The following is a 223,850-nucleotide window of genomic DNA, read 5'->3' on the forward strand; positions in this document are numbered from 1 at the left end:
AACACCCTGCTGGCCGCGGCGAACTGCGGCATGCGCGTGTCGGTGCTCTGGTCCGCCTCGGTGAACGACGGCGTGGTCCAGTTCCAGTCCGGCGACAAGCTCCGCCCCGGCGACATCGTGCTGATGCACTTCCGCAAGACCTTCAAGGAAGACTACGAAGCGTTCCTGGCCCAGGCCAAAAAGGACGGTCTGACCCCGGTGCCGCTGGCCGACTTCCTCGGCTGAGCCACGGCCCGCCGGCTTCGATCGGGATGTGACCCTCCTCGGCCGAATCATCGAGAGGCGGCGGTTCGGCCACAGCGTCGAACCCCTTCAGCCGACCCCGGAGGCTCAGCCCGCGCCGAGGCAGACGAACGGCCGGCGCAGCGGGTCGATGGCGATGGCTTCGGCCAGGGCGAGGGCCGGGGGTGTGCCGGTGGCGAGGCGGCGGTGCAGATCGGCCATGGTGTCGGCGGCGGCGCGATCGCCGACCCGGGCGACGGCGCCGATCACCGTGCGCGAGCCGCGGGCCAGCAGTGTCCCGGCGAAGCCGAGGGCCTCTTCACCAGGGCGGATGTGGCTCATCGCGAGTTCGCAAGCGGCCAGCACCACGCTTTCCGGCGGCCGTTCCAGCCGGGACGTCTCGTGCGCGAACAGCGGGCCGTCCACGAGCTCCAGCCGGGAGAACAGGGCGTTCGCGGGCTCGTGCGCGCCGTGCGCGACCAGGTGGGCCAGGCGGGTTCCGTCGAGGGCGGCGAGCACGGCGTGGCTGGTGGCGCCGGGGCCGTCGACCAGGCGCGCGTCCGGGTAGACCGAGCGCAGTTTGCTCACCTCACCGACCGAACCCGGCACGCCCGGCCCACCGGCCAGCAGCACCGGGCCCTCGGCGGTCCGACGTTTGGCCGCGATCCACGCCGTCGCCGAAGGCGCGATCGACACCGCGCGTCCGCGCAACGAGGGCAGCGCCCCCCACGGCATGGCGTACAACTGTCCGATGGGGACGATCACCAGCTCACGGTCGTCCAGGGTCTTCACCAGTGACGCCGAAATCAGCCGGTCCAGTTTGTCCGCGCGGACGTGGGCGGACGCGCCGACCGCCTCGGCCAGCGGAGGCGGCAGCAGGTCGGGGGCGAGGGCGTCGAGGTCCGCGTGCAGCTGGGTCGCGGTCTCGACGATGTCGGCGAGCGGGCCGAGCTTGAGCAGCCGGAAGGTGCCGCGGTCGACCACCACGGAGTACAACTGGCCGTTGTGGGGCACGAGGCTGACCAGCACGCGTTCGCCGAGGTGCCGCACGACCTCGTCCGGCGTCGCCACCGGGCGCGGGCGGCCCCACTTGCTCGTGTGCCAGCCGAGCCGGCTCGCCTCCTGCTGGAGGTGGGCGTAGCTCTGCTCCAGCGCCTTCACCGGCTCGCCTTCGAGCCGGGCGCGCTGGATCCGGCGCTGGAGGTGGCGCATCTCGGTGATGTTCCGGGCCAGCGCCGGGTCTTCGATCACCGGTAAAGGCTCGTAGCGGTACACCTGCGCGCGGGTTCGCTCCAGCCAGGCGAACATCCGGCGCGCACCCGCCGCGTTGCGCCGCGCGCGCCGCAGCACCAGGCGCATCGCGAGCCGGCCGAGTTCCGCGCCGTGCACGGCGGTGCCGCAGACCAGGTCGAGCCCGCCCATCCGGTCGCGGATCATGCCCAGCTCACGCAGGCCCGCGCGCGCCTGCGCCAGGGCCGAACGCGGCCGGTCCGTGGCCACGGCCAGTTCGGCGCGGCACAGCCGGTGCAGCATCCGGTGGTCGACCGGAGTGGTCGCGCGCGGCTTCGGCACGCGGGCCAGTACGGCCGCCGCCTCGGTGATCTCTTTGCGCCGCAACAACAATCGGACCGCCAGCAGCCGGGCCACGGCGGTCTCGTCCCGCAGGCCGAGGGCGGCCAGCCGCTCGGCCAGCGCCACCAGCTCGCGGGGCAGCCGCGGCGTCGACTTCGCGCCGTCACCGGCGAGGATCTTGTGCACGTCGGCGCGCAGCCGGGCCAGGCCCGCGATCTCGGCCCAGGTCCGGTTGCCCCGGCGCAGGAAGCGGCGACGGGCGGCGGAGGCGAACTGGCGGGCCAGCGCGAAATCGCCTTCGAGCAGCGCGGCGGCCGCTCGGGCGACCTCGGCCTCGGCGATGTACTGGCCGGAACCGTTGTCCCGCAACGCGGGCAGCGCCTCGTCGAGGTGGCGTGCGGCCTCTTCGCCGAGTCCTGCGGTGAGCAGCGCGCGAGCCTGGTCGAGTCGGATCAGCGGCAGCGAGCCGGGTGATTCCGTGGTGAGGATGCGAGCGGCTTCTTCGTAACTGGACAACGCCTGGGGAACGTCGCCGACGAGCTGCGCGTGATCACCCAGGTTCTGCCGGAGCTTGCCTTCGAGCAGGGTGTGCCCGTATTCGACGGCCAGCGCGAGCGCGTGCTCCAGGTCGGTCTGGGCGGCGTCCGGGTTGTTCATCGCCATGTGCACCAGCGCCCGGTTGTTGAGCCCGCGCACCAGGGTGAACCCCTTGTCGTCGAATTCGGCCTCGATGGCCGGCAGCACGGCGTCGTAGACCGCGAGCGATTCCCGGAACCGCCCGGCGCGCATGAGGACGACGCCGCGCTGGATGATGACGATCAGCCGCAGCTCGGCCCGGGTACTGCACTCGGGCAGCCGGAGCCGGGCTGTCTCGGCCGTCTGCAGGTGGGCCAGCCCGGCCTCGGTGGAGGTCACCTCCGCCTCGGCCGCGGCCAGGCTGATGAGCACCCTGGTGTGCAGCTCCAGCAGTTCGGGTTCCGGCTCCGCCACGCGCACGATCGACGACAGGGCCTGCCGGAACAGCCGCACCGCGGCCGTCGGGCGCTGATCGGAAGCGGCCGCGCGCCCGCGCTTGAACAGATCGCTCACCGCGGCGGTCACGCGGTCGAGAACGGGCACTGGCGCGGGCACGCGCTCTATAGGAGCACACCTCCGCCACCCGCGGTTACACCCGTCCGGGTTCCCCGGTTCCTAGAGCACAACGGTCGGGGTCACCACCGTCCGCCGGTGCGGCCCGGTGCCGAGGTGGACCAGGATCTGCGTCGTGCCCTGTGGAACGCCCTCCAGCACGAACCGGCCGCCCGCGTCGGAGGTGGTGGCGAACGTGCCCTGCTCGGCCACGCGTACCTCCACCTCGTACTCGCCGGCGGGCACCAGCCAGCCGTCGATCCGGTGGGCCCGGCCGATCCTGGTCAGGTTGATCATCACCGTCAGATCGCTGACGGTGAAAGTGATCGTGCCCGTGGTCGTGCTGCGGACCCCGGCCAGTTCGTCGAGCCGCTCCCAGCGCGCGACCTCGACGTCGAGGTTCTCCAGTTCCAGCGCGAACTGGACCCGCTGCACCAGCTCGTCCGGTGGCGGGTCCAGCTCATCGAGGAAGCGGCCGAGGTCCGCGAGCAGAGTTTCGTCGTCCGGCATCGCTCTGCCGCCTCCCGGCGTGCCGATGTCGCTCATCGGCCACCCCCTTCTCCTGCGAGGAGGTCGCGCATCGAGTCGAGGCAACGACCCCTGGTGGGTCCGACGCTGCCACGTGGCATGCGCATGGCTTCGGCGACCGCGCGGTACTCGGCGCGCCCGGACAGCACAGTCAGCCGGAGCAACTCCTGGCAGCGGGTCGGCAGCCGCAGGAAGGCGCGCCAGACCCGGCGATCCCGGTCGGCGCGAACCGCTTCGTCCTCGGGCGCGGGCTGGGTGCTGGGCAGGTTCTCGGCCACCTCGTCGCTCAGCGGCACCGGCTGGATCCGGCGGCCGAACGGATGGGTCGCCTCGCGCCGGGTGGTGGTGATCAGCCACGCGGCCAGCGCGCGCGGGTCCCGCAGCTTGTCCAGCTGGCTGAACAGCGCGAGCCACACGGTCTGCACGACGTCTTCGGCGACCTGGCGATCGAGCCCGTTCGCGCGCGCGACGTGCCAGACGAGCGGCGTCAGCTCGTCAACGAGTTTCGCCATGGCCTGCCGGTCACCGGCCCGCGCTGCCTGCATGCAGGCAGCGTGCAGCTCAGCGCCGGTCAGTCCTTCCCATGGCGGGTCTACCTCGGTGGTTTGCACGTCGGTCACCGTATCTGTCTGGCGGCGGAAGTCTCTTGACGTCATCGTCGGTGTTGCCGGTCCTTCGGGGGGAAGGAGCGGGCAGATCGCGCTGGGATACATCTGATCGCTAACTCGTGAGGGTCGATCCCCGGTCGTCGGCCCGGGCTGGTGGTTGCTGGTCACTCACTGGTGCCGATCGGTTCCTGGTCACCGGCTTCGTTCTCGGACGGTTCGCGGCTGCTCACCCGGAGTGCGCGGCTGCTCGCCCAGGGTTCGCGGTGGGGTACTTGGGGCTCGGGGCCGCTTACCGGGCTCACAGCTCGTTACCCGGCTGCTCTACCGGCCTCACAGTCAGTTACCAGGCTGCTTTCCGGGTTCACAGCCCATCATCCGACCGCTTTCCGGGTTCACAACCCATCATCCTGCTGTTTTCCGGGTACACAGCCCGTCGTCCGGCTGTTTCACCGGGTCGTCGGCTGGTCGCCCGGGCCGTCCGCCCGGACTCGCAACCACCTTCGCGGTGTCACCGCCGCTTTCCAGGTTCGCACCGGCTGTCCGAATCGGCGGAGGATCCCTGTCTGGTAGTCCCTGCTCGGTAGTCCCTGCTCGGTAGTCCCTGCCTAGCAGTCACGGCCTGGTAGTCCCCCCTGCTAGTCACTGCCTGGCCACGTCCGGTTCCTGACCTCCCGCTGTGCCGTCCGGCTCGCGGCCGCTGCCTCGTGCCGGATGGTCCGGGGTGCCTTACCCGGTTCGGATGGTTCCTCGTCCCCGGCCCCGCACCGGCCGATGCGCGATCGTCGCCCCGGCCGATCGGATCGGCGCGTTTTCACCGGCCGGCGCGTTTTCACCGGCCGGCGCGGGCGAGCCCGCGCCGGCCGATTTCCCCTCCCACTACTCGGAGCCCGCCCCCGCAGGCCCCGCCGGATGGGCTCCTCCCCGAGTCCCATCCGGCCGACGGCGTCCGGCAGCCCCCTCGGCTCCCGGTCACCGCCCGTCTCCACCCCTAGCCGACCTTGACCGGCTCGTCGAACGGCTCGTGGTTGCCGTCCGGACTGGTGCCCGTCCCCTCAGGCTGGTGCGGTGCCGTGCCCGTGCTCACCGGCGGAACCGTGGTGATCGGCTTGATTTCCTCGTTCGACTCCTTAGGCATCGTGCCCTCCCCTTTTTCTCGACTACTCCATAAGACGCATTGGGAGTGCGCTCGGATACACGGAGAGGAGTTTTTTCTCTGAGATTTTCGAAATCGCTGGTCAGATGGGTGGCGCCGTCCTACGGATGCCGACGATCTGTGACGGAAAGTAAACGCTCCGCAACCTCGGCCAGCGCTCCGGCCCAGCTCCGGTAACCCGCCGGCCCGGGGTGGAACCGGTCAACGGCGAAGGTCCCCTCGTCCAGCAGCGCCGGGTCCATGCGAGCGTGGTCGACCGCGGGCAGCCCGATCAGCTCGGCCGCCGCGCGATCCAGGGCGCCCGATCGAGCAGCGAGCAGGTCTCGCAGCGGCCGAGGCAAGGCGGGGAATCGGGCCATCGGCGGAACCCCGGCCACGAGCACGGGCACAGCCGGCCCGACCCGCCGCCGCGCCGCGACGACGACACCCAGCAGATCCCGCCGGAACCGGGCGGCGGAGTGCAGCTCGAGGGTGTCGTTGACGCCGAGGACGATCACGAGCAGGTCGGCGGGTTTCAGCTTCGGGACGAGGTCGCGCCGGACCACTCGTGCGTTCGCGCCCGTGCGCCCGACTGCCTGCCACTGGACTCGGCGACCGAGCCGCTCGGCCAGCTGCCGGGCGAGCTGACCGGTGAGGGCCTCTTCGTGGGTTGCCGCTCCGACTCCGTCCACGGTGGACTCGCCCAGCACGGCCAGCCGAAGAACGGCGCCATGACCGACGACACCCTCGACGGGACCGGCGGCTGCGGGCAGCTGAGGTGTGCTGCGCCGGACCCGCACTGCTTGCACCACCAGCAGCGGCGCGACCAGGAGAAACGGAAGGAGAGCCATGTCTTCGACCCTAGCCGCGGACGGGTCGGGCCCCGGCCGCTCAGCCGGGGTTGTCCACAGGAAGGGTCAGATGTGGACAACTACCTCGGATGCGGTCCTTTTCGAGCCGGTGGCGGGGGCAGACGAGGAAGAATTCTCGGTGTACGACGGGGAAGGTTGGCAGGCGGGGGCGGGGCGGGCCCGAAGGGGACGGAAGGCAACTCGGGGCCGGCGCCGGGTGAGCTGAGGTGACGCCAGGAGAAGACGGGGCGTGGCCGGAGGCGGCGGGCTGACACTGGTGGGGCGAGCCGAGTCCAAGGGGCAGCGCGAAGGTCGTACAGCAAGCTCGGGTGCCAAAAGTGGGCGAAAGCGCGAAGAGCGAGTGCGAGCGATTGAAGCGAGAGCGAGTGCGAGCAATCGGAGCGAGCACAGAGCCCGGGCACCAGGATCGGGCGGCGAGAGCGGGCACCCGGCCCGGAAACCAGGCTCAGGCGCAAAGCTCAACCCCTACTTAGCCTTCTGGCGTTCCGCGTGCCAGCGGTCGTAAAGGCTGGTGATTTCCTTCAGGGCGAACGAAAGGAAGTCCTGCATCTCCGTCAGCCGCTGTCCCGCCGGGGTGTCTGCGCCGAGGGCGTCGATGCCCTCCTCCGCGGCGTCGCGCCACATCAGGAGGAAGCGGTCTCGCTTCAGGAAAGTCGCGTACCAGAGGTCGTCGTAGAGGCGGTAGTGGTCGCGGCGTTCGCCGGGTTCGCGGACCTTCGTGACCAGGCCGACCTGCTCCAGGTAGCGGACCGCGCCGGAGACGGCGGCCGGGCTCACCGATAGCCGGGCGGCCAGTTCCGCAGCGGTCAGCTGGCCCTCGTCGGTGGTCATCAGGGCCGCGAAGACGCGGGCGGCCATGCGTTGCATGCCGATCTGGGACAGGACCAGGCCCAGGCTCTCGACGTACCGACGGACGGCGTCCTCGTCCCGCTTCGGCTCAGGCGTTGGCATCAGGCCATCCTCTCGCATCACCCCCAGCCAGATCAGTGTATCCACACATTTTCTTATCTTCACAACTTCGTGAAACCAGCGTAGCTTCCGACGCATGGGAAACGCCATCTCCATCACCGGCCTGCGCAAGGCGTTCGGCCGGACGCAGGCCCTCGACGGCCTCGATCTCCAGGTTCGGGTGGGGGAAGTACACGGTTTCCTCGGCCCGAACGGCGCCGGGAAGTCCACCACCGTCCGCGTCCTGCTCGGGCTGCTGCGCGCCGACGCCGGCGAGGTCGAACTGCTCGACGGCGACCCGTGGCGGGACGCCGCGAGCCTGCACCGGCGGCTGGCCTACGTGCCCGGCGACGTCAGCCTCTGGCCCAACCTCTCCGGTGGTGAGGTGATCGACCTGCTCGGCCGGCTGCGCGGCGGGCTCGACCGGCGCCGCCGCACCGAACTCGTCGAACGGTTCGACCTCGACCCGCGCAAGAAGGGCCGCACCTACTCGAAGGGCAACCGGCAGAAGGTCGCCATCGTCGCCGCGCTGGCGTCCCGTGTGGACCTGCTGCTGCTCGACGAGCCGACCTCGGGCCTCGACCCGCTGATGGAGACCACCTTCCAGGAGGCCATCCAGGAGGAGCGCGCGCAGGGCCGCACCGTGCTGCTCTCCAGCCACATCCTCGCCGAGGTCGAAGCCCTGTGCGACCAGGTGAGCATCATTCGCAACGGCCGCACGGTCGAGTCCGGCACGCTCGCCGAACTGCGCCACCTCACCCGCACGTCCATCACCGCCGAACTGGCCGGCCCGCCGAACGGGCTGGCCGGGCTGCCCGACGTGCACGACCTCGTGGTGGAGGGCCACCGCGTCCACTTCGGCGTCGAAACCCGCTCGCTGGACGACGCGCTGCGCCGGCTCACGCTGGTCGGCGTGCGCAGCCTGGTGAGTCAGCCGCCGACGCTCGAAGAGCTCTTCCTCCGCCACTACACCGAAAAGGCCGGGAAGTGACCGCCACGCTCAGCCGCCCGGCGCCAGCCGGAGCGCGCGTCCATTCGCTGGTGGGCACCCGGTCCCTCATCCGCCTGGCGCTGCGGCGTGACCGCGTGATCCTGCCGATCTGGATCGTCCTGCTCAGCATCGTGCCCGCGAGCACCGTCAGCACGTACGCGCAGTTCTACCCGAGCGCCGCGAGCCGGGCCGCGCTCGCCGCCGGCGCCATCGCGAACCCGTCGTTCTCACTGCTCTACGGCCCGGCGTTCGACCTCGGCACGGCGGGCGGGTTCATCGCCTGGCGGATGGGCGGGTTCCTCGCGCTGGCCATCGGCCTGATGGCCGTGTTCACGGTCACCCGGCACACCCGGGCGGAGGAGGACTCCGGCCGCGCCGAACTACTGGCGTCCACTGTGGTCGGTCGCTACGCGGCGCTGACCTCGGCGGTCACCGTCTCGGCCGGGGCGAGCCTGCTGATCGGGGTGATCCAGGTGGTCACGCTGATCGGCGCGAAACAGCCAGCCTCGGGCGCGCTGGCCTTCGGCGTCGGCACTGCCTCGGCGGGTCTGGTCTTCACGGCCGTCGCCGCCGTCGCCGTACAGCTGGCCGCCTACTCGCGCACCGCCAACGGCATCGGAACCGCCGTGGTCGGCGTCGCCTTCCTGCTGCGCGGGGCGGGCGACTCTTCCTCCGGCGCGCACTGGCTCTCCTGGCTGTCGCCGCTCGGCTGGGCGCAGCAGCTACGTCCGTTCGCGGGAGAGCGCTGGTGGGTGCTCGTGCTGCCCGTCGTGGCGACGCTCCTGGTCGGCGCCGTGGGGTACGCCCTGCTGCCACGCCGGGACTTCGGCATCGGCTTGATCCCCCCGCGCCCCGGACCGGCCGAAGCCGCGCCGTCTCTGCGCTCACCCTTCGCGCTGGCCTGGCGACTTCAGCGTGGTCCGCTGCTGGGCTGGGTGATCGGGCTCGCCGTCGGCGGCGCTGTGTTCGGTTCGATCGCCAGCGGCATCGGCGGGCTGGTCGGAAAAACCGAGCAGACCCAGCAGATCTTCGAACGCCTCGGCGGCACCAACGCGATCGTCGATGCCTTCCTCAGCACCATGGTCGGGCTGTTCGCGATGCTGACTTCGCTCTACGGCGTCCAGGCGACGCTGCGGATGCGCACCGAGGAGACGGCGCTCCGGCTGGACCCGCTGCTCGCGACGCGGGTCGGCCGGCTGCGCTGGGCCGCCGGCCACCTGGTCTTCGCCTACCTCGGCACCGCGCTGCTGGTCCTGGTCGGCGGCGTGCTGCTCGGCCTGACGAACGGTCTGCGCTCCGGTGACGTCGGCGGCTCGGTCGGTCGCCTGCTGGAGTCCGTGCTGGTCCAGGTGCCGGCCGCGTGGGTGGTGATCGGGGTGTCGACGCTGATGTTCGGCCTGCTCCCGAAGTTCAGCGGGGCGGCCTGGGCCGTGGGCGGCCTGGCGCTGGTGATCAGCCTGTTCGGGCCGGTGGTGAACGCGCCGCAGGCGGTACTGGACGTCTCGCCGTTCCAGCACCCGCCGAAGCTGCCGGGTCAGGAGTTCACGGCGACGCCGCTGGTGTGGCTGCTCGTCGTCGTCGCCGCCACGTTGGCCGCGGGACTGATCGGCTGGCGGCGCCGCGACGTCGGTTGAACCGTCACCACCGCACGGACACGGCACCGGGCGGGAAGGCCGAGGACGGGCCGGACGAGGTGGGCGGGCCGGAGACCGGGGCGGGCGGCGGGGTGACCAGGACCGTCGCCGTGGTGGTGCTCGGCGGGTCCGGCGGTAGTTGCGTGGTGACCGTGACCGGTGGCGGCGGGGAGCCGGTCACGGTCATCGTCACGGGTTGAGCGGGTGGCGAAGTGAACGTCGCCGGGTTCGAAGACCCGGACGAATGCGGAGTGTTACCCGCGACGAGCAGCGCAGCGACCAGCAGACCCAAAGCGAACCCGCCCAGGCCGGTCACGACCACCGAGGCCCAGGTCGGAACCGTCTTGGACACGGGACACCTCCCTCGCCAAGCCGAAGCTCAGGTACGAGGACTAGTCGCGTTGATCTTATGCTCCGTTACCGACAGTGCAAGTTGCGTTTAGTGTACGCAAGTTTGTTTCCCAAGCAATGTCAGCTCTGTCAGAGTGCCGGGGTGGCTGAACCGGGGGTGGCCGCCAACGGCGGTGTGTTGCGGGTTTCCGACTTCCGGCGGCTCTGGCTAGCCGACGGGCTGAGCCAGGTCGGCAGCCGGATCGACTTCCTCGCGATCCCGCTGCTCGCAGCGACGACGCTGTCCGCGTCGGTGCTGGAGGTATCGCTGCTGCGCACGTTCTCGACGCTGCCGTACCTGGTGCTGGGCCTGCAGATCGGCGCCTGGTGCGACCGGATGCGCCACCGGCCGGTGCTCATCGCCGCCGACCTCGGCCGCGCCGCGCTGTTCGGCTCGATCCCGGTCGCCGCGGTGTGCGGGGTGCTGACGCTCGGGCAGGTGTACGCCGTGGTCCTGCTGGCCGGCGTCCTGACGGTGTTCTTCAGCGTGGCCCACCAGACCTACGGGCCCCACCTGGTCGAACCCGGCCGGCTCCCGGAGGCGAACGGGCTCCTGCAGACGAACACCTCCGTTGCCGCCGTGGCCGGGCCCGGCATCGGCGGCGCGGTGGTGCAGTTCGCCGGCAGCGCGGGCGCGATGGCCGTCGATGCCCTGTCCTACCTGTGGTCCGCGCTGTGGCTGAGCCGGGTCCGGACGCCCGACGCCCGCCCGGAGCCGGCTGAACGCCACCTGCTCCGCGAGATCGCCGAAGACCTGAAAGCCGTCGCGGGCAACCGGATCCTGCTCGCGATCACCGTGCACGGCGCCGTCACCAGCCTGTTCCAGTCCATGCAGATGGCGATCAGCGTGGTGTTCCTCAACCGCGAGATCGGTCTCTCTCCCGGGGTGATCGGCCTGCTCAGCAGCGCCATGCTGACCGGCGCGATCCTGGCCGGCTTCACCGCGCGCCGGTTCGGCGACCGGTTCGGCAGCGCCCGGGTGCTGTGCGCGTCCGCGCTGCTCTACGGCGGTTCGCTCCCGCTCTCCGGGCTGACCAGCCCGGGCTGGGGACTGCTCTGGTACTTCGCCGGCGGATTCGGAGCCGGATTCGGGATCACCATGAACGTGTTCTGCGTGAGCTTCCAGCAGGCCGTCATCCCGCGACGGCTGCTCGGCCGGGTCGGCGCGGTCTCGCAGACGGTGCTCTTCGGTGCCGCGCCGCTCGGCAGCCTGCTCGGTGGGCTGGTCGCCGAAGTCGCGGGCATGCGCGCCACGCTGCTGGCGGCCGGGGCCGGCGCGCTGGCGGCGTCGGCGATCCTGCTGGCGTCACCGCTGCGCAAGCACCGCGGCCTGCCGGTTCAGCCGTAGCGCAGCCCGTCCACCAGCACTCCGATCAGGTGCCCGCGGCCCGGTGAGCACCGCTCGACCGCCAGCGCGCCGACGATCAGCGCCCGCAGGTCCTCGCCGTCGATGTCCTGGCGGACGGCGCCGACGGCCTGGGCCCGCTCCAGCAGCGCGGCCAGGTTCATGCGGAACTCGGAGCCCGCCTCGGCCTTGTACGCCGAGCCGCTGGTCTCGCCGAGCGCTTCGCAGATCGCGCGGTTGAGCGAGGCCTGCTCGATCACTCGGGTGAAGTAGTCGAAGAACACCTCGCCCGGGTTCTCGGCGTCGACGAGTTCACGCGCCTCGACCGCGAACTGTTCCAGCCGCTCCACCACCACGGCCTGGAACAGCGCCTCCTTGCTGGGGAAGTGCCGGTAGACGGTGCCCGCGCCAACCCCCGCGAGACGGGCGATGTCGTCGAGCGGGACGGACAGCCCGTCGGCCGCGAAGGCCTTCTCGGCGGCGGCCAGCACCCGGGCCCGGTTCCGGCGCGCGTCGGCGCGCAGCACTGGCTTGGTCACGGGTTTTCTCCTCGATCGGCCGGACGAGCGAAACGCGCACTCCGCACTCACGGAAGCGGGTGCACCGTTCCGACTCAACTTCATTCTCGCCCGGAGAAGTCCTGACGCCGCCGACCGTGTCCGAAATCTCGCCGCCCGTCGGCCGAGGCCCGGCTCACACCGATGGTGCCGACGGTCCGGGTGAAGCCCCTCACCGGGTAGCGGACTGCGAAGCCGGTGGCGTGAACAACCGCTGCGCGGTGGAAGTGGCCCAAGGCCAAACCCCCGGGATCAGCAACACCCCCACCACCACGAACACCGGGAACACCAGACGCCTCTCGACCTTCTTGCCGGTGCGGATGCGCAGGGGTTTCGGGGGGCCGATTTCGTACCAGGTTTCTCCCGCGATCGGCAGGGGGAACAGGAACGGGCAGCCCGATTCGGTGAGCGAGTCACCCAGGCAGTGGACGAAACAGCCGACAGCGACGGCGAAACCCAGCCAGCCGGAGATCTGGTCCAGTTGAGCGGCGTGGTCCGGGGGCGCGGTGAAGTACCACCAGGCCACGGCCGCGCCGCTCAGCGGGAACAGCCAGTCGCCCAGTGCGCCCTCGGCCAGCAGGAGCCCGAAGACCACCACACCGAACACCGCCCAGGGGCCGCCGGCCGCGGTGCCCACCGCCGTCGCGGCACCGAGGGCCGCGGCGAACAGCACGGTGTGGGAGAGATGGCGGTGCCGGCCCGTCACCTTTTCGTCGCGGGGGCCCTTGGTCAGCGCGTACACCACCGAAGAGACGTGACGCAGGAGCCAGGACAGCGCGCCGGTCAGCCAGCCGAAGATGCGTGACGCGCTGGCGCCGGGATGGTCGAGGTCCGGCAGCAGGGCGAAGCCGGCCGTGGTGGCCCCGAAGACCACCGCTTGGTGCAGCGAAGCCGCTCCGACGGCGGGCGCGAGCGCCAGGCCCGCGCACCAGCCGGTCAGGGCGTGCGTGCGCCCCATCATCTTGCGTGTCCCCCCGGTCGGCAGCGGAATTCAGGTCCGCGCAAGGTGTACCGGGGATCAGGCGGGAGGCTCTTGCGACACGCTCAGGTGCTCGGCCACTCCGGTGAGCTCGATGACCCGGCTCACCGCGGAGCTGGGCACCAGCGCCAGTTCGACTTCCTGCTCGCGCGCCTGCCGCTGAGCGTGCAGGACCACGTTCAGTGCTGAAGAATCGAAGAACGTGACCCCGGTCAGATCGGCCACCACGCGCGGCGAGACCTTCTCCGAGATCAACCCGGTCAGTGCTTCCTGCAGCTGAGGGCTGGTGAGCAGGTCGAGCTCACCGGTGACCACCACCCTGGGTTCGGCGGCCCTGGTGTCCAGCTCGATGCCGAACCCGGGCGGGGTGGCGTTCTGGTCGGCTGCGGGCATGCAGTTTCTCCTCGTCAGGCGCTGCTGCTGCGCCGGTACGCGCCTGTGGTCTCAAGCGGCAACCGTGTCACGGTTCCAGGCATCTGGAACCACAACCCTAACCCAGGGGGGAGCAGTACCCGCGACGGCCGTCTGGACTCCCGGGAACCGTCACGCGCAGACCCGGCACCCAGCCTCGAGGGTGGTGACGCACGTTCGCCCGCGTGCCGACCTCGACACGCGGGACACCAGCATTAAGGGCACTAGAGCGCGGGGACGATCTTGCGCTTCGCGCGGCGTTCCCGCAGGAACAGCTCACGACGCTCGATCTCGCCCAGCCCGCCCCAAATGCCGTAGGGCTCCTGGACGGTCATCGCGTGCCGCCGACACTGGGCCAGCACCGGGCACGTCTGACAGATCGCCTTCGCGCGCGCTTCACGACGCTCGCGTGCGGATCCGCGCTCGTTGTCGGTGTGGAAGAAGAGACTGCTGTCCGCGCCGCGGCAGGAGCCCTGCAGCTGCCACTCCCACTCCTCGGACACCACATTCGGCAGCCGGCTCACGTCAGCCATCTCGTCCCCACCTTCCCCGGGATCTGCTTCTCCGCTCGGTACATGCCCGCCGGTTGCACGAACCAAACCCGGGTTTGGTTTGCTCACCCCCCGGGCACCTCGTGGACCGGGCAAGCGCAGGACACGGCCGTGAGCCGGAGAGAGGACAGCACGTGGAGGACAACGCCCCGCTCGATCGGGAAGACGCCCAGCTCATCGAGGTCCGGACGGCGGCGATTCCGCACGTGGTGCCCACTCTGCGCACCATCGTGGCCGACATCGCGATGCGTCAGGACTTCGACCTGGACGCGGTCGAGGACCTGCGGATGGCGGTGGACGAGGCGTGTTCGATGCTGCTCCCCTCAGCCGCTGACGGCAAGCTGACCTGCGTGTTCTCCTGGATCGAGGGCCGGATCGAAGTCACCGTCTCGGTGCTGTCCGACGCCCGGGAGCACGCGGACGAGACCGGTCTGTCCTGGCAGCTGCTCACCGCCCTGGCCACCTCCGCCCGTCGCACCGTGACCCCGGTCGACGGGGGGTACCTCTCCCGAGTGCAGCTCGTGCGGGAGAGCGAGGCGGCCCGCTCGTGAAGAACCCCGCCGAAGGCGACGGGTCCACCGACGTGGCGTCGCTGTTCGACGAGCTGGCCGGATTGCCGGCCGGCTCGCCGCGCCGTGAGGCGATCCGGGACCGGCTCGTGCGCGAGCACCTGGAGCTGGCGCGCAACCTGGCCCGGAAGTTCCGCAACCGCGACGAGGCGATGGACGACCTCGTGCAGATCGCGACGGTCGGGCTGATCCACGCCGTCGACCGGTACGACCCCTCGCAGGGGACCGACTTCCTGGCTTTCGCCGTGCCGACCATCTCCGGCGAGCTGCGCCACCACTTCCGCGACAACAGCTGGTCGGTGCGGGTGCCGCGGCGGCTCAAGGAGCTGAACGCGAACATCTCCGCCGCTCGCGAGGAGCTGACCGTGCGGCTCTCGCGCGCGCCGCGCCCGAGTGAGATCGCGCACCACCTGGGCGTGCCGATGGAGGACGTCTACGAAGGTCTGCGCGCCGGGCAAGGCCGCTACGGCGCGTCGCTGGACAACCTGCTGGAGAACTCGGCCCACACCCGCTTCGGCGCGCCGGATTCGAACCTGGGGCAGGCGGAGCTGCGGGAGGCCCTACGGCCCATGCTGGACAGCCTGCCGGAGCGGGAGCGCAAGATCGTCGCGCTGCGCTTCGGCTCGGGGATGAGCCAGTCGGACATCGCCCGCCGCGTCGGGGTTTCGCAGATGCAGGTCTCCCGTCTGCTGGCGTCGACCCTGAAGAAGCTGCGTACCGGGCTGGTGGAAACCGACCTCAACGAGGGGATCTGATTCGCTGACCACCCAGTGGGGTAGTTAGCCCGGTGCGAGAAGCTGACGAACTCGCTCAGGAGGTGCGGACGCCATGACAACGTCGAAGGTGCGGGCCACGGTGGCACCGATCACGGTGCGCCTGACGCTGCCGGACGACGTCACCGCGCCCGCCGTCGCCCGCAGCATGGTGCGTGAGACCCTCACCGACCTCGGTGTGAGCGGGGTCTTTCGGGACGACGTGCTGCTGGCGACCTCCGAGCTGGTGACCAACGCGTTCGAGCACGGCGAACCGCCGAAGCTGATGAAGCTGCGCTTCAGCGAGAACCAGCTCGAGGTGTCCGTGTTCGATTCCGGCACCGAGTTGCCGCAGCTCAAGGAGCCGTCGCCGACGGAGGCGCGCAGCCGCGGTTTGCAACTGGTGCGCGCGTTGTCCCAGGAATGGGGCTACGAGTGCTGCGACGGGGGCAAGCACGTGTGGGCGACGTTCGCCCTTTCGAACTCGTGAGTGGCCGAAGGGAACCGACTTCGGCGACCGCGACCGACCGGATGGGCAGGGCCTAGGATCGCCGCCATGGAGACGCGCAGGATCACCCGGCTCGGGCGTGAGGTGTCCGCCGTGGGACTGGGTTGCTGGCAGCTCGGCGCCGACTGGGGTGCCGTGGACGAGTCCGACGCGCTGGCCGTGCTGCACGCGGCCGCGGACGAGGGCGTGACTTTCTTCGACACCGCCGACGTCTACGGCGACGGCCGCAGCGAAACGCTGGTCGGCCGGTTCCGGGCCGAACGTGGTGACGGCGTCTTCGTCGCCACCAAGATGGGTCGCCGGCTCGACCAGGTTCCGGAGAACTACGTCGAGAAGAACTTCCGGGAATGGAACGACCGGTCCCGCCGCAACCTCGGCATGGACACCCTCGACCTGGTTCAGCTGCACTGCCCGCCGACCCCGGTGTACTCCTCGGACGCGGTCTACGACGCGTTGGACCGGATGGTCGACGAAGGCCGGATCAAGGCTTACGGCGTCAGCGTCGAGACCTGCGACGAGGCGCTGACCGCGCTCGCCCGGCCGAACGTGGCGTCCGTCCAGATCATCCTGAACTGCCTGCGGCTCAAGCCGTTGGAGCGCGTGCTGCCCACCGCCGTGGAGACCGGCGCCGGGATCATCGCCCGCGTGCCGCTCGCTTCGGGCCTGCTGACCGGCCGCTACACCGCGAACACCACGTTCGGCCGTGACGACCACCGCAACTTCAACCGCCACGGCGAAGCGTTCGACGTCGGCGAGACGTTCTCCGGGGTCCCGTACGAGGTCGGTCTGGAGGCCGTCGAACGGCTGCGCGGGCTGGTGCCCGAGGGACAGACGTTCGCGCAGTTCGCCCTGCGCTGGATCCTCGACCAGCTCGGCGTCAGCGTGGTCATCCCGGGTGCGCGCAGTGCGGAGCAGGCCCGGGGCAACACCGTCGCCGCCGGGCTGCCGCCGCTGCCGGAGGAGGCCGCGGCCGGCGTCCGCGCGACGTACGAAGAGCTCATCCGCCCCCTCGTGCACGACAAGTGGTGAGCCGGTGAACCCCGAAGAGCTGCTGACCACCACCCGCACCGTCCGCAAGCGGCTCGACCTCGACCGGCCGGTGCCGATGGAGTTGATCGAGCGGGCGCTGACCATCGCGCTGCAGGCCCCCAGTGGTTCGAACCGCCAGGACTGGCAGTGGATCGTCGTCACCGATCCCGAACAGCGGGCGGCCATCGGCGACCTCTACCGCCGCGCGGCGCAGGCGTACAAGGCGTCCTCGGGTTTCGCGGGCAAGCTGTTCGCCGACGACCCGCAGCGCGCCTCCGTGCAGCAGCGCGTCGGCGGCAGCGTCGAGTACCTCGCCGAGCGGATGGGCGATGTACCGGTGCTGCTGATCCCGTGCCTGAAGACGGGGTCCGCCACGCTGCCGTCCGGCAACCAGGCCGGGCTGTGGGCTTCGCTGCTGCCCGCGGTGTGGAGCTACATGCTGGCCGCGCGCTCGCTGGGGCTCGGCACGGCATGGACCACGCTGCACCTGAGCTACGAGAAGGAAGCCGCGGAAATCCTCGGTCTGCCGGACGACGTCCACCAGGCGGCGCTGATCCCCACGGCCTACTACACCGGCGACACCTTCAAACCAGCCGCACGCAGTCCCCTCTCGGAAGTCCTGCACGTCGACCGGTGGTGATCGGTCCGGACCACCCGGCGGCTCGAGGTCATGGCAGGGCGGCGACGTACGCCTCGAGCCGGTCGGCCAGCTCCACCGGACGGCTCAGCAGCACCATGTGCGAGCCGCCCATCTCGTCGGCCGTGATCCCCAGGCGTTCCCGGGCCACGCGCCGTTGCAGCTCGGGGGGTGAAAAGCCGGTCTTCGCGGCAGAGCAGCACACGCGTGGGGATTTCGGGGTACGCGGCGGGCGGCCACGGCTCGTTCCACTCGGCGCTCACCTGGTCCCGGCCGCGCGCCAGGTTCTCCGCCGCCAGCTCGGCCGGCACGTCGGCGAGGAACTGCTCGATGACGCTCAGCCCTTCCACCGGGGTGTAGCCGGAGTTCTCCCACCACCGGCTCGGCGCCTCTCCCGGCACGGGCACCATGCCGGCGACGAAGACGAGCAGCCGCGCGTTCAGCCGCTCGGCCACCAGCGGGGCGGTGAAGCCACCGTAGGAGTGCGCGGCCACGACGAGGTCGTCATCGCCGGAGCGCTCGCCGACCGCCGCGACGACGGCGTCCGCGAAATCGCCCAGTCTCGCCGTGGGCTCGCCGATCGGCAGATCGGGCGCGACGACCTGGTGCCCCCGCCTTCGCAGCTCGGCTTCGACCAGGTGCCAGTCCCAGCCACTGCCGCGTCCTCCGTGCACCAGCACGAATGTCGTCATCGGCCCAGCCTAGGCCGGGCAGCGGCCGAGCATGTCGGTCAGCGCGGTCTTCTCCCCCGTGGTCACGGTGAGGCCGTAGTAGTGCTTGACCGTGATCCAGTCCGTCGCGTAGGTGCACCAGAACGAGACCAGCGGCGGCTTCCACTGGTCCGGCGCCTTGTCGCTCTTCTGCTGGTTCAGGTTGTCGGTGACGGCGAACAACTGCGGGCGGGTCAGGTCGTTCGCGAACTGCTCGCGCTTGTCCTGCGGCCAGTCGCGCGCGCCGCTGACCCAGGCCTGGCCGAGTGGCACCATGTGGTCGATGTCGACGTCGTCGGGCTTGGTCCAGGTCTCCCCGTCGTAGACGCTGAACCAACGGCCGGCGGTCGGGTTGCAGTCGGTGCCGGCCTTGACGTCCTTGCCGTCGCGCTTGAGGACCAGCTCGCGGGTGTTGCAGTTGTGCCCCTGGTTGTCCCAGTGGGGGAATTTCTCCCGGGAGTAGCCGGTCATCGACCCGCGCTCGCCGATCTTCAGCTCCGACAACTGCTTCGTCGCGTCGCCGGCGCTGGCGGGAGGCGGCGAGGAGGACTGTGCGTCCACGCGCCTTCCGGCGTACCAGAAGGCGGCGATCGCAACGGCAAAAATGACGACGAGCAAAAGGATCCGCTGGGTGGGGAGCTTCCGGGCCATGGCGCGCGGGGTCCTCTCGATGGGGGCGGGAGCGGCAGTATGCCCGGCCCCACGGCGCTTTCCGCGCAGAAACTCTCGGCCGCCGCCGAACGTGTCCGGGGCCACTTGTCACACCGGGCGCCCGGCGAGCGACTACGAGGTGGGGGACCAGCTCGAAGGGAGCGTCGCCGATGTCCGGGCGGCTACGGAAGTGGAACACGCGGGTCGATGACTACCTGCAGTTGAAGGCGGCCGAGGGCGGGAACCTCGTGGCCATGACCCGGGTCGGCGCCGCCCTGCGCGAACGCGGTGAGCTGAGCGAAGCCGAGTCCTGGTACCGCCGCGCGGCCCTCGGCGGCGATCGCGTCGCGATGACCGTGCTGGCCCGCCTGCTCACCGGCCGTGACGCCCACGACGAGGCCGAGCGCTGGTACCACGAGTCCGCCCTGGCCGGCGACCCGCGCGGAATGGTCGGGCTCGGCCGTTGCTTCGAACGCCGCGGCCGGCTCGAAGACGCGGAGCACTGGCTGCGCGCGGCCGCCGAAACCGGTGAAGCCGAGGCGATGGGCGCACTCGGCCACCTGCTCGCGTCGGGCGACCGAGCCGACGAAGCCGAGGACTGGTGCCGTCGCGCCGCGAGCACGGGCGACACCACGGCGATGCTCGACGTCGGCATCCTGCTGCGCGCACAGGGCCGAACGGCCGAAGCGTCGCGCTGGTGGCGCGAAGCGGTCGAGGCGGGTGACCTCGCGGGCACTTACCTGCTCGGGCGTGACGCGGAACGCTCCGGGCGCGCCAAAGACGCGGAAGCGTGGTACCGCCAGGGCGCCACGGGCGGAAACGCCGAGGCGGCGGTACGGCTGGGGTTGCTGCTGCACCGCCGCGGCGACTTCGCGGAGGCCGAGACCTGGTACCTCAAGGCGGCGGAAGCGGGCAACACCGCGGCCATGACGAACCTCGGACACCTCGCTTCGGGACGCGGAGACCTCACACGAGCGGAGCGTTTCTTCCGTGCCGCTGCGGAAACTGGAGATGTGAAGGGGATGCGCGGGTTGGCCCGGGTGCTGCACGAGCGCGGCTTTCCCGATGAGGCCGGTGTTTGGCTGGCCCGCGCTTCGACGGCTCGGTCTTGAGTCCTTTGTAGACTTCTAGGGGGTGGCGGCAATGGTCTTGCGAGCAGTTCGGATCTTGTGTTATTTTTTGCGCGCGCCCCCTATGGGCCTATTCACGGAGGTATTGGCTACTCAGCCACCACGGGTTCCCCGGAACTCCCGTAATCGTCGACACTCCTTTTTCGGCGAACCGTCCTTCGTTCAGGCCGTTTGCGGGATTTTGCGCTTCTCCGTGGTTTCGTTTTCTTCCGCCTTGGGGAAAGGACCGCATGTGAATTCCATCACCGCCTTCCGAGAGCAGCCGTCGCGAAGGCCCGGGCTGGCCGTGCTCACCACCAGTGGCGCGAAAACGGGGCTTCCACGGGAAAGCCTGCTTGGCTACGTCGAGTTGGACGGCACCGGCGTGGTCGTCGCGTCGGCCGGCGGGGCGGCGCGCAACCCGGACTGGTTCCACAACGTCCGGGCCGACCCGCGCGTCACCGTCGAGACGGGCGACAGGACGTACGACGCGTACGCGGGCATCTCGCCCCCTGAGGAGCGCGACAGGCTCTTCTCACGTGTCGTGGAGGTCGCACCCGGCTACGCGTCGTATCAGGAAATGACCACACGGGTGATCCCGGTGGTGGTCCTGCACCGGCTCGATCGAGTGAAGGGAATGGGTGATTGGCTCGTCGAAGTCCACCGATGGCTGCGGGCCGAGTTGGTGTCGCTGCGCGAGTCCGGCGGTGGTGCGCCGCCTTCGCCGCCGGACCTGCGGGCACACTGTGCCGGTTTCTGCACCGCGCTGACGCGTCATCACCAGGGTGAGGACACCGTCGCTTTTCCGATGCTCGCCGACCGTTTTCCCTCCCTGGCCGACGACCTGGCGAAGCTCACCGAACAGCACGCCACCGTGGCCCGCATCCAGCGCGAGCTGGCGACCATCGTGGACGTGACCGAACTGGACCGCCTGATCACCGAGCTCGACGCCCACTTCGCCGAGGAGGAGCGAGCCGTGAAGACGGCCCTCAACGCGATCGCGGACGCCCCACCAAGCTGACCCAACCGGCGAACCGAGGCCAGCCATTTCGTCACCGGGGCGGGTACCGGTTCGCGGCCCCGGCGCGAATCCTTGACGCAAACCCCTGGACGCAAAACAGGTCCGGCACCATCACGGTGCCGGACCTGTTGTCTTGCTGTCTCAACCAGACGTGCGCCCGAAGGGATTCGAACCCCTGACCTTCTGATCCGTAGTCAGATGCTCTATCCAGCTGAGCTACGGGCGCGTGTTCAGTTGTCAACCTAGCACCTGCCGGAACAGGTACTAGATGAGTGTTCACCTAACTATCTAGCTAGCTAGTAGACATCGTGCGAACAGACACATCGCCTCTAAGATCATGTCCAGACTCATCTACGACAACCTGCCGGGTCCATCTGTCGTGTTCTGCCGGTTTTGTCTAATCAGCTGATAGACTCCAGCTTCAACACGGTCTTCCGCCCCCACCAGCTGGCCAGAGTCGATAGCCGACCAGCCGGAGTGCTGGCCAGAGAGGTTTCCATGTTCGAAGCACCGAAACCTGAGCACCACCTCGGCAACAGCAGCCCTCTTCGCCTCCATTGGCCGGACGTTGTCGTGGTCGTCGTGGGAACCTCCTTCACCATGTTTCTGATAGCTCGCGGCATCACCCCCCTCACCGCGATCGGGCAGGCGACCTTGTCGTTGACGTCCTTCGTCGCCGTGGTGTTCGTCGGCCGCGGTCTCCGGAACATCGCCCAGGGCCGCAGGTTCATCAAGAACCTCTCCGGCGTCAGTGCACTCGAACCGCAGATCGCGACGCTGGCCGGAGTCGTCGAGCACAACTCCCAGGCGATACGCCGGCTGTCGGACAGCCTCGGCAGCAGGTGGCCGGACTATCCTCCTGGGGATACGACTCGAAGCGAGTAGGGACGACAGGACGGAGCGCCGATGAGCTCGCCGAAGCCCGTTGTTTCGTCATCGAAACTTGCTGTTGTCAACACCGCTCCAGCCTTCAAGGGCCTGCTGCGGACACTCATCCATCAATCCGGTCTGACAGCGGGGAAGATAGCAGTCGCGAGCGGTATGCCACGCAGCACCGCGTACAGCCTCACTGACGTCAATCGCGACCATCTGCCGAGTTTGAGCTCGCTGGAAAAGATTCTCGACGCCTGCGCCGTGGACCAGGAACGGGTGGTGGAATGGCAGGACGCTCTCGCCCGGGTCCGTGCGCTGGCAGACCGGACGGAACTGAAGGTCGACGCGCTCGCAGCGGAGCTGAAGGTGCTCCGCAAGGGGCTGGGCATCCAGGCGAAGACGCTGCCCGACCACGTCGGCGCGCGGCTCCGCCAGGTCTGCGAGGTCGAGGACCGAGACAGCCCCGGCACGGTCCGCGACAAGGTCGCGGAGACGGTGCGGGGCCTGATCACCCGGCTACCGGATTCCCAGCAGGAAGTCGCCTGGTTGGTCTTTGGCTTCGGCACTCCGGCCGGCTGGCACTACACCGAGCGGCTGGCCAAGCTGGCCGCAGACGCGCAACGGGACCTCCGCACCATGCAACGGCGCGCCGACGACGTGGTTTACCTCCTCGCCGAAACCGCGTATGCGGCCCCCTCGCGGCTACCCCAGGTGAGCCGCGAGGACCCGTGGCACACCTCAGCACTGGCCGTGCGCCTGACCTTCGCCGAGACCGGCGCGGAGGTGTTCGAAACCCGGCGGATCATCAGCCACGTCGACGGGCTGGAGGAGATCGAGCACTCGATCTCGCTGGCCCGCCCGCTGCAACCGGGCCAGCCGCAGCCCACCTTCGAAGGTCTCGGCATCGACATCGTTGCCGGTGGCGAGGTGCACTCCACGCGCATGCTCTCCTCCACCCGCGCCGCATTCCGGCTGCGGCCCCCGCGCCCCCTCGACGCGGAGGAACAGCACGAATTCTTCTTCCGGATCCGCGTCGACGAATTCCCCTCGCCGTTCTACTGCTGCACGCCCGAATACGCGTGCGAAAGTTTCGATCTCAACATGCGCTTTCACCGCGGCCATTTGCCGATCCGAGCCTGGCGCATCGACGGCGAATTTTCCAAGGACGTGGAGGACCCGATAGCCCCGCGCAAACCCTTGTGGCCGGACAATACCGGCGAGATACACACGATCTTCCACGACCTGGAGCCAGCCAGGTCTTACGGCATCGGCTGGGAGCCAACGGACGGAGCCGCTGGAGGACTACACACGCACTGACTTGCGCCCCGGCGCGAATCCTTGACGCAAACCCCTGGACGCAAAACAGGTCCGGCACCATCACGGTGCCGGACCTGTTGTCTTGCTGTCTCAACCAGACGTGCGCCCGAAGGGATTCGAACCCCTGACCTTCTGATCCGTAGTCAGATGCTCTATCCAGCTGAGCTACGGGCGCGTGTTCAGTTGTCAACCTAGCACCTGCCGGAACAGGTACCAGCGGAGGCTCCGGGATTTGAACCCGGGAGGGGGGGTTACCCCCAACCGCATTAGCAGTGCGGCGCCATAGACCAGACTAGGCGAAGCCTCCTGGGCCGAAACGACCACTGCCCAGATAGGTTACACACCCCCGGCGACCCTCTCGTAGGCACCCCCCGCAACGGGCGATCATCGTCGTAGAAGCCGCCGCAGCCAGGGGGAACGGCCGCCGAGGCCCTCGGCTTCGAAGGTGGCGATGCCGACGCGCGGGAGCTCCCTGACGCCCGGGTAGACGAGGTAGCGCGGGACCCAGCGCGGCTGGAACTTGGCATTGAACCGGTACAGGCTCTCGATCTGGATCCAGCGCGAGAAGAAGTGCAGGACCTTCGCCGAGATGCGCGCGACCGGGCCCGCGCCGATGCGCTGTCCCTGCTCCATCAAGGCGCGGAACGCGGCGAAGTTCAACGACACCTGCGTGATGCCGTGCTCCCGCGAATACAGCAGCAGCTCGGAGATCATCAGCTCGTTGACACCGTTGTCGGCGGTCCGGTCTCGGCGCATGACGTCCAGGGACAGTCCGTGGGCACCCCAGGGCACGAACTGCAGCACCCCGCGGACGCGCCCGCCCTGCTCGGCCGTGACGATCACCGAGCCGGGGTCGCCCATGCGGCCCAGCGCCATCGAGAACCCGCGCTCGGTCTCCGTGCCGCGCCAGTTCGCGGCCAGGACCACCAGCTCGTCCAGCTCGCCCGGGCGCAGGTTCTCGCTGCGGCGCACCAGCACCTTGTACCCGGCGCGCTTGGTCCGCGACGCCGCCTGCCGGACGCCGCGCATGATCCGGCCGTCCAGGGTGAAGTCCGCGGCGTCGACCACGGCCTCGTCGCCGATTTCCAGCACCTCCAGGCCGAAGCGCGACCACACCGTCGCGCCCAGCTCCGACGCGCCCATCGCGGCCGGGACCCAGGCGTTGCGCCTGCAGACCTCCAGGTACTCCTCGATCGCGCCCGGCCAGGCCTCGTGGTCCCCCAGCGGATCGGCCGAGGTCAGCGCCACGCCCGCGATCACGCGGTAGGTCACGGCGGCCTTGCCCGACTTCGAGAACACCGCGAACTTGTCCCGCCGCAACGCGAAGTAGCCCAGCGAGTCACGCTCGCCGTGCTCCCGGAGCAACGCCTGCAGCCGCGCCAGCTCACCGTCCGAGAGGCGGGGAGCCGGCTCCGCGGAGCGAAGCAGGAAGTACGCCGAGACCAGCACCGCGGCGATGCTGAACAGCAGCCCGACCGCCGCCGAGAGGTCTTCCAGCCACCACCCGTGGAACACCGCGGGCCCGCTCACGCCGACCAGCGCCAGCCCGGACTGCGCGAGCCGGTCCGGGAAGTCCAGCGGATCGAGCACCTTCCCCGACGCCACCGAAAGCAGCAGGACGTTGATCACGAACCCGGCCACCAGAAGCTGCGCGAAGACCCGCGCGGCGCGCCAGCGGCCCGTGGCCGGGTCCGGCTCCGCGACGAAGTAGCGACGCGTGGCGATCAGCCCGGCCAGCAGGACCACCGAGACCACACCCGCGCCGAGCGCGTGCTTGAGCCCCAGGTGCGAAAGGGTCAGCAGCACCGCGAAGCCCACGGCCAGCTGCCACGCCCGGCGCTTGCGCCGGCGCAGCCCGGTGGCGAGCAGGATCAGCAGCACCCCGGTGACGATCGCGACGGTCGCCGCCGCCACCGTCGCCTCCTGCGGCAGCTCCAGCCACTCGGACAGGCGCCCGCGCAGGCCACGGCCGGCGGGCACCACCACCGAGAGGATGGTCAGCAGGCCGGTCAGCCTGCTCACCCAGGTGATCGCCGCAACGGACGTGACCCCCGCCACCCGCCAGGTGTGCTGCGCGCGCGTCCCGGTCACCACGCGTGCAACACGTACGGCCGCGCCATGCTTCCCCCGCCTTCGTCCCTACCAGGAGAATAACTTCTTCACCGGTACCTCACACATTTTTATCGCTCGACGCAGGGGTAGGCGGACCGCCGCGGCGGTTCGATCAGGTGCAGGTCGCACGGATGCGCCCGCGCGGGGAGTCAGCGCAGGTGGGCGTCGAACCAGTCGAGGGTGCGCTGCCAGGCTTCCACCGCCGCGCCGGGGTCGGCGTCGAAGCGGTGGTTGGCGCCCGGGTAGCGCACGACGTTGGTGGCCACCTTCGCCGAGGCCGCGGCGTCGCGCAGCTGCTCGACCTCGGCACCGCCCGCCTCGTCGCCGGCGTCGCCGAACATGCCGAGCCACGGGCTGGTGACGTGGCCGGCGATCTCCAGCAGCCGCGGCAGTTCCGTGACGCGCTGGCCGCCGACGCTCACCGCGGCTCCCAGTCGCCGATGCGAGGCGACGAGCAGCGCCGCCGTGCCTCCGAGGTCGAACCCGACGACACCGCGAAGGTCGGCCTCGACGCCGCGTTCGAGCAGCCATTCGAGTGTGATGTCCGTCGCGTCGAGGAGATCCTGCTGCGTCAGTGCTTCGCCGCCTTCGAGGTGCGGCGTGACGGTGAGCCAGCCTTCGCCCGCGAGACTCGCGACGAGCAACACCACACCATCGGTGACTCCGTCGCCTTCGTGCAGGACAACCAGGCCTCCCCGCAGGGCACCCTGGGGCTCCGCGAAAGTCAAGCGCAGCGTGCGGCCGTCGGTACGCTGGTAATCCACGGTGCTCGTCGATGTCATCACCGCACTCAATCACCTCCGGGTGAACATTGGGAACCTTTCTGGATCGGCCGCGGCGGGATACGGTGGCGAGGTTGTCCGCCAGAACCGAGGAGAACCGACGATGCCGTCCCTCGCCCCCCGCCCTGATCTCGAATCGTTGCCGAAGTACGTCCCCGGCCGGACGATCCACGGCGCGATCAAGCTGGCGAGCAACGAGGTCCCCGGCGGCCCCCTGCCCAGTGTGCGGGCCGCGATCACCGAAGCGGCGGCCGACGTCAACCGTTACCCGGACAGCGGTTCCCAGGCTCTGCGCGAGCGGCTCGCGACGGAGCTGGGGGTGCCGATCGAGCAGCTCGCCATCGGCTGCGGCTCGGTTTCCCTGTGCCAGCAGCTGATCCAGGCCGTGTGCGGTCCCGGCGACGAGGCGATGTTCGCGTGGCGCTCCTTCGAGGCGTACCCGATCGTCACGCAGGTGGCGCACGCGATCGGGGTCAAGATCCCGCTGACCGAGGGCCACGGCCTCGACCTCGACGCCATGCTCGCCGCCGTCACGGACCGGACGAAGCTGATCTTCGTCTGCAACCCCAACAACCCCACCGGCACCGTGCTGCACCGCGACGAGATCGAGCGCTTCCTCGACGCCGTCCCGGCCCACGTGCTGGTGGTGCTGGACGAGGCGTACAAGGAGTTCGTGACCGACCCCGAGGTGCCGGACGGTGTCGACTTCGCGCGCACGCGAAGCAATGTCGCCGTGCTGCGCACCTTCTCCAAGGCGTACGGCCTGGCTGGGCTGCGCGTCGGTTACGCCGTGGCGCCGACCCCGATCGCCGACGCTCTGCGACAGGTCTACGTGGCCTTCTCGGTGAACGCCCTCGCGCAGGTGGCGGCCATCGCGTCCCTCGACGCCGCCGACGAGTTGCTCGAGCGCTGCCAGGAGATCATCACCGAGCGCGAACGCGTGCGGAACTCGTTGCTGGACATGGGTTACGACATCCCGCCCACGCAGGCCAACTTCGTCTGGCTCCCGCTGGGCGAGCGCACGGTCGCCTTTTCGGAGCACATGCTCGACCGCAAACTGATCGTCCGCCCGTTCCCGGGCGACGGCGCCCGCGTCACGATCGGCACTCCGGAGGAGAACGACCTGTTCCTGGCCGCGGCTCGGGAATTCCTTTCCTGACCGGGGTTTCCTCCGACGGGTTGGGCCGGGCCGGCTGCTGACGCGGTGGGCCCGCCCTTCGGTGGCACCGCCGCGGCGGCCCGGTCGCCTGAGTGCCCCGCCGCAGTGCGCTCACGCGGGGCGCCTGACCTTCACCGCTGCGGTGGCTGGCTCGGGGTCGGCGCTACTTCAGCAGGAGCTGCACCACCGCGGCGATCCCGATCACCACGATCACACCGCGCAGCACAGTGGGCGAGAGCCTGCGGCCGATCTTCGCGCCCAACTGGCCGCCGATGGTCGAGCCGACGGCCAGCAGGCCGATCACCGGCCAGCTGACCGGGGCGACGATCGCGTAGATCAGGCCCGCCACCACGTTGACCACGGCCGAGAGCGAATTCTTGACCCCGTTCAGGCGCTGCATCGGCTCGGCCAGCAGCATGCCCATCACGGCCATCATCATCACGCCCTGCGCCGCGGTGAAGTAACCGCCGTAGATGCCGATCAGGAACAGCAGCCCCATCAGCAACGGCCCGGCCGGACGCCCGGCGCCGCTCGTCCCGGATGGGGCCGACGCGTTCACGGCGCCGGCGGCAACTGTGGCTGCGGAACTGGCCGCAGCCGGCGTGGGACCGGCCTCATCAGCAGGCGCAACGCTGGTCTCAGCAGCAGCAGCCGCGGCCGTCCGGCGTTTCTGGACCCACTTCGAGATCCGGGGCTGGACGATGACCAGCACCACGGCCAGCCCGACCAGTACCGGCACGACCGTCTCGAACGCGTCTTTCGGCAGGGTCAGCAGCAGCGCCGTGCCGCAGATGGCGCCGAAGAACGACGCCACGGCGAAGCGCATCACCTGGGGCCAGTAGCCCTCGAGCTCACGGCGGTAGCCGTACGCCCCGCTGATCGAGCCCGGCGCCATCCCGACGGCGTTCGACGTGGTCGCCACCACCGGCGGGTACCCGAGCGCCACCAGCACCGGGAACGTCACCAGCGTGCCGGAGCCCACCACCGCGTTGATCCCGCCGGCCCAGATCCCCGCGACGAAAATGATCACCGCGTGCCACCACGTCATAAAGCGCTCACCCCGGGACGATAGGCATTCCCGGCCGCCACCGCGACGCAGATGTGTCCGGGCGAACACGGACAGCTCCGTCCGGCACCACGACACAGGCACCACCACACCCGCTCACCGGGCCTCCCCGATCCGCGCCACCTCGATCCCGGTCCCTCCACACTCCGAGCAGCCACCCGGCCCCGGCTCGAACACCCCAGTCGCGGGCCCCGCCCATCACCTCATTCCGACGGCTCGAACACGCAGAACTCGTTCCCTTCCGGGTCCGCGAGCACGTGCCACTCGATGTCACCGCCCTTCGCGCGGATCAGGGTGGCGCCGGCCGCCACCAGTTCGCCCGGGTCGCCCCAGACGTCCAGGTGCATGCGGTTCTTGACCGTCTTCGCCTCCGGCACCGGGCAGACCCAGAACCGCGGGCCCACCCCCTCCGGGTCGACGATCGGCACCGGCCAGTCGGGCGCGCGCTCGTCGCCGGTGAGTGAGTCGCGGCGGACGTAGCCGAGCGCCGAGCACCACCAGTCCGCCAGTGCGTGGTGGTCGATCGCGTCGATCGCCAGGTCCTTGAACTTCGCGGCCATCCCGCTCCTCCCCCGGCCCGACGGCCCGGCCAGCCCGGTGATCGTGACACGGGCCACCGACGATTTCCGGCGCACGCGGACCGCGCGGGCCTGAGAGGATGGGCGCGTGGCCCACGAATCCGAACAGGTCTGGAGCGCCACCGTCGACCACCTGCGCAGGATGATCGACACCGGCGAGCTCGCGCCCGGCTCGCGCCTGCCCGCCGAACGCGCCCTGGGCGAGCAGCTCGGCATCAGCCGCGGTTCGCTGCGGCAGGCGTTGCGGGTGCTGGATTCGATCGGTTACGTCCAGATCCGCGCGGGCTCGGGCACCTACGTCCGCGAGCAGGAGAGCGCCGACAGCCCGCTGAGCAGCTGGTTCTCCGAGCACGAGCAACTGGTCGAGAAGCTGTTCGACCTGCGCGCGACGGTCGAGCCGACGCTGGCCGAGCGGCTGGCGCTGCACCACTCACCCCGGATCGTGCAGCGACTGGCCGACAACGTGGCCGAGATGGAGGCCGCCGCCGCGGCCGGTGACATGCTCCGGGTGATCGCTACCGACGCCGAGTTCCACCGGGTGATCGCCGGCAACGCGGGCAACGACGACGTCGCCGACCTGCTGCGTTCCGTGCTCGCCCTGGTCGGCGAGGAGCGGCGGGCGGCGCTGCGGCTGCCGGGCCAAATCCGCAAGGCCGTCGACGAGCACCGCGCGATCCTGGAGGCCGTGCGCCGCAACGACGCCGTCGCGGCGCGTGAGATCACGCTGAAGCACCTGCTGGACGCGAAAACCTACGCGCACGACTACGCGTCCAACCCCTGACCCGAGCGCGGGGCTCAGCCCGGTTCGCTCCGAGGTGGTCGAACCACGCCGCGGGTGCTCTACCGAGACTCCAGCACCCGCGCGACGAACCGGTGCACCTTGTCCTCCAGCCGCTCGATCCGCTCCTCCAGGGTGAGCCACTCGTTCGGTTGCGGGATCTCGGGCTGGATCTCCCGTCGCACGTAACGGCTGCAGGCCAGGTTCGCGCAGATGTACGTGCCGAGCGTGTTGCCCTCGCGGCCGAGCTTGCCCGCGCGGCGGCCGGAGAAGAGCGAGATGTCGGAGACGCGGTGCGTGGTGGAGCAGAAGGCGCACATGTTGCTGCTCACCCGTGACCGCGCGGGGGGTGCGGCGCGCAGGGCCAGGCCAATGACCTCCCCCTCGTACGGCAGCACCAGGTAGGCGCGCGCCGGCGCCTTCGGGTCGCGCCAGCCCAGGAAGTCGCGATCGGCCCAGGGGACCTCGCCGGGGACCGTCACGGTCTTCGCTTCGCCACGCGAGCAGTTGACGAAGGAGGCGCGGATCTGGTCCACCTCGAGCGGTTGCATATCGTCACCGTAACCAGTGGTGACGACGCGGGCGACGCCTTTTCTCGCCGCTGAGCCGCCCAACCCATACGATCGGCGGCGTGCGGAGGAAGACGGCGGGCCGGTTCCGGCTGGTTCTGCGCACCAGTCTGGGCTTCGCCGCGCTCGGCCTCGGTTCCAGTGTCGCCGGTTCCGCCGTGGTGGCGTTGCTGCTGGTCCTGCAGGGCCTGCCGGGGGACGCCGGCGACCGCGGCTGGATCTTCGGGCTGACTGCGGCCGGGATCGTGGCCGCGAGCCTGGTCGCCGGCACCCTCTGGACCGCCTACCTGCAGCGTCGCACGGTGGTCTGGTTCACCCGCGGCCGCCCGCCGACCCGGGCCGAGGCGCAGCGGGCGCTGCGGCTCCCCGTGGACATGGCCGTGGTCAGCGGCACGCTGTGGCTGATCGGCACGATCGGGCTCGGTGCGCTGGCGGGCTGGATCGGCTCGTTCACCGACGCGGCCGGCATGGCGCTGACCATCGGGCTCGGCGGGCTCACCACCGTCGGGCTGACCTACCTGGCCGCGGAGTGGGTGGCGCGGCCGGTGATGACGATGGCGCTGGACGTCGCGCCGCCCCAGGGGTCACTCCCGGTGACCGTGCTGACCCGGCTGATCGTCACCTGGGCGCTGGCCAGCGGCGTGCCGCTGGTGGGCGTGCTGCTGGTCGCGACGCCGCCCGACCTCGGCCACGCGAACCCGACCGAAAGCCTGATCACGCTGTCGGTGATCGGCCTGACCACCGGCGCGATCGGCACGGCGCTGCTGGCCCGCGCCGTCGCCGCTCCCCTGCACCGGCTGCGCATCGCGCTGGACCGGATCGCCCGCGGCTCGGTCGAGGTGACGGTGGACGTGGACGATTCCAGCGAGATCGGCCTGCTGCAGACCTCGGTGAACGACCTGGCTTTCGGGCTGCGCGAGCAGGAGCGGATGCGGGACCTGTTCGGCCGGCACGTGGGCACGGACGTGGCGCGGCACGCGCTGGAGTACGGCGCCTCGCTGTCCGGCGACGTGCGCGAGGTGGCGGCGCTGTTCGTCGACGTCGTCGACTCCACCGTGCTGGCCCAGCGCACGCCGCCGCAGGAGCTGGTGGCGAAGCTGAACCGGTTCTTCGCCAGTGTGGTGTCCGCTGTGGACGCTCGCGGCGGGCTGGTCAACAAGTTCCAGGGCGACGCCGCGCTGTGCGTCTTCGGGGCGCCGACGCGGCTTTCCGACGCGCCCACCATGGCGCTCGCGGCCGCGCGCGCGATCCGCGACGCCGTGCTTTCCGACGGTGAGCTGGACCTGGGCATCGGGGTGGCCTACGGGCCGGTCTTCGCGGGGCAGCTGGGCGCTTCGAGCCGGTTGGAGTACACGGTGATCGGCGACGCGGTGAACGAGGCCGCGCGGCTGACCGAGCACGCGAAGTCCGTGCCGTCCCGGATCCTGGCCAGCGAGGCGACGGTCAGGGCGGCGCTGGGTGGGGAGCGGGCGCAGTGGTCCGTTCACCGCGAGCTGCTGCTGCGCGGCCGTGAACAGGCCACCGTCACCTGGGCGGACCGGGCAGCGACAGGAGCCGGATGAGCTGGGTGACCAGGCGGTCGAGGTAGTCGTCGGACACCGGTAGGTCGGTCACGGCCAGCCGCCAGTAGAGCGGTCCGGCGAGGAAGTCGAGGCCCAGTTCGACGTCCACCTCGGCGGGCACCTCACCGCGATCGATCGCGGCGCGCAGGATCTGCACGGCGTTGTCCCGCCGGGGCGCGCCGACACCGGCCACCAGCGCTCGTCCGAGCTCCGGGTCGCGGTGGGCCTCGGCCAGCAGGTCGGGCACGATCCGCGAGACCAGCGGGTGGGTCAGCGCGCGGACGGCGTCGCGGAGGTAGTGCTCCAGGTCCCCGCGCAGCGTCCCGGTGTCCGCGGGAGCGATCGCCGTGATCGCGACGCCGGACAGCAGCGCCACCGTCATGTCGCGTTTGGACGGCCAGCGCCGGTAGATGGCCGCCTTGCCGGCGCCGGCCCGCTTGGCCACCGCCTCCAGCGAGAGCCGCCCGTAGCCGACGGTGGCGAGCTCTTCGTAGAAAGCGGCGGCGAGCGACTCGGTCACGTCGTCGCGCAACTCCGAACCACCGCGGGTCTCAGCAGCCATACCGGCACTCTAACACTCGAACGGAACGCTTGCGTCTCGGTCGAACCTGTGCTCTTATCGAGCGAGACGGAACGTATCCGTCTCGTTCAATCGGAGGTCATCGTGAAGTTCCTGTTCGACGACGAATCGTTCTCGTTCGAAGCGCTGCGCGCCGCCGGTTTCGCCGCTTACGGCGGCGCCGACCTGGGCGAAGTGCTGGCCACCGGCGCCAAGATCGACGACGGCGACGAGGCCGCCTGGCACGCCTCCTGGAAGGCGACGGCCGAGCGCGTGGAGGACATCGGCCGCAAGGCGCTGGCCGCCGGGCACGAGGTGAGCGCCCGCGAGGCGCTGCTGCGCGCGTCGAACTACTACCGGACGGCCGAGTTCTACCTCCGTGAGCACCCGGCCACGGACCCGGAGGTCACCGAGCTCTCCCGCCGCTCCCACGACACCTTCGCGGAAGCGGCGGCGCTGCTCGACACCCCGGTCGAAGCGGTGGAGATCCCGTACGAGGGCACGACGTTGCCCGGCTACCTCTTCCTGGTCGACGGTTCCGGCACGCCGCGGCCCACCGTGGTCTACAACAGCGGCTACGACTCCACGCTGGAAGAGGCCTACTTCGCGCTGGCCGCGGCGGCGCTGCGTCGCGGCTACAACGTGCTGGCCTTCGACGGGCCCGGCCAGGGCGCGACGCTGCGGCGCCGGCAGCTCGTCTTCCGGCCGGACTGGGAGGCCGTGATCACGCCGGTGATCGACTACGCGGTGCGCCGCCCGGAGGTCGACGACCAGCGGATCTCCGTGTTCGGCTACAGCCTCGGCGGTTACCTGGTGGCCCGCGCGGCGGCGTTCGAACCCCGGATCGCGGCGCTGATCCTCGACGACGGCGTGCACGACTTCCACGCGGCCTTCGACCGCAGCCTGCCGCCGATGCTGACCGAGTGGATCAACGACGAGCGCGACGACGTGGCCGACGCGGTGATGGGCCTGATCGCGAGCCAGGTCACGCAGGTTCGCTGGGCGCTGAACAACGGCAAGTGGACCCTCGGCGTCGGCTCGGCCGCCGCACTGGTCCGCCGCAGCCGCGACTACACCCTCACCGGGATCGCCGACCGCATCACCGCGCCGACGCTGATCATGGACGCGGAGAACGACCAGTTCTTCCGGGGTCAGCCGCAGGAGGTCCAGGCCGCGCTGGTCAACGCGGACACCACGCTGGTCACCCTGACCGAGGCCGAGGGCGCCGGCGAGCACTGCCACATGGGGGCCATGGGCCGCTCGCACCAGGTGATGTTCGACTGGCTGGACGAGACCCTGGCTACCGCCTGAGCGCGAGTCACCGGGCCGGGCTAGAGGACGTCCGGCCAGGTCAGCAGGGTCGAACCCCAGGTCAGACCGGCCCCGAAGGCGGTCAGGACCACCCGGTGGCCCGGCCCCAGGGTGCCGTCGGCGGCGGCGTCCGCGAGGGCCAGCGGGATCGAGGCGGCGCTGGTGTTGCCGACCCGGTCGATGTTGGCCACGACCGCGTCGGCGGGCAGGCCGAGGTGCTTGGCGGTGGCCTGGAGGATGCGGATGTTGGCCTGGTGGCCGACGAACCGGTCGACGTCGCCGACCATCCAGCCGGCCTGTTCCAGCACCGCGCGGGAGGACTCGGCCATGCGGGCGCAGGCGTGCCGGAACACGGCCGTGCCCTGCATCCGGAGGTAGTGCTCACGCGGGTCTTCGGAGTGGCGGCGGCGCGCGCCGCCGGCCTCGACCCACAGCAGGTCGGCCAGCTCACCCTCGCTGTGCAGGTCGAACGGGCCGAGCGCACCGGGCTCGGCCGAGTCGCCGCCGCGCAGCACCACCGCTCCCGCCCCGTCGCCGAAGATCGGCACGGTGGTGCGGTCGTCCGGGTCGAGCAGGGAGGTGAAGACGTCGGCGCCGATCACCAGCACCCGCTTCGCGATGCCCCCGGCGATCAGCCCCTGGGCGGTGGCGAGGGCGTAGATGAAGCCGCTGCACACGGCGTTCACGTCGAACGCGGCGGCGGTGCCGAGGCCGAGCCGGGCGGCGACCTGGGGCGCGCTGGCCGGGCAGAGCTGGTCGGCGGTGGAGGTCGCGAGCACCACGGCGTCGGCCCCGCCCTCGGTACCGGCCAGCGCCCGGCGGCCCGCGGCCACGGCGAGATCCACTGTGGACTCACCCGGCGCGGCGATCCGGCGCTCCCGGATGCCGGTGCGGGTGCGGATCCACTCGTCGGAGGTGTCCAGCCGCTCGGCCAGCTCGTGGTTGTCCACCACCCGTTCGGGCAAGGCCGCACCCAGTCCCGTCAGCACGGCGGCGCGACCGGGCGGAAACCCTTGCAGACTCACGACGGAACCCTCCCAGCCGACGGTGGGGCGACGGCTGAGTCCACTTGTATGGGCTACCCCTGGGTAGACCGGTCAGTTGTGTTCCAGGTCACTGGAAAACCCCTTCCAGGTTCGCTCATTAGGAGGTATTGGCCACAGTCCGCACTGGTCCGCAGGCGGGCGCCGGTAAAGGCGAGGCGTTCGGTCGGTGTCCCCGGTTAGCCTGAGGCGTGCTCACTCCCGACCTGGACCGGCTGGACCTGGCCATCCTCGCCTGCCTGCAGGCCGACGCGCGCACGATCGCCGAGGTCATCGGCGCGAAGGTCGGCCTCTCCGCCGCCGCCGTCCAGCGCCGGATTAAGCGGCTGCGCGAGACCGGGGTGATCGAGAAGGAGGTCGCCGTGCTGTCGCCGCGGGCCCTCATGACGTTCCTGGTGATGGTCGAGATGGAGCGCGAGCACCTGACCGTGCTGGACGGCTTCCGCCGCCAGGTCCTGGGCGACGACCACGTCCAGCAGTGCTACTACGTGACCGGCCAGGCCGATTTCGCCCTGGTCGTGACCTGCTCCGACATGGGCGCGTTCGAGGCGTTCACCCGGCGGACGTTCTTCGACAACCCGAACGTCCGGCACTTCACCACGAGCGTGGTCATGGACCGGGTGAAGGTCGGGCTGACCCTGCCGCTGGGCTGAGCCCGTCTACTTCGGACGGTCTCCCGGTTGCGCGCGAGTCCCCCGCGGCTGCCCTGGCGGGGCAGACAATGTGACCCGAGGTCGTGAACCGGGTGCAAGGGGTGAGTGTCGCGTGTTACGCCTGACGGGGCGGATGCAACCGATCGCGTGAACGTCGGGGTTCTGGCGTCACGAGGGGATCGGCCGATCATCTCCCTGCCGACAGTTCGCCAGGCGCGAACCACCGGAGGAACACACCAGGAGCAGCCGTGCACACCGACGCCGTACACCAGACCCAGTTCGTGTTGCTGAACGAGAGCACCACGCCGGTGCTGTCCCGTCTGTCCTACCACGCCGACGAGCCCTTCGCGGTCACCGTGGCCTTCCGGACCGAGCGCGGCCGGTGGATCGAGTGGACGTTCGCACGTGACCTTCTCGTGACCGGGCTCGATGAGCCGTCCGGCCTCGGCGACGTGCGGGTCCGCCCGGACCTGTCCGAGGACGAGGCGATGCTGACCCTCGAGATCGAGTCGCCGGACGGGTACGCGTCGTTCGAGCTCGAGCGCGAGGACGTCCGGAACTTCCTCGACTCCTCCTACGAACTCGTCCCCCTCGGCGGCGAGAGCGAAAGCTTCGACGTCGACGCGCTGATCGAAGAGATCAGCAACGTGTGAGACCTGCCGATCCCGCGGCACTGGGGGTAGGGCGGGTCGAGTGCGCCGGAAGGCACTCGACCCGCCCTCCTCCGTTTCCCCGGCCACGGTCCACTTCGGAGGAGTACACAGTGGACGTCATCGCGGCCGGAGCACCCGGCGCCTGGCGGAGAAGGGCCACCGGCCGGCCGCGTCTGGCCCGCTTTGTCCTCTTCGACCGGGCCCTCCACGACGTTTTTCGCGGCCGTCCGCCGACCGCTGGCGCGGCGCCGGGCACCGGCGCCGCCCGCGCCCTACCTTGATCGGGTGACTTCAGCGAATCCGCGGGACGACCGGCCGGCCTGGCGCCGGACCACCGACGGCGAGACCCGGTGGCCGGCGGCCGCGGTGGTGGTGGCGACGCTCGCGTTGCAGCTCGCGTTGCCGCACGAGGTGGAGCTGTCGCCGTGGTGGCTGCTGCCTTCGCTGTCGCTGCTGCTGATCGTGGCGTTGCTGCTGATCAACCCCGGGCGGATGAGCCGGTTCAGCCACGTCGAACGGGTCGTCTCGCTCGCCGTCGTGGCGGTGGTGAGCTTCGCGAACGGCGGCTCGGCCGTGCGGCTGGTGCTGGGCATCGCGCACGGCTCGTTCGGCGGGCACGCGGTGCAGGTGCTGGTCAGCGGCGGCATCGTGTACTGGACGAACATCGTGGTGTTCTCCCTGTGGTACTGGGAGTTCGACCGCGGCGGCCCGGCCCGGCGCGCCGACGGCCAGGCCCAGTACGCCGATCTGCAGTTCCCTCAGATGGACAGCCCCGAGCTGACCCACGACGACTGGGAGCCGCGTTACCTGGACTACCTCTACCTGGCCTTCACCAACGCCACCGCGTTCAGCCCGACCGACGTGATGCCGCTCAGGATCTGGGCGAAGATGACCATGATGCTGCAGGCGGCGATCTCCCTGCTGGTCGCGGTGATGGTGGTGGCCTGGGCGGTCGGGGCGCTGCAGCACTGAACCCTCCCACCGAAAGAACCGGGGGCGCCCCCGCCGGGAAGGCGCCCCCGCCGGTGAACCGGTGGTCAGTGCTCGGTCATGGTGAAGCTCTGGCCGTCCGAGCCGATCCGGCTCGGGCTGTAGGTGCCGCTGCCGTTGTCGTCCGCGTCGATGCCCTGCGGGTTGGTCGAGGCGAGGCTCTTGCCGTCGAACTTCACGCCGCTGAACGAGATGCCGCCGTTGATCGAGGGGTAGGAGTCAGTGGGCGACTCGATGATGGCCTCGGCCGAGGCGTGCTTGGCGTTCAACGACTTGGTGGTCGTCTTCGACCAGCCCTTGGTGGTGTCGCTGATGTCCAGCTTGTAGGAGTTGCCCGAGCGCGTCACGGTCGCGGTGAAGTTGTCACCCGCGCTGACCGGCGCCGCCGAGGTCGAGTAGTACACCGGGGCGGCCGGGTACATCTCGTACCAGGCCTGGTAGACCGCGCGGCCGCTGGAGCAGTCGGTGGCGACCCCGGTCTGCTCCACAGTGGACGAACCGTCGCCGTCGATGCCCACCCACGGGGCGAACAGGTCGTTGCTCGAATTGCAGGTGACCGACGGCTCCTTCCAGCTGGCCGTGGCCGTGGTGAAGCTGCCGAAGCTGACGTAACCGCCCCAGTTGCCACCCGAATAGGCCTGTCCGTGGAAGTGCGCGCCGAACGTCGGCGCCGCGCTCGCCGGGCCGGCCGCGGCCGTGAGACCCGCCGCGGCGACGGCGGCCAGGGCCAGTGCCCGGACGGTCCGAGAGGAGAGGGAGTTCATGCGGGGTCCAATCTGATCACCGATGGGGACTCGGGGAGTTACCAGGTGGTGCGCACCGGTAACAGTGTTGGATTCGCCCGCGCCGAGAGGTAGCTACTTTCGAAGGGTCTTCACATTCCGGGAATCGGGCACCGGAATGTCCTGATTTTTCCCTTGTACACGCGGAAGTCCGCGGTGCCCGCCCCCATCCGGACGGCGGGCACCGCGAGCTCAGCGCGCCGGGCGGGCCAGCGCCGCTTCCACGAACTGCGTGGTGTAGGTCCGGGAAAGATCGATCCGGTCCTTCTTCGGCTTGACGTTGCTCGAAGACGAGCCCAGCACGTTCAGCACGTTGCGCGCGCCCGCCGGGTCCATCCGGCCGTCCTGGGTGAACATCGGCAGGCTGTCGTGGAGCGATTTGACGTACAGCGCCTTGTCCCCGCCCGCGAACGACTGCGGCATGACGTCCGCGACCTGCTCCGGCGTGTGCTCGGCCAGCCACCGCAGCGAATCCACGTACGCGTTGGCCAGCTTCTGCACGATGTCCGGGTACCGGTGCACGATCTCGCAGCTCATGTACAACGAGCTGGCCGGGTACAGCCCACCGAGCGCGGCCCGGGTGCCCGCCACCGTGCGCAGGTCGTAGAGGATCTTCGCCTGGCCGGTGTTGGTCAGCTGCGCGATGGTCGGGTCGGTGGTCATGCCGGCGTCGATCGAGCCCTGCTGCAACGCCGAGATGAACGTCTGCCCGGCCCCGACCTTGACCGGGGTGTAGTCCTTGCCGCTGAGCCCGCCGCGGGCGGCCAGCGCCTTGGTCAGGAAGTCCGTGGACGAGCCCAGCGAGGTCACGCCGAGGTTCTTGCCGCGGAAGTCCCGGCCCGAACGGATCTCCCCCGCCTTCGCGGTACCCACCATCTCGGCCTCGCCCGGCACGTTCGAGAACTGCACGACGCTGGTGATGCACTGCTCCTTGGCCTGCAGGTCGATGGTGTGGTCGTAGAAGCCGACCACCCCCTGCACCTCGCCGGCCAGCAGCGAGGTCTCGGCGTTGGCCCCCGAGGGCTGGTCGAACAGCTCGACGTCGAGCCCCTGCCGCTCGTACGCGCCGATCTGCTGGGCGAGCTGCCCGGGCAGGTAGATGACCTTCGACAGGCCGCCGACCATGATCTTGATGTGCGGTTTTCCGCCGCTGCCGAGGTCGATCTGGCGCGAGTCGCGGCAGGCCGCGACCCCGGCCAGCGTGACCACCAGCGCGGCGGCCAGCGTGATTGTCCTTTTGAGACGCATCTCAGATCCCCTGGCCGGACTGGGAGTTCATCTGCGGACGCCAGCGCAGCAGCCGCGACTCCGCGGTGCCGATGCCCCATTCGGCCGCGAGCGCGACCACGGTGATGATCAGCATCCCGGCGTACACCCCCGCGGTGTCGAAGGTGCCCTGGGCGTTGGAGATGAGGAAGCCCATGCCCGCCTTGGCCCCGGTGTACTCGCCGACCACCGCCCCGATCAGCGCGAAGCCGAACGCCACGTGCAGTGAGGACAGGATCCACGAGGTCGCGCTCGGCAGCACGATCGAGCGCAGCACGGCCCACCTCGACGCGCCGAGGATGCGCGCGTTGTCGATCAGGTTGCGGTCCACTTCGCGGGCGCCGGTGAAGGCGTTGAAGAACACCGCGAAGAACACCAGCACCACCACCGTCGCGACCTTCGACGACATGCCGAGGCCGAACCAGATCACGAACAGCGCGGCCAGCACGATGCGCGGGAGGGCGTTGGCCGCCTTGATGAACGGGGCCAGCACGTCGGCCAGGTACTGGCTGCGGCCGAGCACCACGCCCAGCACCACGCCCAGGATCGCGCCGAGCACGAACCCGATCACCGCCTCCTCGACGGTGACCAGGATCTGGTACCAGATGGAGCCGAAGTCGGTGCCCGTGCTGAACCACTCGACCAGCCGCTCCCAGATCTTGGAGGGCATCGAGTAGAAGAACGGGTCGATCCAGTACCGGCCGGCCAGCTCCCAGCTACCCAGCCAGACCACCACGATGGCCAGCCGCAGCAGCCAGATGTTGCGGCGGCGGGCGCGGGACTTGAGCTTCTGGCGGGCGATGATGCTCGCTTCGTCTTCGATCCGCGGGTTGGGGTTCGAGGGCGGGACGATCAGATCAAGCGACACCGGTCGCTCCCTTCCGGCGGGCCTTGTCGACCTCGCCGCGCAGCGATTCCCAGATGTCGGAGTAGATCTTGCGGAACTGCTCGGTCAGCCGCAGGTCCTCGACCTGGCGCGGGCGCTCCAGCGGGACCTCGAAGACGTCCTTGACCGTGGCCGGGCCGGTGGTCAGCACCACCACCTTGTCGGCCAGCGCGATGGCCTCGTCGAGGTCGTGGGTCACGAAGATGACGGCCGCGCCGGAACCGGACCACAGGCGCAGCAGCTCGTCCTGCATCAGCGCGCGGGTCTGCACGTCGAGCGCGGAGAACGGCTCGTCCATCAGCAGGATCTTCGGATCGGTGACCAGCGTCTGGGCCAGCGCGACGCGTTTGCGCATCCCGCCGGAGAGCTGGTGCGGGTAGTACTTCTCGAACCCGGCCAGCCCGACCCGGGCGATCCAGTCGGTGGCCTTGGCCCGGGCGTCCGCTTTGGACGCACCGCGGAAGCGCGGGCCGGAGGCGACGTTGTCGAGCACCGAGCGCCACGGCATCACGGCGTCGGTCTGGAACATGTAGCCGACGCCGTCCGGGATCGAGGTGACGTCCTCGCCGTTCACCCGGACCCGGCCCGCGGACGCCGGCTGCAGTCCGGAGACCAGCGACAACGTGGTCGACTTGCCGCAGCCGGTCGGTCCCACGACGGCGACGAACTCCCCCGGGTCCACCGTCATGGACAGCTCGCGGACCGCGGTGTGCACGGAGCCGGAACCGCTGGGGAACCTCTTGGTGGCTTCGATGAGTTCGATGAGGGGTGGGGCCATCGAGGTGACTCCTTCGTCACGGCGGGGAGGTGGGGCGCGTCACAGCTGTCTGGCAGGTTAAGAGCGGGTTCCACGCCCGGGAAGCTTGTCGACGTTCTGCGTGCGCTCTGCGCGTTCTCCACGTTTTGCTCGTTTAGCGCACGCCTCTGAGCTGGGGGTATGTTGCCTGGCATGCCAAAGTGGGCGCTCTTCCCGCGGATGCGGTTCACCCGCCAGGTCCTGCTGCTGCAGATCGGCGTGGTGGCGCTGGTGGTGGCGCTGGGCGTCCTGTTGTTCAGCTGGTTGCTGCGGGACACGCTGACCGAGCAGTACGGCGAACGGGCGCTGGCGATCGCGCGGTCGGTGGCGTCGGACCCGGTGGTGATCACCGGAGCCGCCGCCCGGCAGCAAGGCGGGGCGCTGGAAGCGCGCGTGCAGGCGGTGACCAGGACGAACGAAGCACTGTTCGTGGTGATCACCGACGACAACAGCATCCGGCTCGCGCATCCGACCCCGAGCGAGGTCGGCCGACGGGTCAGCACCCCCGCCGACGAGGCGCTCGCGGGCAATGACGTCATCAGCGCGGTGCAGAGGGGCACGCTGGGGCTTTCCGTGCGCAGCAAGACACCGATCCGCCAAGGCCCACGAGTCGTCGGCGAAGTCAGTGTCGGCTTCGAGATCAACGAGCTGACCGGGGACTTCTACCACCTCCTCGTGATCACCCTGGCCTTCGCGGGTGGCGCGCTGGTCCTGGGGGTCGGCGCGTCCGCCCTGCTCAACCGCCGGCTCCGGCGGGTCACGCACGGGCTCGAACCGCATGAGCTGACCGAACTGCTCTACGAGCGCGAGGCCGTGCTGCACGGCATCGGCGAGGGGGTGCTGGCGCTGGACGGGCAGCAGCGCGTGTCCGTGCGCAACGACGAGGCCGAGCGGCTGCTGGGCACCGAGCTGCCGGTCGGCGCCCCGATGGCCGGACTGGAGCTGTCGCCGCGGGTGCACAAGGCCGTGGCGGAGGGGGTGCCGGTGGACAACCTGCTGGCCGTGGCCGGAAACCGGGTGCTGGTGGTCAACTCGCGCGCCGTCGGCCGGGACGACCGGCCGCTCGGCACCGTGCTGACCTTCCGCGACCGCACCGACCTCGACACGCTCACCCGCGAGCTGGACGGCATCCGCTCCCTTTCGGACGGTCTTCGGGCGCAGCGGCACGAGTTCGCGAACCGGCTGCACACGCTGTCCGGGCTGTTGCAGCTCGGCCACCACGCCGAGGCCGAGGAGTACCTGCAGACCCTGACCGAGACCGGCTCGGCCCGGCCGCACCCGCTCGGCGACAGCGTCGCGGACCCGTACCTGCAGGCCCTGCTCGTGGCGAAGACCGAGCAGGCACAGGAAAAAGGGATGGAGCTGAAGCTGGCCGACGACTCCTGGGTGCCCACCGCGGTGACCGACCCGATCGCGGCGGGCACCGTGATCGGCAACCTGGTGGACAACGCCCTGCACGCGGCGCGGATGAGCCCGCGACGGCCGGCCTCGGTGGAGGTCGCGCTGCTGGCCGACGGCACGACCCTGCACGTGTCCGTTGTGGACAGTGGCTCCGGGGTGGCCGGACCGCTGCGGGACACGCTGTTCGACGAGGGGGTGTCGTCCAAGCTCGCACCCGGCCACGGGCTCGGGCTCGCCTTGGCGCGCCAGGCCGCCCGGGCCCGCGGTGGCGACGTGTGGCTGGCCGACCCCGGCGGCCCGTCGTCCGGGGCCCTGTTCGTCGCGAAACTGCCGGAGCTGCTCGTGGAGGCCGCCGAATGATCCGCACCCTCATCGTGGACGACGACTTCCGGGTGGCCGGCGTGCACGCGGCCTTCGTCGCGGAGGTGCCGGGCTTCGCGGTCGCGGGCACCGCCCACACCGCCGCCGAGGCCCGCGCCCGCGTCCGCGAGCTGGCCCCGGACCTGGTGCTGCTGGACGTCTACCTGCCGGACGAGCCCGGGCTGTCCGTGCTGCCGGAGCTGCAGACCGACACCATCGTCCTGTCCGCGGCCACCGACACCCGCTCGATCGGCGCCGCCATCCGCGCGGGTGCGCTGAACTACCTGATCAAGCCCTTCACCACCCGTCAGCTCTCCGAGCGGCTCACCTCGTACGCGCGGTACCGGGGTCTGCTGGACCACGACCGCCCGATGACGCAGGACGACGTCGACCGCGCGTACCGGGCGTTGCACGAGCAGGACCGGGCCGCCGCGCCGAAGGGCCAGTCCAGTGCCACTTCGCGGCTGGTGTCCGAGCAGCTGCGCGGCTCCCCGGTGCCGCTCTCGGCGGCCGAGATCGCCGGTGAGCTGGGCATGGCCCGGGCCACGGCGCAGCGTTACCTCACCGCCCTGGCCGAATCGGGCGCGGTCGAGATGCGGCTGCGCTACGGCGCCACCGGGCGCCCGGAGCACGAGTACCGCTGGGCCGGTTGAGCCGGCCCGGGACCGCGGCGGCGGCTCAGCGACCGCCGGCCACCCGGCTGACCAAGCCGGTCCACCGGTCCAGGTACCGCTGGACCACGTTCGGCGAGCTGGAGGGCGGAGCGGGCTTGGTGTCGGCGCGCCCGGTGTCGGCGCGCTCGGTGGCCGCGTCGTCCGAAGTGGACCGGTGGGTCGGCGGCGGCTTGACCGGGTTGTGCTTGACCGGCTTCGACGAGGTCGGGGCCGGGACGTAGACGGTCACCGGCGCGGCGGCCGGGTCCGCCTCCGGGGTGGTGACCGGAGCCGAGGGCGCGGGCTGGGGCGCCACCTGCGGGGCCACCACGGGGCGCTGGTCGGTCTGCGCCACGGCGTCGTCGGAGGAGCCGGCCACCAGGCTGCCGCCGAAGAGGCCCCCGGCCAGCCAGCCGAGGGCGACCAGGGCCAGCGCCGCACTGCCGCCGGCCCACGCGCGCCTGCGGCGGCGGATCACCACGGCTCGGGGCCGGGAATCGATCAGCGCTTCGCCGGCCAGCGCCGCGCCGGCCGCCCCGGCCGCGGCCCCGCCTGGTCCGGGCCGCAGCGCCACCCCGCCCGGCACCACCGGGATCGGCTGGGTGTCTTCGAGGTCGGGGTCCTCCGGACCGCGCCGCCCGCGAGGCAGGCTCGCCGCGATGATGCCGGTCCGGTCCAGCAGGTCCGTGGCGGCGGGGTCGGCGGGCGGAGTCGCACGGCGGTCAGCGGTGCGCAGCATCGGGGAACCTCCGGAGGGGACGGGCACGCGAATCGACGTCAGCATTGTGGGGCATTTCCGCGGCGGTTGTCAGAAACTCAACTCCATTGGGTGAGCCGTTGATTTCGTTGTGCAGCCGGTTCGCTGCTCCCGCCCGGCGAAACGGGGAGACCGCCGGTTCACTCCAGGCCGGCCCGCTTGCGGCCGAACCGGGCCAGGGTCGCGACGGGGCGCTGGTAGGCCGAGCCGAGCACCCGCGGCATCGCGTCGAACAGGTACGCGTCCGGTCCGATGAGGATCCGGGCCGAGCGCCGCTGCACCCCGCGCAGGATCGTCCGCGCGGCCCGCTCCGGCGTGGTCATGGCGATCTTGTCGAAGCCCGCCGCCGCGGACTCGCGGTCGCCGCCGGCCCCGCCGCGCGCGTTCCGCACGATGTCGGTCTTGATCCCGCCGGGGTGCACGCAGCTGACGCCCACCGGGTGCCGGGCCGCCAGCATCTCTTCACGCAACGCCTCGGTGAATCCGCGAACGGCGAACTTCGCCGCGTTGTACGCGCTCTGCGACGGCACGCCGATGAATCCGAACACGCTGGAGACGTTCACCAGGTGCCCGTCGCCGGAGGCGATCAGGTGCGGCAGGAACGCCTTCGTGCCGTTCACCACACCGCCGAGGTTGATGCCCATCAGCCAGTCGAAGTCCTCGAAGCTCATCTCTTCCACGGTGGCGCCGAGCGCGACCCCGGCGTTGTTGACCACCAGGTTCACCCGGCCGAACTCGGCGGCGACCTCCTCGGCGTGCGCGAGCACGGCCGCGCGGTCGGCGACGTCCAGTTCGTAGCCGCGGACCTCGGCGCCCAGCCCGTCGGCCGAGGCCACGGTCCCGGCCAGCCCATCGGTGTCCACATCGGACAGTGCCAGCCGGGCGCCGCGGCCGGCCAGGGCCAGCGCCAGCGCGCGGCCGAGGCCCGAGCCCGCCCCGGTGACCACCGCGACCCGGTGCGCGAAGTTCTTCATCGCCGCTCCCCCTCGGGTCCAGGAATTTGGATACTAGTGGGGTAACGATCGACTGGGAGGCCGGTAATGCGACGCGCGCGTGTGGTGGTCACGATCGGCACCGTGGTGGTGCTGAGCACGACCGGGACCGTCGTGGCCGGAGCCGGTCACCGACTCTCACCTGCGGATTCGACGCCGCGGCTGCGCTCGTCCGAGGCCGTCGGCGCGCTGTTCCTGGACGGCACGCACTACTGCACCGCCAGCGTGGTGCACAGCGGCCGGGGTGACGAGCTGCTCACCGCCGCGCACTGCCTGCACGACGGCGAGGGCGGGGACTACATCGCCGGTGTCACGTTCGCGCCGGGCTACCACGACGGCGTCGCGCCGCTCGGCTTCTGGGACGTCGCCGACGAGCTGGTGGCACCGGGCTGGTCCAGCGGGTCCGACCCGAACCTCGACGTCGGCTTCGCCACCGCCCACCAGGCCGGCTCGAAGCAGCCGATCGAGGCCGTCACCGGCGCGAACCGGCTCGGCACGGGCCGGCCGTTCGCCCAGCCCGTGCGCGTGACCGGCTACCCGGAGTCCGAGGAGGTCCCCGCGGTCTGCGCCACCGACTCGACCCGGCAGGACGAGCACCAGCTGCGCGTGGACTGCCCCGGCTTCGCCACCGGGACCAGCGGCGGGCCCTGGGTCGTGGACCGCGATCCGGCCACGAACCTGGGCACGGTGATCGGCGTGGTCGGCGGCTACGAGTACGGCGGCGACACCGACGACGTGTCCTACTCCAGCTACTTCGGGGACGACGTCGCCGAGCTCTACCGGCAAGCCACCTCACGGCCGTGAGCGCCGATGGCGGATGATCGGGGGATGAGCGAGCCCGTGCGCGACGTGCCCATCACCGGTGAGCCGATCCGGCTCGGCCAGTTCCTGAAGCTGGCCGGTCTCGCCGAGGACGGCTCCCACGCCAAGGACCTGCTCGACGCCGAGGAGGTCACGGTCAACGGCGAGCTGGAGACCCGCCGTGGCCGCCAGCTCTCCGACGGCGACGTGGTGGCGGTCGGCCCGGAACGGGGCCGGGTCACGCTGGTGGGTTGAGCCACCCGGTGCCGGCCGGGCGTCACTCGACGCTGGTCAGCGGGGGCAGTCCGAGCCGGGCCGCCAGCGAGTCCAGTTCACGGCGGACCGGGGCGCTGAGCGGGACGCCGAGCGCGCGGCACTGTTCGAGGTACTGGGCCTCGCGCCAGCCCGGGTAGCGGATGGGCGCGCCGCCCTCCCAGCCGAGCATGCTGCCGAACAGCGCGCTGGCCGTCCGGTAGAACCCGTCGGCGCTGCGCAGGGTGGTCGGGGCGATCGCCATGACCAGCAGTCCGGTGTCGTGGTCGTGGTCGGCGACCCCGGACAGCACGCCGGCCAGCACGTCCACGAGCAGGGCGAAGCCGGCGAACGCGGGGTTGCGGGCGGCGTCGGCGATGTCCACGTCGAGCACGAACTCCGGGTACGCGCCGGCGGGGGCGGCCATGCCGAGCGGGTGCGCGGGGTGCTCCTCCGCCCCGCCCGCGGCCATCACCAGCCCGATCATCCCGTGCGGCAGCGCCCGGGCGGCGTGGTGCCCGACCCGGCCGAACGGCCCGACCCCGCGCAGCGAAACCAGTCCGACGCCGAACCGCCCGGCCCGCCCGATCGCGCGGTCCATCGCGTCGCCCACCGCCCAGAGCCCCGGCGCGCGCCGGTAGTCGAGCAGTGCGGCGGCCCCCCGGTCGGCGATCATCAACGGCTCGGCGCGCGGGCGCACGTGGCCGCTTTCCACCGCCGGCAGGTGGACGCCGGTGAGCTCGCGGACGCCGGAATCGGAGGAGCCGGTGAGGTCGCCGTGGCACAGCGCCTCGGCGGCCATGCGGGCGCGGGGCTCGGGAAATTCGTGTGCCACCAGGACGAGCGCGACGAACTCGACCAGTTCGTCGGCCGGAACGCGCTGCCAGACCTGCTCGGGAATCGGGGTGTCGACGGGGACTTCGGCGGCGGCGGGCCGGGCTTGGCGCAACGATCGTGGTCGGAGGGGCACTTCAACGAGACTGCCCAAGCCGCCGCGGCGCCGTCAACGAGGTTGGCCCGACTGTGTGATGAGGCCTGAAGCGCTCCGCCGCGACGTACTCTGGGCCTCATGTGCCGAAACATCACCACGTTGCGCGGACTCGATCCCGCTGCGACCACGGAGGAGATCGAAGCGGCGGCGCGCCAGTACGTCCGCAAGGTGACCGGCGTGCAGTCCCTTTCGGACGCCACCCGCGCCCCGTTCGAGTCGGCGGTCGCCGAGATCGCCGAGATCACCACCCGGTTGCTGGCCGAACTCCCCGAGCGCCGCCAGCCCCCACCGACCGTCCCGCCCCTGCGCCGCCCCGAGGTCCGGGCCCGCATCGCCGAGAAGGCCCTCAAGACCCCCTGAGAACGAAACCACCGGACCGAGACGACCACCGCGGGGGTCCGGGGGCGGGCCTGGGGTTGCACCCCAGAACGGCGGCGAGCCGACGTGGTCCGCGCCCTTCGCGGACACACGTCGCCTTCGGCGAGCGGAAGCGGAGGGATTTGAACCCCCGGTAGGTTTCCCTACGGACGCTTTCAAGGCGTCTGCATTCGGCCGCTCTGCCACGCTTCCCTGTCGCTCAGCGTATCGCGCCCGGGGTCCGGGTCGTGCAGGTGTTCGAGGACGCGGGTGAAGACCTCGCCGACCACGGACTGCTCCTCGGGGGTCAGCAGGTCGATGAGGTGTTCACGGGCGCCGCGGACGTGGGTGGGGGCGGCCGCGGCCAGCAGGGCGTGACCGGCGTCGGTCAGCTGGGTCAGCACGCCGCGCTTGTCGTCCGGGTCCGGGGCGCGGCGGACCAGTCCGGCCGCTTCCAGTTTGCTGATCTGGTGGGAGAGGCGGCTCTTGGTGGAGCCGAGCTGGTCGGCCAGGTCCGACATCCGGGCCTGCCCGTCGGGCCGGATGCTGAGGCAGACGAACACCTCGTAGTCCGCGAGCGACACGGCGTGGCCCTCGGTCAGCTCGCGGTGCAGGCGCTGGCGCAACCGGAGCGTGGCGACGATGTAGGCCTGCCAAGCCTGCTGCTCGACGCCGTTCAGCCAGCGCACGCCCTGGTCGTCGGTCATGCACGAAGGGTAGAAGGCCGCGAAAAGGCCCGCTCGGCGCGGAGCCGGTGAAGGCGTTCGGCGGAAGAATCGCCCGAAGGGGGATCACGAAACGGTTGAGCCTGGGGCCGGCGAAGCGCATTCTGCTGGTAGCGGATGGGTAGATCGGGTGGCACGGCGAGCCGCCGGTGGTGCGCCGGACCCGGATCCCACCCGGGAGAGGCCAGGTGGTCGCGTGATCGGTGATTTCCGCGGTTGACCGCCCGCTGCGTCCCGCGCCCGGCTCGGCCTCGTTCCGGTCCGGTCGCGATGGTGAACAGCAGGCACGAGCCTCACCCGGTGCGCCCGGTTCTTCCCCGCGCACCCGACGTCGCCGGTGGCGTTGTCTCTCCTCGCGGCCTCGGTACCGCGAGGCAGCGCCCGACGCCCGGCCCGGCCGGTGGCCAACCGCCTGGTAGACGAACATTCTCGTGAGCACCCCGGGTGCGGCCCGCAGCGCCAAGGGCCGCACCCGGGCTTGTGCCGGGCTTTCCCGTTACGCTCCCCTGGTGCGATTCGACGACAACGCCGGGCTGGACACCTCCGAGGTCCAGGACATGCGGGGCAGTGGTGGTGGCGGCGGCGGGATCGGCGGCCGGGTGGCGGTCGGCGGTGGCGGGACCGGCCTGGTCGGCCTCGTCATCTACTTCCTGATGTCGCAGTTCGGCGGGGCGAGCCTCGGCCCGTCCGCCTCGAGCGGCCTGAGCCTGGGCGATCTCGGCTCCGGGCAGCAGGTGGACAGCACCACGCTGGCGCAGAAGTGCCACACCGGGGCCGACGCCAACCGGGACCACGACTGCGCGATCGTCGCCGTGGTCAACTCGGTCCAGGACTACTGGACGCAGGAGTTCGCCCGCTCGGGCCGGACCTACAAGAAGGCGCCCACCCGCTTCTTCAGCGGCGGCGTGCGCACCGGCTGCGGCAGCGCGACCTCGGACACCGGGCCGTTCTACTGCCCGGCCGATTCGGACGTCTACATCGACCTGTCCTTCTTCGACGAGCTGAAGTCCCGATTCGGCGCCCAGGGCGGCCTGTTCACCGAGTCCTACGTGCTCGCGCACGAATACGGCCACCACGTGCAGAACCTGAACGGCACTTCCCGGCAGGGCACGGGCACCGGCCCGAAGTCCGGCTCCGTGCGGCTGGAGCTGCAGGCCGACTGCTACGCCGGGGTCTGGGCCAACCACGCCTCGACCACCCCGACCGACAGCGGGAAACCGCTGGTCCAGGACATCACCAAGGACGACATCGCCCGGGCCCTGGACACCGCCTCGCGGATCGGCGACGACTACATCCAGACCAGGCTCGGCAGCGGGCAGGCCGATCCGTCCAGCTTCACCCACGGCACCTCGGCCCAGCGCGAGAAGTGGTTCACCACGGGGTTCCAGACCGGTCAGCCCGCCCGCTGCGACACCTTCGGCACCGACAACCTGGGCTGAAGCACGAAGGCCCGCCTCACGCCGGTGACAGCCGGCTTCCGGTGCGGCCCGTGGTTCGGGGGATACAGTCGGCCCCATGTACGCGATCACGATCCGTGAGCCCGGCGCACCCGACGTACTCGAGTGGACCGAGGTGCCCGACCCCCAGGCCGGACCCGGGGAAGTCCTCATCGACGTCGCCGCGAGCGCGGTCAACCGCGCCGACCAGCTCCAGCGGCAGGGCAACTACCCGCCGCCGCCCGGGGCGAGCGAGATCCTCGGCCTCGAGTGCTCCGGCGTGATCGCCGGGCTGGGCGAGGGCGTCGAAGGCTGGAACGTCGGCGACGAGGTCTGCGCGCTGCTCGCGGGCGGCGGTTACGGCGAGAGGGTCGCCGTCCCGGCCGGCCAGGTCCTCCCGGTCCCGGCCGAGGTCGAAACCCTCGCCGCCGCCGCGCTGCCCGAGGTCGCCTGCACCGTGTGGGCGAACGTGGTGATGCACGGCGGCCTGCGCGAGGGCCAGGTGCTGCTGGTGCACGGCGGGGCGGGCGGTATCGGCACGCACGCGATCCAGGTCGGCAAGGCGCTGGGCGCCACCGTCGCGGTCACCGCGGGCTCGGCCGAGCGGCTGGAGAGCTGCCGCCAGCTCGGCGCCGACATCACCGTCAACTACAAGGAGCAGGACTTCGCCGAGGTGCTGGCGAAGGAGACCGGCGGCGCCGACGTCATCCTGGACAACATGGGCGCCAAGTACCTCGGGCGCAACGTCGACACCCTGACCGCGGACGGCCGGCTGATCGTGATCGGCCTGCAGGGCGGGGTCAAGGGCGAGCTGGACCTCGGCCGGCTGATGGGCAAGCGCGCCAGCGTGTTCGGCGCCGGCCTGCGGGCGCGGCCGCTGGACCAGAAGGCCGCGATCGTCGCCGACGTGCGCGAGCGGCTGTGGCCGCTGGTGGAACAGGGCTCGGTGAAGCCGATCGTCGGCCAGGTCGTGCCGATGGCCGAGGCCGCGTCCGCGCACCGGATGCTCGAAGAGGGCACCGTGTTCGGGAAAGTGCTGCTGACGGCCAAGTCCTGAACCACTCGGGGGGTTCGGGACGAGTGGAGCCCGTCCCGATCCCCGTGAGTCAGCGGAGCTCTTCGAGCACCCGCACCAGCTGGTTGACCTCGAAGACGTTCGAGTAGTGCGCCAGCCCGATGCGCACGGCCCCGCCCACCTCGCCGACCCCCAGTGACGCGAAGACTCCGCTGGACCCGTCGTCGGCGAAGGCGCACAGGCCCTGCGAAGCGAGGTACTCCGCGACCTCCGGCGACTTCTTGCCGGCGACGGCGAAGGCGAGCGCGGGGATGCGGCGCATGGCGTCGCCGATCACCATGATGTGGCGCAGCGAACGCAGTTCCGTGGACAGCTGGGCCAGCAGCCCGGCGTGGTAGGACTTGGCCGAGCCCAGCGAGGTGACCAGCCGCTCGCGGCGGGAGCCGGCGGCCGCGTCGTCCAGGCCGGCCAGGTAGTCGATCGACGCGACCAGGCCCGCGAGCAACGGGTGCGCGTGCGGCCCCAGCTCCAGCCGGGCCGGTCCGCGCGCGCCCGGGTCGAGCGAGACCGAGGCGATCCGTTCGAGCAGCTCCGGATCGCGGAACACCAGCGCGCCCACCGAAGGCCCGCCCCAGGACTGCGCGGAGACGACCATCACGTCCGCGCCCAGCTCGGCCAGGTCCAGCGGCACGAACGGCGCCGCGTAGGTCGCGTCCACCACCACGAGCGCGCCGACCCGCTTGGCGAACTCGATCACCGTCGGCACGTCCGGCCGGGTCCCGACCGACCCCGACGCCAGCGTCACGGCGACGGCCTTGGTCCGCGCGGACACCAGGTTCTCGTACTGCCAGGCGGGCAGCTCGCAGGTCTCGATGTCGATTTCGCCCCAGCGCACCACGGCGCCCACGCGCTTCGCGGCGCGCTGCCACGGCGCCAGGTTCGCCTGCTCGTCGAGACGGGACACGACCACCTCGTCGCCGATGGTCCAGCGCTCGGCCAGCGCGTCGACGAGCCGGCGCAGCATGACCGGCGCGCTCGGCCCGAGCACGACGGCGGCCGGGTCCGCCCCGACCAGATCGGCCACGGCCCGCCGGGCCGCGGTGACGATGCTCTCCGCGCGCTGTGAGGCCGGAAACGCTCCGCCCGGCCCGGACACCGGGGCCCGCATCGCCGTGGACACGGCCGAGGCGACCTGCTCCGGGACCAGCATTCCGGCGGCGCCGTCGAAGTGAATCCAGCCGTCACCCAGCGCGGGGAACAATCCACGGATGCGAGCGACGTCAAACGCCATGTGGACACCGTACGGACGTGCGGTTTCGCGGTTCGCTCGGGGTTGGGTGGGAACCGGCCGCCGAGCCCGGCAACCGCTACGCTCGGTCGTGCACCACGAGCCAGCTATCGGGGATGGAACACATGAGCGAGCCGAACCACCGGGAATCGGGCCCAGCCGGTCACGCGGGAGCCGAGCCTTCACCCCAGGTGATGGTCGTCGGACCGGACGGTGTCCCGGTCGGGGGCGCCTCGCTGCCGATCGAGGGCGAAGAGGTCGAGGGCATGGGTGAGCTGGTCGAAGAGCCGGCCAAGGTGATGCGCATCGGCACCATGATCAAGCAGCTGCTGGAAGAGGTCCGCGCCGCGCCGCTGGACGACGCGAGCCGCAACCGCGTGCGCGAGATCCACCAGACCTCCGTGCGCGAGCTGCAGCAAGCGCTGGCCCCGGAGCTGAAGGACGAGCTGGAACGCCTGGTCCACCCGTTCAACGAGGAGTCGACCCCGTCGGACGCCGAGCTGCGCATCGCGCAGGCCCAGCTGGTCGGCTGGCTGGAGGGACTGTTCCACGGCATCCAGACCGCGTTGTTCGCCCAGCAGATGGCCGCGCGGGTCCAGCTGGAGCAGATGCGCCGCGGACTGCCCGCCGGTTCCTCGCCGGCCGGGCCGGGGCGGCCGGGCGAAGGCCACGCGCCGGGGATCACCGGGACCGGCCAGTACCTCTGAGGTTCAGCGGGCGGCTCGCCGGGCGCCGAAGAACGCCCGCAGGTCACCGATCAGCAGGTCGGGTTGTTCCAGCGCCGGGAAGTGGCCGCCGCGGTCGAACTCGGACCAGTGCACGACGTTGTCCGCCCGCTCGGCGAGGTGGCGCAGCGGCAGCCCGATGTCGTCGGGGAACACGGCGACGCCGGTGGGCACCGGGTTGGGCGGCACCGGTGCGCCCCAGGCCCCTTCGAGGTCGGCGTAGATCCGGGCGGAGGAGCCGGCCGTGCCGGTGAACCAGTAGATCGAAACGTCGGCCAGCAGGTCGTCCCGGTCGATCACGTCGTGGTCGGTGTTCGAGAACGAGCGGAACTTCTCCGCGATCCAGGCCAGCTGGCCCGCGGGTGAGTCGGTCAGTCCGTAGGCGAGCGTCTGCGGCTTGGTGGACTGGATCATCGCGTACCCGGTGCCGGTGCGCTGGAACGCGCGCGACTTGCTCAGCGAACGCTCCGCCCGGGCCAGCTCGCCGCCGGTGAGACCGGCCAAGTCGGCTTCACCGCGCGCGACGGCGGTGGGCAGCATCGTCACGTGCGCGCCGATCACCCGCTCCGGGAACTGGACGGCGAGCTCCCGGGAGATCAGAGCGCCCCAGTCGCCGCCGTGGGTGCCGAAGCGGTGGTAGCCCAGGCGGGTCATCAGCTCCGCCCAGGCCCGCGCGCCGCGCGACGGTCCCCTGCCCCGATCCCGGGTCGGCCCCGAGAACGCGAACCCGGGAATCGACGGCGCCACGACGTGGAACGCGTCCGCGGGCTCGCCGCCGTACGCGCGGGGATCCGTGAGCGGCCCGATCACGTCCAGGAATTCGACGATCGACCCCGGCCACCCGTGGGTCAGCAGCAGCGGCGTGGCCCCGGGTTCGGGCGAGCGGACGTGCAGGAAGTGGACGTTCGCCCCGTCGATGGTGGTGGTGGACTGCGGGAAGGCGTTGATCCGCTCCTCCTGCGCGCGCCAGTCGAAGCCCAGCCGCCAGTACTCGGCCAGCTCCCGCACCGCGTCGACGGGGATGCCCAGCTCCCAGCCCGGATCGTCGAGCTGGTCGGGCCAGCGCGTGTCCGCCAGCCGCCGCCAGAGGTCTTCGAGATCGGACTGCGGAACGGCCACGCGGAACGGGTCGAGGTGGTGATTCATGACCCCGACGTTAGGGCGGATGGAGGACAGCTCCGGTCCTCCATCGGACGTTCACCCGCGCCACTTCGACCGTCGCCGCCGCTCCTAGGACTGGGCGGCCGGGGGCAGTGGCTGGGGTGGCTCCGGCGGCTTGCGGACCACCGGTGCGTACACCTGGTCCGCCACTTCCCGCTTCGCGTGCTTGAACCGGGCGAGCTGGTCCGGGTGGTAGCCACCGGCGGTGGGGCGTTCCGGCACCTCCGACAGGTTCTCCAGCAGGGTCCAGTTCGAGCCCAGTGCGGCCAGGGACCGGTGCTTCGTCGCGTAGTAGTCCGGGTGGATCGAGATCGCGACGCCGGACGCGCCCGCCGCCGCGGCCAGCAGGTGCGGGTGGAAGCGGGTGGAGATCCAGGTCTGGTGCGCGGCCGCGGGCAGACCGTGGGTCCAAAGGTGCGAGAACGGGTAGAAGCGCGCGCCCGGCAGCTCCCGCTCGAAGAGGGCGAAGACCTCCCGGTCGACCCCGGGAATGCCCTCGATGATGCCGATGTCCCGTGGCGGCACCTTCCAGGCCCGCAGCATCGAAAGGACCGCACCGGCCAGCTTCCCGATCCCGACTTCGACCAGGTCCGACTGGAGGCACAGCATGACCTCGGGCAGCTCGTCGGCGGACTCGTAACGCTCCGGGCCGATGTCCAGGAAGGCGTCGTCCACACCGGTCCGCACGCCCAGCAGTTCGGCCGACGCGTCGTCGCGGACGTCGACCACCTCGAAGTGGTCGGCCAGGGCCCGCACCAGCGGGGCGACGTCTTCGCCGGACGGGCTCAGGCCCTGCCCGGTCATCGCGGCCCGTCCGCCCGACCGTTCGACGGCGGCGGCAACGCCCGCGAGCAGACCGACCTGCTTGGGCCACAGCTCGTTGATGTAGCCCCCGCCGACCACGTGGATCACGTCGGCCCGGGACAGCAGCTCGACGCCGCAGTGCAGCCTCGGCACCAGGCCCGGGTGGTGCGCGGCCTCGCGCACCCACGCGGCGGCCGGCCAAGCGCCTTCCCCGGGTGCCTCCTCGCACAGCCGCCACAAGGTGTCGGTGAACTTCGCCCGCGGATGGATCCCGTCGAGCAGGACGGCCGCCGGGCCGGGCGAAGGGGTGTCCACCCAGACCTCGGCCTCCGGCGCCGTTTCGGCGAGGTACCGCAGCCATCCCGCCGCGATGAGCTCATCGCCGTAGTTCGGGTAACCGGCGAGGGCGACCAGGTAGTAGCACGGGCGCGGACCGGCCGAGACGGGTGCGTTCCCGGTCTCGTCCTCCATGGCCGACATCACTTCATCGTAACGGCGGGTCCGGCGGCCGGACTTCCGGGGCGCGGCCGAACGGTCCGTCCTCAGTGGACGCCGATGGCCCGGGGACCGCTCAGTTCTCGATCTCGGCGCGCCGGTGGACTTCCTCCTCCAGCCGGCCGAGCCGCTCCTCGTACTTCGAGATGACCGACAGCCGGGCGCGGATACGCGCGTGTTCCGCACGCACCTCGTCGGCTTCCTCCGCCGAGTACTCCAGACGTTCGGCGTAACGCTCGACGTGGCCCGGGCGCTCGACCGCGGCCACCCGGGTTTCCAAGGCGGACAGGTGCGGGGCGAGCCGGCGCTGCTCGTCGTAGAGCCACTTGACGTGACCGTCCAGATCGTCGCACCGGGCGTCGACGCGCTCGAGTTCCTCGCGCAACTCACCGATCGTCGCGCGGAGGGCGTCGACCTCCGGGCGGATCCGCTCATCCGCGATGTGTTCGATGCGCGGGCGAATCCGGGCCGCCACGGGCTGGCCCGCTTCACGTACCAGCCGCTTCACCCGGGAAGCGGCACGTCGCAGCTCGCTCACTGCACAATCTCGATTCTTCCGGTTTCGCGCCAGAGGTTGAGGAGACTCGATTCGGCGTGCAGCCGGTGCTCCGCGGTGACCCCGACCTTGTCCCCCCACGCGTGCTCGAAGTCCGTCTGGTCCGGGCGGTCGAGGATCGACACCCCGGTCAGCCGGAGCACCGCGTCGGGGAACAGGCGGCGGCAGAGGTAGGCCACGAGCGTGCCCGTGGTCGCCCACTGCGGCTGCGCCGGGTCGAGACCGAGCAGCCGCACCAGCGGCACCACGAACCGGCGGTTCGAGATCGGCACGAACCCGAGGTCCGCCGGCCACCAGTCCGGCAGGGTTTCCGGCTCCCAGAACAACCGGCCCGGTTCGGCCAGCAGGTAGAGCCGCGAGGTGTAGTCCGCGAAGGTGTGGGGGGAGGCGATCAGCCCGCGGTGCACCACGACCACGTCGGTGCGGGTCCCGTAGACCGGCGGGGCTTCGGGCTCGTCGACCGCGAACGTGGTCATCCGGATCACCAGGTCACTGCCGTCGACCAGCTCGGCCCGGCGGGCGTCCGGCGGCATCGGGGCGTTGCCGACCACGGTGATCTCGCGGGGCCGGCCACCGCGGGCGTAGGCGGCCAGCAGTTCCCGGAGCGGGCCGTCGAGGTCGTCGTCGGCGTCGAGCCGGCCGGACACCTCGTCGGCGAGCTGAGTCCGATTCATCGTCTCCCTACCGCATCGTCGGGGAACTGGGCTCCCAAGCCCGGGTCGCATCCCCCCGACCGCCGTACATCGAGCAGACGGACAATAGCCGACGAGCAGGATTCCACGTCCTCACAGGGCGGCAAACGTAACTTGATGGAGGCACACGCGGTGGACCGCACGGTGGCGATCGTCCCGGCCCGGGGTGGTTCAGTCGGACTGCCGGGCAAGAACCTCGCCCTCTTCCGAGGCCGGCCGCTGGTGGCCCACGCCGTCGACACCGCGGTGGCCGCCGGTGTGCCGGAAGTGCTGGTCACCACGGACGACGCCGCGATAGCCGCGGCCGCGGCGGAGGCGGGCGCGAAGATCGTCGACCGGCCTGCCGAGCTGGCGCGCGCCGACAGCCGCACCCTGCCCGCCGTCCTGCACGCCCTGGACGAGCTGTCGGTGCCCGACCGGACCCTGGTGTTCCTGCTCCAGCCGACCTCGCCCCTGTGCACTCCCGGCGACGTCACCGAATGCCTGGAGATCCACGCCGGACGGCCGAGCGGCTCGGTCGTGCAGATGTGCCGCTCGACCGACCACCACCCGCTGAAGGTGTGCCTGGAGGGCCCGGATGGCGGAGTGGTCCCGGTCCGGGACTGGACGGACCTCGAGGCCCCACGGCAGTCCTTGCCCGCCGTCCTGCGCCCCACCGGGGGCATCTACCTGGTCCGCGCCGGTGACCTGCGCCGGCACGAGCGGTTCTTCGTCCCCGAAGTCCGGTGCCAGCTGATACCGGCCGAGCGCGCCGTCGACATCGACACCGCGCAGGACCTGCGGCTCGCCGAAATCCGCGCGGCCGAGCTTCAGCGGTCGACGAACGTCTTGTAGAGCGAGGGGCGCCAGATCTCCTCGCCCTCCAGCAGCTCGACGATGCGATCGTGCGCCCCCGGCCCGCCGAACACGGGGTGCGGTTCGCACCGGCCCATGGCCCGCGCCTGGCGCACCGCCTCGGCGATCCTGCCCGCGTCCGGTTCGACCGGCAGCACGCTCGGCACCGCCACCCGGTTGCGCTGCCGCGTGCCCACCGTCACCGACGGCGTGCCCAGCACCGGCGCCTCCCGCACCCCGGCGCTCGAATTGCCGAGCACGACGGCGGCGCCCTTCATCAGCGTGACGAAGTACTCGAACCGCATCGACGGGAGCCGGACGAAGTTCGGCCCGCTCAGCCGGTCGAGCTCCAGGCGGATCTCCCGGCAGCCCTCGTCGTTGTTGGGGTCGATGACCACCCAGTTGCCGCCGGCCAGCACCGCGTCCACGACCGCGGCGGCGTTGCGCCGGTTGAGCTCCAGCTCCGTGGTGACCGGGTGCAGCGCCAGGATCCCGTAGTCGGCGAACCCGATGCCGTACCGGGCGCGCACCTCGTCGAGGTCCGGGAGCTGGGTCGAGGTCAGCACGTCGACCTCGGGACTGCCCACGACGAAGATCCGCTCCTCCTCTTCCCCCAGTTGCAGCAGCCGCCGGTGCGCCTCCTCGTTGGCCACCAGGTGGATGTGGGCGTGCTTGGACAGCGAGTGGCGGATGACGTCGTCGATGGTCCCGCTGACCTCGCCCCCCTCGATGTGCACCACGCGCACGTTGGCCAGCGAGCCCACGAGCGCGCCCGCGAGGGCCTCGACCCGGTCGCCGTGGACGACGATCGCGGCCGGCCGCTCCTCGTGGACCAGCCGCGCCAGCGCCTGGACGGTGTTGGCGAGCACGAGCGCCATCGGCTCGTCCTCGATCTGGTTCGGGATCAGGTGCAGCCGCTCCAGGCCGGCCCGCTCGATCTCGCGGACGGTGTACCCGTAGCTGCGCAGCATGTGCATACCGGTCACGACGATGCGCGCCGAAAGCTTCGAGCTCTCCTGGACGGCCAGCATCACATCGCGCAGCTTCCCGAAGTCAGCCCGGGTCCCGGTGAGGAACAGGACCTCGCGCCGGGCTGACTCAGCCAAGGTCCGCCCAGCTGACCTGGGTGTCGACGGCGATGGCCCGCTTGGCCGGGCGGCCCAGCAGCGCCTCGTAGTCCTTGGCCTTGATCTCACCCGTGCCCGGTCGCTTGACCCAGATGTTGTCCGCGCTCAGCCGCTCGCCCGCGGCGATCTCCCGGGTGGTGACCACGCAGGCGTAGGCGAAGTCGATCGTCGGCTGCTCCTCGGCGAGGATCTGCTTGCTGCCACCCCGGGCCGCGTGGATCAGCCGCGAGCCCTCGACCAGCCGGGAGAACTCCTCCGGGGTCGACGAGACGGCGATGTCCGGGCCCGGCCAGCTCATGTCCGAGGTGAAGTGCCGCTCCAGCACCGACGCGCCGAGCGCGACCGCGCCCAGGCACGGGTAGATCGTGAGGGTGTGGTCCGACAGGCCCAGCTCGGCGTCGGGGAAGGCCCGGCCCAGCTCGGTCATCGCGCCGAGCCGTACCTGCTCCGGCGGCGTCGGGTAGAGCGAGGTGCAGTGCAGCAGGGCGAAGCCGACCCCCGCCTCCCGCAGGATTTCCACCGCGGGCGTGATCGACGCGATGTCGTTCATCCCGGTGGACAGGATCACCGGCTTGCCGAACGAGGCGACGTGCCGGATCAGCGGGTAGTTGTTGCACTCCCCCGAGCCGATCTTGAACCCGGCGACGTCGAGCTCCGCGAGCCGGTCGGCCGCCGCGCGCGAGAACGGCGTCGACAGGAAGACCATGCCACGCTCCTCGGCGTGCGCCTTGATCTCGCGCTCGTCCTGGGCCGTCAGCGCGACCCGGTTCATCATGTCCCAGATCGGTTCGTCCGCATTGCCCGGAACGACGTCGTTGGGGATCATCTCGTCGTCGACCACGTGGGTCTGGATCTTGACCACCTGCACCCCGGCGTCGGCCGCGTCGTCGACCATCCGGTGCGCCTTCTTCGGGTCGCCCTCGTGGTTGATCCCGATCTCCGCCACGACCAGAGGCGCGTGGTCGGCACCGACGGGGTGGTCGCCGAGCATGAACATGAAAGACCTCCGGGTCACCGCGGGTTCGGGGCTGCGCTCGCGACCTTAACCGGTTCCCGGGCCCCGCCGGTGCCACCCGAGCGATGCGCCCTGCCACGGGGCCGCCACCTTCCATCGGTACCCTCGTCCTCGTGCATGCGACCAGCACGGTTCACGTAGCCGAAGCCGGGGTTCCGACGCCGGTACCGCCTGCGTCGGACCGTAAAACGTTCTCCAAGGCGATCGCCGACCTCAGGGAGGGTCTCGCCGCCCGCGAGCTCTGGACCCACCTGGGCTGGCAGGACATCAAGCAGCGTTACCGCCGGTCGGTGATCGGGCCGTTCTGGATCACCATCAGCCAGGGCGTCATCGCGCTGGGCCTGGGCCTGCTGTACTCCCAGCTGTTCAACACGCCCGTCCAGGTGTTCCTGCCCTACCTCTCCACCGGGTTCATCATCTGGGGCTTCATCCAGGGCTGCCTGAGCGAGGGCATGGAGACGTTCATCGCGAACGAGGGGATGATCAAGCAGCTCCCCGCCCCGCTGAGTGTGTACGTGCTGCGCACGGTGTGGCGCCAGATCCTGCTGCTGGCGCACAACCTGATCGTCTACGTGGTGCTGCTGGTCATCTTCTTCACCGCGCTCGACAAGCCGTACTCGCTGGGCTCGAAGCCCGATGTCCCGTCCGGTGACTGCGGCGCGGGACTGGTCTGCCACCCGGGCCTGAGCTGGAACATCCTGCTCGCCATCCCGGGCTTCCTCCTGCTGGCGCTGACCGCGGGCTGGGCCGCGCTGCTGCTGGGCATCATCTCGACCCGGTTCCGCGACATCCCGCAGGTGATCAACGCGCTGATCCAGCTGATGTTCTACGGCACCCCGATCGTCTGGCCGGTCGACCAGCTGATGACCGGCGGCTCGCGCCAGAAGCTGGAATGGATCCTGCCGGTCATCAAGGCCAATCCGCTCTACCACTACATGCAGGTGACCCGGGCGCCGCTGATCGGCCAGTCCGTCGCCTGGACCAGCTGGGTCATCGTCGGTGGACTCACGATCGTCGGCTGGGGCCTGGCGCTCGTCGCCATGCGCAACTACCGCTCCCGCGTCTCGTATTGGGTGTGACAAATGGTCAGCATTGACGTCTACAACGCGTACGTCGACTTCCCGATCTTCGACGCCAAGACGCGGTCCATGAAGAAGCGGGTGCTCGGCAAGGTCGGCGGCAAGATCGGCACCGACCAGAAGGTGCCGATCATCGAGGCGCTGCACGACGTGTCGATCTCGCTCAAGGACGGCGACCGGGTCGGCCTGGTCGGCCACAACGGCGCGGGCAAGTCCACGCTGCTGCGGCTGCTGGCCGGCATCTACGAGCCCACCCGCGGCTCGGCCCGGATCACCGGCCGCATCGCGCCCGTGTTCGACCTGGGCATCGGCATGGACCCGGAGATCTCGGGGATCGAGAACATCCTGATCCGCGGCCTGTTCCTCGGCATGAGCGCCAAGGAGATGGAGAAGCGGGTCGACGACATCGCGGAGTTCACCGAGCTCGGCGACTACCTGCAGATGCCGCTGCGCACGTACTCCACCGGCATGCGCGTGCGGCTGGCACTGGGGGTGGTCACCTCGATCGACCCGGAGATCCTGATCCTCGACGAGGGCATCGGCGCGGTCGACGCGGCGTTCCTGAACAAGGCCCGCGACCGGCTCAAGGACCTGGTCAAGCGCTCCGGCATCCTGGTCTTCGCCAACCACTCGGACGAGTTCCTGATGGAGCTGTGCGACACGGCCATCTGGATGGACGAGGGCCACGTGAAGCAGCACGGCTCGCTGCGCGAGGTGCTGACCTCGTACAAGGGCCGGGACCCGTTCGAGAACATGAGCCAGGAGGGCCTGGAGCGGCTCGGCATCGAGCCCGCGGTCGCCAAGAACGGCAGCGCGGGATGACCGGCAGCACGCAGGAGCTGCCCGAGGGCGCCGTCGTCGGGGTCGTGGTCACCCGTCACCGGCGGGAGCTGCTCGCGGACTCGCTGAAGGTCATCGCGGCCCAGACCCGCCCGGTCGACCACCTCTTGGTGGTCGACAACGGGCCGGACCAGTCGGCCCGCGACGTCGTCGAAACCTATCCCCTGCCCTGCACGTACCTGCCCTCGCACCGGAACCTCGGCGGCGCCGGCGGTTTCGCCCTGGGCATGCTCCACGCGCTTTCGCTGGGGGCGGAGTGGGTGTGGCTGGCCGACGACGACGGCCGCCCGGCCGACGAGCACGTGCTCGCGATCCTGCTGGAGGAAGCGGAGGCGCGCGGGCTGGCGGAGATCTCGCCGGTGGTGGCGAACATCGACGCCCCGGCCCAGCTGGCCTTCCCGCTGCGCCGCGGCCTGACCTGGAAGCGCTCCTCGGCCGAGCTCGGCACGGACTTCCTGCCCGGCATCGCCTCGCTGATGAACGGCGCGCTGTTCCGTGCGTCCACTTTGGACGTCACCGGCGTGCCCGACCTGCGCCTGTTCTTCCGCGGCGACGAGGTGGAGCTGCACCGGCGGCTGGTCCGCTCGGGCCTGCCGTTCGGCACCTCGCTGCGCACCACTTACCTGCACCCGGACGGTTCGGACGAGTTCAAGCCGATGCTGGGCGGCAAGTTCCACGCGCAGGACCCGGAGAACGAGGTCAAGCGCTACTACACCTACCGCAACCGCGGCTATCTGCTGTCCCAGCCGGGGATGCGCAAGATCGGCGCGCTCGAAGTGCTGCGGTTCGGCCTGTACTTCATCGGTGTGAAGAGGGACCCGAAGGCGTTCCGGCAGTGGCTGAAGCTGGTGCGCCAGGGCCGCGCGGAGAAGTTCTACCGCTACTGACGCGGTCTCAGTACGGCCGAACGCCCCGCCGTTCCGGATTCCGGAGCGGCGGGGCGTTTCGCTATTCGCCGATGACCGGCGGCGCCGAACGGAGGCCGGAGCCGAACACGTCGTCCGGGTCGACCTCTTCGAGGAAGGCCGGTCCGTCACGATCGGTGCCCTCGTCCGGCTCGCTGCGCCAGGAGCCCATGCCGCGGTGGGGCGGGCCGCCCACGGCCGCCGCGTCGGCGGCACCCAGGCCGCCGGGACGGGCCGTGCCGCCCGCGCCGCCGGTGGCCGGATTGGGCTCCGCGACACCCTGCCCGGGGCCGAAGGAGCCGCTGCCGCCGCGGCCGATCTTGCTCTCGTACTCGGTGTCGCCGCCGAAACCGCCGCCCATGCCACCACCCATCGGCATCGGGCTCATGCCCAGGCCGGCGCCCGCCCCACCCTGGGTGCCGCCCGGCTGCTGGGCGGCCGCGGGGGCGGCGCTGGCCGTGGTGGTGCCGTCGCCGACGGGCAGGTGACCCGAGCCGGTGACCTGCCCTCCGCTCATCGAGCTGACGTCCTGGTGGGTCACCGCGCCGCTCGCGGCCGCGCCCCCGCCACCCGGGACGCTCACGGCCGAGCCGGAACCGTGGTGCTGGTCGACCGAGACTTCGCTCGAGGGCAGGGCCACTTCGGCCTTCGCCGGTCCGCTGACGCCGAACTTCGGCGGGTCCGCGAACACCGGCTGCTGGGCCGCCGCCGAGTAGAGCGACCGGTCGTAACCGGACATCGTCTCGGCCGCCTGCTCGTGCGCGGTCCGGCTGTCCTGCTGCTTGCGCAGCGACTGGTCGATCCGGTCGCCCATGGTGAGCGGGTTCGCCGTGGCCCAGGCGTTGAACTCCTCGTCCCAGTCGAACGGGACCGGCTCGGTCATCGCGTTCTTGGCGTTCTGCGCCGCCGTGCCCTGCTCGTCGATGGTCCGCGACGCCAGCTTGGCGTTCTCCGAGTTGGCCTCGGCCCACTTGCCCAGGCTGGTGAAGTAGGCCTGCGCGTTGGTGGCGGCCTGGCCCTCCCAGGTGCCCTTGGACTTGGCCACGGCCTCGTTCAGCTGCGCGGCGAAGTCCTCGAAGGCCCGGTGCAGGTCGAGGTAGGCGGTGGCGACGGCGGAGACCTGGCCGACGTCGAGGTTCGTCTCGACGAAGTCCTTGAGCTCCCGGTGGTCGTGGCCGAGGTAATCGGCGTCGGAGGGGTTCAGTCCCCGCACGGGCTCGACGTCGCCGGTCTGCGGCTGGACCCGGCCCGGGGTGTTCGTGGTCATGCGGATTACCTCATCCCTCGTGCAGCACGGACGGCGCGGACGACACAGACGGCGCGCTCAGGACTTGGCCTTCGAAGCGTCGAAGGCCTGGCCCTCGTTGTCGGTGTAGACCCCGCCGGCGCGGGCCAGCGCCTCGTCGGCGTCCTTGAGCACCTGGGCGAACTGCTCCAGCACCACGGTGGCCGAACCGGTGTCACCGGTGCCGCCCTTCCGGTCGTGCGCCGCCACGGTGTGGCCGTACGGGTGACTGCCCAGTTGCGGGGCCGAGGCGAGGACCCGGGTCTCGCCCTTCAGCCCGTCCAGCCGCGTCGCCATGTCCGTGAGCGCTTTGCGCAGGTCGCCCAGCGCCTCGCCGGAGATGGTGAAGCCACCGGACTTGGCGGCGTCCACCAGCTTTCCGGTCTCGGCCGTCACCGCGCTGATGGCCCGCGGGTTCAGCCCGCCGGCCGTGAGCGGGTTGGTCGCCGGTCCGGAATCCGCCACAGAGCTCATGGCCGGCATTCTACCGACCCGGCCCGCCGCGGTCAGTCGTTTCAGGAATAGGCCTCGAGCAGGGTGTACAGCTGCTGGGCGAGACGCGCGTTGTCGGCGGGGGCGTAAGTGAACCAGCGCTGTCCGTCGTGGGCGTCGCGGGTGCTGAGCAGGTAGCGGCCGGCTTCGGTGTCGAACCAGGCGAGCGGAGGGAGGGCCGTTTCCCGGCCGTTGCCGTTCCGGACGTGCACGCTGAACTCGCCCACCCGCGTGCGCGGCTTCTCGAAGATCCGCTCGACCGCCCGCAGTTGCGGATTGTGCGTGCGAGGCCCTTCGACCCCGGCGAACGGGTTGTACTCGCCGCTGCGACGAGGCTGCTTCACCGGGCGCGCGACGGTCACGGACTGACCGGGCGCGGCGGGCGTCAGCGGGAGCAGGTCGACGATCGCCGGGACGATGGCGGTCGGCCGGGTCTCTTCGAAGACGAGCAGGTTGCCATCCTGCTTGACGAGCACCGCGTACGCGCCGTTCGACGCCACCCGCGCGAAGAGCTTCTCTCCGTCCAGCCGGGCCGCGGCGGACACCGCGAGGTCGGAGCGGGCGAAGGTGGCCAGCGCCAGCTCCACGTCGTCGTCGATGCGCCCGCGGCGAAGCAGGCCACGGCCGTCGAGGTCGCGAAGCACGGCCGCGTGGACCTGCCGCCGCTGCTCGGTGCTGGTGCCCACGTGCGGCACCACGAACGGCACCGGCGCCCGGCCGAGCGAAAGCTGCTCGAGCAGGAGGTCCACCGCCGCCAGCGACAGCGAGAACGAATACGGCATGGCCCATCCCTAGGTCCGGCGACGCTGGGAACGGTAGCCGACGCCCACGCCCCCGCGCACGCGGACGGGGCCTTCCCCTCCGCCCTCAGCGAACCCGCTTGCCGCGCCGTCCGCCCGCTGGTGCCATGGGGGAATGGCAGATCCGAAGTCCGCGCTCGTGCTCCACCTCGCCGCCGGCGGCGAGCCACTGCTGTTCCCCCTGACGGCCGAGGAATCCGTTGCTGTACAAGAGAAAATCCCCGACCTGCTGAAACACGGCGGCGTCCACTCGGTACTGACCAAGGACGGCAACACGGTGTCGGTGAACTTCGCCCACGTGGCCGCGGCCTACATCGACGACCTCAGCCGCAAGAGCCGGTTCGGGCTGACCGGCTAGCGCGACGCCAGCCCCAGCAGCCCGGCCCGGATCTCCGGGCGGCTGCCGGCCACGAGCAGGAAAGCCGCCTCGCGCACGAGGCGGGCGGCGGCCGAGCCGGTGAGCACGGCCCGGCTGCCGGTGGCCGCGGTGAGCGCACCGGCGCTGCGGTAGGCCAGATCGCCCGCCGCGGCGCGGGCCGGGGGGAGCGAGGGCGGGTCGGTCAGCGCCGCGTCCAGACGGGTGCGGATCAGGTCCTGCTCGACGCGCAGCGCGCCGGCCGTCTCCGGCTCGCCCGCCTCCTCGATCAGGCGCGCACAGCGCTCGGCCAGGCCCAGCGGCGCGCAGCCGTTCAGACGGGAGGCGAAGGTGTTGGCCCTCACGAAGTCGGCGTGCGGCACCTCCGCGAGCACCTGCTCGGCCGGGACGAAGTAGCCGTCGAGCCCGAGCCGGACGGTCGAGGTGCCCTGGGCGGCGATCAGGGCCAGCGGATGGGCCGTGAGCCCGGCTCCCTCGACCGGATCGACCACGGTGTGCACCACCGTCTCACCGGCGCGGCCGGAGAGCTGCAACAGGTCGATACCGCCCCAGCCGCTGACGAAGGGCGCATCGCCGTAGAACCGGTACCCGCCCTCGACCGCTTCGGCCCGCACGCGCGGCGGCGTCGGGATCACCCCGGCGTACGCGACGCCTGCGCGCAGATCCCCCGCGACCAGCGCGGACAGGTACTTCGAGCGCAGTCCGGCGTTCGCCGTCCCGGCCAGGCCGACCACCAGTCCGTGGTGCTGGATCCAGGTGAACGTCGTGCTCAGGCAGCCGCCCGCGAGCGTTTCGATCACCCCGACCAGTTCGGGCAGCGCCGCCCCGGCTCCGCCGGCTTCGGCCGGGGCGGCCAGTCCGTAGAAGCCCGCCGCGGCGAGCGCGTCGAAGTGCGAGCGCGGCACGACACCCGTCCGGTCCACCTCGGCCGCCGCCGGGAACAGCACCTCGTCGGCCAGGGAACGGGCTCGCGCCACCAGATCCGTCACAGTAATTAGGCTACCCTAAGTTCGACGGATCGGGCCGGAACGCACCGAGGGCCACCCACGAGACGCGGGTGGCCCTCGGCGCCGGGCGCTACCGGCAGGTGGTCACAGCTCGTAGAGCCGCTTCCAGTTCTCGCGCGAGGTCAGCTCCGGCATGGCGCGCTTGTACTGCTCCTGCACCGCCGCGCCTTCCTTGCGCAGCCGGTTGATGGTCTTCGCGCCGCGCTTGGCCAGCTCGAACATCTTCACCTTGTCGTACGTGCGCACGCGCACGCCTTCCTGGGAGGCGTCGGTGACCACGGCCGTGTCGAACAGCGCGATGTGCCACCAGTGCGCTTCGTCGATCGGCACCGCGCCGAGGCCGAAGCGGCTGCGGCCCAGCACCCGGTCGAGCACGCGCTTGATCAGCACCAGCCGCTGCATGCTCGGCCGCGGCGCGCTGTTGATGATGCCGATGTCGTTGGACGCGATGCCCGGCACGTCGGTGGCCTTGTGGCGCTTGGTCTCCGGGTACTGGTCCCGGATCCGGCGGATCTCCTTCATCGCCGCGACGCCGCCGTCACGCAGGACCTGGGGCCCTTCGAGGAAGTCGTCGACGGCCTTGATCAGCGTGGCCGACAGGCCGTACTGCATGCCCAGCAGGTAGCGCACCAGCTGCGCCAGCAGCACCCGCGAGAGCAGGTTCAGGTTGAACGGCGAGTGCAGCGCGGCGGTGATGATCGAGTTGCGCAGGTTGAAGTACCGGTGCCACTCGTCCCAGTCCTTCCAGTGGAAGTCCGCGTGCCACACGCCGGCGCCCGGCAGGGTGACGGTAGGGAAGCCGTACTCGCGGGCCCGGTAGGAGTACTCGGCGTCGTCCCACTGGAAGAAGAACGGCAGCGGGTAGCCGATGGCCTTGACCACCTCGTACGGGATCAGGCAGGACCACCAGCCGTTGTACCCGGCGTCGAGGCGGCGCTCCTGGCGGTTGGGCTTGAGGGTCTCCTCGTCCACGCCCAGCAGGTCGGCCGTGGACAGCGAGTGCTGCACCGGCTGGCCCGGCTCCAGCGTGTTCAGCCGGGCGTACTCGGCGCCGACGTGCAACTGGTTCGGGTGCAGCAGGTTCAGCATCTGGCCGCCGACGATGACCGGGTTGGCCGTGCGGTTCGAGAACGCCGTCATCCGGACCACCAGGTCCGGCTCCAGCAGCACGTCGTCGTCCATGAACAGCACGTTCGCGTGTTCGGTGGCGGTGGGCCCGGCCACCTCGAACAGGCCGCGGGTGAACCCGCCGGCGCCGCCGAGGTTCGGCTGCTTGATGTAGTGCAGCTTGTCGCCGAGGTCCTTCACGACCTGCGCGAAGCCGTCACGCGACTCGACCAGGTCGGTGCCCTGGTCGGCGACGTAGATGGCGTCGAGCGTGTCCAGCGAGGACACGTCCGCGGCGAGCGCCTGGAGGTTCTTCAGGCAGTCGTCGGCGCGGTTCATGGTGCAGATGGTGACGGCGGTCGGGCGGATCTTCGCCGGGGCGTCGACGGTCCAGCGGACCTGCTCGACGCGCAGCGACTGGCCACCCTCGGTCTCCAGGTCGAGCCACAGCGCGCCGCCGTCGTGGAACTTGTCCAGCTTCGCGCTCAGCGTCACCTTCTCGGCCTTCGCGCCGGACACCTCTTCGGCGGCCACCACGCGGGGGTCGCCCTCGAGGTCGGACGCGCCGACGCTCACCATGCCGTCGCCGGTCACCACGGCCTCGACCTGCACCTCGGTCACCGAGGTCCAGCGCTGCCAGTAGCTGGCCGGGAAGCGGCCGAAGTAGGTGTTGCCGGACACCTTGGACGACGGCTCGACGCTGATCCCCGCGCGATCGCGCACCGCGGAGCCCCACTCGAGCTCGGCGTAGAGGTCCTTGCTGACGATCGGCGCCGGGCCGGCGTACAGACCGCGCTGGGCCGTCAGCCGGCCTTCGGGTGCGTGCTCCGCGAACCGGGTCTCGCCTGCGGGGGCCGCCTCGGCGACCGGGGCTGCTTTACCGGGCATAGAACTCAGTTCTCCTTTACCGGCCGCTCACGAAACACGACCCACTTGAGCATGACGAAATTGATCACGGTCGCCGTCGCCTGTGACACGACCCAGCCGAGCGTGGCCTTCCACGCCGACTCCGGGAGCAGGTGCAGCATCCACTGGTTCACCCCGACCGCGACGAAGAAGGTCACCGCGTACAGCAGCACGAAGCCGCCGACCTGCGTGCCGCCCTCGCGGGGGCCGCCGGAGAAGGTGAACCGGCGGTTGAGGAAGAACGCCGTGGTCGTGCCCACGATGAAGCTGATCGCGCGCGCGAGGGTGACCCATCCGGCGGCGTCCATCCCGACGGCCCTGAGCAGCGAGTACGTGCCCAGGTCGAGCAGGGCGCAGAAACCGCCGATCAGGGCGAAGCGGATGAGCTGACCGAGCAGGCCGGGACCCGAAGATGCGGGCACCGTCGTCTCGCTCTGCGGTTCCGTAGCCACCACTGGAATACCTCGCCGGCTTCGTGCGTCGTCCGTCTCAGGCTGCCTCGGTCCGGGTCGGCCTGACGCGCGGACGCTTGTGCCTTGATTCGCAAAGTGTAGAAGCGACCGGTTCGAGGCGGCGTTCCGGGCGTCGTTCGGCGTGGCTACCCTGGGGCCCGTGACCCAAGCACCCGAGACCCAGCGACGCACGCTCACCGGTTGGGGCCGCACCGCCGGGACCGTCGCCGACGTCCTGACCACGAGCGACGTCGGCGCCATCGCCGACGCGGTGGTCTCGGCCGGTCCCCGCGGGGTCATCGCACGCGGCCTCGGCCGCTCCTACGGCGACCCCGCGCAGAACGCCGGCGGGCTGGTCGTCGACCTGACCGCGCTGGACCGCATCCACTCGATCGACCCCGACTCGGGCCTGGTCGAGGCCGACGCCGGCGTCAGCCTCGACCAGCTCATGCGCGAGACCCTGCCGCACGGGCTGTGGGTCCCGGTCCTGCCGGGCACCCGCCAGGTGACCATCGGCGGCGCGATCGCCAACGACATCCACGGCAAGAACCACCACTCCGCGGGCAGCTTCGGCAACCACGTGGTGTCGATGGACCTGCTGACCGCCGACGGCACGGTGCGCACGCTGACCCCCGAGGGCCCCGAGTCCGAGCTGTTCTGGGCGACGGTGGCGGGCATCGGGCTGACCGGCATCATCACCCGCGCCACGGTGCGGATGAAGCGCACCGAGACCGCGTACTTCCTGGTGGACGCCGACCGCACGGCGAACCTGGACGAGACGCTCGCGCTGTTCACCGACGGCTCGGACCTGACCTACGACTACTCGATGTCGGTACCGGACCTGATCTCCTCGGACGGCCGCCTGGGCCGGGCCACGTTCTCCCGCGGCTCGCTGGCCAAGCTGGACGAGCTGCCGCCGAAGCTGCGCGGCAACCCCTTGAAGTTCGACGCGCCGAAGCTGGCGACCCTGCCCGACGTGTTCCCGAACGGCCTGGGCAACAAGGTCACCTTCGGCCTGATCAACGAGCTGTGGCAGAAGACCGTGCCGCAGAAGGGCGCGCGCGGCAAGGTCCAGAACCTGACCCAGTTCTACCACCCGCTGGACCTGCTCGGTGAGTGGAACCGCGCGTACGGCTCGAAGGGCTTCCTGCAGTACCAGTTCTCGGTGCCGTTCGGCGCGGAGGACCAGCTCAAGGCCATCTGCCGGAAGATCTCGAAGTCCGGGCACTACTCGTTCCTCAACGTGTTCAAGCGCATGGGCGAGGCCAACCCGGCCCCCCTGTCGTGGCCCTCGCCGGGCTGGATGCTCAGCGTGGACTTCCCGATCAAGGGCGACCTGAGCCGGTTCTGCCTGGAGCTGGACGAGGACGTGCTCGCGGCGAAGGGGCGGCTCTACACCGCGAAGGACTCCCGGACCTCGGCCGAGACGTTCGCGAAGATGTACCCGCGGCTCGAAGAGTGGCGCAAGGTCCGCGCCGCCGTTGACCCCGAAGGCGTTTTCGCCTCTGACATGAGCCGGAGGCTCGCACTGTGATCGACGCCGTTGGCAACCCCCAGTCCCTGCTGCTGCTCGGCGGCACCTCCGACATCGCGCTGGCGATCGCGGAGAAGTACCTCGCGGAGAAGCCGCTTCGGGTCGTGCTGGCCGCGCGGCCCTCATCGCGGCTCGACGCGGCCGTGCAGCGGCTGAAGGACCGCGGCGCCGAGGTGACCACCGTCGAGTTCGACGCCAAGGACACCGCTTCGCACCCCGCCGTGCTGGAGCGGGCCTTCGCCGGTGGCGACATCGACGTGGCCGTGGTCGCGTTCGGCCTGCTCGGCGACGCCGAGGAGCTCTGGCAGGACCACGCCAAGGCGGTCGAGGCGGCCACGGTGAACTACGCCTCCGCCGTGTCGGTGGGTGTGGCGCTGGCCGCGAAGCTCAAGGCGCAGGGCCACGGCACGATCGTGGCCCTGTCCTCGGTGGCCGGCGAGCGCGTCCGCCGCTCGAACTTCGTCTACGGCTCGACCAAGGCCGGTTTCGACGGGTTCTACCTGGGCCTCGGCGAGGCCCTGGCGCCGCACGGCGTGCAGGTCACCGTGGTCCGCCCGGGCCACGTGAAGACCAAGATGACCGCCGGGCTCAAGGACGCCCCGCTGGCGCAGACCGCCGAGCAGGTCGCGGACATCGCCGTGGACGCCGCCCGTCGCGGCAAGGACCTGGTCTGGGCCCCGGCCCAGTTCCGGCTGGTGATGTCGGCGCTGCGGCACGTGCCGCGCCCGATCTTCCGGAAGCTGCCGATCTAGGCGCAGAAGACCGCGAAGGGGACTTTCGCCACCGCGAGGTGTGCGCGAAAGTCCCCTTCGCCGTCTCGGCGGTCAGCCCGCCTGTGACGCGGGGATCAGGTAGAGCCGCTGGGTGCCCGCCCACGGCGAGTCGATGGTCCAGCTGGCCAGCGCGGACGGCGGCGGGGCCTGGCGGGTGGCGACCAGCACGAGGTCGGGGCGGGTCGGCGCGACACCGTGGTCGAAGTTGTGGAAGTTGGCCTCGAGCAGGGCGCGGCCCAGCTCGCCGGTGCGGCGCTTGGTCTCGGTGATCGCCGGGTCGACGGCGCCGCGGTCGGAGAACTGGTCGACCAGCCGGCAGCCGCACGCGTAGGCGAGCGCGCCGGCCTCCCCCGGGCTCTCCACGGTGCGCCCCTCGACCAGGCCCGCGAGCTGGCTGCCGATCCGGCGGTACTCGTCCGAAGCCGCGTGGTTGCTGGTGATCGGGGCGAATCGGCGCGGCAGCCCGGGCTGCGCGTACACCGTGACGGCGGCGAGCAGGACCAGCCCCGCGGCGACCCCGGCACCGGTGCGCAGCCGCGGCGGGAGCACCCCGGCGCAGGCCGTGAGGAAGATCGTCGCGCTGATGATGCTCGGCGCGTAGTACCAGTGGTACGGCGGGACGCCGAGCCAGGAGTACAGCGCGTAGTGCAGCGCGCCCGCCACGGCCAGCGCGGCGAACGGCGTGAGCCGGCGGGCCGCCGCGGAACCCCGGCCGAGCTGAACTGTCCACAGGAGACCCGCCGGGACGGCGAGCAGCACCGGCAGGAAGGAAAGCGTGGTGGCAGCCGGAAAGTTGCGCCAGTAGAGCAGCGGGCCGGTACCGAAGCCGAACGTCCCCCACGGCTGCTGGGCCATCTTGATGACCACGGTGTCCGGCAGCGCCGAGCCCAACGCGTACCAGCTGAACGCGAACCACGGCAGCGTCACGGAGAGCGCGGCGAAGGCGGTGCGCCAGATACCGGCCCAGAACGCCCGGCGTGCGGCGAACACCACCAGCGCGACCAGCACCAGGTCGATCCGCACGAGCGTGAGCAACCCGGCGGCGAAGCCGAACGCGGCCGGACGGCGCTCGCCCGCGTAGACCAGCACCCAGACCGAGCCGGCCGCGCCCAGCGCCGCCTCGAGCCCGATCGAGGAGATCAGCAGCGGGTTCACCAGCAGCAGCGCGAACGTGACCGGCGCGAACGCGGCGGGCAGCCCGGCGCGCGCGGCCAGCCGCCGCAGCCCGAGCACCAGCACCACCTGCGAGATCACGAAGACCACACCGGCGGCCGTGACGGGGTCCCGCACCAGCACCGTGACGGCCGCGAGGGCGAGCACGTCGAGCGGCGAGGTCGCGGTGTTGGCGGTGCCCGGCTCGATCAGGCCCCAGTGCCCGTGGAAGGCGAGGTTCCCGGCGTAGGAGAGGGTGATGAACGCGTCGTCGATCAGATGGCCGCTGACCAGCGAGAATACCAGCGTGGAGAGGACCGCGGCCGCCGCCGGGAGCAGCCACGGCCGTACGCGTTCCAGCCCCACCGGCAGCGCGGCGGCGGGCAGCGGAAGTACTGCGGAGGCTCCTCGCATCACGAACACCGTACACACCGTTCGTGATCTTCCTGTGACCTAACCCTCCGCTTCGACCACCGGCGCCTTCAACCCGGCGACCAGCTCCCCGGCGTCGACCTCGAGCCCGTCGGCGAACTTGAGCAGGTTGTGGAGGTTCACGTTGCGCAGCCCGCGCTCGACCTGACTGACGAACGTCCAGTGCACCCCGGCCGCGTCGGCGAGCTTCTCCTGGCTGACCCCCAGCTCCTGCCGCCGAGACCGCACGCGCACGCCGAGCAGCCGCGTGGCTTCGGAAAGGGGGTGCTTCGGCATGGTGGGGTTAATTAAAGGTGTCCAGGTCATTCAGTGCCAGAGCATGAATAATTAGGTTATTCGTGTCTATAGATCTTGTGTCTAGTTTTGGACGGTTTTCGAGAATGGCCGCGCGGACGGTAACCGATCAGCTACCGTGCTAACTGTCGGCCGTTGTTGACACCACGGGGAGAACGGGTTGCATGGGCCTCTGGGACACCATTTCGTTCACGGTCATGGACTCGGGCCCACCCCCTTCCGGCGGCTTCGCCCTCCAGCGCGATGAGGCCACGCAACTGGTGGAGCGATTGCAGGACGTGCGTAAGCAGTTGACAGCCATGCATTACGAGGCCGTGACTCTCTGCAAGATCACGCCCCCGTCGCGGGATCCCGGAACAATGGCCTACCACCAAGCGCTGACCGTCAATGCCGCCGGACAACCCGCCGCCCTCTCCTACGGCGGCGGTCACATCGATCTCCAACTGGGCTATGTGACAGAATTGATCAACCGGCTGAGAACAGCCCTGGGCATGACCGAAGCCAGCGATGAAACGCAAGCCGGCACAGTGAACGAAGTCGGCCAGAAAGCCGAAGGACGAATTTGATGGCCCCCAGAACGGTCACCATGGCGATCCTCGCCTCGGCGGCTTTTTTGACCGCGGCCTGCTCGGGCTCGAACACGCCGGGAAGTCCTTCTCCGGCATCACAGCCGCCGTCGAGTTCCGCGCCGCCAGTGAGCCGAACACCTCCGTATGCAGGGGCGCCGAAGGTCGCCTCACCACTGCCCAGCATGGTCCTCTCCGGCAGCGCGTGCGACGCACTCACCCCGGACCAGGTCAAGATCAACCTCGGCAAGACAGTGGCGGGCAAACCCGATCACCTGCCGGGTATCGGCGCCGAGTGCAACTGGACGAATTCGCAGACCGGTGGCCAGATGGCGGTGTTCTACGTGACCGAACCCAAGACCGGGCTCAGTGGGGACTACGCCAACACCCGGCCACAGATGGCGGTCTGGAAGGAACTTCCTCCCATTCAGGGCTTCCCGGCCGTGGCCTACTCCGACAACGGGAAGCCCAACCCCGGCTACTGCGCAGTGAGCGTTGGCATCACCGACACCCTGTCGGTAGACGTACATGTCAACCTCAGCGACGACAAGGCGGGCAAGGTCGACGCCTGCACCGTCGTGCCGTTGACCGCTGACGACGTGGTCACCACGTTGAAGCAGAAGGCCGGCTCGTGAGCTTCGGCCAGGTGGACCTCGTGCTCCAGCCGGGACAGCAACTCGTGCCCGTGCCGGACGTGGTCAGTGCCGTGCTCGCGGGGAACGCCGGGAGCTGGCACGAGGGCATCGGGGTGGCGAACCGGATCGCCGCGGACCAGGATGCCGTCGGGCGGGACCTCACGCAGGTGCTGGCGCGGCTCGAATCGGCCTGGAGCGGAGCGGGGGCGGACGGGGCGGCGGCGCGGATTCAGCGGATCCGGTCGTCCGCGATCGCGGCGAACCGGACGTTCGTGCACAACGGCAACGAACTCGGTGACGCCGCCTCCCTGTACGAGGGTATGAAGAACCAGCTCACGCCCATGCCGGCCCGGCCGAACCTCGCGCCCGGACAGGGCGCGGCCTGGTGGGACCAGGACATGGAGTTCTCGGTCACGGCGTACAACGACACCGCGAAGCGCAACCTCGACCTCTACAACGGCTACGTCGGCCAGACCCAGGCCGGCACCGGCCGTCTCCAGTACGACTACGGCCAGATCGGCACCTACGACGGCGGCGACGTGAGCCTGGTGCCCGCCTCGGACCCCGGATCACCTGCGGGGCCGCCGTCGGGGAATCCGCACGATCCGGCGGACGGGAAGGCCGGGGCTCGGGCGCACTACGGTCCGGCGGACGGTCCCATCGCGCCGGGGCCCCTCGCGTCCGGTGCCGGTGAGGACAGGACCACCACGGCGGGCTCGGCTCCGTCGCTGGCGGGGGCGCTGCCGCCGTCCGAGGTGGGTGGGGCCGGGCGGGTCGGCTCCAGCACCGGCGGCAGTACCGGAGCGGGCGGCTTCGGCGGGCCCGAGACGCTGGGCGGCATCGGGCTAGGAGGCATCGGCAACGGCGGCGTCGGTCCGCACGGCGGTGGCTCGATCGGCAGTGGCTCGAACGGTGGTGGCTCGAACGGCAGCAGCCCCGACAGCGGTGGCTCGAACGGCAACGGTTCGTACCGCAGCCGGTTCGGCGGCGGTGCGGGGCGGCTGGGCAGCGGTGCGGGAGCCGGCGGTGAAGCGGAAGGCCGTGGGACCGGTCAAGCGCCGGGGAAGCAGACCGGCGGGGGGCTCGGCTCCGGACGCTCCGCAGCCGCGCTCACCGAAGCGGAGCGGGCCGCCGCAGCGCGTGGCGCCGGTGGGCCCGGCGGGATGGCGCCGGGCGGGCGCGGCGGTAAGAAAGAGCCGGACGAGGAGCACCAGCGCAAGTTCGTGCTCGACACCGACGCCCTCTTCGACCAGGAGGGCCGCACCATCGATCCCGTGACGGGACTGCCGGTCGTGCCGCCGACCATCGGCGGGTGAGCGTGCTCGAACGGGCGGTCGTGCTGCCGAAGCTGGCGTTCACCACGGCGTGGGCCATGCTCGACCTGGGTGATCCGCCGCCCGTCCTCGGCCCGGACATCCACTACTGGATGAGCGATGGGGTCCGCCGCGAACTGCACGAGCAGACGATCGCGTTGCTCGCCGAGCACGGGCTGGCCCGCCACGACCGGCTCAACCCGCTGTGGCGCGCCACGCTCCGGGTGATCAGCACCCCGGACCGCGAGTTCTACGCCTGGTCCGGCCTGCGCGACGGGACCCAAAGCGCGTCCCTGATCGCCCTCCGTGACGAACAGGGGGTGTGCCTGCGGTCGAGCGAAACGACCGTCGAAGTCCGCCCGGTGCGGGTGAAGTGGCCGGCGACCAGCCTGTTCGACACGCTGCCGGACGTCCCGGGCGCCTCGATCCGCACGGTCACCCTCCCCCGCGACCCCGGCGACAACCTGCCGGACCCGCTGGCCGAACCCGCGGACAGCCGCGACCGCGACCACCTGGCCGAAGTCCTGTCCCGCCCCCAGGACGCGGTGCACCAGCTCTACACCGCCCGCCGCGACGAGTCGGGCCGGCGCACGCGCAGCCTCCCCATCACCGCGCTGGACTTGACGGACCAGGGCCGCGTCCTGACCTACCTGACCGAGGACGACCGCGTCACCCTGGTCTCCGGCACGCCGCGCACCGTGGTCAAAACCCTCAACGACACCCACGACGGGCTGCTCTGACCGACGCGGCGACCCCGGGGCCGCGGACGGAGCCGGTCAGATGCCGTCGCCGGTGCCCGAGGAGTCGCCGGTGCCGGAGGTGCCGTTCTGGCCGCTGGAGCCCTGACCGTTCGGGCCCTGACCATTCGGGCCCTGACCATTCGGGCCCTGACCATTCGGGCCCTGACCGCCGAAGCCCTGGCCGTTCGGCGACTGGCCGCCGAAGCCCTGGCCGCCGCGGAACTGGTGGTGGCCGCCGCCGTCCCGGAGGCGGGACACGCCGGGCCTGGTGTCGTGGTCGGTGGCGGCCATCACGCCGCCGACGACACCGCCGCCGATCAGCAGGCCGAGGACTCCCACGGCGACGAGCTGGGTCGCGCGGTGGCCGACGAATCTGCGGAAACCACCCGGCGGCCGCGACCCCATTGGCGACGGCGCCCCCCAGGGCCCGGCTCCCGGTGGCGGCCCGCCGTACGGGGGAACTGCACCCGGACCAGACTGTCCTGGGGGCGGCACCGCGCCCTGGGCCCCCGACGGAGGTACTGCTCCCGGCCCGGCTGGGCCCGATCCGGGCGCCGCACCTGCTTGGCCCGGCCCTCCACCGGCACCGGCCTCGCCCGGCCCGGGCGCTGCACCGGAACCAGCCGAACCACCGGCGGGAGCAGCACCCGTCCCCTCCGCGCCGAGCGGAGGTACCGACCCCTGCTGCTGGTGATAGGCCGTGGCCTGCTCCCCCGCTCCGCCGTCCCCGGTCGGGCTCGGCGTGGTCGGCTGGTCGCCGGGCTTCGGGCTGGGGTGGGGGTCGTGGTCGGTCATCTGCTCCTCCGGAAGGACGGGTGGGGAAGGGCGTGCTGCCCGCCCCCGCCTCCGAGGATGACCGCCGATGCTGTGCTGAGCCTGAAGGTCAGCTGTTTGAATCCGCGCGCTTTTCACAGGTAGAACGACAGGAACAGCGTCACGACCCAGCTCGCGCCGAGGACCTGCAGGACCCGGTCGTTCAGCGCGATCTCCTCCGGCTCGCCCGCCTTGCCGCCGTCGACGTCCACGGCGTAGCGCAGCACGGCGACCACGAACGGGACCATCGAGATGACCGCCCACACCGAGTCGTGCTCGGTCTGGCGGATCTCGAACGCCCACAGGCAGTACGACATGATCAGGATCGCCGCCGAGGTGGCCCAGACGAAGCGCAGGTAGCTCGCCGAGTACTTCTTCAGCGAGGAGCGGATCTTCGCGCCCGTCCGCTCGAACAGCATGATCTCCGCGTACCGCTTGCCCGCCACCATGAACAGCGAGCCGAACGCCGTGACCAGCAGGAACCACTGCGACAGGGCGATACCGCCCGCGACGCCACCGGCGATCGAACGCATCAGGAAGCCCGAGCCGACGATCGCCAGGTCCACCACCGGCTGGTGCTTGAGGCCGAAGCAGTAGGCGATCTGCACGGCCTCGTACACCGCCAGCACCACGGCGAGCTGCCAGCTCGCCAGGAACGACACGGCCAGCCCGGCCGCCAGGAACACCACCGCCGCGCCGTAGGCCACCGGCACCGGCACGATCCCGGCCGCGATGGGGCGGTTGCGCTTGGTCGGGTGGGCGCGGTCGGCCTCCACGTCGATCGCGTCGTTGATGAGGTAGACCGACGAGGCCGTGAGCGAGAAGGCCACGAACGCGACGATCGCGGCGAGGGCCAGCTCGGTGCGGTTGGTCGCCTTGGAGAAGGCGAAGAACGGGGCCGCGAAGACCAGGACGTTCTTCACCCACTGCCGCGGCCGGGCCGTCTTGATGATGCCACCGGCCAGCCCCAGCGAGCTCTTCTTGGCCGCGACGGGCACCGAGGCGGCCGTGGCCCCGGTCTCCGAGGTGACCCGGGCCTCCTCGGCGGCCACGGGCTCACCGGAGTCCGGGGTCCGCTCGTCGGTCGTTTCGCTCATCGTCTTTTCAGCTTCCGTCGGATCAGACCACCGACGAGGCCTCCCAGGGCCGCACCGGCCAGTACGTCGGTCGGATAGTGGACGCCCAGGACCAGCCGCGAGGCCAGCATCGGCGGTACGAGGGCGGGCACCAGGTTACGCCCGGTCAATCCGGAGTAGAGCACCGCAGCCGCCGTCGTGGACGTCGCGTGCGACGAAGGGAAGCTCAGCTTGCTCGGCGTGCCCACCAGCACCTCGACGCTCGGGTGGTCCGGGCGCGGCCGGCGGACCACTCGTTTCACCGCGATGGACACCGCGTGCGCGCCCACCACCCCGGCCGACGCGACCAGCCAGTCCTTGCGCCGGTCCTGGTCGACCGCCGCGCCGACGAGGCCGATCGCGAACCAGCCGATCGCGTGCTCGCCGAAGTGCGACAGGCCGCGCGCGGCCTTCACCGCGCCCGGCTTCTTCAGGAAGGCCTGGGCCTTCGACAGGACCGCGACCTCACCGCCCGCCGGCGTTGCGGGGTCCGGTGGGGCCTGCCGCTCGGACCGGGGCTCGGTCCCGGTCGTCACCGGGACCTGCTCAAGCATCAATGGACCCGTCGAGCGGTGCGCCGTCGGTCAGGTGCGGGGCGATCTTGTTGTCGAACGCCGACAGCGCCGAGCCGATCGCCATGTGCATGTCGAGGTACTTGTAGGTGCCCAGCCGGCCGCCGAAGAGCACGTTGTTGTCGCGCGCCTCGGCCTTGGCCAGCTCGCGGTAGGCCTCGAGCTTCTCGCGGTTCTCCGCCGTGTTGATCGGGTAGTACGGCTCGTCGTTCTCGTCGGCGAAGCGCGAGTACTCGCGGAAGATGACCGTCTTGTCCTTGGGGTAGTCCCGCTCCGGGTGGAAGTGGCGGAACTCGATGATGCGGGTGTACGGGACTTCCTGGTCGTTGTAGTTGACGACCGAGGTGCCCTGGTAGTCGCCGGTCGGCGCGACCTCGGACTCGAAGTCCACCGTGCGCCAGGTGAACCGGCCCGCGGAGTAGCCGAAGTAGCGGTCCAGCGGACCGGTGTAGACCGTCGGCGTGCCCGCCGGGATGTGCTCGCGCACGTCGAAGTAGTCGACGTTCAGCCGGATGTCGATGTTCTCGTGCTCGGCCATCTTCTCCAGCCACGCGGTGTACCCGTTGACGGGCAGTCCCTCGTAGGTGTCGTTGAAGTACCGGTTGTCGAAGGTGTAGCGGACCGGCAGGCGGGTGATGATGTTCTCGCCCAGGTTCTTGGGGTCGTTCTCCCACTGCTTCGCCGTGTAGCCGCGGATGAACGCCTCGTACAGCGGGCGGCCGATCAGCGAGATCGCCTTCTCTTCGAGGTTCTGCGCGTTGGCGGTCTCGAACTCCGAAGACTGCTTGGCGATCAGCTCGCGCGCCTCGTCCGGCGTGTGCGACTTGCCGAAGAACTGGTTGATCAGGCCCAGGTTCATCGGGAACGAGTAGACCTGGTCCTTGACCCGGGCGAACACCCGGTGCTGGTAGCCGGTGAACTCGGTGAAGCGGTTGACGTACTCCCACACGCGCTTGTTCGAGGTGTGGAACAGGTGCGCTCCGTAGCGGTGCACCTCGATCCCGGTCTCGGGCTCCGGCTCCGAGTAGGCGTTTCCGCCGAGGTGGCTGCGCCGCTCGAGCACGAGTACCTTCTTGCCGAGCTCGGCAGCGGCCCTTTCGGCGACGGTCAGCCCGAAGAAACCGGACCCGACTACGACGAGGTCGTACCGGGCGAAGTCGTCTTCAGTAATCTTGGCGGGGTTCGTGTGCTCGCTCACGGGCGCCCAGGGTACGCAGCCCCCGAGCCGCGGCCCGCACCGACCTCAGCCTTCACCGGCAGTTCACCTCCGACAGACCTGGGACGCATGCCTGCACCGGACACCTTCTGGAGCTGCTTCAGCGCGGCGCTGACCTACCTGGCCGTGCTGGCGGTGCCCGGCGGCCTGATCGGCCGGGCGGCCGGGGTCCGCGGCTGGGCGCTGGCCGGGCTGGCCCCGCTGCTCAGCTACGCCGTGACCGGGCTGGCCGGCCCGTGGCTGGGCATCGCCGGACTGCCGTACAACGCGGCAACGGCGGCCGCCTGCACGGTGCTGCTGGCCGGCTTCGCGTACGGCACGCGGCGGCTGTGCGTCGCCCGGGGCTGGCTGAAGGCCGGTGCGGAGGAGCCGCCGGTGCCGTGGTCGGCGCGGGAGCACTGGGCGGTGGCGGCCTGCGTGGTCGTCGCGGTCGGGCTCTCCACCGCCGTGGTGCTTTCCGCGCGCGGCGGGACGACGGCGGTGTTCCAGCGCTGGGACACCGTGTTCCACGCCAACGGCATCCGCTACATCGCCGACACCGGCGACGGTTCGCTCACCGGCATGAGCAAGATCAACTGGTACCCGGACGGCTCGTTCTACCCCAACGGCTACCACCTGGTCGGCGCGCTGGTCCACCAGATCTCGGGCGCCAGCGTCCCGGTCACGCTCAACGCCATCACGATGCCGGTCGCGGGCCTGTTCGCGCTGTCGATGGTCGCGCTGATCCGCCAGCTGGGCGGGCGCGCGGTGTACGCGGGCTGCACGGCGCTGGTCGCGGCGGGTGCCACCACCGGCGCGTACGAATCGGTGTCGAGCGGGCTGCTGCCGTACGCGCTGGGCATCGTGCTGACGCCACTGGCGGTGGTCGCGCTGCAACGGTTCCTGGTGCGGCCGGGCGTCGACACCGGGCTGGTCATGGCCCTGTCCGCGACGGGGCTGCTGGTGGCCCATTCGAGCGCGCTGTTCGGCGCCGTGCTGTTCGCGCTGCCGGTGGTCCTCCAGCGCTGGTACCGGTCGCTGCGGCGCCGGCCGGTCGACGGCGTCCCGGACGAGCGGCCCGCGTGGCGGGTGATCGGCGGCGACGTGCTGCGGATCCTGCCGGTGATGCTGCTCAGCGGCCTGCTGGCGGCCCCGCAGATCCTCGGTGCGATCGGCTTCACCGCGGGCTCGTACCCGTACCACGCGTGGAACTCGGACCTGTCCGTCCCGCTCGCGCTGAGGCTGCTCGTGACCTTCCAGCAGGTGCTCAGCCGGCCGCAGATCTGGCTGACCGTGCTGCTCGCGGTGGGCGTGCTGGGCTTCCGCACCCTCGGCCGGATGCGCTGGGTGCCGCTCTCGGCCCTGGGTCTCTCGGCGTTCTTCGTGCTCGTGACCTGCTACGGCTACCTGCCGTGGGTGATCTCGCTGTCGCGGCCGTGGTGGAACGACCGCTACCGGCTGATGGCGCTGGCCGCGATCCCGCTGTGCCTGCTCGCCGGGCACGGCATGGCGGAACTGCAACGCTGGTTCGCGCGGCTGGCCCGGCGCGGCTCGTGGGCGCGTTCGCGGCCGCGGGTGCTGGCGCGCGCCGGGGTCGGCACGGCCGTGCTGGTGGTGGCCGTGATGGCGGTGCTGACCGGCGGTTTCTACCGCACGGCGAACGCGACGGCCGTCTCGTACCTGTACTACAACGGCCCCGAGGGCGAGGTCACCCCGCCGGTGAGCGCGGACGAGATCGCAGCCATGGAGCACCTCGGCGCCATGGGCATCCCGGCCCGGCAGAAGGTGCTGAACGACCGGATGGACGGCACCGCCTGGATGTACGCGATCGCCGGAGTGCACCCCGTGGCCGGCCACTACGACGGCGGCGGCCCCGTCGACCCCGACGCCGTCTACCTGGCGATGCACTTCCGCGACTACGACACCGACCCGCGCGTGCGCGACGCCGTCCGGCGGCTCGACGTGCACCACGTGCTGATCGGCAGCGGCACGATCCGCAAGGACACCCCGATCGCCCCCGGCCTGCGCGGGCTCGACGGACGGGACTTCCTGAAGCTCGACTACCGCAACCCCGGCGCCGCGATCTACACGATCACCAGGTGACCCCGGATCCTCGTGGCCGCAGCTCCCCGAACTGCGACCACGAGGATCCCCCGTCCCCCCGGGGCCATCCGGGTGAGGAGATCCGGCCCCCGGCCGGCTCCCCCTCAACTCCTCGAAACAGCAGACGCCCGCGGTCGTGACCCGGTTTCCCGACCGGGTCGATGTCACCCGATCGGCCCAATCCGGTCGCGGCTCAGGCCTCGTGCAGCGTGGGCAGCACCTCGTCGACCACCGCTTCCAGCACGGACTCCCGGCCCTCGTACGGGCCGCCGGAGCGCGGCCAGTGCGTGATGACGTCGGTGAAGCCCAGCGCGGCGGCGCGGTCCACGGCGGCGCGGAACGCGTCCAGGCTGCTCAGGGAGTACACCGGGGCGGAATCGAGGCTCAGGTACCGCTGGATGCTCGCGCGCTCGCGGCCGGCCGCGTCGAGGCGTTCGTCGAAGACGCGGCCCAGCTCGGCGATGCCCTGCCACCACTCGTCCAGCGTGGTGCCGCCGCGGCCGGTGGTGACCCAGCCGGCGCCGAAGCGGGCGGCCAGCGTCATGGTGCGCGGGGCGTTCGCCGCGACCACGAACGGCAGCCGCGGCCGCTGCACGGTGCCGGGCAGGTTCCGCGCGGCCTTCGCGGTGTAGTACTCGCCCTCGAAGTCGAACCGGTCGGTCATCAGCAGCCCGTCGAGCGATTCGACGAACTCGGTGAACCGGTCGGTGCGCCGGCGCGGGTCCAGCTCGGGGGCGTCGAGGACCTGGGCGTCGTAGTTGGAGCTGTCGACGCCCGCGCCGAGGCCGAGCACGAACCGCCCGTCGGACACGTCGTCGAGGGTGATCAGCTCCCGCGCGAACGGCACCGGGTGCCGCGCGATCGGGGACGCCACCAGGGTGCCCAGGCGGATGCGCGACGTGACCAGCGCCGCCGCGGTCAACGTCGGCACGGCGGAGAACCACGGCCCATCGACCAGCGAACGCCAGCCCAGGTGGTCGTAGGTCCACGCGTGGTCGAAGCCGTACTCCTCGGCGGCCCGCCACTTCGGCTCGGCCGCCCACCAACGATCTTCCGGAAGGATCACAATGCCTGCTCGCACGAGGGTGGACCGTATCGCCCGGCACCGACATTCCGCCGGACGGGCGGGCTCCGGCCCCCGTTCGGGGACAATGGCCGAGTGGACAAACCCCGCCTGATCGCTTCCGACGTCGACGGCACCCTGCTCGGACCCGCCGAGGTCGTCACCGACCGCACCGTCTCGGCGGTGGGGCGGGTGCAGGGGGACGGCGTGCCGTTCGTCCTGTGCACCGGCCGCCCGCCGCGCTGGATCGCGCCGATCGCCCAACCACTGGGGCTGACCGGCTACGCGGTGTGCGCGAACGGCGCCGTGCTGCTCGACATCGGCGCCGACCGCGTCACCGCCGTGCACGGGGAGCTGGCGCCGGAGCTGCTGCACGACCTCGCGAGTGCCATGGACAAGGCGCTGCCCGGCTGCCGGCTGGCGGCCGAGCGCATCGGCACCGGCGAGGTCGACCACGACATGCGCAACTTCGTGATCGAACCCGACTACCACAACCCGTGGGGCAACCACGAGGGCCGCACCACGATGCGCGCCGAGGTGCTCGGCCACCCGGCGATCAAGCTCCTGATCAGCCACCGCGAACTGCGCTCGGCGGAGATGGCCGAGGCGGCGCGCGCCGTCTTCGGCACCGCGGTGGACGTGACGTACTCCTCCTCCGGCGGCCTGATCGAGGTGTCCGCCCACGGCATCACGAAGGCCACCGGCCTCGCGGATCTGGCCGAGCGCTTCTCGGTGCCCGCCGAGGACGTGATCGCCTTCGGTGACATGCCGAACGACGTCGAGATGCTCACCTGGGCCGGGCACGGCGTGGCCATGGCCGACGGGCACCCGGCCGTGCTGGAAGCGGCGGACGAGGTGACCGGGCCCGCCGGTGAGGACGGGGTGGCCGCGGTGCTGGAACGCTGGTTCTGAGCCGGCGGGCGAGGGCGGCCGGGGCGGGCCCGCCGCGGGTGGTGCGCCGGGTCAGTCGCGCGGGGCCGGTCGGCTGTCCAGGGCCGCGGCGGCCTCCGGGGTGGGGGCGGTGCCGCCGAGGTGGGCGGGCAGCCACCAGCGGTCGTCCGCACCGGCCGGGCGGTCCGGGTAGGCCGCTTGGGCCCGCTCCAGCAGTTCGGACATCCGGGCGCGCAGGTCCTTGGTCAGCACCTCACAGTCGTCTTCGGGCGCCGGGTGCATCGGGGCGCCCAGCACGATCGAGATCGGCACGTGGCGGTGGGTCAGGTCCTTCGGGTGGCCCTTGGTCCACAGCCGCTGCGTGCCCCACAGCGCCATCGGGATCACCGGCACCCCGGCTTCGGCGGCCATGCGCGCCGCGCCGGTCTTGATGCCCTTCACGGTGAACGAGCGGCTGATCGTCGCCTCGGGGAAGACGCCGACCACCTCGCCCGCGCGCAGCCGCTTGACCGCTTCGTCGTAGGAGGCCTGGCCGGCGGCGCGGTCGACCGGGATGTGGTGCATCCCGCGCATCAGCGGACCGCCGACGCCGTGGGCGAAGATCTCCTTCTTCGCCATGAACCGCACCAGCCGCTTCGACGGGCGCGCGCCCAGTCCGCAGTAGATGAAGTCGAGGTAGCTGACGTGGGTGCACGCGAGCACCGCACCGCCGGTCGCCGGCACGTGTTCGGCGCCCTCGATCCGGATCCGGTTGTCCAGGAGCCGGAACATCAACCGGGCCGCGACGAGGACGGGCGGGTACACGAAGTCAGCCATGAAACCCAGGCTACGGGAGCCGCCGCGGCGGAACCTACGCTCCCGTAGGTTTTGGGTGCCACACCACTGCGGCCGGCACCAGCGCGACGAGCGTGCAGAACAGGGTGATCGCCTGGTGCTTGGTGTTTTCGATGCCGTCGCCGAGGGCGGCCAGCACGAACTGGCCGAGCGCGACCGTCAGCAGCAGTCCCAGCACCACGCCCAGCGCGCTCCGGCGGTGACGCCACCCGCGCCAGGCCACGAACAGCCACAGCGGGACCAGCACGAACAGCCCGAGCGGCGCGATCGACCCGGTCAAGCCCGAGACGATCGGCACGCGGTGCTCCTGCGCCTGCGGCGCGAAGCCCGCCGACCGCGTGAAGCTGCCCAGGTAGTCCGGCCGCGCGACCAGCGCGGCCTCCGCCGCACGGTTGAGCACACCCAGCGTGCGCAGCGGGTGGGTGGCGAAGAAGGCGACCGCGTTGCGGCGGCTCATCCGGCTCCGGTAACGCGGGTACAGCGGGTCGGAGACGACCGGGTGCGCGCCCCACCAGCCGTTGCCCGCGTACTGCGCGAACGACGCCGGCAGGCCCAGCTCCGCCAGGTCCGCGACCGTGTCGTGCCGTCCGTCCACGATGTTCACGAAGATGGTGTTCACCATGTTGATCTCCCGGGAGTCCCCGCCCGGGACCGACGAGAAGGTGCCGTCCGGCGCGGGGGCCGGGCTGACGCCGGTCTGCGCCCACCAGGTCCCGCCCGCCAGCACGACGGCGACCAGCAGTCCGGGCCGCCACCGCGACCGGGTACCGGGCCGCACCAGCAGCACGGCGAGGATCAGCACCGGCAGGATCATCAGCGTCTGCACCTTGGCGTTCACCGCGATCAGCCCGCCGGCCGCCGTCGCGGCCAGCCCCGCGTACCCCCACCCGCCGGAGCGCGGGACGAGCAGCAGCCCGCCGGTGGCCAGCAGCAGTCCGAGGAACGCGGTGCCCTCGCCGAGGATCGAGCCGTAGTAGCCGAAGAACGCCGAGTCGGCCACCACCAGCAGCAGCCCGAGGGCCACGAGCAGCCGCACCCGCGGGCGGTCCGGCAGCCCGGCCACGACCAGCGTCACCGCCGCCGCCGCGATCGCCGAGCCCAGCACCCCCATGATCACCAGGTTCAGCATCGAAGGCGGCCCGGACAGGTCACCGACCCGGACGGCCAGGCGCGCGAGCCAGCTCTGGCTCAGCTGGTACGTCGGTTCGCAGCCGCCGGGCGAGACGGGGTAGTCGAGCCGGACGTAGGGCTGGGGCGAGCCCGGCCAGGTGATCCCGGCGCCGCACAGCACCCGGAAACCGTCCCCGTTGTCGGACACCGACACCGGGCGCGGCACCAGGAACCGGACCAGCAGCACCACCAGGACCAGTCCGAACACCCCGGGCACGGCCGGCGGGATCCTCGGCTCGGCTCGGGCGGCCACGGTCATGACGGGCAGGATACGTAGTGGAACGCCGGAGCCCGGTCGAGGTCGTCGATCAGCCGGCTCGCCTCGTCGGCTCGGGGGAACACGGAGATCCAGAACGGTGTCCCGGTCCGGCGGAAGGTGGCGGCCGGCGCAGAGTCCGGACCGGACGCGCAGTCCTGCTGTTCGGCGTAACCGTTTTCGTCCGGCACGGCCACGGTCGCGCGCCGCGGGCCGACGTCGCTGCCGACCACCAGCAGCTGCGAGCCCGCGCGGCTCGCGATCGCCCCGGGCTCGGCCGCGCTCACCACGGAGCCCGGCGGCAGGTAGCCGCCCAGCCACTCGCCGACCTCGGCGAGCTGGGTGCTGTGCGTGCGCCCGGCCCGCACCTCGGCCAGCAGACCCGGGTCGAACAACGAGGCCAGCACGGCGAATCCGGTCAGTCCGGCCGCCGCCACCGGCACCAGCCGGGAAACCGTCCGCGGCCGCGGTGACGGGTTCGCGGCCTTGAGCACGCCGTACGCGCCGGCCGCCGCGGCGGCGAGCAGCGGCGGCACCGGCGCGAGCAGCCGCCACGACGGCCCCGGGTCCCGGTCGAGCCCGGCCACGAACACCGTCAGCCCGGCCGCCAGCGCGAGCAGCAGCCACACCGCCGAGCGGGCCGCCGCCGCGCGCCCGGGGGTGCGGCGGACCGCCAGCGCCCCGGCCGCGATCAGTCCGGCGGCCAGGAAACCCAGGTGCGCCAAGGAGAATCCGGCCAGGTAAGACCAGTCCGGGCCCGGCGGGCGCAGGGCCCGGCCGGGCAGGAGGTGGTGGTAGAAGGTGACGCGCCACGCCGTCCACGGCACCAGGAACACCAGCGCGCCCAGCCCGTACCCGACCGGCGCCCACCAGGTGTGCCGGCCGCGGGCGGCGGCCACCACGAGCCCGATCCCGGCCACCACGGCCGGCACCACCCCTTCGGGCCGGGTCATCACCGCGCCCGCCACGAGCACGCCCGCGACCACCGGCCGGGACGCGGCCATCGCGTACGCGATGGCGAGGAGCAGCAGCGCGAACAACGGCGTCTCGGTGCCGGAGGGCCCGTACACCGCCAGACCGCTCGCGCCCGCCGTCAGCACCGCAGCGGCGACGCCGATCGCTGGCCGCGGCTCCCCGCCTTCGGGCAGTGCGAGCCGGACGACGCGATTCACCAGGAAGTACGCGAGGAGAACGCACCCGAACGTCGAACCGACCCCGAGCACGATCGCGGACGTCCGGATGTCCGCGCCGAACGCGGCTTTCGGCAGCGACACGGCCACGAGCCAGAGGAAGTTCGCGTAGCCCTCGGCCCGGTCACCGGGGTTGAACACCGGCCCGTTGCCGTCGGCGATGTTCTGCGCGTACCGGAAGGTGACCAGCGCGGCCTCCGTCACCGTGGCGAACACCAGCTGGTGCACCAGGGAGAAGACCAGGGTGAGCAGCAGCACGAACCCGCGCCAGCGGCGGTCGGCGGCGATCCGGTCCCAGGTGGCGACCACCAGGGCGGCCAGCAGCAGCCAGCAGCCCAAGACCGCGTAACCCACCCGAGCCCCCTCGCTCCGCCCCGCCGCGGCCGTCCCCGTCGCACCGCCGCCCGCCACCCGTCGAAAAAGGCGGCCACCCGGGGGCGATCCGCCGGAGCCCGCCCCTCGAAGACCACCTCGCCCAGACCAGTCAATCGCGGGATCACCCTCGGCGGCATAAGCCGTTCGGGTGCATGTGGGGGCCGCTGATCGTCGCTCGCCCAGGCTGCGCGGCTGGACCCTGGCCGGGTTGAGCCCGATGTCGATCCCGCTCACCCGGCCCTCCCTGCGGGCGCACCTTGCCCGAAAGACCCGTTGACACCGCTGTGAGTGTGTAGTTACATACTTAGTGACTGGTCAATCACAACAGCCAAGACCAGCCCACACTCCGGCCGCCACCGGCGCCGTTGTCCTTCGAGGAGAAGCCATGATCGACGTTCGCACCGCCGCCACCGGACTGCTCGCCGCCGCCGCGGTCACCCTGGCCGGGACTTCGGCGGCCACCGCGGCCACCCCGCCGGCCGCCGGGCACCACGCGCCGAAGCCGGCGCTGACCCCGCTGGCCGTCAAGTGGGCCGCCGCCTGGAACGGCAGTGACCCGCAGGAGCTGGCCGGGCTGTTCGTCAAGGACGGTTCGCGCTACACCGACCACGCCTTCGACCGGACCTACACCGGCAGGGCCGGGGTCGCGCAGTGGGTCACCGACACCAAGCAGGCCATCCCGAACGCCGAGATCACGCTGACCGCCTCGGTCCACCTCGCCGACCGCGAAATCCTCTTCTGGAACTTCAGCGGCCAGGCCACCGGCGCGCCCCACTCGTTCTCGGTCCCCGCGGTCACCGTGCTCGGGCTGCACGGCGGCAAGATCCTGACCGACGACGACTACTACAGCAAGGCCGAGGTCAACCGGCAGTCCGGCCTGCCGGAGTCCGGTCTGCCGAAGGGCTCCTGAACGCACGGACCCCCGTCGTCCACAGTGACGACGGGGGTCCGTGCGTTCAGGCCGAAGCGGATTTACGGTTCGCGAACCGGGCCGCGCCGGCCGCGAAGCCCGCCGTCAGCAGGTCCGCCACCGTGAACATCACGCGGGAGGCCACCGCGAACGCCGTCGCCTGGCCCACGGTCAGTCCGCTGGCCGTCAGCACCGCGACCTGGGCCACCTCACGCACCCCCACACCGCTGGGCAGGATGAACGCGAAGGTCCCCACCGTCATCGCCACCGCCATGGCGCCGACGCACTGGATGAAGCCGCCGAAGCCCGGGGCGCCGACGGAGTTCGCCAGCAGCCACAGGTGCGCGCCCTGCAGGGTCCAGGCCAGGGTCGAGGCGCCGAACACCTGGCCCACCACGGCCCAGCCCAGCGGGTGGGCCAGCGGCGGGCGGCGCAGGATCCGCAGCACCAGCGAGGTGCCCCAGGTCAGGATCCGCGGGTGCAGCAGCGCCAAGCCGACCGGGATGAGCACGAACAGCCACTTCGCGCGCGGGCTGTGGCTGAACACGGCCGGGGCGGCGAGCAGCGAGACCACCAGCGCCGAGACCACGCCGACGCCCAGCTGGATCAGCGAACCGGTGAAGATGCGGGCGCGGGCCAGCCCGGCCTTGCGGCCCAGCTCCATCTGGAGCAGGTAGGCCCACACCGAGCCGGGCACGTACTTGCCGAGCGAGCCGACGAGGCAGATCTGCGCGCCGCGGGCGTACCCGATGGGCTCGCCGAGGTCGTCGACCATCTTCTGCCAGCCCCAGGTGGAAACCAGGATCGCCGCGAGCAACGCGGCCAGGCTGAGCACCGAGGACTGCCAAGCCACCTCGGACAGCGTGCGCCAGAACTCGTTCCAGTTGGACGCGAGCGACTTCGCGGCCAGCCCGATGACCAGCAGGATCGCGAACCAGCGCACGACGTCGAGGAGCTTCGCCCTGGTGGACTTCGCCGGCTCCGGTTTCGGGTCCGGGGCGTCCTCGGACGTCCGCACGGTCGTCATCGACCATTCTCCTCACGACGACCGCCGGTCAAGACCGCACCGTGACCAAGCGGCTGAACTCGGCCAGCAGATCGTAGCCGTCCCAGACCCCGGAGAAGGTCAGAGCCGAGCCGAACGGCACGATGCGGTCGACCCCGCGGCCCGCGAGCGCGGTGGCGAACTCCACCAGCGCCTCGTGGGTGAACCCGAACTGGGTGACGGTCTGGTCCTGGCGCAGCACGGCCGGCACCAGCTCCGCGAGCGAGTCCACCCGCGCGGTCGCGAAGGTGCCCGCACCGAGCCACTCGCGCGGCATCACGGTCGCGTCGGTCAGCTCCAAAGTGGCCAGTCCGTTGCCGTCGAACGCGATCGAGGACACCAGCCCGTCGGCCGCCGCGCCGTAGGCCGAGACCCGCTTCTGCACCGCCATCGCCGGCTCCGTGACGTGCTGTTTCGCCTCGATCACGGCGGCCAGCCGCTCGCGCAGCTCGCGCCCGGAAGTCTCGGCGCCCGCCGCGTCGCCCACCCAGAACACCGTGCGCGGTGACGAGCAGGCGGCCTGGTCGAACCAGTACGAGTCGTTGTAGAAGCCCTCGGCCGCGGCCTTCCGCCCGGCCGGCGAGGCGGACTGCCAGCCGCGCACCGAGGCGATGGCGAACGAGGAGCGGTCCGGGAAGGTCAGGTCCCGCGCGTGCGGGGCCAGGGGGTACTTCCGCAGCGCGGCCACGGAGCGGTCGCCGCCCCAGATCACGCGCAGGTCGGCGGCCAGCGACAGGGCTCCGCTGATCTCGTCGCTGCGGTCGTAGGTGACCATGCACTGGGTCGCGGAGATCGCGGCCGCCGTGGCCGGGTCCACCTCGGACAACGCCGCGTTCAGCGCCTCCAGCACCGCCTCGGCGGCCCCGGCCGAGCGCGAGGACACCCGCACCACGTTGTGGTTGCCCGCCAACGCGGACAGCGCCCACGAGTAGACGAAGATCGTGTCCACATTGGCCGGTGGCACGTGGAACACCAGCCCGCGCGGGAACCGCAGCGCGGGGCCGGCGGTCTCCAAAGTGGACAATGCCTGGGCCAGCTCGCCCTTGCGCAGGAAGAAGCCCAGCGAGGCCAGCTCGGGGAACCGGCGGGCCGACGCGGGCGCGAGCAGCTTGCGCGCGAACTTCGTGACGAACTCGACCACCCGCGGGTCGCCCACCGTCAGGCGCCCGCCCGGCGGCTCGGCGCGCAGCCGGTCCACCAGCTCGCCGACGGCCGGCGCCGGGCCGAGCGGGAAGCGCTGGGTCAGCGCGCTCACGCCGCCGCCCCCCGCCCGGGTGCGGTTGTCCCGCTGAGATCAGCGGTGTCGGAGCAGCCGCGGGCCTCGGCCTTCGGCAGCCGGCCCAGCACGGAGAAGTGCTTGCCGGGCCAGTCGCCGTCGTCGATGCCGTGGCACACGCCGAGGTCCTCGGTCAGCAGGACGTGCCCGGGGTAGGAGCGCGGCAGCGTGCTGACCACCTCGATCAGCCCCGGCTGCCCGACCGGCTGCTCGGCCCAGGTCTGCGGGTCCCGGATCACCACGTCGGCGAAGTCGGGGCAGTAGAGCGAGTTCCCGGACGGCCCCTCGAGGAACACCGTGCCGATCTGCTCGATCATCCCGTAGTAGTTGTGGATCCGGGTGAGCCCGGTGTCGTCGGCGAACCGGCGGCGGAACTCGGTGTTGTCCACCGCGCGGTCGATCAGCTTCTTCCAGCCGCCGGAGTGGATCAGGATGCCGTTGGACAGGTCGAGCCCGTGGTCGCGGGCCACCTCGTAGAGGTAGAGCCAGACCATGAAGGTGAAGCCGAAGATCAGGAACGGCCCGTCCCCGTACTCGGCCAGGAACTGCTTCACCGCCTCGACGTCCGGCTGGTCGTTCTCGTCGAGCACGTAGGTGTGCTTGCGGCCGAAGTTGGCCATGCCCAGCACCCCCGCGCCGCGCGCGGAGAACGAGCGGCGGTTCTTGACGATGCCGATGGTGTCGACCATCAGCATCGGCAGCCGCTCGCGGCCCAGCACCTCCTGCAGCGTGGCGCCGAGCCGGCGGGTCTGCGCCGCCGCCGCGTCCTTGTCCAGGTGGATGCGCGAGGCGCCGGCGCCGGTGGTGCCCGAGGAGGTCAGCGTCCGGAACACCTGCTCGTCCGGCACGGACTTGAGGTCGTGGGTCTTGAACATCCGCACGGGCAGCCACGGCAGGTCGGCGATGGTGTCGTACTGCCGGTCCGGCGCGAGGCCGAGCGACGAGAGGATCCGGTCGTACCCGGCGCTGCCGGCCCGGTGGTGGGCGGTCAGCTCGGCCAGTTCGGGCAGCAGCAGCGCCTCCCGCTCCGCCTGCGAGCGGGTGAACACGCTCATATCCGTCCCTCCAGCGACCGGTAGTCGATCTTGCCGCTGGCCAGCAGCGGCACGGTCTCGACCGGTCGCACGTCGAACCCGCTCGGGTGCAGGTGCAGCCGCTCGGACAGGGCCCGCGAGGCGTCCTTGCAGATCGCCTTCGCGCCCTCGCCCTCGGGCAGTTCCGCGAACAGCACGACCTTGTCGCCCCCGGGCACGGCGGCGACCACGTCGATGCCCACCGCGGCCGAGCGCACGGCCTGCTCCAGGTCGTCCAGGCTGACCCGGTTGCCGAACACCTTGCCGATGCGCTTGAGCCGCCCGGTGATGAACAGGTAACCGTCTTCGTCGAGGTAACCGAGGTCACCGGTGGCCAGCACGCCTTCGCACTCATCGCCCGTGGCCAGCCCGGACTCGTCTTCGGCGTAGCCCATCATCACGTTGGGCCCGCGGTAGACCACCTCGCCCACGATCTTCGGGTGCCGGGTCTCGACGCCGTCGTCGCGGCGCACGGAGAACGCGCCGCCGGGCAGGGCCGGGCCGGCGGAGCCGAGCTTTTCGGCCAGCCGCTCGGCGGGCACCGTGGTCATCCGCGGCGCGGCCTCGGTCTGGCCGTACATCACGTACATCCGGCCGCCGACCGCGCGCATCTTGTCGTTGAACTCGGTCACGAGCTCGTCGCGCAGCTTGCCGCCGGCCTGCGTCAGCGTGCGCAGGCTCGGGTACTTCGCCGGGTCGAACTTGAGCCGGCGCAGCATTTCGTAGTGGTAGGGCACCCCGGCCAGCGAGGTGACGCCGTGGGTCCGCACCGCGTCCCAGAACCCACGGCCCAGCACGCCGGACGGCTCGACCACCACGGTCGCGCCGCGCACCAGGTGCGAGTTCAGCACCGACAGCCCGTAGCTGTAGTGCAGCGGCAGACCGGTCGGCGCGACCTCGTCGGCGGTGATCCGCAGCACCTCGGCGATGGCGTCGGCGTTGCTCTCCACCGCCTGGCGCGAGAGCCGGACCAGCTTCGGGTTGCCGGTGGAACCGCTGGTGGGCAGGAGCACCGCCAGGTCCGGGTGCGGCACGAGGGCCGCCTCGGCCTCGCGCCGCCAGTGCGCGCCCTCGGCGCGGTAGCCCTCGGGAGCCGGGGCCTCGGGCGCGGCCAGCACCGCGGCCGGGCGGAAGCGGGTGATCAGTCCGGCCAGCACGTCGGCGTCCAGCGCCGGGTCGATCAGCGCGATCGGCCGGCGCGCCTCGAACGCGCCCAGGTAGCGCAGCACGCTCTCCAGTTCGATCGACATCCGCGCGAACAGCGCGCCCGTGGGCAGGGCCGCCAGCTCCGCGGCCGACCGCGAAACCTCGGCGGCCAGCTCGCCCCCGGCCAGCGTGCGCCCACCGGCCACGTCGACCAGCCGGGCGCCCGCCCCCAGCAGCGTCACAGCACCAAGCCTCCGTCGATCCCCAGCACCTGCCCGGTCACGAAGGACGCTTCGTCGCTGACCAGGAAACGGATCGCCCTCGCGACCTCCTCCGGCTGGCCGAGCCGGCCCAGCGGGGTGTCCTCGATCCGCCCGGCGATGACCTTCTCGCCCAGGTGGGAGGTCATGTCGGTCTCGATCACCCCGGGCGCGACCGCGTTGACCCGGATGTTGTGCCGGCCGAGCTCCTTGGCCGCGGACCGCGCGATGTTGCCCACAGCCGCCTTCGAAGCGGCGTACGCGGTCTGCCCGGCACTGCCGTTCTCGCCGACGATCGAAGCCAGCACCACGATCGCGCCGGTCTTGCGCCGGCTCATCACGCGCGAAGCGGCCTGCACGGTGTTGATCGTGCCGCCGACGTTCGTGCGGAACACCCGGTCGATCAGGTCCTCGCCGATCATGCCGAGCAGCGCGTCCTCGAGGACGCCGGCGTTGGCGACGACGGCGTCGAGCGCGCCGTGCTCCTTCGCCACCCCCCGCACCAGGGAGGAGACCGCCTTGGCGTCGGTGACGTCCAGCCCGAGGCCGGCGGCGGCGCCCGCCTCGGCGGCGACCTCCTTCGCCCTGGTCTCGTCCCGGCCGGTGAGCACCACCGTGACGCCCGCCTCGACCAGCGCCCGCACGGTGGCCAGCCCGATCCCCCGGGTCCCGCCCGTGACGAGCGCGACCCGCCCGGTCAGGTCAGGCATTCTTCGTCTGGAGGCCGGTCACCAGGTCGACCGCGACCTTGAAGCTCGACATGTCGATGACCTGGTCGGTGTCGAGCTCGATGTCGAACTCGTCCTCGATCGCCGCGACCAGGGCCATGTGGCCGACCGAGTCCCACGCCTCGATGTCGCGGTACTTCAGGTTCTCGACGTCCACGTCGCGGTCGAGGTCCAGCGCCTCCACGAAGACCTCGCGCAGCTTGGGGGCAACTTCCGCCATCTTCACAGCTCCTAGTGTTCCTCGCGCGGGCGGGCGTCCCACGCCTTGACCAAGGTAGAGAGGTCGTCGGGCAGGCCGTCGTCCGGGAGGTCGCCCTTGCCCTTCACCCACGGGGTGAGGGCTTCGACGGTGGCCTCGTCCAGACCGCGCCGCGACAGGCCCACCAGGTTGACCCCGCTGGCCCGTGCCGGGTTGCCCACGGTGATGGTGAACGCGCCCACCTCGCGGCGGACCGCCGAGCCCATGCCGACCATCGCGCCGGGACCGATGCGGGCGCCCTGGTGCACCACCGTGCCCATGCCGAGGTTCGCGTGCGACCACACGTGGGTGTGCCCGCCGAGCAGCACGTTGCAGGCCAGCGTGACGTGGTCGCCCACCACCGCGTCGTGCCCGATGTGGCTGCCGCGCAGCAGGTAGCAGTCGTCACCGAGGGTGCTGGCGCGCCAGGTGCCCTGGTGCACGCCGGCGTACTCGCGGATGCGGTTGCGGCTGCCGATCACCACGCCGTGGCCGTCCAGCGCGGGGTCGCCCGTGGGGGCGTCCTCCCACGCGACCGGGTGCGGGCCGCCGCGGTCCTCGCCCGGGGTGCCGATGGTCACGTGCGGGCCGATCCAGTTGCCGTCGCCGATCCGGACCGGGCCGACGATCACGGTGTACGGGCCGATCACGTTGCCCCCGCCGAGTTCCACGCCCTCGCCGAGGACGGCGGTGGGGTGGATGCGGTTGGGCGCCGAGCCGTCGGCCTGGGCGTGGGACACAGTGGTGATCCGTTCGGTCGCTGTTGGTCGAGCACTACTGGTCGAGCGCGGTTGGTCGAGCCGGGCGTCCCGCGAGACAGGGGGGAACGGCCTGCGGTCGGGCAGGCGACGACGCCCGGTAACGTGTGGCCCGCGTTCACGCAGGGTGGCCGGACGCAGAACCGGCGGCTCACTGTACCGGACGCGCCGAAATCACCTGCCGGGAGAGACTGCCGATGATCCCCATTACCGTGGTCGACGTCCGTGACGCGGAGGACCTCGTCGTCGAGGTTCTGCGGTCCGGCGCCATCGCGCAGGGGCCGATGGTCGAACGCTTCGAAGGAGCTTTCGCGCCCATCGCCGGCACGAAGCACGCCGTCGCCGTGAACAACGGCACCACCGCGCTGGTCGCGTCGCTGCAGGCGCTGGACTTGGAGGCGGGGGACGAGGTGATCACCTCGCCGTTCACGTTCGTCGCCACCCTGAACGCGATTCTGGAAGCCGGCGCCACCGTGCGGTTCGCCGACATCCGCCGCGACGACTTCGCCCTCGACCCGGACGCGGTGGCGGCCGCCGTCACGGACCGGACCAAGGTGCTCATGCCCGTGCACCTCTACGGCCAGACCGCGGACATGGGCAAGCTCGCCCCGCTCGCGGCCGAGCGGGGGCTGGAGATCATCGAGGACTCGGCCCAGTCCGTCGGCGCCTCGTTCGAGGGCCGCGCCGCCGGCTCGTACGGCATCGGCTGCTTCTCGCTGTACGCGACGAAGAACGTGACCACCGCCGAGGGTGGGGTGATCACCACCGACGACGACGAGCTGGCCGACAAGCTGCGCGTGCTGCGCAACCAGGGCATGCGCGCCCGCTACCAGTACGAAGTGGCCGGGCACAACTACCGGATGACCGACCTGCACGCGGCCGTCGGCATCCCGCAGCTGGAGAAGCTCGACCAGCTGACCGCGGCCCGCCAGGCGAACGCGAAGCGGCTTTCGGAGGGCCTCGCGGGCACGCCGGGCCTCGACATCCCGCGGGTGCTGCCGGGCCGCGAGCACGTGTGGCACCAGTACACCGTGCTGATCGGCCCGCACGCCATGCTCTCGCGCGACGAGCTCGCCTCGGCGTTGACCGCGCACGGCATCGGCAACGGCGTGTACTACCCGAAGATCGTCTTCGACTACGAGTGCTACCGGGGCCACCCGCTGATCCCGGACGCGAAGGTCGAGGACTACCCGGTGGCCGGCGCGGTCGCCGCCCAGGCGCTGTCCCTGCCGGTCCACCCCCACCTGACCGAGTCCGATGTGGACCAGATCGTCGAGACGGTTCGCGAGGCGCTCGGCGCATGACCCACCGCATCGCCCTGATCGGGACGGGCGCCATGGGCACGCTGCACGCGCGGGTGCTCTCCGCCAACGACCGCGCGAAGCTGGTCCGGGTGATCGACCCGCGCGAGGAGGCCGGCCGCGCCGTCGCCGCGCGGTTCGAAACCGAGTGGACGCCGGAGATCGGCTCACTGTCCGATGTGGACGCGGTGGTGCTGGCCTCGGCCACCGAGGTGCACTACGAGCTGGCGCAGGAGATCCTGGGGCAGGGCAAGCCGCTGCTGATCGAGAAGCCGGTGTGCAACAGCCTGGAGCTCTCGGACGAGATCGTGGCCCTGTCGGCGAAGCAGGACGTGCCGCTGATGTGCGGACTGCTGGAGCGGTACAACCCCGCGGTGATGACCGCGCGAGCGCTGATCAGCGAGCCGATCCACCTGATGGCCCGCCGCCACGGCCCGTACGCCCCGCGGATCAAGACCGGGGTAGCCTGGGACCTGCTGGTGCACGACGTCGACCTGGCCATCCAGTTCTTCGGCGGGGCGACGCCCACGCGGGTCACCTCCGGCGCCGGCTACTTCCACCCGCAGTCGGTGGCGGGCGCGGAGGACGCCATCGAGACGGTGCTGTCCTTCCCGACCGGGCTGGCCACCGTTTCGGCCTCGCGGCTGGGCCAGCGCAAGGTGCGCTCGCTCGTCGTGTCCGAACTGGACCGGTTGATCGAGGTCGACCTGCTGCGCCGCGACGTGACGATCTACCGGCACGTCTCGCACGATTCGGTCACCCCGGACGGCCTCGGCTACCGGCAGCAGACCGTGATCGAGATCCCCGAGCTGATCACCGGGCGCGAACCGCTGGCCAGCCAGCTGGAGCGGTTCCTGGACCTGCTCGAGGGCGAGATCGACGCCGACGCCGAACGGGACCTGATCCTGCCCTCGCACCAGGTGGTGGCGGAGGTCCTGACCCAGGCCGCGACCTGATCGCCCGGTGCGGCGGGGGCGGCTACGGCCGCTGCGCGCGTCCCGCGACCAGCGCGTCCAGGTCGATGGTGAGCGCGGTACCGCCGAAGTCCAGCTCGACCTTCCCGGAGAACTCGCCGAAGTTCTCGTAATCGCCGTCGACCAGGCGGTGGGTGATCAGGCTGACCGGTGCGTCGAGATCCAGGATCCAGTAGTGCTCGATGCCCGCGTCCGCGTACTCGAAGAGCTTCGTGACCCGGTCGGTCCGCTTGGTGCCCTCGGAGAGAACCTCGACCACCAGCGAAACGTCGGCCACGTCCACTCGGGCCGGGTTGGTCTCGGCGACCGCTGCCGTCGTCACGACGACATCCGGCACCCGGACGGTCAGCGGTACCTCACTGACCACGACTTCCACGTCGGCGCCCGCGCTCAGGCTCGGTGGCAGCTGCTCTTCGAGCCAGTAGGTCAGGCGCACGAGCGAGCGCTGGTGGAACCATACCGGCCGTGGTGACACTGCGAGAACCCCTTCGACGACCTCTACGTGGAACTCCGCGGTTTCCGGAAGCTCCGCCCAGTCGTCGAGTGTGAGGAGGTGGTGAGGCCAGTCGAGGGCACTCATGACGTTTCTCCTTCACGTTCAGTGACGGGCACCAGTCTCCCATGTTACCCAGAGCGCACGCCAGCCCCCGTGGTCAGCCCCCGAAGTCCCCCGGAGGCGAGCCCCAGCCCGAGGGGTCGTCGGAAAGGGCGCGGCGGCGGGTGTTCTCCGCGCGGACGCGCTCCACTTCGGACTGGATGTACTCCTCGTCGTAGCGCTGGAAGACGCGGGCCGGGTTGCCGGCGACCAGGCTGCGGGCCGGGACGTCCTTGGCCACCACCGAGTTCGGCTGCACGGTGGCGAAGTCGCCGATGCTCACCCCGGCCATGATCACCACCAGGCCGCCGATGAAGCAGCCCTTGCCGATCTTCACCGGCTTGCGCTCGATCAGGTCGCTGCCCGAGTGGTTCTGCAGCGTCATGTTCGCCAGCCAGCTGGAGTGGGTGAAGATCAGCGTGTTCAGCCCGATGCTGGTGTGCTCGCCGATCTCCAGGCCGCCGCTGGCGTCGAGGACCGCGCCCTCGCCGATCCAGCAGTGCTCGCCGATCTTCAGGTTCTCCCGGCTGACGATCTTGGCCCGCTCGCGGATCCGGGTCGACTCCGGCAGGCCGTAGAACGCGGCCCGCTCGGAGTCGTTCAGGTACTGCGAGACGACCTCGGTGAGGATCTGCGGGCGCAGCCGGGCGCTGCGCTCGTCGTCAAAGAACATCTTCGTCCGCCACCAGTTTCGAGAACACCCGCAGGTGCTCTTCGGCCACCACGTCCAGCCCGAAGTTCGCCCGCACCATGGCGCTCGCGCGCGCCGCGACCGCCGCGCGGGCCTCGGGGTCGTCCAGCAGGCCGATCACGGTCTCCGCCACCGCGTCCGGGTCGTCCGGGCGCACCAGCAGGATGTTCTCGCCGTTGCGCAGCTCGATGCCCGGGTAGTTGTCCTCGGTGACCGAGGCGATGGTGGCGGTGCCGGACAGCATGGCCTCCAGCGAGGCCGTGCCGCAGCCGCCGTTGAGGTCGTGCGTCACGATGTCCGCGGCCGCGAAGTAGGCGGGCACGTCCTCCTTCGGCACGGCGCCGGTGATGATCAGCCGATCGGCCACGCCCAGTTCTCCGGCTCGCTTCAGGAACGCGTCGTGGTACACCCGCCCCACCACGGCCACCTGCACGTCCGGGTGCTTCGCGGTGATCGCCGGCAGCGCCTCGATCAGCGGCAGCCGGTTGCGCAGCGGGATCACGTGCCCGAGCGAGACGATCAGCGGGGCCGGCCCGACCCCGAGCTCCGCACGCACGTCCTTGGTCACCGGCCGGGCGAAGTGCTCGGTGTCGACGGCGATCGGGAAGTACTCGGAGTTCTCGTCGCTGGTCCCGTACCGCTCGACGCAGTAGTCGACCCCCAGCTTGTCCAGGATGACGTAGCGCGGCCGGATGTAGCGCAGCACCGGGTTGACCAGCAGCGCGTCCAGCAGCCGGAACACGCCGCCGTACACCTTGTTGTCGCTGATCAGCAGGGTGTGGATGGTCAGCAGCACGGGCAGGCCGCGGCGGCGGGCGTAGAGCCCGGCCATCCAGGACAGGTCGAAGAACTGGCCGTGCAGGTGGATCGCGTCCGGCTGGAACTCGTCGAGCAGCCGGAACAGCTTCCGCCAGTTGCCCGGCCGCACCGACGCGAAGCTCAGGTCGAAGTCGATCGACAGGCCCAGCTGCGGCATCTTCACGGCCGGCATCCGGACCACGCGGTAGCCGTCGACCCGCTCGTCGGCCCGCGCCTCGCCGTAGGCCGCCGTGACGGCCAGCACCTCGTGCCCGGCCGCCACGAACTCCGCGGCCAGCGAGGCCGACATGTGCGCACTCCCGCCCACCCGGGGCGGGAAGAAGTTGTTGATCACCGCGATGCGCAACGAACGACCTCGGCCCGGCCCCGCGGTCGCGCTCACGCCGAGTCCCTCACCAAGGCCCGCATGCCCTCTTCGACGGTGATCCGCGGCTCCCAGCCGAGCACCTCGCGGGCCCGGGTGATGTCCGCGGCCCGGCGCGAAACCAGTACCTCGCGCTCGTTGAACTGCGGCTCCACGTCGACTCCGACGGCCTCGATCAGGATCTTCGCCAGCGTCGCCACGGAGGTGTCGACGCCCGTGCCGATGTTGATCGGGAGGTTGCCCCGCTCCGATTCGAGCGCGGCCACGACCGAGCGCGCCAGGTCCGTGACGTGCACGAAGTCCATCGACTGGTCCCCGCGGCCGTCGATCACCGGCGGCCGGCCGGCGCGCAGGCGCTGGATGAAGTGGTTGATCACCGAGGTGTAGTACGCCTCGATGCGCTGGCCGGGGCCGTAGACGTTGAAGAAGCGCAGCGCGTTCCAGGACAGGCCCTTGGTGCGCTGGTAGAAGCCGAGCAGGTCCTCGCCGGCGCGCTTGGTGATGCAGTACGGCGTGAGCGGGCGCAGCAGGTCGTCCTCGTGCATCGGCAGCCGCTCCGGCTCGCCGTAGACCGAGGCGGTGGAGGCGAACACGAGGCGCTGGACGCCCTCGTCCGCGGCCGCGGCGAACACGTTGTGGTTGCCGGTCATGTTGATGTCGATCGACTCGTGCGGGTCGGCGATCGACTTGTTGATCGACACCGTGGCGAAGTGGACCACGTGGGTGCAGCCGCGCATGGCCTCGCGCACCGCGCCGCCGTAGCGGACGTCCTTCTCCACCAGCTCGACCTGGCCGGTGGCCACGAACTTCTCGACGCGGCCGCGGTCGCCGCGGGTCATGTTGTCGAAGATCCGGACCGTGTAGCCGCCGTCCAGCAGCATCGGGATGACGTGCGCGGCGATGAACCCGCCGCCTCCGGTGAAGAACACCTTCTTGTCGGACATGGTCGCGGTCTCTCCTCGTTCGGCGGTGTCTTCGGGGTTCACGAAAGGGCCCGCACGGCTTCGCGCACCGTGGTCACGACGCGGTCGACCTCGGCGTCGGTCAGCTCGGCGTGCATGGGGACGGCCAGCTGGCGCCGGAAGGCGTCGGCGGACACCGGCAGCGGCGCCTGCTCGCCGTACACCGGCTGCAGGTGGGAGGCGTACGTGCCGAAGTTGCACTGCACGCCCTGCTCGCGCAGGCGCAGGGCCAGCGCGTCCCGGCTGAGCTCCGGCGCGACCGTGAGCAGGTAGGCCTGCCACGGGTGCTCGCGGTCGGGCAGCTCCACCGGGACGGTCAGCGCGTCGACCTCGGCGAACGCCTCGTGGTAGCGCCTGGCCACGGACCGGCGGGCGGCCAGCAGTCCGGGCAGGCGGTCGAGCTGCACGCCCATGATCGCGGCCTGGATGTCCGAGAGCCGGAAGTTGTAGCCCAGCTCGTGGAACTCGGGGATGGGCAGCGTGCCCGAGCCCTCGCGGCTGATCGCGGGCTCGATGCCGTAGGTGTGCAGCTTGCGGGCGGGGCCGATCAGGTCTTCGCGGTTCGAGACCAGCGCGCCGCCCTCGCCCGCGGTGATGCCCTTGCGGCCGTGGAAGGAGAACGCGGCGAGGTCGGCGAGGCTGCCGGCCGGGCGCGTGCGGTAGGTGGCCCCGGACGAGCAGGCAGCGTCTTCGAACAGCCAGAGGCCGTGCTTCTCGGTGATGGCCCGGTACTCGTCGAAATCGCCGGGCTGGCCGGCCACGTCGACGGCGAGGACGCCGACCGTGCGCGGGGTGATCAGCGCTTCGACGGCGGCCGGGTCGGCGCTCCAGATGTCCGGGCGGACGTCGGCGAACACCGGCTTCGCGCCGGCCTGCAGCACCGCGTGGCCGGTCGCGGGGAACGTGTAGTCCCCGACGATCACCTCGTCGCCGGGCCGGACGCCGAGCACCTTGAGCCCGAGGAACAGGGCCGAGCCGCAGTTGCTGGTGCTCAGCGCGTGCGCGGTGCCGGTGAGCTGGGCGAACCGCTCCTCGAACCGGCGGCAGGCGGGTCCGGCGCCGGCGAGCCAGCCGGAGCGGAAGACCTCGGCCACCGCCGCGAGCTCCGCTTCACCCACCGTGGGCCTGCCGAGCAGCACCGGTTCCTGGACGTCAGACATACCTCTCCCATTACGGGGGCCGTGAAGTGCATCGATGGTGACTTCCCGTAGCGGAAGGTGACGCACTACAGCAAGGGGAACCGCCCGTTGGCTCGCGGACCAAAGTAACGCGCCGGCTTCCGGACGGTTTGACCAGGTCGGTCCGGCCGCCCGGCCTAGGCTTGCGGCCATGCGGATCGGGGTGCTGGGAGCGGTCACGGCCTGGGGGCCGCCGGGCGCCGCGATCGGCGTCGGCGGACCGCGCGCACGGGCTCTGCTGGCTCTGCTGGCTCTGCTCGCGGTGGACGCGGGCCGGTTCGTGGCCGCCGGGCGGCTGATCGACGGTGTGTACGGCGAAGACCCGCCGGAAGGCGCGGCCAACGCGCTTCAGTCGCAGGTTTCGCGGCTGCGCGGGGCGCTGAAGGGCGTCGCTCCGGTCGAGTTCACCTCGGCCGGCTACCGGCTCGCGGTGGATCCCGAGGAAGTCGACGTCCACCGGTTCGAGCGGCTGGCCGGGGAGGGGCGGCGCGAGCTGGCCGCTGGTGACGCCGCCCGCGCGAGTGAGCTGCTCGGTGAAGCGCTCGCGCTGTGGCGTGGGCCGGCATTCGCCGACGTCAGCGAAGCGCCCTTCGTGGCGACGCAAGCAACGCGTCTCGAAGAGCTGCGCGCGGATGTCGCCGCCGACCGGGTGGACGCCGAGATCACGCTCGGCCGAGCCGCCGGCGTGCTCGACGAGCTGCGCGCCACCGTCGCCGGGCAGCCGTTGCGCGAGCGACCGCGGGCCCAGCTCGTGCGAGCCCTCCAAGCGGACGGCCGGTCCGCGGAGGCGCTGGCCGCGTTCGAGGACGCTCGCCGGACGCTGGCCGACGAGCTCGGTGCCGATCCCGGACCCGAGCTGGCCGAGGCCCACCTGGCCGCGCTGCGGAGCGAGCCGGTGACCCCCGTTTCGGCGCTGCCCGCGCAGCTGACCAGCTTCGTCGGCCGCGACGGCGAGTTGCGGCAGGTCAGCGAGCTGCTGCGGCACGCGCGGCTGGTCACGCTGCTGGGGCCCGGCGGCACGGGCAAGACGCGGCTGGCGGTCGAGGTCGCGACGACCGCGGCGGGGCCGGTGGCGTTCGTGGCGCTGGCGCCGCACGTCGCGGGTGACGTGGTCCAGGCCGTGCTGAGCGCGCTGGGCCTGCGTGAAGGCGCGTCACCGTTGCGCGGCGCCCCCGGCCAGGACCCGGTGGACCGGCTGGTCGCGGCCCTGCGCGACCACGCCCCGCTGCTGGTGCTCGACAACTGCGAGCACGTGGTCGAGGCCGCCGCCCGGCTGCTTGCGCGGCTGCTGCCCGCGTGCCCGGGCCTGCGGGTGCTCGCGACCAGCCGGGAGCCGCTCGGCCTCACCGGGGAGCAACTGGCGCCCGTGCCCCGGCTCGCCGTGCCACCGCCGGGCACCCCGGCCGCGGCGGCGCTCGGCTACCCGGCCGTGCGGTTGTTCGCGGACCGGGCCGCGGCCAGCGATCCGGCGTTCCGCGTGGACGAGAGCACGATCGGCGACGTGCAGCACGTGTGCGCCGCGCTCGACGGCCTGCCGCTGGCGCTGGAGCTGGCCGCCGCGCGGGTCCGGACGCTGCCCGTGGGCGAGATCGCCGCGCGCCTCGACGACCGGTTCCGCCTGCTCGCCCGCGGCAGCCGGACGGCGGAGGCGCGGCACCGCTCGCTGCGCGGCGTCGTGGAGTGGAGCTGGGAGCTGCTGGACGACGACGAACGCCGCCTCGCGCGCCGGCTCACCGTGTTCCCCGGCGGGGCGACGCTGGCCGCGGCCGAGGAGGTGTGCGGGGTGCCCGACGTCGTCGGGCTGCTGCCGGGGCTGGCGGACAAATCACTGGTGGAGATCTCCGGCGACCGGTACCGGATGCTGGAGACGATCCGCGCGTTCTGCGCCGAGAAGCTCACCGGCGCGGGCGAAACCGGGCAGTTGCACCGGGCGCACGCGCTGGTGTTCCTGCGCCTGGCCGAGGAAGCGGACCCGAAGCTGCGCACGGCCGAGCAGCTGGACTGGCTGGAGCGGCTCGACGCCGAGTACGACAACCTCGTCGCCGCCTTGCGCTGGGCGACCGAGGAGGACCTGCCCACGGCGTTGCGGCTCGCGGCCGCGCTGGCGGCGTACTGGTGGATGCGGGGGCGCCGCCACGAGGGCGCCATGCTGTCGCTGGAGGTCGTGAAGCGTTGTGGGCCCGAGGCCGAGCCCACGGAGGAGTTCCTGATCTGCGTGCTGAACGCCAGCTCCGGCGGCCCCGGCCAGGAGGCGACGGCACCGTTTCAGTCCCTTGTGGAGGGTTGTGCGGCGGACCTGTCCTGGGCGCCGCGGCACCCGATGCTGAACCTGCTGCTGGGCGTGGTGGTCGGCCCGCCCGCCGACGATTCCGAGCTGTCCGTGCGCAGCCGCCTGATGGCCGACGGCGATCCGTGGACCAGCGCCCTGCTGCCGATGGGCCTCGGCCTGCGCTCGATGCTGATGGGCGAACTCGAAACGGCCGAGCGGAGCCTGCGCGAGGGCGAGACGCGGTACCGGTCGCTGGGCGAGCGATGGGGACTTTCGATGTCGCTCGACCACCTTTCGCAACTGCTCACCTGGCGCGGCCGGCACGAGGAGGCGCTGGCCGCGATGACCGAGTCGATGGGCCTGATGCGGCAACTGGGCGCCACCGACGACTACGCCGACCTGCTCTGCCGCCGTGCCGCCGGCCGTTCGCTGCGCGGTGACCTCGCCGGCGCCCGCGCGGACTACGAGCAGACGATCTCGCTCACCCGCCGCTCCGGTATGCCCGAAACCCGCGCCTCGGCGTACCTCGGCCTGTCCGGGCTGGCCCGCCGCACCGGCGACCTGGCCACGGCGCGCGCACTGGCCGACCGGGCGCTGGCGGAGTGCACCAGCGGCTCGTACGCCGTGGCCGCGACCCGGGCGGCGGCCACGATCGAGCTCGGCTGGATCGCCCTGGCGGCGGGAAACCCTCCCGCTGCCCGGACCTTGATGCGCTCGGCGGTGGCGTCGGCGAGCCAGTGGCGCGACAGCACGGTGCTGGCCGCGGCCCTGGAGGGGGTCGCCGGGGCGGCGGTCCAGGAGGACCGCCCGGAGGAGGCGGCCCTGCTGCTGGGCGCGGCGGTCGCGGTGCGCGGGACGGAGCTGGCCGGGCAGCCGGACGTCGCGCAGGTCACCGCCGCCGTGCGGGACCGGCTGGGGCCGGAGTTCGCGAGCAGGTACGCGGCCGGGCGGGAGTCGGACCCGCGGAAGGCGCTGGACGCGGCGGGGAACGAACCGGCACGGTGAATCGGCACGGTGAATCGGCGCCGCCGGGACCCCGGCGAAGGCGTTCGGTGCGCCTGGCCCGCCGCGCCCGCGGGCACACCGGCCGTCACCACGAACCCCTCGCGTAGCCTTTCCGACCGTGCGAAACGTCGTGGTGATCGGTGGAGGAATCGTCGGCCTGGCCGTGGCCTGGGAGCTGTCCCAGCGCGGGCAGGACGTCACCGTGCTCGAGAAGGAGGGCCACTGGGCGGCCCACCAGACCGGGCACAACTCCAACGTGGTGCACGCCGGCCTCTACTACCGGCCCGGCTCGTTCAAGGCGCGCATGTCCGTGGCCGGCAACCGGTCCATTGTAGACTTCGCCCGGCAGTACGGGGTGCCGGTCGAGGTCTGCGGCAAGCTCGTGGTGGCGACCGAGCCGGGTGAGCTGCCGGCGCTGGGCACCCTGGCCGAGCGCGCGGAAGCCAACGGCGTCCCGGCCAAGCAGATTTCGCCGGCCGAGGCCCGGGAGCACGAGCCCGAGGTGGCCTGCGTCGGCGCGCTGCGGGTGGAGTCGACCGGCATCATCGACTACGTCGCCGTCTGCGAAACACTCGTCCGGCTGCTCGACGAGGCCGACGCCGACCTGCGGCTGAACACCCCCGCGCTGGGCATCCGCCCCGGCCGCCACGGCGGGGTCGAGGTGGCCACCGGCACCGAGGTGCTGCACGCCGACGCGCTGGTCAACTGCGCCGGACTGCACTCCGACCGAGTGGCCGAGCTGGCCGGGCTCGAGCCCAGCGCCCGCATCGTGCCCTTCCGCGGCGAGTACTACGAGCTCAAGCCCGAGCGCCGCCACCTGGTGCGCGGACTGATCTACCCGGTGCCGGACCCGACGCTGCCGTTCCTCGGCGTGCACCTCACCCGGATGCTCGACGGCAGCGTGCACGCGGGGCCGAACGCCGTGCTCGCCCTGCGCCGCGAGGGCTACCGCTGGGCCGATGTCTCCCCGAAGGACCTCGCCGACGTGGCACGGTTCCCCGGCGCCTGGCGGCTCGCGAAGAAGTACGCGTACCCCACCGGGTTGGAGGAGGTGCTGCGCTCGTTCTCGAAGAAGCGCTTCGCCGCCGGCCTCGCTCGCCTGGTCCCCGCGGTCACCGAGCACGACATCGTCCGCCACGGCTCGGGCGTGCGCGCCCAGGCCCTGCGCCCCGACGGCTCGCTGGTCGACGATTTCCTGATCGAGACCGCCCGCGACCAGGTGCACGTGCTCAACGCCCCGTCCCCGGCGGCCACGAGCGCGCTCGAGATCGCCCGGCACATCGCGGACCGGATCGCCCCGTAGCGGCTCAGGCGGGCAGGTTCGCGGTGACCAGCGGAATGCCGGCCTTGACCGCGTCGCAGGAGTGGGCCGGGTCGTCCAGGTAGCCGCTGACGATCTCGACCGACGAGGTGTCGCCCAGCGCCAGCCCGGCCGCGCAGTTCACCCCGCCGGAGTCGTTGAAGTTGCCGAAGACCGACCACGTGCGCCCGCCGGCGTCGACCTGCGCGATCGGCGGCACGTCCATGCCCACCCACTTCGTCACGGGCACGTCGGGGCCGAGCCAGACCTCGAACGCCTTCTGGCCGCGGTCCCCGTCGGTGTCGTCCCAGAGGCAGTAGGTGACGTTGGCCGTGGGGCTCTGCGAGGTGTTCTTCCGGCCCGTGGACTGCATCTTCAGCTGCGCGGCCTGCTCGGGCTTGAGCAGCGTGCACGGGTCGAGCGTCGCGAGCGGCCCGCTCGGCTGGGCCGGGGACGAGGACACCGGCGGCGTGATCGGCGGCGCGGGCCGTCCGCCCGGCAGGTGCGCGGCGACCTGCGGAATGGTGAGCTTCGCCAGTTCGCAGGCCCGGTCCTCGTCCTTGAACGAGACGCTCACGAAGGCGTAGGACTTCGCACCGAGCGTGGTGTACAGATCGCAACTGCCGGGGATGAACGAGCCGTAGCGCGTCCAGTCGAGACCGCCCAGCTTCACCGGCGGGGCCTTGACGACGGCGCCCTGCAGGTAGTCCTCCAACGTCTGGCCGACGGCCCAGCCGACGTTCAGGATCACCGAGTCCTGGGTGTCGTCCTTGCTGTGCCACAAGCACATCGCGGGCGCGCGCTGGGCCTCGCTGGCGGGCACGCCGTGCCCGGGCACCTGGTACCCGAGCCCGTCGGCCTGCGGCTGGTCCAGCAGCCGGCACGGGTCCACCACCGGCTTGACCGGCCCCTGCCCCGGCACCGGCGCGGCCGTGCCCCCGACCGTCCCCGTGCACCCCGCGAGCAGCACGGCCGCGGCCGCGACCGCCAGCCCCGCGCGGACTCCGCTGAACCCCATCGCCGTTCCTCCCGTTCGGCCCGCACCCTACTGGGCCGAACGGCGGCGCACCGGGGATCGGCGGAAACGAACGGCCCGTGACAGATGACAGGGGGCGGCCCGGCGCCGCGGTGGTCTGGTGGAGGCAGGCCCGGATCCGAGGAGGAGATTCCTGTGCGAACAGTCCTGTCCCTGGCGCTCGCGGCGATGGCGGTGGTGTCGGCCACGGCCGGCGTGGCCGAAGCCGCCGCACCGGGGCCGCAAGCGCCGAGTCCACCGAGTCCACCGAGTCCACAGTGGGGCGCCTGCCCCGCCGACGTCACCAAACCCGGCCTCCAGTGCGCGACCGTCCAGGTCCCGCTCGACTACCGGCAGCCGGACGGGCGGAAGATCGCGGTCGCGATCTCCCGGCTGGCCAGCCAGAACCCGGAAAAACGCCGCGGCGTGCTGCTGGTCAACCAGGGCGGTCCGGGTGAGACCGGGCTGCAGTGGCCCGCCGACCTGCGCGACGGCCCGACCGGGACCGCGAAGCTGCCGCAGAGCGTGCTCGACTCCTACGACATCATCGGGTTCGACCCGCGCGGGGTCGGCCACAGCACCCCGGTGACCTGCAACCTGACCCCGGAGCAGCAGGTCAAGGGCAACATCCCGCCGTACGCGCGCAACGCGGCGGACGTGGTCAAGCAGTCCGGGGCGGCCCAGGCCATCGCCCGGCAGTGCGCGACCTCGTCGTCGGCCTGGATGCTGCCGTACGTGACCACGGCGAACACCGCCCGCGACATGGACCGGATCCGCGAAGCGCTGGGCGAGCCGAAGATCTCCTACGACGGCTACTCCTACGGCACCTACCTGGGCGCGGTCTACACCACGCTGTTCCCCCAGCGCAGCGACCGGATCATCCTGGACAGCAGCCTCGGCCCGGGCGGGCTGGACTACGACGCCCTGCGCCGGTTCGGCCCCGGCTTCCAGCAGCGGTTCCCCGATTTCGCCAAGTACGCCGCCGCGCAGCCCGGCCACCCGCTCGGCTCCACGCCGGCCCAGGTGACCGCGAAGTTCAACCAGCTCGCCGAGCTGTACGACCGCAACCCGGTGCCCGGACTGGACGGCGCGGCCTTCCGCCTGGTCAGCTTGAGCCTGCTGTACAACGACAAGGCCTTCCCCAGGATGGTCAACTTCCTGGTGGGGGTCGACCCGAGCCAGCCCCCGTCGGCTCAGGCCCCGAAGAGCGCCGCGCCGGAGCAGACGGGTGACGCGCCGGCCGCGGGCAACGACAACATCATCTCCAGCTACTTCTACGTGACCTGCGGTGATTCGAGCTGGCCGACCTCGTTGCCGGGCTACCAGCTCAACGTCGCCGTCGACCGGGCGCTCTACCCCATGTTCGGCGCGGCCGGGTCCAACGTCGGGACCTGCGCGTACTGGCCGTCGAAGCCGGTCGAGCCGAAGGTGCGGATCACCGGCCGCGGCCCGACGGACGTCCTGATGATGCAGAACCTGCGTGATCCGGCCACCCCGCTGGCCGGCGCCCTGCAGACCCGCGTGGCTTTCGGCAACCGGGCCCGCATGGTCACCGTCGACGGCGGCGGGCACGGGGTCTACCTGGTCGGGCAGCCCAACACCTGCGCAAGCGACGCCGTGACCGGCTACCTCGTCGAGGGGCGACTTCCGGTCCACGACAAGTTCTGCGCGGCCCAGTAGGAGGGGGACCCGGAACGCTCCCGTGGTCCACGGGAGCGTTCCGGGGTTTCGCTCAACGCTTCTTCACCGGCTCCAGCACCTCGCGCCCGCCGACGAACGGGCGCAGCGCCTCCGGCACCAGCACGGAGCCGTCGGCCTGCTGGTGGTTCTCCACGATCGCCACGATCCAGCGGGTGGTGGCGAGGGTGCCGTTCAGCGTGGCCGCGATCAGGGGCCGGCCGTTCTCCCCGCGGTAGCGCACGGACAGCCGGCGGGCCTGGAAGGTCGTGCAGTTCGAGGTCGAGGTCAGCTCGCGGTAGGTCTCCTGGGTCGGGACCCAGGCCTCGCAGTCGAACTTGCGGTGGGCCGAGGTGCCGAGGTCGCCGGTGGCCGTGTCGATCACCCGGTACGGCACGTCGATCTTGGCCAGCATCTGCTCCTCCCAGCCGAGCAGCCGGGCGTGCTCGGCCTCCGCGTCCTCCGGCCGGGTGTAGACGAACATCTCCACCTTGTCGAACTGGTGCACGCGGATGATGCCGCGGGTGTCCTTGCCGTACGAGCCGGCTTCGCGCCGGTAACAGGACGACCAGCCGGCGTAGCGGCGCGCGCCGTCGGCGAGGTCGAGGATCTCGTCGGAGTGGAAGCCCGCGAGCGGGACCTCCGAGGTGCCCACGAGGTAGAGGTCGTCGTCGCGCAGGCGGTAGACCTCCGACGCGTGCGCGCCGAGGAAACCGGTGCCGGCCATGATCTCCGGACGCACCAGCGAGGGCGTGATCATCGGCGTGAAGCCGTTTTCCAGCGCCTGCGCGATGGCCATGTTGAGCAGCCCGAGCTGTAGTTGCGCGCCGACGCCGGAGAGGAAGTAGAACCGCGAGCCGGACACCTTCGCGCCGCGCTCCATGTCGACCGCGCCCAAGCCCTCCATCAGCTCGAGGTGATCGCGCGGGGTGAAGTCGAACTTCCGCGGCTCGCCGACGGTCTTCAGCACCGCGAAGTCGTCTTCGCCGCCGACCGGAGCCTCCGGGTGCACCAGGTTCGCCACGGTGCGGAAGAGCAGGTCGAACTCCTCCGAAGCCTCGGTCTGCTCGACCTCGGCCGCCTTGACCTGCGCCGAGAGGTCCTTCGCCCGGGCCAGCAGCTCGGCCTTCTCCTCCGGCGGCGCCTTCGGCACCAGCTTGCTCAGCGACTTCTGCTCGGCCCGCAGCTTGTCGGCGTTCGCGATCGCGGAGCGGCGCCGGGAGTCGAGGTCGAGCAGCTTGTCGACCACCCCTTCGTCCTCCCCACGGGCACGCTGCGACGCGCGCACGCCTTCCGGGTCTTCACGCAGAGTCCTGGGATCAATCACGGGGATGAGGGTAGCCGCAGGCCGGTGACCGGTTCGACGCAGTTTCCCGTACAGACTGTGCGGGCCGCCGCGCACAAGCCGACAGTCTGATCGTTGTCGCCCGTTTCCCCGGCTCCCCATACTCGCCAGAGGCTGCAACGGAGGAGAACGCCATGACCGACGACCTGCTCGCGCGCCACCAGGCGGTACTGCCTTCGTGGATGTCGCTGTTCTACGAAGAGCCGCTCGAGATCGTGCACGCGCAGGACCGCCGGATCACCGATTCGAACGGCAAGACCTACCTCGACTTCTTCGCCGGCGTGCTGACCAACTCGATGGGCTACGACGTCGCGGAGATCGGCGACGCCGTGCGGAAGCAGCTCGACACCGGCGTGCTGCACACGTCCACGCTGTACCTGATCCGGTCCCAGGTGGAGCTGGCCGAGCGGATCGCGAAGCTCTCGGGCATCCCCGACGCCAAGGTGTTCTTCACCAGTTCCGGCAGCGAGGCCAACGACACCGCGCTGATGCTCGCCACGCAGTTCCGCCGCAGCAACCAGGTGCTGGCGATGCGCAACTCCTACCACGGCCGCTCGTTCGGCACCGTCGCGATCACCGGCAACCGCGGCTGGTCGGCCTCGGCCCTGAGCCCGGTCAAGGTCAGCTACGTGCACGGCGGCTACCGGTACCGCAGCCCGTTCCGGGACCTCTCCGACTCCGCCTACATCGACGCGTGCGTGGCCGATCTGGTCGACGTCCTGCAGATCGCCACCGCGGGTGACGTCGCTTGCCTGATCGCCGAGCCGATCCAGGGCGTCGGCGGGTTCAGCGTGCCGCCGGACGGGTTGTTCAAGGCCATGAAGGAGGTGCTGGACCCGGCCGGGATCCTGTTCGTCTCCGACGAGGTCCAGACCGGCTGGGGCCGCACCGGCGAGCACTTCTGGGGCATCCAGGCGCACGACGTGGTGCCGGACGTGATGACCTTCGCCAAGGGCCTCGGCAACGGGCTGGCGATCGGCGGCGTGGTCGCCCGCGGCGACGTGATGGACTGCTTCCGGGCCCAGTCGTTCTCCACCTTCGGCGGCAACCCGGTCTCGACGGCGGGCGCCACGGCGGTGCTGGACTACATCAGCGACCACGACGTGCAGGCCAACTGCGCCGCCCGCGGCACCCAGCTGCTGTCCGGTCTGCGTGCGGCGCCGAACCCGATCGTCGGCGACGTCCGCGGCAAGGGCCTGATGATCGGCGTCGAACTGGTCGAGCCGGGCACCACCACGCCCAGTGTGCGCGCGGCGGCGCGGATGCTGGAGGAGACCCGTGCCCGCGGCCTGCTGATCGGCAAGGGCGGCCTGCACGGCAACGTCCTGCGCCTGGGCCCGCCGATGACCCTCACCGAGGCCGAGGCCCAGGAGGGCCTGGACATCCTGGTCGACTCGCTGGCCGCCACCGGGGCCGCGCTCGCCTGAGGCGCTTTCAGCGCCGCACGAACCGCGCCACGTGCTCGGCCAGCTCCTCGCCCGCGTCCTCCTGCAGGAAGTGGCCCGCCCCGGTGATCGTCGGGTGGGACCGGCCCGCCGCGCCCGGCATCGAGCGCCGCAGGATCGGCGCCATCGCCCCGGTGATCGGGTCCGAGTCCGAGAACGCGCACAAGAACGGCACGTCCAGCTCGGTCAGCTTCCGCCAGGCCGCCCGGTTGGCCGCCGAAGCCGGGTCGTCCGGTCGGATCGGCACCAGCCCCGGCATCGCCCGGGGGCCGGCCTTGTACGTCTCGTCCGGGAACGGCGCGTCGTAGGCCGCCGTCACCTCGGCCGGCAGCTTCGTGCGGGTGCCGGACTGGATGAACCGGCCGGTGTCGAACACCCGCGCGCTCGCCGCGACGCGGCGGAACGAGTGCCAGACCTCCGGCAGGTCCGTGTCCCCGGTGGGCAGTCCGGTGTTGGCCGCGACGAAACCGGCGAACCGGCGCGGGTGCTCCGCCAGCAGGCGCAGGCCGATCAGCCCACCCCAGTCCTGGCCGAGCAGCGTGACCTCGCGGAGGTCCAGCGCCTCGAAGGCGAACGCGCGCATCCAGCCGACGTGCCGCGCGTAACTGTGGTCGGCGAGGTCGCCGGGCTTGTCCGAGCGGCCGAAGCCGACCAGGTCCGGCGCGATCGCGCGCAGTCCGGCGTCGGCCAGCACCGGCAGCACCTTGCGGTAGAGGAACGACCAGCTCGGCTCGCCGTGCAGCAGGAGCACCGGCGGCCCGTCGGCCGGGCCCGCCTCCACGTGGCCCACTCTGATCAGCCCGCCGTGCGGGTCGGCCAGCTCGGTGTAGCGCGGCTGATAGGCGAACTCGGGCAGGTCCGTGAACCGGTCTTCGGGCGTCCTGAGCAGTCGCACAGCTCCACGCTAGTGGGAGCCGGACGGCCCGGCCAGGCTCAGGAGATGCTGACCGCGACCACGAGACCGAGCCCGAGGTGCGCGGCCGCCACCACGATGCTCGCGGGCGCGAACACCTCGCTCTCGATGGTCGAGCCGACGTCGATCCGCGTGGCCCACTCCAGCAGCCGCACCGCGACCACCTGCACGACGATGCCGATCAGCCCGTAGACCAGCGAGGTGATCAGGCCCCCAGTGAGGTCGCTGGCCGAGTTGAAGATGGCCACCACCACGATGAACGCCATCGACAGCAGCCCGGACGAGGTCACGATCACCGCGTTCGGCAGCCCCCGCGTGACCAGCTGCGACAGCTTGCCCGGCGTGGTCCAGTCGATCGCGTAGAAGCCGGCGAACATCAGCAGCAGGCCGACGACGCCGTACAACAGGATCGCCCCGATCCCCCGCACGAGGTCGGAGCCGAACGTGTCGGACAGCGCAAGGGTCGTGGTCACAGGATCTCCCGGAAACGGTCGGAACGCTTCGTGCCGATCAGGCAGGCCACCCGATCACGCGGGGACCCTATCAATCCGATCGGCGTAAGGCGGACATATCGCGCACCGAAGCCGGGTGACGGGCCGGTGGGCGGTCAGCGCTGCCTCACGTCTCGGGGATGCGGTGCGGGACGAAGGCCGCACCGTCGTCGGTCACCAGTCCGCTGGTCTCGCGGATGCCCAGCCCGGCCGAGGCGTCGCCGACGATCCACGCGCCCAGCGCGGGCCGGTAGCCGTCGAACTCCGGCAGCGGGTCGAACGCCTGGTAGACGTAGCCCTCGGCGCCGTAGACGCCGTCGGTCTGCGTCTCGTACCCGGTGGCGACGATCTGCACGTTCGCGCCCTCACGGCCCAGCTTCGGCTTGCGCACGTACTCCGTGAGCAGGCCGGGGTCGTCGGCGAAGGCGGGCAGCAGGTTCGGGTGCCCGGGGTAGTTCTCCCACAGCACCGCCAGCAGCGTCTTGTTCGACAGCAGCATCTTCCACAGCGGCTCGACCCACAGCGTCTTCGGCATCGTCTCCACGGCGAAGCGGCCGAACTCCTCGTCGACCACCCACTCCCACGGGTAGAGCTTCACCACGGTGGACATCTGCGCCTCTTCGAGGTCCACGAAGCGCTTGAGCACCGGGTCCCAGCCGATCTCCTCGATCGACAGCCCCACGGTGTCCAGCCCGGCCTCGGCCGCGGTCTCCTGCAGGTACGCGGTGGTGACGTGGTCCTCACCGCTCGGATCGGCCGAGGACCAGGTGAAGTGCAGCTCCTTGGAGGGCAGCTTGTCCCCGATCTCGCGCCACCGGTCGACCAGCTTCTCGTGGATCGAGTTCCACTGGTCGTCGCCCTCGAACTTGTCGGTCTTCCAGTGCCACTGCAGCACCGAGGCCTCGAGCAGGGTGGTCGGGGTGTCCGCGTTGTACTCCAGCAGCTTGGCCGGCGACTTCCCGTCGTAACGCAGGTCGAAGCGGCCGTAGACGTGCGGGTCCTGGCGCTTCCACGATTCGGCGATGTGCGGCCAGACCCACTCCGGGATGCCGAACCGCCGGTAGCCCTCGGTGGTCACGACGTTGTCCACGGCCTCCAGGCACATGGAGTGCAGCAGCTCGACGTCGGCCTCCAGGGAGAGGACCTCGTCCATGTCGAAGACGTAGTGCACCGACTCGTCCCAGTACGGGCGGGCCTTGCCGGCCCCGTCCCGCGCCGGGCTGCCGTAGACCAGGCCCTGGTCCTCGACCGTCCGCTGCCAGTCCCGGCGCGGTTCACTTCGGTCCCGGTGCACCTACGAGCCCCCGCTCTTGCCGCTGTCGCCCGTGCCGCCGGACGTGCCGCTCTTGCCGCTGATGCCGAAGCCGCCGCGTTGCACGGTCTTGCCCGACTTGGTCGAGACGTTGGTGTTGCCCGAGGGCGCGCTGAACGAGCCGCCGGACACGCGCTGCCCGACCACCCCGGTGCCGCCGTAGTTGTAGCGGTACTGGGAGAAGCCCCCGCCGACGATCGGGATGAACATGAAGCCGTTGCTGTAGTGCCCGCCGTGCGAGGTGACGTAGTTCTCGTCGCACAGGTCGTCGTTCTGGACCACGACCCCGCTGGCGTCGGTGCAGACCGCGGTGGTCTCGCTCGGCTTGGCGACCGCGTAGAAGGTGGCCACCAGCCCGACCAGCCCGACGGTGACCCCGCTGCCGATCAGGATCTTGCGCTTGGTCGCGGCCTTGGACCCGGCGGCGCGCGCGGCGGCTTGCGCCTCCTGCTCCTCGCGCTCCTGGTCCGCGATGGCCTGTCGGCGGGCCCGCTGCTCGGCCAGCGAGGGTTCACGCGGCTGCGTGCTCCCGTCCTGGAACCGCATCGAGCCGCGCTGTGTCGTGCCACCGCCCGCCGGCTCCTGGGCCGGTCCTTCGGGCGGCTGCTGCCCTGCGTTGTCGTCCTGCGTCATCTGCGCTCCGTAATCCCCCGCACCGCGAAACCAAGTCCAGAGTATCGACCCAGCCCGCGCGCGGCTCGTGCGGCGCGGGCATCATGGTTGTCGATGCCTCCCGACGCCCCGCGGTTCCGGCCGCCCCTGAACACCCTGAGCACCCGCGTGGTCATGGCCGGGGTGTTCCTGGGCGCCATCCTCGCGCTCGCCCTCAGTGTCACGTTCTCCTGGAGCGACTCGCTCGCCGGGGGGGCCGGGGGTGGTGAGGGCAAGCTCAACGCCGCGGCCGAGGAGGCGTTCCACGCCCCGCCCGGCAACTGCCTGACCTGGTCGGCGCCCGACGCCTCGGACGCGCACAAGGTGGCCTGCACCCAGCCGCACCTGTTCGAGGTGACGAGCATGATCGACCTCGGCGCGCAGTTCAACGCCGAGGCGCCGTTCCCGAGCCTCGACCAGTGGCAGCAGATCGCGCAGGACAAGTGCAACGGCGACGTCCGCCCGTACCTCGGCCACGCGCTCGATCCGTACGGACGGCTCACCACGAACCTGCTGCGCCCGACCGCGGAGCAGTGGGACGAGGGCGACCGCCAGCTGCGCTGCGGACTGCAGTGGAGCGGTCCCGGCGGCGGACTGCAGCCGACCACGGGGGCGGCCAAGGACCAGGACCAGTCGATGGTCTGGGCCCCGGGCACCTGCCTGGCGCTGGCCGGCAAGGGCATCGGCGACCCGACCGACTGCAGCCGCCCGCACTCGTACGAGATCATCGCGACGCTGGACCTGACCACGAAGTTCAAGGACGGCTACCCGAGCCTCAAGGACCAGGACACCTGGCTCGACACCGCCTGCGCCGACGCCGCGAAGACCTACACCGGCGGCGCGGACCTCGGCCAGAAGAAGCTGAACCTCGGCTGGGACCGGCGGGAGCAGGAGAGCTGGGACGTCGGCTCCACCAAGGTCAACTGCGAGGTCGCGGCCACCCTGCCCGACAAGAGCGGGTTCCAGGCGGTGACCGGCAGCGTCAAGGACACCTCGAAGGCGCCCGCGTCGTCCTCGGCTCCCCCCAGCTCGACCGGGGGCGGGTGACCGGTGCCGGTGGAGATGACCCGGGCCCGGTTCGAGGACCTGGTCGCGGAGGCCCTGGACCAGGTGCCCGCGCAGTTCGCCGCGGCGATGGACAACGTGGTCGTGCTGGTCGAGGAGCACAACGACGAGGCGCCGGACATCCTCGGGCTCTACCACGGCATCGCGCTGACCGAGCGCACCTCCGACTACGGCGGCGTCCTGCCGGACCGCATCTCCATCTACCGCCGGCCGATCCTGGGCCTGTGCGACACGGAGGCCGAGGTCGTCGAAGAGGTGCTGATCACCGTGCTGCACGAGCTGGGCCACCACTTCGGCATCGACGACGAGCGGCTGCACGAACTGGGCTGGGGCTGAGGAAACCGCGAGAGTGAAACACGGGCTTTCCCGATTCCGTGGGCCCGCACGCACTCGGACACGGGTATGTTCCCAATCCGGCCGATCCGGACTCGAACCGGCGGTCCGCCACCTACACTCTCACCAGCAGTGATGACCTGACTCCAGTGAGGTATCGCCGTGGGCCGATCGCGCGCTGACCACCGGCTGAGGTGGCTGCTGTCCTCGAGCGCGATGTCGAACCTCGGCGACGGCGTCGGCAAGGTCGCGTTCCCCCTGCTCGCCACCACGCTGACCCGCGACCCGGTGCTGATCGCCGGGCTGGCCGCCGTGCAGTTCCTGCCCTGGCTGCTGTTCGCCGTGGTCGCGGGCGCGCTGGTGGACCGCGTGGACCGGCGGCGGGCGATGGTGGTCGCGAACTCCGCCCGCGCGGTGGTCGGCGGCGCGGTCGCGGTGGTGGTCGCTTCCGGCGCGGTCAGCATCTGGCTGGTCTACGTCGCCGCCCTGCTGATCGGGACGGCCGAGACGGTCGCCGACAGCGCGGCGAACGCGCTCATCCCCGCCGTGGTCGGCGGCGACGATCTGGAGGGGGCCAACAGCAAGCTTCAGGCCTGCGAAATCGTCGGCCAGACCTTCCTCGGCGGGCCGGTCGGCAGCACCGCCTTCGCGCTCTTCGCCACCTTCCCGTTCCTGCTCAACTCGGCCGGTTTCGCCATCGCCGCCGCCGTGCTGCTCGGCCTCGGTGGGTCCTACCGGCCGAAGCAGGCCGAGCCGACGCGCTTCCGCAGCGACCTCGCGGACGGCCTCCGTTGGCTGCGCCGCAGCCCGCTGATGCTGCGGTTGCTCGCCGTGGCCGGGCTGCTCAGCCTGCTCAGCGAGCTGGCCCAGGCGCAGCTCGTGCTGTACGCGTTGGACGACCTCCGGCTGTCGGACGCCACCTTCGGGCTGTTCGCCTTCGTCGGCGGCCTCGGCGGGCTGGCCGGCGCCGCGCTCGCCCCGAAGCTGGTCCGCCGCTCCAGCCGGCGCGCGGTGCTGGTCGGCGGGGTGCTGTGCTGCGCCCTCGGCTTCGGCGGAATGGGGCTGACGCGCCAGCCGGTGGTCGCCGCCGGGCTGTTCGGGCTGTTCGCGGCGGCCGTGGTGGCGGTGAACGTGGTGCTCGCGACCGCGCGCCACACCCTGGTCCCGGGGGAGCTGCTGGGCCGGGTCCTGGGGGTCTGGCGGACGGTGGTCTGGGGCGTGATCCCGGTCGGCGCCCTGCTCGGCGGCCTGCTCACGGAGCTGCTGGGCTCGGCCGGACGGACCTTCGCCGCGTCCGGTGCCGGGCTGCTGGCCGTCACCGGCTACGCCGCGGTGTCGCTGCGCCGGTCCCCGATCGATGACAAAACGGCCTCATCGCGTCCGGTACTGCCGCTCGACCAGTGAATTCGGTGCTGAAATAGCACATCATCCGGTCCGGCGCGGAGGTTTGACCATGGCCACACTCGACGCCCTGCCGCGGCCGGACGACGACCGGCGGACCGAAGACCCCGAGGCCGTCTCCCGCGAGCGTCGGCCGCTGGTGCTGGCCACCGTCGCCGGATTCGTGCTCGGCCTCTGCGTGCTGGGTCTGCTCTGGACCCTGTCCGGCCAGCGCGGCGGGGCGAACGACGACGCGCTGGCCGCCTGCCAGAGCCTGCACCGGGCGGGCCGGTTACCCGACACGACCGGCGGTTACAGCGCCGCCGCCTTCACCCGCATCTCCGACGACTCGCGCCACCGGGTCACCGCCGCCTACGAGCTCGCGCAGGCGGCGGCCGACTCCGACGGCCGGTACCAACCGCTGGCGCAGAGCCTCGGCACGGTGAACCAGATGGTGCAAGCCAGCCGGTACGACAGCGTGGCCGGGCAGTCCGCCATCATCACCGTGCAACAGCTCTGCGCCCGCGGCTGAGCCGCCTGCGCCAGCGGCTGCCCCGGTCTAGGACCGGTGGACCGTCTTCACGCTGAGCTGCTGGCCGGGCAGCTTCGCGGCGGAGCAGCCCGTGCCCGGGTCGGGCAGGAACTTCGACGCGGTCTCCTGCGGCAGGTACACCCGCAGGCCCTTGACCGCGGTCGGCTTGCACGTGTCCGGGTCGAAGTTCCGCACGTTGACGAACTGGAGGTCGGCCGCCGCGGTCTGACCCGGGTTCAGCCGGATCGCCTCACCCTTGTCGCCGGCGCGGACCGCCGCCGGGCCGATCTGCTGCCCGTCGTTGCCGCCGACGTAGGAGACGCCGGGGAAGCCCTGGATGGTGCACGGCTTGCTGCTGGTGTTCTTGATGTCCAGCGGCCGGTAGCTGGAACCGGCGCCGGCGTCGCCCTGGCCCAGCGAAAGCGTGACGTCGTCGGCCTTGCACAGGCCGTTGTCCTGAACCGGGGCCGGATTGCCCGGGGCCCCGCCGGACGCGCTGGGCGAACTGGCCGGCGTGGACGGGCTCGAACTGGCCGTCGTCGCGGGCGGGGTGCTCGAGGTGGGCGCCGGACTGGACGAGCCACCGGACGCGGTGGTCGTGCCGCCGCCACCGCAGGCGGAAAGCAGCAGCGCGGCGGACGCGCCCGCTGCGGAAAGGAAAACCAGGGAAATCCGCGGTTTCTGGAAACTGGCCATTTCACTCGCCTCCCTGTGCTGGGTAACCACTGTTCAGTGGACGTGCGATCGCGACGCCGGGTTGCGTCGAGACCACGATTTCGTCACTTGACGGAAGGCGATCCGGACCGTACTTCCGGGTAGAACGTGGCGGCACACAGCGAATTTACAACAGGCGATCACGGTCCACCCGTTCAGCGAAGCGCCGGCGATCGGCGCGAACACGGCCGGTCACCCCCTGGGGCTGGCCGACGCGTGGTGACCGGTCCGCTGCGTTTTCACCCGAGCGGGTCTGGTGGATGGCGGTGACGGGCCGCAGCCGTCACAAAGGGGTGTCGATCCAGCTCAGGCAGCGCCAGGCGCCGTCCGGCTCGGCCAGCAGCTCGACGAAGGCGGTGTTCGGGATGAGCGCGCTGTTCGCGAGCTCAGGCGGCACGTTCGAGGCGAGCCACTCCGCGCCCAGCCGGATCGCGCCGCCGTGGCTGAACAACGCGACGATGGCGTCCTGACCGGCGGATTCGTGCTTCGCGCGCAACTGCTCGACCGCGTGGAGCATGCGGCTGCGGACCTCCGTGCCCGACTCGCCGCCCGGGATGCGGGCGTCCAGCTCGCCGCGGGTCCAGCGGCCGACCACCTGCATGTACGTCTGGATCGACTCGCGGTCGGTGTGGTCTTCGAGATCCCCGGCGGCAACCTCCTTGACCCCGTCGATCACCTGCACTTCCAGGCCCAGCGCCTCGGCCAGCGGCGCGGCCGTCTGCTGCGCGCGCACGGCCTGCGACGCGTACACCGCCACGACCGGTTCGCCGCCCAGCCGTCCGACGAGCGCTTGGGCCTGCTCTTGTCCCAGCTCGGTGAGCGGCGGACCGGGCAACGCCGTGTCGAGCGCGCCGCGGGTGTTGCCCGAGGTCTGGCCGTGGCGGATCAGCAGCAGCTTCACGCGCCCTCCCCCTTCACCACGGCTTCGGCCCAGGCCCGCGCGTCGAGGAAGTCCTGGTTGGCGGCGCCCGGCTCGACGCTGGCCGCGACCTGGTCGGCGCGCGGGTGCGAACCGAGGAACCGCAGGTGGCAGCGCCGGCGCAGGGCGGCCATGGCGTCGACGATCCGCGGCTCGGCCACATGGCCCTCGAAGTCGATGAAGAAGCGGTACTCGCCGAAGTTGTTCCGCGTCGGGCGCGCGTCGAGGCGCGTGAGGTTGATCCGGCGCACGGCCAGCTCCGCGAGCAGTTCGGCCAGCGTGCCGGTGCGGTTCACCGCCGCCGCGACGATCGAGGTCCGGTCCGCCCCGGTCGGGGCGGGCAGCTCGCCGGGCCGGCGGACCATGAGGAACCGGGTCTGCGCGTCCCGGACGTCCGCGACCCCCGTGGCCAGCACCGCCAACGGGTAGTGCTCCGCAGCGACGGGCGCGCAGACGGCCGCGTCGAAGTCGCCGTCGACCACGCCGACGGCCGCCCCCGCGGTGGAGGAGGACGCCACCGGCCTGGCGCCCGGCAGGTTGGCCTCGATCCATTCGCGGACCTGCGCGAGCGCGTGCGGGTGGCTGGCGACGGTCTTGACCTCGCCGCCGCCCGGGCGGGTCAGCACGCTGAAGTGGATGGGCAGGATCTTCTCGGCCACCGCGACCAGCGGGTCGCCGTCGCTGAGGCCGTCGAGCGTCGTGGGGACCACGCCTTCGACGGAGTTCTCGATGGGCACGCACGCCGCGTCGGCGGCGCCTTCGCGCACGGCCGCGAGCGCGAGCCGGACCGTCTCGTAGGGGGTCAGGTCTTCACCGGGCGCGAGCGCCCGGGCGGCCTGTTCCGTGAAGGTGCCCTGGGGGCCGAAGTACGCGATCCGCAACACCCCGTCAGGCTACTTACCCCGCGCGTGGCGACTTTCACTCGGACAGCCGGTACGCCACCCGGTTACGCCGGGTGGCGTTTTTTGCCATGCTGGAAGGGTGACCGCCGAATCGGGCACGCACACCGGACGCGAGGACACCGGCCTGCCGGTCCCGCCGCGGACGCCGGAACTGGTGTTGTGCGCCGTCGATGAACCGCTTGCCGCCGCGTGGACCCGGGCGCTGTCCACCCTCGCCGAACCCGCCGGCCGGGTCCGGGTGCACCGGGGCTCGGTGCTCGACGTCCTGGCCCAGGCCGTGGTCAGCCCGGCGAACTCCTACGGCTGGATGCGCGGCGGGATCGACGCGGTCTACGCGCGGGCGTTCCCCGGCGTGGAGCAGAGCGTCCGCAGCGCGGTTCTGGCTTCCTACGGCGGAGAACTGCCGATCGGCGAGTCCGTGATCGTCCCGACCGGCGAGGCCGAGCCGGCCTGGCTGATCAGCGCGCCGACGATGCGCGAGCCGGGTGAGACGCTGCCCGCCGACACCGTCCACCCCTACCTGGCGGCGCGGGCGGTGTTCCTGCAGTGGCAGCACGGCCGGCTCGATTCCGGGCCCGTCCGCGAACAGGTCACGACCATCGCCATGCCGGGTCTGGGCACCGGCTTCGGCGGGGTGTCCCCGGCCGCGTGCGCCCGCCAGGTGGCGGCGGCGTGGGAGGAAGTGTTCGGCCACCGCCGTCACCCTCGGTGATCAACCACCGGGGATGACCAGGGCGGGTGCATCACATCACAGGGCGTTCACGTGCGGTTGGCCCTACCGTTAGGGGCGCAGGAGAACCGCATTTGACGACGGAGCCAGCGCAGGCGACGGCCGAGGAGTGTGCGATGCCACGGGTCCGTGAACTCAGCCCCTACGTCGAGTTGCACCGGGAGCAGTGGCGTGAGCTGCGCAGCTCGACCCCGCTACCGCTGACCGCCGACGAGCTGCTGCGGCTGCGCGGGCTCGGCGAACAGGTCGACCTGGCCGAGGTCGCCGAGGTCTACCTGCCGCTTTCGCGCCTGATCAACCTGCAAGTGAAGGCCCGCCAGCAGCTCTACGAAGCCACCACCACGTTCCTCGGCGAGGACTGCCGCCGCACGAAGGTCCCGTTCGTGATCGGCATCGCGGGCAGCGTGGCGGTCGGCAAGTCGACCACGGCCCGCCTGCTGCGCACCCTGCTCGCCCGCTGGCCGGACCACCCGCGCGTGGACCTGGTCACCACCGACGGCTTCCTGTACTCGCGGGCCGAGCTCACCCGGCGCGGGATCATGCACCGCAAGGGCTTTCCGGAGAGCTACGACCGGCGCGCGCTGCTGCGGTTCGTGACCGAGGTGAAGTCGGGGGCCCCGCACGTGTCGGCGCCGGTGTACTCGCACCTCGCCTACGACATCCTGCCCGGTCAGGAGCAGGTGGTGGAGCGGCCGGACATCCTGATCATCGAGGGCCTCAACGTGCTTCAGCCCGGTCCGCGGCTGACGGTCTCGGACCTGTTCGACTTCTCCATCTACGTGGACGCGCACACCGGCGACATCGAGCACTGGTACGTGGAGCGCTTCCTGAAGCTGCGCCACACGGCGTTCTCCGACCCGGCCTCGCACTTCCACCACTTCGCCGGACTGCCCGACGACGAGGCCCGCGAAGAGGCCCGGCACCTGTGGAGCACGATCAACGAGCCGAACCTGATGGAGAACATCAAGCCGACCCGCCCGCGCGCCACCCTGGTGCTGCGCAAGGACGCGGACCACACGATCAACCGCGTCCGGCTCCGCAAACTCTGACCTCCGGCGGTTCACCCACACGGCCGGGGGCGGGTCACCCTGGGCTGGCCGATCGGCCGATCCGGGGACGGGTTTCGTAACCGGTTGGCCGATACCGGGTCCAGCACGGGAAAGCGACCCTGAACTCACCAGAAGTTCAGTTGACCTGGGGAGGAGGCCACGATGTTCTCGATCATCATGACCTGGGCCGGCGCCGTGCTCGGTTTGACCCTGCTGGTGGCCATGGCCGCGGGCACCTTCGTCGTCGACTTCGACGAAGCCCTGCGCGAGCGCCGCTTCAAGGCCGCCGAGGCCGTTCCGGGTCCGACGAGTCCGTGAGGGCCCCGGGCCGGGGAGACTTCACGGACGCCGCCAGGGCCCCGGATCAGACCTGTTCCAACGCTTCCCGGTAGCCGTCGAGGTCGTAGTCCAGCCGGTCCTCCCCGGTCTCCTCCAGCTGTCCCTCCAGCACCGCGACCAGCTCGCCCAGCACCTCGTCGCGGGACAGCCCGCGCTCGGCCAGCCGCAGCGCCGCCGGCCAGACCTCCTCCGGGGAGTCCTCCCACAGCTGGTCCACCAGGGTCGTCTTCAGCGCCAGGTGCAGCCGCGGCTGTCCGTCGAACGAGTCGTCCGCCAGGGACTCGTGGTACTCCGGGTGCTCGCCGATCACCAGCAGGCGCCGCTGCTCCGGGTCGGCCGGGTCGAGGTCGGTCAGCTCCTCGTCGCCGATCACCGTGTCCAGCGAAGGCACCGCGAAGCGGCGGCGCTCGACCACGGCCAGCACCTCCTCCGGGGCTTCGGTGCCGTCGAGGTAGTCGTTCGGCTCGTCCTCGTCCGGCTCGTCGGCGAGGTACTCCTCCAGGTACTCGGTGACGTCCGCGACCAGCGCGGCCACCGCGACCTCCGACCGCCCGTCACGCGCGGCCGCCCACGCGGCCCACGCCAGCACCACCGGCGCCAGCGCGTCCTCGTCCTCCAGCTCGTACTCGCCGCCGAGCAGCGCTTCGAGGAACCGCGCCAGCTTCTCCGGGCCGACGCGCAGCGGGTCGGCCGGCTCGGTGCGGCACCCGTGGTCCACGAGCAGCCGCGCGATCTCCCGCTCCGGCTGCCCGGAGGCCGCGACGAACTCCTCCACCGCCGCTTCGCGCTGCTCGGGCGTCCACTCCTGGACCGCCGGGGACTGCGACGGTTCAGGCAGCGCCCGGCACCAGGTCAGTGCGATCGCGTGGAACCGCGCGTAGTCCGCGCCGACCTCGGGCTCCTCCATCCCGTCGGTCTCGGCGATGCCCTCGACGAGCAGGCGGTGCGCGTCCTCGGGTTCGACCTTCTCCAGCACCACCAGCTCCGCGTCCTCTGCGGCCTGCGCGCGCATCTCGGCCAGCACCTCGATCGGTGCGTCGATCACCACGAGGTCGCGCACGCGTCCGCGCTCGGTGAAGTCCAGCAGCGCCAACAGGCCCAGCGTCGCGTCGCCGCGGGAGAACACGCAGAGCAGCGAGGACTCGTCGCCGTAGACGTCACCGGTGCGCCAGCACTCGCCGACCGTCACCCGGCCGGCCGAAGCCGCCCACTCCGGCTCCGGGATGCCGCGGCTGAGCACCACGGCCAGCGCGTCGGCCGCCGCCGCACGCTCCTCCTCGGTCTCCGCGACGACCTTCAGCGCGGCCAGCAGCGCCGCCGCCCCGGGCGTGATCTTGCGCTGCGCGAACGCGATCAGCTCCAGCCCCAGCTCCTCGTCCCCCTCGACCGCCAGGTCCCACCACTGCCCGAGCACCTCGGAGGCCAGCAGCTCGACGTCGAACGGGCCGGGCTCGGCCGCCAGCCCGGAGAAGTCCCGGAGGACGTCCTTGAACAGTCCGTTCACGCTGGGCGCTGCGGGCTGCGGGTTCTTCTTGCGGGCGCGACTCACCGGACTCATGCCGACCATCGTTGCATCGAAGGCGAGGGCACGGACCCGCGGGAGCTCGCCGCCGCCACGGATCGGTGGTTTCAGCTGGTCAAGGCATCCGCGCCGGGTGGATTACGCGGTTTGGGCAGGGCGATCCGGGCTGCGCGCACCTCGGCGATCAAGCGCGTCTTGCGCCGGTGCGCGGTCACCAGATCGGCCAGGTAGCCGGTGAACTCCTCCGCCGTCCCAGCGCGCTTGTGCAGCGTCCGCAGCTTCTTCAGGTGCTTCGCCGCTTCGCGGTAGGACTGCGGGTCCTTCTGCTCGATCAGCCGCTCGATCTGAGTGCGGTAGACGGGAATCGTCTCGGCCGGATGCTCGGCTTCGCGCAGCGCGGCCAGCTCGACGCGTAGGTCCAGCGAGCCACCGAAGCGCACGCAGGCACGCCACGCCTCGTCCGGCCGTCCTTCGGCGAGCAGGGACCGCGCCAGCTCCTCGGCGCCCTCCTCGTTCTCGCCCGCGCACTCGCGAAGCAGCTTCAACGCGCCGACACGCTGTACGGACCAGACGCCGGCCTCGACTGCGGCCTCCCGCAACGCGATGTACGTGACCTGCCCGGGCTCAGCGTTGAACTCCTTGCGGCGCAAGGCAACCGTCTCGTCCTCGGGCTCCGGCGGCGCGGGCGCCTTGTGCGGGGTGAGCGCGCGTGCGGCGTGCGCGATGGCCTCACTGTGCCGTCCGGCCGCGCGAAGCACCCGCACGATCTTCAGGCTGACGTCCACCCGCGGCGGCTTCGCGGACAGGATGGCGACGAGCCCGTCCACGTCCCCGCGAACCTCGGCCAGCTCCTCCAGCATCCGCTCCGCGACCTCGCGCCGGTACCCGGTGGCACCACCGGCCACGATATCGTCCACAGTGGACTTGATCCGGTCGAGCCCGGCCTCTCCCAGCGCTTTCGCGAACTCGGCCAGCTCGATCGCCGGACGCCCGCGACCGTCGAACTCGGTCTCCAGGATCCAGTCGGCCAGCCGGTCCGGGTCCGGTGGCCGCGCGGCGCAGGCCCGGGCGTACAGCTCGACCGCGCGCTCCAGCCGGTCGCCGAGGTCCCCCGACGGATCCCCGGACCGTTCCAGCACCTCGCCGATGTCGTCCACCGTCCGGCGCGCCAGCGGGGCCAGGTCCGCGCGGCTGCCCGCCTCGAGCAGCCGTTGCAGCGTGTCCAGCACGGCCCCGACCTTCGCGGTGTACTCCACGTTGCTGCTCGACACCGCGGTGTCGAGCAGCCGGTGCGCCTCCGTGACGTCACCGGTTTGAGTGACGGCGCGCAGTTCGAGCGAGTGCTGTAACTCAGGGTCACGCCGGGCCTGTTCGTAGAGCAGCTCCGCCAGCGTCTCCGCGTCCAATGTACGCAGGTAGGGACGCAGATCGGGGGGAGCAGTCACGCGGACCAGTCTGCCGTACGGCGTCCATCGGGCGTGTGGGCCAACCGCGTGCTCTTTCCGGAGTAACCGCGTACCGCCGGTGACCGCCCCGGGCCTGCGGAAACGGGCCCGCACCCGCCGTGGTACCCAGTCCCGGTGAACCTCGAAGAGCTCATCCAGCGCTTACGCGACTTCGCCGCCGCCCGCGACTGGGAACCGTTCCACACCCCGAAGAACCTCGTGATGGCGCTGTCCGGCGAAGTGGGCGAGCTGATCTCCTTGTTCCAGTGGCTGACTCCCGAAGAGGCCGCGGCCTGGCGCGACGACCCGGCCCTGGAGTTCGACGTGCAGGACGAAATCGCCGACGTCACCCTGTACCTGGTCCGCCTGGCCGACATGCTGGGCATCGACCTGCTCGCCGCGGCCAACGCGAAGATCGACCGGAACGAGACGAGGTTCCCGCCGCTGGAGCGGTGAGCGGCGCTACGAACGGCCGGACGCCGCGTCACCACTGCTCTCCACCAGCCACCCGCCGAGCAGCAGCCCGACTCCGATGGCGGCGAAGATGATTCCGGCGACCACTCCGCTCCCGCCGAACATCGCGATGACAGTGACGAGCATCAGGAACAGCCCGATCCCCATCATGACCCAGCCGGCGGCCTTCGCCACCTTCCCCGTGGGCTGACGCGCCGGGTTCGCCAGCCCGGCAGGCGGTTGCTCGCGCGAAGCGAGTCGACGCGTCTCCTCCGGCGTTGGCCGCCGGTCGGGTTCCTCCGGCAGCGACCTCGGCTCCCCCGGCGCCGGCGCTACCGGCCACGCGCCCGGCGTATCCTCCGCCTCGAACCCCAACGCCATCACCGCTTCCCCCACCGGCACCACCGCGGCCCCCAGCTCGGCCGCGCGTGCCAGCCGTGGTTCCCCCGGCAGCACGCTGTCGTCGTGCGCGAGGTGCGTGACCGAGGCGGTCAGCTTCCTCGCCAGTTGCACCCCCTCGGCCAGCACACGGGCGCGCAACCGGTCCGCCGCCGCCGTCGTGCCGAGGACCAGCACGCGCGTCACCCTGCCGGCCGCCGTGGGACGCAGGCCCGCGACCACCTCCGGCACACCGAGGGCCGCCGCGACCTGACGCAGCTCGCGGTCCTCGGCCACCGTCACCACGCCGTCCGCCTCGGCCACCGAGCGCAGGGCGGACACGAAACCGCCGTGGATGCGCCGGACGTCCGGCTCGGCCAGCCCGCCGTCGGCCGCGAGACCGGCCAGCGCCCACACCTCCGCCTCCGAAAGGTGCTGGTCGGCGACGGACTCCGCGAGCAGGTCGAGGTACGCCTGCGCCACCGTCGCGTCCGAGGGCCCGGCGACGACCCGGTCCACCACCTCGGACATCCAGCCGTACTCCACGGCGTCGGCCTCCGGACGGCGGAGGATCCGGCCGCCGGAGGCGAACCTCGGCCACTCCGGGAGCGCTGCCGGTTCCGGGAAACGCAGTCCGTGCGCACCGACCAGCGCCGTCACCACCTGCGCGCACACCTTCGCCGAAGCCGAAGCGAGGTACGGCGGGTAGTCGCCGAGGCCGAGCGCCCGCGCGACCGTGCCCAGCCGGTAGTTCGGCAGCCGCAGCTTTTCCCGCGCCGCGCGCAGCGTCGAAATTCCCGGCGGCACCGGCAGCCGGACGTCCGACCTCGCGGCCTCCGCGGTGAGGAACCCCCAGGTCGACTCCAGGTCGTGCGCGACGACCACTGCGCCGCGGCACAGGTCGAGCAGCGGCCCGAGCACATCACCGAACGACGGCGCCAGGGCCAGTTCGGCCCCGTCGATCCGGTGCGGCCCCGGCGGCACCGCGCACCCGGGCGAGACGAGCGTCGCCAGCTCCCCGCGCACAGTCCCGTCGGCCCGGACCCGCACCGCCCCCAGTTCGACGACGCGGCCGGTGCGCAGGCCGGTGGTCTTCACGTCGATCGCGGTGAAATCGATTTCTGCCATGGCCAAAGCACTTTCTCCCGAAGATCCTCGACTCCCCCGTGACGATAACCCGGGATCCGGTGGTCAAAAATGGACAGTTCCACGTCAGCTGCACGTCATCGTCCTGACCGGACGGTTTTTCTCGCGAAAGTGTCCCCAACGGACGGCCCTTGAGGAGCGAGGAATCCCATGCACCCGAACCCCGCGAAACGAACGCGTTTCCCGAAGTGGCTGCTGGCCGCGCTCGGCGTCTTCGCAGTCCTGTTCGTCCTGGGCGCGATCTTCGGCCGGGCCCCCGAACCGCCGACGGCCCGGCCGGTCGCGGCCCCGGCCTCACCCCCACCGGTCACCTTCACGGTCGACAAAGTGACCGACGGCGCCACCCTCGAACTGGCCGGCAGCGACGGCACCCACCGCACGGTGCACGTCCTCGGCCTCACCGTCCCCACCGGAACGAACTGTCACGCGGCGGAAACGCAGACCTGGGCCACCGCCGGACTCGTGGGCAACGCGGTCCGGCTGACCACCGACACCGCCTCCGGCGTAGCCCTGACCCTGCCCGACGGCACCGACTACGCCACCGCCGCGATCACCGGCGGCTTCGCCAAGTACGCCACCGACGCGGTCTCGACCTCGCTCCGAGGGCTGCAGGACACCGCCAAGCAGTCCGCCGTCGGCCTCTGGTCCGCCCCCTGCAACGGCACGATCGACGCGCCGACCCCGGCCCCGCCCGCGCCGCCAGCCACGCCCGCGCCCCCGGCGGCTCCTCCGGTCGTCGAAGAAACCACGGCCCCCGCTGAAGAACCGGATCCGGCGCCGGACGATCCCGCTCCCGTCTACTACAAGAACTGCGCCGCCGCGAAGGCCGCCCACGCCGCCCCCTTGCACGTCGGCGAGCCCGGCTATCGAAAAGCCCTGGACCGAGACGGCGACGGCACCGCCTGCGAATGACCACGCCGCGAGAGGAGGGGGCGAAACGGGGCCTGGCCACGTTTCCACCCGTCCGTGGCGTCGGGCACGGACGGCGCCCGCCGCGCCCACGTACCCCGTAACCTGGTGGTATGCCGATCCAGGTACTGCTCGTCGATGATCACGAACTGGTCCGCCGCGGCCTGCGCGACCTGCTCGGTGACGAGACCGACATCGAGGTCGTCGCCGAGGCCGGCAGCGTCGAAGAGGCGCTGGCGGTGGCCATGCACGTCGAGCCGGACGTGGCCGTGGTGGACGTGCGCCTCGGCGACGGCGACGGCATCACCCTCTGCCGCGAGCTGCGGTCGAAGCCCAGCCCGCCGGCCTGCCTGATGCTCACCGCGTTCGACGACGAGGAGGCCATGGTCGGCGCGATCATGGCGGGCGCCTCGGGGTACCTGCTCAAGCAGGTGCGGGGCCAGGACGTGGTCAACGCCGTGCGCGAGGTCGCCGCCGGCCGTTCGCTGCTCGACCCGCTCAGCACCGCCCGGGTGCTGGACAAGCTGCGCCACCCGCCCACCGACGACCTGGCCGCCCTCACCGAGCGCGAGCGCGACGTGCTGGAGCTCATCGGGCAGGGCATGTCCAACCGGGAAATCGCCGAACGCCTCTTCCTGGCCGAGAAGACGGTGAAGAACTACGTCACCTCGGTCCTCGCCAAGCTCGGCATGCAGCGCCGCACCCAAGCCGCCGCCTGGATCGCCCGCCGCGGCAAGTGACGCCGCTACGGTCGCGGCAGTCCGGCTCAGCGAAACCGACCGACTGGCCGATGGACGACCGTCCTCCGTCACCGACCGCCACAGTTCAAGCCGGTCCGACGACGTGATTTCACTCGTTCGAGAGTCGAATGCCTGTTCGATTTTCTTATATCATTTCTTTCGGACGCCGACGATGGCCACAGGAGCGAAAGGAGCGCCCCACATGACGCGCGAAGGCTAAAGCCCGCCGAAGAGCACAAGCCGGAACGTTGTGGACCGCAATGGCACGAGCCCGTGCGTGTCACTGGTCCAGGGGAAGGTCGAAAGCGACGAGAGTGCCCAGGCTCGGCGAGGAGTTGAGGAAGAACTTCCCGCCCGCGGCTTCGGCCCGCTCGGCGAGATGACGCAGGCCCCGGGTGGCCACGCCTTGAGGCACTCCGGATCCGTTGTCGCGCACGCGGAGCTTCACTCCCTCGGCGTCGCGGGTGAGGGAGACGCGCGTCTCGCTGGCGCCCGAGTGCCTGACCACATTGGACAGTGCCTCTCGCAGAGCAGCGCGGATGTGGTCGGCCGGCACGGCGGGCACGTCGGCGAATTCGCCGGAGAGTTCGAGGGTGGGCGGGTAGCCGAGCAGCTCGCCGGCGATCCGGACTTCGCCGCGGGCGGACTCGGCCAGGTCCGCCGGCGTGCCGGTGTCGTGCCGTGGCTCGGGTGAGCGGAGCGCCCGGACGGTGCCGCGAATCTCCTCGATGGTTTGGTCGAGCTGGTCGATGGCGTCGGAGAGCCGGGCGCCGTCCGCTTGGGCGAAGCGCTTGCGCATGTTGCGTCGGACGCGGTCGAGCTGCATGCCGGCGCCGTAGAGCCGCTGCACGATCACGTCGTGCAGCTCGCGGGCGATGCGCTCCCGCTCCTGATACAGCGTCACGCGGTGGCGCGCGTTGGCGCCCTCGGCGAGCGCGAGCACAACACCCGCCTGCGCCGCGAAGGCCGCGAGCATCTCGACGGTTCCCGCGGAAAACGGTTCGCACCCCTGTTTCCGGTACACCGTGAGCGCGCCCAGTACCCGCCCGCCGGAGCCGAAGGGCGCGGCCGCGAACGGACCGTATCCGCGCAGCTCATCGGGCACGTACGGCGCGGTACGCGGATCGACGAGAAAGTTGTCGCTGGCCACGGGCTCGCCCCCGCGCGCGACCCGCCCGGCCGCGGAATCGGCGGGCAGGGTCAGCCCGCGCAACGCGCCTTCGGCCTCGCTGACCTCGTGCGCGGCCTCGACCACGACCCGCCCGTCGTCGGCGCTGACCATGGCCAGCCCGAGATCGGCGTCGGCCAGCTCGGCGGCGCGGGCCACGACGGTGTCCAGCACCGCCTCGGGGTCATCCCCGGAAAGCGCGGTACTGGTGATCTCGGTAGCGGCGGACAACGCGCGCGCGGCAAGGGTCGGGTCCATGAGCAACACCGACCCTAGCGCGAAGGCCCCGCCCCGGCCCGAAATCGTGACGGTCACCAACCCACCCCAGCATCTTCGGCGGCACGGACCTCACCACGCCCCCGGGCTTCATCGGTGCTGCGCGGAACACCTCGCGGCCCATCCTCATCAGCACCGTGCCGGGTACCTCGCGGCCCGTCCTCAAGAGCACCATGCGAAGTGCCCAGCGGCCTATCCTCATTGGCTGCATCGGCGACCGGACCCTTCGCTGTCTGCCGTTCACGTTCTTCGTCGGCGGAGCGCAAAAAGCCGGGCGGCTCATTCGCCGGAAGAACACCACATTCGTCCACCGCGCAGAGCTGAGCCTCCCCGGGGCCGCGGGCAACATGGGTCGCGGGGGTGGCCCGGCGCCGGACTCGGCCGTCGCGGACTTCGTAGATGATGTCGGCTGTACGAGCCTCGTCCGCAGTGTGCGTCACGTGTACGACGGTGCGCCCGGCCAGTTCGCTGCGCAGAGTGCGGCGCAACGCGCGGGCGGTTGGCTCGTCGAGATGGGCGGTCGGCTCATCGAGCAGGACCAAATCCGCCTCAGGAACGGCCAGCAACGCCCGGGCAAACGCGACTCGTTGGGCTTGCCCCCCGGACAGTCCAGTGCCGGCGCTGTCGAGCATCGTCGACGGCGCGAGCTCCGGCAGTTCGGCCAGCTTCAGAACCCGCCGCAGCTCGGCTTCGGTCGCGGTGGGATTCGCGAGCCGCAGGTTCTCCGCAACGGTCGTCGAGACCAGCATCGGCCCCTGCGGTGCCCAGGCCACCCGCTCCGGCACCACGACGTTCCCTTCCCGCGGAGCCAGGAATCCCAGCAGAGCGGCCACCAGGGTGGACTTTCCCGCGCCACTGGCCCCGACCACTGCCACATAGCTCCCCGGCTCGACCTCCAGGTCGACCCCGTGAAGCACCACCTCCCCGCCCGGCCAGCCGAACGCCGCACCCCGCAGCCGAACACCACCGGCGCTCACCTGCGACAGCCCGCCTTCCACACCCCGGACCGCCGACGACGAATCGGTATCCACAGCCCCAACCAAGCGCGAGCCGGCCCCCACAGCCCGAACCACCGAGCCCGACCCACCATCCACACCCTGGCCCGCCAAACCCGACCCGCCATCCACACCCGGGTTCACCGAGCCCGCATCGGCATCCACACCTGGGGTCACCGAGCCCGATTCAGCATCCACAACCCGAGTCACCAAGCTTCCGTCGCTATCCACACCTGGGGTCACCGAACCCGACTTGGCACCCACAGCCCGAGTCACCAAGCCTGACCCGGCATCCACATCTGGGGACACCGAACCCGACTTGGCATCCACAGCCTGAGCCGCCAAACCCGATCCGGCATCCACATCTGGGGACACCGAACCCGACTCGGCATCCACAACCTGAGTCGCCGAGCGCGCGTCGGTATCCACAGCCCGGGCAGCCGAGCGCGACCCGCCATCCACAGAGCCCGCACCCTCGTTCCCCGGCAAAACCCGGCCCGAAACCACCTCCGCCAGCCGCAACCGGGCCCGGCGCAGGGTGTCCCAGTGAGCGGCCGCCGGAGGCAGCAGAGCCAGGACCTCCGCGAGCGCCAGTGGCACCAAAGCCAGCAACGGCGCCAGCACCCCCGACAACCGCCCCGTCGCGACGGCTTGGCCGGCCAGGATCGTGCTGACCACCGCGGCCACGCCCGTGGCCAGGACGATGACCGCGTCGCCCGCGCCCGCGCCGAAAGCCTGGCGTCGGGTATCCGCGGCCAGGCGCTCGTCCAGCGCAGCCAGGTCCCGGCGACGCGCCGACGCCGTGCCGTAAGCCAGTAGCTCCGCCGACGACGAGAACAGCACCAGCACCCGCGCGGCCACGTCGCGGCGGCCCGCCGCGAGCGCCGAGGTCGCCCGGCGCTCCGCCCGCAAGGCGACGGCCGGTGCCAGCAGACCCAGCACCACGGCCCCCGCCAGCACCAGACCCGCCGACGGCAGCACCCACGTCTGCACCGCGATCGCGCTCACCACCACCAGCCCCACCACGATCGGCGGCGAAACCACACGGGGCAGCAGGTCCCGGACCGTGTCCACATCCGCCACCAGCCGCCGTTGTCCCTCGTCCGCGCCGAACCCGCGCGCCGGACCGAGCCGGACGAGCGACTCCCACAACCGCACCCGCAGCCGTCCGGAGATCCGGAACGCCGCGTCGTGCGTGACGAGCCGCTCCACGTACCGCAGCCCGGCGCGGCCGAGGCCGAACGCGCGCACCCCGACCACCGCCACGGTCAGCGTGAGGATCGGCGGCTGCAGCGACGCCGTCGCGATCAGCCAGCCGGACGTCGCCGTCAACGCGACCCCGGCCAGCAACGCGAGCGCGCCGAGCGCCGCACCCGCAAACAGCCGCCGGTCCAGCAGCAGACGCCAGGCCAGCGGCCGGTGCGAGGAGTCCAAGGAACGACGAGATTCGTTATGCGGCAAGGATTCTTCGACGACGTCCAGCGCCGCCGTTCGCTCGTGGGCCGCGATCACCGCCGCCGCCCCACCGTCCACCGCCCGCTGCACGGCGTCCAGGACCCGCGCGGCGTTCGCTTCGTCGAGATGCGCGGTGGGCTCGTCGAGCAGGAGCAGCCACGCCCCGGAACGAACCTTCACCAGCGCCCGCGCGACCGCCACCCGCTGCCGCTGCCCCAGGGAAAGCCGCTCCACCGGCCGGTCCGCGAGCCCGTCGAGCCCCAGCTCAGCCAACACTTCGTCGACCCCATCAAGCTGTGGCCCACCGGACGCCCCAGCGTCCCCGGTCCCACCAGCCACCTCACTGAGCCCGGCCCCGCCAGCCATCTCAGCTACCCCACTGAGCTCAGCCACCTCATTCACCCCACCGAACCCGACCCTGCCAGCCGCCCCATTGAGCCCGGTCCGACCAACCATCTCAGCTACCCCACTGAGTCCGACCTCGCCAGCCACCCCATTCACCCCACCGAGCCCGGCCCCACCAGCCGCCCCACTGAGCCCAGTCCCATCAGCCGCCTCGCCGCTCACCGGCCCACCAGCTGTCCCACCGGGTCCGGCAAACCTCAACCCACCAGCTACTTCGCCGACCCCGTCAAGCCTCGACGCACCAGCCGCCCGACCAGCCCCATCGGCCCCCGGTCCACCAGAGACCCCACTAACCCCGTCCAGCCCGTTAAGCTTCAGCTCACCAGCCGCCCGGCCAGTCCCACCAGCCCCCGGCCCACCAGCGACCCCACCGAGCCCCGGCCCGCCGGCCGCCTCGTCGACCCCGCCTGACCTCACCCCAGCCGGTGCCAGTTCCTCCCGCACCGTGCCGCCGCTGAAGACCGGTGACTGCGGCACCCACGCGACGTCGCGGCGCCAGCGTTCCAGGTCGACGTCGGCCAGTTCGACCGCGTGCTCGTCACCGATCGTCACGGATCCGTCGTACGCAGACACAAAACCCAGCAGCGTGGCCAGCGTCGTCGACTTGCCGCCGCCGCTCGGGGCGCGGAGCCAGACCGTTTCACCGCGGCGCACCGAGAACGTCTCGCCATCGGGCGCGAAACCGCCCCGACGCGCAACGCTCAGGTCCGACACCATCAGTGATCCACAGGGTGCGACCTGCGTCCCCACCCTGTGGACAGGTTCGGCGAGCACGGCCGTGACCCGGCGCACCGCTTCCACCCCGTCCTCACTGGAGTGGAAGGCCGCACCGACCGCGCGCAGCGGTTGGTAGCACTCCGGCACCAGGATCAGCACCCCCAGCCCGATGGCCAGCGGCAGCGAGCCCGACACCAGCCGGACGCCGATCACCACCGCGACCAGCGCGACCGAAAGCGTCGCGGCCAGTTCCAGCACGAACGCCGACGAGAACGCGACCCGCAACGTCTTCAGCGTGGCGCGACGGTGCCGTTCGGACAGCTTGCGCACGGTCTCGGCCTGCGCCTCCGCCCGGCGGAACGCGGCCAGCACCGGCAGTGCGCGCACGAGTTCCAGCAGCTGTCCGGACATCCGGTGGACGGCGTCGGTCGCGCCCGCCACCCGGTCCGCGGTGTACTTGCCGACCAGGATCGCGAACATCGGCAGCAGCGGAACCGTTCCCGCGACGATCAGCGCCGACGGCCAGTCGGTCCACAGGATCGCCGCGCCCGCCGCGAGCGGGACCACCGCGGCGGTGACCAGGGCCGGCAGGTATTCGCGGAAGTATGCGTCGAGTGCGTCCAGGCCGCGCGTGACCAGAGCGGTGAGCTCGCCGTGACCGCTGCGGGCCAGCCATTCCGGACCGAGCCGCAGCGCGTGGTCGACGACGCGGGCGCGCAGGTCCCGCTGCGCGGTGGCGGCCGCCCGCGCGGAGACCACCCGCACCGCCCACCCGGTCAACGCCCGGCCCGCGACCAGCGCGAACAGGGCGGCCAGCTGGGCGGTGCGGCCCCCGATCCCCGTGGAGACGATGGACGCCAGCACGTCGGCCAGCAGGAAGGCCTGCGCCACCAGGAAGGCCGCGTGCACCACCGACAACGCCGCGACCAGGATCAGTGCTCGGCGCGCGGCCGGCCCGAGGGCCGGGGGCGCGCCGAGCGGACCCTTGCCCGGCCGCACCGGGTCCACTGTGGACCTCGTGGCGGAAAGGGGTGCGCGGCCGGGAAGCCTGGTCATGGTGTGTGCACCGCCGGGATGTGCTCGACGCCGATGCGCTTGCGGAAGACCCAGTAGGTCCAGCCCTGGTAGATCAGCACGGCCGGCGCGCCGAACGCGCCCACCCAGGTGATCACCGTCAGCGCGTACGGGCTGGCCGCGGCGTTCGCGACGGTCAGCGAGTTCGCCGGGTCCAGGGTGGACGGCAGCACGTTCGGGTAGAGCGCGCCGAAGAGGGTCACCGCGGCGGCCGCGATGACCACGCCGAGGGCCGCGAACGCCTGCCCGTCACGGTCGGCGCGCAGCCGCAGCCACGCGACGAATGTGGCCAGAACGCTGACCACAAGCGTCAGCAGTGTCCACAGCGAGCCTTCACGCCACTGCACGACCACCAGGAAGGCGAGCATCGGCAGCACCGCGAACGGCAGCAGCCGGATCGCCAGCCGCCGGGCGCGTTCGCGCAGCTCACCGGAGGTCTTGAGGGTGAGGAAGGCGGCCCCGTGCACCATCGAGAACCCGGCGACGGCGAGGGCGCCCAGCACCGTGTCCCAGCGCAGCGACTCGAACGGGGTGCCGACGCGGTTGCCGGCCGCGTCCAGCGGCAGGCCGAGCACCGTGGTCGCGAGCAGCAGCCCGACCCCGAGCGACGGTACCCAGGAGCCGATCACGATCACCCGGTCCCAGGTGCGGCGCCAGCGCTCGGAGTCGACCTTGCCGCGGTACTCGAACGCCACCCCGCGGCCGATGAGCGCGAGCAGCACGAGGAGGAGCGGCAGGTAGACGCTCGAGAACAGCGACGCGTACCAACCGGGGAACGCCGCGAAGGTCGCCCCCGCCGCGACGATCAGCCACACCTCGTTGCCGTCCCACACCGGTCCGATGGTGTTGACCATGACGCGGCGTTCGGTGTTGTCCCGAGCGAGCACCGGCAGCAGCATCCCGACGCCGAAGTCGAACCCTTCGAGGAACAGGTACCCCAGCCAGAACACGGCGATGATCACGAACCACAGCGTCTCGAGGGTCATCGCTGTTCACCTCCCGTTCGCCCAGCCCCCGACCGGTGGCCCTGAGTTATCCACACCTGGTCGAGTTGTCCACAGACCGGCTGTGGGTAACTCGGGGAGGTGACCGTCCGAACACGCTGGGTCAGCCATTCGGCGGCTGGCGGACGGCCCACTCGGCCGTCTCCACGATCGGTTGTCCACATCCAGCTCACCGCCTCAGTACGCGAAGGAAAGAGCACTGTCATCGGAGTCGGAATCAGCGTCGGAATCGGTGCCGGCGTTCGAGCCCGGACCGGAGCCCGAGCCGGGCGTCCGGGGCGGCGGCATCACCCCTTCGATCCCGCCGCGCACGTACTTGCGCATCAGGTACAGCTCGACCAAGCCCAGCACCAGGTAGATCAGGGTGAGCGAGATCAGCGAAGTCCACACCTCGCCCACCGAAAGCTTCGACACCGCCTCCGCCGTGAACATCCACATGTCCTCGACGCCGGACGGGTTGGGGGCGACGACGAACGGCTGACGGCCCATCTCGGTGAAGATCCAGCCCGCGCTGTTGCCGATGAACGGCGTCGCGATACCGCCCAGCACCAGCAGCGGGAACCAGCGTCCGCCGGGGATCCGGCCGCGGCGGGTGAGCCACAGGGCCAGCACACCGATCCCCGCGGAGATCGCGCCGAAGCCGATCATGACGCGGAAGCCCCAGTAGGTGACCGGCAGGTTGGGCACGTAGTCGATCGGCTTGCCGGCCAGCGGTCCGAGGTCCGGGTCGTCCGGGTAGTTGGCCCCGTACTTCGCCTGGTACTCGCCCACCAGGTTCTCCACGCCCTTGACCTCGGTGGAGAAATCGTTGTGGGCAAGGAACGACAGCAGCGCCGGCACGGTGAACGTCTTGACGTCCTCGCAGTTGGCGTCGGCCACGTCACCGATCGCCAGGATGGAAAAGCTCGCCGGCGCCTCGGTGTGGCACAGCGCCTCGGCCGAAGCCATCTTCATCGGCTGCTGCTCGAACATCAGCTTGCCCTGCGTGTCACCGGTGATCGCCAGCACGGCGAACGCGACCACGCCGACCCAGCCGCCCAGCCGCAGCGAAGAGCGCCAGACGTCACGGTGCACACCCGCGTCCGACTCCGACGAGCCGCGCCGCCGCCACAGGTGCCAGCCCGCGACGCCCACCAGGAACGCCGCCGCCACCGAGAACGCGCCCGCCAGCGTGTGCGGGATGGCGGCCAGCGCCGTGTTGTTGGTCAGCACCGCGCCGATGGAGTTCATCGTCGGCTTGCCGTTGACGAACTCGACGCCGACCGGGTGCTGCATCCACGAGTTGGCGGCCAGGATGAAGTAGGCCGAAATCATGGTCGCGAGCGCGAACGCCCAGGCGCAGGCCAGGTGGACCTTCTTCGGCAGCCGGTCCCAGCCGAATATCCACAGTCCGAGGAAAGTCGACTCGACGAAGAACGCGACCAGCCCCTCCATCGCCAGCGGCGCGCCGAACACGTCGCCGATGAAGCGGGAATAGGCGCTCCAGCTCATCCCGAACTGGAACTCCTGCACGATGCCGGTCACCACGCCCATGGCGAAGTTGACCAGCAGCAGCTTCCCCCAGAACTTCGTCATCTTCAGGTGTCGAAGGTCCCCGGTGCGCACCCACGCGGTCTGCATGGCCGCGACGAGCACCGAGAGGCCGATGGTCAGCGGGACCATCAGGAAGTGGTAGACGGTGGTGATGCCGAACTGCCACCGTGCGAGCTCAAGGACATCCACGTACCCGAGCTAACTCCGGCGGCGCGGCGACGGCCAGTCCACCACGTCCCGAACTGTCCGGGACCTACGTCCCGAACCCGGCCACCGCGGGCGTGACGTGCGCCTCTACCCGGCGAATTCCCGCAGCACCAGCGAATCCCGTCCGGTCCGTCCCTCCACATCGGAACCGCAGCATGAATGTCTACTTAGTACCCGAACGGGTCACCGGGTCTCTTCGACCAGCCAGGACAGGTAGGCCGGGCTGCCGCCGACGACGGGCGTCACGACGATCTCCGGCACGTCGTAGGTGTGGCGCAGGTTGAGGAACTCCTGCAGCGCGCCCACGCGGTCGCCCGCGGTCTTGCACTCCACGCGCCACTCCGTCTCGGTCCGCACCTCGCCCTCCCAGCGGAAGACGCTCGTGACGGGGCCCACGATCTGGGCGCAGGCGGCGAGCCGGGCCTCGACGGCGCTCGCCGCGAGCATCCGGGCGGCGGCTTCGGAGTCGACGGTGGTCAGGACGACCGCGTGCTCAGCAGGCATGACCCGGACAATACCGCAACGGTAAACCAAAATTCGGTACGCCGAAAAAAATAATCAGGAATGCCAGCTCTGCCCATTCAGCGGGCCTCACCAGGCGATTCGCAAAACCCATCAGATTGATCTTTTCCGGAACGCCGCTTTATCGTTGCCGTGAAAGGGGTGAGCACCAACCATGTCTCCCGCTCTTGTGGCTTTACTCAGCGCGTTCGGCCTGGTCCTGGCCGTGGAACTGCCGGACAAGACCCTGGTCGCGACCCTGGTTCTCACCACCCGTTTCCGCGCCTGGCCGGTGTTCGCCGGGGTGTGCGTGGCGTTCGCGCTGCAATGCGTGATCGCCGTCGCCTTCGGCAGTGTTCTCACCCTGCTGCCGGATCTCGTGGTTTCGCTGCTGGTCGCCGGGATGTTCGGCGTCGGGGCCTTCATGCTCCTGCGTGAAGGATTCAGCGAAGCTGACGAAGCAGGTAGCGACGCTTCACGCAAGGGGCCGCAGCTGTCTTTCTTCCGCTCCGCGCTGACCTCGTTCGGCGTACTCTTCGCCGCCGAGTGGGGCGACGCGTCACAGCTGGCCACCGCGGGTCTCGCCGCGCGGCTGGGCAACCCGCTCGCGGTGGGCGCGGGCGCGTTCGTCGCGCTGGTCTCCGTGGCCGGGCTCGCCGTGTTCATCGGCGCGAAGATCCGCGACCGCATCCGGCCCAAGCTGATCCAGCGGGTCGCCGGGTTCGTGTTCGCCGGATTCGCCCTGTTCGCCTTGGCCCAGCTCGCCTTCTGAGCCGGCCGGACCCTGCTGCCGGCCGAGTGAGCCACAGTCGCTTCACAGGGCTTCCAGGTAACCTTCCGGGAACCACCGAGCGAGCACGAGGTTAACGGCCTCGGGCTTCGCCATGAGCACCCGGAGCCCGCCCGATGCCGAACCCCGCGACCGCTCGCGCCACCGTGTCCCCCGTGCCCGGGCGCCTCGCGGTCGCCGGGATCGCCGTTGCGGTGGTCATCGCGACCGATCTGCACCTGAGGCTGTCCGCGCAGGTCAGCCCGGTGTGGCAGACGCTCTCGGAGTACGTCTACGGCCACCTGGGCGGACGCTCGGCCGCGCCGTTGTTCAGCGCGATGTGCTTCGCGCTCGCGCTGGGCTCACTGGCGCTGCTGGTCGGTCTCGTGAAGGCGCGCCGGTCGCCGGCCGTCGTCGCGCTGCTCGGGGTGTGGTGCACGGGCCTGACCATCTGCGCGACCGTCCCCGTCGACCCCGGCGGCCAGGCGCGCTCGTTCGACGGGCAGTTGCACAACGTCGCCGCGCTCGTCGCGTTCGTCGCCCTGCCCGCGGCCGCATGGCTGCTCACGCGGCCCGCGCGCGAAACCTGCCCGTGGGAGCCGCGGCGCACGACGATCCGGCGCCTCGCCGTCGCGAGCTTCGCCAGCGTGCTGATCGTGCTCGGCGGTTTCGTGTTCACGCTGATCACGGGCCCGGCGCGGCCGGAAGTGACGCTCGGGCTGTTCGAGCGGCTGCTGTTCGCCGTGGACCTCGCGCTGCTGGTCACGATGGTGCGGCCGCTGCTGGTGGCGTCCAGGCGTTAGGCGGTCCGGAGCACCTCGGCCAGCGACCCGGCCGCCGCGAGGACCAGCGGTCCCACCTCGGCGGCGGCCAGCGGCTCCAACGACAGCACGCCGACGCTCGCCCGCAGCCCCGGAACGCCGCGCACCGGCGCCGCGATCCCGGACGTGCCGGACGCACCGGCGGCGCTCACCCAGCCGTTGCCGCCCGGCCGCAGGCCCAGCGCCCGGCCCGCCGCCCCCGCGTCGAGCGCGTGCCGGCTGCCCACGCGGTACGCGACGTGACAGCTGGTCCACGACGGCTCCACCACGGCCACGACCTGGGCCAGATCGCCCTGCGCCACGGTCAGGTGCGCGGTGGCGCCCGCCTTCTCGGTCAGCTCGCGCAGCACGGGCCGCGCGGCCTCGCGCAGTTGCGGCAGCACCTGCCCGGCCAGCCGCAGCACACCGACGCCGAGCCGCACCTTCGTGCCGTCGCGCCAGATCAGGCCGCGCTCGGACAAGGGCACCAGCAACCGGTAGACGGCCGCGCGGCTGACGCCGATCGAGACGGCCAGCTCGGAGATGGTCGCCGCCGCCTCGCCCGCGTCGGCCACGGCCTGCAACAGCGCCAGCCCACGGTCGAGGGTCAGCGACCCCTCCCTCGTCACAGCGGCTCGAAGGTCACAGCAGTTCGAGTTCGCCCAGATCGGCGACCGGCTCGTCGAACGAAGCCGCCGCGTAGGACGCGAAGAGCTCTCGCACGGCCTTCGCTGCCGGCCGGGAAAGCCCACGGGCCTCGTCGGCCAGCGCCTGCCCGTCCGTCGACTCCAGCGCCGCGCGCACGTCGCCGCCGGAGAGGCAGCGCGCGGACGCGACGATCAGGTTCAGGAAGCCGTGGTGGGTGAAACCGCTGTCGGCGTCGGTGTGCCGGACCGCGCGGTGCAGGCTGTTGGTGGCCTTGAACGACGCGCCGGGCGAGCCGCTGACCACGGACAGGAAGTCCGCGACCTCGTCGACGCTCGGGAAGTTCTCGCCCGCCTGGCCGCCGCAGCGGATCTTGGGCCAGCTGCCGTGCTCGATCACCTTGCGCACGCCGTCGAGCCAGCCGACCCCGCGCCGCGGCTCGACGACGCGGATCACGTCCTCGGGCACGAACTCGGAGACCCGCTCCAGCCACACCTCGTCGACGTCCGAAGGCGCGGGCATCTCCACCATCCGCAGCGACAGCAGCTCGTCGCGCGATTCGACGATCGAGAGAACCTTCGGGACGCCGCCGAGCCCGGTGTCGATGATCAACGACAGGGGCAGCGGCTCCTTCGGCTTGATCTTGATCAGCTCGGTGATCAGCTCCGGCAGGCGCGAGGCCTGACAGAGGAAAACTCCCAGTACACCAGCGTGTTCACCGGTCCGCGACGCGAAGTGCGCACGGAGGGCTTCGGGCATGGCGGCGCTGGCGGGCGGGAAGAGCGCCGAGTCGTCGACTAGCCGCGCGAACAGGGGAGGAATTCCACGGGGGCCGGGGGGCGTGAGTTCCACAGCGCTTGACACGACTGACACGCTAGTGGCGTTCGTTCAAAGGACAAAATCGTTCGTTTTGCGGACGGATTTTCGGGGCTTCAGCCGGGCGCTTCCGGAGCATCAGCCCAGCCGCACGCTGCCGTACACCGCGTGCCCGGGCAGGCCGACCGCTGTCGGTTTGCCCGGTCGGGGAGGTCCGGCCAGCCACAGCTGTCCGGTGGCGGCGACATTGGCGGCCACCGCCAGGGTGACGCGGCGCCCGCGGACCTCGACGGCCCGGCCATCCGGCAACGCGGTGCGGCCGCGGAATCGCGCCTTGGCCCCGCGGACGTGGACCGGCCCGTCGAGGACCACCTCCAGCTCGGTCCAGGTGCCGTGCGCCGACGGGCGGCGCAGCAGGATGGCGGAGCCGACGATCGGTATCGCGGACAGGGCGAGACCGATGAGGACCACTGCGGCCAGGATGGCGGCGAGTGGGTGCCGAGGGCGAGGGAGAGGTCCACGCCGGACCAGCCCACGCCGACCATGACGACCGGCAGCGCCCAGGCGAGCCGCGCCGTTCGGCGTCCTTCGTCGCGCCGGTGGGCCGTCAGCACTGGGTCGAACCTCGGCGGAGTCGGCTCGTCCGGCGCGGCGGAGCGAAGCTGCTCCCTCGAAGTGGGCTGGAACCGGATCACCTGCGCACCGGGGACGGGCCCGTTCCGGATCCGTCCCGACCGCAGGAGCGGAACGCCCGGCACCGTCACCGCAGCGCGGTCCCCGAGGCGCAGCAGCCACAGCCGACGCTGCCCGACGAGCTGCACCCGCATCTCCTCGGAGAGTCTGGTCCGGAGCCACCGGCCGTCGGGCAGCCGTACGCCGAGCTTCTCCCCGGCGCCGACCACGGCGTCCGGAGCGCATTCGACCAGCTCGAACCGCGCCCGGGCGAACGGTCTCATCCACAGCGAGGCCAGGACGTTGTTCACGCAGAGCGCCAGCCAAGCGCCCAGGACGGCGACCGTCAGGATCGGCACGGCGATGCCGATACCGGTGCAGAACAGCGCGATCCCGCCGAGCGTAAGCGCCACCGCGCAGGCCGTCCATCCGATCGCGTGCCCGGGGAACCCCCTCAGGAACTCGCCGAGCACTGGTAGCTCTCCGGCCGGCACCCCCGGATCGGGCTCCCAGGCGTGCACACGTTCCGATTTCGGCCTCACGGCTCCCCCTTGGGCGTTGGCGCAGGTTAACCGGCATTCAACCGACGAGAGGGTGGCGTTGGCGCGCACCCCTTCCCAACGCGATCAAATTCAGGTTAGGCTCACCTAAGTAGGAGGTGACCCCGTGACCGAGGCTCCGACATCCGTCCGCCGCCCGCCCGCGCCCAATCCCGCGGAACGGGCCAAGACGATCGCGACGCGGAACGGGCCGGCGACCATCATGCCGACCCAGCACCGCGCCGACTGCGAGGCCGAACGCGTTGTCCCCGTGCTGCACCACGTGCACCACAGCGGCAGCGTCAGCATTCTCCTGCCGGACGAGCACCCCATGGTGCGCTCGTCCCGGCAGGCCCAGCGCGGCGAGCTCGCCGTCATGGTCGAGCTCGCCGACCACGCCCCGGTGGACCTGCGGGAACCCATCCGCGGACTGCTGTGGATAACCGGGTGGATCCGGCCGCTGACGGCGGTTTCGGCGCGCGCCCGCGCCGTCTCGATCGCCGAGCAGCGGCCGGATCACCGGTTGCTCGACGTCGGTCACGGCATGACGCTGCTACGGCTCACACCGGCCTCATTGGTGCTGGCCGACGCGGAGGGCACGCATTCGCTGCGGCCGCACATGTTCAGCGCCGCTCCGCCGGACCCGTTCCACGATTACGAGGCCGAGTGGCTGCGCCACCTGGAGAGCGACCACTCCGACGTCGTCGACCAGCTCGCCCAGCACCTGCCGGCCACTCTGCGCGGCGGCCACATCCGCCCGCTCGGACTGGACCGGTTCGGCCTGCGCCTGCGCGTCGAGTCCGACACCGGCGACCACGACGTGCGGCTGGCCTTCTCCAAGTCCGTCGACAGCCCACCGCAACTGGCCGCCGAACTCCGCCGCCTGGTCGGCTGCCCGTTCCTGCGCCAGCAGCAGCGCGCCGACTGATCGCCGCCCGTCCGGGGTCACCCACGCGTGGGTGACCCCGGAAAGCGCAAATTGTCCACCTCGGGAAGATTTCAGTTTGCATATTGTCCACATGTGCACCTTCGAGTGCCCGATCATTCACTTATGGACCATTCGATGACACAAGTAGTCCACAGGTGGACTACTTGTGGACTACTTCACGCCTGGGCCGGGTTATCCACCGGTGAACGATCCCGGTGGTGCGAGTTATCCACTTGGGGATGACTCAAGGCGCAAGGTTGTCCACCTGGGGGCACCTCGGTGAGCAAGCCATCCACCTGGGGATAGTCTCGTCAGCAGATCTGTCCACCTGGGGACGAATTGCCAGCGCAAGTTGTCCACTTGGGGATAGCCAGAATCTAAAATTGGCGGTCGGACGGGCGCGTGATCAGCCAGCTCAGTCTTCGGCCAGCTCCGGGGGGAAGCCGCCCGTCGCGATGGGGCCCCACCGGTCGATGGTCACCCGGATGAGGCTCTTGCCCTGTTTGCGCATGGCCTCGCGGTACTCGTCCCAGTCCGGGTGCTCGCCCGAGATGCTGCGGAAGTAGTCCACCAGCGGCTCGACGGCGTCGGGCAGGTCGATCACCTCGGCGGTGCCGTCGAGCTGGACCCAGGGGCCGTTCCAGTCGTCGGAGAGCACGCAGAGGGAGACCTGGGGCTCGCGGCGGATGTTGGCCACCTTCGCTCGCTTCGGGTAGGTCGCGATCACGAGCCGGCCCCGGTCGTCGACGCCGCAGGTCAGCGGAGAGAGCTGGGGGCTCCCGTCGGAGCGGCGGGTGCTCAGGATCGCGTGGTGGCGGGTCTTCAGGAACTCGACCAGCGCGTCGCGGTCGACCTTGGTGTTGGTGGCGATAGTCCTCGGCATACCCCGAAGGTAGCGTGCGTGCATGAGCACCACAGAGCGATCGGTCCTGCGATCCTGGCTGCGGCCCGCGGCGCCGGCGTTCCCGGAGCCGATCGCGGACCCGAAAGAGCGCCGCGCGGTCAAGTTCGAGCTGGTGCTCGTCTTCGGCATCACCCTGGGCCTGTCCGGCGCCCGCAGTCTGCTGTCCCTTGTGGACTCCCTGCTGCGCCCCGTACCCCTGGCCCAGCAGCGGGCGCAGCTCAACGTCCCGCAGGCCGCTGCCAGCCTGCTGGACCTGCTCCAGCAGTTGCTGAGCGCCCTGCAGCTCGTCGGCTGGGGCGGGCTCGGCCTCTACCTGCTGTGGCGCGCCGGGATCAAGGTCCGCGCCCTCGGCCTGGACCGGCGCTCGCCCGGCTTCGACGCGCTCGTGACGCTGGGGATCGCCGCGGTGATCGGGATCCCCGGGCTGGGCCTGTACTTCCTCTCCTACCACCTGGGGTTCAGCCTGGCGGTGCAACCGTCCACTTTGGGCGACACCTGGTGGCGCCCGATCGCGCTGACGCTTTCCGCGTTCGGCAACGCGTTCGCCGAGGAGGTGCTCGTGATCGGCTACCTGCTGACGCGGCTGCGCCAGCTCGGGGTTCGCGAGAACGCCTCCCTGTTCGGCGCCGCCGTGCTGCGCGGTTCGTACCACCTGTACCAGGGCTTCGGCGGGTTCGTCGGGAACCTGGTCATGGGGCTGGTGTTCGGCCGCGTGTGGCAGAAGACGAACCGGCTCTGGCCGCTGGTCGCCGCGCACACGCTCTTCGACGTGGTGTCTTTTATCGGATATTCGCTGTTGAAGGGCCACATCTCCTGGCTCCCCTGAGCCGCGCTCATTAGGCTCGGCTGGTGATCGACGAAACGGCGCCACCCAGGGTGGACAGCGAGGTCGGGCCGCTGCGCGCGGTGCTGCTGCACCGGCCGGGAAACGAGCTCAAGCGGCTCACTCCCCGCAACAACGACCAGCTCCTCTTCGACTCCATCCCCTGGGTGTCCCGCGCCCAGCAGGAGCACGACGCGTTCGCGGAGGTGCTGCGGGGCCGTGGGGTCGAAGTGCTGCTTCTCGCCGACACGCTGCGTACGGCGCTGGAGGACCAGCGCGCGCACGCGGCGGGTGTGCACGCGGCTGTGGATGATCGCCGGTTGGGCGTCGACCTCGCGGACTCCGTCCGGTCGCACCTGTCGGGCGTTGACGCGGGCACGCTCGCCGAGGTGCTGATGGCCGGCATGACGTTCGAGGAGCTGCCCTCCGCCGAGGGCGCGTCGCTGGTCCGGATGATGCACGACCCGCACGATTTCGCGGTCGACCCGCTGCCGAACCTGCTGTTCACCCGTGACTCTTCGGCGTGGATCGGCGACCGCGTGGCGATCTCCTCGCTGACCATGCCGGCGCGACGCCGCGAAACGGCCGTGTTCGACCTCGTCTACGCCTACCACCCGCGCTTCCGCCACGCGGCCCGCGCGTACGGCGCGCATTCGGCCCCCATCGAGGGTGGCGACGTGATGCTGCTGGCCCCGGGCGTGCTCGCCATCGGCGTCGGCGAGCGGACGACCGCCGCGGGCGCGGAATCGCTCGCGCGGTCGGTGTTCGCGGACGGCCTCGTGCACACCGTGCTGGCCGTGCCGATCGAGCAGTCGCGCGCGACGATGCACTTGGACACGGTGTGCACGATGGTCGCGGCCGACGCCGTGGTGATGTACCCGCTGGCGCGCGACTTGCTCAAGGCGTTCACCCTGCGCCCGACCGGTGACGGCGGCCTGAAGGTGTCCGGCCCCGCGCCGTTCCTCAGTGCGGCGGCCGAGGCGATGGGCATCGACCGGCTGCGGGTGATCGACACCGGGCTCGACCCGGTGACCGCGGAACGCGAGCAGTGGGACGACGGCAACAACACCCTCGCGCTGGCCCCCGGTGTGGTCGTCGGCTACGAGCGCAACGCCGAGACGAACGAGCGCCTGGCGGCCGCGGGGATCGAGGTGCTGCCGATCGCCGGCTCCGAACTGGGCTCCGGTCGCGGCGGCCCGCGCTGCATGTCCTGCCCAGTGCTGCGCGACACGATATAAAGACTGAAGTAAGCCTTCCCTAAACAATGCATTCTTATTAAGGGAAGGCTAACCAAAATAAGTCTGGCTTTCTTTAGGAATGGTAACCCTAATAGGGTGGAGATCACCAGGGAAAAGTGGAAAAAATCGGCGAGCTGTCGTACCGTCTCAGTCATGGCCCTCATGAAAAAGGAACCGCGCTCGAAGTTCTACGAGCTGCTCCAGGCGCAGATCCACAACGAGTTCAACGCCTCCCAGCAGTACATCGCGCTCGCGGCCTGGTTCGACAACGAGGACCTGCCGCAGCTGGCCAAGCACTTCTACAAGCAGTCGGTCGAAGAGCGGAACCACGCAATGGCGCTCGTCCAGTACATGGTGGACCGCGACCACCACGTCGAGATCCCCGGCACCGGCGAGGTCCGCAACGACTTCTCCGCGCCCATCGAGCTGATCGAGCTCGCGCTGGCGCAGGAGAAGGAGGTCGCGGCCGACATCTCCGCGCTGGCCAAGGCCGCGCGAGCCGAAGAGGACTACATCAGCGAGCAGTTCACGCAGTGGTTCCTCAAGGAGCAGGTCGAGGAGATCTCGCAGATGTCCACGCTGCTCACCGTCGCCCGGCGCGCGGGTGATGACGTGTACGAGATCGAGAAGTTCCTGCACCGCGAGTCCGTCGGCGACGCCGGCGTCGATTCCGGAATGCCCCCGGTCGCGGGCGGCGCGCTGTAGTTCGGAACCTCAGCAGCAGACAGCGCGCCGCATCCCGGTTTCGGGTGCGGCGCGCTGCTGCGTTTTCCGCGGCCATGCCCCGTGGGTCCGAATGCGGGCAGCGCCGCTGGGCACACTGAATCCCTCTCCGGGTGATGCTCTACGACCTCAGCCCCAGACAACGGGGCCGTGAAAATTCCCAAGTCGGCGCCGTCTTAAACAAGTTGCGGACGATCCACTTCATGGTCGGGTGCGGGTTGTCCCCATTTGTGGACAACCGCCCGCAGTTGTCCACAAGTGGATAAGCCGAACCCGGGCTCTCCCCCTGTGGATAGCCCGGGTTCGTCTTCGACGCCGGGGTCAGCCGGCGCAGTCCTGGGTGGTGCTGTGGAGATCGATGCTGGCCACGGCACCGTCGTCGCTCAGGGTGAAGTGGTACGAGCCGTCGGTGCCCGCGGGAGAGACCAACCCGCCGGACTGCGTGGATGTTCCCGGGTAGCGGGCCAGCACGTCGTCCTTGGACGAGCCGGAGCCGACGCCCTCCGGGGTGTGCGCGATACCGTCCGGCTTGACCGCGACCACCCCGCTCGACGGCGAGACCAGCGCGACCGCCGCCGGGACGCCCGCGCCCTGGACGTCGTAGTACGTGCAGTTGGCGGACGGCTTCGCGTTGGTGAGCGTGATGCCCCGGTCGGCGAGCTGGGTCTCGGTCATCCCGAGCTTGAGGCCGCCGAGCCCGTCGGAGGTCAGCAGCGAGCCGGTGGTGACCTTCGTGGGTGGGGCGGCGGAAGCCGGGGTTCCGGACCGGGTCGGCGGCCGCGCCGGGGTCGACGCGTGGATCTCGTCCGACGGCGACTCGGCCGGCGACGGTGGCTCGGCGGCGACCTGCGTGCTCGGCCGGGACTCCGGCACCGAGACCGGCGGCTCGTCGACGGTCAGCCGGGACGCGGCGATCTCGGACGTGCCGTCCTGGGCCCGGAGGTGGAACACCGTCAGCCCGCCCATCACCAGCCCCAGCGCGCAGACCGCGCCGGTCGACGCCATCAGCGCGCGTTGCCGCCGGCGGCGTCGGCGGGCGCCCGCGACGATGGCAGGCCCGGCGTCGGCCGTGGGCTCGACGCCCAGGCGCTCATCGGCGAACAGAGCGCGAAGCCGCTGCTCCAGCTCGTCCTCGGACTCGTTCAACCCGCTTCGCTCCCTTCTCCGTGCTTGAGTTTCACCCGAAGCGACGCGATGGCCTTGCTGGCCTGGCTCTTGACCGTGCCCTGGCTGACGCCCAGCGCCTCGGCGATTTCCGCTTCGGAGAGCCCCTCGTAGTAACGCAGCACCATCACCGCACGTTGCCTCGGCGGCAGATTTCGCAGCGCCTGCCAGAGCGGCTCGTGCTCGAACGGGTCCGCGGCCGGGTGCGGCGCGGTGTCCGGAAGTTCGGCTACGAGACGCTCGCGACGAGTCCGACGCCAGCGGCTGATGTGCGCGTTCGCCATCGAACGCCGGACGTACGCGAGCGGGTCGCCCGTCTTCTGCTGGACGTACGACCAGCGCGCGCCGATCTTCTCCAGCACCGTCTGCACGAGATCCGCCGCGTCGTGCGGGTTGCCGGTGAGCGCGTGGCCGTAGCGGAGCAGCCCGGGGAGGGTGGCCTGCACGAACGCGCCGAAGTCGGCGAACTGCACCGGCGCGGCGGCCGGTCTCAGCTGGCCGGCCGCCCGCGTCTTCTCCGCCCCCGCGATGGCGGGTGCCGCTGCCGTCACCGTCTCGCCACCTCCGGGTAGAGCCACGTCGCATGTCGAGTCCTCGTCTTCCCCAACACGCATGACTCCCCCAACCGGTTGTCCAGCCGCCGGTACCGCTTCGCGACGCGACAGTCAGCGCACAGCGAGCGAGTCTGGCAGCTTGAGCGTTCCGTCCCCGTCAGGTGGGTAATCGGTTACCGAGACCACGGCGTTTCTCGGGATCGGGCCGTAGACGTGCGGAAACAGAATTCCTTCGGGGTGCGGCGGCACGCCCTCCTCCCACCGGACCGGCGCACCGACCTTTGCCGGGTCGACCTCCAGCAGCAGGAGGTCGGTGCGGCCGCGGTAGAGCGCGTTGGCCGGCAGGCCGACTGTACCGAGGTCGGAGCAGTGGATGAAGCCCACCGCTTCTAGCGAGGGCGCGGTGTACCGGCCGCCTTCGGGCACGGCGGACCACTCGTCGCGGGAGCAGATGCGCAGGATCACGTCGCTGATCGTGCCATCGCCGGGTGCGGGGGCGGAACGCGAATTCCGGGGTCGGGACTGGGCCGTGTGGGTGTGGAAGTTCGAGGGTTGGAACTTCCACAGGGTGACCCGACCGCCATCCACAACCCGATCGCCATCCACAGCCCAGTGGCTATCCACAGCCTGGGGAAACCTCCTCCACCGCCCGCCGGAGCAGCGAACGGCGGAGGAAAGCGACGAACACCGGTGCACGGCGAGCTGAAGCTCGATCAACTCACTGCGGAAATGGCGCTCGACGGCACGTGCCGATCCCCGGCCGTCGCTGCCGCAGCCCGACGGCGACCGAGGTCAGCGCGACCCGAGCCGGCACCGGCCCATCGTCGGCCCGGACGCGGTGCTCAGCGGATCGTGAGCTGGCGCCCGATCAGACCGTCGCGGGCGCGGCGCTCGGTGGCGTCCAGCGGCTCGGCGTCGAGTGACTTGAGGGACTCGTCCAGCCGGGCGCCGAGCTGTTCCTTGGGCTCGTTCCACTCGCGGGCGTGGGCCTCCGGGTCGAGGTCCCAGACCGGGACGAGCAGGCCGTGGGCGCGGAACGAACCGGCGTACCGGGTGCCCTCGCCGAGGCCCAGCGTGCCCGCGGCAGAGAGGCGCGCAAGCGCTTGCAGCAGCCGGTTCTCCGGCTCGGGGCGGACCCAGCGCAGGTGCGCCCGCTCACCGGCGAGCACCCAGTACGCGCCGGCGCCGAGGCGGTCGGTGGGCATGATGGCGGCGTTCGCGCGCTCGAGGGAGGCCGCGACGTCACCCGTGGCGTCCGCGTCCTCCGGCAGCCACCACGCGAAGTCGCTGTGGATGGTCACCTCGAGCTCGGCGCTGGGGGTGAGGAGATCCTGGAGGCGGTTGTGCTCGTCCGGGGCGGGCGGCGTCGTCGTGTCCGGGACGGACAGCACGTCACCGGGCTCGGCCGAGAGCAGCCAGCGCAGCGAACGGCCGAGGTCGCGGCTGATGTCCGACGAGCGCGTCTGCACCTGGAGGCCGAGGAACCGCCGACCGTCGGAGCGCACGAACGCCGCGGCGGCCATCGGCAGCACCGTGCCGAGCGTGACGTCACCGCCGTCGGCGAGCGTCAGCTTCGCCGTGGCCGACGGCACGAACTCGCGCAGCGCGATCAGCTCCGGTTCCGCGGCCAGTCCTTCGAAGGGCTGCCCGACGAAGACGTCGCGCACCTTCGGAACGCGGTCCTGCTTCGGACCCTTCTTACGCGCGCCCTTGCCCACTGCAGCCTCCTCAAAGCTCAGGGTCAGACGCTATCGAAGCGGCGGCCCGGCGAGGCGCCCGGGTTAGAGTCGGCGGGTGTTCGACCCCCGTGATCCCGCGTTCCTCGCCGACCCGTACCCCGCGTTCGCCGCGCTGCGTGCCGAGGGCGAGGTGCACCGGCACGACGGGCTCGGCCTGACGGTCGCGGTCTCGCACGCCGCGTCCGCCGCCGTGCTGCGGCATCGCGGACTGGGCCGGGTCTGGGCGGACGCGCAGCCGTTGGAGCGCTTCGCCTCGTTCAACCTCCTGCACCGCAATTCCCTGCTGGAGAACGAGCCGCCCGCCCACACCCGGCTGCGCCGCGTGATCGCCGGTGAGTTCGGCCGCGGCCACGTGCAGCGGCTACAGCCGATGGTGGCGCGCGTGGCCGAAGCGATGGTCGAGCAACTGGCGGGCAAGATCGCCGCCGACGGTCAGGCCGACCTGCTCGAACACCTCGCCCAGCCCCTGCCGGTCGCGGTGATCGCGGAGCTGCTCGGCATCCCCGCCGAGGACGGGCCACGGCTGGTGTCCTGGAGCAACGCGATCGTCAAGATGTACGAGTTCGGGTTGCCCGAGCCCGGTCGCGACGCCGCGGAGCAGGCCGCTGCCGACTTCGTCGAGTACCTGCGCGACGTGGTCCGCGGCACGCCGCACGGCATCGTCGCGGACCTGCTGGACAGCGAGCTGGGCCCGGACGAGGTGGTCGCCACCGCCGTCCTGCTGCTCATGGCGGGCCACGAGGCGACAGTCAACGTGATCGGCAACGGCGTCGCAGCGCTGCTCACCCATCGCGCGCAGTGGGAGCGGCTGCTGGGCGACCCGACGCTGCTGGACACCGGCGTCGAGGAGCTCATCCGCTTCGATGCGCCCCTGCAGCTCTTCGACCGCACCGCGACCGAAGACGTCGAGATCGCCGGTTTCCGCGTCCCGCGCGGGCAGAAGATCGGCGCGCTGCTGGGCGCGGCCGCGCGTGATCCGAAGGTGTTCGACGAGCCGGACGTCCTGGACATCGGCCGCACGCCCAACGCCCACCTCGGCTTCGGCCTGGGCATCCACTACTGCGTCGGCGCGCCGCTGGCCCGGGTGGAGATCGCCGCCGCGCTGACGGCGCTGACCACCCGGCTGCCGGGCCTGCGACTGGCCTCGGCCCCGCAACGCCGTCCGGAATTCGTCATCCGCGGGCTGCGGACGCTGCCGGTCACCGCCTAACGGGCCGCGCCGACCGGGCGCGCGGTGCGGAGCTCGGGCTCCGGGGCGCCGTCGACCTTGAGCACGCGCAGGGTACGGAGGCGTTCCGGCGCGATGGGCACCAGCAGGTCGGAGAACCGGCGGATCACCAGCCCCGTGGTGATGGCCAGACCGGCGGCGGCGAGGTCGGTGAGCGCGACGAGCACCACGCTGTCGGCCATCGCCTGTACCCCCGGCCGGAGCCGCCACACGATGGTCACGGCGAGCAGGATCCAGTTCACCAGCCACGCGCCCCACCACACCAGCACCAGCCGCGAAGGCTTCGGGCGGACGTCGCGGGGGCGGCGCAGCACCGCGTGCTCCAGCTCGACGACCACGGAGAGCGCGAGCGGCAGGTTCACGACCGGCACCAGCACTCCCACCAGCACCTGCCAGACGGGCCGCGGCGGTTCGTCGCCGGATTCGTCGGCGGCGGCGTGGCGCGCGACGAGCAGCCACCACACCGACAGGCCCGCCGGAAGCAGCGACAGGATCGTGGTGAGCAGCCCCGCGGTGACGACCACGGCGTCGGAACAAGCGACGACGGAGGTGTTCAGCGCGGAGTCGCGGCTCTGGACCAGCAGGACGTAGCGCCAGATCTCCGAGCCCGCGGCCACGACGGCGAGGACGGCGAACACCCACAGGATCGTGCCCAGGCTCCGCGCCAGCACCGGGATGCGGTCGATGGGCCGGACTTCGCCGGACGCGGTCCCGGGCACGGCCGTCGGACGGCGCCAGACGAGGTTCGGGAAGCCCCAGCGCGGGGGCACGGGGTAGGACGGCGGCCCGCTGTACGGCTCGGCGGGCACAGCCCTCCGGCGCGGCCAGGCACCCGGCGGTGGGGAGGCGACCCAGCGCAGGCGGGGCCGGGGGGTCCGCTCCGGAGGTGGGCCGGCGCCGGGAGCGGCCGGGGCCCGGTGGACGGGCTGGTGGGGGTCTGAGGTGAACGGGACCGGCTGGGCGGCCGGGGCGGGAGGGCCGGATGCCGGGCGGTGGCCGGGAACTGCGGCGGGAGAGCCGAGGACCGGAGCGGAGGAGCCGGGCACCGGGGGGTGGCCCGTGCCTACGCTGGCGGGGCCAGGCACCGAAGGGTGGTCCGGTCTTGCGGCGGAAGGGCCGGAAACCGAGGGGTAGCCCGGACCTGCGATAGGAGGGCCAGGCACCGGGAGGTGGTTCGGACCTGCGGTGGGTGGGCCGGGAACCGCGGCGTAACCCGGGCCTGCGGTGGGAGGGGCGTAGCCCGGCACCGCGGCGGGGTGGCTGGGATACGCGGCGTGACCAGGCTCCGGGGCGTGACCGGATGCGGTGGCGAGAGTCGTCGGGTACTGGCCCGGCGGGGTGGCGGGGGTGGCCGGGTGGCCCGGCGCCGTGAAGCCCGGGACCCAGCCGGGTGGACCCGACTGGGCAGCGCCACCAGCAGGTCCGGCACCACCAGCAGGTCCGGCACCACCCCAGGAAGGACCAGCCGATGCCTCAGACCCGGAAGGCGCCTGGCCGGGGCGGCCGGCGGGCGACGGGTTCGGTTGCGGGGGCTGGCCCGGGTGCATCCGTCAGAGGACTTCGGGAGTCGCGTCCGGCCGGTCCGTGGTCATGGGGCGGCCCTCGGTGGACCACGCGCCCATGCCGCCGGCGACGTTGACCGCGTCCCAGCCCGAGGCGTTCAGCCAGGCGGTGGCGCGGGCGGAGCGGCCGCCGCTGCGGCAGATCACGTACACCGGCTGGTCGTCCGGGAGTTCGGCCAGCTCGCCGACCCGGGCGGGCAGTTCGCCGAGGGGGATGTGCTTGGCCCCGGGGGCGTGGCCCGCGGCCCATTCGTCGTCCTCGCGGACGTCGAGCAGGGCCACGCGGTCTCGGGGCAGGTCGCGGACCTCGGCGGTCGGCAGTTCAGCAGGGCTCACCACGGTTTCCATGCTGCCACGTCCGGGCGTTGCGCGCGTGTGAGGAGCCGGATCAGTGCAGTTCGGCGTCGGCCCGGATGCGGCCGGCCAGCGGGTCCAGCCTCCGGGCGGCGTAGCGGACGTACAGCCAGGTGATCAGGAACGTCGAGACGAACTGCAGCAACCCCAGCACCAACCCGACCGTCACCTCACCCCACAGCCGCACGCTCATGAACCCGTGCGCATACGCCGCCAGCAGCACATACACCAGGTACCAGCCGAGGAACAGCGCCGTCATCGGGAACACGAACGCGCGCGTCCGGCGGCGCAGCAGCGCGAACTCGGGGCCGGCCTGGATCCGCTCCCAGTCCGGCTCGGTCTCCTCCTGCGGCATGGGGAGATTTTCCGCCCCACGACGCCGCTCCCGCCTGGTCGCATCGGGTGAATCGCTACTTGCGGTGCCGCCCGGGCGCGGCCCTCGCCTTGTCCTCCGCCTGGCCGAACCGGGCCACGGCGCGGTCCTTCATCAGCCCCAGCGGGTCCGGCGCGTGCAGCCGCAGCATGATGTCGTTGACCAGCTCCGGGCGCCCGTAGCGGGTCAGCCGGCTGACCACGTAGGTGGTCAGGAAAGCCGCCGGCACGGTGATCAGCGCCGGTTGGACCGTGTACCAGGGCGCCCAGTCGCCGGTGTACTCGCTGGCGATGTTGATACCCAGCGCGGCCAGCACCAGCCCGCCGCCGACCACCATCCCGGCGAGCGCGCCCGGCCAGCTGAGCTTGCGCCACCAGACGCCGAGCAGCAGCAGCGGGCTGAAGGTCGAGGCGGCGAGCGCGAACGTCATCCCGATGGACAGCGAGATGTCCTCCGTGCGCAGCAGGAACACCAGCCCCAGCGGGCAGAGCGCGACGATCGCCGTGCCGATCCGGAAGTCCTTGACCCGCCCGGGCAGCAGGTCCGTGGAGACCACGCCGGACACGCTCACCAGCAGCCCCGAGGAGCTGGACAGGAACGCCGCGAACGCGCCCGCCGCCGCCACCGCCGCGAGGATCTGGCCGGCCACGCCCGGCAGCACCGCCGTGGGCAGCATCAGCACCGCCGCGTCGGCGTTGCCGGTGACGAGCAGTTGCGGCACGTACATCCGCGAAAGCACGCCCAGCATCGTCGGGAACAGGTAGAACAGTCCCAGCAGCAGCAGCACGTGCACGGTGGTGCGGCGCGCGGCCTTGCCGTCCGGGTTGGTGTAGAAGCGGGCCAGCACGTGCGGCAGGCCCATGGTGCCGAGGAACAGCGCGAACATCAGCGAATACGTCTGCAGCAGGCCGGTGCCGTCGTCGGACGCCGGGTGCAGCCAGGCCGCGTTCGACGCCGGCGCGTCGCTGACCACCGGCACCGGGGTGCCCGCCGCGAACTCCAGCGTGGTGCCCGCCGAGACCTCGTGCGGGATCAACGGCGACCAGCGCGCCACGCCGCCCGCCGGTCCGCCGTCGATGCGGCCGTAGGCGTAGAAGTACGTCTCCGTGGTGACCTTCACCGTGACGTCGGTCTGCACCGAGACCTTGGTGTCCGCGGGGAACACCGGCGGCGCGGGCGCGCCCAGCGAGCGCACACCGCCCGGGCCGCCGCCGGCGAAGAAGACCAGGCACAGCACGAACGTCGGCACCGCGATGGCGAACAGCTTGAGCCAGTACTGGAACGCCTGCACCACGGTGATCGCGCGCATGCCGCCCGCCATCACGTTGACCGCGACCAGCACCGTCACCAGTGCCGCCCCGGCCCACATCGGCACGGGCAGGATCGAAGCGAGGGTCAGCCCGGCGCCCTGCAGCTGCGGGACCATGTACAGGATCCCGATGAACACCACGAACGCGGTGGAGAACCGGCGCAGCCCGATCGAGCCCAGCCGCATTTCCACGAAGTCCGGCAGCGTGTACGCGCCCGAGCGGCGCAGCGGCGCGGCGACGAACAGCATCAGCGCGAGGTACCCGGCGGTGAAGCCGATCGGGTACCAGGTCGCATCGACGCCCTCCTTCAGCACGATCCCGGCGACGCCCAGGAACGAGGCCGCGGACAGGTACTCGCCCGAGATGGCGGCGGCGTTGCGGCGCGAGCGCACCGTGCGGCGCGCGACCAGGAAGTCGTGCGTGGTGGTGGCCGAACGCGAGGAGCGGTGCCCGAGGTGATAAGTCGCCAAAGCGACCAGCACCACGCCGATCAGGGCCCACGGGTTCAGCTGCACGGCTCGAATCCTCGCACGCGCGCGTGGTCCGGGCCTGCCCGCTACCGGGGCTTTCCGGTCCCCGCGCTCAGTTTTCGATCATGTCGACGAAGGCGCGTTCGTGCCGTTCGGCCAACCGGTTGTACCAGAGGCCCACGACGAACAGGAAGGGGAACGGCAGCACGCCGAGCACCAGCCACGGGATCGGGATGCCGATCACCGAGCACCGCGCGAACGCCGGCAGTGCGTAGAACAGCACCGGCAGCGCCCCGAACACCGCGAGCACGAACAGCCCGAGCAGCACCGAGGTCCGCAACTGCACCTTCACCAGGTCGCGGACCAGCAGCTTCCCCCAGCTGGTCTGCTCCTCCAGCTCCATCCGGGCCTGCATCCGGCCGGAGGACGCACGCGAATCGGCGAGCACCACCCGCTGGCGCTCCGGCCGCTTGTGCGCGGGCTCGGCCGGGCGCGGCGGCTCGGCCGCGGGCGGCACCGACTCGACCACGGCGCGGTCCTCGGGCTTGCGGCCCAGCGTCGGGTCCGGCTTGCGGACGCCGTTCGCGAGCCGGTGGTAGGGGTCTTCCGACTGGGCCACGACCGGGGCTAGCCGCCCCGGCCGGAACCGACCAGCCGGTCCTTGAGCGCTCGGGTGTGGCGTCGGCTGACCGGCAGCACCTTCTCCTCGTTGCCGATCACGACCTGGTAGCCGCCCTGGCCCATGCGCAACTCGGTGATCAGCGGCAAGGCGACCAGGAACGACCGGTGGATCCGGACGAACCCGGCCTTCTCCCAGCGTTCCTCCAGCTGCGCGAGCGGGATGCGGACCAGGTGGCTGCCCTCGGTGGTGAACAGCCGGGCGTAGTCGCCCTGCGCCTCCACCCAGCGCACCGACGAGCGCGGGATCAGTTTCGTGGTGCCCGCGAGCTCGACCGGGATCACCTCGTCGTCGTTCTTCACCGGCTCGCCGAAGCCCTGGCCCGGCGGCGGACCGGCCGCCGCGGTCAGCTTCTCGCGCACGCGGGAGACCGCGCGGTCGAGCCGGTCCTGCTGGAACGGCTTGAGCACGTAGTCGACGGCGCCGAGGTCGAACGCGTTCACGGCCTCTTCGGCGTGACCGGTGACGAACACCAGCACGGGGGACGGGGTCATCGCCGTGATCACCCGCGACATCTCCATCCCGGACAGCCCGGGCATGTCGATGTCGGCGAACACGGCGTCGACGGTGGGGCGGCCCTGGGCCCGCCGGGCCACCAGCTCGGGGTCGTCGTGCGAGAACAGGCGCAGCGCGTCGGAGGCGTCCAGCGCCTTGAAGACCCGGGCGACGTACGGGTTGTTCTCAAGACGTTCGGTCAGCATGGCCAGCCCGTTCGGCTCGTCGTCCACCGCCAGGACGATGAGCTTCCGGGTGTCGTCGTGAGCACTCACAGTGAGACGCATCCTGCCCACTGCCGAGGGCAATGTCCAGCCCCGGTCCCGGCCCTTGCCCCGATGTGGCCGACGGAAGACCCCATTTGCCGGAGGGGCCGTCACGCGCGCGTGACGGCCACAGGGCCAACCGGGCTACCCCGGGCGCGCGCCGCCGCCCGGGGCCCTCGGCCCACCCGTTCGCCGGAGGGGTCAGAGGCCGAACCGGGACCAGGCGGCCTTGGTGGTCACGGCGTCCAGCAGCGCGCTCGCGGCCGCGGGGGCCCCGATGCCGAGCCGCGCGATCAGCGGCTTCTTCGGCTCGGCCACGGAGATCTCGGCGTCCGGGTACCGCTCGCCGATGATCTGGCGCAGCGAACCGAGCCCGTCGATCAGGCCGAGGTCCAGCGCCTTCCGGCCGAGCCAGACGTCGCCGGTGAACAGGTCCTCGGTGGCCGCCAGCCGGTCGCCGCGGCGGTCCTTGACCCATTCGACGAACAGTTCGTGGAGCTGGCCGTGCATCTTCTTCAGCCACTCGACGTCCTCGGGCTTCTCCGGGCTGAACGGGTCGAGCCGCGACTTGTTCGCGCCCGCGGTGTGCAGCCGCCGCTCGACGCCGAAGCGCTCCAGCAGCCCGGTGAAGCCGAAGCCTCCGCTGATCACGCCGATGGAGCCGACCATCGAGGTGCGGTGCGCGTAGATCTCGTCGGCCGCGCAGGCCAGCCAGTAGCCGCCGGAAGCCGCGACGTCTTCGGCGAAGGCGAGCACGGGCACGTTCTTCTCGTCCGCGAGCTGGCGGATCCGCTCCGCGACCAGCCCGGACTGCGTCGGCGCGCCGCCCGGCGAGTTGATCAGCAGCGCCACCGCCTTCAGCCGGTCGAAACCGAACGCCCTGGTCAGCGCGGTCTCCACGGCGGCGAGGTTGATCGAGCCACGGGCCAGCGGCGAGGGCGAAGGCGTGATCACGCCGTGCAGCTTCACCACGGCGACCACGTCCTTGCGCTCACCCCGGTCGCCGAGCACGGGCAGGCGGGAGGTCAGCTTGTCGGTAACGCTCATACCGCCAGGCTAGCCACCTCAGAGGGCGGGCAGCATGCCCGAACGGGATCCGTTCACACCGTTGGGCTCGACGGCGTCCTCGGCGTCGGCCTGCGGCGGCACGTCGGCGGAGTAGTCCGGCATGTTCGGGCGGACGCCGAGCTTGAACTTCGGCACCCGCAGCGTCACCTTCATGCCGGCGCCGAGCGCGGTGTCGACGGTGAGCGCGTAGTCCTCGCCGAAGACCTGGCGCATGCGCTGGTTGATGTTGCCGAGTCCGACGTGGGCGCCGGTGCGGTGGGCGTTCTTCAGGTCGGTGAGCTGGCGCGGGTCCATGCCGATGCCGTCGTCCTCGACGCTGATCACCGCCTCCATGCCGTAGTCGTGCGCGATCACGGTGACGCAGCCGCCACTCGGCTTGCTCGCCAGCCCGTGCTTCACCGCGTTCTCCACCAGCGGCTGGATGATCAGGAACGGCACGACCACGCTGAGCACCTCGGGCGCGATCTTCATCCGCACCTCGAGCCGGCCGCCGAAGCGGGCGTTCTCGATGGTCAGGTACCGGTCGATGTTGCGCAGCTCCTCGGCCAGCGTGGTGTACATGCCGGAGGTGCGGAACGAGTAGCGGGTGAAGTCGGCGAAGTCCTGCAGCAGCTCCCGCGCCTCTTCGGGGTCGGTGCGGATCAGCGCGGAGATCGTGTTCAGCGCGTTGTAGACGAAGTGTGGCGAGATCTGCGCCCGCAGGGCCTTGATCTCGGCCTGCTGCAACTGGTTGCGCGACTCCTCGAGCCGGGCCAGCTCGAACTGCGTGCAGACGAACTGCCCGACCGCCTCCGCCATCTGCACCAGCTTGCCCCGGGTGCGCCCGACCACGATCAGCGTCGCCTCGGCCTCGCCCTCGACCAGGATCGGCACGATCGCCGCGGTCTTCATCTTGCAGGTGCCGCGGTGGTTGCACGGCATCTTGTTGTGGTCGGCGACGGCGCGGCGGTGCTTGCGCAGCGCGGTGCCGATGTCCTCGACCAGGTCGAAGTAGTGCTCGGTGGCCTCACCGGCCCAGGACAGCAGCGTGCCCTCGCTGTCGGTGATCCCGACGGCCAGGCAGTCGAGCACCTCGAGCAGCTCCGCCGCCATCCGGTCCGCGGCCTCCTCGTCGAGGCCGGCGCGCAGGTTCGGCGTCGCCTTGGACATCCGGTGCACGGCCTGCAGCACGGCGTCCTGGATCACGCCCTTCGGCCGCCGCACCCGGAAGACCAGCACGAGGACCACCACCGCCAGCAGGCCGACGAAGACCCACGGGACGACCTGCGCGTACGGGAAGGCGGACACGACGTCCATGCTCTGCGCTCGACCGACCGGGTGCAAGGCCTGCCTCCCCACTTTCTGTCCGGGTCTGGCGACCGAGGGTGGCTGAACCCTACCGAGGCGCCCGCCCGAGTCCGCGCGATCGTTCCGAGCGGCGAACCGGTTCCACCCCGAGCGTCACCCGGGCCCGGTCACTTCAGCAGCCGCGACATCCGCCGGTCCGCCAGCGGCTTCCCGCCGGTCTGGCAGGTCGGGCAGTACTGGAACGACTTGTCGGCGAAGGAGATCTCACGGATGGTGTCGCCGCAGACCGGGCAGGGCAGGCCGGTGCGGGCGTGCACCCGCAGGCCGGAGCGCTTCTCGCCCTTCAGCCGGGCGGCCTTCTGGCCCACCGAGCGTTCCACGGCGTCGCTTTCGACGTCGTGGATGGCGGCGGCCAGGATCTCCAGCGCGCCCTCGTCGAGCTTGCCGATCGTGGCGTACGGGGAGAGCTTGGCCTTGTGCATGATCTCGTCGGAGTAGGCGTTGCCGATGCCGGCGATGAGCGACTGGTCGGTCAACGCCCACTTCAGCCGCGTGCCCTTGCCCGCGAACAGGCCGCCCAGCTCGGCCGCGTCGACCGCCAGCGCGTCCGGGCCCAGGCGCGCGACGCTCGCCACCTCGCTCGGGTCCTTCACCACCCAGACGGCGAGGCCCTTCTTCGTCCCGGCCTCGGTGAGGTCGAAGCCCGGACCGCTCGCGGACTCCAGGTGCACCCGCAGCGAGATCGGCCCCTTGCCCGGCTTCAACGGCGCCGGCGCGAGCTGGTCGGCCCACCGCAACCAGCCCGCGCGGGCCAGGTGCACCACCAGGTGCAGATCGCCGAGGACCAGGTCGAGGTGCTTGCCGTGCCGCGTGGCGCCGGTGACCTCGCGGCCGTGCAGATCGGTGTACGGCGGCATCGCGGTCTTCAGCACGCTGAGCGAGGCGACGTCGACCCGGAACACGGTGGTGCCCACGGCGTGCTCACGCAGGTGGTGGGCCAGGGCTTCGACCTCGGGCAACTCGGGCATGACCCCAGTCTCTCCCGCGGCCGCCGTTCGGGCCAGCCTTACTCGACCGGGTGCAGCGGTCCGTCGAAGTCCGGCAGCGAGTGCTTCTGGATGGTCCTCGAGATCCGCTTGACCTCGCCGGTCACCGTGAACATGCCCCGGATCGTGCCGACCCAGCGCTCCGACGGCCGGTCACCGGTGATGTCGCCCTCGGTCTCGGCGACCACCGTCCACGGCCGCCGCAGGATCCAGCGCAGCGGGAAGAACAGCAGGATCAGCACCAGGGCCAGCAACACCCAGGCCGGTACCCGGACCGCCTCCGGCGTCCACACCACGAGCACCACGGCGAGGAACGCGGTCACCACGATCATCGCGATGCCCGGTCCGTAGGTGCCCGCGACATCGTGTTCGAAATCGTCCGCCGTGACCGGCGCACGCCATTCCATCTGGGCACGGACCACCCAGTCACGGCCGTCCTCGCCGTGCACCAGCCGGTTCATCCTGTTGCCTCCCGGGCGACGCTCGAACTCCGGCCAAACGCTACCGTGACCAGACCCCACGGCGCGAGGTGGTCACGGAGCGTGGCGAGAGGTTCGCCCGGTTTCTCCTGCTCAGGCCGTTGCGGTGGACTCGGAATCGGCCGAACCGGTGACCCCCTGCGGGTCCGTGCTTCCCGAGGTCTGGGAACTCTTCCCGGAGCTCGGGGGCTCCGAAGTGTCCTCCGCCGGGCTCGGAGTGACCGGGCCGGGCGCGGACTCGTCGGACCGGCCGGTGCCCCCTGAGCCGCCTGATCCCGGGGACTTCGGCGGCGCCGCACCCGTACCGGAGGTCGAGCCGCCGGTGGGCGTCGGCGTGGTCGTCACCGACGGCGGCTCGACCGGCGTCGGGTCGACCGGAGGCGTCGGCACGAGCGTGGTGTGGAACGTCGGGTCGGCCGGATCACTCGGGTCGCCGTCGCAGCCCGGGTCACCCGGCTCGGGCTGGTCCGTCCGCGTGTCCAGACGCGGTTCGGTGGAGTTCTGGGTGCTCAGCGTCGACTCCTTGACCGAAGGCGAGCTGCCGGTGACGTCGTCGCGCGCCGAGCCCTCGGAGGAAGGTGGCCCGGGCACCGAAGGACCGGTGCCGGCGGGCAGGTTCGGCATGACGTTGGCGCCCAGCTCCACCCCGGTCCGGAGCCCGCCGCGGTAGCCGATCGTGTGCGAACGCGGCGGCCGGGCCGTGCCCTGCAGCTCGCCGGTGACGATCCGCGAGCCCGGCTGGACCTGCGGCGGCGGCTGGACCCGGGAGGAAGGCGGTTGCAGCGCCAGCTCCGGCGCACCACCCCCCAATCCGACGGTCTGCATCGGGTGCGTGCCGAAGACCACCGGCCCGGCAGTCACCCCGACCACCCCCGCCGCGGCCGCGGAGACCAGCGCGAGACCGACCTTCACCTTCGAACCGAACAGCACGCTCTTCACGGTCGCGGCCAGTCCGGTCGCCCCGCCGAGCCCGCCGGCCAGCGCCGGCAGGGCCAGCACGATCACCCCGGCGTGCGCACGCAGCGAGGAACAGACCTCACGCAGCTCGTCCTGCGTCGCCCGGCAGGAGGGGCAGCCCAGCAGATGGGCCTTGATCCGCTGGGCCTCGGCCCCGGTGACGCTGCCGGCGGTGAACCCGCCCAGCTTCTCCACCACGGTGCGGCAGGAGTCCGGCCCCTGGTTCACGGAAAGGTGCGCCTGCAGGTAAGCCGCCCGCAGCCCTTGCCGGGCGCGGCGGGCGAGCGCCGCCGTCGCGTTCGCGCTCAGGCCGAAGTGCGGGGCGACCATGGCGGGCTGCTCGCCCTCCACCTCGGTCTGCCACAGCACCGTCCGCCACCGCTCGGGCAGGCTGGTGAACGCCGTGGTGATGAGGGTGTGCTCCGCCGTCCGCGCCGGCGTGTCCGCCCCCGCGCCGGCGCGGAAGGTCAGCTCGTCGTCGGTGACCGGGACGTCACGACGCGCGCCGTGCCACTCCCACGACACCCGCCGGGCCACGGTCAGCAGGTACGCCCGCACGTAGTCGCGCGGACCCGAGCCCCGCCGCAAGGCCTGCAGCACCCGGAAGAAGGTCTCGGCCGTGATGTCTTCGGCCTCGGACCGGTCGGCCGCGAGACTCCGCGCCAGTCTGCGCACCGCGGCCGCGTGCAGCTCGAACAGCTCCCCGAAGGCAGCGTCCTCGCCACTGCGAAGCCGCTGCAACAGTGCCTGTTCGTCGGATTCCGAGGCCGCTGGTGGCGGCGCCGTGCCCAGCTCGGTCATCCGGCAAGGCACCTCCTCCCCCGAAGGAATCACCGTTCGGTCGAATGGGGACACCATACGGAGGGAAAAGCCCGTCGTCACCCCTTGTACGCCCGATGTGACACCGAAGCACCGGGTCGAGTCCGCCAATCCGCAGGCCGGGACCCCCGAAAGTGGCGTCAGAACCATCGGTATAGAGTGTTCACACGCACCGAGCAAGCAGCGGGGCACGCGGATGTAGCGCAGCTGGTAGCGCATCACCTTGCCAAGGTGAGGGTCGCGGGTTCGAATCCCGTCATCCGCTCAGGGCTGAAGGACCTGTGTTCGCCGAAAGCGCGAACACAGGTCCTTCGTCATATCACCCGGGGGGCCGAGCCCCCCCGGACCCCCGCGGTGCGATGGGCGGCTGAACCAGCACGGGTGCGTTCCAGGGAGTGGACAGGGGGTTTCTCCGGGATCGGGGGGTTCGGCGGGGATTTTCACCGGGTGTTCCCTGTTCGTTCTTCGCCAGCCCTTTCTGCCGGGGTGAAGGCCGACGAAGGTGTCGGCATGACCGAACTGACTCGTCGCCGTCTTCTCGGCTCCGCGGCCGGGGCGGCCGCCACCGCCGCCGCGGCCACGCTGCTTCCCCCGAGTGTGCAGAAAGCCCTGGCCCAGGGCGCGCCCAAGCACGGATCGCTCGAAGACATCGAGCACGTCGTGCTGCTGATGCAGGAGAACCGGTCGTTCGACCACTACTTCGGGACGCTGTCGGGCGTCCGCGGGTTCAACGACCCGCACGCCGCCCGGCTGCCCGACGGCAAACCGGTCTTCTACCAGCCCGACGCCCAGAACCCGGCCGGCTACGCGCTGCCGTTCCACCTCGACACCCACGCCACCAACGCGCAGAAGATCCCCTCCACCTCGCACGCCTGGCAGGTGCAGCACGACGCGCTCAACGGCGGCAAGATGGACAACTGGCTGCCCGCGCACCGCAAGGCCGACGGCAAGAACGGCCCGTACGTGATGGGCTACCACACCCGCGCCGACCTGCCGTTCCAGTTCGCGCTGGCCGAGGCGTTCACCATCTGCGACGCCTACCACTGCTCGGTGCTCGGCCCGACCTGGCCGAACCGGATGATGTGGATGACCGGCACGATCGACCCGGACGGCGAGCACGGCGGCCCGATCCTGGACAACACCGTCCCGGCCGGCGGCTACACCTGGACCACCTACGCCGAGCGGCTGCAGGCGGCCGGCGTGAGCTGGAAGGTGTACGAGCAGAGCGACACCTACGGCTGCAACATGCTGGAGAACTTCGCCAGCTTCAAGAACGCGCCGGCCGACTCCCCGCTCGCGGTCAACGGCCTCACCCACCGCCCCGAGGGCCAGTTCGAGTACGACGCGCGCAACGACAAGCTGCCGACGGTCTCCTGGATCATCTGCACCTCGACCGCGTCCGAGCACCCGAACTACACCCCCGCCGAGGGCGCGGCCTTCGTGGCTTCGAAGATCGACGCCATCGCCTCCAACCCCGAGGTGTGGGCGAAGACGGCGTTCATCCTGAACTACGACGAGAACGACGGCCTGTTCGACCACGTCGTCCCGCCGGTCCCGGCGCCGGGCACGCCGCACGAATTCGTCACCAAGACCTCGCCCGGCGGCACCAAGGGCAACGGCCTGCCCGTCGGCGGCGGCTACCGCGTCCCGGCGATCGTGATCTCCCCGTGGACCGCGGGCGGCTGGGTGTGCAGCGAGACCTTCGACCACACCTCGACCCTGCAGTTCCTGGAGAAGGTGACGGGCGTGGCCGAGCCCAACATTTCGGACTGGCGCCGCCGCACCTTCGGCGACCTCACCTCGGCCTTCCGCTTCCACGACCACCGGGCCGAGCCGCCGATCCTGCCGGACACCAGCGGCCCGCTCACGCTCTCCCGGTACGAGGCGGCGAACCTGCCGGCCCCGACCTTCCCCGGCACGGGCCAGAAGCCCCCGCGCCAGGAGCCCGGCCACCGGCCGCAGACGCCCAGGCACCGCTAGCGACCAGTCCCCCGTCGAGGCCCCCTCGTCCGCGTGAGGGGGCCTCGACGGCGTTCGTCAGAGTTCGTAGACGTCCAAGACGGTGGGGGCGACCGGGGTCAGGTGGGTGTCGGGGTACTCGGCGACCTGGCCGCGGGCCATGCGGTGGACGCGGAACTCGTTGTCGTGCTCGGGGTCCTGGTCGTCCCAGACGTGCAGGAGGCCGTAGGAGCCGGGAGCGAGCTCACCGACCCGGGCGAAGGTCTTCAGCAGCTCCGGGGCGAGGCCGCCGCCGTGCTTGTCGAAGCCGCCGAGGTGCAGCATCGGCAGGCCGGCGCTCCAGCGCAGGTCGACGAGGTCGAGGGCGTCGCTGTCGCGGATGGCGCGGTGGACCCGCTCGACGAGGCGCTCCAGCAGCGCCGCGTCGTCGTCACCGCTCGTGGTGGCGGCGATGGTGACCCAGCCGTGGTATTCGAACACCCGCAGAAGGTAGCAGCGCCGCTAGCTGCGTCAATGCTCCGGTGCGCCGGGCCGGGCCCGTGGTCGGCGGCCGGGTTCAGCGGGCCAGGGCGCTGGGCGAACCGTCGCGGCGCAGAACGTTGGTCAGCACCCCTTCGCCGTGGCGCTCGACGGCGGGCAGGAGCTTTTCCCCGAACGCGCAGAGGGTGCGCTCCCACGGGTGGCCGAGGGTGCCGTAGCTGAAGTCCTCGGCCAGGAACAGGTGGTAGTCGCCGCGCGGGAAGACCGGTACCGGCCAGGCCGCGCCCTCGGCCATCCGGTGCGGCCAGAACTTGAACGACTGGTGCTGCCAGTGCAGCACCCACAGCCAGTCGTCCGGCCCGACGGAGTCCTTCAACGCCGACAGCACGATCCGGGCGATCTCCGGCTCGTCGACCGTGTACGGGCCGAGCCGGAACTCCGCCGACCCGCGGTCGTAGTCACCGGCCGAAAGGTCCCAGGTCCGCGACGGCGCGGGCTCGCGGAAACCGGGCCAGTCGTGGGCGTGGGTGCTCGGCCAGAAGCCGAGCTTGTTGTAGACCCAGTACCAGGCGGGCTCGTCGGCCACTCTGGAGAGCGGCTCCCAGGCTGCTGCGTTCACTTGTTCGACCTCGGGGTTATCGGCCGGGATGAAGACTGCGGGAAAGCTTCGTGTCCGACGCCCCGAATGTCCAGCCCGGCCGAGACCACCCCGAATCCGTCACCCGACCGGGTGCGTTCTTTCACGATGGCCGTATGCAGCCGATCTTCGCCACGGCGCGTCCGAACAGTGACGGTACGTGGTCGCACTCCGTGACGGCCTGCGGTGGGCATCTGGACCGCAGAGGGCAAACTACGGGCAGCGAGTAACCACGGCTGCCAACCGTCAGCGGCGGCGATGACATGGGCCCCACTGGTGGCCGACGACGAGCAGCCGCGATGCCTCGGTGGAACTCTCCGGCGGAGAGCAGCCGCGTCGACCGGTCCGCGCGGTCGCCGAGCCTCGGGCCAGACACCCGCCGAAGCCAGCCTGCCCGGTGCGACCGCCACCCACCAGCGATGGGTAAGTCACCGTCCCCCAGCCGTTGGCTCATTCGACGCCGAGGGTCGCCGACACTGGCCCGGATGCGGCCGCACCGACGGCAGCAACACGAAGGTGCTGCCACCGGGCGGCCGCGCCGCTTTGGGCCTTGTCGCGAGCCGCCACTCCGGCTTGCCGTAGCCGCTCAGCGCGCTGTGAGCGCTTGGGCTTGGCGTAGCCGCTTCAACGCGAATGACCACCTCGGCCAGCCACGAACGACGTCGGAGGTCGCAACCGCCGCAAATCGACACAGCCGCTTCGGCCGCCATAGGCGACTTCGGCCAGCCGCAACTGCCTCAGCTCGACAAGCCGCTTCGAGCCGCCGAAAGCGACTCCGGCGGCTCGAAGCTGTCTTGGCTCGCTGTTGCCCGCTTCGGAAGCGGGCGCACCTTCAACTCGGGCGGCGGTCAGCCGCGGGGTGGGCTCATGCGGCCTCCCACAGGGTCATGAAGGCCGAGGCCTCGCTGCGGGCCCACGGGCGCAGCCGATCGTGGTCGCGGGCGGTGAGGGTGAACTCCTTGGCCCGGCGGACGTCCACGACCAGGGGCTCGCCGTCCGGCAGGATCTCCGGCTGGCCCTGGGCCAGCAGCCACAGCGCGAGCTGGGCGGCGTCCCGGCTCAGCGGCTCCTCCTTGAAGTACAGCCAGGTGGCGTACCGGCGGCCGTTGCTCTTGCGCAGGCCGAGCTGCGGGCTGACGCCCACCTCCAGCGCCCCCAGCGGGATCCGCGCGCGCCCGACCTCGATCAGCTTCGGATCGCGGCGGCCGAGGTAACGCAGCCAGCCCTCGGCGATGGCGGTGTAGTGCGGGCGGGTGCGGTCGTCGGCGTTGTGGACGAGCGAGCGCATGGCCACCTCGTCCTGCCGCGCGGCGCGGCCGGCGCGCACCGCGTTGGCCGCGCGCCGGTAGTAGTTGAACGCGGCCCGCGCCGGGTCCTCGTACAACTTCCGCTGGCGGCGCACGAACGACGAGCGCGAGGGCCCCGAACTCGCGCTGTAGCCGACGAACGTGGGCAGGGTGATGTAGGCCGATCCTGAAAAGGGCATGGTGGCCGCCTTCCGGTCCGAACGCCTCGGACTTCGAACTCCTCGACGCCGCTCGTGGCCCGGGCGGCGTCTCCCCTGGACACCGCCTATTTTAGAACATACGTACGACAGTTTTTGCGGCTCAACGGGTGACGGGCGGCCAGGATCCGGCGAGCACCAGCCGGGCCTGCTCGAGGATCTGCTGTTCGCAGAAGCTGACCGGGGTGAGGTCGGTGGGGATCCAGGAGTCGAGCATCGCGAACCAGCGGACGAGTTCGCGAAGTACACCCGGATGGCCCAGCAGGCGGTCGAACTCGGCGAAGGAGCGGCTGGTGCGCGACGGGCTCGCTTCACCGCGCACCATGGCGCCGAGGCTTTCGCCGAGCAACTGCCAGCGCGCGGCCGTCGCGTCGGCGGGCAGCTCGATGCCCAGCTCGTCGACGACGCGGGCGAACACGTCCGGTGCGCCGTTGTCGTCGCGGCCGAGGCGGGCCAGCTCGGGCAACGAAGGCGAGTCCACACCCTCCACCAGCGCACGGTGCCCGGCGTCGACCAGATCACCGGAGTTCACGGACCGGCCGGCGAGCCGGTCGACGGCCAGGGCGGCGAGTTCGCCGCGGGCGGAGGACATACAGCGATCCTACGGAGCGGACCCCACCCTGGACGCGACGCGATCCGCGCGTAATGATCTCGCCCGGGAACTCGATCCAACCGGAACCTCCGCAGGCCCGGGGGCATGGAACACTATCGCCCGAACCGGTGGCAGGGGGTTGCTTGATGAGCTGGCAGGAAGAGCTCCGCCGACTGGACGCCGATCTGTCCACCGGCCGGATCGGCCACGCCGAACACCGTCGCAAGCGGGAAGAGCTGCTGGCGGAGGCTTCCGGCGGTGGCGCGGCCTCCCCGGTCGCCTCCCCGCTGCGCCCGGCCGGCCCCGGTGACGCCGGCGTGTGGCCCGTCGCCCCCTCCGCCGCGGGACGGTGGAAGGGCCAGCCGCCGGTGCGGTGGACCAGCGAGCCGGGTGGACCGGGTGGTGCCGGTGGACCGGGTGGTGCTGGTGGAGTTGGTGGAGTTGGTGGAGTTGGTGGTTACCCCGGGCAGGGCCACGGGCCGGGCTGGAGCGCCGACGCGGTGAACGGGGCGGACTCGGCCACGACAGTTCCCGCCGATGTCTCCGCCGAGACGGCGCACTGGGGCGCGGGTTCGGACACCACGTTCTCCATGAAGAGCGGAGAAGGCGCCACCGACGCGACCGATGGCTCCGGGGAGACCGGTGGGGTCGGGAGTTCCGGGCCACCCGCTCTGGCCAGTGCGTCCGGCCCGGCCAGTGCGGCGGACGCAGTCGGCCCGGCAAACACAGCCAGCGCGGTAGACACAGCCGACTCGGCCGAGCCAGCCAGCGCGGCGGAAGCGGGTAACGCGGACGTCCCCGGAAGCTGGTCCAGCGCCAATCCCGCTGACCGGCAACCGGTCGGCTGGTCGTCCGCCGCGCAGGAGTCGGCTGTTCGGCTGACAACCAGCCCGCAGCCAGAAGCGCAGCAGACGACCGAGCAGTACCCGGCGCAGCAGTTCGCCGCGCAGCAGACCGCCGAGCTGCCGACCTGGCACCCGGTGCAGCCGACCGCCGCGGAGCGGCCGGGGGGTGACGGGCCGTCCGGCGGAGGGCGGCCCCACACCGGTAAGGACGGCGTGGGCGCGGAAGGCATAGTGGCGGCTGGCACGGTGGAGGCCAGCACAGCGAAGGCCGGCGCAGCCACGAACAGCACGGGCGAGGCCGGCGTAGTCACGGACAGCACCGGCGAGACCGGCATGGTCACCGACGGCACCGGCGAAGGCGGCGAAGGCGGTTCCGGGCAGAGCAAGAGGTCCGCGAAAGCCAAAAATCCCAAGAACCCCAAGCCGCCCAAGGCCGCCAAGGGGTTCCGCTCCGCCAAAGGGGGTCAGGGGCCGAGCTGGGAGCCCAAGGCCGTCGGGGACTTCCACGATCGGCGGACCACCGCGCCCAGTCCGGCGGACACCAAGCTCACCGACTACCTCGACGTGTCCGGGGACCAGCTCGGCCGGCCGCCGACGCCCGAGTTGCGGCAGCTCTGGGAGGAGGCACCGCCGCGGAAGAAGCGGCCGACCTGGCTGTTCCTCTCGCTCGGGGTGTTGCTCGCGCTGGCGCTGATCGTGGGCCTGACCTGGTACATCGGCAGCAAGCCGGACCAGCGCAGCGCCGCGGACTCCGTCTCGGCGCCGCCGGTGCCGTCGCCGTCCGGGGCGGCCGATCCGTCGGCCACGCTGGAGGACAAGCTGCCGGTGCTGCCCGGGAAGGCGAGTGAGGACAACTCCACGATGTCGCTCGACAAGGCCGTGGAGCTCAAGGCCGTGTCACCGGCCGACGCCGATCTGATGAAGGCCGCGGGCGCCACCGAGCTGGTCTACCGCTCGTACGCCGAGCAGTCCGACAACGGCACGGTCCTGCTCGCCGTGCCCACCGGCTCCGCCGCGCAGGCCGGGCAACTGGTCAAGGGCCTCCAGGGGAACCTGGTCGCGGGCGGCCTCACGAACTCCACGCTCGGGCCCGCGCCCGGCGACCTGCTCTACTCCGGCAGCAGCCCGGCCGGCCGGGTGCTCGCGTTCTGGTACACCTCCGGGCCGGTCGCGATCGGCATCGGCACGTCCCAGCCGTTGACCGGTGACGAGACGGTGCTGCGGTCCCGGATCGGGCAGATCCGCGCCAAGGTGGCCGCGGCCCTGCCCGCCGGCTGACGAACCGCAGCTCGCGGCCGCGCGGAAGGCGACCCGCGAGGCCGCACGGGGCCGCTGCCGTGCACAATGTCCACGTCGTCACACACATCGGGTCGCGGTGACGCACTGACGTCGCCTTGCCGACAGAGAAGGGGGACCCTGGTGTCCTGGCAGGAGGAGCTGCGCCGGCTGGACGAGGAGCTCGCGTCAGGGCGGCTGTCGGCGGACGACTACCGCATCCGGCGCGACCAAGTGCTGTCCTCGGCCGTCGGCCAGCAGGACCCCGCGCCGCAGCCGCAGCCGAACTCGAGCGCGGACTCGACCCAGGTGATCGCGCCGGTCAGCCCGCCGCACGGCGTCCCCCAGCAGCCGCCGGCGACGCCCCCACAGCCGGCCGGCGACCAGAGCGCCGAGCGCACGCAGGCCGTTTCCTGGCAGCAGCAACCGCAGCAGACGCCGCACACCGATGTGAGCCGCACCGAGTACGTGCAGCCGCAACCGCAGCCGCCGCAACCTCAGTACTCGCCTTCGGGCGGGTTCTCGCCGGCCGGCCCGCAGTCGCAGTCGCCGTCCGGCGGTTTCCCGCATTCACCGCAGGCGCCGTGGAACGCCCCCGAAGGTGACCAGAGCCCGCCGTGGGGCGGCGATTCGGGCACGACCGGCGGCAGCGACTCCGACTGGAGCGTCCGCCAGGGCCCGGAGTTCTTCAGCGAGAAGCCCAAGAACAGCGGCAACGGCAAGAAGATCGGCGCGATCGTGGGCGCCGTGGTGGTGCTGGCCGCGCTCGCGTTCGGCGCCTACCTGCTCTGGGGCCGGGACAACGGCAACGGCGGCGACCAGCAGGCCGCCCCGACGCAGCAGGCTCCCTCCAGCGCGCCGAAGCCGCCGGACCCGATGGCCGTCGGCGCGATGCCCGGCCAGGCCGAGACGCACGACGACATCACCTCCTTCGGCCAGGTCGACAGCCTGAAGTACCTGAACCCGCAGGAACTCGAGGCCTACCAGGCGGCGGGCGCGGGCAAGGTCAAGTTCGTCGTCTACAAGCTGGACAACGGCGACCACCTCACGCTGCTCATCACGCAGGCCAGCTCGGCCAAGGCGGCGAAGACCGCGGCCGAGAAGCTGGAGCAGATCCAGGTGACCAACGGCGCGAAGCGCGATTCCACCGCGCCAGACGGCGTGTACGCCACCACGATCGACCAGAAGGACGGCCAGTCGGCGCAGGCGCGGGGGCACTACGCGCACGGCAAGGTGATCGTGCGGGTCGAGTCCTCCGGTCCCGGCAGCCTCAGCCAGGTCAAGACGGACTTCACCTCGGCGCTGAGCGCACAGCTCACCGCCCTGCCCGCGAATGGCTGACCCGGTCGCCACCGCCTGCACGATCGTCGCGGGGAACTACGTCCCCGCGGCGCGCGTGCTGGCCCGGTCCTACCTGGAGCAGCACCCGGACGGCCGGTTCGTGATCGCGGTGATCGACGCGCCGTGGGACGGGACGAGCGTGCTCGACGACGGCACGCGGCTGGTCGGCCCGGCCGCGTTCGGCATCGACCGGTCCGACTACCTGCGCATGGCCACGGCCTACTCGGTGACCGAGCTGGCCACCTCGGTCAAGCCGTACCTGCTGCGCGAGCTGCTCGAGCAGACCGAGACCGCGATCTACCTCGACCCGGACATCGAGCTGTTCGCGCCGATCCCCGAGGTCGCGGAGCTGGCACTGGCGCACGACATCGTGCTCGCGCCGCACTTCCTCCGGCCCCTGCCGCAGGACGGGCTGGAGCCGGACGACGCGGTGATCATGGGCACCGGCATCTTCAACCTCGGTTTCCTCGGGGTCGGGCCGGGCGCCGGGCCGTTCCTGGACTTCTGGGCCGGCCGACTGCGTCACGACGCCATCGTCGCGCCCGAGCTGCAGCTGTTCACCGACCAGCGCTGGGTGGACCAGGTCCCCGCGCTGTTCCGCAACCACGTGCTGACCGACCCGGGCTTCGACGTCGCCTACTGGAACCTCCACGAGCGCCCGATCGCGCGCGAGGCCGACGGCACGCTCACCGCGGGCGGCGCGAAGCTGCGCTTCTTCCACTTCAGCGGCTATCGGCCGGAGAAGCCGTGGTTGCTCAGCTTCCACTGCGCGCGCAAGCCGCGCGTGCTGCTGTCGCACAACGCCGAACTGCGCGCCATCTGCGACTCGTACGGCGCGAAGCTGCGCGAAGCGGGCTACGCCGAGTCGCTCGACTCGATTCCGTACGGCTTCAAGAACTTCCGCGACGGCACCGAGGTGCCGAAGCTGGCCCGCCGGCTGTTCCGCGAGGGCTGGATCAAGGCCGAGCGCAAGAACAAGCCGCTCCCGCCGCACGCGTACGGCGAAGACGGCGGCTTCGCCCTGCGCGAATGGCTGGCCACGCCCGAAGACCAGGCGCAGGCCGCCGCGGGGCTGAACCGGCTGACCCACGCGATCTGGGCGTCGCGGATCGATCTGCAGATGGCGTTCCCGCACCCGTACGGCGCCGATGCGGACAACTTCCGCTTCTGGTGCGCGGGTTCCGGCGTCGCCGAGGCCGGGCTGCCCGAGTGGGCGCTGCCCGGCGAGCGCGCGGCGAGCGAGCCGCCGTCCGAGGAGTTCGGTGTGAACCTGCTCGGCTACCTGACCGCCGAGCTGGGCCTGGGCGAGATGGGCCGGATCGTGCTCGAAGCGATCGAGCAGGGCGGCGTGCCGGTGGCTTCGGTGCTGGAGGAGAAAGCGGTCTCGAACCGCACGGGCCTCGAACGGCCCGCCACCGTCGGCGATCCGCGGTTCCCGCTCAGCGTCCTGGCGGTGAACGCCGACCAGACGCGCGTGATCCTGACCAACCACCCCGAGGTCGGCGCCGGGCGCTACCGGATCGGGCTGTGGGCCTGGGAGCTCGAGGACTTCCCGGCCTGGCAGCACGAGGCGTTCGGCCTGCTCGACGAGGTCTGGACGGTGAGCGAGTTCTGCCGCCGCGCCATCGCCGAGCACGCACCGATCCCGGTGAAGACCATCCCGGTGCCGGTGCGCGACCCGGGCGAGCCGGCCCCGGCCGCGCGGGAGCCGGGCGAGCCGGTGCGGTTCCTGTTCGCGTTCGACTTCAACAGCGTCGCGGAGCGGAAGAACCCTTGGGGCGCCGTCGAAGCGTTCCAGCGCGCGTTCCCCGGACGGGACGATGTGCGGCTGACGGTCAAGGCGATCAACGCGAAGCTGCACCCGCAGGCCGCCGAGCGGCTGCGCGCCGCCGTGGTGGGCGACGACCGGGTCGAACTGATCGAGACCTACCTGACCGTGGCCGAACTGCACGAGCTCTACCGGCGCAGCACCTGCTACGTGTCCCTGCACCGCAGCGAAGGCTTCGGCCTGACCGTCGCCGAGGCGATGGCGCGCGCGATGCCGGTGATCTCCACCGACTATTCGAGCACCCGCGAATTCCTCGACGCCACCACGGGCTGGCCCGTGCCGTACCGGCTGGTGCCGGTGGGTGAGGGCAACTACCCGTACCACGAGGACGCGGTGTGGGCCGAGCCCGACCTCGACGCCGCGGCCGCCGCGATGCGCGGGGTCGCGGACGACCCGGCCGAGGCGGCGAAGCGCGGCCGGCAGGCGCGCGAACACATCCTGCGGGAACGCTCGATGGCCACCGCGGCCGAGTGGATGCGGGCCGAGCTGGAGAACGCGCACCGCGCGTGGCAGGCGGGCAACCACGCCGGCCGGCCCGCGCCGCCGCACCCGATCGACCCGCTGCACGAGGCCGCGCAGGCCCTGCACTGGCGGGCCGAGGCGGCCACGCCGTCACGGCTGCCGCTGGCGCCCGCGCTGCGCAAGGCCGTGCTGCGCGCGATCGACCACTACGACGTGCACCAGCGCAAGGTGATGGGCGCGCTGCTGGCCGGTGCCGAGGCCAGCAACCAGCGGCTGCTGGCCCGGATCGAGGCGCTGGAGAGCGGGCTCGAGGACTCCCGCCGCGTGGCCGACGTGACCCGCGGCCGCAGCGACAAGCTCGGCGACCGGGTCGACGCGCTTCGCGACGCCATCGACGACCTGCGCCGCCGCGACCCGGACACCGAGCTCGCCCTGCGCAACCTCGAAGCGGACGTGGTGAAGCTTTCCGAGGGGTACCGCGGGGTCGGCGAAGCGCTGGAGACGGCCACCGCGTCGGTGCACCAGATGTTCACCTCGCGCGACGAGCGCCTGGACGCCGACGAGAAGGCCATCCAGCGGGTGACCCTCGACGTCGGCGCGATGGGTGACGCCGCCCGGCTCAAGCACGCCCCGGTGCCGCGCGGGGCCGAGGTGGTCCCGTGCGACGCCGGCGCGCTGCTCATGCCGGTCGACGAGGTCATGCTGCCGTGGATCGTCTTCCACCGGTCCTGGGAGGACAGCGAGGCCCGGCTGATGGCTTCGCTGGCGTCGGGCGCGTTCCTGGACGTCGGCGCGCACGTCGGCTACCACACGCTGCGCCTGCTGCGCGCTGCGCCGGAGCTGACCAGGGTGGTCGCCGTCGAGGCGGACCCGGTGAACGCCGGGTACCTGCGCCGCAACGTCGCCGCCAACCTGCCCGAGGCCGCCGCCCGGCTGGTCACCGTCATCGAATCGGCGGCCTGGGACGCACCGGGCCCGGTGCGCCTGGCCCGGGCCACCGCCGGCAACAGCGGCGACAACCGGGTCAGCGTGGACGGCCCCGGGATCGAGGTCCCGGCGGTGCGGCTGGACGCGCTGGCGGAGGTGACGGCCCAGCGGATCGGTCTGGTGAAGGTCGACCTCCAGGGCCGCGACCACCGCGCGCTGGCCGGACTGGACGCGGTGCTGCGCCGTGACCGCCCGCACGTCGTCTGCGAGTTCGACCCGTCGGCCATCGCGGAACTCGGCGACGACCCGCGGACGGTGCTGGCGGGCTACCGCGAACTGGGCTACACCCCGAAGATCGTCGGCGACTCGGGAGTTTCTGGCGAAGCACTGTCCGATGTGGACCTGATCTCGTCCGCCCGGGCGGACGAGAAGGGCTTCGTCACGCTGTGGCTCTCGCCGGGCGTCTGAGCTCTCACGGGTTCAGGTGCACGATCGCCATCAGGAAGGCGCCGTACCAGGCGCCGACCAGCGCCCCGGTGGTCAGCAGGATGGCGAGTGCGCGGTTCGGCAGCTTCGCGAGCAGCAGGGCGAGCGGGACGGTGAGGACGAACGCCGGTAGCAGGAACCGCGCGCGGGACTGGAAGTAGTTCGACGAGCAGAGCGCGATGACCACGGTCAGCGTGTTGTAGACCTGCCACGGCAGGGGCAGGCGCGTGCACCAGGCCCAGATCTGCAGCGCCACGGCGAGCACCACGAACAGCGCGGTCACAGTGATCCAGCTCGACTCGTTCGAGGTCAGGCCCTCCAGGGTTTGGATCCACGTGAAACGTCCGAAGTCGAAGTGCATCTCCCAGCCGCCCTGGAGCCAGAACCAGCCGTCGGGGCGGCCGGTGCGGATGGCGACGTAACCGAGGTAGCCGAGCAGCCCGAGCGGGGCCAGCGAGCCGCCGAGCCAGGGGCGCCAGCCGTCCTGGCGCCGGACGATCGCCACGATGGCGGCGACGCAGACCCCCGCCACCAGCGCGCTGCCGCTGGCCCGGGTCAGACCGGTGAGGATGGCCAGCACCCCCGCCAGCGGCCACTGCCGCCGGGCCACCGCGACCAGCGTCCACGCCACCAGCGCCACCAGCAGCGACTCGGAGTAGGCCAGGTGCAGCGCGGCCGAGCCGGGGCCGATCGACCACAGCACCGCCATCAGGATGCCGACCCGCGGGCCCGCGAGGTCGCGGCCCAGCAGGAACAGCCCCCACGCCGCGGCGCAGCCCGCCAGCAGGGAGACCGTCAGCGCGGCGGGCAGCAGCGGAAGGCCGAAGAGGCCGAGCAGCGCGGTCAGCGCCGGGGTCAGCGGGAAGAACACCAGGCTGTTCTCGGCGGGCATCCCGTCCGGGCCCACCGTGACGGCCTGGTCGTACCCGTGCTCGGCCACGGAAAGGTACCAATTGCCGTCGAAAGCGCCGACGAAACGGCCCGGCGAGACCCCCGCCTTCCAGCTCAGCAGCCACAGCACCCCGAAGGCGAGCAGTTGGAAAAGCACGTACAACCCGAGGGCGGGCCGGGCGGATCGGACGACGGAGGCGATGGTGGGGCGCTCGGCGGTGACGTCGAGGGTGGACGGCTGCACGCTCGCCGGACTCCTGAACTGCTCGGTGAAAGCGGGTGGAACTCCGTCCGATCGTACCCGCGCAACCCATAACCCGAGGCCAGAACGCCGGAGGGGCCGGTTCGCCGGTTCCTCCGACTGCGGGGACGGCCCACCGGGTCAGGAGCGGGGCGCTACCCTTACCCGGGTCGGTCGGCCGAGCAGACGGGGGTGGTCGCGCTGGTTGAGCAGCCACCCGCGGTGCCGGAGAAGACCCGCATCGTCTTCATCGACATCGGCCGTGGCCTCGGCGCTCTGCTCGTGTTCTACAGCCACATCGCGCACCCCTGGGTGATCGCCAAGGGTGAGAACGCGCCCTACATCACCTTCATCGAGGCGCTCACGAGCAACCCGATGCACATGTCCGGACAGGGCATCGGCCAGATCGCGGTGCCGTTCTTCTTCCTGGTCAGCGGGTTCGTGGTGACGCCGATCGCGCTGCGGCAGGGGCAGGCGCGGTTCGCGCTGAACCGGTTCGTGCGGGTGTACGCGCCCATGCTGTTCGTCGTGCTGCTGACCGCGCTGCTGCTGGTGGCCGACCTGCACCCGCCGTCCACCGGGCAGTCGCAGGAGCTGACCCCGCTCACCGTCCTGACCAACACCACGCTGGTCAACTACCTGATCTACCCGCAGATCGTGCTGGTGCCGGTGGCGTGGACGATGATCGTCGAGATCATCTTCTACCTGCTGCTGATGGCCGTCCTGCCGCTGCTGCGCCGCTGGGTGTGGCTGGCGATCGCGGCGGAGCTCGCGTTCATCTTCACGGTGATGATGACCCGCTCGCAGTTCGGACCGTCGTACTCGCTGTTCGGGGTGAACGTCTCCTACCTGCCGGTGATGATCATCGGCCAGGTCATCTGGGCCACCACGTCGAAGAAGATCCCGCTGTGGACCGGCGCGCTGTACGGCGCCGTCGCGTGGTCGCTGTACGTGCTGGCCGACATCATCGACGTCGGGCGGATCGACAACGCGTACAACCTGTCCATGGCCTTCGCCGTGCTGTGCTTCCTGATGGGCCTGTTCGCCGAGCCGAAGCTGAAGCAGCGGAAGTTCTGGACGGTGGTGTCCGAGCGCAGCTACTCGATCTACCTGCTGCACATGCTGGTGTCGTTCGTGCTGCTGCAACTGCTGCGGCCACTGCTGCCGCTGCCGTGGGCACTGCTGATCGTGATCCCGGCGGTGTTCGGCGTGGTCGAGGTGAGCTACCGGTTCGTCGAGCGGCCGAGCCACACGCTGGCGCGGAAGCTGTCGCACCGGTCCAAGGCGGCGCCGAACCCGGTGAGCAGTGAGACCACCGTCGAGATCCCGCGGGTCGACGGGCGGGGCTACCCGGCGCCGCGGCCGGGGCCGGGTGGCCGGGGCCACGACGAGCAGCCGACCGCGATCATCCCGGCGGTCGTCGCACCGCGGCCACCCGGGGCGGATCCGCGCTTCCGGCCGCCCGCGCCGCGGTGGCGTTCAGCCCCGCCTGACTTGCCGTACCACTCTGACCAGGAAAACCACGGCCAGCGCGGCGACCACGACGATCTCCCAAGCCATGGGAGCTCCTTCCGGACACCTCGATGAGCAACCGATGCTCTGCCCCTGAGGCGTCCGAACGTGGGACGGCGTTCACCGACACGGCGCAACTCACACCTTCGGGCTAGGGGCGGGACCGCCGGGGTGCCGGTGCCGGCGCGGCGTGACCAGACCCGATTCGTAAGCCAGCACCACCAGCTGGGCCCGGTCCCGCGCGCCGATCTTCGTCATGACCCGGCTCACGTGGGTGCGGGCGGTCGCGGTGGAGATCACCAGGTGGGCGGCGATTTCGTCGTTCGAAAGCCCACCCGCGACCAGGGCCAGCACCTCGCGTTCGCGGTCGGTCACCCCGTGGACGGCGGACGGGTCGACGCGCCGGTGCTCCGGCCGGGCGACGAATTCGGCGATCAGCCGGCGGGTCACGGTCGGGGCGAGCAGGGCCTCCCCCGCGGCCACCACCGGCAGCGCGCGCAGCAGCTCCGCCGGCTCGGTGTCCTTGAGCAGGAATCCGCTGGCGCCGGAGCGCAGGGCTTCGAAGACGTACTCGTCGACGTCGAAGGTGGTCAGCACCAGCACCTTCACCTCGGCCAGCGCCGGGTCGGCGGTGATCCGGCGGGTGGCGGCGAGTCCGTCGGTGCCGGGCATCCGGACGTCCATCACCACGACATCCGGCCGGTGCTCGGCGGCGAGCGCGACGGCCTGCTCGCCGTTGCCGGCCTCCCCGACGACCTCGAACCCGTCCTCGGTCTCCAGCAGCACCCGGAACCCGGCCCGGACCAGCGCCTGGTCGTCGGCCAGCAGCACGCGGATCGTCATTCGTCCCCCTCGACGGGCAGTTCGGCCCGCACCTCGAACCCGTCGCCGGTGAAGCCGGCCTCGACCGTCCCGCCCAGGGCCGTCGCGCGCTCGGACATGCCCCGCAGCCCGTGGCCCGGCGTCGGCCCGACCGTGCCGCGGCCGTCGTCCCGCACGGCCAGCGCCAGCGTTCCGCGCCGCCGTTGCAGCCGGACGTCCACCCGCCCCGCGCCCTCGGCGTGCCGGACCACGTTGGTCAGCGACTCCTGCAGGATCCGGTACGCGGCGCCGTCGACGGGCGCGGGCAGCTCCCCGGCCTCGCCGTGCAGCTCGACCCGCAGGCCCGCGGCGCGCGCGTGGTCCAGCAGCTCCTCGATCTGCGTCAGGCTCGGCGCGGGCGCCTTGTCCTCCCCCGAACGCAGCACCGCCAGCGTGGCCCGCAGGTCGTTGAGCGCCGAAGCGCTGGCCGCTTTGATGTTCAGCAGCGCCTCCTTCGCCTGCTCCGGGCGCCGGTCGGCGACGTGCGCCGCGACGCCGGCCTGCACGTTGATCATCGCGAGGCTGTGCGCGACGACGTCGTGCACCTCGCGCGCGATCTGCAACCGCTGCTGTTCGGCCATCCGGTGCCGGTGCTCGTCGGCCTGCGCGCGCCGGGCCGTGATCGCCGCGAACTGGTAGCGCACGGCCGTGCCGACGCCGATCACCGCGGCCGACCACAGCACGGCGATCCCGGCGCTCGCGTCGGGCGCGAAGCTCCGATGGGCGATCGAGCCCACGACGTACGCGGTGAGCAGCACGGCCGCCGCGGTGATCCCGGCGGTCAGCGGCCCGCGCTTGCGCGTGAGCATGAACAGCGCGACCGCCGGCACCACCAGCACGGGCCCGCTGGGCCCGCCCACCTCGTGGTAGGCGTACACCGAGGCGGCGGTGGCCACGAAGAGCGTCAACGGGAAGCGGTGGACCAGCAACAGGGTCAGCACCATCGCGATCAACCACAGGGCGTACGCGGCCGTCAGCCGCTGGGCCTCTGGCTGCCAGCGGGAGGCGGCGCTGCTCGCGCCCAGCACGAAAGCGAGCGCCAGCACGGTCCGGAACCCCCGCCCGAACCACGGGTTCCGCCCGCGCCACCGGTCCTGCCGCATGCAGCGAAAGCTACCGGGCCCGGCCGCCGCGTGCGTCCGTCCGCAGGCGGCTTTCCCGCGGTCGCCTTCCGCGGTACTTCGGAACAGGGGTGCTTCAGAACACCAGTGGGAGCTTCGCCGCCGTCTCCTCGTCGGCCGGGGTGTAGGTCGACATGGTGACCTCCGAGCGCCGGCCCAGGTAGAGGTAGGTGAAGTCGAACTTCAGCAGGCCGGCCTCGGGGTGCAGGAACCGCTTGGTGCGCACCGGATCGGCGTTCACGTCGTGCTGGTCCCACAGCCGCGCGAACATCGGCGATTCCGCCTTCAGCCGTTTGACCAGGCACTTCCACGAGGTGTCGGCCACGTGCTCGGCCATCGCGGCGCGGAACGACGCGATCACCCGCGGCACGTTGGTCTCCCAGTCGAGCATCCGCTCGCGCCACCGCGGGTTGGTCAGGCACTGGACCAGCGTGTTGCGGTCTTCGAACGGGATTTCGTCGACCTCGCCCATCAGCCAGGTGTAGCCGCGGTTGTAACCCAGCAGGTCGCAGCGCGCGTTGCGCACGACCACCGGGTACGGCTCCAGCTTCGCCATCATCATCCGCATCGACGGCGTGACGGCGTTGCACTGCTGGTCCGAGACCGGCTCCGGCGCGCCGGCCAGCGTGAACAGGTGCAGGTGCTCGTGCGGGTCGAGGCGCAGGGTGCGGGAGATGGCCGACAGGACCTGCTCGGAGGCGTTGATGTCGCGGCCCTGCTCCAGCCAGGTGTACCAGGTGACCCCGACCCCGGCGAGCTGCGCGACCTCCTCGCGGCGCAGGCCCGGCGTCCGGCGCCGGCCGCCGAGGGGCAGCCCGACCTGCTCGGGCGTGATGCGCGCGCGTCGGCTGCGCAGGAACGCGCCGAGCTCGTCCCGGCGCAGGCGTTCTTCCACGGCGCTGGTCATGAAAGCCAGGTAAGCACAGCGACCAGCCTGTTACCAGGTAGTCCCACTACCAGGATGAAGCCACACCTGGTACCAGGTTGAGATCGACCGGATCGTGGGACCCATGACCGCGACAACCACCGCGCCGGCCCCGACCCCGGTCGCCGCCGGCGCCCCCGCCCGGCCCGGCCTCACCCCGGCCGGACTGGTCACCGTGCTGCTGGGGGCGGCCCTCCCGATCATCGACTTCTTCATCGTCAACGTCGCCCTGCCGACCATCAGCCAGGACCTGCGCACGTCCGCGTCCACCCTGGAGCTGGTGGTGGCGGGGTACGGCATCGCCTACGCCGTGCTGCTCGTCCTCGGTGGCCGGCTGGGCGACACCTTCGGCCGGCGGCGGCTCTTCCTGCTCGGCCTCACGCTGTTCACCCTCACCTCGCTGGTCTGCGGCCTCGCCCCGGACGCGACGACGCTGGTGCTCGCCCGCGTCGCGCAGGGGGCGGCCTCGGCGTTGCTGCTGCCGCAGGTGCTCTCGATCATCCAGGCGGGCACCACGGGGGAACGCCGCTCGCGCGCCCTCGGATTGTTCGGCGCGACGGGCGGCATCTCGACCGTGGTCGGCCAACTGCTGGGCGGCGCGCTCGTGGCCGCGAACCTGGGGGGCACGAGCTGGCGGCCGATCTTCCTGGTGAACGTGCCGATCGGCTTGTTCGGGCTGCTGATCGCGCGCCGCACGGTGCCGGACAGCCGCGCTGCGAGCCCGCTGGGCATCGACCGCTGGGGCACGGCGCTGCTGGCCGCTTCGCTGCTTTCGCTGCTGGTTCCGATCATGGAGGGCCGATCGCTCGGCTGGCCGTGGTGGACGATCGCGCTGCTGGCGCTGTTCCCCTTCGCCGCCTTCGCTTTCGTAAGGGTGGAGACGCGCCTCGAACGCCACGGCGGGATGCCCCTGCTGCCGCCTTCCCTGCTGCGGACGGCGAGCGTGCGCCACGGCCTGATGGTCGCGGTGCCGTTCTTCTGCGGCTTCGGCTCCTTCATGTTCGTCTACGCGATGACCCTCCAGGACGGCCTGCACCTCGGCCCGCTCGGATCGGGGCTCGCGCTGACCCCGATGGCTGTCGCGTACTTCACCACGTCGCTGGTCAGCAGCCGCCTGGTCACCCGGTACGGCCAGAAGGTGGTCATCGTGGGCGGCGCGGTGCTGGCGCTCGGCCTGCTGGTGCTGGCGGGCTCGGCGCTGCTGGCCTGGCCGGACCTGTCGATCTGGGACCTGGCCCCGGCGATGGTCCTGATCGGCGTCGGCAACGGGATGACCACGAGCACGCTGTTCCGCATCGTGCTGTCCCGCGTCCCCACCGACCTGGCCGGGGTGGGCGGCGGGGTGCTGACGACCACGCAGCAGACCTCGCTGGCGCTGGGGGTGGCGGTGTTCGGGAGCTTGTTCGCCGGGTTGGGCGCGCACGGTTTCGAGCAGGCGTTCGTGGTGGTCATCGGGGTGCTGGCGGTGCTGGCGGTCCTGGTCGCGGGGTTGGCCCGCAAGCTGCCGGACCCGCGGTGAGGACGCTCACCAGCGCTCGGGCCGCTTCAGCTCCGGCTCGTACGGCTGCGTGATCACTTCCATGCCGTTGCCGCCCGGATCCAGGAAGTAGACGCCGCGACCGCCGTGGTTGTGGTTGATCTCGTGGCGCCGCTGCCCCTGCGGGTCGGCGTGGTAGGTCACGCCGGTTTCCTCCAGCCGCGCGAAAAACGCGTCGAAATCGGCCTCCGGGATCAGGAAGCAGTAGTGCTGCAGGCGCCGGTCCCCGTCCGGGACGGTCGCGAAGTCCAGCCGGACTCCGTTGCCGACGTGGACGGGGATGAACGGGCCCCACTCCTCACCGGTTTCCAGCCCGAGCAGACGGGCCAGGAATTCGGCGGACTCCCGGTTGTCCCGGGAAGGGACGATCAGATGGTTGAGCTCAACGGAAACTGACACGGGACAATGCCTCCAGCAGGCATCTCGGCCCCTCCATGCCTCACCCAGCCGGTGACCGACACGCGAAGCCGCCCCGCCAGCCTAGTCAGCGGCGTCCCGATTCCGCCAGGGACTTCGGCCGGGCGACGCGCGGACGGCCGACGCCCTGCCAGGACAGCCCGGCGTCCAGGACCCGTTGCGGGTCCAGCAGGTTCCGCGTGTCGACGACGTCGTCGCCCTCCATCGCGTCGGCCATCACGCGCCAGTCGAGCGCGCGGAACTCGTCCCACTCGGTGAGGACCACGATCACGTCGGCGTCCTTCGCGACCTGGTACGGGTCGTCGACCACGGTCATCCCGTCGATCCCGGTGTCCACCGCCGGGTCGTACGCGGTCAGCTCCGCGCCGAGTGCGCCCAGCACGGACGCGACGGCCAGCGCGGGCGAATCGCGCAGATCGTTGGTGCCGGCCTTGAACGCCAGGCCCAGCAGGCCGATCCGGGCGCCGGCCAGGCTGCCGCCGCAGGCGCCGGCGATCTTGGCGACGATCCGGTCGCGCTGGGCGATGTTCTCGTCGATGGCCGAGGTCAGCATCCGGAAGTCGTAGTTCACCGATTCGGCCACCTTGACCAGTGCGCTGGTGTCCTTCGGCAGGCACGAGCCGCCCCAGCCGGGGCCGGGCTTGAGGAACGAGCGGCCGATCCGCCGGTCGTACCCCATGCCCTCGGTGACCAGGTCGATGTCCGCGCCGAGCCGTTCGCACAGTTCGGCGATCGAGTTCACATAGGACAGTTTCAGGGCCAGGAAGCAGTTGGCCGCGTACTTGACCAGCTCGGCGCTCGCCGCGTCGGAGACCACCACGGGGGCGGCGAGATCGCCGTAGAGGTCGCCGACCCAGCGGGCGGCCGCGCGGTCGTCGGAGCCGACCACGATCCGGTCCGGGCCGAGGAAGTCGGCCACCGCCGTGCCCTCGCGCAGGAACTCCGGGTTCGACACCACGGGCACGTCCGCGCGGCCGAGCATCGCGCGGATCCGCTTCGAGGTGCCCACCGGCACGGTCGACTTGGTGATCAACGCGCAGCCGGAGGGCAGCACGTCGCCGATCTCGTTCGTCACGGCCTCCACCGCCCGCAGGTCGGCCGAGCCGCCCGCGCCCATCGGCGTCGGCACGCAGAGGAAAACCCCGTCGGCCTCGCGCACGGCGGCCCGCGCGCCGACCACGAACGACAGCCTGCCGGTGCCGAGGCCCCGCACGACCAGCTCGGCCAGCCCCGGTTCGAGAATGTCCACTCGGCCGGCGGACAGGCGTGCGACCTTCGCCTCGTCCACGTCCACGCAGGTGACGCGATGCCCCAGGCTCGCGAGACATGCCCCCGTGGTCAACCCGACGTACCCCGTCCCCACCACCACGATCCGAGCTGCGCTCATGCTGCCGAAGGTGACAGCCGGAGTTGACGACCGCGCTAACGGAAGTGGGCGCCGCCGAATACTCCGCGCGACAGTGTCGGAGCGAGGGCGGGTGAGCCAGCACACGCGCCCCGCGTGCGAACGAGCGTTAACCTGGGCCGGACGGTGCGCCGGCCGCGCCCGTGAGTCAGGAGAAGGGCAGAAGATGCAGATCACCGACAGCGCAGCGCTCGTCACGGGTGGCGCCTCCGGCCTGGGCGGCGCGACCGCCAAGGCCCTCGCCGCGAAGGGCGCGCGGGTGTTCGCGCTGGACCTCGCGGGCTCGATCGAGAAGGCCGAGACGATCGAGGGCGTCACCTACGTCGAGGCCGACGTGACCGACCCCGAGCAGGTCCAGACCGCGGTGGACACCGCGGCGGGCTCGGGCGTGCCGCTGCGGACCGTGGTCAACTGCGCCGGGATCGGCCCGTCCGCGCGCATCCTGTCCAAGAAGGGCCGTCACGACCTGGCGCTGTACGCGAAGGTCGTCCAGATCAACCTGATCGGCACGTTCACCGTGCTGACGATCGCCGCCGAGGCCATCGCGGCCACCGAGCCGCTGGCCGACGACGCCCGCGGCGTCATCATCAACACCGCCTCCGTCGCCGCCTTCGACGGCCAGATCGGCCAGGTCGCGTACTCCTCGTCCAAGGGCGGCGTGGTCGGCCTGACCCTCCCGGCGGCGCGCGACCTGTCGACCTCCGGCATCCGCGTGCTGACGATCGCCCCGGGCATCGTCGACACCCCGATGCTCGCCACGGTCAGCGACGAGTTCCGCGCGACGCTGTCCGCGGGCGTGCCCTTCCCGAAGCGTCTCGCCCGCCCGGAGGAGTACGCCCAGCTCGCCCTCTCGCTGATCGACCACGACTACCTGAACGGCGAGGTCGTCCGGATGGACGGCGCGCTGCGGATGGCGCCGCGCTGACCCGCGGCGGGGACCGCGCCCGCAGGACGCGGTCCCCCGGGCCGGCCGGGAACTACAGGTCGAGCATGTACGGGACTTCGGTCTGCGCCCGGTCCGACATCCACTCGCGCAGCGCCTTCGTGGCCTTGACGTCGTCCTCGTTGTAGCGCAGCAGCCGTTCGCGCTGGGCGTCGTCGGGCCGTTCGCCGTCCATGCCGACGGCGTCGCGGTACCAGCGCATCGACGCCTCGCCGCCGGCCTCCGGATCGCGCCAGGTGAAGCCCGCGACCGGCGCGACCACCTTGAGCCCCTTGCCGCGGGAGCACAGGAACTGGTCGGTGACGCTGCGGAACAGGTCGACCCACTCGTCAGAATCCACAAAGGACTGGACTGCCCGGCGCGAGGGGATGCCCGGGTGGTCCCCGAAGCGCTCCACCGAGCCGTACAGCCAGCGGTTCTCCGCCAACGCGTTGTAGCAGTACGCGCGGAAGGTCAGCCCGGCCGCCAGCGTGCGCTCGCGGACGTCGGTGAACCAGGCCCAGAACTCCGCGAACGAGCGCGCCTCGTCCGTGGTCGGCAGCGGGTCCCAGGTCGCGAAGGCGCGGTAGCCGTGCGGCAGCCCGACGTCGGCGCCGGACAGCAACGTGCCCCACAGGTACGCGCCCGCGTCGCCGAAGCTCTCCATGTCGACGTCGATCTCGACGTCCGCGCGCGCCACCTCGACCTCCGGTGTGCGGCGGACCATGGTGAGGTCGGCCAGCCAGGCGCGGGCCAGCATGATGGCGTCGGCGAAGGTGCCGCCGGTCCAGTTCATCGGGGGCGCGTCGTCGGCCGGGTCCAGTGCGGCCAGGCTGTCCACGGTGGACACACCGGCCCGGCGCAGCTCGGTGGCGTCCTCCCCGCGCACGACGAGGCTGACGTCACGGGTTTCGGTCAGCAGCACCTCGCACGTCGGCCAGTACGGGCAGCGGCGGCATTCCAGCACGCGCGAGGGCATGGCCAGCGGCTCGTCGCCGGTCGCGGCCGCGGTGGCGACGGCGAGGCGGTCGGCGAAGCGGGCGTCGTACTCGTTCAGCGCGCTGCGCCCGCCCGGCCAGGTGCCCGCGGTGAGGTCGTGCCAGACGACCACGTCGGCGTCGAGGCCGATCACGCCGCCCATCGCGCGGCCGGGCTCGGCCCGGCCGTGGGTCTGCAGCATCCGCCGCAGGTGCGCGAGCCGCAGTTGGTCCCGCGGCTGCGAGCGGACCTTGCGCGCCTCGTCCGGACCGCGGTGCGCCGGGTCGAGGTCGGTCATCGCGGTGGTGGGCGCCCCGGAGCCGCGGTCGGTGATCCGGTGCCGCACCACCAGCACCGGCACGTACCCGGTGCTGGTCCTCACCAGCAGGTCGACGCCGCCGCGCCGGTGCTCGATCGAGTCGGCCGGCAGCAGCCCGCCCCAGATGTACCGGACGCCGTCGGCGAAGGCCTGCTCGGTCAGCCGCACCCGCTCGGGCGCCGGGCGGTCCCGGGCGATGCGGGCCCAGGTCGCGTCCGGCCCGGCGGCCTCGACCAGCCGGCGCAGGATCTGCTCGCGGTGCGCGGTGGCGTCGTCGATCCGCTGCTGCGCGGTCGGGTCCGGCGGCGGCAGCGGCACCTCCCGCATGGCCGGGTCGTGCTCCAGGTGCACCCGACGCCGGCACCGGCTGACCGCGCCCGCGTCGAGCAGCACCTCGTTACCCATACTGATCACCTTAGAACTGGTCCTGCGAGCCGACATGCCCGCCACCTCGGGGACCAGTAAGTTCAAGCCCGACACGTCGCAGGAGGTGGGTCATGGCGCGCAAGGCCAAGCAGGGCGCGGGTGAGGCTCGAGTCACCCCGAAGAAGGCGAAGAACGCGGTCGCGGTGGCCAAGGTGCTGGGTCCGGCGGTGCTGCCGGTGGTGGCGCCGTACGCCGTTCGCGCGGCGGGCGCGGCCCGGGAGCTGTACGACCGGTACCAGGCGCGCAAGCTCGGCGTGGCCATCGACCAGCTCGGCGAGTACACCGGCCGGGGCGCCGCGCTGCACGCGCGGATCGCCGGCCTCGTGCAGGGGCTGGCCGAGCTGCGGAAATCGGCCAAGTCCTCGGCTGCGGACACCCAGTTCGCCGACGAGACCCAGGGCACGCTGGAGCAGTTGTCCGCCACGGTCCGGGCGGCCGAGCGGATGCCCGCGGCCCGGCGCAAGGCGGCGCACCGCGCGGTCGCCGGCGAGCTGGACCGGCTGGAAGAGCAGTTGCTGCACCGGCTCGGCGTCTGAAGACCGAGCAGCGACGGCCCCGCCCGCGATCGGTGGGCGGGGCCGTCGTGGTCTTCAGGAGTTCCGGCGCAGCGGCCCGAGCGACTCCGTCACCCGCACCAGCTCGTCGAACCTGGCCCGCGCCGACGTGGTCATCACTTCGTTCGGCTCCGCAGCGCCGAAACCACCTGCTCGATCATCAGCGCGGCCCGGGTGCCCGCCGCGACGCCGCCGTAGCTGACCAGCCCGACGGCCTTGTACCGCCACTCGTGGGGCAGGTGGTCGAGCGCGTTCTTCAGCTCGGCGTGGAAGGCGTAGTTGTACTCCGGCATGACGAACGCGAACGCCTCGGCGATCTTCGCGCTCCAGTCCTTGGTGTGCCGGGGCGCGCCTCCCGGCGTCCGGAGTTGATCTCCTCCGCAACTTGGCATTGCTCAGGATCTCGGCCCTCCGGCGCCGGGAGGCGGGCGCGGGCTACTTGATGAAGCCCTTCTTGAGCATCCAGTCGTGCGCGACCGTGCCGGCGTCCTTGCCGTCGACGTCGACCTGCTTGCACAGCTCGACCATCTGCTTGTTGTCGATCGCGGCGGCCACCTCCTCCATCGGCCCCCGGATCTCCGGGTGCGCGTTGAGGAAGTCGGTGCGCATCGTCACGGCCGCGTTGTACTGCGGGAACGCCTTCTTGTCGTCTTCCAGCACCTTCAGGTTCAGCCCGGAGATCCGGCCGTCGGTGGTGAACACCTCGCCGATCGGGCAGGTCCCGTTGGCCACGGCCGAATAGATGGTGCCGATGCCGAAGTTCTCGATCTTCGGGTTCTGGAAGCCGTACGCCTTGACCGCCGCCGGGAAGCCGTCCTGCCGGCTGGTGAACTCCGTCTCCAGGCAGAACCGCGCCTGATCCGGCTTCTGCTTCAGGAAGTTCGCCAGGTCGGTGGTGGTCTTCAGGTTGTTCTGCTCGGCGTAGGCCTGGGTGGTGGCGAAGGCGTACTGGTCGTTCAGCGGCGAGTAGTTCAGCCAGGTCACGCCGTTCTTCTCCGCGTCGGCCTTCGCGGTCGCCTCGTACTGCGCCCGCTCGCCACCGGGCACCGGCAGCTCGTTGCCCTGGTAGTTGATCCAGCCGGTGCCGGTGTACTCCCAGGTCACGTCGGTCTGCCCGTTGAGCAGCGCCTGGCGCGAGGAGTTCGAACCCTTGATGTCGGTCAGGTCGACCACGTCCGCGCCGGCCGCGCTGAGCGCCATCTCCGCCATGTAGCCGAGGATGATGTTCTCGGTGAAGTCCTTGGACCCCACCACCACCCGCTGGCCGGACAGCGCCGGGATGGGCTGGATCGAGCCGGGCTCGATCGTGTAAGGCACGGAGGTGTTGATGTCGAGGCCGCACGAGGTCAGCGTGCCCGCCAGCACCGCGACCCCGATCAGCGCGCCCGTCTTCTTGAGCACGTTCATCAGCGGAGCCCCTTCGGTCCGAAGAACTGTTCCGCCACCGCGCCCAGCCAGTCGACCAGCAGCGCCAGCGCGACGGCCAGCACGGAACCGGTGACCAGGACCTTGGTGAGGTTCAGCTTGTAGCCGGTGTCGATCAGCAGGCCGAAACCGCCGGCGTTGACGAACATGCCGAAGGTCGCGGTGCCCACCGCCAGCACCAGCGAGGTGCGCAGCCCGGCCAGGATCAGCGGGACGGCCAGCGGGAATTCGACCCGCCACAGCACCTTCGAAGCCGACATGCCGATCCCGCGGCCGGCGTCGATCAGCGACGGGTCCACCTGCTGCAACCCGACCATGGTGTTGCGCAGCACCGGCAGCAGCGAGTAGAAGGCCAGCGGCAGCGCCGCGACCCACAGCCCGCCGACCGCGCCGGTGACGATGAACCACAGCACCAGCACGCCCAGCGCGGGTGCGGCCTGGCCGATGTTGGCGATGGCCAGGAAGAACGGCGCCAGCCACCGCGCCCACGGCCGCGTCACCATCACCCCGAGCGGCACCGCCACCAGCACGACGATCGCCGTCACGACGACCGTCATCAGCAGGTGGTCGCGCAGGGCGGTGAGCAGCGAGGTCGCGTTCAGCGTCTCCTTCTCGGTGGCGGTGAGCCCGGTGGCGAACACCCAGATCAGCGTGACCGCCACGATCACGAGCACGGCGATCGGCTGGGCGAGCAGCCGGACCCGCTCGGCGCGGCGCGAACCGGATTCGGTGCTGAAGCCCGTGTCGACGGCCGCCGTCATACCGAAGCCTCCTCGGTGTGGTCGTCGGCGTGCTCCTGGCGCAGCTGCTGGATCGTCGCGATGACGGTGTCCAGCTCGATCGTGCCGGCGAATTCGCCCCGGGCCCCGGTGACCGGCACCGAGCCGCCCTCGGCGAGCATCGCTTCGAGGGCGTCCTGGAGCGTCGACTGGAGGCTGACGATGTCGCGCAGGGGCTTGCCCGCGTCGGCCAGCGAAGTGCCGGCCGTCAGCTGGCGGCGGTGCACCCAGCGGGTCGGGCGGCGGCGCCCGTCGAGGACCAGCACGAAGTGCTTGCGCTGCGCGTCGAGCTTCTTCGCGACCTCCGACGGCGACTCGTCCAGGCCCGCGGTCAGCGCGTCCTGCTTGAGCTCGACGTCGCGGACCCTCAGCAGCGTCAGCTGCTTGAGCGAAGCGCCCGCGCCGACGAAGCCGGCCACGGTGTCGTCGGCCGGGTTGGCCAGGATCGCGTCCGGGGTGTCGTACTGCAGGATCGACGACTGGTTGCCGAGCACCGCGATCTTGTCGCCGAGCTTCACGGCCTCGTCGAAGTCGTGCGTGACGAACACGATCGTCTTCTTCAGCTCGGTCTGCAGGCGCAGCAGCTCGTCCTGCAGGTTGCCGCGGGTGATCGGGTCGACGGCCCCGAAGGGCTCGTCCATCAGCAGCACCGGCGGGTCGGCCGCGAGCGCGCGGGCGACCCCGACCCGCTGCTGCTGGCCCCCGGAGAGCTGGCGCGGGTAGCGATCGCGGAAGTCGGCCGGGTCGAGCCCGACCAGGTCCATCATCTCCTCGACCCGGTCGCCCACCCGCTTCTTGTCCCAGCCCAGCAGGCCGGGGACCACGCCGATGTTCTGCGAGACGGTGAAGTGCGGGAACAGCCCGGCCTGCTGGATCGCGTAGCCGATCCGGCGCCGCAGCGTGTCGACGTCGAGCTTCAGCGCGTCGTCGCCGCCGATGGTGATGCGCCCGGAACTCGGCTCGATCAGCCGGTTGATCATCCGCATCGTGGTGGTCTTGCCGCAGCCGGACGGGCCGACGAAGACCACGATCTTGCCCGCGGGCACGACCATCGAGAAATCGTCGACCGCCGGTTCGCGGGTACCGGGGTACCGCTTGGTGACGTGGTCGAGTTCGATCTCGACGCCGGAAACCTCATCGTGCTCAGCCACGGACACCCCTCGAGACGGTCAATCGCTTGATCAGGACATAGATGCCGTCGAGGACGAGCGCGAGGATCACCACGCCGACGGTGCCCGTGAGGGCCTGGTTCAGAGAGTTCGCGCTGCCCGCGTTGGTCAGCCCGGAGAAGACCTCGGCCCCGAGGCCGGGACCCTTCGCGTAGGCGGCGATGACCGCGATACCCATCAGCATCTGGGTGGACACCCGCATACCGGTGAGGATCGCGGGCCAGGCCAGGCGCAGTTCGACGCGGGTGAGCACGCTGACCCGGCTCATGCCGATCCCGCGAGCGGCGTCGGTGATCGCCGGGTCCACGCCGTCGAGCCCGACGATCGTGTTGCGCACGATCGGCAGCAGGCCGTAGAGCACCAGCGCGATCACCGCGGTGGTGGAGCCGAGCCCGGAGAGCGGGATCAGCAGCCCCAGCAGGGCGAAGGAAGGGACCGTGAGGATCGTGCTGGCCAACGCCGTGGCCAGCGCCGAACCGATCGGGCTGCGGTACACGACGATGCCGATCAGCACCCCGAGGATCGCGGCGAGGACCGTGCACTGCACCACCATGCTGGTGTGCAGGTACGCCTCCAGCCACAACTTGCTCGCCCGGTCCGAGATGTACTCGAAGAGGTTCATCCGTATTCGTTCTCCTGCCGCATGTGCGGACCCCCCGAGTTCACCCGTTCGGAGTAGTCCATCAACCGGCTGAGTGACTACCCGAAACGAATGCGGTTGAAACCGCCCTTGTGCTGTTGGTTCGACCACCGTTCCGCATCCCGACACGATCGGCAACCGGCGTGACCACTCCGGACGAGCTGTTTTACCTGATCGAAATCGGTTTCCCCGCGTTCACGGCCGGGGTTTCCACCACTCGCCACCACCGTTTTCCCCGGATTTCTCCCGATCGGGAGGGTGCTTTCGCGCACCGAAAGCAACGATTTGGGCCGCCCGGAAATTCGGCTGATCTTCGTAATCCTGCGAGAGCGCTCGCGCACGCACAGTCACGATCCGAGCCGCTCGGCGCTCACCCGGCGAGAGCGTTCGATCGCCGGGAGTGGCCTCGTTAAGCTGCCCTGGTGAGCTCCCCGACCCGGTCCCGCGGCGCGCTCGCCGCCGTCCGCGGTGGGCTGCTCGCGATCTGTTCCGGCACCCTCGCCGTGGGCGCGCACGCGGCGGCCGGCGGCGGCGTCCCGGACCCGGCGCTGACCCTGCTGCTGACCGGGCTGCTCGGCTGGACCGCCACCGCGGTCGCCGGGAAGGCCCGCGGCCCGGTCGCCACCGTGGTCGTGCTCGGCGGCGGGCAGCTGGTGATGCACCTCGTGCTCACCGTCCTCGCCGCCCACGAGATGACCCCGGCCGCCGACGGTCCGGGTGGCTGGGCGATGACCGCGGCCCACTCCGCCGCCACCCTGCTCACCGCGCTGCTGCTGGCGCGGGCCGACCGGGTGCTGCTGGCCGTGCTGCAGGTCGTGCGCGCGTTCCTCCCGCTGCTCACCGCCGCGCTCCCGGTGCCCGCCGCGGCGCCGGTCCCGCTTCCCCCGCGGCCCGCCCGGGTCGCGGCGTTGCCGCGCGGGGCGAACCGGCGCGTCCACGGCCGCCGCGGACCGCCCGTCTTCTCCTGAACCCCAGATCCCCAGCCCTTTCCCGTGCGGAGCCTCGTTCTCCGGCGGATCATCTTGTTCAGGAGCAGTTGTGTCCCGTCACCACGTCTTCCAGCGCGCCGGAGTGCTCGCCGCCACCGTCGGCGCCGCCGGCCTGCTCGGCGCGGGCATCGCGTCGGCCCACGTCACCGCGAACGTCTACGGTCCCCAGCCCGCCAAGGGCGGCTACGGCGCCATCTTCTTCCGCGTCCCCAACGAAGAGGCGGGCGCCGGCACGGTCAAGGTCGAGGTCGACCTCAAGCCCGAGTACGGCATCGGCGGCCTGCGCACCAAACCGATCCCCGGCTGGACCGCGGAGGTCACCAGCTCGCCGCTGGCGCAGCCGGTGACCACGGCGTCCGGCACGAAGATCACCAAGGCGGTCACCAAAGTGGTCTGGACCGCACAGCCCGGCACCAAGATCGCCGCGGGCTCGACCGAGTTCCAGGAGTTCGAGATCAGCGCCGGCCCGTTGCCCTCGAACGTCGACCAGCTCGAGTTCCCGGCCATCCAGACCTACGAGGACGGCAAGGTGGTGCAGTGGAACCAGCCCACGCCCGCGAGCGGCGAGGAGCCCGAGCACCCGGCGCCGGTGGTCAAGCTCGCCGCGGCCGAAGGCGACGGTGACCACGCCGCCGCGACGACCACCACCACCGGTGGCGCCGAGGCGGAATCGTCCTCTTCGGACACCACGGCCCGCTGGCTCGGCGGGGCCGGGCTCGTCGTCGGCGCGCTGGGCCTGGGCGTCGGGGCCGGCGCCATCCTGCGCTCGCGTCGTCCCGCCACCACGGCACCCGGGAAGACCGGAGGAACCGAATGATGCGGAAAACGCTCTTCGCACTGGCGGTCACCGGGGCGGCCCTGCTGGGCACGGCCACCCCGGCGCTGGCGCACAACGTGCTGATCAACTCCGACCCGGTCACCGGCGCGTCCGTGGCCACCGGGCCGGCGAAGGTCACGCTGACCTTCGACCAGTACGTGCAGAACGCCGACGTCAACCAGATCGCGGTGACCGGGCCGAACGGCGGCCAGTGGGCCGAGGGCCCGGTGACCGTGGCGAACAACGTGATCACCGCCCCGCTGCGGCCGCTCGGCCCGGCGGGCCGGTACACCGTCGGCTACCGGATCCTCTCGGCCGACGGGCACCCGGTCTCGGGCGAGATCCCGTTCACCCTCACCACCGCGGGCACCGGCACCCCGGCGAACGTCGACGCGGCCAAGGCCGCCGGGGCCCCGGCGGCCGGAACGGCTTCGTCGAACTCTTCGACCGGGGTCCCGATCTGGGTCTGGATCGCCGGCGCGGTGGTCCTGCTCGCGATCGGCCTCACCGTCGCGCTCCGCACCGGCGGGCGGGAGCCGGGTCAGGAGAAGGCGAAGCCGTGACCTCGGCCGAGACCACCGCGAACGTCCGCTGGGCCACCGTGCTGTGCGCGGTCACGGCGGGATTGCTGGGCGCCTTGATCGGCGTCGCGCTGACCGCCACCGCGCCCATCCCGGGTCTGGTGGAGCCGAGCGCGGTGGTCTCGACCGCCATCCCGATCGTGCGGGTGCTGCTGGACCTGTCCGCGGTCGCCACGATCGGGCTGGCGCTGCTGTCCGTGCTGGTCGGCTACGACCGGCCGAACCTGACCGAGCCGGTGCTGCGGCGGGCGCGCCCCGCCGCCGTCGCCGCCGCGCTGGTCTGGTCGGCCAGCGCGGTGGTGGCGCTGGTGTTGCAGACCGCCGAGTACAAACCCGGCTCGCCGACCCTGACCGCGTCCGACCTCGGCACCTACGTGGCCGAGGTCGGCGCCGGAAAGGCGCTGGTCATCGTCGCGGTGCTGGCGCTGGTGCACGCCGGGCTCGGGTTCCTGGCGCTGCGCCAGGGCGAGAAGGTGCCGGCCGAGGTGCGCGTCGGCCTCGGCCTGTTCGCGCTGCTGCCGCTACCGGTGACCGGCCACGCGTCGAACTGGAGCTACCACGACTACACGATGATCTCGATGGAACTGCACGTGATGAGCGCGGTCGCCTGGTGCGGCGGCCTCGGCGCGATGACCGTGCTGCTCGCTTCGAACCGCACGCTGCTCGCCTACGCGCTGCCGCGGTTTTCCAAACTGGCCACGCTGTGCCTGGTCATCTCCACCGTCACCGGGCTGTTCAACGGCGGGGTCGAGATCCTGGCGAACCCCACCATCGGCTTCTGGGCCGGGGTCTTCACCACCCCGTACGGCCGGCTGATGCTGCTGAAGCTGCTGTGCACCGGCGTGATCGCCGGGCTCGGCGCGAACCTGCGCTGGCGGCTGATGCCGCGGATCCTCCGCCACCACCGCACGGCGATCGCCTCTTGGGCCACGCTCGAGGTGACGGTGATGGGCCTGGCATTCGGCTTCGCGGTGGTGCTGACCCGCGCGCCGGTCACCGTTTCCTGAAACTCCGGGCGCTCGCACCCGGCCGCCGAACGGCCTTTGGTGACTTCGTGTAGCTGCAATTTGCACTTCGGGATTAGCAGTAAGCCATCCGAGTCGACCTGCCGGGCCGAATTTTCTACTCGGAGACGCACCTGGTCAGAGGATCGCGGTCAAGCGACAAGCGGTCATCTGCAAGCGTCGAATGCACGTGCATAATCCCGGTTGTGTGACTCAGGTCACTGTAGAAATGGTCTTCGGGTCCCGGTCGAGCCCCAGGTCGGGGTCGGGTACCGCTCAGCGATAGCGGTTCCACCGGACATCCGTGCGGCCGTGGCGCAGATCGTCCAGGCGACGGTGCAGCTCGGCGGCCACCTGCGGGTGACTGCGCAGGGTCGGCAGCACGCTGGTGGTCAGCTTCAGCTCCCGCACCGCCCTCAGCACGGCGAACCCGGGCCAGGCGGTCACGTCGAAGCCGTAGACCCGGGCGAACTCCCGGTAACCGTCCGGCGCGTCCCCGAACCGCTCACGGCCGACGGCCAGCGGCGTCAGGTCCCACTCCGGCGGGCCCACGCACGAGGAGTCGAAGTCGCACAGCACCGGTCCGTCCGGGCCGGGGATGACGTTGCCGGGGTAGGCGTCGCCGTGCACGAACCCCCTGGCCAGCGGGAAGTCCAGCGTCGCGAGGGCCGCCTCGGCCTCGGCGCAGCGCTCCAGCAGGAACCGCCGGTCGCCGTCGGAGAGCTCCTCGGCCTCGAACACCCGCGCCCGCACCGCGTCGAACGGCGCCCACTCGGCCAGGCCCTCCGGCGGCGGCAGCGCGTGCACCCGCAGCAGCAGCCCGGCCAGCTCGGCGGGCGAGGCCGGCCGGCCCACCGACGGCACCTCGTGCCACACCGTGACCAGGTGCTCCCCGACGTGCAACGGCTGCTCGACGCCGTCGAGCAGCCGGATCGCGGGGATGTCGTGGCGGGCGAAGTGCTCGGCCGCGAGGACCACCGTGTGCACCCGGTGGCGCAGCCGCGTCGAGCCGACGATCCGGACCACCACGGGGGCCGTGGCCAGCGCGTACACCGCATTGTTGGTGAAGCGCAGCAACCGGGCGCCGTCCGGGTCGAGCCCGAGCCGCGCGCAGGTGTCGGCCAGCGCCTGGCGCAGTCTGGCGGGGGTGAACCGGCTGTCCACTGGGGGCTCGGGTGGGCTCGGTGGTCTTTCCCGGTGGGCTCGGTGGCTCAGGCGGCGTAGAAGATCTTGAGCCGATCGGCCAGCTCTCGGGCGTCGGCGTTGTTGCGGCGCCGCTCGGCCTCGGCCTGCAGTGGCCGCATCCGGTCCTTCACCCGCTCCGACTTGATGCTCTCCGCGCACTCGATGGCCTTGAAGCCGATCTTGGCGCCGTGGTCGATGTCGCCGTCCAGCAGGTGGTTCGTGGCCAGTGCGCTCAGCATGAACGCCTTGCTTCGGGCCATGTCGTCGGTGTAGGACTCGACCGCCCTGGTCAGCGCCGGGATCGCGTACTTGGTGTGCTCGGCGTTGCGCTGCGCCAGCACGGTGTGCACGGTGCCGGTCATCGCGTAGACGTCGGTCTCGTTGAAGAACTTGACCCAGGACTCGGCGTTCGCCACGTCGGCGCGGGCGAACTCGTCCTTGCTCCGGCCGAGCAGCTTCATCGCCTGGTCCTCGTTGCCCATCAGGGCGTAGGCCCAGGCCTCGTTCGCGCAGAGCACGGCGACGGCCAGCTCCGAGCCCGACTCCTGCGCCGCGATCTGGCCGAGCTGGAACAGCTTCAGCGCGTCGTTCGCCGCGTCCTGGTGCAGGTAGACCCGGCCCATCCGGTACAGCACGTTGGCCACCAGCGGGTGGCTGTCACCCTGCTTGGCCAGGTCGAGCGCGTTCGCGAAATGGCCGCGGGCGGAATCCATCAATCCGGTGTCGAACGAGGTCCACCCGGCCAGGCTGTGCTGGTCGGCGAGCGCGACGAACAGCCGCGACTTCACCGGCTCGGTCGCGCTCGACTCCAGCAGCTGCTGGCCCCAGGACAGCTGCGCCACCACGGCGTCACGGCAGAAACCGCCGCCGTACTGGTAGTCCAGCGAGCGCAGCGCGCGGGTCGCCGCCTCCACCTGGCGCACGTCGGTCATCCCGATGCGCCCGGGGGCGGGGGTGCGCGCGGGGCCCGAAGACCACGTCCCTGATTCCGGACCGAACACCGCCGCACCCATCGTGACCTGGGCGGCGTGCGCGAGGAACCTCCGTCGCTTCACGGACTCGTCCTCCTCAGCCTGCCGGCCGCCGGACGAACCGACGACCCGTATCGCTGTGGTCTCGTCGTACGCGAGACCCATGTATCCACGGGGGACACCCAGGCCGTCGGCGATTCTCGTGAGCACGTCGTAGGCCATGACCTGCCGACCCTTGAGGATCTCCGACACCTCGGACTGCGACTGGCCGGTCATCGCGGCGATCTGCCGCTGCGAAACACCGTGTTTGCGCAACAGCCGGTACACGGCGCTGATCTCCCGGGCGGCCAGCGCTGCGCGCATGTCGGTCTGCTCCCAGGCATCCGGGGGCACCGGGTTGCCGGCGCCGGATCCGTTGCCGCCAGTACTGGCGTCCATTGCGACCCCTTCACCATCCGTCGGGCGTCGGAAAGCAGCGTAAGCACACCGCGAGAAGCGTGGGAAACGAGCGGTCAGCGGGGCTGATCGGCCCGGGCGAACTCCGTCGACCGCTTACCGTGGAACCCCGCCCGGTCACCGCTGTGACGCGGTTTTCACCTTCTATCGCACTCGCTTTCACCTCACTGTAGTTCCCAGATCTCCGGCACCGAACGAACACCGGTTTCGCCGTCACGGAGAGCTACGAAAACCGAGGGACAACGACGACGTGGATGTGCATCCCGCAAGGTGCACCCGGACGAGAGATGCGGTGGAGGGCCAGTGGAGTTCGTGGACTCGCTCGCAGGAGGTCATACCAGGACCGTGCTGCGCCCCGTGCGGCCCGGCCCCGCGGGAGCCCCGGGAGTCGCCACGGTGACCCGCCCGGTCACCCCGTCCGCCGCGGCCGACCCGCGCACCGTGGGCGTTCGCCACTACGAAGGCGGACAGCTCGTGTGGCGCGTGCAGTGCGGCGACCTCATCAGCCGCGAGCGCGCGGTGACCGTGTTCGTCGAGGACAACCAGGTTGTTGTGGTCTCACCCCCCGGTGAGACGGCCCGGCTCACGTCCGGCCAGCTCGGCCAGCTCAGGGCCGCACTCAATGAAGCCGCCAAAATGGCGGAAAGGTAACGGTGAGCTCTCCATGGATCAGGTACTCGGGCAGGTCCTCCGCAATGCGGTCTGGGAACGCCTCGACATGCTGTCCGACCTGGCCACCCGCGCCGACGCCCAGTCGCTCGTCTCGGTGGCCCGCTCCGAACTGCCCCGCCTGACCGAGGCGTGGCGCTCGATGCTCCAGGCGCACGATCCGGACGAGCGCGGTGACTGCCCGATCTGCTCCACCCGGTGGCACCGCTGCAAGGCGCCGTGCTCGGTGTGGCAGGTCGCGCACGAGCACCTGGTGGCCGGTGGCCTCGCGCCGCAGCAGACCGCGACGTCCGCGGAGCAGCGGCACGCCCGGCGTCCCGGCGCGGTGCTGCCCGGGCAAACCCGCCGGCCCCCGCAGCCGAGCCCGGCCGAGACCACCGGGCGGCACGCGCTGGTCGCCTCCCGCGCGGTCACGGCCTGACCCGTTCCCGGCTTTCCGCTCCACCGCCCGGTTCGGTCCCGGCCGCCCGCGGCCACCGATCCCGGCTCCCTCGGGCCTCCCCGGCCCGACCACCGACCGGCGAGCGCGCGAACCGGCTCGATTGCCCCCATCGAGCCGACCGCCGCGGCACCCTCGCCTGCCGGAGGCTGGTTCGTCCGTCCCCCCGAGCGTGACGAGCCAGTCTCCGGCCCCCCGATATTTGCACGATTAATCCAAAATTATCACCCAAAAGCTCTAGCGAAGGGCGTAACCCGGCGCTAGGTTGAAGATCATCGAAGCCCGGCTAAGCCGCAGGCTACGACCCCAGATTCCGCGGACCGGTGCCGTTGCACTCCCCTCCCCCGACCGGCACCGGTCCGCGGTTCCACTTCCGTCATTTCGACCCTGCCGGATTACCGCGGCGGGATCACCGGACCGCTCTCACCCGGGTCACCAGCGCCCCCGCCAGCAGTGTCGCCACCGCCGAGGCCGCGAACAGGGCCGGGTAGCCGCCGAGCCATTCCAGGATCAGCGTGGTCAGCAGCGGCGCGACCACCTGGGGCAGCGAGTTCGCGATGTTCACCACGCCCAGGTCCTTCGCCCGGTCCTGCGCGGCCGGCAGCACCTGCGTCAGCAGGGCCAGCGCCACCGCCATGTAGACCCCGAATCCGACGCCCAGCAGCGGTGAGGCGATGAGCGCGACCGGCCAGGTCTGCCACAGCACCAGCAGCAGCGCCGCGGCCGCCATCACGACCGAGGACACCAGCACGTACGGCTTGCGGCGCCCGGACCGGTCCGAGAAGTGCCCGGCGAACAGCGCGCCGGCCACCAGCGCGGCGCCGTAGAGGCCCATCATGATCAGCAGCCCGGAGTCCGGGTCCGGGTAGTGCACCGCGTCCTTGAGGAAGAACAGCAGGTAGAGCGTCCCGAACGCGTTGCCCAGGTTGATCATGAAGTGGCAGGCCCAGGCCCAGGCGAAGTCCGGGTGCCGGCGCGGGGAGACCCGGAGGGTGGCCAGGATCTGCCTGAGCTCACCACTCGGCCGGTGGGTCGGCGGCAGGCGCGCGTCCGGCGTCCGGAGCACGAAGGCCGCGGCCCCGGCGAGCACGATCACGGCGCAGGCGGCGTACCCGAGCGGCAGCCCGGCCAGGTCCAGCATGACCACGACCACCACCGCGCCCAGCACCGTGCCGAGCATCTGCGCGATGCCGACCAGCCCGCCCACCTGCGCACGCTGGCCCACCGGCACGCGGTCGGCGATACCGGACATCAGCGTCGCGAGCATCCCGTTGAGCCCGGCCTGCACCAGGCACCAGCCGATGGTCATCACCACCACGTCCGGCGCCACCGCGAGCACCAGCAGCCCGGCCGCGGCGATCACGGCCCCGGTCACCGTCCACGGGTGACGCCGGCCGAAGCGGGAGCAGGTGCGGTCGGACAGCAGCCCGATGGCCGGGTTCGCGATCAGCGCCATCAGCGCGCCGGTGCCGGTGACGATCCCGAACACGGTCTCCTTGTTCGCCGCGTCGAGCAGTTCCGCCTGCTGCGGCAGCAGGACCTGGATCGGCGCGTAGACCCCGAGCCACAACGCGATGTTCGCGAAGAACAGCAGGCTCATCCAGCCGGGCCGGACCCGGGTCACCGGCTCGGCCAGCGCCTCGGGCACCCCGGTGGCGGCGGTCGTTTCACTCATCTCGGACCAGCTTTCGGTACCAGGCGAAGGAGTCCTTCGGAGTGCGGCGCTGGGTCCGGTAGTCCACGTGCACCAGGCCGAACCGGGGCGCGTAGCCCTTGGACCATTCGAAGTTGTCGAGCAGGGACCAGACGAAGTACCCGCGGACGTCGACCCCGGCGTCCATCGCCTCCGCCACGGCCCGTAGGTGGCCGTCGAGGAAGTCGATGCGCTCGGGGTCGTGCACGAGCCCGTCCGGACCGGGCTCGTCGGCGAAGCTGCAGCCGTTCTCCGTGATGTGGATCGGCGGCAACCGCGCGCGGTAGCGGTCCTGGAAGGACACCAGCAGCTCGCGCAGTCCGTGCGGGACGATCGGCGAGTCGTTGGTGGTCATCGGGTAACCCTCGACCGCGCGGAGTTCGAAGGGAAGGGGATTCCCCTCGCCGGGGGCCGCGACGCCCTGCGGCTCGTAGTAGTTGACCCCGTAGAAGTCGAGCGGCTGGTTGATGACGGGCAGGTCGTCGGCGAAGTTCGCGGGCAGGTGCGGGTGGATCTGCTCGGGGTAACGGCCGAGCAGCACCGGGTCGGCGAAGGTGCGGTTCAGCAGCGCGTCGAGCCAGACGGCAGCCTCGCGGTCGGCCTCGGTCTCGGTGCTTGCCGTGCCGTTGGTGACGGTCCAGACCGGCGAGTGGTTGTTGGCCGTGCCGATGCCGGTGGCGCCGGCGGCCCGCAGCGCCTGCACGGCCCGGCCGTGGGCGAGGTTCTGGTGGTGCGCGGTGGGCAGCGCGTCGAGCAGCAGGAACCGGCCGGGCGCGTACTCGCCGATGCCGTAGCCGTAGATCGACATGACCATCGGCTCGTTGAGCGGGATCCACAGCTTCACCCGGTCGGCGAAGTGCTCGCCCACGATGGCGGCGTATTCGCCGAAGCGCTCAGCCGTGTCCCGTGCGAGCCAGCCGCCCGCGTCCTCGATCGCCTGCGGGGTGTCCCAGTGGTACAGCGTGACGGCGGGGGCGATGCCGGCCGCGCAGACCTCGTCGAGGAGCCGGTCGTAGAAAGCGAGGCCCTCGGCGTTCGGCTTCCCGCTGCCCTCGGGCTGGATCCGCGGCCACGCGACGGACATCCGGTAGGCGCCGACGCCGAGTTCGCCCATCAGCGCGACGTCTTCGGAGTAGCGGTGGTAGTGGTCCGCCGCTACCTTGGCGTCCTCACCGCGCGCGATCTTGCAGTCGGTCGCGGTGAAGGTGTCCCAGATGGACGGTCCGCGGCCGCCTTCGGCCGTGGCTCCTTCGATCTGGAACGCCGAGGTCGAGACACCCCAGAGGAACTCGGGCGGGAAGGTCGGATAGTCCACCGGCACACGCACCTTTCTCGTCCGGCCACCCGCTCGGGTGAACGTGAAAAGTTCTCATATGTTAGGTCGTCACTCGTCCGGGGGGAAGTCCGCAAGGGCGCTAAAGTCCCAGATCAGACGAGTGGTTCCGCCGCCGGTGGCGGAACGGGGAGCATCAGCCACAGCGAGAAGGACCGAGGACCGAAAGTGCCCGACACCCAGGCGGAGCCCACTCCCCTCCGGCGCAAGCCCGTGCAGCAGCGCAGCGCCAAGCGGGTGGAGCAGATGCTGGACGCCAGCGCGGAGCTCATCGACGAGCTCGGCTACGACGCGCTGACGACCACCCTCATCGCGAAGCGGGCCAACGTCGCGGTCGGCTCGCTCTACCAGTTCTTCCCGGACAAACGGGCCGTGGTGCAGGCCCTCACGCAGCGGAACCTGGAGCGGTTCGTGGCCGCGGTGAACGAGCGGCTGCAGGAGCTGAACCCCGAGCACTGGTGGAACATCGTGGACTCCGTGCTCGACATCTACCTGCGGATGCACCGGGAGATCCCCGGGTTCTCCAAGGTCCACTTCGGTGACGTGATCGACCTGCAGCTGCTCGACGAGGAGCGGGACAACAACTCGGTGATCGTCGACTCGCTGGTCGAGATCCTGCGCGCGCAGGTCGACCGCCCGGCCGAGGAGCTGCGGTTCGCCATCGCGATCGCCAACGAGACCGCGGACGCGCTGCTGAAGCTCGCCTTCCGCCGCGACCCGCAGGGCGACGAGCGGATCGTGGCCGAGGCGAAGGACGTGGTGAAGGGGTACCTGGCCGGCAAGTTCGGGGACTGAGAGCGTGCCCGCTCAGCCGAAGTTCTGCTGCTCGCCCCGGTAGGTCGGCACGGTCTGCTCCACCTGGTGGTCGCGCACCAGGTGGTAGTGGGTGAAGCGCTCGGCCAGCTCGCCCGCCTTCGCGTGTCGGAGCCACACCCGGTCGCCCAGGCGCAGGCCGCGGGCGGCCACTCCGGAGACCGGGGTCTGGACCTCGCCGGCCCCCTCGAAGCTCAGCAGCTTCAGCCCGGCCGGCAGGCACGGCGAAGGCACCCGCGAGGGACCGGTCGGGCCGGAAGCGATGTACCCGCCGGAAAACAGCGTGGCGACGTCACGCGCCGGGCGGCGGACCACCGGCAGCGCGAACATCGCCGCGGGGCGCGGGTGGAACCGGGAGTACCCGTCGAACAGCGTGGGGGCGACCAGCCCCGAGCCCGCGGCGATCTCCGTGACCACGGCCTCCGCGCCGGTCGTCTCGATGCTGCCGGTGCCGCCGCCGTTGACGAATTCGAGGTCCGCGACCTCCCGCACCGCACGCACCACGGCGCCGCGGCGGCGGGAGAGCTCGGCCGCCGAACGACGGTGCATCCACGCGATCACCGCGTTGTTCAAGCGGTTGCCCGCGTTGTCGCCCAGGCCCGCGATCTGGCCCTCGTACGCCATCAGGCCCACCAGCGCGAAATCGGGCCGCTTCACCACTTCGCGGGCGAACGAGACGGCTTGTTTCACGGTGAACAACGGCGAGCGCCGGGTCCCGACGTGCACGCCGGGCACGGGCCGCCAGGAAGCGTCCAGCTCCAGGCAGACGCGGATCTCCGGGTGCCCGTGGCCGAGCGCCGCGTCGACCAGGTCCAGGTGCGCGGTCGAGTCGACCATGATCGTGACGGCCGCGCGGGCCGCGTCGCTCGCGGCGAGGCGACGCAGCGCCCCGTGGTCCGCCGTCGGGTACGCGACCACGATGTCGTCCGTCGTGCCCTGCTCCACGTGCCAGACGGCCTCGGCCAGCGAGTAGCACATCAGACCTTCGAAGCCTTCGAGGGCGAGCACCCGGTCGAGCAGGTTCCGGCAGCGCACGGACTTGCTGACCACGCGGATCGGCTTGCCGGCCGCGCGGCGGAGCAGGTCTTCGGCATTCGCGTCGAACGCGTCCAGGTCGACGATGGCGAGCGGCGGGTCCAGGTCCTTGGTCGCGAGGTCGTAGGCGTTCGGGGAGGTGCTCACCCGGCTCACGGTACGACAATCACGGTTGAAACGCGAATACTATTCACTTACTGTGCCGGGAACTACCGTATGGGCACACCCCTCCGGACGAACAGGCGCGCGCATGACTCCGTGGAGCAACTGGGCCGGCACGGCGAAGGCCTCCCCGCAGCGGGTGCACCAGCCCCGCAGCACCGCCGAGGTCGCCGACGTCGTGCGCGGCGTGACCGAAGCCGGGCGCCGCGTGCGCCCGTGGGGCAGCGGCCACTCCTTCACCGCGATCGCCGTCGCCGAGTCCGACGCGCTCGACCTCGAGCACCTGCGTGGGATCGAGCGGGTGGACCTCACCGAGCACCGCGTCACCGTCCGCGCCGGCACCACGCTCAAGCAGCTCAACGCCGAGCTCGAGGCTCTCGGCCTGGCCATGACCAACCTCGGCGACATCGACGCGCAGACCGTGGCCGGCGCGATCTCGACCGGCACCCACGGCACCGGCGAGCGCTTCGGCGGCATCTCCACCCAGGTCGCCGCGCTCCAGCTCGTACTGGCCGACGGCTCCGTGGTCACCTGCTCCGCGGACGAGCGGCCGGGCCTGTTCAACGCGGCCCGGGTCGGCCTCGGCGCCCTCGGCGTGATCACCAGCGTCACCCTGCAGTGTGAACCCTCGTTCGTGTTGTCCGCGCAGGAGCGGCCGGAGCCGCTGGAGCAGGTGCTCGAGGGGTTCGACCAGTTCGCCGCCGAGAACGACCACTTCGAGTTCTACTGGTTCCCCTACGGGAAGAACGCGCTGGTCAAGCGCAACAACCGGCAGCCGGCGGAGGCCGGGCGACGGCCGTTGTCGCGGCTCAAGCAGTTCGTGGACTACGACCTGACGGAGAACCTCGCGTTCGGCGGCCTCTGCCGGCTCGGCCGCCGGGTGCCCCGGCTGGTGCGTCCGCTCGGCGGGTTCGCGGCGCAGGTGCTTTCGGCCCGCGAGTACGCCGATCTCTCGCACCGCGTCTTCGTGACCCACCGCGGGGTCCGGTTCGTGGAGTCCGAGTACGCGATCCCGCGCGAGTCGCTGCACGACGTGCTGACCGAGCTGCGCGCGCTCGTGCCGCGGCTGGAGCACCCGGTGATGTTCCCGGTGGAGGTGCGGGTCGCCGCCGCGGACGACATCTGGCTGTCCACGGCGAACGGCCGCGACTCCGCCTACATCGCCGTCCACCAGTTCGTCGGCATGCCCTACCGCGAGTACTTCGACGGGTTCGCCGCCATCGCGGCCCAGGTCGGCGGCCGTCCGCACTGGGGCAAGATGCACGACCTGGACGCCGCGGCCCTGCGCGCGCGGTACCCGCACTTCGACGATTTCCTGGCCGTCCGCCAGGAATGCGACCCGGCCGGCACCTTCACCAACACCTACCTGGACCGGGTGCTGGGCCAGGCGATCAGACCGGTTCGAACAGCGAGCTGACCGACTCGCCGTTGTGGATCCGCCGCATCGCCTCGGCCATGGCCGGCGCAATCGAGAGGATCCGCAGCTTGTCCGTGCGCTCCTCCACCGGCACCGGCACCGTGTTGGTGCAGACGATCTCCAGCACGTCCTCCTGGCGGCCGATCCGGTCCAGCGCCCGGTCGGCGAACAGCCCGTGGGTGCAGGCCACGCGGATCGAACGCGGCTTCAGCTCGCGGAGCCGGTCGAGCAGCTCCAGCACGGTGCTGCCGCGCGCGATCTCGTCGTCGAGCACGATCACGTCCCGGCCGGAGATCTCGCCGATCACCGACGTGATCTCGACCCGATCGTCGGCGTAACGCTGCTTCGCCCCGGCCGCGACCTGCACGCCGAGCAGCCGCGCGAAGTGCGCCGCCTCCTTGGCGTTGCCCAGGTCCGGTGACACCACGGTGGTCCGGGACAGGTCGTACCGGCGGAAGTGGCGCGCCAGCTCGTGCAGCGCGTGCAGGTGGTCGACGGGCACGCTGAAGAAGCCGTGGACCTGCGGGGCGTGCAGGGTCATGGCCAGCACCCGGTTCGCCCCCGCCGTGACCATCAGGTCGGCGACCAGCCGGCCGCCGATGGAGATCCGCGGCGCGTCCTTCTTGTCGGAACGCGCATACGCGTAGTGGGGCATGACCACGGTGGTGCGCGCGGCCGAGGCGCCCCGTGCGGCGTCGAGCATCAGCATCAGCTCGACGAGGTTCTCCTGCACCGGCGTGACCAGCGGCTGGATCAGGAAGACGTCGCGCTCCCGGCAGTTGGCCTGCAACTGGACCTGGAGGCAGTCGTTGGCGAACCGGTCGACCTGGACGGGGTGCAGCGGCACGCCCAGGTGGGTGCAGATCTCCGCCGCGAGCTCGGGGTGGGCGCTGCCACTGAAAACCGCGATGTCCCGCAAGGACGTTCCCCGTTCCGCGTTGTCCGCCGATACCGGATTCCTCCGGGGACGACGGTTCAGACCGCCGAGATCGCGTCGGCGAGGAGGGTTTCGCCGGAGATCAGCTCCAACGTGCGACGGGCGGTGGCCGGTGCGTCGAGCAGTCCGGCGATCACGGCCGCCACGTCCTCGCGCGGCACGGTGCCCCGGCCGGTGTGGTCGGCGATCTTGACCAGCCCGGTGCCCGAATCGTCGGTGAGGGTGCCGGGCCGCAGGATGGTCCAGTCGAGGTCGCGGGCCCGCAGGTCGTCCTCGGCCGCCTTCTTGGCCCGCAGGTAGACGGCGAAACCCGGGTCGATGCCCGGGGCGTCGGGGTGGTCGGCCCCCATGGAACCGACCTGGATGAACCGGCGGACCCCCGCCCGCTCGGCGGCGTCGGCGAACAGGGCCGCGGCCCCGCGGTCGACGGTGTCCTTGCGGGCCTCGCCACTGCCCGGACCGGCTCCGGCGGCGAACACCGCCGCGTCGGCCCCTTCGAGCACGGCCGCCACGGCGTCCACATCGGACTTCTCCAGGTCCAGCACCACGGTCTCGGCGCCGACCGCGAGCAGTTCGGGCTCGTGGTCGGCGTTGCGGACGATGCCGACGGCCTGATCACCCCGTTCGCTCAGCAGCTTTTCGAGGCGAAGGGCGATCTGACCGTGTCCACCGGCTATGACGACTCGCATGACTTCGAGACTAGCCCGATCGGGAGGCCACCGCCGAACGGCTCAGTCGACGGCGGCGGGCTCTTCGCCGACGCGCAGCAACTGGTCGTAGGCCATCTCGTTGACCCAGCGCGAAACCGGATCCTCGTCCAGCAGCACGCGCTCATTGTGACCTTCGAGGTCGAGGTCGATCATCGCGTGGGGGTCGGCGGTCACGATCGCGAGGCCGTAGGCGCGGGAGCGCGGCAGGCAGTTCGCGACGTAGTCCTCCGTGAGTACGGCGGGCGATGGCAGAACCATCGCGGCCTCGCCGTAACGTGCGAACGGAACCGCTGAGGCCATCGCGGTCCGCCAGTGCCGGGCGACCGCGAGGACGCCGAGGATCTCGGCGGCCGGCGCGGGTGCGGTCGCGGCCAGCTCTGGCCAGGTCCAGGTGTCGACGGTGGCACGGTCCGAGACGGGACCGACGCCCATCGCGATCCGCTCCGCGTGCACGTCGGTCCGAAGCTTGGCGACGATGCAGACCTTGCGGCCCAGCAGAGTCGTCGCCGGCAGCACCACGCCGGACCAGCCCAACCGGGCCGCGGCCTTGTGCGCCAGCTCCTCGACGCTCGCGGGGAGCTCGATCGGCGGCAGCACCCGGCTCGCCGTCGTCCGGCTGCGCTTCGCGCCACCGGCGACCGTCGAGCTCTCGGTGTTCTGAGGTGTAGCCGCCACGAGTCCGCCTCCTTCAACCAACCTGTACCCCTGCGTGCCTGGTGAAACCGGCACCTGACCTGACTACCAGCGCGGCAGCGCGGGTGTCTTCGGGTAGCGGTGGTGACTGCGATCGGCGGCGTCCTGCGGTCGGTGACCGGTCGGCGGGCGGTCGCCCGACTTCAGCCCGACCGTGCGGCCAACCGAGTGAGCCGGAGGTGAGTGGTGTCACGGAGCGCCCACGGGCGCCTACCGGAGGTGGGATTTCCGGTAGCGCAAAAGGTCGAGCGGATTGGACCGTTCGGCCCAACCGGGGGCGATTCCACAGTGGACGCCGCAGGTGGGGGCGTTGTCACCCACTCGGCGGTGAGCTGCGCCGCAGCGGGTTCGCCGGATCCGGGTTTAGGGTTACCCGTCAGTCAAGTCACGGTCGGGAGGACCCACCGATGCGCTCGCCGAAGGACTTTTTCGCCCCGCTCGCCCTCGGGGCGCCGGAACCGCCGCGGCAGATCCCGTTCCGCCCGTCGCGCGTGATCCACTTCTTCGACCCCGGCAACGAGAAGATGGCCGCGAAGGTGCCGGATCTGGCGAAGCAGGCCGACGTGCTGCTCGGCAACCTCGAGGACGCCGTGCGCGCCGACCGGAAGGAAGCCGCGCGCGCCGGGCTCGTCTCGATCGCGAAGGCCACCGACTTCGGCCGCACGCAGCTGTGGACGCGGGTGAACAGCCTCGACTCGCCCTGGGTGCTCGACGACCTGGTGACCCTGGTCACCGAGATCGGCGACCGGCTCGACGTGATCATGGTGCCGAAGGTCGAGGGCGCGCAGGACATCCACTACCTCGACCGGCTGCTGGCCCAGCTGGAGGCGCGCGCCGGGCTGACCAAGCCGCTGCTGGTGCACGCGATCCTGGAGACCGCGAGCGGCGTGGCCAATGTGGAGGAGATCGCCGGCGCCAGCCCCCGGATGCAGGGCATTTCGCTGGGCCCGGCGGACCTGGCGGCGAGCCGGCGGATGAAGACCACCCGGGTCGGCGGCGGCCACCCGGGTTACCTGGTGCGCACGGACCCGGTGGGCGAGGACCTGGCCGCGGGCCGCACCACCTACCAGCAGGACCTCTGGCACTACACCGTGGCGCGGATGGTCGACGCCTGCGCGGTGCACGGGATCCTGCCGTACTACGGGCCGTTCGGGGACATCCGCGACGTGGTGGCCTGCGAGGACCAGTTCCGCAACGCGTTCCTGCTCGGCTGCGTCGGCGCGTGGAGCCTGCACCCGGTGCAGATCGACATCGCGAAGCGGGTCTTCTCGCCGTCGCCGTCCGATGTGGCCTGGGCCCGGCGCGTGATCGCCGAGATGGGTGACGGCACCGGCGCGGTGATGATCGACGGCAAGATGCAGGACGACGCCTCGGTCAAGCAGTGCCGGGTGGTCTCGGAGCTGGCCGACGAACTGGCGGCCGACGACCCCGAGCTGGCCGCCGCGTACGACGCCGCGACGAAGGAGCTCCAGCCGTGACCACCCAGCCACCCCGGCGTTCGGTGCTCTACATGCCCGGCGCGAACGAGCGCGCGCTGGAGAAGGCCAAGGCGCTGCCCGCCGACGCGCTGATCCTGGACCTGGAGGACGCCGTCGCCCCGGACGCGAAGGAGGCGGCGCGGGAGCGGGTGTGCGCGGCCGCGGCTTCGGGTGCCTACGGCGAACGCGAGGTGGCCATCCGCGTCAACGGCCTGGACACGCAGTGGCACGACGCGGACCTGCGCGCCGCCGCGTCCGCCGGCCCGTCGGCCGTGGTGGTGCCCAAGGTGGATTCGGCGGGCGAGGTGCACAACATCGAGCGCGCGCTGGAACTCGGCGGCGCCCCGGAGCGCACGAAGATCTGGGCGATGCTCGAAACCCCGGTCGCGGTGCTGCACGCCGAGGAGATCGCCGCCGCCTCCGAGCGGCTGACCGTGCTGGTGATGGGCACGAACGACCTGTCCAAGGAACTGCACGCGGAGTTCGTCCCCGGCCGGGGCCCGCTGCTGGCCGGGTTGTCGCTGTGCCTGCTCGCCGCCCGCGCCACCGGCAAGGTGATCCTCGACGGCGTGTACAACGACGTGAAGGACCTCCCCGGCTTCGAGGCCGAATGCCGCCAGGCCCGCGAATACGGTTTCGACGGTAAGACCCTGATCCACCCTTCACAGCTCGAGCCGTGCAACCGCGCGTTCGCCCCGTCCCCGGAGGAGATCGACCGCTCACGCCGCATCATCGCGGCCTTCGACGAGGCCCGCGCCGCCGGCCGGGGCGTGGTGACGGTGGACGGGCGGATGATCGAAAACCTCCACGTGGACACCGCCCGGCGGGTCCTGGCGCTGGCGGAGGCGATCGGGGGCTAGCTCGGTTCGGCGCGGGCAACGGGTCAGACCGGCCACTCCCGCTGCTCGCCCCGTAGTTCTTCGAAGGCCGCGGCCGCTCGCAGGACGGCTACGTCGGCGAAGCGGGGACCGGTGATCTGCAACCCGATCGGCTGGCCTTCGCGGGTGTAGCCGCAGTTCAGTGCCACCGCGGGCTGTCCCGACATGTTGTACGGCAAGGTGAACGGGATGTGCTCGAAGGGCCGCGCCGGATCGTTGGTCGGCGAGGCCCAGTCCGACGGCGGGGCCGAGACCGGGCAGACCGGCGACAGCACCAGATCGTACGGGGCGGTGGCGCGCAGGGTTTCGACACTCATCGCGTCGATGCAGGCGAAGCCGCGGTAAGTGTCCACTCCGGACTCCGTCGCGCCGCCGGCCGCCCACTCGGCGAGGTAGGGCAGGACCAGGGCGCGACGGGATTCCGGCAGCGCCGACACGTCCGACCAGGCCCGCACGCGCCAGAACGTGTTCAGCCCGTCCAGCAGTTCACGGCGCAGGAACGGCGAAACCGGCTCGACCACGGCGCCCGCGGCCTCGAACACCCGCGCGGCCGCCGTCACCGCGTCGGCGATGTCCGGCTCCACCGCCAGGCCGACCCCGGCGTCCAGGTGCAGGCCGACGCGCAGTCCGTCCAGCCGCGCCGCCGCCACCGACCAGTCCAGCGGCTCGAACGGCAGGCTCAGGTGGTCCCTCCCGTCCGGCGCCGAGAGCACGCCCATCAGCAGCGCCGTGTCGGCGACGGTCCGGGTCAGCGGCCCGGCCACCCGGCCGAGGAACGCCGGGTCCACCGGCACCCGGCCGAAGCTGGGCTTCAGCCCGACCAGCCCGCACCAGCCGGCGGGCAGGCGGATCGAGCCACCGATGTCCGTGCCGACGTGCAGCGGGCCGTAGCCCGCGGCCGCCGCGGCGGCCGCACCCGCGCTGGAGCCGCCCGGGGTGCGCGAGAGGTCCCACGGGTTTCGCGTCGCCGGGTGGAAGCTCGACCGGCCCGAGGTCAGCATCCCGTAGTCCGGCATCGTCGTCTTGGCCAGCAGCACCCCGCCGGACTCCCGCACGCGCGCCGCCGCCGGGGCGTCCGCCGCGGCCGGGGTCAACGTGGTCGCGGCGGTCCCCAGCGGCACAGGGGTGCCACGGGTCGCGATGTTCTCCTTCAGCGTCAACGGAACGCCGTCGATCGGGCCCAGCGGCCGGCCCTCGTGCCAACGCGTCTCGGACGCCTTCGCGGCTTCGCGCGCCGACGCAGCGTCGTACGCATACAGTGCACGCAGCTCCGGCTCTCGCGCTTCGATCCGCGTGAGAACGGCGTCGGTCACCTCAACCGGCGAAAGCGTCCCGTCGCGGTAGCCCGCCACCAGCGCAACAGCGGTCAGATCAGCCAACTCGGTCATCAGCAAAGCCTCCGATTCACGAAGCAGAAAGTTCGAACGCCCGGCCACGAAGGTCGACGCGTCCGAAGCGAGGTATGACGGCACCGGCCAGCTCGAACGGCCCCGGATGGTCAGGCATCGCTGTCTCCTCTCAGCCGGGCCAGCTCGGCCCGCAGGTTCGGCGCGGCCGCCAGCAACTCGCGGGTGTACTCGTGCTTCGGCGCTTCGTAGACCTCCTCCACGTCGCCGATCTCCACGATTTCGCCGCGGCGCATCACCGCCACGCGGTCGCACACGTGCCGCACCACCCCGAGGTCGTGGGACACGAACACCAGGGTCAGCGAATGCTCCGCCACCAGCCGGGTCAGCAGGCCGAGGATCTGCGCGCGCACCGACACGTCCAGCGCGCTCACCGGCTCGTCCGCGATCAGCACCCGCGGGTTCGGCGCCAGCGCGCGGGCGATGGAGATCCGCTGCCGCTGACCGCCGGAGAACTGGTGCGGGTACCGCTCGGCGGCCTCGGCGGGCAGCCCGACGGCGTCGAGCAGCTCCGCGACCCGAGCCGGGTCACGGCGGCCCAGCGGCTCGGAGACGATGTCGCGGACGCGCATCCGCGGGTCCAGCGAGCCCATCGGGTCCTGGAAGACGATCTGCAGCTCCGAGCGCAGGAAGCCCAGCCGCCGCTCGGGCTGGTCGTCGATCCGGCGGCCCTGGAACGAAACCGTGCCCGCGGTCGGCCGGTCCAGCGCGGCCAGCAGCCGGACCAGAGTCGACTTCCCCGAGCCCGACTCACCGACCACCCCGAACCGCTGACCGGCCTCGACGTCGAAGCTCACCCCGCGCAGCGCGGGCACGTCACGCCGGGCGTACCGCCGTTCGAGTCCGCGGACCTCGATCAACGCACTCATCGCCGGGCACCGCTGCCCGGGGCCGACAGGTCCGACGCGGCCAGCAGCCGCCGCGTGTACTCGTGTCGGGGCGCGGTCAGGACCGAGCGCGTCGAACCCCGCTCGACGATCTCGCCGTCCAGCATCACCAGCACCCGCTCGCAGACCGACGCGACCACCGCGAGGTCGTGGGTGATGAACAGCAGCGCGCTCCCGGCGGGCAGCGAATCCCGGATCAAGCCGAGGATGTGTGCCTGCACGGTGACGTCGAGCGCCGTGGTCGGCTCGTCGCAGATCAGCAGCGAGGGTGCGGTGGCCAGCGCCATGGCGAGCACCACCCGCTGCCGCTGCCCGCCGGAGAGCTGGTGCGGGTACGCCCGCGCGGTGCCGGGCAGCCCGACCGCGGCCAGCAGCTCCTCGGCCGACCGCCCGCGGCGGCCGTGCACCCGCAGCGGCTCGGTGACCTGCCGCCCGACGCGCATCACCGGGTTCAGCGCGGTCATCGGCTCCTGGAAGACCATCGACAACCCGTTGCCCCGCAGCCGGGAAAGGTCCTTTTCGGACGCACCCACCAGCTCTTCACCGTTCAGCCGCACCGAACCCGAAGCCCGCAGCTCGTCCGGCAGCAGCCCCATGACCGACAGCGCGGTGAGCGACTTCCCGGAGCCGGACTCGCCGATCAGCCCGACCCGCTCACCGGCGCCGATCTCGAACGACACGTCGCGCACCAGGTCCGCGACCCGCAGGTGCGCCACCGCCAGCGTCATGCCCGCACCGCCAATCGGGGGTCGAAGCGGTCGCGCAGCCCGTCGCCGAGCAGGTTGAACCCCAGCACGGCCACGGCGATCGCGATACCCGGCACCAGCGCGAGCCGCGGGTGCGCGGTGAGCAGCTCCTGCGACTCCTGCAGCATCCGGCCCCAGGACGGCGTCGGCGGCCGGGTGCCGAAGCCGAGGAACGACAGGGCCGCCTCGGCCAGCACGGCGATCGCGAACGACACCGAGGACTGCACGATCAGCAGCCCGGAGATGTTCGGCAGCACGTGGCGCACGGCGATGTTCAGCCGCGACCGGCCGGCCGCGCGCGCCGCCAGCACGTACTCGCTGCTGCCCACCTGCAGCGTGCCGGACCGCGCGATCCGGGCGAAGGCGGGAATGGTCGCGATGCCGATCGCCACCATGGCCGTGAGCGTGTCGGCGCCGAACACCGCGCCGAACATGATCGCCAGCAGCAGCGCGGGGAACGCGAGCACCAGGTCGTTCGCGCGCATCACCAGCTCACCGAGCCAGCGCGGCGCCAGCCCCGCCAGCACCCCCAGCGGCGTCCCGATCACCCCGGCGATGCCGACCGCCACCACCCCGACGTACAGCGTGGTGCGCGCGCCGACCAGGACCTGGCTGAACACGTCACGGCCGAACTTGTCCGTGCCGAACAGGTGCGCGCCGCTGAACCCGAGCAGCCGCTCCGGCGCGTCGACCCGCACCGGGTCGTACGGCGTCCAGGCGAACGAGACCAGCGCGGCCAGCACCACCAGCGTCACCAGCACGGCGCCGGCCACCAGGTTGCCGTTGCGCGTCTTCATCACGAACCCCGCAGTCTCGGGTCGAGCACCGGGTACAGCAGGTCCACCACGAAGTTGACCAGCAGCACCCCGGCCACCAGCACCAGCACGATCCCCTGCACGGTGAGCAGGTCGCGCGAGGACACCGCGTCCAGCAGCAGGCTGCCCAGCCCGGGCAGCACGAACACCCGCTCCACCACCACCGCGCCGATCAGCAGCGTGGCCAGTTGCAGGCCGAGCACGGTGACGACCGGGACCGACGCGTTGCGCAACCCGTGCCGGTACAGCGCCTGGCCCGGCAGGAGGCCCTTGGACCGCGCGGTGCGCAGGTAGTCCTGGCCGAGCGTGTCGAGCACGGCCGAGCGGACGTACCGGGTGAGCACCGCGCCCTGCACCAGGCCGAGGGACAGCGCGGGCAGCACCAGCCCGCGCAGGAACTCGCCCACGTCCTCCTCCGGCGGGGTCCACCCGCCGCTCGGCAGCCAGCGCAGCCGCACGGCGAAGACCTGCACCAGGACGATCCCGGCGAGGAAGGCCGGGATCGCCACGCCGATCTGCGAAAGCCCGGAAATCCCGGCCCCGCTGGGTTTGCGGTGCCGCACGGCCGCGAACGCGCCCGCCGGCACGGCGATCACCAGCGCCACCACCGTGCTCGCGCCGACCAGCCACAGCGTCACGCCGAGGCGGTCGAGCAACTGCGGGCCGATGGCGTCGCGGGTCACGTACGAACGGCCGAAGTCGCCGTGCAGCACTCCGCCGATCCAGCGGAGGTACTGCGTGAGCAGTGGCTGGTCGATGCCGAACTCCGCGCGGGTCTTCGCCAGCAGCTCCGGCGTCGCGTTGACCCCGAGCGCCACCTGCGCCGGGTCGCCGGGCAGCACGGCCAGGAACAGGAACACCACGATCGAGGCGACGAACAGGCTGACCACCAGGATCGCCACCCGCCGCAGCACCTTGGCGGTCATCGCGGCCTCAGCCCGGTGAGGTCGAAGGACTCGCTGACCTGGTTCTTCGCGAAGCCCGTCACCTTGTCCTTGGCGACGATCACGTTCGGGTAGAGGAACAGCCAGTCCGCCGCCGCGTCGGTGTTGAGCTGGCGCGCGACCTGCTTCAGGTCGGCGACCTGCTGCTGCTCGGTGCCGCTGTCGGCCTCGGCGAGCAGCCGCTGCACGCGTTCGCTGTCGTAGCCCCAGTAGTAGGAGGGTTTGCCGAACGTGGTGATGTCCCGCGCCTCGACGTGCTGGACGATCGACAGGTCGTAGTCGTGGTCGGTGAACACCTGCTTGAGCCACACCGCGGGGAAGTCGAGCGGGTCGATCGTGGTCCCCACCCCGACGCCGGCCAGCTCCGACTGCACGACCTGCGCGGCCGAAACCGCGTACGGCAGGTTCGGGATCCGCAGCCGCAGGTTGAGGTTGCCCACCCCGGCCTGCGCGAGCAGTTGCCGCGCTTTCGCCGGGTCGTACGGGTAGACCTTCGACAGGTCCTCGTACCACGGGTCGGTCGGCGGGACCATGCTGCCGATCAGCGTCCCGCGGCCGTCGAAGACCAGGTCCAGCACGGCTTTCCGGTCGATCGCGTAGGTCAGGGCCCGGCGCACGCGGGGATCGTCCAGCGGCGCGCGCCGGTTGTTGAACGCGAGCGTCACCTCGCTGTTGGTGGTGCCCGGCACGACGGTGAACCGGTCGTCGCCCTGGAACTGCGGGATCGAATCGGCCGAGGTGAGCGAAGAGATCACGTCGATGCCGTTGCTGAGCAGCGCGTTGTCGAGCGCGGTGGGGTCGGCGATGTACTTGAGCACCACCGTGCGGTACGCGGGTTTCCGGCCCCAGTACCCCGGGTTCCGCGCCAGCACGATGGAGTCGCCGCGCCGCCGGGAAGCCACCTCGTACGGCCCGGTGCCGACCGGCCGGCCGGCCAGGTCACCCACGCCGGTCGGGCTGAACATCACGCCGATCCGGCTGGTCAGGCTGAACAGCCAGCCGTTGCTCGGCTTCGACAGCACCACCCGCGCGTGCTCGGGGGAGACGGCGTCCACGTGGTCGACCACGTCCATGGCCGACTTGACCGAGATCGTCCAGTCGGTCTTCACCCGCAGCAAGGAGAACTTGACGTCGGCGGCGGTGAACGGCGCGCCGTTGCCGAACTTCACCCCCGGCCGGAGCCGGAAGTCGTAGGTCCGGCGGTCCGGGCTGATCGTCCAGGACTCGGCGAGCAGCGGCACGACCCGCCCGCTCGCGTCGAGCTTCACCAGACCTTCGTAGACGTTGTAGAGCAGGGCCTGCGGAATGGCGGAGCCGTCGGAGTGGGTGAAGTCGAAGCTCGCCGGCTCGGCCGTGAAGCCGACCGACAGCGTGTCGGGACCGCTCACCACCTGGGCGCTGGACCCCGCCGAGCAGCCGGAGACCACGAGCAGCAGAGCCAGCGCCGTGGCGTGAATCCGGCCTTTCATTCCGCCTCCTGTGTCCTGCGGGACACTCCCCCGGGTGCGGGTGTCCCGCATGAGCGCTGCCGGTCGGCCGCGCGAGCGAGCTGCCGCGATTGTGAGCCCACGCGTCCTTGGACTCAGTACACTGGTCTGACCAGTAGCCCGAGGTTCGCACCAGACGACGCCGAGGTCAAGGGATGCAGTTCGAACCGGTGGCGCCCGTGCACGCGTATCAGCGGATCGTGGCGCAGATCGAGGAGGCCGTGGTCAGCGGCCGGCTCAAGCCCGGCGCGCGGCTGCCCGGCGAGCGGGAGCTGATGACGCAGTTCGGCGTGGGGCGCTCGACCGTGCGGGAGGCCCTGCGGGTGTTGCAGGCGGCCGAAATCCTCCGCTCGCGCCCGGGCGACCCCCGCGGTCCGGAGATCCTCGCGGCCTCGCCCGCCGCGCTGCACCGCTCGATGCACCGGCTCGCCCGCGCCGATCACGTCGGGCTGGCCGAGCTGCTCCAGTTCCGGATGGTGCTGGACGGTTCCTCGCACCTGCTCGCCGCGCAGCTGCGCACGGACGAAGATCTGTCCACATTGGACGACGCGCTGGCCGCCATGCGTGTGGGCGCGGAGGCGGGCTACGCGGAATTCAGTCGGGCCGACGTCGCTTTCCACGACGCCATCGCGCGTGCGTCACGGAATCCGCTGCTGGTGGTGAGCGGTGAGGTGGTCCGCGAGGTGGTGCTGGAGCTGATCGAAGACAAGCTGGAGCACGCGCGCGACCGGACTTCGCTGATGCGGACCTGGCTGCGCCACCACGCGGAAGTCCTGGAAGCGGTCCGCGCCGCCGACGGTGCGTCGGCGGCGCGGCTCGCGCGTCGGGCGTTGTACGACAACTACGTGGAGCACGTGCCGGAGGACCGGCGCGTGCTGCTCACCCCGCTGCTCTGATCAGACGGCCGGATTCGCGTGGACCGGCGGTTCGTCTCAGCCCAGGGCCGCCAGCAGATCGCGCCAGAGGTCCTCCGGGTCTTCGAGGCCGACGCTCAGCCGGATCAGCCCGGCCGGCACACGTTCCTCGCCGGGCAGCCAGGCGCGCCGTTCCACCAGGCTTTCCACGCCGCCGAGACTGGTCGCGGAGCGGATCAGCCGGACCGAGGCGCACACGCGGTCGGCCGCCTCGGCCCCCGCCAGCTCGAACGAGACCATCATCCCGAAGCCGGGGTAGCGGACCTCGGTGACGGCGGGGTGCTCAGCGAGCCGGGACACCAGCAAAGCGGCGGTCTTCTCCTGTTCGGCGAGCCGCACGCCCAGCGTCCGCAGACCGCGCAACGCCAGCCAAGCCTCCAACGCGCCGGGTGTGGCACCGACGCGCGTACGAGCGCCGCGCAGCTCTTCGCCGACAGCGTCTTCCTTCGCCACGGCGATGCCGAGAAGCAGGTCGCTGTGCCCGCCGATCAGCTTCGTGGCGCTGTGCACGACGATGTCGGCGCCGAGCTTCAACGGCTGCTGGTGCAACGGCGTCGCGAAGGTGTTGTCGACCACGACCCGTCCGCGCGCCGCCTTCGCGATGGCTTCGATGTCCATCACGTCCAACGTCGGGTTGGTCGGCGATTCGAGCCAGAGCAGATCCGCGTCGGAGTCGATCCAGGACCGGGTGTCGGTGGGTTCGAGCTCGGTGACGGTGAGCCGGCCGAGCTTCTGGGCGTGCTGAAGCACCCCGCGCGTGACCGCGTAGCTGAAGGTCGGCACGACGACCCGCGCACCGACCGGCAGCGTGTCCAGCACGGCCGACAACGTCGCCACCCCGGAAGCGAACGCGACCGCGCGCCCCCCTTCGAGCGCGCCGACGGCCTCTTCGAGCGCCGCCCAGGTGGCGGTTCCGTCCGACCGCGCGTAGACGGAATCCCCGCCGGCCTGGAACGTGCTGGTCGCGACGATCGGCGGGTTCAGCGGCTCGCCGGGTCCGTGCGGCCGGCCGGCGGCGATGGCGAGGGTGCGCGGGGTCCAGTCGTCCATGGGCCCCACCGTAGCCACGGGGCGGCGGTGGGGCACAGGAGTCCGGCCAGTCTCAGTGCGCGTAGACCTCCAGCTCGTAGAGCGAGTACCCGTACTTGGTCCCCCGCTGCACCCCCGCGACGCGGACGAACCGGGCGTCCGAAGGGCCGAAGGACACGTTGTCCGCCCCTCCGTTGCCGTCCGTCACCACGGCCGCGTCCCGCCAGGACGCTCCGTCCGAGGAGAGCTGCACCTTGTACCCCTTCGCGTAAGCCGCCTCCCACGAGAGCACCACGCGCGAGACCGGCTGCACCGAGCCGAGGTCCACCGTGATCGACTGGTTGTCGCTCCAGTCGCTGGCCCATCGGGTGGCGGCGTTGCCGTCGACGGCGTTCGAGGCGGGCGAGTTGTAGAAGCCCGTTTCGGCACTGGTCGCGGAGACCGGCTTGCCCGCGGCGAGGTTCGAGACGTTGTCGCCGCGGTGAGCCGGGTATTCGACGACCTGCTGGAAGGTCGGGCGGTTCTGCGTGCTGATCTTGCCGTGCGTGATGCCGCCCAGCGGGCGCTGGATCACGCTGTCGGCGCACCACTGGTCACCGGCCGAGCAGTCCCCGTCACCCGGGTAGACGGTGTTCGCGGGCTGGGCCGCGGCCGCCGTCAGCGAGTCGGCCAGCGCGGTGCGGCAGGCGCCGAGGTTGCCGCCGCCGCAGAAGGTCGAGCCCAACGGGCCCGCGACCGGCTGGCCCAGCACCGTGCGGAGGTCCTTGCTCACGTAGCCCCACCAGCCGTGCTGGTAGGACGAGCCCTGGTGCGGCTGCCCGACGTGCTTGCCCGGGATCTCGTTCTGGAACCCGGACGGGCTCTCGTTGATCTGCAGCACGTTGGTCATCGCGGTGAACGCCTCGTCGCCCATGGCGGGCTTGAACTCGCCGGTGACCAGCAGCGGCCACCACGCGTCCATGATCCGGATCGCGTCGGCGTCGGTGTAGGCCTTGCTGCCCGGCGACGACTCCACGCGCTGGTGCCCGTGGGCCAGCCAGGTCTTCAGCTTCGCCTCGGCGTCGGCCGCCGCGCCGGTCAGCGGCGCCTGGTCGAGCACCTGCAGCAGCAGCGGCAGCACCTTCTCCGCCCGCAGGTCGGCCAGCGCTGCGTCCTCCATGGCCTGCGTCAGGTTCACCCGCGTCACCTTGGTACCGCCGGAGATCAGCGCCTTGACCCGCGCGTCCAGCAGGTCGGCGCGGTGCACGGCGGACTTGTCCGCGCCGCCGGACGCGTAGCCCTTGGCCTGCGCGTTGTTCCAGCTGATGTAGTAGTCCTGGTTGATCGACTGCGGGTGCTGCGAAGCCGGGGTGTAGTCCGCGACGTTGCCCTCGGGCTTCCAGCCCTGCCAGTCGTAGCCCTGGCCACCCCAGACCGGCATCGTCGGGTCGACCCCGGGGTTGCGCACCGGGTTCGCGCCCGAGTTGAAGTACGCGACGTCCTTCGAGTCGGCGTAGAACCAGTTGAAGGTGAAGTTGACGTCGTGCGCGGCCTTCTGGAAGTCCGAGGCGGAGTGGATGAAGTCCGGGTCGTTGAACTCCTGGAAGCCGATCAGCGAATCCACCTCGTGGAGGTACGAGGACCGCAGCGACGCGTACGCCACCGGTTTGCCGCCCACCGTCGCGCGGCTGACCACCGGGCCGTACTTCGTGCGGTAGCTCCGCAGGGTGTACGAGCCGGCCGCGGTGCCGTCGGCCACCGTCGGCGACCAGGAGTCCTTGCGCTCCACGGTGTCCATCGGCAGGCACTGGCCCTGGTAGAGGTAGTAGTTCGAGTCCTTGGTGGCCGGTTTGCCGCTCGGGTCGCACAACGGCAGCGCGAACGTGTCGATGATGTCCTGCGCCGCGGAGGTGGCGCTCCACGAGTAGTCCTGGCCGCGGCCGAGCAGCACGTACATGCTGATGCCGGCGAACGACGCGCCCCGCGCGCTGATCCCCGGGCCCTGCAGCTCCTGCAGCATCAGCAGTTGCGGGGCGAAGTACCCGGTCTGCGGGCCGAACACGGCCACCGGGTGCCCGCTCGCCGTGTTCGAGCCCGAAACCACCAGCGCGTTGGACATCCCGTGCTTGTCCTTGAGCAGGTCGCCCGGCAGCACGCCCTGGTCGAACATCCCCCGCGCGGCCTCCTGGCCCTTCGGCGCGGCGACCTCCACCTTCGCCGGCGTCGCCGAGGCAGCCGAGCCGGTGGGGTCGTACACGAGCTGCTGGCCGGTCACCGAACCCTTGTCCGGCAACGCTTCGCCCTGGGGGTTCGCCGGGGTCTTGCCGTAGTCGAAGGTCTGCCCGTCGTGCAGCGTCTTGACCGCTTCGGGGTCGTCCGCGGCGCGCAGGCTCTCCCACACCTTCTCACCCTGCGCGAGGCCGTACTTCTCCTGCAGCGCGAGCTTCGCGACCGCGTTCTGCACCTCGCCGCCGCCGCCCGCGCCGAACTGGGCGCCGACCACCGACGCCAGCACGACCAGGTCGGTCAGCTTGAACGGGTCGATGGTGCCGGCGTTGGTGATCGCGTCGACGTGCCCGGTGAGCACGTACTCACCGGGGAAGTAGCGGCCGTTGTGGGAGTCGGTGATGTACTTGTTGATCCCGTCGACGTAGGCCTGCGAGTCGGCCAGGCCCTGCTTCCCGCGCGGGCCGTTGGCCGCGGCGGCGTCGATCTGGGCCTGCAACTCCTGCTCGGTGTACGGCGCGGCGGAGAAGAAGGACTGCTCCAGCTCGCGGTTCGCGGGCGCGCCCCCGGCGTAGGAGCTCAGCTGACCGCGGCCGACGCGGCGCAGGATGTCCATCAGCCACAGCCGGTCCTGCGCGGCCGCGTAGCCGGCGCCGAACTCCGTGCCGGAGCGCGTGGTGCCCTGGATGTGCGGGACGCCGGTGGCCTTGTCCCGCGTGATGGTCACGTCGGAGCGCGGCTTCAGCGTGCTGGCCACCTGGTCGGCGGGCACGCCGAAGGAGGAGTCGTTGAAGAACTTGCCGATCGTGTCCGTGGTCAGCGTCTTGTACCCGCCGGCCAGGTCGGCGTACCGGCCGAGCTGGTCGTCGGCGTGGGCCGGCTGGGTGCCGAACGCCTTGTTGGCGAGGATCTCCGCGAGCGTCGCGCCGCCGTTCTCCCCCGGTGGCAGGATGTCGTTGCACTGCCCGGCGCAGTAGTCGTTGCCGGGCAGCGCCGCGGTGGCGGGCGGGACCCCGGCCACCGTCTGCGTCAGTCCTGCCGTGAGTACGGCCAACGCCGCCACGGTCAGGATGCGGATGCGTCGTCGCATGCCCGATCTCCCGTCCACGAGGATCCCCCAGAGTGACCCGGCGCACACTACCGGCGAGTAGCGCCGTTTGTGAAGACTTTTCGCGTTTAACCAGCCGTTGGGCGTAGTCCGATCGGCGCAGCTCACAGCCCGTAGGTACGGTAGCGCCATGACCTTGGAAAAGCCCGAAATCGATCGCCCGGACGGCCCCGCGCCGGCCGAACTCGAGATCACCGACATCACGGTCGGCGACGGCACCGAAGCCCAGCCCGGCAGTGCGGTGAGCGTCCACTACGTCGGCGTTTCGCACTCCACCGGCGATGAGTTCGACGCCTCGTGGAACCGCGGCGAGCCGCTGCGCTTCGCGCTCGGCGCCGGCCAGGTCATCCCCGGCTGGGACCAGGGGGTGGCCGGGATGAAGATCGGCGGCCGCCGCCGGCTCGTGATCCCCCCGCACCTGGCCTACGGCGAACGCGGCGCGGGCGGCGTGATCAAGCCGAACGAAACCCTCGTTTTCGTGGTCGACCTCGTCGACGTCAACTGACGGGCCCAGCCGTCGGAGTGGCCGTTTCGGGCCCTCCGGCGGCTTGCTGCTTTCGGGTGAACGCGGCTCTCGATGGGGTCCGGTTGTTTCCCTGACCGAAACCACTATCAGGGGTGGAAATGCGCGTTCGTGCGGTCCTGTCCGCAGCCGTCCTGACCCTCGCGGGCGCCCTGGCCACCGCGCTCCCGGCCTCGGCCGTGGCCAACGGATACGATGTGCCGCAAGGACGATTCCAGTTCGCCGCGAAGCTCACCATGACCGGCATCCCGAGGCCGGACGGATCCCACTACGACAGCGCGTGCTCGGGCGCCCTGATCGCACCGCAGTGGATCATCACCGCCGGGCACTGCTTCCACGACGGGCACCGCAAGCCGATCTCCGGCCAGGTCCCGTATGCGACCTCCGTGCTGCTCGGCACCACCGTGCAGGGCGACGGTCTCGGCGTCACGCGCAAGGTCACCGACGTGCTGCAGGCCGGCACCAACGACATTTCGCTGGCGAAGCTCGACCGCCCGGTCACCGGCATCACCCCGCTGACCGTCCAGCGGACCGCGCCGGCGATCGGCCGGTCGGTGACGCTCGCGGGCTGGGGCAGCCTGAGCTCGGTGGACGCCAAGCCGTCGGCCAAGATGCAGCAGGGCACCCTGCGGGTCTCCACCGTGGCCGCCACCACGATCGGCGTGACCGGCGCCGCGCCGGACAAGACGACCAGCGCCTGCCCGTACGACTCGGGCGCGCCGTACTTCGTCGCCGACCAGGACGGCGGCCGGCTCGTGGCGGTCGAGTCGACCGGACCGGACTGCCCGCATTCGACCCCGGAGACGACGGGGCGCGCGGACGTGATCGCGGACTGGATCTGCGCGCACACCGCGTGAAAGTCAAGTACACGAACGGGCCTCGCGGCTGAGCGAGGCCCGTTTTCTTTCGCCCGACGAGGGAATTCCTCAGTCCGCCGGACCCGGTTAGCGTGGAGGGCCGATCATCGGCGCACCGCCGGTGACCCGGACGAAGGGATCCAATGCGCGTTCGCGCCGCAGTCTCCGCAGCAGCCCTCCTGCCCCTCCTCACCGCCGCGCCGGCGCTGGCCGTCGCGAACGGCTCGGACGTTCCCTCCGGCCAGTTCGGCTTCGCCGCGAAGCTGGCCATGCCGAGCATCCCGCGCCCGGGCGGCGGCACGTATGCGAGTTTCTGCTCCGGCTCGCTCGTCGCCCCGCAGTGGATCCTCACCAACGGCCACTGCTTCCACGACGTGAACCACAACCGCGTGTCCGGCCCGGTGCCCTACACCACCAACGTCACCCTCGGCCTGGTCGACGAGAGCAAGGAGAAGGGAGTCACGCGCGGGGTGACCGACATCCTGCAGTCCAGCGTCAACGACACCGCGCTGGCGCACCTCGACCGCCCGGCCACCGGTGTCACCCCGCTGACGGTGAACCGCCTGGTCCCGGGGACCGGG

At 71.3% G+C, this 223,850-nt stretch carries 218 protein-coding genes and 5 tRNA genes (2 of these 223 only partly in view); 88 read left to right on the forward strand and 135 right to left on the reverse strand.

Annotation, left to right across the window (positions count from 1 at the left end):
• A protein-coding gene (locus tag NYF13_RS04550) for a polysaccharide deacetylase family protein (RefSeq protein WP_315654351.1) crosses the window boundary here: on the forward strand, positions 1-225 show its end. It extends 534 nt beyond the left edge of the window; the window shows 225 of its 759 coding nt (coding positions 535-759); its start codon lies beyond the left edge, outside the window; it ends in the stop codon at positions 223-225.
• A 105-nt stretch (positions 226-330) separates the two neighbouring features.
• Here the strand turns inward: NYF13_RS04550 and NYF13_RS04555 are convergent, their stop codons facing one another.
• From NYF13_RS04555 to NYF13_RS04580, 6 genes are all read right to left on the reverse strand, one after another.
• Positions 331-2,925: a CHAT domain-containing protein gene (locus tag NYF13_RS04555; protein WP_315654352.1), complete on the reverse strand. Its 2,595-nt coding sequence runs from the start codon at positions 2,923-2,925 to the stop codon at positions 331-333.
• A 60-nt stretch (positions 2,926-2,985) separates the two neighbouring features.
• Complete coding sequence (locus NYF13_RS04560) at positions 2,986-3,468, reverse strand: carboxypeptidase regulatory-like domain-containing protein (RefSeq protein ID WP_315654353.1); 483 nt, start codon at positions 3,466-3,468, stop codon at positions 2,986-2,988.
• Complete coding sequence (locus NYF13_RS04565) at positions 3,465-4,070, reverse strand: sigma-70 family RNA polymerase sigma factor (protein ID WP_315654355.1); 606 nt, start codon at positions 4,068-4,070, stop codon at positions 3,465-3,467. The genes NYF13_RS04560 and NYF13_RS04565 overlap by 4 nt, the downstream gene beginning before the upstream one ends.
• 976 nt (positions 4,071-5,046) lie before the next feature.
• Entirely contained in the window at positions 5,047-5,193 is a 147-nt protein-coding gene (locus tag NYF13_RS04570) for a hypothetical protein (RefSeq protein WP_315654356.1), read from the reverse strand.
• Between the two features lie 119 nt (positions 5,194-5,312).
• The gene (locus NYF13_RS04575) at positions 5,313-6,041 is read right to left on the reverse strand and encodes an SGNH/GDSL hydrolase family protein (RefSeq protein ID WP_315654357.1); all 729 of its coding nucleotides are present in this window, start codon (positions 6,039-6,041) and stop codon (positions 5,313-5,315) included.
• 486 nt (positions 6,042-6,527) lie between these two features.
• Positions 6,528-7,013, reverse strand: a complete 486-nt coding sequence (locus NYF13_RS04580) for a MarR family transcriptional regulator (protein ID WP_315654358.1) — start codon at positions 7,011-7,013, stop codon at positions 6,528-6,530.
• Between the two features lie 94 nt (positions 7,014-7,107).
• Here NYF13_RS04580 and NYF13_RS04585 point away from each other — a divergent pair, with 94 nt between their 5' ends.
• Positions 7,108-8,001 (forward strand): ABC transporter ATP-binding protein, encoded by an 894-nt coding sequence (locus tag NYF13_RS04585; RefSeq protein WP_315654360.1) that lies wholly within the window; start codon positions 7,108-7,110, stop codon positions 7,999-8,001.
• A complete protein-coding gene (locus NYF13_RS04590; RefSeq protein ID WP_315654361.1) occupies positions 7,998-9,635 on the forward strand; it encodes an ABC transporter permease in 1,638 nt (545 codons plus the stop codon). Before NYF13_RS04585 ends, NYF13_RS04590 begins: the two co-directional genes overlap by 4 nt.
• Positions 9,636-9,639: 4 nt before the next feature.
• Here the strand turns inward: NYF13_RS04590 and NYF13_RS04595 are convergent, their stop codons facing one another.
• Positions 9,640-9,987, reverse strand: coding sequence for a hypothetical protein (locus NYF13_RS04595; RefSeq protein ID WP_315654363.1), 348 nt, complete (start codon positions 9,985-9,987; stop codon positions 9,640-9,642).
• Positions 9,988-10,128: 141 nt separating this feature from the next.
• On the opposite strand from NYF13_RS04595, the gene NYF13_RS04600 reads away from it, so the two are divergent.
• Positions 10,129-11,373: an MFS transporter gene (locus NYF13_RS04600; RefSeq protein ID WP_315654364.1), complete on the forward strand. Its 1,245-nt coding sequence runs from the start codon at positions 10,129-10,131 to the stop codon at positions 11,371-11,373.
• Here the strand turns inward: NYF13_RS04600 and NYF13_RS04605 are convergent.
• The 4 genes from NYF13_RS04605 to NYF13_RS04620 all read right to left on the reverse strand — a co-directional run bounded on the left by NYF13_RS04605 (position 11,364) and on the right by NYF13_RS04620 (position 13,850).
• Positions 11,364-11,909, reverse strand: coding sequence for a TetR/AcrR family transcriptional regulator (locus NYF13_RS04605; protein ID WP_315654365.1), 546 nt, complete (start codon positions 11,907-11,909; stop codon positions 11,364-11,366). The two genes, NYF13_RS04600 and NYF13_RS04605, sit on opposite strands and share 10 nt — an antisense overlap.
• Positions 11,910-12,099: 190 nt before the next feature.
• A complete protein-coding gene (locus tag NYF13_RS04610; protein ID WP_315657196.1) occupies positions 12,100-12,885 on the reverse strand; it encodes a metal-dependent hydrolase in 786 nt (261 codons plus the stop codon).
• A gap of 60 nt (positions 12,886-12,945) precedes the next feature.
• Complete coding sequence (locus NYF13_RS04615) at positions 12,946-13,299, reverse strand: STAS domain-containing protein (RefSeq protein WP_315654366.1); 354 nt, start codon at positions 13,297-13,299, stop codon at positions 12,946-12,948.
• A 242-nt stretch (positions 13,300-13,541) separates the two neighbouring features.
• Positions 13,542-13,850 (reverse strand): WhiB family transcriptional regulator, encoded by a 309-nt coding sequence (locus tag NYF13_RS04620; protein WP_315654368.1) that lies wholly within the window; start codon positions 13,848-13,850, stop codon positions 13,542-13,544.
• Between the two features lie 152 nt (positions 13,851-14,002).
• On the opposite strand from NYF13_RS04620, the gene NYF13_RS04625 reads away from it, so the two are divergent.
• From NYF13_RS04625 to NYF13_RS04645, 5 genes are all read left to right on the forward strand, one after another.
• Complete coding sequence (locus NYF13_RS04625) at positions 14,003-14,419, forward strand: anti-sigma factor (RefSeq protein WP_315654369.1); 417 nt, start codon at positions 14,003-14,005, stop codon at positions 14,417-14,419.
• Entirely contained in the window at positions 14,416-15,192 is a 777-nt protein-coding gene (locus NYF13_RS04630; RefSeq protein ID WP_315654370.1) for a SigB/SigF/SigG family RNA polymerase sigma factor, read from the forward strand. Before NYF13_RS04625 ends, NYF13_RS04630 begins: the two co-directional genes overlap by 4 nt.
• A gap of 73 nt (positions 15,193-15,265) precedes the next feature.
• Complete coding sequence (locus tag NYF13_RS04635) at positions 15,266-15,679, forward strand: ATP-binding protein (protein WP_315654372.1); 414 nt, start codon at positions 15,266-15,268, stop codon at positions 15,677-15,679.
• A gap of 66 nt (positions 15,680-15,745) precedes the next feature.
• Positions 15,746-16,726, forward strand: coding sequence for an aldo/keto reductase (locus tag NYF13_RS04640; RefSeq protein ID WP_315654373.1), 981 nt, complete (start codon positions 15,746-15,748; stop codon positions 16,724-16,726).
• A 4-nt stretch (positions 16,727-16,730) separates the two neighbouring features.
• On the forward strand, positions 16,731-17,366 hold the full coding sequence (locus NYF13_RS04645; RefSeq protein ID WP_315654374.1) for a nitroreductase family protein: 636 nt from the start codon (positions 16,731-16,733) through the stop codon (positions 17,364-17,366).
• Here NYF13_RS04645 and NYF13_RS04650 read toward each other — a convergent pair.
• Positions 17,294-18,055, reverse strand: a complete 762-nt coding sequence (locus tag NYF13_RS04650; RefSeq protein ID WP_315654375.1) for an alpha/beta fold hydrolase — start codon at positions 18,053-18,055, stop codon at positions 17,294-17,296. The two genes, NYF13_RS04645 and NYF13_RS04650, sit on opposite strands and share 73 nt — an antisense overlap.
• 9 nt (positions 18,056-18,064) lie before the next feature.
• On the reverse strand, positions 18,065-18,724 hold the full coding sequence (locus NYF13_RS04655; protein ID WP_315654376.1) for an HNH endonuclease family protein: 660 nt from the start codon (positions 18,722-18,724) through the stop codon (positions 18,065-18,067).
• A 170-nt stretch (positions 18,725-18,894) separates the two neighbouring features.
• Here NYF13_RS04655 and NYF13_RS04660 point away from each other — a divergent pair, with 170 nt between their 5' ends.
• A complete protein-coding gene (locus tag NYF13_RS04660; protein ID WP_315654377.1) occupies positions 18,895-19,836 on the forward strand; it encodes a tetratricopeptide repeat protein in 942 nt (313 codons plus the stop codon).
• A 250-nt stretch (positions 19,837-20,086) separates the two neighbouring features.
• Positions 20,087-20,854 (forward strand): nitroreductase/quinone reductase family protein, encoded by a 768-nt coding sequence (locus NYF13_RS04665; protein WP_315654379.1) that lies wholly within the window; start codon positions 20,087-20,089, stop codon positions 20,852-20,854.
• Positions 20,855-21,006: 152 nt separating this feature from the next.
• Here the strand turns inward: NYF13_RS04665 and NYF13_RS04670 are convergent.
• Positions 21,007-21,080: transfer RNA gene (locus tag NYF13_RS04670), tRNA-Arg, on the reverse strand.
• A 272-nt stretch (positions 21,081-21,352) separates the two neighbouring features.
• Between NYF13_RS04670 and NYF13_RS04675 the strand changes: the two genes are divergently transcribed.
• Positions 21,353-21,739 (forward strand): hypothetical protein, encoded by a 387-nt coding sequence (locus tag NYF13_RS04675; RefSeq protein WP_315654380.1) that lies wholly within the window; start codon positions 21,353-21,355, stop codon positions 21,737-21,739.
• Positions 21,740-21,760: 21 nt separating this feature from the next.
• Complete coding sequence (locus NYF13_RS04680) at positions 21,761-23,044, forward strand: helix-turn-helix transcriptional regulator (RefSeq protein ID WP_315654382.1); 1,284 nt, start codon at positions 21,761-21,763, stop codon at positions 23,042-23,044.
• Positions 23,045-23,145: 101 nt separating this feature from the next.
• On the opposite strand, the gene NYF13_RS04685 is transcribed toward NYF13_RS04680, so the two are convergent.
• The 4 genes from NYF13_RS04685 to NYF13_RS04700 all read right to left on the reverse strand — a co-directional run bounded on the left by NYF13_RS04685 (position 23,146) and on the right by NYF13_RS04700 (position 25,938).
• Positions 23,146-23,219 (reverse strand) — tRNA-Arg (locus NYF13_RS04685).
• 42 nt (positions 23,220-23,261) lie between these two features.
• Positions 23,262-23,351 (reverse strand) — tRNA-Ser (locus tag NYF13_RS04690).
• Positions 23,352-23,428: 77 nt separating this feature from the next.
• Positions 23,429-25,138, reverse strand: a complete 1,710-nt coding sequence (locus tag NYF13_RS04695; protein WP_315654384.1) for a phosphatidylglycerol lysyltransferase domain-containing protein — start codon at positions 25,136-25,138, stop codon at positions 23,429-23,431.
• Positions 25,139-25,305: 167 nt separating this feature from the next.
• Positions 25,306-25,938, reverse strand: coding sequence for a dienelactone hydrolase family protein (locus NYF13_RS04700; RefSeq protein WP_315654386.1), 633 nt, complete (start codon positions 25,936-25,938; stop codon positions 25,306-25,308).
• Between the two features lie 103 nt (positions 25,939-26,041).
• Here NYF13_RS04700 and hisC point away from each other — a divergent pair, with 103 nt between their 5' ends.
• Positions 26,042-27,097, forward strand: coding sequence for a histidinol-phosphate transaminase (hisC, locus tag NYF13_RS04705; protein ID WP_315654387.1), 1,056 nt, complete (start codon positions 26,042-26,044; stop codon positions 27,095-27,097).
• Between the two features lie 163 nt (positions 27,098-27,260).
• On the opposite strand, the gene NYF13_RS04710 is transcribed toward hisC, so the two are convergent.
• Together NYF13_RS04710 and NYF13_RS04715 are read right to left on the reverse strand one after the other, a co-directional pair.
• On the reverse strand, positions 27,261-28,145 hold the full coding sequence (locus tag NYF13_RS04710; protein ID WP_315654388.1) for a sulfite exporter TauE/SafE family protein: 885 nt from the start codon (positions 28,143-28,145) through the stop codon (positions 27,261-27,263).
• Positions 28,146-28,366: 221 nt separating this feature from the next.
• Positions 28,367-28,723 carry a VOC family protein gene (locus tag NYF13_RS04715; RefSeq protein ID WP_315654389.1) on the reverse strand — a complete coding sequence of 119 codons (357 nt, stop codon included), beginning with the start codon at positions 28,721-28,723 and terminating at the stop codon, positions 28,367-28,369.
• 106 nt (positions 28,724-28,829) lie between these two features.
• Between NYF13_RS04715 and NYF13_RS04720 the strand changes: the two genes are divergently transcribed.
• A complete protein-coding gene (locus tag NYF13_RS04720) occupies positions 28,830-29,522 on the forward strand; it encodes an FCD domain-containing protein (protein ID WP_315654390.1) in 693 nt (230 codons plus the stop codon).
• Positions 29,523-29,581: 59 nt separating this feature from the next.
• On the opposite strand, the gene NYF13_RS04725 is transcribed toward NYF13_RS04720, so the two are convergent.
• Positions 29,582-30,070: an FBP domain-containing protein gene (locus NYF13_RS04725; RefSeq protein ID WP_315654391.1), complete on the reverse strand. Its 489-nt coding sequence runs from the start codon at positions 30,068-30,070 to the stop codon at positions 29,582-29,584.
• A gap of 80 nt (positions 30,071-30,150) precedes the next feature.
• On the opposite strand from NYF13_RS04725, the gene NYF13_RS04730 reads away from it, so the two are divergent.
• On the forward strand, positions 30,151-31,650 hold the full coding sequence (locus tag NYF13_RS04730; RefSeq protein WP_315654392.1) for an adenylate/guanylate cyclase domain-containing protein: 1,500 nt from the start codon (positions 30,151-30,153) through the stop codon (positions 31,648-31,650).
• On the opposite strand, the gene NYF13_RS04735 is transcribed toward NYF13_RS04730, so the two are convergent.
• Positions 31,613-32,212 (reverse strand): TetR-like C-terminal domain-containing protein, encoded by a 600-nt coding sequence (locus NYF13_RS04735; protein ID WP_315654393.1) that lies wholly within the window; start codon positions 32,210-32,212, stop codon positions 31,613-31,615. The genes NYF13_RS04730 and NYF13_RS04735 overlap by 38 nt on opposite strands.
• Before the next feature lie 102 nt (positions 32,213-32,314).
• Between NYF13_RS04735 and NYF13_RS04740 the strand changes: the two genes are divergently transcribed.
• A complete protein-coding gene (locus NYF13_RS04740) occupies positions 32,315-33,520 on the forward strand; it encodes an alpha/beta fold hydrolase (RefSeq protein WP_315654394.1) in 1,206 nt (401 codons plus the stop codon).
• 20 nt (positions 33,521-33,540) lie between these two features.
• Here NYF13_RS04740 and NYF13_RS04745 read toward each other — a convergent pair whose 3' ends face one another.
• Positions 33,541-34,545 carry a beta-ketoacyl-ACP synthase III gene (locus NYF13_RS04745; protein ID WP_315654396.1) on the reverse strand — a complete coding sequence of 335 codons (1,005 nt, stop codon included), beginning with the start codon at positions 34,543-34,545 and terminating at the stop codon, positions 33,541-33,543.
• A 209-nt stretch (positions 34,546-34,754) separates the two neighbouring features.
• Here NYF13_RS04745 and NYF13_RS04750 point away from each other — a divergent pair, with 209 nt between their 5' ends.
• The 3 genes from NYF13_RS04750 (at position 34,755) to NYF13_RS04760 (ending at position 36,841) form a co-directional block, all read left to right on the forward strand.
• Positions 34,755-35,216, forward strand: a complete 462-nt coding sequence (locus NYF13_RS04750) for an Lrp/AsnC family transcriptional regulator (protein ID WP_315654398.1) — start codon at positions 34,755-34,757, stop codon at positions 35,214-35,216.
• Positions 35,217-35,464: 248 nt separating this feature from the next.
• A complete protein-coding gene (locus NYF13_RS04755) occupies positions 35,465-35,869 on the forward strand; it encodes an SsgA family sporulation/cell division regulator (RefSeq protein ID WP_315654399.1) in 405 nt (134 codons plus the stop codon).
• Between the two features lie 366 nt (positions 35,870-36,235).
• The gene (locus NYF13_RS04760) at positions 36,236-36,841 is read left to right on the forward strand and encodes a hypothetical protein (protein ID WP_315657197.1); all 606 of its coding nucleotides are present in this window, start codon (positions 36,236-36,238) and stop codon (positions 36,839-36,841) included.
• A 65-nt stretch (positions 36,842-36,906) separates the two neighbouring features.
• Here the strand turns inward: NYF13_RS04760 and NYF13_RS04765 are convergent, their stop codons facing one another.
• The 4 genes from NYF13_RS04765 to NYF13_RS04780 form a co-directional block, all read right to left on the reverse strand.
• Positions 36,907-37,623, reverse strand: coding sequence for a G1 family glutamic endopeptidase (locus tag NYF13_RS04765; protein WP_315654401.1), 717 nt, complete (start codon positions 37,621-37,623; stop codon positions 36,907-36,909).
• A gap of 210 nt (positions 37,624-37,833) precedes the next feature.
• Positions 37,834-38,889 (reverse strand): ABC transporter substrate-binding protein, encoded by a 1,056-nt coding sequence (locus NYF13_RS04770; RefSeq protein ID WP_315654403.1) that lies wholly within the window; start codon positions 38,887-38,889, stop codon positions 37,834-37,836.
• Between the two features lies 1 nt (position 38,890).
• Positions 38,891-39,712 carry an ABC transporter permease gene (locus tag NYF13_RS04775; protein WP_396287230.1) on the reverse strand — a complete coding sequence of 274 codons (822 nt, stop codon included), beginning with the start codon at positions 39,710-39,712 and terminating at the stop codon, positions 38,891-38,893.
• A 52-nt stretch (positions 39,713-39,764) separates the two neighbouring features.
• Positions 39,765-40,571: an ABC transporter ATP-binding protein gene (locus NYF13_RS04780; protein ID WP_315654407.1), complete on the reverse strand. Its 807-nt coding sequence runs from the start codon at positions 40,569-40,571 to the stop codon at positions 39,765-39,767.
• Positions 40,572-40,769: 198 nt separating this feature from the next.
• Here NYF13_RS04780 and NYF13_RS04785 point away from each other — a divergent pair, with 198 nt between their 5' ends.
• Complete coding sequence (locus NYF13_RS04785) at positions 40,770-42,350, forward strand: sensor histidine kinase (RefSeq protein WP_315657201.1); 1,581 nt, start codon at positions 40,770-40,772, stop codon at positions 42,348-42,350.
• Complete coding sequence (locus tag NYF13_RS04790; protein WP_315654408.1) at positions 42,347-43,003, forward strand: response regulator; 657 nt, start codon at positions 42,347-42,349, stop codon at positions 43,001-43,003. The genes NYF13_RS04785 and NYF13_RS04790 overlap by 4 nt, the downstream gene beginning before the upstream one ends.
• Before the next feature lie 25 nt (positions 43,004-43,028).
• Here NYF13_RS04790 and NYF13_RS04795 read toward each other — a convergent pair whose 3' ends face one another.
• Both NYF13_RS04795 and NYF13_RS04800 read right to left on the reverse strand, forming a co-directional pair.
• Positions 43,029-43,742: a hypothetical protein gene (locus tag NYF13_RS04795; RefSeq protein ID WP_315654409.1), complete on the reverse strand. Its 714-nt coding sequence runs from the start codon at positions 43,740-43,742 to the stop codon at positions 43,029-43,031.
• Between the two features lie 158 nt (positions 43,743-43,900).
• Positions 43,901-44,734, reverse strand: coding sequence for an SDR family NAD(P)-dependent oxidoreductase (locus NYF13_RS04800; RefSeq protein WP_315654410.1), 834 nt, complete (start codon positions 44,732-44,734; stop codon positions 43,901-43,903).
• A gap of 66 nt (positions 44,735-44,800) precedes the next feature.
• Here NYF13_RS04800 and NYF13_RS04805 point away from each other — a divergent pair, with 66 nt between their 5' ends.
• The gene (locus tag NYF13_RS04805) at positions 44,801-45,556 is read left to right on the forward strand and encodes a serine protease (protein WP_315654412.1); all 756 of its coding nucleotides are present in this window, start codon (positions 44,801-44,803) and stop codon (positions 45,554-45,556) included.
• Between the two features lie 24 nt (positions 45,557-45,580).
• Positions 45,581-45,808, forward strand: a complete 228-nt coding sequence (locus NYF13_RS04810) for an RNA-binding S4 domain-containing protein (protein ID WP_315654413.1) — start codon at positions 45,581-45,583, stop codon at positions 45,806-45,808.
• Positions 45,809-45,830: 22 nt separating this feature from the next.
• Here the strand turns inward: NYF13_RS04810 and NYF13_RS04815 are convergent, their stop codons facing one another.
• A complete protein-coding gene (locus NYF13_RS04815) occupies positions 45,831-46,775 on the reverse strand; it encodes an Ldh family oxidoreductase (protein WP_315654414.1) in 945 nt (314 codons plus the stop codon).
• Between the two features lie 99 nt (positions 46,776-46,874).
• Between NYF13_RS04815 and NYF13_RS04820 the strand changes: the two genes are divergently transcribed.
• A complete protein-coding gene (locus NYF13_RS04820; protein ID WP_315654415.1) occupies positions 46,875-47,156 on the forward strand; it encodes a DUF2277 domain-containing protein in 282 nt (93 codons plus the stop codon).
• A 125-nt stretch (positions 47,157-47,281) separates the two neighbouring features.
• Here NYF13_RS04820 and NYF13_RS04825 read toward each other — a convergent pair.
• Positions 47,282-47,366 (reverse strand) — tRNA-Ser (locus tag NYF13_RS04825).
• Positions 47,330-47,860 carry a MarR family transcriptional regulator gene (locus tag NYF13_RS04830; protein WP_315654416.1) on the reverse strand — a complete coding sequence of 177 codons (531 nt, stop codon included), beginning with the start codon at positions 47,858-47,860 and terminating at the stop codon, positions 47,330-47,332. Before NYF13_RS04830 ends, NYF13_RS04825 begins: the two co-directional genes overlap by 37 nt.
• A 527-nt stretch (positions 47,861-48,387) precedes the next feature.
• Between NYF13_RS04830 and NYF13_RS04835 the strand changes: the two genes are divergently transcribed.
• The gene (locus NYF13_RS04835) at positions 48,388-49,317 is read left to right on the forward strand and encodes a neutral zinc metallopeptidase (protein ID WP_315654417.1); all 930 of its coding nucleotides are present in this window, start codon (positions 48,388-48,390) and stop codon (positions 49,315-49,317) included.
• Between the two features lie 76 nt (positions 49,318-49,393).
• The gene (locus NYF13_RS04840; RefSeq protein WP_315654418.1) at positions 49,394-50,371 is read left to right on the forward strand and encodes an NAD(P)H-quinone oxidoreductase; all 978 of its coding nucleotides are present in this window, start codon (positions 49,394-49,396) and stop codon (positions 50,369-50,371) included.
• A gap of 49 nt (positions 50,372-50,420) precedes the next feature.
• Here NYF13_RS04840 and NYF13_RS04845 read toward each other — a convergent pair whose 3' ends face one another.
• Positions 50,421-51,620: a cysteine desulfurase-like protein gene (locus NYF13_RS04845; protein ID WP_315654420.1), complete on the reverse strand. Its 1,200-nt coding sequence runs from the start codon at positions 51,618-51,620 to the stop codon at positions 50,421-50,423.
• A gap of 113 nt (positions 51,621-51,733) precedes the next feature.
• Here NYF13_RS04845 and NYF13_RS04850 point away from each other — a divergent pair, with 113 nt between their 5' ends.
• Entirely contained in the window at positions 51,734-52,324 is a 591-nt protein-coding gene (locus NYF13_RS04850; RefSeq protein ID WP_315654422.1) for a bacterial proteasome activator family protein, read from the forward strand.
• Positions 52,325-52,327: 3 nt separating this feature from the next.
• Here the strand turns inward: NYF13_RS04850 and NYF13_RS04855 are convergent, their stop codons facing one another.
• The 4 genes from NYF13_RS04855 to NYF13_RS04870 all read right to left on the reverse strand — a co-directional run bounded on the left by NYF13_RS04855 (position 52,328) and on the right by NYF13_RS04870 (position 56,032).
• Positions 52,328-53,488 carry an epoxide hydrolase gene (locus NYF13_RS04855; RefSeq protein WP_315654423.1) on the reverse strand — a complete coding sequence of 387 codons (1,161 nt, stop codon included), beginning with the start codon at positions 53,486-53,488 and terminating at the stop codon, positions 52,328-52,330.
• Between the two features lie 84 nt (positions 53,489-53,572).
• Positions 53,573-54,778: a polysaccharide pyruvyl transferase family protein gene (locus NYF13_RS04860; RefSeq protein WP_396287232.1), complete on the reverse strand. Its 1,206-nt coding sequence runs from the start codon at positions 54,776-54,778 to the stop codon at positions 53,573-53,575.
• A gap of 100 nt (positions 54,779-54,878) precedes the next feature.
• A complete protein-coding gene (locus tag NYF13_RS04865) occupies positions 54,879-55,340 on the reverse strand; it encodes a hypothetical protein (protein WP_315654425.1) in 462 nt (153 codons plus the stop codon).
• Positions 55,337-56,032, reverse strand: coding sequence for a hypothetical protein (locus NYF13_RS04870; protein ID WP_315654426.1), 696 nt, complete (start codon positions 56,030-56,032; stop codon positions 55,337-55,339). Before NYF13_RS04870 ends, NYF13_RS04865 begins: the two co-directional genes overlap by 4 nt.
• A gap of 135 nt (positions 56,033-56,167) precedes the next feature.
• On the opposite strand from NYF13_RS04870, the gene NYF13_RS04875 reads away from it, so the two are divergent.
• Positions 56,168-56,884, forward strand: coding sequence for an acylneuraminate cytidylyltransferase family protein (locus NYF13_RS04875; protein WP_315654427.1), 717 nt, complete (start codon positions 56,168-56,170; stop codon positions 56,882-56,884).
• On the opposite strand, the gene neuC is transcribed toward NYF13_RS04875, so the two are convergent.
• Both neuC and NYF13_RS04885 read right to left on the reverse strand, forming a co-directional pair.
• Positions 56,860-57,990 (reverse strand): UDP-N-acetylglucosamine 2-epimerase, encoded by a 1,131-nt coding sequence (gene neuC, locus NYF13_RS04880; RefSeq protein WP_315654428.1) that lies wholly within the window; start codon positions 57,988-57,990, stop codon positions 56,860-56,862. The two genes, NYF13_RS04875 and neuC, sit on opposite strands and share 25 nt — an antisense overlap.
• Complete coding sequence (locus NYF13_RS04885; protein ID WP_315654429.1) at positions 57,983-59,008, reverse strand: N-acetylneuraminate synthase family protein; 1,026 nt, start codon at positions 59,006-59,008, stop codon at positions 57,983-57,985. The genes neuC and NYF13_RS04885 overlap by 8 nt, the downstream gene beginning before the upstream one ends.
• Before the next feature lie 131 nt (positions 59,009-59,139).
• Between NYF13_RS04885 and NYF13_RS04890 the strand changes: the two genes are divergently transcribed.
• Genes NYF13_RS04890 through NYF13_RS04900 form a run of 3 tightly spaced genes read left to right on the forward strand, consistent with a single transcriptional unit; the run spans position 59,140 to position 61,832 of the window.
• Positions 59,140-60,105 (forward strand): ABC transporter permease, encoded by a 966-nt coding sequence (locus tag NYF13_RS04890; protein WP_315654430.1) that lies wholly within the window; start codon positions 59,140-59,142, stop codon positions 60,103-60,105.
• Between the two features lie 3 nt (positions 60,106-60,108).
• Complete coding sequence (locus tag NYF13_RS04895) at positions 60,109-60,927, forward strand: ABC transporter ATP-binding protein (RefSeq protein WP_315654431.1); 819 nt, start codon at positions 60,109-60,111, stop codon at positions 60,925-60,927.
• On the forward strand, positions 60,924-61,832 hold the full coding sequence (locus NYF13_RS04900) for a glycosyltransferase family 2 protein (protein ID WP_315654432.1): 909 nt from the start codon (positions 60,924-60,926) through the stop codon (positions 61,830-61,832). Before NYF13_RS04895 ends, NYF13_RS04900 begins: the two co-directional genes overlap by 4 nt.
• A gap of 61 nt (positions 61,833-61,893) precedes the next feature.
• Here NYF13_RS04900 and NYF13_RS04905 read toward each other — a convergent pair whose 3' ends face one another.
• The 3 genes from NYF13_RS04905 to NYF13_RS04915 are packed head-to-tail and all read right to left on the reverse strand — an operon-like array spanning position 61,894 to position 64,409.
• The gene (locus NYF13_RS04905) at positions 61,894-63,117 is read right to left on the reverse strand and encodes a hypothetical protein (protein WP_315654433.1); all 1,224 of its coding nucleotides are present in this window, start codon (positions 63,115-63,117) and stop codon (positions 61,894-61,896) included.
• Between the two features lie 57 nt (positions 63,118-63,174).
• On the reverse strand, positions 63,175-63,609 hold the full coding sequence (locus NYF13_RS04910) for a hypothetical protein (protein WP_315654434.1): 435 nt from the start codon (positions 63,607-63,609) through the stop codon (positions 63,175-63,177).
• A gap of 41 nt (positions 63,610-63,650) precedes the next feature.
• Positions 63,651-64,409, reverse strand: coding sequence for an ESX secretion-associated protein EspG (locus NYF13_RS04915; RefSeq protein WP_315654435.1), 759 nt, complete (start codon positions 64,407-64,409; stop codon positions 63,651-63,653).
• Between the two features lie 133 nt (positions 64,410-64,542).
• Here NYF13_RS04915 and NYF13_RS04920 point away from each other — a divergent pair, with 133 nt between their 5' ends.
• A complete protein-coding gene (locus NYF13_RS04920; protein ID WP_315654436.1) occupies positions 64,543-64,785 on the forward strand; it encodes a hypothetical protein in 243 nt (80 codons plus the stop codon).
• Here the strand turns inward: NYF13_RS04920 and NYF13_RS04925 are convergent.
• From NYF13_RS04925 to NYF13_RS04935, 3 genes are all read right to left on the reverse strand, one after another.
• The gene (locus NYF13_RS04925) at positions 64,782-65,792 is read right to left on the reverse strand and encodes an acyl-CoA dehydrogenase family protein (protein WP_315654437.1); all 1,011 of its coding nucleotides are present in this window, start codon (positions 65,790-65,792) and stop codon (positions 64,782-64,784) included. The genes NYF13_RS04920 and NYF13_RS04925 overlap by 4 nt on opposite strands.
• A 102-nt stretch (positions 65,793-65,894) precedes the next feature.
• Positions 65,895-67,805 carry a glycosyltransferase gene (locus NYF13_RS04930; RefSeq protein WP_315654438.1) on the reverse strand — a complete coding sequence of 637 codons (1,911 nt, stop codon included), beginning with the start codon at positions 67,803-67,805 and terminating at the stop codon, positions 65,895-65,897.
• A 5-nt stretch (positions 67,806-67,810) separates the two neighbouring features.
• On the reverse strand, positions 67,811-68,278 hold the full coding sequence (locus NYF13_RS04935) for a GtrA family protein (RefSeq protein WP_315654440.1): 468 nt from the start codon (positions 68,276-68,278) through the stop codon (positions 67,811-67,813).
• Positions 68,279-68,435: 157 nt separating this feature from the next.
• On the opposite strand from NYF13_RS04935, the gene NYF13_RS04940 reads away from it, so the two are divergent.
• Together NYF13_RS04940 and NYF13_RS04945 are read left to right on the forward strand one after the other, a co-directional pair.
• Positions 68,436-69,809, forward strand: coding sequence for an FAD-binding oxidoreductase (locus NYF13_RS04940; RefSeq protein WP_315654441.1), 1,374 nt, complete (start codon positions 68,436-68,438; stop codon positions 69,807-69,809).
• Positions 69,806-70,561, forward strand: a complete 756-nt coding sequence (locus tag NYF13_RS04945; protein WP_315654442.1) for a decaprenylphospho-beta-D-erythro-pentofuranosid-2-ulose 2-reductase — start codon at positions 69,806-69,808, stop codon at positions 70,559-70,561. Before NYF13_RS04940 ends, NYF13_RS04945 begins: the two co-directional genes overlap by 4 nt.
• Before the next feature lie 72 nt (positions 70,562-70,633).
• Here NYF13_RS04945 and NYF13_RS04950 read toward each other — a convergent pair whose 3' ends face one another.
• On the reverse strand, positions 70,634-72,148 hold the full coding sequence (locus NYF13_RS04950; protein ID WP_315654443.1) for a hypothetical protein: 1,515 nt from the start codon (positions 72,146-72,148) through the stop codon (positions 70,634-70,636).
• Positions 72,149-72,187: 39 nt separating this feature from the next.
• A complete protein-coding gene (locus NYF13_RS04955) occupies positions 72,188-72,442 on the reverse strand; it encodes a helix-turn-helix transcriptional regulator (RefSeq protein WP_315654445.1) in 255 nt (84 codons plus the stop codon).
• A 182-nt stretch (positions 72,443-72,624) separates the two neighbouring features.
• Between NYF13_RS04955 and NYF13_RS04960 the strand changes: the two genes are divergently transcribed.
• From NYF13_RS04960 to NYF13_RS04975, 4 genes are read left to right on the forward strand one after another with little or no spacing between them, the layout of a single operon-like run.
• A complete protein-coding gene (locus NYF13_RS04960; RefSeq protein WP_315654446.1) occupies positions 72,625-73,026 on the forward strand; it encodes a hypothetical protein in 402 nt (133 codons plus the stop codon).
• Positions 73,027-73,046: 20 nt separating this feature from the next.
• Complete coding sequence (locus NYF13_RS04965; protein WP_315654448.1) at positions 73,047-73,661, forward strand: DUF3558 family protein; 615 nt, start codon at positions 73,047-73,049, stop codon at positions 73,659-73,661.
• Positions 73,658-74,977: a hypothetical protein gene (locus NYF13_RS04970; protein WP_315654449.1), complete on the forward strand. Its 1,320-nt coding sequence runs from the start codon at positions 73,658-73,660 to the stop codon at positions 74,975-74,977. The genes NYF13_RS04965 and NYF13_RS04970 overlap by 4 nt, the downstream gene beginning before the upstream one ends.
• On the forward strand, positions 74,974-75,714 hold the full coding sequence (locus NYF13_RS04975; RefSeq protein WP_315654450.1) for an ESX secretion-associated protein EspG: 741 nt from the start codon (positions 74,974-74,976) through the stop codon (positions 75,712-75,714). The genes NYF13_RS04970 and NYF13_RS04975 overlap by 4 nt, the downstream gene beginning before the upstream one ends.
• A gap of 36 nt (positions 75,715-75,750) precedes the next feature.
• Here NYF13_RS04975 and NYF13_RS04980 read toward each other — a convergent pair whose 3' ends face one another.
• From NYF13_RS04980 to glf, 4 genes are all read right to left on the reverse strand, one after another.
• Positions 75,751-76,053 (reverse strand): hypothetical protein, encoded by a 303-nt coding sequence (locus tag NYF13_RS04980; RefSeq protein WP_315654451.1) that lies wholly within the window; start codon positions 76,051-76,053, stop codon positions 75,751-75,753.
• Positions 76,054-76,622: 569 nt separating this feature from the next.
• Positions 76,623-77,624 carry a decaprenyl-phosphate phosphoribosyltransferase gene (locus NYF13_RS04985; RefSeq protein WP_315654452.1) on the reverse strand — a complete coding sequence of 334 codons (1,002 nt, stop codon included), beginning with the start codon at positions 77,622-77,624 and terminating at the stop codon, positions 76,623-76,625.
• Complete coding sequence (locus NYF13_RS04990) at positions 77,621-78,196, reverse strand: phosphatase PAP2 family protein (protein WP_396286565.1); 576 nt, start codon at positions 78,194-78,196, stop codon at positions 77,621-77,623. Before NYF13_RS04990 ends, NYF13_RS04985 begins: the two co-directional genes overlap by 4 nt.
• A complete protein-coding gene (gene glf, locus NYF13_RS04995; protein WP_315654454.1) occupies positions 78,189-79,412 on the reverse strand; it encodes a UDP-galactopyranose mutase in 1,224 nt (407 codons plus the stop codon). Before glf ends, NYF13_RS04990 begins: the two co-directional genes overlap by 8 nt.
• An 87-nt stretch (positions 79,413-79,499) precedes the next feature.
• Between glf and NYF13_RS05000 the strand changes: the two genes are divergently transcribed.
• Positions 79,500-81,512, forward strand: coding sequence for a DUF6541 family protein (locus tag NYF13_RS05000; protein WP_315654456.1), 2,013 nt, complete (start codon positions 79,500-79,502; stop codon positions 81,510-81,512).
• A gap of 193 nt (positions 81,513-81,705) precedes the next feature.
• Here NYF13_RS05000 and NYF13_RS05005 read toward each other — a convergent pair whose 3' ends face one another.
• A complete protein-coding gene (locus NYF13_RS05005) occupies positions 81,706-82,593 on the reverse strand; it encodes an LLM class flavin-dependent oxidoreductase (protein ID WP_315654457.1) in 888 nt (295 codons plus the stop codon).
• Positions 82,594-82,686: 93 nt separating this feature from the next.
• Here NYF13_RS05005 and NYF13_RS05010 point away from each other — a divergent pair, with 93 nt between their 5' ends.
• A complete protein-coding gene (locus NYF13_RS05010; protein ID WP_315657202.1) occupies positions 82,687-83,487 on the forward strand; it encodes an HAD family hydrolase in 801 nt (266 codons plus the stop codon).
• 51 nt (positions 83,488-83,538) lie between these two features.
• Here NYF13_RS05010 and NYF13_RS05015 read toward each other — a convergent pair whose 3' ends face one another.
• Genes NYF13_RS05015 through NYF13_RS05025 form a run of 3 tightly spaced genes read right to left on the reverse strand, consistent with a single transcriptional unit; the run spans position 83,539 to position 87,270 of the window.
• Positions 83,539-84,282: a lysophospholipid acyltransferase family protein gene (locus NYF13_RS05015; RefSeq protein WP_315654458.1), complete on the reverse strand. Its 744-nt coding sequence runs from the start codon at positions 84,280-84,282 to the stop codon at positions 83,539-83,541.
• Positions 84,283-84,316: 34 nt separating this feature from the next.
• Positions 84,317-85,729 carry a hypothetical protein gene (locus NYF13_RS05020; RefSeq protein WP_315654459.1) on the reverse strand — a complete coding sequence of 471 codons (1,413 nt, stop codon included), beginning with the start codon at positions 85,727-85,729 and terminating at the stop codon, positions 84,317-84,319.
• A complete protein-coding gene (locus NYF13_RS05025) occupies positions 85,726-87,270 on the reverse strand; it encodes a hypothetical protein (protein ID WP_315654460.1) in 1,545 nt (514 codons plus the stop codon). Before NYF13_RS05025 ends, NYF13_RS05020 begins: the two co-directional genes overlap by 4 nt.
• Before the next feature lie 406 nt (positions 87,271-87,676).
• Between NYF13_RS05025 and NYF13_RS05030 the strand changes: the two genes are divergently transcribed.
• Positions 87,677-88,201 carry a nuclear transport factor 2 family protein gene (locus tag NYF13_RS05030; protein ID WP_315654461.1) on the forward strand — a complete coding sequence of 175 codons (525 nt, stop codon included), beginning with the start codon at positions 87,677-87,679 and terminating at the stop codon, positions 88,199-88,201.
• Between the two features lie 46 nt (positions 88,202-88,247).
• On the opposite strand, the gene NYF13_RS05035 is transcribed toward NYF13_RS05030, so the two are convergent.
• From NYF13_RS05035 to NYF13_RS05065, 7 genes are read right to left on the reverse strand one after another with little or no spacing between them, the layout of a single operon-like run.
• A complete protein-coding gene (locus tag NYF13_RS05035; RefSeq protein ID WP_315654462.1) occupies positions 88,248-89,228 on the reverse strand; it encodes a lysylphosphatidylglycerol synthase transmembrane domain-containing protein in 981 nt (326 codons plus the stop codon).
• Between the two features lie 28 nt (positions 89,229-89,256).
• Positions 89,257-90,501, reverse strand: coding sequence for an acyl-CoA reductase (locus NYF13_RS05040; RefSeq protein WP_315654463.1), 1,245 nt, complete (start codon positions 90,499-90,501; stop codon positions 89,257-89,259).
• Complete coding sequence (locus NYF13_RS05045; protein ID WP_315654464.1) at positions 90,498-91,577, reverse strand: acyl-protein synthetase; 1,080 nt, start codon at positions 91,575-91,577, stop codon at positions 90,498-90,500. Before NYF13_RS05045 ends, NYF13_RS05040 begins: the two co-directional genes overlap by 4 nt.
• Positions 91,574-92,983: an AMP-binding protein gene (locus NYF13_RS05050; RefSeq protein ID WP_315654465.1), complete on the reverse strand. Its 1,410-nt coding sequence runs from the start codon at positions 92,981-92,983 to the stop codon at positions 91,574-91,576. Before NYF13_RS05050 ends, NYF13_RS05045 begins: the two co-directional genes overlap by 4 nt.
• Positions 92,980-93,711: an SDR family NAD(P)-dependent oxidoreductase gene (locus NYF13_RS05055; RefSeq protein WP_315654466.1), complete on the reverse strand. Its 732-nt coding sequence runs from the start codon at positions 93,709-93,711 to the stop codon at positions 92,980-92,982. Before NYF13_RS05055 ends, NYF13_RS05050 begins: the two co-directional genes overlap by 4 nt.
• Entirely contained in the window at positions 93,704-93,949 is a 246-nt protein-coding gene (locus NYF13_RS05060; protein WP_315654467.1) for an acyl carrier protein, read from the reverse strand. The genes NYF13_RS05055 and NYF13_RS05060 overlap by 8 nt, the downstream gene beginning before the upstream one ends.
• 11 nt (positions 93,950-93,960) lie before the next feature.
• On the reverse strand, positions 93,961-94,707 hold the full coding sequence (locus NYF13_RS05065) for a UDP-N-acetylglucosamine acyltransferase (RefSeq protein WP_315654468.1): 747 nt from the start codon (positions 94,705-94,707) through the stop codon (positions 93,961-93,963).
• Between the two features lie 215 nt (positions 94,708-94,922).
• Between NYF13_RS05065 and NYF13_RS05070 the strand changes: the two genes are divergently transcribed.
• Both NYF13_RS05070 and NYF13_RS05075 read left to right on the forward strand, forming a co-directional pair.
• On the forward strand, positions 94,923-96,029 hold the full coding sequence (locus NYF13_RS05070; protein ID WP_315654469.1) for a DegT/DnrJ/EryC1/StrS family aminotransferase: 1,107 nt from the start codon (positions 94,923-94,925) through the stop codon (positions 96,027-96,029).
• Entirely contained in the window at positions 96,026-96,982 is a 957-nt protein-coding gene (locus NYF13_RS05075) for a Gfo/Idh/MocA family oxidoreductase (RefSeq protein WP_315654470.1), read from the forward strand. Before NYF13_RS05070 ends, NYF13_RS05075 begins: the two co-directional genes overlap by 4 nt.
• Positions 96,983-97,004: 22 nt before the next feature.
• Here the strand turns inward: NYF13_RS05075 and NYF13_RS05080 are convergent, their stop codons facing one another.
• The 5 genes from NYF13_RS05080 to NYF13_RS05100 form a co-directional block, all read right to left on the reverse strand.
• Positions 97,005-97,580: a Uma2 family endonuclease gene (locus tag NYF13_RS05080; RefSeq protein WP_315654471.1), complete on the reverse strand. Its 576-nt coding sequence runs from the start codon at positions 97,578-97,580 to the stop codon at positions 97,005-97,007.
• Between the two features lie 73 nt (positions 97,581-97,653).
• Positions 97,654-98,268 (reverse strand): acyltransferase, encoded by a 615-nt coding sequence (locus NYF13_RS05085; protein ID WP_315654473.1) that lies wholly within the window; start codon positions 98,266-98,268, stop codon positions 97,654-97,656.
• Positions 98,258-99,451, reverse strand: coding sequence for a glycosyltransferase family 4 protein (locus NYF13_RS05090; protein ID WP_315657203.1), 1,194 nt, complete (start codon positions 99,449-99,451; stop codon positions 98,258-98,260). The genes NYF13_RS05085 and NYF13_RS05090 overlap by 11 nt, the downstream gene beginning before the upstream one ends.
• 32 nt (positions 99,452-99,483) lie before the next feature.
• Positions 99,484-100,413 (reverse strand): NAD-dependent epimerase/dehydratase family protein, encoded by a 930-nt coding sequence (locus NYF13_RS05095; RefSeq protein WP_315654474.1) that lies wholly within the window; start codon positions 100,411-100,413, stop codon positions 99,484-99,486.
• 38 nt (positions 100,414-100,451) lie between these two features.
• Complete coding sequence (locus NYF13_RS05100; protein ID WP_315654475.1) at positions 100,452-101,591, reverse strand: DegT/DnrJ/EryC1/StrS family aminotransferase; 1,140 nt, start codon at positions 101,589-101,591, stop codon at positions 100,452-100,454.
• Positions 101,592-101,760: 169 nt separating this feature from the next.
• On the opposite strand from NYF13_RS05100, the gene NYF13_RS05105 reads away from it, so the two are divergent.
• Both NYF13_RS05105 and lhgO read left to right on the forward strand, forming a co-directional pair.
• Positions 101,761-104,883 carry a BTAD domain-containing putative transcriptional regulator gene (locus tag NYF13_RS05105; RefSeq protein ID WP_315654476.1) on the forward strand — a complete coding sequence of 1,041 codons (3,123 nt, stop codon included), beginning with the start codon at positions 101,761-101,763 and terminating at the stop codon, positions 104,881-104,883.
• A gap of 118 nt (positions 104,884-105,001) precedes the next feature.
• Positions 105,002-106,186 carry an L-2-hydroxyglutarate oxidase gene (lhgO, locus tag NYF13_RS05110; protein WP_315654477.1) on the forward strand — a complete coding sequence of 395 codons (1,185 nt, stop codon included), beginning with the start codon at positions 105,002-105,004 and terminating at the stop codon, positions 106,184-106,186.
• Between the two features lie 4 nt (positions 106,187-106,190).
• Here the strand turns inward: lhgO and NYF13_RS05115 are convergent, their stop codons facing one another.
• Positions 106,191-107,201, reverse strand: coding sequence for a DUF3558 family protein (locus NYF13_RS05115; protein WP_315654478.1), 1,011 nt, complete (start codon positions 107,199-107,201; stop codon positions 106,191-106,193).
• A 153-nt stretch (positions 107,202-107,354) separates the two neighbouring features.
• Between NYF13_RS05115 and NYF13_RS05120 the strand changes: the two genes are divergently transcribed.
• Positions 107,355-108,878: an alpha/beta hydrolase gene (locus NYF13_RS05120; protein ID WP_315654479.1), complete on the forward strand. Its 1,524-nt coding sequence runs from the start codon at positions 107,355-107,357 to the stop codon at positions 108,876-108,878.
• 52 nt (positions 108,879-108,930) lie between these two features.
• Here NYF13_RS05120 and serS read toward each other — a convergent pair whose 3' ends face one another.
• Positions 108,931-110,202: a serine--tRNA ligase gene (gene serS, locus NYF13_RS05125; RefSeq protein WP_315654480.1), complete on the reverse strand. Its 1,272-nt coding sequence runs from the start codon at positions 110,200-110,202 to the stop codon at positions 108,931-108,933.
• Between the two features lie 152 nt (positions 110,203-110,354).
• Here serS and NYF13_RS05130 point away from each other — a divergent pair, with 152 nt between their 5' ends.
• Positions 110,355-111,647 carry an aspartate aminotransferase family protein gene (locus tag NYF13_RS05130; RefSeq protein WP_315654481.1) on the forward strand — a complete coding sequence of 431 codons (1,293 nt, stop codon included), beginning with the start codon at positions 110,355-110,357 and terminating at the stop codon, positions 111,645-111,647.
• A gap of 7 nt (positions 111,648-111,654) precedes the next feature.
• Here the strand turns inward: NYF13_RS05130 and NYF13_RS05135 are convergent, their stop codons facing one another.
• The 4 genes from NYF13_RS05135 to NYF13_RS05150 form a co-directional block, all read right to left on the reverse strand.
• Positions 111,655-112,560: a haloalkane dehalogenase gene (locus NYF13_RS05135; RefSeq protein ID WP_315654482.1), complete on the reverse strand. Its 906-nt coding sequence runs from the start codon at positions 112,558-112,560 to the stop codon at positions 111,655-111,657.
• Between the two features lie 38 nt (positions 112,561-112,598).
• Positions 112,599-113,051, reverse strand: a complete 453-nt coding sequence (locus NYF13_RS05140) for a DUF350 domain-containing protein (RefSeq protein WP_315654483.1) — start codon at positions 113,049-113,051, stop codon at positions 112,599-112,601.
• A gap of 145 nt (positions 113,052-113,196) precedes the next feature.
• Positions 113,197-114,363: a glutathionylspermidine synthase family protein gene (locus NYF13_RS05145; protein ID WP_315654484.1), complete on the reverse strand. Its 1,167-nt coding sequence runs from the start codon at positions 114,361-114,363 to the stop codon at positions 113,197-113,199.
• Positions 114,364-115,014 carry a hypothetical protein gene (locus NYF13_RS05150; RefSeq protein WP_396286576.1) on the reverse strand — a complete coding sequence of 217 codons (651 nt, stop codon included), beginning with the start codon at positions 115,012-115,014 and terminating at the stop codon, positions 114,364-114,366.
• 93 nt (positions 115,015-115,107) lie between these two features.
• Between NYF13_RS05150 and NYF13_RS05155 the strand changes: the two genes are divergently transcribed.
• The 4 genes from NYF13_RS05155 (at position 115,108) to NYF13_RS05170 (ending at position 118,342) form a co-directional block, all read left to right on the forward strand.
• Positions 115,108-116,079: a septum formation family protein gene (locus tag NYF13_RS05155; protein WP_315654485.1), complete on the forward strand. Its 972-nt coding sequence runs from the start codon at positions 115,108-115,110 to the stop codon at positions 116,077-116,079.
• 3 nt (positions 116,080-116,082) lie between these two features.
• The gene (locus NYF13_RS05160) at positions 116,083-116,433 is read left to right on the forward strand and encodes a metallopeptidase family protein (RefSeq protein ID WP_315654486.1); all 351 of its coding nucleotides are present in this window, start codon (positions 116,083-116,085) and stop codon (positions 116,431-116,433) included.
• 159 nt (positions 116,434-116,592) lie between these two features.
• Positions 116,593-117,834 carry an MFS transporter gene (locus NYF13_RS05165; protein ID WP_315654487.1) on the forward strand — a complete coding sequence of 414 codons (1,242 nt, stop codon included), beginning with the start codon at positions 116,593-116,595 and terminating at the stop codon, positions 117,832-117,834.
• A gap of 49 nt (positions 117,835-117,883) precedes the next feature.
• Positions 117,884-118,342 (forward strand): hypothetical protein, encoded by a 459-nt coding sequence (locus tag NYF13_RS05170; RefSeq protein WP_315654489.1) that lies wholly within the window; start codon positions 117,884-117,886, stop codon positions 118,340-118,342.
• Positions 118,343-118,369: 27 nt separating this feature from the next.
• Here NYF13_RS05170 and NYF13_RS05175 read toward each other — a convergent pair whose 3' ends face one another.
• The 3 genes from NYF13_RS05175 to pheA all read right to left on the reverse strand — a co-directional run bounded on the left by NYF13_RS05175 (position 118,370) and on the right by pheA (position 120,859).
• On the reverse strand, positions 118,370-119,038 hold the full coding sequence (locus NYF13_RS05175; protein ID WP_315654490.1) for a DUF4232 domain-containing protein: 669 nt from the start codon (positions 119,036-119,038) through the stop codon (positions 118,370-118,372).
• Between the two features lie 301 nt (positions 119,039-119,339).
• Positions 119,340-119,957, reverse strand: a complete 618-nt coding sequence (locus NYF13_RS05180) for a histidine phosphatase family protein (RefSeq protein WP_315654492.1) — start codon at positions 119,955-119,957, stop codon at positions 119,340-119,342.
• On the reverse strand, positions 119,954-120,859 hold the full coding sequence (pheA, locus tag NYF13_RS05185; RefSeq protein ID WP_315654493.1) for a prephenate dehydratase: 906 nt from the start codon (positions 120,857-120,859) through the stop codon (positions 119,954-119,956). The genes NYF13_RS05180 and pheA overlap by 4 nt, the downstream gene beginning before the upstream one ends.
• A 97-nt stretch (positions 120,860-120,956) precedes the next feature.
• On the opposite strand from pheA, the gene NYF13_RS05190 reads away from it, so the two are divergent.
• The 3 genes from NYF13_RS05190 (at position 120,957) to NYF13_RS05200 (ending at position 122,974) form a co-directional block, all read left to right on the forward strand.
• Positions 120,957-121,589: a macro domain-containing protein gene (locus NYF13_RS05190; RefSeq protein WP_315654494.1), complete on the forward strand. Its 633-nt coding sequence runs from the start codon at positions 120,957-120,959 to the stop codon at positions 121,587-121,589.
• Between the two features lie 134 nt (positions 121,590-121,723).
• Positions 121,724-122,656 (forward strand): type I pantothenate kinase, encoded by a 933-nt coding sequence (coaA, locus tag NYF13_RS05195; RefSeq protein WP_315654495.1) that lies wholly within the window; start codon positions 121,724-121,726, stop codon positions 122,654-122,656.
• Positions 122,657-122,818: 162 nt separating this feature from the next.
• A complete protein-coding gene (locus NYF13_RS05200; protein ID WP_315654496.1) occupies positions 122,819-122,974 on the forward strand; it encodes a hypothetical protein in 156 nt (51 codons plus the stop codon).
• 46 nt (positions 122,975-123,020) lie between these two features.
• Here NYF13_RS05200 and NYF13_RS05205 read toward each other — a convergent pair whose 3' ends face one another.
• Together NYF13_RS05205 and NYF13_RS05210 are read right to left on the reverse strand one after the other, a co-directional pair.
• Entirely contained in the window at positions 123,021-124,553 is a 1,533-nt protein-coding gene (locus NYF13_RS05205) for a hypothetical protein (RefSeq protein ID WP_315654498.1), read from the reverse strand.
• A 71-nt stretch (positions 124,554-124,624) separates the two neighbouring features.
• Positions 124,625-125,962 (reverse strand): DUF6880 family protein, encoded by a 1,338-nt coding sequence (locus tag NYF13_RS05210; RefSeq protein ID WP_396286582.1) that lies wholly within the window; start codon positions 125,960-125,962, stop codon positions 124,625-124,627.
• A gap of 135 nt (positions 125,963-126,097) precedes the next feature.
• Between NYF13_RS05210 and NYF13_RS05215 the strand changes: the two genes are divergently transcribed.
• Complete coding sequence (locus NYF13_RS05215) at positions 126,098-126,418, forward strand: nucleotide pyrophosphohydrolase (protein ID WP_315654500.1); 321 nt, start codon at positions 126,098-126,100, stop codon at positions 126,416-126,418.
• Between the two features lie 6 nt (positions 126,419-126,424).
• On the opposite strand, the gene NYF13_RS05220 is transcribed toward NYF13_RS05215, so the two are convergent.
• Positions 126,425-127,921 carry a 3'-5' exonuclease gene (locus NYF13_RS05220; RefSeq protein WP_315654501.1) on the reverse strand — a complete coding sequence of 499 codons (1,497 nt, stop codon included), beginning with the start codon at positions 127,919-127,921 and terminating at the stop codon, positions 126,425-126,427.
• Between the two features lie 168 nt (positions 127,922-128,089).
• On the opposite strand from NYF13_RS05220, the gene NYF13_RS05225 reads away from it, so the two are divergent.
• A complete protein-coding gene (locus tag NYF13_RS05225) occupies positions 128,090-128,851 on the forward strand; it encodes an excalibur calcium-binding domain-containing protein (protein WP_315654502.1) in 762 nt (253 codons plus the stop codon).
• A gap of 110 nt (positions 128,852-128,961) precedes the next feature.
• A complete protein-coding gene (locus NYF13_RS05230; protein WP_315654503.1) occupies positions 128,962-129,588 on the forward strand; it encodes a response regulator transcription factor in 627 nt (208 codons plus the stop codon).
• A 280-nt stretch (positions 129,589-129,868) separates the two neighbouring features.
• Here the strand turns inward: NYF13_RS05230 and NYF13_RS05235 are convergent, their stop codons facing one another.
• The 5 genes from NYF13_RS05235 to cutA form a co-directional block, all read right to left on the reverse strand.
• Positions 129,869-131,014, reverse strand: a complete 1,146-nt coding sequence (locus tag NYF13_RS05235; RefSeq protein WP_315654504.1) for a GAF domain-containing protein — start codon at positions 131,012-131,014, stop codon at positions 129,869-129,871.
• 53 nt (positions 131,015-131,067) lie between these two features.
• The gene (locus tag NYF13_RS05240; RefSeq protein ID WP_315654505.1) at positions 131,068-135,603 is read right to left on the reverse strand and encodes an ATP-binding cassette domain-containing protein; all 4,536 of its coding nucleotides are present in this window, start codon (positions 135,601-135,603) and stop codon (positions 131,068-131,070) included.
• Between the two features lie 53 nt (positions 135,604-135,656).
• A complete protein-coding gene (gene cydB / locus NYF13_RS05245; RefSeq protein ID WP_315654507.1) occupies positions 135,657-136,664 on the reverse strand; it encodes a cytochrome d ubiquinol oxidase subunit II in 1,008 nt (335 codons plus the stop codon).
• 195 nt (positions 136,665-136,859) lie between these two features.
• The gene (locus NYF13_RS05250; protein WP_315654508.1) at positions 136,860-138,404 is read right to left on the reverse strand and encodes a cytochrome ubiquinol oxidase subunit I; all 1,545 of its coding nucleotides are present in this window, start codon (positions 138,402-138,404) and stop codon (positions 136,860-136,862) included.
• Positions 138,405-138,605: 201 nt separating this feature from the next.
• Complete coding sequence (cutA, locus tag NYF13_RS05255) at positions 138,606-138,926, reverse strand: divalent-cation tolerance protein CutA (protein WP_315654509.1); 321 nt, start codon at positions 138,924-138,926, stop codon at positions 138,606-138,608.
• Positions 138,927-139,098: 172 nt separating this feature from the next.
• Between cutA and NYF13_RS05260 the strand changes: the two genes are divergently transcribed.
• Both NYF13_RS05260 and NYF13_RS05265 read left to right on the forward strand, forming a co-directional pair.
• Positions 139,099-139,695, forward strand: a complete 597-nt coding sequence (locus NYF13_RS05260; RefSeq protein ID WP_315654510.1) for a TMEM165/GDT1 family protein — start codon at positions 139,099-139,101, stop codon at positions 139,693-139,695.
• A 134-nt stretch (positions 139,696-139,829) separates the two neighbouring features.
• A complete protein-coding gene (locus tag NYF13_RS05265; RefSeq protein ID WP_315654511.1) occupies positions 139,830-140,495 on the forward strand; it encodes a DUF998 domain-containing protein in 666 nt (221 codons plus the stop codon).
• Here the strand turns inward: NYF13_RS05265 and NYF13_RS05270 are convergent.
• The 3 genes from NYF13_RS05270 to NYF13_RS05280 all read right to left on the reverse strand — a co-directional run bounded on the left by NYF13_RS05270 (position 140,492) and on the right by NYF13_RS05280 (position 142,424).
• Positions 140,492-141,121 carry a helix-turn-helix domain-containing protein gene (locus NYF13_RS05270; RefSeq protein WP_315654512.1) on the reverse strand — a complete coding sequence of 210 codons (630 nt, stop codon included), beginning with the start codon at positions 141,119-141,121 and terminating at the stop codon, positions 140,492-140,494. The genes NYF13_RS05265 and NYF13_RS05270 overlap by 4 nt on opposite strands.
• 13 nt (positions 141,122-141,134) lie before the next feature.
• On the reverse strand, positions 141,135-141,989 hold the full coding sequence (locus tag NYF13_RS05275; protein WP_315657206.1) for a hypothetical protein: 855 nt from the start codon (positions 141,987-141,989) through the stop codon (positions 141,135-141,137).
• Positions 141,990-142,091: 102 nt separating this feature from the next.
• Positions 142,092-142,424 carry a hypothetical protein gene (locus NYF13_RS05280; RefSeq protein WP_315654514.1) on the reverse strand — a complete coding sequence of 111 codons (333 nt, stop codon included), beginning with the start codon at positions 142,422-142,424 and terminating at the stop codon, positions 142,092-142,094.
• A gap of 867 nt (positions 142,425-143,291) precedes the next feature.
• On the opposite strand from NYF13_RS05280, the gene NYF13_RS05285 reads away from it, so the two are divergent.
• Positions 143,292-144,092: a DUF2470 domain-containing protein gene (locus NYF13_RS05285; protein WP_315654515.1), complete on the forward strand. Its 801-nt coding sequence runs from the start codon at positions 143,292-143,294 to the stop codon at positions 144,090-144,092.
• Between the two features lie 415 nt (positions 144,093-144,507).
• Here the strand turns inward: NYF13_RS05285 and NYF13_RS05290 are convergent, their stop codons facing one another.
• Positions 144,508-144,975, reverse strand: a complete 468-nt coding sequence (locus tag NYF13_RS05290; protein WP_315654516.1) for a PPOX class F420-dependent oxidoreductase — start codon at positions 144,973-144,975, stop codon at positions 144,508-144,510.
• Between the two features lie 22 nt (positions 144,976-144,997).
• Between NYF13_RS05290 and NYF13_RS05295 the strand changes: the two genes are divergently transcribed.
• From NYF13_RS05295 to NYF13_RS05305, 3 genes are all read left to right on the forward strand, one after another.
• Positions 144,998-145,822, forward strand: a complete 825-nt coding sequence (locus NYF13_RS05295) for a CPBP family intramembrane glutamic endopeptidase (protein WP_315654517.1) — start codon at positions 144,998-145,000, stop codon at positions 145,820-145,822.
• Positions 145,823-145,872: 50 nt separating this feature from the next.
• The gene (locus NYF13_RS05300) at positions 145,873-147,057 is read left to right on the forward strand and encodes an arginine deiminase (RefSeq protein WP_315657208.1); all 1,185 of its coding nucleotides are present in this window, start codon (positions 145,873-145,875) and stop codon (positions 147,055-147,057) included.
• A gap of 153 nt (positions 147,058-147,210) precedes the next feature.
• A complete protein-coding gene (locus tag NYF13_RS05305) occupies positions 147,211-147,762 on the forward strand; it encodes a ferritin (RefSeq protein WP_315654518.1) in 552 nt (183 codons plus the stop codon).
• A 339-nt stretch (positions 147,763-148,101) separates the two neighbouring features.
• Here the strand turns inward: NYF13_RS05305 and NYF13_RS05310 are convergent, their stop codons facing one another.
• The 4 genes from NYF13_RS05310 to NYF13_RS05325 all read right to left on the reverse strand — a co-directional run bounded on the left by NYF13_RS05310 (position 148,102) and on the right by NYF13_RS05325 (position 151,216).
• On the reverse strand, positions 148,102-148,926 hold the full coding sequence (locus tag NYF13_RS05310; RefSeq protein ID WP_315654519.1) for a hypothetical protein: 825 nt from the start codon (positions 148,924-148,926) through the stop codon (positions 148,102-148,104).
• Positions 148,923-149,495 carry a SigE family RNA polymerase sigma factor gene (locus NYF13_RS05315; protein ID WP_315654520.1) on the reverse strand — a complete coding sequence of 191 codons (573 nt, stop codon included), beginning with the start codon at positions 149,493-149,495 and terminating at the stop codon, positions 148,923-148,925. Before NYF13_RS05315 ends, NYF13_RS05310 begins: the two co-directional genes overlap by 4 nt.
• 114 nt (positions 149,496-149,609) lie before the next feature.
• A complete protein-coding gene (locus NYF13_RS05320) occupies positions 149,610-149,963 on the reverse strand; it encodes a DUF952 domain-containing protein (protein ID WP_315654522.1) in 354 nt (117 codons plus the stop codon).
• A gap of 377 nt (positions 149,964-150,340) precedes the next feature.
• The gene (locus tag NYF13_RS05325) at positions 150,341-151,216 is read right to left on the reverse strand and encodes a DUF5926 family protein (protein WP_315654523.1); all 876 of its coding nucleotides are present in this window, start codon (positions 151,214-151,216) and stop codon (positions 150,341-150,343) included.
• A gap of 76 nt (positions 151,217-151,292) precedes the next feature.
• Between NYF13_RS05325 and NYF13_RS05330 the strand changes: the two genes are divergently transcribed.
• Positions 151,293-152,447, forward strand: a complete 1,155-nt coding sequence (locus tag NYF13_RS05330) for a cytochrome P450 (RefSeq protein WP_315654524.1) — start codon at positions 151,293-151,295, stop codon at positions 152,445-152,447.
• On the opposite strand, the gene NYF13_RS05335 is transcribed toward NYF13_RS05330, so the two are convergent.
• The 11 genes from NYF13_RS05335 to NYF13_RS05385 form a co-directional block, all read right to left on the reverse strand.
• Positions 152,444-153,325 carry a DUF4328 domain-containing protein gene (locus NYF13_RS05335; RefSeq protein ID WP_315657209.1) on the reverse strand — a complete coding sequence of 294 codons (882 nt, stop codon included), beginning with the start codon at positions 153,323-153,325 and terminating at the stop codon, positions 152,444-152,446. The genes NYF13_RS05330 and NYF13_RS05335 overlap by 4 nt on opposite strands.
• 690 nt (positions 153,326-154,015) lie before the next feature.
• Positions 154,016-154,375, reverse strand: a complete 360-nt coding sequence (locus tag NYF13_RS05340) for a rhodanese-like domain-containing protein (RefSeq protein WP_315654525.1) — start codon at positions 154,373-154,375, stop codon at positions 154,016-154,018.
• Between the two features lie 40 nt (positions 154,376-154,415).
• Complete coding sequence (locus tag NYF13_RS05345; protein WP_315654526.1) at positions 154,416-154,736, reverse strand: DUF485 domain-containing protein; 321 nt, start codon at positions 154,734-154,736, stop codon at positions 154,416-154,418.
• Between the two features lie 55 nt (positions 154,737-154,791).
• Positions 154,792-156,579, reverse strand: a complete 1,788-nt coding sequence (locus NYF13_RS05350; RefSeq protein WP_315654527.1) for a cation acetate symporter — start codon at positions 156,577-156,579, stop codon at positions 154,792-154,794.
• Between the two features lie 67 nt (positions 156,580-156,646).
• A complete protein-coding gene (locus NYF13_RS05355) occupies positions 156,647-157,153 on the reverse strand; it encodes a hypothetical protein (RefSeq protein WP_315654528.1) in 507 nt (168 codons plus the stop codon).
• Between the two features lie 8 nt (positions 157,154-157,161).
• A complete protein-coding gene (locus NYF13_RS05360; RefSeq protein ID WP_315654529.1) occupies positions 157,162-157,995 on the reverse strand; it encodes a LytTR family DNA-binding domain-containing protein in 834 nt (277 codons plus the stop codon).
• A gap of 180 nt (positions 157,996-158,175) precedes the next feature.
• Complete coding sequence (locus NYF13_RS05365) at positions 158,176-159,021, reverse strand: S49 family peptidase (RefSeq protein ID WP_315654530.1); 846 nt, start codon at positions 159,019-159,021, stop codon at positions 158,176-158,178.
• A gap of 18 nt (positions 159,022-159,039) precedes the next feature.
• Positions 159,040-160,338 carry a histidine kinase gene (locus tag NYF13_RS05370; RefSeq protein ID WP_315654531.1) on the reverse strand — a complete coding sequence of 433 codons (1,299 nt, stop codon included), beginning with the start codon at positions 160,336-160,338 and terminating at the stop codon, positions 159,040-159,042.
• A 158-nt stretch (positions 160,339-160,496) separates the two neighbouring features.
• On the reverse strand, positions 160,497-161,357 hold the full coding sequence (locus NYF13_RS05375; RefSeq protein WP_315654532.1) for a DNA-formamidopyrimidine glycosylase family protein: 861 nt from the start codon (positions 161,355-161,357) through the stop codon (positions 160,497-160,499).
• A gap of 38 nt (positions 161,358-161,395) precedes the next feature.
• Complete coding sequence (locus NYF13_RS05380) at positions 161,396-161,836, reverse strand: DUF983 domain-containing protein (protein ID WP_315654534.1); 441 nt, start codon at positions 161,834-161,836, stop codon at positions 161,396-161,398.
• 111 nt (positions 161,837-161,947) lie between these two features.
• Positions 161,948-163,612, reverse strand: a complete 1,665-nt coding sequence (locus tag NYF13_RS05385; protein WP_315654535.1) for a sigma-70 family RNA polymerase sigma factor — start codon at positions 163,610-163,612, stop codon at positions 161,948-161,950.
• A gap of 210 nt (positions 163,613-163,822) precedes the next feature.
• Here NYF13_RS05385 and NYF13_RS05390 point away from each other — a divergent pair.
• Together NYF13_RS05390 and NYF13_RS05395 are read left to right on the forward strand one after the other, a co-directional pair.
• Positions 163,823-163,895: transfer RNA gene (locus tag NYF13_RS05390), tRNA-Gly, on the forward strand.
• A gap of 245 nt (positions 163,896-164,140) precedes the next feature.
• Complete coding sequence (locus NYF13_RS05395; protein WP_315654536.1) at positions 164,141-165,610, forward strand: phosphocholine-specific phospholipase C; 1,470 nt, start codon at positions 164,141-164,143, stop codon at positions 165,608-165,610.
• A 57-nt stretch (positions 165,611-165,667) separates the two neighbouring features.
• On the opposite strand, the gene NYF13_RS05400 is transcribed toward NYF13_RS05395, so the two are convergent.
• From NYF13_RS05400 to NYF13_RS05415, 4 genes are all read right to left on the reverse strand, one after another.
• On the reverse strand, positions 165,668-166,069 hold the full coding sequence (locus NYF13_RS05400) for an immunity 7 family protein (protein ID WP_315654538.1): 402 nt from the start codon (positions 166,067-166,069) through the stop codon (positions 165,668-165,670).
• 76 nt (positions 166,070-166,145) lie between these two features.
• Complete coding sequence (locus NYF13_RS05405) at positions 166,146-166,688, reverse strand: DUF2716 domain-containing protein (protein ID WP_315654539.1); 543 nt, start codon at positions 166,686-166,688, stop codon at positions 166,146-166,148.
• Between the two features lie 883 nt (positions 166,689-167,571).
• Positions 167,572-168,192, reverse strand: coding sequence for a hypothetical protein (locus NYF13_RS05410; RefSeq protein ID WP_315654540.1), 621 nt, complete (start codon positions 168,190-168,192; stop codon positions 167,572-167,574).
• Positions 168,193-168,313: 121 nt separating this feature from the next.
• Positions 168,314-168,802, reverse strand: coding sequence for a hypothetical protein (locus tag NYF13_RS05415; RefSeq protein ID WP_315654541.1), 489 nt, complete (start codon positions 168,800-168,802; stop codon positions 168,314-168,316).
• A gap of 146 nt (positions 168,803-168,948) precedes the next feature.
• On the opposite strand from NYF13_RS05415, the gene NYF13_RS05420 reads away from it, so the two are divergent.
• From NYF13_RS05420 to NYF13_RS05430, 3 genes are all read left to right on the forward strand, one after another.
• A complete protein-coding gene (locus NYF13_RS05420; protein ID WP_315654542.1) occupies positions 168,949-170,925 on the forward strand; it encodes a hypothetical protein in 1,977 nt (658 codons plus the stop codon).
• A gap of 141 nt (positions 170,926-171,066) precedes the next feature.
• On the forward strand, positions 171,067-172,263 hold the full coding sequence (locus NYF13_RS05425; protein ID WP_315654543.1) for a hypothetical protein: 1,197 nt from the start codon (positions 171,067-171,069) through the stop codon (positions 172,261-172,263).
• The gene (locus tag NYF13_RS05430) at positions 172,256-175,948 is read left to right on the forward strand and encodes an FkbM family methyltransferase (protein ID WP_315654544.1); all 3,693 of its coding nucleotides are present in this window, start codon (positions 172,256-172,258) and stop codon (positions 175,946-175,948) included. Before NYF13_RS05425 ends, NYF13_RS05430 begins: the two co-directional genes overlap by 8 nt.
• 4 nt (positions 175,949-175,952) lie before the next feature.
• Here NYF13_RS05430 and NYF13_RS05435 read toward each other — a convergent pair whose 3' ends face one another.
• Positions 175,953-177,101, reverse strand: a complete 1,149-nt coding sequence (locus tag NYF13_RS05435; RefSeq protein ID WP_315654545.1) for a hypothetical protein — start codon at positions 177,099-177,101, stop codon at positions 175,953-175,955.
• A 189-nt stretch (positions 177,102-177,290) separates the two neighbouring features.
• Between NYF13_RS05435 and NYF13_RS05440 the strand changes: the two genes are divergently transcribed.
• Positions 177,291-178,685 (forward strand): acyltransferase family protein, encoded by a 1,395-nt coding sequence (locus NYF13_RS05440; protein WP_315654546.1) that lies wholly within the window; start codon positions 177,291-177,293, stop codon positions 178,683-178,685.
• Between the two features lie 63 nt (positions 178,686-178,748).
• Here the strand turns inward: NYF13_RS05440 and NYF13_RS05445 are convergent, their stop codons facing one another.
• The 3 genes from NYF13_RS05445 to NYF13_RS05455 form a co-directional block, all read right to left on the reverse strand.
• A complete protein-coding gene (locus NYF13_RS05445; RefSeq protein ID WP_315654547.1) occupies positions 178,749-179,453 on the reverse strand; it encodes a response regulator transcription factor in 705 nt (234 codons plus the stop codon).
• On the reverse strand, positions 179,450-180,574 hold the full coding sequence (locus tag NYF13_RS05450; protein ID WP_315654548.1) for a histidine kinase: 1,125 nt from the start codon (positions 180,572-180,574) through the stop codon (positions 179,450-179,452). The genes NYF13_RS05445 and NYF13_RS05450 overlap by 4 nt, the downstream gene beginning before the upstream one ends.
• Positions 180,575-180,668: 94 nt before the next feature.
• Positions 180,669-181,499, reverse strand: a complete 831-nt coding sequence (locus NYF13_RS05455) for a helix-turn-helix transcriptional regulator (RefSeq protein WP_315654549.1) — start codon at positions 181,497-181,499, stop codon at positions 180,669-180,671.
• 103 nt (positions 181,500-181,602) lie between these two features.
• On the opposite strand from NYF13_RS05455, the gene NYF13_RS05460 reads away from it, so the two are divergent.
• Positions 181,603-183,036, forward strand: a complete 1,434-nt coding sequence (locus NYF13_RS05460) for an MFS transporter (RefSeq protein ID WP_315654550.1) — start codon at positions 181,603-181,605, stop codon at positions 183,034-183,036.
• 6 nt (positions 183,037-183,042) lie between these two features.
• On the opposite strand, the gene NYF13_RS05465 is transcribed toward NYF13_RS05460, so the two are convergent.
• A complete protein-coding gene (locus tag NYF13_RS05465) occupies positions 183,043-183,453 on the reverse strand; it encodes a VOC family protein (RefSeq protein ID WP_315654551.1) in 411 nt (136 codons plus the stop codon).
• Positions 183,454-183,538: 85 nt separating this feature from the next.
• Complete coding sequence (locus NYF13_RS05470; RefSeq protein ID WP_315654552.1) at positions 183,539-184,858, reverse strand: UDP-glucose/GDP-mannose dehydrogenase family protein; 1,320 nt, start codon at positions 184,856-184,858, stop codon at positions 183,539-183,541.
• Between the two features lie 184 nt (positions 184,859-185,042).
• Between NYF13_RS05470 and NYF13_RS05475 the strand changes: the two genes are divergently transcribed.
• Entirely contained in the window at positions 185,043-185,801 is a 759-nt protein-coding gene (locus NYF13_RS05475) for an SDR family NAD(P)-dependent oxidoreductase (protein WP_315654554.1), read from the forward strand.
• 52 nt (positions 185,802-185,853) lie between these two features.
• Here the strand turns inward: NYF13_RS05475 and NYF13_RS05480 are convergent, their stop codons facing one another.
• Positions 185,854-187,500 (reverse strand): TM0106 family RecB-like putative nuclease, encoded by a 1,647-nt coding sequence (locus NYF13_RS05480; protein WP_315654556.1) that lies wholly within the window; start codon positions 187,498-187,500, stop codon positions 185,854-185,856.
• Between the two features lie 92 nt (positions 187,501-187,592).
• Between NYF13_RS05480 and NYF13_RS05485 the strand changes: the two genes are divergently transcribed.
• Positions 187,593-188,057, forward strand: coding sequence for a DUF6474 family protein (locus NYF13_RS05485; protein ID WP_315654558.1), 465 nt, complete (start codon positions 187,593-187,595; stop codon positions 188,055-188,057).
• 134 nt (positions 188,058-188,191) lie between these two features.
• Here the strand turns inward: NYF13_RS05485 and NYF13_RS05490 are convergent, their stop codons facing one another.
• From NYF13_RS05490 to NYF13_RS05510, 5 genes are read right to left on the reverse strand one after another with little or no spacing between them, the layout of a single operon-like run.
• Positions 188,192-188,467 carry an NAD(P)H-dependent oxidoreductase gene (locus NYF13_RS05490; RefSeq protein WP_315654559.1) on the reverse strand — a complete coding sequence of 92 codons (276 nt, stop codon included), beginning with the start codon at positions 188,465-188,467 and terminating at the stop codon, positions 188,192-188,194.
• Between the two features lie 43 nt (positions 188,468-188,510).
• A complete protein-coding gene (locus NYF13_RS05495) occupies positions 188,511-189,482 on the reverse strand; it encodes a glycine betaine ABC transporter substrate-binding protein (RefSeq protein ID WP_315654560.1) in 972 nt (323 codons plus the stop codon).
• The gene (locus NYF13_RS05500) at positions 189,482-190,261 is read right to left on the reverse strand and encodes an ABC transporter permease (RefSeq protein WP_315654561.1); all 780 of its coding nucleotides are present in this window, start codon (positions 190,259-190,261) and stop codon (positions 189,482-189,484) included. Before NYF13_RS05500 ends, NYF13_RS05495 begins: the two co-directional genes overlap by 1 nt.
• Positions 190,258-191,430 (reverse strand): ATP-binding cassette domain-containing protein, encoded by a 1,173-nt coding sequence (locus tag NYF13_RS05505; protein ID WP_315654562.1) that lies wholly within the window; start codon positions 191,428-191,430, stop codon positions 190,258-190,260. The genes NYF13_RS05500 and NYF13_RS05505 overlap by 4 nt, the downstream gene beginning before the upstream one ends.
• Positions 191,423-192,070: an ABC transporter permease gene (locus tag NYF13_RS05510; protein WP_315654563.1), complete on the reverse strand. Its 648-nt coding sequence runs from the start codon at positions 192,068-192,070 to the stop codon at positions 191,423-191,425. Before NYF13_RS05510 ends, NYF13_RS05505 begins: the two co-directional genes overlap by 8 nt.
• A 491-nt stretch (positions 192,071-192,561) precedes the next feature.
• On the opposite strand from NYF13_RS05510, the gene NYF13_RS05515 reads away from it, so the two are divergent.
• The 4 genes from NYF13_RS05515 (at position 192,562) to NYF13_RS05530 (ending at position 195,482) form a co-directional block, all read left to right on the forward strand.
• Positions 192,562-193,056: a hypothetical protein gene (locus NYF13_RS05515; RefSeq protein WP_396287235.1), complete on the forward strand. Its 495-nt coding sequence runs from the start codon at positions 192,562-192,564 to the stop codon at positions 193,054-193,056.
• A 70-nt stretch (positions 193,057-193,126) separates the two neighbouring features.
• Complete coding sequence (locus tag NYF13_RS05520) at positions 193,127-193,894, forward strand: YcnI family protein (RefSeq protein WP_315654566.1); 768 nt, start codon at positions 193,127-193,129, stop codon at positions 193,892-193,894.
• Positions 193,894-194,457, forward strand: a complete 564-nt coding sequence (locus tag NYF13_RS05525; protein ID WP_315654568.1) for a copper resistance protein CopC — start codon at positions 193,894-193,896, stop codon at positions 194,455-194,457. Before NYF13_RS05520 ends, NYF13_RS05525 begins: the two co-directional genes overlap by 1 nt.
• Positions 194,454-195,482 carry a CopD family protein gene (locus NYF13_RS05530; RefSeq protein WP_315654569.1) on the forward strand — a complete coding sequence of 343 codons (1,029 nt, stop codon included), beginning with the start codon at positions 194,454-194,456 and terminating at the stop codon, positions 195,480-195,482. Before NYF13_RS05525 ends, NYF13_RS05530 begins: the two co-directional genes overlap by 4 nt.
• A gap of 273 nt (positions 195,483-195,755) precedes the next feature.
• On the opposite strand, the gene NYF13_RS05535 is transcribed toward NYF13_RS05530, so the two are convergent.
• Together NYF13_RS05535 and NYF13_RS05540 are read right to left on the reverse strand one after the other, a co-directional pair.
• Complete coding sequence (locus NYF13_RS05535; RefSeq protein ID WP_315654570.1) at positions 195,756-196,643, reverse strand: phosphotransferase; 888 nt, start codon at positions 196,641-196,643, stop codon at positions 195,756-195,758.
• Positions 196,644-196,690: 47 nt separating this feature from the next.
• A complete protein-coding gene (locus NYF13_RS05540) occupies positions 196,691-198,073 on the reverse strand; it encodes a helix-turn-helix transcriptional regulator (protein ID WP_315654571.1) in 1,383 nt (460 codons plus the stop codon).
• 321 nt (positions 198,074-198,394) lie between these two features.
• Here NYF13_RS05540 and NYF13_RS05545 point away from each other — a divergent pair, with 321 nt between their 5' ends.
• Both NYF13_RS05545 and NYF13_RS05550 read left to right on the forward strand, forming a co-directional pair.
• Positions 198,395-198,742 (forward strand): hypothetical protein, encoded by a 348-nt coding sequence (locus tag NYF13_RS05545; protein ID WP_315654572.1) that lies wholly within the window; start codon positions 198,395-198,397, stop codon positions 198,740-198,742.
• A gap of 13 nt (positions 198,743-198,755) precedes the next feature.
• Positions 198,756-199,181, forward strand: coding sequence for a hypothetical protein (locus NYF13_RS05550; protein ID WP_315654573.1), 426 nt, complete (start codon positions 198,756-198,758; stop codon positions 199,179-199,181).
• A gap of 427 nt (positions 199,182-199,608) precedes the next feature.
• Here NYF13_RS05550 and NYF13_RS05555 read toward each other — a convergent pair whose 3' ends face one another.
• Both NYF13_RS05555 and NYF13_RS05560 read right to left on the reverse strand, forming a co-directional pair.
• Positions 199,609-200,874, reverse strand: coding sequence for an MFS transporter (locus NYF13_RS05555; protein ID WP_315654574.1), 1,266 nt, complete (start codon positions 200,872-200,874; stop codon positions 199,609-199,611).
• A complete protein-coding gene (locus NYF13_RS05560) occupies positions 200,867-202,207 on the reverse strand; it encodes a GH1 family beta-glucosidase (RefSeq protein ID WP_315654576.1) in 1,341 nt (446 codons plus the stop codon). Before NYF13_RS05560 ends, NYF13_RS05555 begins: the two co-directional genes overlap by 8 nt.
• A 186-nt stretch (positions 202,208-202,393) precedes the next feature.
• On the opposite strand from NYF13_RS05560, the gene NYF13_RS05565 reads away from it, so the two are divergent.
• Positions 202,394-203,020, forward strand: coding sequence for a TetR family transcriptional regulator (locus NYF13_RS05565; protein WP_315654577.1), 627 nt, complete (start codon positions 202,394-202,396; stop codon positions 203,018-203,020).
• 12 nt (positions 203,021-203,032) lie between these two features.
• Here the strand turns inward: NYF13_RS05565 and NYF13_RS05570 are convergent, their stop codons facing one another.
• Entirely contained in the window at positions 203,033-204,220 is a 1,188-nt protein-coding gene (locus tag NYF13_RS05570) for an amino acid deaminase/aldolase (protein ID WP_315654578.1), read from the reverse strand.
• Between the two features lie 103 nt (positions 204,221-204,323).
• On the opposite strand from NYF13_RS05570, the gene NYF13_RS05575 reads away from it, so the two are divergent.
• A complete protein-coding gene (locus NYF13_RS05575) occupies positions 204,324-205,652 on the forward strand; it encodes a D-arabinono-1,4-lactone oxidase (RefSeq protein ID WP_315654579.1) in 1,329 nt (442 codons plus the stop codon).
• Here NYF13_RS05575 and NYF13_RS05580 read toward each other — a convergent pair.
• Genes NYF13_RS05580 through NYF13_RS05590 form a run of 3 tightly spaced genes read right to left on the reverse strand, consistent with a single transcriptional unit; the run spans position 205,627 to position 207,974 of the window.
• On the reverse strand, positions 205,627-206,571 hold the full coding sequence (locus NYF13_RS05580) for a ribose-phosphate pyrophosphokinase (protein WP_315654580.1): 945 nt from the start codon (positions 206,569-206,571) through the stop codon (positions 205,627-205,629). The genes NYF13_RS05575 and NYF13_RS05580 overlap by 26 nt on opposite strands.
• A 56-nt stretch (positions 206,572-206,627) precedes the next feature.
• Positions 206,628-207,278 (reverse strand): NAD(P)H-binding protein, encoded by a 651-nt coding sequence (locus tag NYF13_RS05585; protein WP_315654581.1) that lies wholly within the window; start codon positions 207,276-207,278, stop codon positions 206,628-206,630.
• A 42-nt stretch (positions 207,279-207,320) separates the two neighbouring features.
• On the reverse strand, positions 207,321-207,974 hold the full coding sequence (locus tag NYF13_RS05590; protein ID WP_315654582.1) for a hypothetical protein: 654 nt from the start codon (positions 207,972-207,974) through the stop codon (positions 207,321-207,323).
• Between the two features lie 425 nt (positions 207,975-208,399).
• Between NYF13_RS05590 and NYF13_RS05595 the strand changes: the two genes are divergently transcribed.
• Both NYF13_RS05595 and NYF13_RS05600 read left to right on the forward strand, forming a co-directional pair.
• Complete coding sequence (locus NYF13_RS05595) at positions 208,400-209,470, forward strand: CoA ester lyase (protein ID WP_315654583.1); 1,071 nt, start codon at positions 208,400-208,402, stop codon at positions 209,468-209,470.
• On the forward strand, positions 209,467-210,330 hold the full coding sequence (locus NYF13_RS05600) for a CoA ester lyase (RefSeq protein WP_315654585.1): 864 nt from the start codon (positions 209,467-209,469) through the stop codon (positions 210,328-210,330). The genes NYF13_RS05595 and NYF13_RS05600 overlap by 4 nt, the downstream gene beginning before the upstream one ends.
• 23 nt (positions 210,331-210,353) lie before the next feature.
• Here the strand turns inward: NYF13_RS05600 and NYF13_RS05605 are convergent, their stop codons facing one another.
• From NYF13_RS05605 to NYF13_RS05630, 6 genes are all read right to left on the reverse strand, one after another.
• Positions 210,354-211,736: an amidase gene (locus tag NYF13_RS05605; RefSeq protein ID WP_315654586.1), complete on the reverse strand. Its 1,383-nt coding sequence runs from the start codon at positions 211,734-211,736 to the stop codon at positions 210,354-210,356.
• A gap of 110 nt (positions 211,737-211,846) precedes the next feature.
• Positions 211,847-212,623 (reverse strand): ABC transporter ATP-binding protein, encoded by a 777-nt coding sequence (locus tag NYF13_RS05610; RefSeq protein ID WP_315654588.1) that lies wholly within the window; start codon positions 212,621-212,623, stop codon positions 211,847-211,849.
• A complete protein-coding gene (locus tag NYF13_RS05615; protein WP_315654589.1) occupies positions 212,620-213,369 on the reverse strand; it encodes an ABC transporter ATP-binding protein in 750 nt (249 codons plus the stop codon). Before NYF13_RS05615 ends, NYF13_RS05610 begins: the two co-directional genes overlap by 4 nt.
• Positions 213,366-214,184: an ABC transporter permease gene (locus NYF13_RS05620; protein ID WP_315654590.1), complete on the reverse strand. Its 819-nt coding sequence runs from the start codon at positions 214,182-214,184 to the stop codon at positions 213,366-213,368. Before NYF13_RS05620 ends, NYF13_RS05615 begins: the two co-directional genes overlap by 4 nt.
• Positions 214,184-215,128 (reverse strand): ABC transporter permease, encoded by a 945-nt coding sequence (locus NYF13_RS05625; RefSeq protein WP_315654592.1) that lies wholly within the window; start codon positions 215,126-215,128, stop codon positions 214,184-214,186. The genes NYF13_RS05620 and NYF13_RS05625 overlap by 1 nt, the downstream gene beginning before the upstream one ends.
• Positions 215,125-216,615, reverse strand: a complete 1,491-nt coding sequence (locus NYF13_RS05630; RefSeq protein ID WP_315654594.1) for an ABC transporter substrate-binding protein — start codon at positions 216,613-216,615, stop codon at positions 215,125-215,127. Before NYF13_RS05630 ends, NYF13_RS05625 begins: the two co-directional genes overlap by 4 nt.
• A 173-nt stretch (positions 216,616-216,788) precedes the next feature.
• Between NYF13_RS05630 and NYF13_RS05635 the strand changes: the two genes are divergently transcribed.
• Entirely contained in the window at positions 216,789-217,529 is a 741-nt protein-coding gene (locus NYF13_RS05635) for a GntR family transcriptional regulator (protein WP_315654595.1), read from the forward strand.
• A 36-nt stretch (positions 217,530-217,565) separates the two neighbouring features.
• On the opposite strand, the gene NYF13_RS05640 is transcribed toward NYF13_RS05635, so the two are convergent.
• Both NYF13_RS05640 and NYF13_RS05645 read right to left on the reverse strand, forming a co-directional pair.
• Positions 217,566-218,597, reverse strand: coding sequence for a PLP-dependent transferase (locus NYF13_RS05640; protein WP_315654597.1), 1,032 nt, complete (start codon positions 218,595-218,597; stop codon positions 217,566-217,568).
• Positions 218,598-218,649: 52 nt separating this feature from the next.
• Entirely contained in the window at positions 218,650-221,871 is a 3,222-nt protein-coding gene (locus NYF13_RS05645) for a penicillin acylase family protein (protein WP_315654598.1), read from the reverse strand.
• Between the two features lie 148 nt (positions 221,872-222,019).
• Here NYF13_RS05645 and NYF13_RS05650 point away from each other — a divergent pair, with 148 nt between their 5' ends.
• The 3 genes from NYF13_RS05650 to NYF13_RS05660 all read left to right on the forward strand — a co-directional run.
• Positions 222,020-222,394, forward strand: coding sequence for an FKBP-type peptidyl-prolyl cis-trans isomerase (locus NYF13_RS05650; protein WP_315654599.1), 375 nt, complete (start codon positions 222,020-222,022; stop codon positions 222,392-222,394).
• A gap of 119 nt (positions 222,395-222,513) precedes the next feature.
• Entirely contained in the window at positions 222,514-223,269 is a 756-nt protein-coding gene (locus NYF13_RS05655) for a trypsin-like serine protease (protein WP_315654600.1), read from the forward strand.
• A 143-nt stretch (positions 223,270-223,412) separates the two neighbouring features.
• On the forward strand, positions 223,413-223,850 hold the 5' portion of the coding sequence (locus tag NYF13_RS05660; RefSeq protein WP_315654601.1) for a trypsin-like serine protease. The gene runs 309 nt beyond the window's last position; only the first 438 of its 747 coding nucleotides appear in the window; the start codon lies at positions 223,413-223,415; the stop codon falls past the right edge of the window.

It is taken from the genome of Amycolatopsis sp. PS_44_ISF1, assembly GCF_032335455.1.
Lineage (GTDB): Bacteria > Actinomycetota > Actinomycetes > Mycobacteriales > Pseudonocardiaceae > Amycolatopsis.

What these genes read in the sequence shown, in the direction of transcription:
- NYF13_RS04840 (WP_315654418.1), top strand. Translation starts at nt 49,394, where the DNA reads ATGTACGCGATCACGATCCGTGAGCCCGGCGCACCCGACGTACTCGAG.
- NYF13_RS04770 (WP_315654403.1), bottom strand. Translation starts at nt 38,889, where the DNA reads ATGCGTCTCAAAAGGACAATCACGCTGGCCGCCGCGCTGGTGGTCACG.
- NYF13_RS05605 (WP_315654586.1), bottom strand. Translation starts at nt 211,736, where the DNA reads ATGACCGAGTTGGCTGATCTGACCGCTGTTGCGCTGGTGGCGGGCTAC.
- NYF13_RS05495 (WP_315654560.1), bottom strand. Translation starts at nt 189,482, where the DNA reads ATGAACGTGCTCAAGAAGACGGGCGCGCTGATCGGGGTCGCGGTGCTG.
- NYF13_RS05095 (WP_315654474.1), bottom strand. Translation starts at nt 100,413, where the DNA reads ATGTCCGACAAGAAGGTGTTCTTCACCGGAGGCGGCGGGTTCATCGCC.
- NYF13_RS04850 (WP_315654422.1), top strand. Translation starts at nt 51,734, where the DNA reads ATGGAACACATGAGCGAGCCGAACCACCGGGAATCGGGCCCAGCCGGT.
- NYF13_RS05265 (WP_315654511.1), top strand. Translation starts at nt 139,830, where the DNA reads ATGCCGAACCCCGCGACCGCTCGCGCCACCGTGTCCCCCGTGCCCGGG.
- NYF13_RS04560 (WP_315654353.1), bottom strand. Translation starts at nt 3,468, where the DNA reads ATGAGCGACATCGGCACGCCGGGAGGCGGCAGAGCGATGCCGGACGAC.
- NYF13_RS05170 (WP_315654489.1), top strand. Translation starts at nt 117,884, where the DNA reads ATGGCCACACTCGACGCCCTGCCGCGGCCGGACGACGACCGGCGGACC.
- NYF13_RS05485 (WP_315654558.1), top strand. Translation starts at nt 187,593, where the DNA reads ATGGCGCGCAAGGCCAAGCAGGGCGCGGGTGAGGCTCGAGTCACCCCG.
- NYF13_RS05575 (WP_315654579.1), top strand. Translation starts at nt 204,324, where the DNA reads ATGACTCCGTGGAGCAACTGGGCCGGCACGGCGAAGGCCTCCCCGCAG.
- NYF13_RS05015 (WP_315654458.1), bottom strand. Translation starts at nt 84,282, where the DNA reads ATGGCTGACTTCGTGTACCCGCCCGTCCTCGTCGCGGCCCGGTTGATG.
- NYF13_RS05460 (WP_315654550.1), top strand. Translation starts at nt 181,603, where the DNA reads ATGACCGCGACAACCACCGCGCCGGCCCCGACCCCGGTCGCCGCCGGC.
- NYF13_RS04855 (WP_315654423.1), bottom strand. Translation starts at nt 53,488, where the DNA reads ATGAATCACCACCTCGACCCGTTCCGCGTGGCCGTTCCGCAGTCCGAT.
- NYF13_RS05395 (WP_315654536.1), top strand. Translation starts at nt 164,141, where the DNA reads ATGACCGAACTGACTCGTCGCCGTCTTCTCGGCTCCGCGGCCGGGGCG.
- NYF13_RS05070 (WP_315654469.1), top strand. Translation starts at nt 94,923, where the DNA reads ATGATCCCCATTACCGTGGTCGACGTCCGTGACGCGGAGGACCTCGTC.
- NYF13_RS05650 (WP_315654599.1), top strand. Translation starts at nt 222,020, where the DNA reads ATGACCTTGGAAAAGCCCGAAATCGATCGCCCGGACGGCCCCGCGCCG.
- NYF13_RS05500 (WP_315654561.1), bottom strand. Translation starts at nt 190,261, where the DNA reads ATGACGGCGGCCGTCGACACGGGCTTCAGCACCGAATCCGGTTCGCGC.
- NYF13_RS05455 (WP_315654549.1), bottom strand. Translation starts at nt 181,499, where the DNA reads ATGACCAGCGCCGTGGAAGAACGCCTGCGCCGGGACGAGCTCGGCGCG.
- NYF13_RS05410 (WP_315654540.1), bottom strand. Translation starts at nt 168,192, where the DNA reads ATGCCCTTTTCAGGATCGGCCTACATCACCCTGCCCACGTTCGTCGGC.
- NYF13_RS05235 (WP_315654504.1), bottom strand. Translation starts at nt 131,014, where the DNA reads ATGGACCCGACCCTTGCCGCGCGCGCGTTGTCCGCCGCTACCGAGATC.
- NYF13_RS05550 (WP_315654573.1), top strand. Translation starts at nt 198,756, where the DNA reads ATGGATCAGGTACTCGGGCAGGTCCTCCGCAATGCGGTCTGGGAACGC.
- NYF13_RS05415 (WP_315654541.1), bottom strand. Translation starts at nt 168,802, where the DNA reads ATGTCCTCCGCCCGCGGCGAACTCGCCGCCCTGGCCGTCGACCGGCTC.
- NYF13_RS05620 (WP_315654590.1), bottom strand. Translation starts at nt 214,184, where the DNA reads ATGAAGACGCGCAACGGCAACCTGGTGGCCGGCGCCGTGCTGGTGACG.
- NYF13_RS04885 (WP_315654429.1), bottom strand. Translation starts at nt 59,008, where the DNA reads ATGTTCATGCTCGGCGACCACCCCGTCGGTGCCGACCACGCGCCTCTG.
- NYF13_RS04810 (WP_315654413.1), top strand. Translation starts at nt 45,581, where the DNA reads ATGAGCGAGCCCGTGCGCGACGTGCCCATCACCGGTGAGCCGATCCGG.
- NYF13_RS05420 (WP_315654542.1), top strand. Translation starts at nt 168,949, where the DNA reads ATGAGCTGGCAGGAAGAGCTCCGCCGACTGGACGCCGATCTGTCCACC.
- NYF13_RS04780 (WP_315654407.1), bottom strand. Translation starts at nt 40,571, where the DNA reads ATGGCCCCACCCCTCATCGAACTCATCGAAGCCACCAAGAGGTTCCCC.
- NYF13_RS04585 (WP_315654360.1), top strand. Translation starts at nt 7,108, where the DNA reads ATGGGAAACGCCATCTCCATCACCGGCCTGCGCAAGGCGTTCGGCCGG.
- NYF13_RS05585 (WP_315654581.1), bottom strand. Translation starts at nt 207,278, where the DNA reads ATGCGAGTCGTCATAGCCGGTGGACACGGTCAGATCGCCCTTCGCCTC.
- NYF13_RS04845 (WP_315654420.1), bottom strand. Translation starts at nt 51,620, where the DNA reads ATGGCGTTTGACGTCGCTCGCATCCGTGGATTGTTCCCCGCGCTGGGT.
- NYF13_RS05220 (WP_315654501.1), bottom strand. Translation starts at nt 127,921, where the DNA reads ATGGCAGAAATCGATTTCACCGCGATCGACGTGAAGACCACCGGCCTG.
- NYF13_RS05470 (WP_315654552.1), bottom strand. Translation starts at nt 184,858, where the DNA reads ATGAGCGCAGCTCGGATCGTGGTGGTGGGGACGGGGTACGTCGGGTTG.
- NYF13_RS05115 (WP_315654478.1), bottom strand. Translation starts at nt 107,201, where the DNA reads ATGGGGTTCAGCGGAGTCCGCGCGGGGCTGGCGGTCGCGGCCGCGGCC.
- NYF13_RS05230 (WP_315654503.1), top strand. Translation starts at nt 128,962, where the DNA reads ATGCCGATCCAGGTACTGCTCGTCGATGATCACGAACTGGTCCGCCGC.
- NYF13_RS04920 (WP_315654436.1), top strand. Translation starts at nt 64,543, where the DNA reads ATGGCAGATCCGAAGTCCGCGCTCGTGCTCCACCTCGCCGCCGGCGGC.
- NYF13_RS04735 (WP_315654393.1), bottom strand. Translation starts at nt 32,212, where the DNA reads ATGGCTGCTGAGACCCGCGGTGGTTCGGAGTTGCGCGACGACGTGACC.
- NYF13_RS04580 (WP_315654358.1), bottom strand. Translation starts at nt 7,013, where the DNA reads ATGCCAACGCCTGAGCCGAAGCGGGACGAGGACGCCGTCCGTCGGTAC.
- coaA (WP_315654495.1), top strand. Translation starts at nt 121,724, where the DNA reads ATGCCACGGGTCCGTGAACTCAGCCCCTACGTCGAGTTGCACCGGGAG.
- NYF13_RS05490 (WP_315654559.1), bottom strand. Translation starts at nt 188,467, where the DNA reads ATGCCAAGTTGCGGAGGAGATCAACTCCGGACGCCGGGAGGCGCGCCC.
- NYF13_RS05290 (WP_315654516.1), bottom strand. Translation starts at nt 144,975, where the DNA reads ATGCCGAGGACTATCGCCACCAACACCAAGGTCGACCGCGACGCGCTG.
- NYF13_RS05130 (WP_315654481.1), top strand. Translation starts at nt 110,355, where the DNA reads ATGACCGACGACCTGCTCGCGCGCCACCAGGCGGTACTGCCTTCGTGG.
- NYF13_RS04860 (WP_396287232.1), bottom strand. Translation starts at nt 54,778, where the DNA reads ATGGAGGACGAGACCGGGAACGCACCCGTCTCGGCCGGTCCGCGCCCG.
- NYF13_RS04800 (WP_315654410.1), bottom strand. Translation starts at nt 44,734, where the DNA reads ATGAAGAACTTCGCGCACCGGGTCGCGGTGGTCACCGGGGCGGGCTCG.
- hisC (WP_315654387.1), top strand. Translation starts at nt 26,042, where the DNA reads ATGCCGTCCCTCGCCCCCCGCCCTGATCTCGAATCGTTGCCGAAGTAC.
- NYF13_RS05225 (WP_315654502.1), top strand. Translation starts at nt 128,090, where the DNA reads ATGCACCCGAACCCCGCGAAACGAACGCGTTTCCCGAAGTGGCTGCTG.
- cydB (WP_315654507.1), bottom strand. Translation starts at nt 136,664, where the DNA reads ATGACCCTCGAGACGCTGTGGTTCGTGATCATCGCCGTGTTCTGGCTG.
- NYF13_RS05630 (WP_315654594.1), bottom strand. Translation starts at nt 216,615, where the DNA reads ATGAAAGGCCGGATTCACGCCACGGCGCTGGCTCTGCTGCTCGTGGTC.
- NYF13_RS04790 (WP_315654408.1), top strand. Translation starts at nt 42,347, where the DNA reads ATGATCCGCACCCTCATCGTGGACGACGACTTCCGGGTGGCCGGCGTG.
- NYF13_RS05055 (WP_315654466.1), bottom strand. Translation starts at nt 93,711, where the DNA reads ATGCCTGACCTGACCGGGCGGGTCGCGCTCGTCACGGGCGGGACCCGG.
- NYF13_RS04960 (WP_315654446.1), top strand. Translation starts at nt 72,625, where the DNA reads ATGGGCCTCTGGGACACCATTTCGTTCACGGTCATGGACTCGGGCCCA.
- NYF13_RS04610 (WP_315657196.1), bottom strand. Translation starts at nt 12,885, where the DNA reads ATGGGGCGCACGCACGCCCTGACCGGCTGGTGCGCGGGCCTGGCGCTC.
- NYF13_RS04965 (WP_315654448.1), top strand. Translation starts at nt 73,047, where the DNA reads ATGGCGATCCTCGCCTCGGCGGCTTTTTTGACCGCGGCCTGCTCGGGC.
- NYF13_RS05045 (WP_315654464.1), bottom strand. Translation starts at nt 91,577, where the DNA reads ATGAGCGTGTTCACCCGCTCGCAGGCGGAGCGGGAGGCGCTGCTGCTG.
- cutA (WP_315654509.1), bottom strand. Translation starts at nt 138,926, where the DNA reads ATGCCTGCTGAGCACGCGGTCGTCCTGACCACCGTCGACTCCGAAGCC.
- NYF13_RS05100 (WP_315654475.1), bottom strand. Translation starts at nt 101,591, where the DNA reads ATGTCTGACGTCCAGGAACCGGTGCTGCTCGGCAGGCCCACGGTGGGT.
- NYF13_RS05085 (WP_315654473.1), bottom strand. Translation starts at nt 98,268, where the DNA reads ATGTTCTTTGACGACGAGCGCAGCGCCCGGCTGCGCCCGCAGATCCTC.
- NYF13_RS05200 (WP_315654496.1), top strand. Translation starts at nt 122,819, where the DNA reads ATGTTCTCGATCATCATGACCTGGGCCGGCGCCGTGCTCGGTTTGACC.
- NYF13_RS04710 (WP_315654388.1), bottom strand. Translation starts at nt 28,145, where the DNA reads ATGACGTGGTGGCACGCGGTGATCATTTTCGTCGCGGGGATCTGGGCC.
- NYF13_RS05525 (WP_315654568.1), top strand. Translation starts at nt 193,894, where the DNA reads ATGCGGAAAACGCTCTTCGCACTGGCGGTCACCGGGGCGGCCCTGCTG.
- NYF13_RS05030 (WP_315654461.1), top strand. Translation starts at nt 87,677, where the DNA reads ATGATCGACGTTCGCACCGCCGCCACCGGACTGCTCGCCGCCGCCGCG.
- NYF13_RS04715 (WP_315654389.1), bottom strand. Translation starts at nt 28,723, where the DNA reads ATGGCCGCGAAGTTCAAGGACCTGGCGATCGACGCGATCGACCACCAC.
- NYF13_RS05080 (WP_315654471.1), bottom strand. Translation starts at nt 97,580, where the DNA reads ATGAGTGCCCTCGACTGGCCTCACCACCTCCTCACACTCGACGACTGG.
- NYF13_RS05540 (WP_315654571.1), bottom strand. Translation starts at nt 198,073, where the DNA reads ATGGACGCCAGTACTGGCGGCAACGGATCCGGCGCCGGCAACCCGGTG.
- NYF13_RS04805 (WP_315654412.1), top strand. Translation starts at nt 44,801, where the DNA reads ATGCGACGCGCGCGTGTGGTGGTCACGATCGGCACCGTGGTGGTGCTG.
- NYF13_RS04875 (WP_315654427.1), top strand. Translation starts at nt 56,168, where the DNA reads ATGGAGGCACACGCGGTGGACCGCACGGTGGCGATCGTCCCGGCCCGG.
- NYF13_RS05020 (WP_315654459.1), bottom strand. Translation starts at nt 85,729, where the DNA reads ATGACCGTGGCCGCCCGAGCCGAGCCGAGGATCCCGCCGGCCGTGCCC.
- NYF13_RS04785 (WP_315657201.1), top strand. Translation starts at nt 40,770, where the DNA reads ATGCGGTTCACCCGCCAGGTCCTGCTGCTGCAGATCGGCGTGGTGGCG.
- NYF13_RS05635 (WP_315654595.1), top strand. Translation starts at nt 216,789, where the DNA reads ATGCAGTTCGAACCGGTGGCGCCCGTGCACGCGTATCAGCGGATCGTG.
- NYF13_RS04675 (WP_315654380.1), top strand. Translation starts at nt 21,353, where the DNA reads ATGTTCGAAGCACCGAAACCTGAGCACCACCTCGGCAACAGCAGCCCT.
- NYF13_RS05035 (WP_315654462.1), bottom strand. Translation starts at nt 89,228, where the DNA reads ATGACGACCGTGCGGACGTCCGAGGACGCCCCGGACCCGAAACCGGAG.
- NYF13_RS05480 (WP_315654556.1), bottom strand. Translation starts at nt 187,500, where the DNA reads ATGGGTAACGAGGTGCTGCTCGACGCGGGCGCGGTCAGCCGGTGCCGG.
- NYF13_RS05305 (WP_315654518.1), top strand. Translation starts at nt 147,211, where the DNA reads ATGGCCCTCATGAAAAAGGAACCGCGCTCGAAGTTCTACGAGCTGCTC.
- NYF13_RS05360 (WP_315654529.1), bottom strand. Translation starts at nt 157,995, where the DNA reads ATGCGTCTCACTGTGAGTGCTCACGACGACACCCGGAAGCTCATCGTC.
- NYF13_RS05340 (WP_315654525.1), bottom strand. Translation starts at nt 154,375, where the DNA reads ATGGAAACCGTGGTGAGCCCTGCTGAACTGCCGACCGCCGAGGTCCGC.
- NYF13_RS04650 (WP_315654375.1), bottom strand. Translation starts at nt 18,055, where the DNA reads ATGACGACATTCGTGCTGGTGCACGGAGGACGCGGCAGTGGCTGGGAC.
- NYF13_RS04905 (WP_315654433.1), bottom strand. Translation starts at nt 63,117, where the DNA reads ATGACCACGAACACCCCGGGCCGGGTCCAGCCGCAGACCGGCGACGTC.
- NYF13_RS05365 (WP_315654530.1), bottom strand. Translation starts at nt 159,021, where the DNA reads ATGAGCGTTACCGACAAGCTGACCTCCCGCCTGCCCGTGCTCGGCGAC.
- NYF13_RS04570 (WP_315654356.1), bottom strand. Translation starts at nt 5,193, where the DNA reads ATGCCTAAGGAGTCGAACGAGGAAATCAAGCCGATCACCACGGTTCCG.
- NYF13_RS05075 (WP_315654470.1), top strand. Translation starts at nt 96,026, where the DNA reads ATGACCCACCGCATCGCCCTGATCGGGACGGGCGCCATGGGCACGCTG.
- NYF13_RS05375 (WP_315654532.1), bottom strand. Translation starts at nt 161,357, where the DNA reads ATGCCCGAGTTGCCCGAGGTCGAAGCCCTGGCCCACCACCTGCGTGAG.
- NYF13_RS05445 (WP_315654547.1), bottom strand. Translation starts at nt 179,453, where the DNA reads ATGACGATCCGCGTGCTGCTGGCCGACGACCAGGCGCTGGTCCGGGCC.
- NYF13_RS05430 (WP_315654544.1), top strand. Translation starts at nt 172,256, where the DNA reads ATGGCTGACCCGGTCGCCACCGCCTGCACGATCGTCGCGGGGAACTAC.
- NYF13_RS05380 (WP_315654534.1), bottom strand. Translation starts at nt 161,836, where the DNA reads ATGAACCGGCTGGTGCACGGCGAGGACGGCCGTGACTGGGTGGTCCGT.
- NYF13_RS05640 (WP_315654597.1), bottom strand. Translation starts at nt 218,597, where the DNA reads ATGGACGACTGGACCCCGCGCACCCTCGCCATCGCCGCCGGCCGGCCG.
- NYF13_RS04655 (WP_315654376.1), bottom strand. Translation starts at nt 18,724, where the DNA reads ATGGCCCGGAAGCTCCCCACCCAGCGGATCCTTTTGCTCGTCGTCATT.
- NYF13_RS05595 (WP_315654583.1), top strand. Translation starts at nt 208,400, where the DNA reads ATGCGCTCGCCGAAGGACTTTTTCGCCCCGCTCGCCCTCGGGGCGCCG.
- NYF13_RS04660 (WP_315654377.1), top strand. Translation starts at nt 18,895, where the DNA reads ATGTCCGGGCGGCTACGGAAGTGGAACACGCGGGTCGATGACTACCTG.
- NYF13_RS05555 (WP_315654574.1), bottom strand. Translation starts at nt 200,874, where the DNA reads ATGAGTGAAACGACCGCCGCCACCGGGGTGCCCGAGGCGCTGGCCGAG.
- NYF13_RS04795 (WP_315654409.1), bottom strand. Translation starts at nt 43,742, where the DNA reads ATGCTGCGCACCGCTGACCGCCGTGCGACTCCGCCCGCCGACCCCGCC.
- NYF13_RS05610 (WP_315654588.1), bottom strand. Translation starts at nt 212,623, where the DNA reads ATGAGTGCGTTGATCGAGGTCCGCGGACTCGAACGGCGGTACGCCCGG.
- NYF13_RS04820 (WP_315654415.1), top strand. Translation starts at nt 46,875, where the DNA reads ATGTGCCGAAACATCACCACGTTGCGCGGACTCGATCCCGCTGCGACC.
- NYF13_RS04910 (WP_315654434.1), bottom strand. Translation starts at nt 63,609, where the DNA reads ATGAGCTCTGTGGCGGATTCCGGACCGGCGACCAACCCGCTCACGGCC.
- NYF13_RS05370 (WP_315654531.1), bottom strand. Translation starts at nt 160,338, where the DNA reads ATGGACGTCGTGTCCGCCTTCCCGTACGCGCAGGTCGTCCCGTGGGTC.
- NYF13_RS05475 (WP_315654554.1), top strand. Translation starts at nt 185,043, where the DNA reads ATGCAGATCACCGACAGCGCAGCGCTCGTCACGGGTGGCGCCTCCGGC.
- NYF13_RS04915 (WP_315654435.1), bottom strand. Translation starts at nt 64,409, where the DNA reads ATGCCGTATTCGTTCTCGCTGTCGCTGGCGGCGGTGGACCTCCTGCTC.
- NYF13_RS05175 (WP_315654490.1), bottom strand. Translation starts at nt 119,038, where the DNA reads ATGGCCAGTTTCCAGAAACCGCGGATTTCCCTGGTTTTCCTTTCCGCA.
- NYF13_RS04700 (WP_315654386.1), bottom strand. Translation starts at nt 25,938, where the DNA reads ATGACATCGACGAGCACCGTGGATTACCAGCGTACCGACGGCCGCACG.
- NYF13_RS05385 (WP_315654535.1), bottom strand. Translation starts at nt 163,612, where the DNA reads ATGACCGAGCTGGGCACGGCGCCGCCACCAGCGGCCTCGGAATCCGAC.
- NYF13_RS05260 (WP_315654510.1), top strand. Translation starts at nt 139,099, where the DNA reads ATGTCTCCCGCTCTTGTGGCTTTACTCAGCGCGTTCGGCCTGGTCCTG.
- NYF13_RS05645 (WP_315654598.1), bottom strand. Translation starts at nt 221,871, where the DNA reads ATGCGACGACGCATCCGCATCCTGACCGTGGCGGCGTTGGCCGTACTC.
- NYF13_RS04725 (WP_315654391.1), bottom strand. Translation starts at nt 30,070, where the DNA reads ATGCAACCGCTCGAGGTGGACCAGATCCGCGCCTCCTTCGTCAACTGC.
- NYF13_RS05655 (WP_315654600.1), top strand. Translation starts at nt 222,514, where the DNA reads ATGCGCGTTCGTGCGGTCCTGTCCGCAGCCGTCCTGACCCTCGCGGGC.
- NYF13_RS05105 (WP_315654476.1), top strand. Translation starts at nt 101,761, where the DNA reads ATGCGGATCGGGGTGCTGGGAGCGGTCACGGCCTGGGGGCCGCCGGGC.
- NYF13_RS05295 (WP_315654517.1), top strand. Translation starts at nt 144,998, where the DNA reads ATGAGCACCACAGAGCGATCGGTCCTGCGATCCTGGCTGCGGCCCGCG.
- NYF13_RS05155 (WP_315654485.1), top strand. Translation starts at nt 115,108, where the DNA reads ATGCCTCCCGACGCCCCGCGGTTCCGGCCGCCCCTGAACACCCTGAGC.
- NYF13_RS04765 (WP_315654401.1), bottom strand. Translation starts at nt 37,623, where the DNA reads ATGAACTCCCTCTCCTCTCGGACCGTCCGGGCACTGGCCCTGGCCGCC.
- NYF13_RS05150 (WP_396286576.1), bottom strand. Translation starts at nt 115,014, where the DNA reads ATGACGCAGGACGACAACGCAGGGCAGCAGCCGCCCGAAGGACCGGCC.
- NYF13_RS05205 (WP_315654498.1), bottom strand. Translation starts at nt 124,553, where the DNA reads ATGAGTCCGGTGAGTCGCGCCCGCAAGAAGAACCCGCAGCCCGCAGCG.
- NYF13_RS05000 (WP_315654456.1), top strand. Translation starts at nt 79,500, where the DNA reads ATGCCTGCACCGGACACCTTCTGGAGCTGCTTCAGCGCGGCGCTGACC.
- NYF13_RS05625 (WP_315654592.1), bottom strand. Translation starts at nt 215,128, where the DNA reads ATGACCGCCAAGGTGCTGCGGCGGGTGGCGATCCTGGTGGTCAGCCTG.
- NYF13_RS04575 (WP_315654357.1), bottom strand. Translation starts at nt 6,041, where the DNA reads ATGGCTCTCCTTCCGTTTCTCCTGGTCGCGCCGCTGCTGGTGGTGCAA.
- NYF13_RS04680 (WP_315654382.1), top strand. Translation starts at nt 21,761, where the DNA reads ATGAGCTCGCCGAAGCCCGTTGTTTCGTCATCGAAACTTGCTGTTGTC.
- NYF13_RS04615 (WP_315654366.1), bottom strand. Translation starts at nt 13,299, where the DNA reads ATGCCCGCAGCCGACCAGAACGCCACCCCGCCCGGGTTCGGCATCGAG.
- NYF13_RS04830 (WP_315654416.1), bottom strand. Translation starts at nt 47,860, where the DNA reads ATGACCGACGACCAGGGCGTGCGCTGGCTGAACGGCGTCGAGCAGCAG.
- NYF13_RS05450 (WP_315654548.1), bottom strand. Translation starts at nt 180,574, where the DNA reads ATGCGGCAGGACCGGTGGCGCGGGCGGAACCCGTGGTTCGGGCGGGGG.
- NYF13_RS05345 (WP_315654526.1), bottom strand. Translation starts at nt 154,736, where the DNA reads ATGCCGCAGGAGGAGACCGAGCCGGACTGGGAGCGGATCCAGGCCGGC.
- NYF13_RS05060 (WP_315654467.1), bottom strand. Translation starts at nt 93,949, where the DNA reads ATGGCGGAAGTTGCCCCCAAGCTGCGCGAGGTCTTCGTGGAGGCGCTG.
- NYF13_RS05615 (WP_315654589.1), bottom strand. Translation starts at nt 213,369, where the DNA reads ATGACGCTGGCGGTGGCGCACCTGCGGGTCGCGGACCTGGTGCGCGAC.
- NYF13_RS04990 (WP_396286565.1), bottom strand. Translation starts at nt 78,196, where the DNA reads ATGCTTGAGCAGGTCCCGGTGACGACCGGGACCGAGCCCCGGTCCGAG.
- NYF13_RS04985 (WP_315654452.1), bottom strand. Translation starts at nt 77,624, where the DNA reads ATGAGCGAAACGACCGACGAGCGGACCCCGGACTCCGGTGAGCCCGTG.
- NYF13_RS04950 (WP_315654443.1), bottom strand. Translation starts at nt 72,148, where the DNA reads ATGCGAGGAGCCTCCGCAGTACTTCCGCTGCCCGCCGCCGCGCTGCCG.
- NYF13_RS04900 (WP_315654432.1), top strand. Translation starts at nt 60,924, where the DNA reads ATGACCGGCAGCACGCAGGAGCTGCCCGAGGGCGCCGTCGTCGGGGTC.
- NYF13_RS04930 (WP_315654438.1), bottom strand. Translation starts at nt 67,805, where the DNA reads ATGCCCGGTAAAGCAGCCCCGGTCGCCGAGGCGGCCCCCGCAGGCGAG.
- NYF13_RS04640 (WP_315654373.1), top strand. Translation starts at nt 15,746, where the DNA reads ATGGAGACGCGCAGGATCACCCGGCTCGGGCGTGAGGTGTCCGCCGTG.
- NYF13_RS04895 (WP_315654431.1), top strand. Translation starts at nt 60,109, where the DNA reads ATGGTCAGCATTGACGTCTACAACGCGTACGTCGACTTCCCGATCTTC.
- NYF13_RS04955 (WP_315654445.1), bottom strand. Translation starts at nt 72,442, where the DNA reads ATGCCGAAGCACCCCCTTTCCGAAGCCACGCGGCTGCTCGGCGTGCGC.
- NYF13_RS04870 (WP_315654426.1), bottom strand. Translation starts at nt 56,032, where the DNA reads ATGAATCGGACTCAGCTCGCCGACGAGGTGTCCGGCCGGCTCGACGCC.
- NYF13_RS04620 (WP_315654368.1), bottom strand. Translation starts at nt 13,850, where the DNA reads ATGGCTGACGTGAGCCGGCTGCCGAATGTGGTGTCCGAGGAGTGGGAG.
- NYF13_RS05510 (WP_315654563.1), bottom strand. Translation starts at nt 192,070, where the DNA reads ATGAACCTCTTCGAGTACATCTCGGACCGGGCGAGCAAGTTGTGGCTG.
- NYF13_RS04635 (WP_315654372.1), top strand. Translation starts at nt 15,266, where the DNA reads ATGACAACGTCGAAGGTGCGGGCCACGGTGGCACCGATCACGGTGCGC.